The 230,686-nt window shown below is 58.7% G+C and carries 214 protein-coding genes, 1 tRNA gene and 1 pseudogene (1 of these 216 only partly in view); 108 read left to right on the top strand and 108 right to left on the bottom strand.

Translation table 11 applies throughout. From position 1 onward, the window contains the following. Positions 1-76: 76 nt before the first annotated feature. Both BLR72_RS02115 and BLR72_RS02110 read right to left on the bottom strand, forming a co-directional pair. The gene (locus tag BLR72_RS02115; protein WP_027232809.1) at positions 77-868 is read right to left on the bottom strand and encodes an ABC transporter substrate-binding protein; all 792 of its coding nucleotides are present in this window, start codon (positions 866-868) and stop codon (positions 77-79) included. 160 nt (positions 869-1,028) lie between these two features. Further along, a complete protein-coding gene (locus tag BLR72_RS02110) occupies positions 1,029-1,544 on the bottom strand; it encodes an Lrp/AsnC family transcriptional regulator (protein WP_091944618.1) in 516 nt (171 codons plus the stop codon). Positions 1,545-2,013: 469 nt separating this feature from the next. Between BLR72_RS02110 and BLR72_RS02105 the strand changes: the two genes are divergently transcribed. The 4 genes from BLR72_RS02105 to BLR72_RS22780 are packed head-to-tail and all read left to right on the top strand — an operon-like array spanning position 2,014 to position 4,304. Then, positions 2,014-2,409, top strand: a complete 396-nt coding sequence (locus BLR72_RS02105; RefSeq protein ID WP_091944615.1) for a hypothetical protein — start codon at positions 2,014-2,016, stop codon at positions 2,407-2,409. Then, positions 2,406-3,791, top strand: coding sequence for an MFS transporter (locus BLR72_RS02100; protein WP_091944612.1), 1,386 nt, complete (start codon positions 2,406-2,408; stop codon positions 3,789-3,791). Before BLR72_RS02105 ends, BLR72_RS02100 begins: the two co-directional genes overlap by 4 nt. A 14-nt stretch (positions 3,792-3,805) precedes the next feature. Further along, complete coding sequence (locus BLR72_RS22785; protein ID WP_280140106.1) at positions 3,806-4,168, top strand: DUF3833 family protein; 363 nt, start codon at positions 3,806-3,808, stop codon at positions 4,166-4,168. Then, on the top strand, positions 4,131-4,304 hold the full coding sequence (locus BLR72_RS22780; RefSeq protein ID WP_280140105.1) for a DUF3833 family protein: 174 nt from the start codon (positions 4,131-4,133) through the stop codon (positions 4,302-4,304). The genes BLR72_RS22785 and BLR72_RS22780 overlap by 38 nt, the downstream gene beginning before the upstream one ends. Before the next feature lie 124 nt (positions 4,305-4,428). On the opposite strand, the gene BLR72_RS22160 is transcribed toward BLR72_RS22780, so the two are convergent. The 3 genes from BLR72_RS22160 to BLR72_RS02080 form a co-directional block, all read right to left on the bottom strand. Continuing rightward, positions 4,429-4,758 (bottom strand): hypothetical protein, encoded by a 330-nt coding sequence (locus tag BLR72_RS22160; protein WP_139202485.1) that lies wholly within the window; start codon positions 4,756-4,758, stop codon positions 4,429-4,431. Between the two features lie 110 nt (positions 4,759-4,868). Continuing rightward, positions 4,869-5,252 (bottom strand): hypothetical protein, encoded by a 384-nt coding sequence (locus BLR72_RS02085; RefSeq protein ID WP_091944606.1) that lies wholly within the window; start codon positions 5,250-5,252, stop codon positions 4,869-4,871. Between the two features lie 76 nt (positions 5,253-5,328). Next, positions 5,329-5,655 carry a MarR family winged helix-turn-helix transcriptional regulator gene (locus BLR72_RS02080; RefSeq protein WP_175492258.1) on the bottom strand — a complete coding sequence of 109 codons (327 nt, stop codon included), beginning with the start codon at positions 5,653-5,655 and terminating at the stop codon, positions 5,329-5,331. A 391-nt stretch (positions 5,656-6,046) separates the two neighbouring features. Between BLR72_RS02080 and BLR72_RS02075 the strand changes: the two genes are divergently transcribed. Continuing rightward, positions 6,047-6,358, top strand: coding sequence for a hypothetical protein (locus BLR72_RS02075; RefSeq protein ID WP_091944600.1), 312 nt, complete (start codon positions 6,047-6,049; stop codon positions 6,356-6,358). Between the two features lie 220 nt (positions 6,359-6,578). Here the strand turns inward: BLR72_RS02075 and BLR72_RS02070 are convergent, their stop codons facing one another. The 6 genes from BLR72_RS02070 to BLR72_RS02045 form a co-directional block, all read right to left on the bottom strand. Further along, positions 6,579-6,812 carry a hypothetical protein gene (locus BLR72_RS02070; RefSeq protein ID WP_091944596.1) on the bottom strand — a complete coding sequence of 78 codons (234 nt, stop codon included), beginning with the start codon at positions 6,810-6,812 and terminating at the stop codon, positions 6,579-6,581. A 76-nt stretch (positions 6,813-6,888) separates the two neighbouring features. Next, a complete protein-coding gene (locus BLR72_RS02065) occupies positions 6,889-7,506 on the bottom strand; it encodes a flavodoxin family protein (RefSeq protein WP_091944593.1) in 618 nt (205 codons plus the stop codon). A gap of 311 nt (positions 7,507-7,817) precedes the next feature. Continuing rightward, positions 7,818-8,876, bottom strand: a complete 1,059-nt coding sequence (locus tag BLR72_RS02060; RefSeq protein ID WP_091925135.1) for a response regulator — start codon at positions 8,874-8,876, stop codon at positions 7,818-7,820. 7 nt (positions 8,877-8,883) lie between these two features. Further along, positions 8,884-9,447 carry a chemotaxis protein CheB gene (locus BLR72_RS02055; protein ID WP_091944589.1) on the bottom strand — a complete coding sequence of 188 codons (564 nt, stop codon included), beginning with the start codon at positions 9,445-9,447 and terminating at the stop codon, positions 8,884-8,886. Further along, complete coding sequence (locus tag BLR72_RS02050; protein WP_091944586.1) at positions 9,447-10,286, bottom strand: CheR family methyltransferase; 840 nt, start codon at positions 10,284-10,286, stop codon at positions 9,447-9,449. Before BLR72_RS02050 ends, BLR72_RS02055 begins: the two co-directional genes overlap by 1 nt. Beyond that, positions 10,283-13,711 (bottom strand): response regulator, encoded by a 3,429-nt coding sequence (locus BLR72_RS02045; RefSeq protein ID WP_091944582.1) that lies wholly within the window; start codon positions 13,709-13,711, stop codon positions 10,283-10,285. Before BLR72_RS02045 ends, BLR72_RS02050 begins: the two co-directional genes overlap by 4 nt. A 777-nt stretch (positions 13,712-14,488) precedes the next feature. Here BLR72_RS02045 and BLR72_RS02040 point away from each other — a divergent pair. After that, the gene (locus tag BLR72_RS02040; RefSeq protein WP_091944579.1) at positions 14,489-15,793 is read left to right on the top strand and encodes a PQQ-dependent sugar dehydrogenase; all 1,305 of its coding nucleotides are present in this window, start codon (positions 14,489-14,491) and stop codon (positions 15,791-15,793) included. A gap of 86 nt (positions 15,794-15,879) precedes the next feature. On the opposite strand, the gene BLR72_RS02035 is transcribed toward BLR72_RS02040, so the two are convergent. Both BLR72_RS02035 and BLR72_RS02030 read right to left on the bottom strand, forming a co-directional pair. Next, entirely contained in the window at positions 15,880-16,542 is a 663-nt protein-coding gene (locus BLR72_RS02035) for a hypothetical protein (protein ID WP_091944576.1), read from the bottom strand. A 100-nt stretch (positions 16,543-16,642) separates the two neighbouring features. Then, positions 16,643-16,993, bottom strand: coding sequence for a hypothetical protein (locus BLR72_RS02030; protein ID WP_162737289.1), 351 nt, complete (start codon positions 16,991-16,993; stop codon positions 16,643-16,645). 209 nt (positions 16,994-17,202) lie between these two features. Between BLR72_RS02030 and BLR72_RS02025 the strand changes: the two genes are divergently transcribed. Further along, positions 17,203-18,126, top strand: coding sequence for a LysR family transcriptional regulator (locus BLR72_RS02025; protein WP_091944573.1), 924 nt, complete (start codon positions 17,203-17,205; stop codon positions 18,124-18,126). On the opposite strand, the gene BLR72_RS02020 is transcribed toward BLR72_RS02025, so the two are convergent. From BLR72_RS02020 to BLR72_RS02000, 6 genes are all read right to left on the bottom strand, one after another. Continuing rightward, positions 18,089-18,826 (bottom strand): SDR family oxidoreductase, encoded by a 738-nt coding sequence (locus BLR72_RS02020; protein WP_091944571.1) that lies wholly within the window; start codon positions 18,824-18,826, stop codon positions 18,089-18,091. The two genes, BLR72_RS02025 and BLR72_RS02020, sit on opposite strands and share 38 nt — an antisense overlap. Before the next feature lie 255 nt (positions 18,827-19,081). After that, a complete protein-coding gene (locus tag BLR72_RS02015; RefSeq protein ID WP_091944568.1) occupies positions 19,082-21,331 on the bottom strand; it encodes a glycosyltransferase family 4 protein in 2,250 nt (749 codons plus the stop codon). Next, positions 21,324-22,424, bottom strand: coding sequence for a zinc-dependent alcohol dehydrogenase (locus BLR72_RS22860; RefSeq protein WP_348271817.1), 1,101 nt, complete (start codon positions 22,422-22,424; stop codon positions 21,324-21,326). The genes BLR72_RS02015 and BLR72_RS22860 overlap by 8 nt, the downstream gene beginning before the upstream one ends. A gap of 16 nt (positions 22,425-22,440) precedes the next feature. Next, complete coding sequence (locus tag BLR72_RS22855; protein WP_348271816.1) at positions 22,441-24,504, bottom strand: glycosyltransferase; 2,064 nt, start codon at positions 24,502-24,504, stop codon at positions 22,441-22,443. Next, positions 24,497-26,749 (bottom strand): UDP-galactopyranose mutase, encoded by a 2,253-nt coding sequence (glf, locus tag BLR72_RS02005; RefSeq protein WP_091946481.1) that lies wholly within the window; start codon positions 26,747-26,749, stop codon positions 24,497-24,499. The genes BLR72_RS22855 and glf overlap by 8 nt, the downstream gene beginning before the upstream one ends. 101 nt (positions 26,750-26,850) lie before the next feature. Beyond that, positions 26,851-28,065 carry a glycosyltransferase gene (locus BLR72_RS02000; RefSeq protein WP_091944565.1) on the bottom strand — a complete coding sequence of 405 codons (1,215 nt, stop codon included), beginning with the start codon at positions 28,063-28,065 and terminating at the stop codon, positions 26,851-26,853. A gap of 310 nt (positions 28,066-28,375) precedes the next feature. Here BLR72_RS02000 and BLR72_RS01995 point away from each other — a divergent pair, with 310 nt between their 5' ends. The 3 genes from BLR72_RS01995 to BLR72_RS01985 all read left to right on the top strand — a co-directional run bounded on the left by BLR72_RS01995 (position 28,376) and on the right by BLR72_RS01985 (position 31,882). Continuing rightward, the gene (locus BLR72_RS01995; RefSeq protein WP_091944562.1) at positions 28,376-28,993 is read left to right on the top strand and encodes a Type 1 glutamine amidotransferase-like domain-containing protein; all 618 of its coding nucleotides are present in this window, start codon (positions 28,376-28,378) and stop codon (positions 28,991-28,993) included. Positions 28,994-29,209: 216 nt separating this feature from the next. Further along, positions 29,210-29,713, top strand: a complete 504-nt coding sequence (locus tag BLR72_RS01990) for a YciE/YciF ferroxidase family protein (RefSeq protein ID WP_210183714.1) — start codon at positions 29,210-29,212, stop codon at positions 29,711-29,713. A 48-nt stretch (positions 29,714-29,761) separates the two neighbouring features. Further along, the gene (locus BLR72_RS01985) at positions 29,762-31,882 is read left to right on the top strand and encodes a catalase (protein ID WP_091944559.1); all 2,121 of its coding nucleotides are present in this window, start codon (positions 29,762-29,764) and stop codon (positions 31,880-31,882) included. A gap of 85 nt (positions 31,883-31,967) precedes the next feature. Here BLR72_RS01985 and BLR72_RS01980 read toward each other — a convergent pair whose 3' ends face one another. Continuing rightward, positions 31,968-32,792 carry a phytanoyl-CoA dioxygenase family protein gene (locus BLR72_RS01980; protein ID WP_091944556.1) on the bottom strand — a complete coding sequence of 275 codons (825 nt, stop codon included), beginning with the start codon at positions 32,790-32,792 and terminating at the stop codon, positions 31,968-31,970. Between the two features lie 192 nt (positions 32,793-32,984). On the opposite strand from BLR72_RS01980, the gene BLR72_RS01975 reads away from it, so the two are divergent. The 4 genes from BLR72_RS01975 to BLR72_RS01960 all read left to right on the top strand — a co-directional run bounded on the left by BLR72_RS01975 (position 32,985) and on the right by BLR72_RS01960 (position 44,957). After that, a complete protein-coding gene (locus BLR72_RS01975) occupies positions 32,985-33,881 on the top strand; it encodes an adenylate/guanylate cyclase domain-containing protein (RefSeq protein ID WP_244506597.1) in 897 nt (298 codons plus the stop codon). Between the two features lie 160 nt (positions 33,882-34,041). After that, entirely contained in the window at positions 34,042-35,553 is a 1,512-nt protein-coding gene (locus tag BLR72_RS01970; protein WP_027233045.1) for a mechanosensitive ion channel family protein, read from the top strand. 426 nt (positions 35,554-35,979) lie between these two features. Then, on the top strand, positions 35,980-40,284 hold the full coding sequence (locus BLR72_RS01965; RefSeq protein WP_210183713.1) for a hypothetical protein: 4,305 nt from the start codon (positions 35,980-35,982) through the stop codon (positions 40,282-40,284). 11 nt (positions 40,285-40,295) lie between these two features. Then, positions 40,296-44,957 (top strand): hypothetical protein, encoded by a 4,662-nt coding sequence (locus BLR72_RS01960; RefSeq protein ID WP_091944553.1) that lies wholly within the window; start codon positions 40,296-40,298, stop codon positions 44,955-44,957. A gap of 46 nt (positions 44,958-45,003) precedes the next feature. Here BLR72_RS01960 and BLR72_RS01955 read toward each other — a convergent pair whose 3' ends face one another. After that, positions 45,004-45,411, bottom strand: a complete 408-nt coding sequence (locus BLR72_RS01955) for a nuclear transport factor 2 family protein (RefSeq protein ID WP_091944551.1) — start codon at positions 45,409-45,411, stop codon at positions 45,004-45,006. Between the two features lie 140 nt (positions 45,412-45,551). Between BLR72_RS01955 and BLR72_RS01950 the strand changes: the two genes are divergently transcribed. From BLR72_RS01950 to BLR72_RS01920, 7 genes are all read left to right on the top strand, one after another. After that, entirely contained in the window at positions 45,552-45,857 is a 306-nt protein-coding gene (locus tag BLR72_RS01950; RefSeq protein ID WP_091944548.1) for a hypothetical protein, read from the top strand. Positions 45,858-45,955: 98 nt separating this feature from the next. Continuing rightward, positions 45,956-48,046, top strand: coding sequence for a flagellar biosynthesis protein FlhA (flhA, locus tag BLR72_RS01945; RefSeq protein WP_027233040.1), 2,091 nt, complete (start codon positions 45,956-45,958; stop codon positions 48,044-48,046). A 10-nt stretch (positions 48,047-48,056) separates the two neighbouring features. Beyond that, positions 48,057-48,806 carry a flagellar biosynthetic protein FliR gene (gene fliR / locus BLR72_RS01940; protein ID WP_091944545.1) on the top strand — a complete coding sequence of 250 codons (750 nt, stop codon included), beginning with the start codon at positions 48,057-48,059 and terminating at the stop codon, positions 48,804-48,806. A 1-nt stretch (position 48,807) separates the two neighbouring features. Continuing rightward, positions 48,808-49,203 carry a hypothetical protein gene (locus BLR72_RS01935; RefSeq protein ID WP_091944542.1) on the top strand — a complete coding sequence of 132 codons (396 nt, stop codon included), beginning with the start codon at positions 48,808-48,810 and terminating at the stop codon, positions 49,201-49,203. Positions 49,204-49,273: 70 nt separating this feature from the next. Then, positions 49,274-49,846, top strand: coding sequence for a rod-binding protein (locus tag BLR72_RS01930; protein ID WP_091944539.1), 573 nt, complete (start codon positions 49,274-49,276; stop codon positions 49,844-49,846). A 26-nt stretch (positions 49,847-49,872) separates the two neighbouring features. Continuing rightward, positions 49,873-50,301: a flagellar protein FlgN gene (locus BLR72_RS01925; RefSeq protein ID WP_091944535.1), complete on the top strand. Its 429-nt coding sequence runs from the start codon at positions 49,873-49,875 to the stop codon at positions 50,299-50,301. Beyond that, positions 50,298-50,771, top strand: coding sequence for a hypothetical protein (locus tag BLR72_RS01920; protein WP_036815149.1), 474 nt, complete (start codon positions 50,298-50,300; stop codon positions 50,769-50,771). The genes BLR72_RS01925 and BLR72_RS01920 overlap by 4 nt, the downstream gene beginning before the upstream one ends. Before the next feature lie 7 nt (positions 50,772-50,778). Here BLR72_RS01920 and BLR72_RS01915 read toward each other — a convergent pair whose 3' ends face one another. Then, entirely contained in the window at positions 50,779-51,120 is a 342-nt protein-coding gene (locus BLR72_RS01915; RefSeq protein ID WP_027233035.1) for a PilZ domain-containing protein, read from the bottom strand. Between the two features lie 241 nt (positions 51,121-51,361). On the opposite strand from BLR72_RS01915, the gene BLR72_RS01910 reads away from it, so the two are divergent. Both BLR72_RS01910 and BLR72_RS01905 read left to right on the top strand, forming a co-directional pair. After that, the gene (locus BLR72_RS01910) at positions 51,362-53,632 is read left to right on the top strand and encodes an NADP-dependent malic enzyme (RefSeq protein ID WP_091944531.1); all 2,271 of its coding nucleotides are present in this window, start codon (positions 51,362-51,364) and stop codon (positions 53,630-53,632) included. Positions 53,633-53,750: 118 nt separating this feature from the next. Next, on the top strand, positions 53,751-55,205 hold the full coding sequence (locus BLR72_RS01905) for a sensor domain-containing diguanylate cyclase (RefSeq protein ID WP_091925197.1): 1,455 nt from the start codon (positions 53,751-53,753) through the stop codon (positions 55,203-55,205). A 360-nt stretch (positions 55,206-55,565) separates the two neighbouring features. Here the strand turns inward: BLR72_RS01905 and fae are convergent, their stop codons facing one another. After that, positions 55,566-56,105 carry a formaldehyde-activating enzyme gene (fae, locus tag BLR72_RS01900; RefSeq protein ID WP_027233032.1) on the bottom strand — a complete coding sequence of 180 codons (540 nt, stop codon included), beginning with the start codon at positions 56,103-56,105 and terminating at the stop codon, positions 55,566-55,568. Between the two features lie 369 nt (positions 56,106-56,474). On the opposite strand from fae, the gene BLR72_RS01895 reads away from it, so the two are divergent. After that, on the top strand, positions 56,475-59,957 hold the full coding sequence (locus tag BLR72_RS01895; protein ID WP_139202483.1) for an autotransporter outer membrane beta-barrel domain-containing protein: 3,483 nt from the start codon (positions 56,475-56,477) through the stop codon (positions 59,955-59,957). A 10-nt stretch (positions 59,958-59,967) separates the two neighbouring features. Here BLR72_RS01895 and BLR72_RS01890 read toward each other — a convergent pair whose 3' ends face one another. The 8 genes and pseudogenes from BLR72_RS01890 to fdnG form a co-directional block, all read right to left on the bottom strand. Next, positions 59,968-60,429 carry a hypothetical protein gene (locus tag BLR72_RS01890; RefSeq protein ID WP_091944525.1) on the bottom strand — a complete coding sequence of 154 codons (462 nt, stop codon included), beginning with the start codon at positions 60,427-60,429 and terminating at the stop codon, positions 59,968-59,970. 26 nt (positions 60,430-60,455) lie between these two features. Beyond that, a tRNA-Sec gene (locus BLR72_RS01885) sits at positions 60,456-60,551 on the bottom strand. A gap of 123 nt (positions 60,552-60,674) precedes the next feature. Beyond that, positions 60,675-62,504 (bottom strand): annotated as a pseudogene (selB, locus tag BLR72_RS01880) (selenocysteine-specific translation elongation factor); the annotation flags it as partial. Beyond that, entirely contained in the window at positions 62,501-63,925 is a 1,425-nt protein-coding gene (selA, locus tag BLR72_RS01875; protein ID WP_091944522.1) for an L-seryl-tRNA(Sec) selenium transferase, read from the bottom strand. The pseudogene selB and the gene selA, both read right to left, overlap by 4 nt. 9 nt (positions 63,926-63,934) lie before the next feature. Further along, positions 63,935-64,852 (bottom strand): formate dehydrogenase accessory protein FdhE, encoded by a 918-nt coding sequence (fdhE, locus tag BLR72_RS01870; protein WP_091944519.1) that lies wholly within the window; start codon positions 64,850-64,852, stop codon positions 63,935-63,937. A 59-nt stretch (positions 64,853-64,911) separates the two neighbouring features. Continuing rightward, a complete protein-coding gene (locus BLR72_RS01865) occupies positions 64,912-65,613 on the bottom strand; it encodes a formate dehydrogenase subunit gamma (protein ID WP_091925208.1) in 702 nt (233 codons plus the stop codon). Beyond that, a complete protein-coding gene (gene fdxH / locus BLR72_RS01860) occupies positions 65,610-66,554 on the bottom strand; it encodes a formate dehydrogenase subunit beta (protein ID WP_091944517.1) in 945 nt (314 codons plus the stop codon). The genes BLR72_RS01865 and fdxH overlap by 4 nt, the downstream gene beginning before the upstream one ends. A gap of 11 nt (positions 66,555-66,565) precedes the next feature. Beyond that, positions 66,566-69,652, bottom strand: coding sequence for a formate dehydrogenase-N subunit alpha (fdnG, locus tag BLR72_RS01855; RefSeq protein ID WP_139202482.1), 3,087 nt, complete (start codon positions 69,650-69,652; stop codon positions 66,566-66,568). 370 nt (positions 69,653-70,022) lie between these two features. Here fdnG and selD point away from each other — a divergent pair, with 370 nt between their 5' ends. Then, positions 70,023-71,090 (top strand): selenide, water dikinase SelD, encoded by a 1,068-nt coding sequence (gene selD / locus BLR72_RS01845; RefSeq protein ID WP_091946470.1) that lies wholly within the window; start codon positions 70,023-70,025, stop codon positions 71,088-71,090. 25 nt (positions 71,091-71,115) lie between these two features. On the opposite strand, the gene repC is transcribed toward selD, so the two are convergent. The 3 genes from repC to repA form a co-directional block, all read right to left on the bottom strand. Then, positions 71,116-72,336 carry a plasmid replication protein RepC gene (gene repC / locus BLR72_RS01840; RefSeq protein ID WP_091946467.1) on the bottom strand — a complete coding sequence of 407 codons (1,221 nt, stop codon included), beginning with the start codon at positions 72,334-72,336 and terminating at the stop codon, positions 71,116-71,118. A 158-nt stretch (positions 72,337-72,494) separates the two neighbouring features. Further along, positions 72,495-73,499: a plasmid partitioning protein RepB gene (repB, locus tag BLR72_RS01835; RefSeq protein WP_091944509.1), complete on the bottom strand. Its 1,005-nt coding sequence runs from the start codon at positions 73,497-73,499 to the stop codon at positions 72,495-72,497. A 68-nt stretch (positions 73,500-73,567) separates the two neighbouring features. Further along, positions 73,568-74,770 carry a plasmid partitioning protein RepA gene (repA, locus tag BLR72_RS01830; protein WP_091944506.1) on the bottom strand — a complete coding sequence of 401 codons (1,203 nt, stop codon included), beginning with the start codon at positions 74,768-74,770 and terminating at the stop codon, positions 73,568-73,570. Positions 74,771-75,789: 1,019 nt separating this feature from the next. Between repA and BLR72_RS01825 the strand changes: the two genes are divergently transcribed. Together BLR72_RS01825 and BLR72_RS01820 are read left to right on the top strand one after the other, a co-directional pair. Beyond that, positions 75,790-76,506 (top strand): hypothetical protein, encoded by a 717-nt coding sequence (locus tag BLR72_RS01825; protein WP_091944502.1) that lies wholly within the window; start codon positions 75,790-75,792, stop codon positions 76,504-76,506. Between the two features lie 74 nt (positions 76,507-76,580). After that, a complete protein-coding gene (locus tag BLR72_RS01820; RefSeq protein ID WP_036815146.1) occupies positions 76,581-77,009 on the top strand; it encodes a YbaN family protein in 429 nt (142 codons plus the stop codon). Here the strand turns inward: BLR72_RS01820 and ugpC are convergent. From ugpC to BLR72_RS01790, 6 genes are all read right to left on the bottom strand, one after another. After that, complete coding sequence (gene ugpC / locus BLR72_RS01815; protein WP_091944499.1) at positions 76,984-78,090, bottom strand: ABC transporter ATP-binding protein; 1,107 nt, start codon at positions 78,088-78,090, stop codon at positions 76,984-76,986. The genes BLR72_RS01820 and ugpC overlap by 26 nt on opposite strands. Then, positions 78,087-79,022 carry a carbohydrate kinase family protein gene (locus BLR72_RS01810; protein WP_091944497.1) on the bottom strand — a complete coding sequence of 312 codons (936 nt, stop codon included), beginning with the start codon at positions 79,020-79,022 and terminating at the stop codon, positions 78,087-78,089. Before BLR72_RS01810 ends, ugpC begins: the two co-directional genes overlap by 4 nt. Next, positions 79,022-80,032 carry an SIS domain-containing protein gene (locus BLR72_RS01805; protein WP_244506596.1) on the bottom strand — a complete coding sequence of 337 codons (1,011 nt, stop codon included), beginning with the start codon at positions 80,030-80,032 and terminating at the stop codon, positions 79,022-79,024. Before BLR72_RS01805 ends, BLR72_RS01810 begins: the two co-directional genes overlap by 1 nt. Positions 80,033-80,040: 8 nt before the next feature. Then, the gene (locus BLR72_RS01800) at positions 80,041-80,886 is read right to left on the bottom strand and encodes a carbohydrate ABC transporter permease (RefSeq protein WP_027233013.1); all 846 of its coding nucleotides are present in this window, start codon (positions 80,884-80,886) and stop codon (positions 80,041-80,043) included. Continuing rightward, positions 80,886-81,767 (bottom strand): carbohydrate ABC transporter permease, encoded by an 882-nt coding sequence (locus tag BLR72_RS01795; RefSeq protein ID WP_091925234.1) that lies wholly within the window; start codon positions 81,765-81,767, stop codon positions 80,886-80,888. The genes BLR72_RS01800 and BLR72_RS01795 overlap by 1 nt, the downstream gene beginning before the upstream one ends. A gap of 89 nt (positions 81,768-81,856) precedes the next feature. Next, positions 81,857-83,095, bottom strand: a complete 1,239-nt coding sequence (locus tag BLR72_RS01790; protein ID WP_091925237.1) for an extracellular solute-binding protein — start codon at positions 83,093-83,095, stop codon at positions 81,857-81,859. A 218-nt stretch (positions 83,096-83,313) separates the two neighbouring features. Between BLR72_RS01790 and BLR72_RS01785 the strand changes: the two genes are divergently transcribed. After that, the gene (locus BLR72_RS01785) at positions 83,314-84,528 is read left to right on the top strand and encodes an ROK family transcriptional regulator (RefSeq protein ID WP_091944491.1); all 1,215 of its coding nucleotides are present in this window, start codon (positions 83,314-83,316) and stop codon (positions 84,526-84,528) included. Between the two features lies 1 nt (position 84,529). Here BLR72_RS01785 and BLR72_RS01780 read toward each other — a convergent pair whose 3' ends face one another. Continuing rightward, complete coding sequence (locus BLR72_RS01780; RefSeq protein WP_091944488.1) at positions 84,530-85,861, bottom strand: omega-aminotransferase AptA; 1,332 nt, start codon at positions 85,859-85,861, stop codon at positions 84,530-84,532. 136 nt (positions 85,862-85,997) lie between these two features. Between BLR72_RS01780 and BLR72_RS01775 the strand changes: the two genes are divergently transcribed. Then, positions 85,998-86,546, top strand: a complete 549-nt coding sequence (locus tag BLR72_RS01775) for a cupin domain-containing protein (RefSeq protein ID WP_027233008.1) — start codon at positions 85,998-86,000, stop codon at positions 86,544-86,546. Here BLR72_RS01775 and BLR72_RS01770 read toward each other — a convergent pair. Then, the gene (locus tag BLR72_RS01770) at positions 86,543-87,130 is read right to left on the bottom strand and encodes a helix-turn-helix transcriptional regulator (protein WP_113282182.1); all 588 of its coding nucleotides are present in this window, start codon (positions 87,128-87,130) and stop codon (positions 86,543-86,545) included. The two genes, BLR72_RS01775 and BLR72_RS01770, sit on opposite strands and share 4 nt — an antisense overlap. An 80-nt stretch (positions 87,131-87,210) precedes the next feature. Here BLR72_RS01770 and BLR72_RS01765 point away from each other — a divergent pair, with 80 nt between their 5' ends. Both BLR72_RS01765 and BLR72_RS01760 read left to right on the top strand, forming a co-directional pair. Beyond that, complete coding sequence (locus tag BLR72_RS01765) at positions 87,211-87,933, top strand: CoA transferase subunit A (protein ID WP_091944485.1); 723 nt, start codon at positions 87,211-87,213, stop codon at positions 87,931-87,933. 1 nt (position 87,934) lies between these two features. After that, complete coding sequence (locus tag BLR72_RS01760) at positions 87,935-88,576, top strand: 3-oxoacid CoA-transferase subunit B (protein WP_091944482.1); 642 nt, start codon at positions 87,935-87,937, stop codon at positions 88,574-88,576. A 31-nt stretch (positions 88,577-88,607) separates the two neighbouring features. Here BLR72_RS01760 and BLR72_RS01755 read toward each other — a convergent pair whose 3' ends face one another. From BLR72_RS01755 to BLR72_RS01740, 4 genes are all read right to left on the bottom strand, one after another. Continuing rightward, positions 88,608-89,372: an SDR family oxidoreductase gene (locus BLR72_RS01755; RefSeq protein ID WP_091944479.1), complete on the bottom strand. Its 765-nt coding sequence runs from the start codon at positions 89,370-89,372 to the stop codon at positions 88,608-88,610. A gap of 16 nt (positions 89,373-89,388) precedes the next feature. Further along, a complete protein-coding gene (locus BLR72_RS01750) occupies positions 89,389-90,387 on the bottom strand; it encodes an ABC transporter permease (protein WP_027233003.1) in 999 nt (332 codons plus the stop codon). Beyond that, the gene (locus BLR72_RS01745; RefSeq protein WP_175492257.1) at positions 90,384-91,952 is read right to left on the bottom strand and encodes a sugar ABC transporter ATP-binding protein; all 1,569 of its coding nucleotides are present in this window, start codon (positions 91,950-91,952) and stop codon (positions 90,384-90,386) included. The genes BLR72_RS01750 and BLR72_RS01745 overlap by 4 nt, the downstream gene beginning before the upstream one ends. Before the next feature lie 79 nt (positions 91,953-92,031). Then, positions 92,032-92,988: a sugar-binding protein gene (locus tag BLR72_RS01740; RefSeq protein ID WP_027233001.1), complete on the bottom strand. Its 957-nt coding sequence runs from the start codon at positions 92,986-92,988 to the stop codon at positions 92,032-92,034. A 779-nt stretch (positions 92,989-93,767) separates the two neighbouring features. Here BLR72_RS01740 and BLR72_RS01735 point away from each other — a divergent pair. Further along, positions 93,768-94,028, top strand: coding sequence for a helix-turn-helix domain-containing protein (locus BLR72_RS01735; RefSeq protein WP_091944476.1), 261 nt, complete (start codon positions 93,768-93,770; stop codon positions 94,026-94,028). A 73-nt stretch (positions 94,029-94,101) separates the two neighbouring features. Here BLR72_RS01735 and BLR72_RS01730 read toward each other — a convergent pair whose 3' ends face one another. The 4 genes from BLR72_RS01730 to BLR72_RS01715 form a co-directional block, all read right to left on the bottom strand. Next, positions 94,102-94,935 carry an alpha/beta hydrolase gene (locus BLR72_RS01730; protein ID WP_091944473.1) on the bottom strand — a complete coding sequence of 278 codons (834 nt, stop codon included), beginning with the start codon at positions 94,933-94,935 and terminating at the stop codon, positions 94,102-94,104. A gap of 25 nt (positions 94,936-94,960) precedes the next feature. After that, positions 94,961-95,872, bottom strand: coding sequence for an ABC transporter permease (locus BLR72_RS01725; protein ID WP_091944471.1), 912 nt, complete (start codon positions 95,870-95,872; stop codon positions 94,961-94,963). Positions 95,873-95,875: 3 nt separating this feature from the next. After that, positions 95,876-96,670, bottom strand: a complete 795-nt coding sequence (locus BLR72_RS01720) for an ABC transporter ATP-binding protein (protein WP_228020643.1) — start codon at positions 96,668-96,670, stop codon at positions 95,876-95,878. A 97-nt stretch (positions 96,671-96,767) separates the two neighbouring features. Next, the gene (locus BLR72_RS01715) at positions 96,768-97,742 is read right to left on the bottom strand and encodes an ABC transporter substrate-binding protein (RefSeq protein ID WP_091944468.1); all 975 of its coding nucleotides are present in this window, start codon (positions 97,740-97,742) and stop codon (positions 96,768-96,770) included. Positions 97,743-97,848: 106 nt separating this feature from the next. On the opposite strand from BLR72_RS01715, the gene BLR72_RS01710 reads away from it, so the two are divergent. The 3 genes from BLR72_RS01710 to kynA are packed head-to-tail and all read left to right on the top strand — an operon-like array spanning position 97,849 to position 100,690. After that, on the top strand, positions 97,849-98,592 hold the full coding sequence (locus BLR72_RS01710; RefSeq protein WP_175492256.1) for a GntR family transcriptional regulator: 744 nt from the start codon (positions 97,849-97,851) through the stop codon (positions 98,590-98,592). A gap of 14 nt (positions 98,593-98,606) precedes the next feature. Next, positions 98,607-99,854 carry a kynureninase gene (gene kynU / locus BLR72_RS01705; RefSeq protein ID WP_091944462.1) on the top strand — a complete coding sequence of 416 codons (1,248 nt, stop codon included), beginning with the start codon at positions 98,607-98,609 and terminating at the stop codon, positions 99,852-99,854. Continuing rightward, entirely contained in the window at positions 99,851-100,690 is an 840-nt protein-coding gene (gene kynA, locus BLR72_RS01700) for a tryptophan 2,3-dioxygenase (protein ID WP_091944459.1), read from the top strand. Before kynU ends, kynA begins: the two co-directional genes overlap by 4 nt. A gap of 25 nt (positions 100,691-100,715) precedes the next feature. Here the strand turns inward: kynA and BLR72_RS01695 are convergent, their stop codons facing one another. Together BLR72_RS01695 and BLR72_RS01690 are read right to left on the bottom strand one after the other, a co-directional pair. Beyond that, a complete protein-coding gene (locus BLR72_RS01695; RefSeq protein WP_091944456.1) occupies positions 100,716-101,090 on the bottom strand; it encodes a hypothetical protein in 375 nt (124 codons plus the stop codon). A 187-nt stretch (positions 101,091-101,277) separates the two neighbouring features. Further along, positions 101,278-102,597 carry an NAD(P)H-dependent oxidoreductase gene (locus BLR72_RS01690; protein WP_091944453.1) on the bottom strand — a complete coding sequence of 440 codons (1,320 nt, stop codon included), beginning with the start codon at positions 102,595-102,597 and terminating at the stop codon, positions 101,278-101,280. Between the two features lie 159 nt (positions 102,598-102,756). Here BLR72_RS01690 and BLR72_RS01685 point away from each other — a divergent pair, with 159 nt between their 5' ends. Beyond that, the gene (locus tag BLR72_RS01685; protein ID WP_091946462.1) at positions 102,757-103,422 is read left to right on the top strand and encodes an HAD family hydrolase; all 666 of its coding nucleotides are present in this window, start codon (positions 102,757-102,759) and stop codon (positions 103,420-103,422) included. On the opposite strand, the gene BLR72_RS01680 is transcribed toward BLR72_RS01685, so the two are convergent. Then, the gene (locus BLR72_RS01680) at positions 103,412-103,702 is read right to left on the bottom strand and encodes a hypothetical protein (RefSeq protein WP_036815342.1); all 291 of its coding nucleotides are present in this window, start codon (positions 103,700-103,702) and stop codon (positions 103,412-103,414) included. The two genes, BLR72_RS01685 and BLR72_RS01680, sit on opposite strands and share 11 nt — an antisense overlap. A 191-nt stretch (positions 103,703-103,893) precedes the next feature. Here BLR72_RS01680 and BLR72_RS01675 point away from each other — a divergent pair, with 191 nt between their 5' ends. Next, on the top strand, positions 103,894-104,583 hold the full coding sequence (locus tag BLR72_RS01675) for an SIMPL domain-containing protein (protein WP_280140113.1): 690 nt from the start codon (positions 103,894-103,896) through the stop codon (positions 104,581-104,583). A gap of 65 nt (positions 104,584-104,648) precedes the next feature. Here BLR72_RS01675 and BLR72_RS01670 read toward each other — a convergent pair whose 3' ends face one another. Together BLR72_RS01670 and BLR72_RS01665 are read right to left on the bottom strand one after the other, a co-directional pair. Then, positions 104,649-104,993 (bottom strand): hypothetical protein, encoded by a 345-nt coding sequence (locus BLR72_RS01670; protein ID WP_027233337.1) that lies wholly within the window; start codon positions 104,991-104,993, stop codon positions 104,649-104,651. A gap of 128 nt (positions 104,994-105,121) precedes the next feature. Further along, positions 105,122-105,577 carry a YcgN family cysteine cluster protein gene (locus BLR72_RS01665; RefSeq protein ID WP_091946459.1) on the bottom strand — a complete coding sequence of 152 codons (456 nt, stop codon included), beginning with the start codon at positions 105,575-105,577 and terminating at the stop codon, positions 105,122-105,124. A gap of 263 nt (positions 105,578-105,840) precedes the next feature. Here BLR72_RS01665 and BLR72_RS01660 point away from each other — a divergent pair, with 263 nt between their 5' ends. Together BLR72_RS01660 and BLR72_RS01655 are read left to right on the top strand one after the other, a co-directional pair. Further along, positions 105,841-107,991, top strand: coding sequence for an OmpA family protein (locus BLR72_RS01660; RefSeq protein ID WP_175492255.1), 2,151 nt, complete (start codon positions 105,841-105,843; stop codon positions 107,989-107,991). 151 nt (positions 107,992-108,142) lie between these two features. Beyond that, positions 108,143-108,667, top strand: a complete 525-nt coding sequence (locus BLR72_RS01655; RefSeq protein ID WP_091944444.1) for a TIGR00645 family protein — start codon at positions 108,143-108,145, stop codon at positions 108,665-108,667. Between the two features lie 88 nt (positions 108,668-108,755). On the opposite strand, the gene rpoD is transcribed toward BLR72_RS01655, so the two are convergent. Beyond that, entirely contained in the window at positions 108,756-110,783 is a 2,028-nt protein-coding gene (gene rpoD / locus BLR72_RS01650; RefSeq protein ID WP_027233342.1) for an RNA polymerase sigma factor RpoD, read from the bottom strand. 304 nt (positions 110,784-111,087) lie between these two features. Continuing rightward, on the bottom strand, positions 111,088-113,055 hold the full coding sequence (gene dnaG, locus BLR72_RS01645; protein WP_091944441.1) for a DNA primase: 1,968 nt from the start codon (positions 113,053-113,055) through the stop codon (positions 111,088-111,090). A 347-nt stretch (positions 113,056-113,402) separates the two neighbouring features. Here dnaG and BLR72_RS01640 point away from each other — a divergent pair, with 347 nt between their 5' ends. Then, entirely contained in the window at positions 113,403-115,073 is a 1,671-nt protein-coding gene (locus BLR72_RS01640) for a Na/Pi cotransporter family protein (protein WP_091944437.1), read from the top strand. A gap of 23 nt (positions 115,074-115,096) precedes the next feature. Here BLR72_RS01640 and BLR72_RS22360 read toward each other — a convergent pair whose 3' ends face one another. After that, positions 115,097-115,261, bottom strand: a complete 165-nt coding sequence (locus tag BLR72_RS22360) for a hypothetical protein (RefSeq protein WP_153668500.1) — start codon at positions 115,259-115,261, stop codon at positions 115,097-115,099. A gap of 302 nt (positions 115,262-115,563) precedes the next feature. Here BLR72_RS22360 and BLR72_RS01635 point away from each other — a divergent pair, with 302 nt between their 5' ends. Further along, a complete protein-coding gene (locus BLR72_RS01635; protein WP_091944434.1) occupies positions 115,564-117,438 on the top strand; it encodes a calcium-binding protein in 1,875 nt (624 codons plus the stop codon). Between the two features lie 49 nt (positions 117,439-117,487). On the opposite strand, the gene BLR72_RS01630 is transcribed toward BLR72_RS01635, so the two are convergent. Then, positions 117,488-118,162: an HAD-IA family hydrolase gene (locus tag BLR72_RS01630; protein WP_210183712.1), complete on the bottom strand. Its 675-nt coding sequence runs from the start codon at positions 118,160-118,162 to the stop codon at positions 117,488-117,490. A 104-nt stretch (positions 118,163-118,266) separates the two neighbouring features. On the opposite strand from BLR72_RS01630, the gene BLR72_RS01625 reads away from it, so the two are divergent. From BLR72_RS01625 to BLR72_RS01610, 4 genes are all read left to right on the top strand, one after another. Further along, positions 118,267-118,800, top strand: a complete 534-nt coding sequence (locus tag BLR72_RS01625; RefSeq protein WP_027233347.1) for a DUF1003 domain-containing protein — start codon at positions 118,267-118,269, stop codon at positions 118,798-118,800. 341 nt (positions 118,801-119,141) lie between these two features. After that, a complete protein-coding gene (locus BLR72_RS01620) occupies positions 119,142-119,897 on the top strand; it encodes a COG4280 domain-containing protein (RefSeq protein ID WP_091944432.1) in 756 nt (251 codons plus the stop codon). Beyond that, on the top strand, positions 119,894-120,118 hold the full coding sequence (locus tag BLR72_RS01615) for a hypothetical protein (RefSeq protein WP_091944429.1): 225 nt from the start codon (positions 119,894-119,896) through the stop codon (positions 120,116-120,118). The genes BLR72_RS01620 and BLR72_RS01615 overlap by 4 nt, the downstream gene beginning before the upstream one ends. A 39-nt stretch (positions 120,119-120,157) precedes the next feature. After that, positions 120,158-121,354 carry an MFS transporter gene (locus tag BLR72_RS01610; RefSeq protein ID WP_091944426.1) on the top strand — a complete coding sequence of 399 codons (1,197 nt, stop codon included), beginning with the start codon at positions 120,158-120,160 and terminating at the stop codon, positions 121,352-121,354. A gap of 52 nt (positions 121,355-121,406) precedes the next feature. Here BLR72_RS01610 and BLR72_RS01605 read toward each other — a convergent pair whose 3' ends face one another. Genes BLR72_RS01605 through BLR72_RS01590 form a run of 4 tightly spaced genes read right to left on the bottom strand, consistent with a single transcriptional unit; the run spans position 121,407 to position 124,784 of the window. Then, on the bottom strand, positions 121,407-122,186 hold the full coding sequence (locus BLR72_RS01605) for a response regulator transcription factor (protein WP_091944423.1): 780 nt from the start codon (positions 122,184-122,186) through the stop codon (positions 121,407-121,409). Further along, positions 122,183-122,560 (bottom strand): response regulator transcription factor, encoded by a 378-nt coding sequence (locus BLR72_RS01600; RefSeq protein ID WP_091944420.1) that lies wholly within the window; start codon positions 122,558-122,560, stop codon positions 122,183-122,185. Before BLR72_RS01600 ends, BLR72_RS01605 begins: the two co-directional genes overlap by 4 nt. After that, positions 122,539-123,204, bottom strand: coding sequence for a response regulator transcription factor (locus tag BLR72_RS01595; RefSeq protein WP_091944417.1), 666 nt, complete (start codon positions 123,202-123,204; stop codon positions 122,539-122,541). Before BLR72_RS01595 ends, BLR72_RS01600 begins: the two co-directional genes overlap by 22 nt. Next, on the bottom strand, positions 123,201-124,784 hold the full coding sequence (locus tag BLR72_RS01590) for a PAS domain-containing sensor histidine kinase (protein WP_244506595.1): 1,584 nt from the start codon (positions 124,782-124,784) through the stop codon (positions 123,201-123,203). The genes BLR72_RS01595 and BLR72_RS01590 overlap by 4 nt, the downstream gene beginning before the upstream one ends. 482 nt (positions 124,785-125,266) lie before the next feature. Here BLR72_RS01590 and BLR72_RS01585 point away from each other — a divergent pair, with 482 nt between their 5' ends. Next, on the top strand, positions 125,267-125,512 hold the full coding sequence (locus BLR72_RS01585; protein ID WP_091924015.1) for a glycine zipper family protein: 246 nt from the start codon (positions 125,267-125,269) through the stop codon (positions 125,510-125,512). Between the two features lie 118 nt (positions 125,513-125,630). Here the strand turns inward: BLR72_RS01585 and BLR72_RS01580 are convergent, their stop codons facing one another. Further along, complete coding sequence (locus tag BLR72_RS01580) at positions 125,631-126,383, bottom strand: SDR family NAD(P)-dependent oxidoreductase (protein WP_091944414.1); 753 nt, start codon at positions 126,381-126,383, stop codon at positions 125,631-125,633. A gap of 77 nt (positions 126,384-126,460) precedes the next feature. Then, a complete protein-coding gene (locus BLR72_RS01575; protein WP_244506632.1) occupies positions 126,461-127,282 on the bottom strand; it encodes an alpha/beta fold hydrolase in 822 nt (273 codons plus the stop codon). A 581-nt stretch (positions 127,283-127,863) separates the two neighbouring features. Between BLR72_RS01575 and BLR72_RS01570 the strand changes: the two genes are divergently transcribed. The 11 genes from BLR72_RS01570 (at position 127,864) to BLR72_RS01520 (ending at position 138,166) form a co-directional block, all read left to right on the top strand. Continuing rightward, the gene (locus BLR72_RS01570; RefSeq protein WP_027233355.1) at positions 127,864-128,322 is read left to right on the top strand and encodes a carboxymuconolactone decarboxylase family protein; all 459 of its coding nucleotides are present in this window, start codon (positions 127,864-127,866) and stop codon (positions 128,320-128,322) included. A 43-nt stretch (positions 128,323-128,365) separates the two neighbouring features. Then, a complete protein-coding gene (locus BLR72_RS01565) occupies positions 128,366-128,647 on the top strand; it encodes a GNAT family N-acetyltransferase (protein WP_091944411.1) in 282 nt (93 codons plus the stop codon). A gap of 232 nt (positions 128,648-128,879) precedes the next feature. Continuing rightward, positions 128,880-129,641 carry an SDR family oxidoreductase gene (locus BLR72_RS01560; protein ID WP_027233357.1) on the top strand — a complete coding sequence of 254 codons (762 nt, stop codon included), beginning with the start codon at positions 128,880-128,882 and terminating at the stop codon, positions 129,639-129,641. Positions 129,642-129,707: 66 nt separating this feature from the next. Next, positions 129,708-130,124 carry a cupin domain-containing protein gene (locus BLR72_RS01555; protein ID WP_091923748.1) on the top strand — a complete coding sequence of 139 codons (417 nt, stop codon included), beginning with the start codon at positions 129,708-129,710 and terminating at the stop codon, positions 130,122-130,124. Between the two features lie 21 nt (positions 130,125-130,145). Then, positions 130,146-131,666 (top strand): mechanosensitive ion channel family protein, encoded by a 1,521-nt coding sequence (locus tag BLR72_RS01550; RefSeq protein WP_091944408.1) that lies wholly within the window; start codon positions 130,146-130,148, stop codon positions 131,664-131,666. 23 nt (positions 131,667-131,689) lie between these two features. Then, on the top strand, positions 131,690-132,442 hold the full coding sequence (locus BLR72_RS01545) for an SDR family oxidoreductase (RefSeq protein WP_091944405.1): 753 nt from the start codon (positions 131,690-131,692) through the stop codon (positions 132,440-132,442). Positions 132,443-132,619: 177 nt separating this feature from the next. Continuing rightward, the gene (locus tag BLR72_RS01540) at positions 132,620-133,186 is read left to right on the top strand and encodes an RrF2 family transcriptional regulator (protein ID WP_175492254.1); all 567 of its coding nucleotides are present in this window, start codon (positions 132,620-132,622) and stop codon (positions 133,184-133,186) included. Positions 133,187-133,259: 73 nt separating this feature from the next. Further along, entirely contained in the window at positions 133,260-133,913 is a 654-nt protein-coding gene (locus BLR72_RS01535) for a response regulator transcription factor (RefSeq protein WP_244506593.1), read from the top strand. 83 nt (positions 133,914-133,996) lie between these two features. Next, positions 133,997-134,377 (top strand): response regulator transcription factor, encoded by a 381-nt coding sequence (locus tag BLR72_RS01530; protein ID WP_175492252.1) that lies wholly within the window; start codon positions 133,997-133,999, stop codon positions 134,375-134,377. Between the two features lie 76 nt (positions 134,378-134,453). Further along, a complete protein-coding gene (locus tag BLR72_RS01525; protein WP_091944396.1) occupies positions 134,454-136,502 on the top strand; it encodes a PAS domain-containing sensor histidine kinase in 2,049 nt (682 codons plus the stop codon). A gap of 152 nt (positions 136,503-136,654) precedes the next feature. After that, the gene (locus tag BLR72_RS01520) at positions 136,655-138,166 is read left to right on the top strand and encodes a DUF1254 domain-containing protein (protein WP_091944393.1); all 1,512 of its coding nucleotides are present in this window, start codon (positions 136,655-136,657) and stop codon (positions 138,164-138,166) included. Between the two features lie 21 nt (positions 138,167-138,187). Here BLR72_RS01520 and BLR72_RS01515 read toward each other — a convergent pair whose 3' ends face one another. Beyond that, positions 138,188-139,000 (bottom strand): transglutaminase-like domain-containing protein, encoded by an 813-nt coding sequence (locus BLR72_RS01515; protein WP_091923758.1) that lies wholly within the window; start codon positions 138,998-139,000, stop codon positions 138,188-138,190. Positions 139,001-139,312: 312 nt separating this feature from the next. Further along, a complete protein-coding gene (locus tag BLR72_RS01510) occupies positions 139,313-139,762 on the bottom strand; it encodes a GatB/YqeY domain-containing protein (protein ID WP_091944390.1) in 450 nt (149 codons plus the stop codon). A 287-nt stretch (positions 139,763-140,049) separates the two neighbouring features. On the opposite strand from BLR72_RS01510, the gene carA reads away from it, so the two are divergent. Further along, positions 140,050-141,300, top strand: a complete 1,251-nt coding sequence (carA, locus tag BLR72_RS01505) for a glutamine-hydrolyzing carbamoyl-phosphate synthase small subunit (RefSeq protein ID WP_091946444.1) — start codon at positions 140,050-140,052, stop codon at positions 141,298-141,300. On the opposite strand, the gene BLR72_RS01500 is transcribed toward carA, so the two are convergent. Further along, positions 141,301-142,221: an aldo/keto reductase gene (locus tag BLR72_RS01500; protein ID WP_091944387.1), complete on the bottom strand. Its 921-nt coding sequence runs from the start codon at positions 142,219-142,221 to the stop codon at positions 141,301-141,303. Between the two features lie 174 nt (positions 142,222-142,395). Here BLR72_RS01500 and BLR72_RS01495 point away from each other — a divergent pair, with 174 nt between their 5' ends. After that, the gene (locus BLR72_RS01495; RefSeq protein WP_091944385.1) at positions 142,396-142,869 is read left to right on the top strand and encodes a nuclear transport factor 2 family protein; all 474 of its coding nucleotides are present in this window, start codon (positions 142,396-142,398) and stop codon (positions 142,867-142,869) included. A gap of 3 nt (positions 142,870-142,872) precedes the next feature. Further along, positions 142,873-143,430, top strand: a complete 558-nt coding sequence (locus tag BLR72_RS01490) for a TetR/AcrR family transcriptional regulator (protein WP_091944382.1) — start codon at positions 142,873-142,875, stop codon at positions 143,428-143,430. Between the two features lies 1 nt (position 143,431). On the opposite strand, the gene BLR72_RS01485 is transcribed toward BLR72_RS01490, so the two are convergent. Continuing rightward, complete coding sequence (locus BLR72_RS01485; protein WP_091944379.1) at positions 143,432-144,703, bottom strand: TCR/Tet family MFS transporter; 1,272 nt, start codon at positions 144,701-144,703, stop codon at positions 143,432-143,434. 162 nt (positions 144,704-144,865) lie between these two features. Further along, on the bottom strand, positions 144,866-145,330 hold the full coding sequence (locus BLR72_RS01480) for an Lrp/AsnC family transcriptional regulator (protein ID WP_027233372.1): 465 nt from the start codon (positions 145,328-145,330) through the stop codon (positions 144,866-144,868). A 145-nt stretch (positions 145,331-145,475) separates the two neighbouring features. Here BLR72_RS01480 and BLR72_RS01475 point away from each other — a divergent pair, with 145 nt between their 5' ends. After that, on the top strand, positions 145,476-146,198 hold the full coding sequence (locus tag BLR72_RS01475; RefSeq protein WP_091944377.1) for an aspartate/glutamate racemase family protein: 723 nt from the start codon (positions 145,476-145,478) through the stop codon (positions 146,196-146,198). Positions 146,199-146,234: 36 nt separating this feature from the next. Here the strand turns inward: BLR72_RS01475 and BLR72_RS01470 are convergent, their stop codons facing one another. Next, positions 146,235-147,173 (bottom strand): KPN_02809 family neutral zinc metallopeptidase, encoded by a 939-nt coding sequence (locus BLR72_RS01470; RefSeq protein WP_091944374.1) that lies wholly within the window; start codon positions 147,171-147,173, stop codon positions 146,235-146,237. A gap of 338 nt (positions 147,174-147,511) precedes the next feature. Between BLR72_RS01470 and carB the strand changes: the two genes are divergently transcribed. The 3 genes from carB (at position 147,512) to BLR72_RS01455 (ending at position 151,720) form a co-directional block, all read left to right on the top strand. Next, complete coding sequence (gene carB / locus BLR72_RS01465; RefSeq protein WP_091923772.1) at positions 147,512-150,997, top strand: carbamoyl-phosphate synthase large subunit; 3,486 nt, start codon at positions 147,512-147,514, stop codon at positions 150,995-150,997. Between the two features lie 94 nt (positions 150,998-151,091). Next, positions 151,092-151,328 carry a type II toxin-antitoxin system Phd/YefM family antitoxin gene (locus tag BLR72_RS01460; RefSeq protein ID WP_091946441.1) on the top strand — a complete coding sequence of 79 codons (237 nt, stop codon included), beginning with the start codon at positions 151,092-151,094 and terminating at the stop codon, positions 151,326-151,328. After that, positions 151,325-151,720, top strand: a complete 396-nt coding sequence (locus BLR72_RS01455; protein ID WP_091944371.1) for a type II toxin-antitoxin system VapC family toxin — start codon at positions 151,325-151,327, stop codon at positions 151,718-151,720. The genes BLR72_RS01460 and BLR72_RS01455 overlap by 4 nt, the downstream gene beginning before the upstream one ends. Before the next feature lie 2 nt (positions 151,721-151,722). Here the strand turns inward: BLR72_RS01455 and BLR72_RS01450 are convergent, their stop codons facing one another. Further along, the gene (locus BLR72_RS01450; RefSeq protein ID WP_091944368.1) at positions 151,723-153,498 is read right to left on the bottom strand and encodes an ABC transporter ATP-binding protein/permease; all 1,776 of its coding nucleotides are present in this window, start codon (positions 153,496-153,498) and stop codon (positions 151,723-151,725) included. A gap of 324 nt (positions 153,499-153,822) precedes the next feature. Between BLR72_RS01450 and BLR72_RS01445 the strand changes: the two genes are divergently transcribed. Beyond that, positions 153,823-154,035, top strand: coding sequence for a cold-shock protein (locus tag BLR72_RS01445; protein ID WP_027233379.1), 213 nt, complete (start codon positions 153,823-153,825; stop codon positions 154,033-154,035). Positions 154,036-154,147: 112 nt separating this feature from the next. Here the strand turns inward: BLR72_RS01445 and BLR72_RS01440 are convergent, their stop codons facing one another. Then, a complete protein-coding gene (locus BLR72_RS01440; protein WP_091944365.1) occupies positions 154,148-155,179 on the bottom strand; it encodes a zinc-dependent alcohol dehydrogenase family protein in 1,032 nt (343 codons plus the stop codon). 127 nt (positions 155,180-155,306) lie between these two features. On the opposite strand from BLR72_RS01440, the gene BLR72_RS01435 reads away from it, so the two are divergent. Continuing rightward, positions 155,307-156,224 carry a LysR family transcriptional regulator gene (locus tag BLR72_RS01435; RefSeq protein ID WP_091944362.1) on the top strand — a complete coding sequence of 306 codons (918 nt, stop codon included), beginning with the start codon at positions 155,307-155,309 and terminating at the stop codon, positions 156,222-156,224. A gap of 21 nt (positions 156,225-156,245) precedes the next feature. Here the strand turns inward: BLR72_RS01435 and BLR72_RS01430 are convergent, their stop codons facing one another. Further along, a complete protein-coding gene (locus BLR72_RS01430) occupies positions 156,246-156,857 on the bottom strand; it encodes a glutathione S-transferase family protein (RefSeq protein ID WP_027233382.1) in 612 nt (203 codons plus the stop codon). 241 nt (positions 156,858-157,098) lie between these two features. Here BLR72_RS01430 and BLR72_RS01425 point away from each other — a divergent pair, with 241 nt between their 5' ends. Both BLR72_RS01425 and msrP read left to right on the top strand, forming a co-directional pair. Beyond that, positions 157,099-158,301 (top strand): pyridoxal phosphate-dependent aminotransferase, encoded by a 1,203-nt coding sequence (locus BLR72_RS01425; RefSeq protein ID WP_091923786.1) that lies wholly within the window; start codon positions 157,099-157,101, stop codon positions 158,299-158,301. 135 nt (positions 158,302-158,436) lie between these two features. Continuing rightward, on the top strand, positions 158,437-159,411 hold the full coding sequence (gene msrP / locus BLR72_RS01420; RefSeq protein ID WP_091944359.1) for a protein-methionine-sulfoxide reductase catalytic subunit MsrP: 975 nt from the start codon (positions 158,437-158,439) through the stop codon (positions 159,409-159,411). 232 nt (positions 159,412-159,643) lie between these two features. Here msrP and BLR72_RS01415 read toward each other — a convergent pair whose 3' ends face one another. From BLR72_RS01415 to trxB, 3 genes are all read right to left on the bottom strand, one after another. Further along, complete coding sequence (locus BLR72_RS01415) at positions 159,644-160,120, bottom strand: DUF2380 domain-containing protein (protein WP_175492251.1); 477 nt, start codon at positions 160,118-160,120, stop codon at positions 159,644-159,646. A gap of 115 nt (positions 160,121-160,235) precedes the next feature. Next, on the bottom strand, positions 160,236-161,132 hold the full coding sequence (locus BLR72_RS01410) for a LysR family transcriptional regulator (protein ID WP_027233385.1): 897 nt from the start codon (positions 161,130-161,132) through the stop codon (positions 160,236-160,238). 152 nt (positions 161,133-161,284) lie between these two features. Then, the gene (gene trxB / locus BLR72_RS01405; RefSeq protein WP_091944353.1) at positions 161,285-162,259 is read right to left on the bottom strand and encodes a thioredoxin-disulfide reductase; all 975 of its coding nucleotides are present in this window, start codon (positions 162,257-162,259) and stop codon (positions 161,285-161,287) included. Positions 162,260-162,571: 312 nt separating this feature from the next. On the opposite strand from trxB, the gene BLR72_RS01400 reads away from it, so the two are divergent. Both BLR72_RS01400 and BLR72_RS01395 read left to right on the top strand, forming a co-directional pair. Next, a complete protein-coding gene (locus BLR72_RS01400; RefSeq protein WP_091944350.1) occupies positions 162,572-163,972 on the top strand; it encodes a TrkH family potassium uptake protein in 1,401 nt (466 codons plus the stop codon). Between the two features lie 98 nt (positions 163,973-164,070). After that, entirely contained in the window at positions 164,071-164,541 is a 471-nt protein-coding gene (locus BLR72_RS01395; protein ID WP_027233388.1) for an Lrp/AsnC family transcriptional regulator, read from the top strand. On the opposite strand, the gene BLR72_RS01390 is transcribed toward BLR72_RS01395, so the two are convergent. From BLR72_RS01390 to greA, 3 genes are read right to left on the bottom strand one after another with little or no spacing between them, the layout of a single operon-like run. Next, positions 164,538-165,272: a glycosyltransferase family 25 protein gene (locus BLR72_RS01390; protein ID WP_091944347.1), complete on the bottom strand. Its 735-nt coding sequence runs from the start codon at positions 165,270-165,272 to the stop codon at positions 164,538-164,540. The two genes, BLR72_RS01395 and BLR72_RS01390, sit on opposite strands and share 4 nt — an antisense overlap. After that, positions 165,269-166,315 carry a glycosyltransferase family 4 protein gene (locus BLR72_RS01385; RefSeq protein WP_091946437.1) on the bottom strand — a complete coding sequence of 349 codons (1,047 nt, stop codon included), beginning with the start codon at positions 166,313-166,315 and terminating at the stop codon, positions 165,269-165,271. Before BLR72_RS01385 ends, BLR72_RS01390 begins: the two co-directional genes overlap by 4 nt. A gap of 18 nt (positions 166,316-166,333) precedes the next feature. Beyond that, positions 166,334-166,807 carry a transcription elongation factor GreA gene (gene greA, locus BLR72_RS01380; RefSeq protein WP_091923800.1) on the bottom strand — a complete coding sequence of 158 codons (474 nt, stop codon included), beginning with the start codon at positions 166,805-166,807 and terminating at the stop codon, positions 166,334-166,336. Positions 166,808-167,112: 305 nt separating this feature from the next. Here greA and BLR72_RS01375 point away from each other — a divergent pair, with 305 nt between their 5' ends. Further along, on the top strand, positions 167,113-168,249 hold the full coding sequence (locus tag BLR72_RS01375) for a PQQ-dependent sugar dehydrogenase (protein WP_091944344.1): 1,137 nt from the start codon (positions 167,113-167,115) through the stop codon (positions 168,247-168,249). A gap of 83 nt (positions 168,250-168,332) precedes the next feature. Beyond that, positions 168,333-169,277 (top strand): DMT family transporter, encoded by a 945-nt coding sequence (locus tag BLR72_RS01370; RefSeq protein WP_091944341.1) that lies wholly within the window; start codon positions 168,333-168,335, stop codon positions 169,275-169,277. Here the strand turns inward: BLR72_RS01370 and BLR72_RS01365 are convergent. Next, the gene (locus tag BLR72_RS01365) at positions 169,206-169,556 is read right to left on the bottom strand and encodes a DMT family protein (protein WP_027233393.1); all 351 of its coding nucleotides are present in this window, start codon (positions 169,554-169,556) and stop codon (positions 169,206-169,208) included. The genes BLR72_RS01370 and BLR72_RS01365 overlap by 72 nt on opposite strands. A gap of 193 nt (positions 169,557-169,749) precedes the next feature. Here BLR72_RS01365 and BLR72_RS22850 point away from each other — a divergent pair, with 193 nt between their 5' ends. Next, positions 169,750-170,790 (top strand): extensin-like domain-containing protein, encoded by a 1,041-nt coding sequence (locus BLR72_RS22850; protein ID WP_091944338.1) that lies wholly within the window; start codon positions 169,750-169,752, stop codon positions 170,788-170,790. Here the strand turns inward: BLR72_RS22850 and BLR72_RS01355 are convergent, their stop codons facing one another. Then, positions 170,791-171,978, bottom strand: coding sequence for a low temperature requirement protein A (locus tag BLR72_RS01355; protein ID WP_091944336.1), 1,188 nt, complete (start codon positions 171,976-171,978; stop codon positions 170,791-170,793). Positions 171,979-172,154: 176 nt separating this feature from the next. Here BLR72_RS01355 and BLR72_RS01350 point away from each other — a divergent pair, with 176 nt between their 5' ends. After that, positions 172,155-172,577 (top strand): VOC family protein, encoded by a 423-nt coding sequence (locus tag BLR72_RS01350; protein WP_091944335.1) that lies wholly within the window; start codon positions 172,155-172,157, stop codon positions 172,575-172,577. 4 nt (positions 172,578-172,581) lie between these two features. On the opposite strand, the gene BLR72_RS01345 is transcribed toward BLR72_RS01350, so the two are convergent. Further along, positions 172,582-172,920, bottom strand: a complete 339-nt coding sequence (locus BLR72_RS01345; protein ID WP_091946434.1) for an acyl-CoA thioesterase — start codon at positions 172,918-172,920, stop codon at positions 172,582-172,584. A 226-nt stretch (positions 172,921-173,146) separates the two neighbouring features. On the opposite strand from BLR72_RS01345, the gene BLR72_RS01340 reads away from it, so the two are divergent. The 3 genes from BLR72_RS01340 to uvrB all read left to right on the top strand — a co-directional run bounded on the left by BLR72_RS01340 (position 173,147) and on the right by uvrB (position 177,725). Continuing rightward, positions 173,147-174,343, top strand: coding sequence for a mandelate racemase/muconate lactonizing enzyme family protein (locus BLR72_RS01340; protein WP_091944332.1), 1,197 nt, complete (start codon positions 173,147-173,149; stop codon positions 174,341-174,343). A 199-nt stretch (positions 174,344-174,542) separates the two neighbouring features. Next, on the top strand, positions 174,543-174,800 hold the full coding sequence (locus tag BLR72_RS01335) for a SemiSWEET family sugar transporter (protein ID WP_091944329.1): 258 nt from the start codon (positions 174,543-174,545) through the stop codon (positions 174,798-174,800). A 114-nt stretch (positions 174,801-174,914) separates the two neighbouring features. Then, positions 174,915-177,725: an excinuclease ABC subunit UvrB gene (gene uvrB, locus BLR72_RS01330; protein ID WP_091944326.1), complete on the top strand. Its 2,811-nt coding sequence runs from the start codon at positions 174,915-174,917 to the stop codon at positions 177,723-177,725. A 28-nt stretch (positions 177,726-177,753) separates the two neighbouring features. On the opposite strand, the gene BLR72_RS01325 is transcribed toward uvrB, so the two are convergent. After that, entirely contained in the window at positions 177,754-178,326 is a 573-nt protein-coding gene (locus tag BLR72_RS01325) for a TetR/AcrR family transcriptional regulator (RefSeq protein ID WP_091944324.1), read from the bottom strand. Between the two features lie 116 nt (positions 178,327-178,442). On the opposite strand from BLR72_RS01325, the gene BLR72_RS01320 reads away from it, so the two are divergent. From BLR72_RS01320 to BLR72_RS01310, 3 genes are all read left to right on the top strand, one after another. Next, positions 178,443-179,486 carry an aldo/keto reductase gene (locus tag BLR72_RS01320; protein ID WP_091944321.1) on the top strand — a complete coding sequence of 348 codons (1,044 nt, stop codon included), beginning with the start codon at positions 178,443-178,445 and terminating at the stop codon, positions 179,484-179,486. A gap of 32 nt (positions 179,487-179,518) precedes the next feature. Continuing rightward, positions 179,519-180,823 carry an MFS transporter gene (locus tag BLR72_RS01315; protein WP_091944318.1) on the top strand — a complete coding sequence of 435 codons (1,305 nt, stop codon included), beginning with the start codon at positions 179,519-179,521 and terminating at the stop codon, positions 180,821-180,823. Between the two features lie 126 nt (positions 180,824-180,949). Beyond that, positions 180,950-182,470 (top strand): helicase HerA domain-containing protein, encoded by a 1,521-nt coding sequence (locus BLR72_RS01310; protein ID WP_091944315.1) that lies wholly within the window; start codon positions 180,950-180,952, stop codon positions 182,468-182,470. On the opposite strand, the gene BLR72_RS01305 is transcribed toward BLR72_RS01310, so the two are convergent. Next, positions 182,471-183,196, bottom strand: a complete 726-nt coding sequence (locus BLR72_RS01305; protein ID WP_244506592.1) for an HAD family hydrolase — start codon at positions 183,194-183,196, stop codon at positions 182,471-182,473. Positions 183,197-183,346: 150 nt separating this feature from the next. On the opposite strand from BLR72_RS01305, the gene BLR72_RS01300 reads away from it, so the two are divergent. From BLR72_RS01300 to BLR72_RS01290, 3 genes are all read left to right on the top strand, one after another. After that, positions 183,347-184,192, top strand: a complete 846-nt coding sequence (locus tag BLR72_RS01300; RefSeq protein WP_091946428.1) for a lytic transglycosylase domain-containing protein — start codon at positions 183,347-183,349, stop codon at positions 184,190-184,192. A 392-nt stretch (positions 184,193-184,584) separates the two neighbouring features. Further along, complete coding sequence (locus BLR72_RS01295; RefSeq protein ID WP_027233407.1) at positions 184,585-184,800, top strand: cold-shock protein; 216 nt, start codon at positions 184,585-184,587, stop codon at positions 184,798-184,800. Positions 184,801-185,111: 311 nt separating this feature from the next. Next, positions 185,112-185,525, top strand: a complete 414-nt coding sequence (locus tag BLR72_RS01290) for a BA14K family protein (RefSeq protein ID WP_027233408.1) — start codon at positions 185,112-185,114, stop codon at positions 185,523-185,525. Between the two features lie 48 nt (positions 185,526-185,573). On the opposite strand, the gene BLR72_RS01285 is transcribed toward BLR72_RS01290, so the two are convergent. The 3 genes from BLR72_RS01285 to BLR72_RS01275 form a co-directional block, all read right to left on the bottom strand. Beyond that, the gene (locus tag BLR72_RS01285) at positions 185,574-186,221 is read right to left on the bottom strand and encodes an MBL fold metallo-hydrolase (protein ID WP_091944312.1); all 648 of its coding nucleotides are present in this window, start codon (positions 186,219-186,221) and stop codon (positions 185,574-185,576) included. A gap of 191 nt (positions 186,222-186,412) precedes the next feature. After that, the gene (locus tag BLR72_RS01280; RefSeq protein ID WP_027233410.1) at positions 186,413-186,724 is read right to left on the bottom strand and encodes a hypothetical protein; all 312 of its coding nucleotides are present in this window, start codon (positions 186,722-186,724) and stop codon (positions 186,413-186,415) included. Between the two features lie 132 nt (positions 186,725-186,856). After that, positions 186,857-187,747, bottom strand: a complete 891-nt coding sequence (locus BLR72_RS01275) for a branched-chain amino acid aminotransferase (protein ID WP_091944310.1) — start codon at positions 187,745-187,747, stop codon at positions 186,857-186,859. 250 nt (positions 187,748-187,997) lie between these two features. Between BLR72_RS01275 and BLR72_RS01270 the strand changes: the two genes are divergently transcribed. The 3 genes from BLR72_RS01270 (at position 187,998) to BLR72_RS01260 (ending at position 190,742) form a co-directional block, all read left to right on the top strand. After that, the gene (locus BLR72_RS01270; RefSeq protein WP_091923819.1) at positions 187,998-188,501 is read left to right on the top strand and encodes a MarR family winged helix-turn-helix transcriptional regulator; all 504 of its coding nucleotides are present in this window, start codon (positions 187,998-188,000) and stop codon (positions 188,499-188,501) included. A 70-nt stretch (positions 188,502-188,571) separates the two neighbouring features. Then, positions 188,572-189,276: a response regulator gene (locus BLR72_RS01265; RefSeq protein ID WP_027233413.1), complete on the top strand. Its 705-nt coding sequence runs from the start codon at positions 188,572-188,574 to the stop codon at positions 189,274-189,276. Between the two features lie 125 nt (positions 189,277-189,401). Continuing rightward, positions 189,402-190,742, top strand: a complete 1,341-nt coding sequence (locus tag BLR72_RS01260; protein WP_175492289.1) for an ATP-binding protein — start codon at positions 189,402-189,404, stop codon at positions 190,740-190,742. 14 nt (positions 190,743-190,756) lie between these two features. Here BLR72_RS01260 and BLR72_RS01255 read toward each other — a convergent pair whose 3' ends face one another. Next, positions 190,757-191,077: a ribbon-helix-helix domain-containing protein gene (locus tag BLR72_RS01255; RefSeq protein ID WP_027233415.1), complete on the bottom strand. Its 321-nt coding sequence runs from the start codon at positions 191,075-191,077 to the stop codon at positions 190,757-190,759. Positions 191,078-191,295: 218 nt separating this feature from the next. Between BLR72_RS01255 and BLR72_RS01250 the strand changes: the two genes are divergently transcribed. The 3 genes from BLR72_RS01250 to BLR72_RS01240 all read left to right on the top strand — a co-directional run bounded on the left by BLR72_RS01250 (position 191,296) and on the right by BLR72_RS01240 (position 193,972). Next, entirely contained in the window at positions 191,296-191,691 is a 396-nt protein-coding gene (locus tag BLR72_RS01250) for a VOC family protein (protein ID WP_027233416.1), read from the top strand. A gap of 96 nt (positions 191,692-191,787) precedes the next feature. Beyond that, entirely contained in the window at positions 191,788-192,354 is a 567-nt protein-coding gene (locus BLR72_RS01245) for a Twin-arginine translocation pathway signal (RefSeq protein ID WP_091944304.1), read from the top strand. A gap of 46 nt (positions 192,355-192,400) precedes the next feature. Continuing rightward, on the top strand, positions 192,401-193,972 hold the full coding sequence (locus BLR72_RS01240) for a GMC family oxidoreductase (RefSeq protein WP_091944301.1): 1,572 nt from the start codon (positions 192,401-192,403) through the stop codon (positions 193,970-193,972). A gap of 104 nt (positions 193,973-194,076) precedes the next feature. Here the strand turns inward: BLR72_RS01240 and BLR72_RS01235 are convergent, their stop codons facing one another. The 4 genes from BLR72_RS01235 to BLR72_RS01220 form a co-directional block, all read right to left on the bottom strand. Continuing rightward, a complete protein-coding gene (locus BLR72_RS01235) occupies positions 194,077-195,291 on the bottom strand; it encodes an MFS transporter (RefSeq protein ID WP_091944298.1) in 1,215 nt (404 codons plus the stop codon). A gap of 59 nt (positions 195,292-195,350) precedes the next feature. Next, positions 195,351-196,340: an AraC family transcriptional regulator gene (locus BLR72_RS01230; RefSeq protein ID WP_091944295.1), complete on the bottom strand. Its 990-nt coding sequence runs from the start codon at positions 196,338-196,340 to the stop codon at positions 195,351-195,353. A gap of 97 nt (positions 196,341-196,437) precedes the next feature. Further along, positions 196,438-196,773: a tRNA-binding protein gene (locus BLR72_RS01225; RefSeq protein WP_091944293.1), complete on the bottom strand. Its 336-nt coding sequence runs from the start codon at positions 196,771-196,773 to the stop codon at positions 196,438-196,440. 32 nt (positions 196,774-196,805) lie between these two features. Continuing rightward, positions 196,806-197,306, bottom strand: a complete 501-nt coding sequence (locus BLR72_RS01220) for a type III secretion system chaperone family protein (RefSeq protein ID WP_091924029.1) — start codon at positions 197,304-197,306, stop codon at positions 196,806-196,808. A gap of 517 nt (positions 197,307-197,823) precedes the next feature. Between BLR72_RS01220 and BLR72_RS22355 the strand changes: the two genes are divergently transcribed. Beyond that, positions 197,824-197,997: a hypothetical protein gene (locus BLR72_RS22355; protein WP_175492250.1), complete on the top strand. Its 174-nt coding sequence runs from the start codon at positions 197,824-197,826 to the stop codon at positions 197,995-197,997. Between the two features lie 62 nt (positions 197,998-198,059). On the opposite strand, the gene BLR72_RS01215 is transcribed toward BLR72_RS22355, so the two are convergent. Continuing rightward, positions 198,060-198,374 (bottom strand): accessory factor UbiK family protein, encoded by a 315-nt coding sequence (locus tag BLR72_RS01215; protein WP_091946425.1) that lies wholly within the window; start codon positions 198,372-198,374, stop codon positions 198,060-198,062. 179 nt (positions 198,375-198,553) lie between these two features. On the opposite strand from BLR72_RS01215, the gene lgt reads away from it, so the two are divergent. The 4 genes from lgt to BLR72_RS01195 are packed head-to-tail and all read left to right on the top strand — an operon-like array spanning position 198,554 to position 202,502. Continuing rightward, the gene (lgt, locus tag BLR72_RS01210; protein WP_091946422.1) at positions 198,554-199,405 is read left to right on the top strand and encodes a prolipoprotein diacylglyceryl transferase; all 852 of its coding nucleotides are present in this window, start codon (positions 198,554-198,556) and stop codon (positions 199,403-199,405) included. Next, a complete protein-coding gene (locus tag BLR72_RS01205; RefSeq protein ID WP_091944291.1) occupies positions 199,402-200,505 on the top strand; it encodes a class I SAM-dependent methyltransferase in 1,104 nt (367 codons plus the stop codon). The genes lgt and BLR72_RS01205 overlap by 4 nt, the downstream gene beginning before the upstream one ends. A 49-nt stretch (positions 200,506-200,554) precedes the next feature. Further along, complete coding sequence (gene pgeF, locus BLR72_RS01200) at positions 200,555-201,346, top strand: peptidoglycan editing factor PgeF (protein WP_027233426.1); 792 nt, start codon at positions 200,555-200,557, stop codon at positions 201,344-201,346. A gap of 4 nt (positions 201,347-201,350) precedes the next feature. Next, the gene (locus BLR72_RS01195; protein ID WP_091944288.1) at positions 201,351-202,502 is read left to right on the top strand and encodes a M24 family metallopeptidase; all 1,152 of its coding nucleotides are present in this window, start codon (positions 201,351-201,353) and stop codon (positions 202,500-202,502) included. A 341-nt stretch (positions 202,503-202,843) separates the two neighbouring features. Here the strand turns inward: BLR72_RS01195 and BLR72_RS01190 are convergent, their stop codons facing one another. The 3 genes from BLR72_RS01190 to BLR72_RS01185 form a co-directional block, all read right to left on the bottom strand. Beyond that, complete coding sequence (locus BLR72_RS01190) at positions 202,844-203,320, bottom strand: Hsp20 family protein (protein WP_091944284.1); 477 nt, start codon at positions 203,318-203,320, stop codon at positions 202,844-202,846. Between the two features lie 146 nt (positions 203,321-203,466). After that, on the bottom strand, positions 203,467-203,619 hold the full coding sequence (locus BLR72_RS22350; RefSeq protein ID WP_175492249.1) for a hypothetical protein: 153 nt from the start codon (positions 203,617-203,619) through the stop codon (positions 203,467-203,469). A 127-nt stretch (positions 203,620-203,746) separates the two neighbouring features. Then, on the bottom strand, positions 203,747-203,926 hold the full coding sequence (locus BLR72_RS01185; protein ID WP_091944281.1) for a DUF3606 domain-containing protein: 180 nt from the start codon (positions 203,924-203,926) through the stop codon (positions 203,747-203,749). 552 nt (positions 203,927-204,478) lie between these two features. On the opposite strand from BLR72_RS01185, the gene BLR72_RS01175 reads away from it, so the two are divergent. The 7 genes from BLR72_RS01175 (at position 204,479) to BLR72_RS01145 (ending at position 209,762) form a co-directional block, all read left to right on the top strand. Then, positions 204,479-205,018: a hypothetical protein gene (locus BLR72_RS01175; RefSeq protein ID WP_244506591.1), complete on the top strand. Its 540-nt coding sequence runs from the start codon at positions 204,479-204,481 to the stop codon at positions 205,016-205,018. Between the two features lie 144 nt (positions 205,019-205,162). After that, positions 205,163-206,095, top strand: coding sequence for a ribose-phosphate pyrophosphokinase (locus BLR72_RS01170; protein ID WP_027233431.1), 933 nt, complete (start codon positions 205,163-205,165; stop codon positions 206,093-206,095). Between the two features lie 215 nt (positions 206,096-206,310). Further along, on the top strand, positions 206,311-206,940 hold the full coding sequence (locus tag BLR72_RS01165) for a 50S ribosomal protein L25/general stress protein Ctc (RefSeq protein WP_091923833.1): 630 nt from the start codon (positions 206,311-206,313) through the stop codon (positions 206,938-206,940). A gap of 30 nt (positions 206,941-206,970) precedes the next feature. Further along, positions 206,971-207,696: an aminoacyl-tRNA hydrolase gene (gene pth / locus BLR72_RS01160; RefSeq protein ID WP_091944270.1), complete on the top strand. Its 726-nt coding sequence runs from the start codon at positions 206,971-206,973 to the stop codon at positions 207,694-207,696. A gap of 12 nt (positions 207,697-207,708) precedes the next feature. Next, positions 207,709-208,812: a redox-regulated ATPase YchF gene (gene ychF, locus BLR72_RS01155; protein ID WP_091944267.1), complete on the top strand. Its 1,104-nt coding sequence runs from the start codon at positions 207,709-207,711 to the stop codon at positions 208,810-208,812. A 15-nt stretch (positions 208,813-208,827) separates the two neighbouring features. Continuing rightward, positions 208,828-209,298 (top strand): MaoC family dehydratase, encoded by a 471-nt coding sequence (locus BLR72_RS01150; RefSeq protein ID WP_091944264.1) that lies wholly within the window; start codon positions 208,828-208,830, stop codon positions 209,296-209,298. After that, the gene (locus BLR72_RS01145) at positions 209,295-209,762 is read left to right on the top strand and encodes a MaoC family dehydratase (RefSeq protein ID WP_091944261.1); all 468 of its coding nucleotides are present in this window, start codon (positions 209,295-209,297) and stop codon (positions 209,760-209,762) included. Before BLR72_RS01150 ends, BLR72_RS01145 begins: the two co-directional genes overlap by 4 nt. A 40-nt stretch (positions 209,763-209,802) precedes the next feature. Here the strand turns inward: BLR72_RS01145 and BLR72_RS01140 are convergent, their stop codons facing one another. From BLR72_RS01140 to BLR72_RS01115, 6 genes are all read right to left on the bottom strand, one after another. Beyond that, on the bottom strand, positions 209,803-210,348 hold the full coding sequence (locus BLR72_RS01140) for an adenine phosphoribosyltransferase (protein ID WP_027233437.1): 546 nt from the start codon (positions 210,346-210,348) through the stop codon (positions 209,803-209,805). A gap of 107 nt (positions 210,349-210,455) precedes the next feature. Next, on the bottom strand, positions 210,456-211,319 hold the full coding sequence (locus BLR72_RS01135; protein ID WP_027233438.1) for a cytochrome c1: 864 nt from the start codon (positions 211,317-211,319) through the stop codon (positions 210,456-210,458). Positions 211,320-211,348: 29 nt separating this feature from the next. Beyond that, a complete protein-coding gene (locus tag BLR72_RS01130) occupies positions 211,349-212,647 on the bottom strand; it encodes a cytochrome b (protein ID WP_091944258.1) in 1,299 nt (432 codons plus the stop codon). Between the two features lie 21 nt (positions 212,648-212,668). Further along, the gene (gene petA / locus BLR72_RS01125) at positions 212,669-213,232 is read right to left on the bottom strand and encodes a ubiquinol-cytochrome c reductase iron-sulfur subunit (protein ID WP_027233440.1); all 564 of its coding nucleotides are present in this window, start codon (positions 213,230-213,232) and stop codon (positions 212,669-212,671) included. A gap of 188 nt (positions 213,233-213,420) precedes the next feature. Further along, on the bottom strand, positions 213,421-215,271 hold the full coding sequence (locus tag BLR72_RS01120; protein WP_091944256.1) for an ABC transporter ATP-binding protein: 1,851 nt from the start codon (positions 215,269-215,271) through the stop codon (positions 213,421-213,423). Positions 215,272-215,543: 272 nt separating this feature from the next. Next, positions 215,544-217,391: an ABC transporter ATP-binding protein gene (locus BLR72_RS01115; RefSeq protein ID WP_027233442.1), complete on the bottom strand. Its 1,848-nt coding sequence runs from the start codon at positions 217,389-217,391 to the stop codon at positions 215,544-215,546. A 324-nt stretch (positions 217,392-217,715) separates the two neighbouring features. Here BLR72_RS01115 and BLR72_RS01110 point away from each other — a divergent pair, with 324 nt between their 5' ends. Beyond that, the gene (locus BLR72_RS01110; RefSeq protein WP_091924035.1) at positions 217,716-218,171 is read left to right on the top strand and encodes a tRNA (cytidine(34)-2'-O)-methyltransferase; all 456 of its coding nucleotides are present in this window, start codon (positions 217,716-217,718) and stop codon (positions 218,169-218,171) included. Positions 218,172-218,230: 59 nt separating this feature from the next. Here the strand turns inward: BLR72_RS01110 and BLR72_RS01105 are convergent, their stop codons facing one another. Both BLR72_RS01105 and BLR72_RS01100 read right to left on the bottom strand, forming a co-directional pair. After that, positions 218,231-219,334 carry an ABC transporter substrate-binding protein gene (locus BLR72_RS01105; RefSeq protein WP_027233444.1) on the bottom strand — a complete coding sequence of 368 codons (1,104 nt, stop codon included), beginning with the start codon at positions 219,332-219,334 and terminating at the stop codon, positions 218,231-218,233. A gap of 233 nt (positions 219,335-219,567) precedes the next feature. Beyond that, positions 219,568-219,840, bottom strand: a complete 273-nt coding sequence (locus tag BLR72_RS01100; RefSeq protein ID WP_027233445.1) for a hypothetical protein — start codon at positions 219,838-219,840, stop codon at positions 219,568-219,570. A gap of 156 nt (positions 219,841-219,996) precedes the next feature. On the opposite strand from BLR72_RS01100, the gene hemF reads away from it, so the two are divergent. Both hemF and BLR72_RS01090 read left to right on the top strand, forming a co-directional pair. Beyond that, a complete protein-coding gene (gene hemF / locus BLR72_RS01095; RefSeq protein WP_091944253.1) occupies positions 219,997-220,911 on the top strand; it encodes an oxygen-dependent coproporphyrinogen oxidase in 915 nt (304 codons plus the stop codon). A 127-nt stretch (positions 220,912-221,038) separates the two neighbouring features. Next, positions 221,039-221,221, top strand: coding sequence for a DUF1059 domain-containing protein (locus tag BLR72_RS01090; RefSeq protein ID WP_091944250.1), 183 nt, complete (start codon positions 221,039-221,041; stop codon positions 221,219-221,221). On the opposite strand, the gene BLR72_RS01085 is transcribed toward BLR72_RS01090, so the two are convergent. The 3 genes from BLR72_RS01085 to BLR72_RS01075 are packed head-to-tail and all read right to left on the bottom strand — an operon-like array spanning position 221,222 to position 223,736. Further along, on the bottom strand, positions 221,222-222,493 hold the full coding sequence (locus BLR72_RS01085; RefSeq protein WP_091944248.1) for a CCA tRNA nucleotidyltransferase: 1,272 nt from the start codon (positions 222,491-222,493) through the stop codon (positions 221,222-221,224). Further along, positions 222,490-223,131 carry a CoA pyrophosphatase gene (locus BLR72_RS01080; protein WP_091944245.1) on the bottom strand — a complete coding sequence of 214 codons (642 nt, stop codon included), beginning with the start codon at positions 223,129-223,131 and terminating at the stop codon, positions 222,490-222,492. The genes BLR72_RS01085 and BLR72_RS01080 overlap by 4 nt, the downstream gene beginning before the upstream one ends. After that, positions 223,128-223,736: a DUF1285 domain-containing protein gene (locus BLR72_RS01075; protein ID WP_091923851.1), complete on the bottom strand. Its 609-nt coding sequence runs from the start codon at positions 223,734-223,736 to the stop codon at positions 223,128-223,130. The genes BLR72_RS01080 and BLR72_RS01075 overlap by 4 nt, the downstream gene beginning before the upstream one ends. Before the next feature lie 152 nt (positions 223,737-223,888). Here BLR72_RS01075 and BLR72_RS01070 point away from each other — a divergent pair, with 152 nt between their 5' ends. The 4 genes in view from BLR72_RS01070 to BLR72_RS01055 are tightly spaced (at most 8 nt apart) and all read left to right on the top strand, a layout consistent with a single transcriptional unit that may run on beyond the window. Next, complete coding sequence (locus BLR72_RS01070) at positions 223,889-224,896, top strand: AAA family ATPase (RefSeq protein ID WP_091944242.1); 1,008 nt, start codon at positions 223,889-223,891, stop codon at positions 224,894-224,896. Next, positions 224,896-225,813: a DUF58 domain-containing protein gene (locus tag BLR72_RS01065; protein WP_027233452.1), complete on the top strand. Its 918-nt coding sequence runs from the start codon at positions 224,896-224,898 to the stop codon at positions 225,811-225,813. Before BLR72_RS01070 ends, BLR72_RS01065 begins: the two co-directional genes overlap by 1 nt. After that, positions 225,810-228,635: a DUF4159 domain-containing protein gene (locus BLR72_RS01060; protein ID WP_091944239.1), complete on the top strand. Its 2,826-nt coding sequence runs from the start codon at positions 225,810-225,812 to the stop codon at positions 228,633-228,635. The genes BLR72_RS01065 and BLR72_RS01060 overlap by 4 nt, the downstream gene beginning before the upstream one ends. 8 nt (positions 228,636-228,643) lie before the next feature. Beyond that, positions 228,644-230,686, top strand: partial view of a hypothetical protein gene (locus BLR72_RS01055; protein WP_091946418.1) — the 5' portion only. It continues 33 nt past the right edge of the window; the window shows 2,043 of its 2,076 coding nt (coding positions 1-2,043); its start codon is at positions 228,644-228,646; the stop codon falls past the right edge of the window.

Raw genomic sequence — 230,686 nt, 5'->3', positions numbered from 1 at the left:
GCGGGACAGGCGCTAAAAAGCGGCCAGACGGCGCGCGTGAGGCGAACCCGCTCCACGCAACGCCGTCAGCGACCTGCTATTGATGGTCTTTCTTCCAATCTTCCGAATTTACCCAGTAATCCAGGTTCTTCTGCAGACGGCCATCGAGTGCTACTTGGTCGAGGAAGAGGTTCATCCAAACGAGAAGGTCCTGTTCGTCATAGCGTGTGGCGAAAGCCAGCGGCTCTTTCGACAGGACTTCCGGCATGATGGTGATGCTTCCTGCAGGATAGGCGGCCTGTTGACCCTTGACCGCCGAGACATCGTTTACGCCGCAATCAGCCTGGCCATTAACGACAGCATCGAGCAGGAGCGGGCCACCGCCCTTATAACTCTTGATTTCGGCATCAGGGAAAGTCTCCTTTGCCACCTTTTCGCCGGTCGCTCCGAGAAGCACGGCGATTTTCGTGCCCTTGGCTTTACATGCATCCATGGTGCCGAACTTGCTGTCAGTTTTGGCAAAGACAGCGCTTCCAGTGTACATGAAAGGCTTGGTGAAGGCCACCTTCATCGCCCGCGCCAGTGTTGGGGTCATGTCTGCAACAAGCAGATCGGCCTTGCCGGAAAGCAACGCTGGGATCAGACCGTCCCAATCATAATCTTGGAACGTGATTTTTACCCCCATTTCCTTCGCCATCAGTTCGGCAAGCTCGACAGAGCTGCCCGTGCGTTTCCCCGCCTGGTCGACCATGGAAAAAGGAGGGCCCTGGGTCTGAACTGCGACCCGGAGTTCTCCGCGCTTGGTTATGTCGTCGAGAGATCCGGCGTTCGCGAGGCTTGCAGTGGTTAGCAGTGCCAGGCTTGCGACAAATAGTTTGGCGATCTTCATTAATATTCCTCCCTGTGATGTTAAATGTTCCCGCCCTATTGGGCACTTGCTTCCGACGTCCGCAGTCTCCCAGAACGTCGCAGACTTAGTCGAAGTATTCGGATTTCCTTCGCCAAGACTTCGCTCCTCGAGGTACCCCCTTTGAAATAAATGAAAGCGATCAAGTCGCCACGGCGCGCACAGGCACCTCGGGACCACTTGACCAACACCCCTTGGGCAGACTGACCCATTTGTTACAGGCTGCCATGACAACGAATGTTTCCGTACGCGTGATCTCGCCCGGTTCACCAACTCCCGGGATCAGTTCGCTCGTGACGCGATAGAGGTCAGCGACATCCCCAGCCACGACAACATCAACGATTATGTCGAAACGTCCGGTTACAACGCATGCTGAGTTAACGAACGGGAGCTCTGCAATACGAAGCGCAATCTCGCGTGCACGGCCATGTCCTTTGGCATTGATACCGACGATCGCAGAAATTAATTCGGGTCGCTCAGACAGATTCAGCAGTCCAACAATTTTGATAAGGTTTTGGCCCAGAAGGTTGCGAAGGCGCGAGCGCACGGTTGGCACTGAGATCGCCATGCCCTCGGCGAGACGGTTCACGCCGACCTGCGCATCTTGCGACAGCAATTGCACGAGTTTGCGATCCGTATGGTCAAGGTGTTCTCTCAATTTAATTCTTTCATAAAAGGAAAAAAGTTTGACGGTATCTTTCCCATTATTAGCGAACTTATACCAATTTTTTTCTAATGCAATGAATTGACTGGCTCATAATGTAGCAATGCCCCAATCCCGAGCACGCGCAGATCTTTCGCAGTAAAGTCAATTCGTTGACGGCATCGGAAATTCGCCCCTTCCATTTGAGCGAGGCCATCCATTGCAAAATCCTATCGATCTATGGGAGCTGATGGTTACGCAGTCATTTTCGAAACCGAAACCACGTTTGTACACCGAAATATCTCAGGCATGTCTAAAACCACCTGTTGAATAAAAGACTTGGAAAATCCTGCTCACGGGTAATCCAACGCCTGTATCGCGACGTAGTTAAAGCGTTCGAAATCAGCGTGGCCCAAATACTTTTGGACCATGCAGATGACTACCACGCCTGTACCCATTTCGTCGCTGCTAAAGGGTTTTGCAAATGGTTGCACGTCTCAAAAGATCTGTTCTCCCGTCGGCGCTTATCGTCTTGGCGCTAGTCCATCCAACGAAGGCTCAAAGCTTGTCCGGAGCCGACATCCGAGAGCTGATTAGCGGCCAAAGGGTTTATCTCTCAACACCCTTTGGAGTCGAGCTTCCGCTGATTTATCAATCCAACGGAACAGTCATCGGCAACATTTCGGGGATATCGATTGCACGGATGTTCGCGCCGCGGGAAGCGGGAAAATGGTGGATCCAAGGCAATGTGCTGTGCCAGAAATGGCCGACATGGTACGACGGAAAGCAATTCTGTTTTGCAGTGCGCAAAATCGGCATCAATAGGATTGCGTGGCTGCGGGACGACGGGACGGCCGGCACAGCCCGCATTGGCGGATGACAAATTCATTGAGGCCGTTAGCACTGGGTCGGTACATCGCCTATGCCTTGCCGGCCATTCCCATCGCCGCTCTTACGCTGCCGCTCTATATCATTGTGCCCACGTTTTACAGCGAGGTTACGGGCATATCCCTTGCGACGCTCGGTTCGGTGCTGCTTCTAATACGGCTCTTCGATGCCGCAAGCGATCCCGTCATCGGGTGGTTTTCGGATCGCTATACCCCGGCTTTCGGGCGAAGGCGCAGCCTGTTTGTCCTGTCGATACCCGTTACCGCAACCGCAGCGCTCATGGTCTTCTGGCCGCCGACAGACGCCGGCGTGTACTATCTGTTCGGGTGGGGCATCGTTCTGTCGGTTGGACATACCGCCACAATCCTTCCCTATACGGCTTGGGGCGCCGAACTCGCGACCGATTACAAAGGCCGCTCGACAGTTGCCGCGTTTCGTGAAAGCGCGACACTGGCCGGCACCCTGCTCGCTATAGTGTTGCCCTTTGCCGTCGGGCTCGACCCCACCCTCACCTTCCACGGACTTGCGGCCGTCGGGGTCGTCGTCGCGGTGTTGCTACCAGTTGCCGGCTTAATTGCGGTGTGGTGCGTGGCCGAGCCGCGCAATCGATCCACGAGAAGCGTGACCCTGATGCAAGGCGTGCAAGCGCTAATCGGCAACCATGCATTCCTGCGCCTCCTGCTGGCATTCGTCCTCAATGGTCTTGCCAACGCTATTCCTGCCACCCTGTTTCTCTATTTCGTATCGGACCGCCTGGACGCACCGACTATGCGCGGTCCGTTGCTTTTTCTGTATTTTGTCTGCGGGATTGTTGGCGTCCCGCTTGCCGCATGGGCGGCAGGGATCGTCGGCAAACATAGGGCATGGTGTTATGCCATGGGCTTCGCATGTCTGGTATTTGCCTTCAGCGGCTTTCTTGATCGGGGTGACGTCGGCCCATTTGCGATAATTTGCGGCTTGACCGGACTGCTTCTTGGATTTGACCTCGCCCTGCCCGCTTCGATCCAGGCCGACGTCGTTGACATCGACACGGCCACCTCCGGCAGTCAAAGAACGGGGATATATTTCGCAGCCTGGAGTCTGGCCACGAAGTTTTCACTGGCTCTTGCGGTCGGGCTGGTGTTTCCGATCCTGCAGTGGTCCGGTTTTAATGCACAGGCTCAGGGCCAATCCGGCGCATTCGCTCTTGATGTGTTGAGCATGCTCTATGCTTGGCTACCGATCGCCTTCAAACTGGCAGCGATCGGCATCATGTGGAACTTCCCGCTTGACGAGGCAGCCCAACACAAGCTGCGCCAGAACATTGAACGATCCCAGAAATCGCGCTCGTCATCCAAAACCGAGCGCTTTGCGTATCCACACGTATCCGAATAGCGAAGGAGAAAACCTTGCGCCAGTGTTTGACGATTGCCATTGCCTTCATTGCCAGCAGCCTTTTCACCGCAGCTTCGGCAAACGACCTTGTGCTGGAGAAGTACTTCACCGGGCATACTCGCGCGGAGGGACAATTCAGTGCCATCAACGGCGTTAAAAAAAGCTTCAAAGTTCAGCTGACCGGCCGGTGGAACGGCAAGCGCCTGCTTCTCCGAGAGGATTTCACCTCTGCGGACGGTCAGAAGGACCGCAAGACCTGGCAATTCGTCAAGACAAGCCCCACGACATACCTCGGCACCCGGGAAGACGTAGTCGGGCGTGCTTTTGTAAGCGTGAACGGTGACACGGCGCCGCTTCAGCTACGACGTCTTTCTTGACGGCAACACCCGTAAAAATCGCGTCCGGTTTCATGATAAGATGACGTTGCAAAGCAATGGGCTGTTGATCAACGATGCATGGGTTAGCAAATACGGGTTTCCGGTGGCGCGAACCCACGTCGAATTTCGCAAGTGAGGCCCGCGCGTTCTTTGTCTTTCCAATTGCCGGCCACATCGATGAATAGCCTTCGAAAAAATAAAACGCGGTCGTCATAGGCGCATCCGGAGGGATCGGTCAGGCGTTGTTCAAGGCCTTGGTTTCAGACACCTGTGCCAACGTCGTTCAAGGTGTCGACCGGACCACCTTTCCACACTTCGAACTGGGTGACGGAAACTCCATCGTTGAGATTGCGAATGACCTTAGACAACGCGTAGAAACTATCGACCTGTTGATCGTCGCCACGGGCATTCTCCAAATTGGGATGCCATTCCCGAGAAGTCATTGGCAGCTTTAGACGGCCGCTCGTTCTCAAGCATTTTTCGCCGCTCGTTTCCAAGAAATCGAAGGCGATTATGCCCTGTCGGCGCGGGTGGGATCGATCCGCCGACCATCCTGCTAAATTATTCAACGAGCGGAAACCTGCTTTCAACTATTTGTTCAAGCGTCCGCTCGCTTGTTCCTCCGAATGACTTCGTCCACTCTGGCATGGGCCATAGCTAACTCAACACTCTCGCAGCAAAGCCATACGCGATCCACGTCCTAATTTACCAGGTCCGAGTTGGTCTCTACTTCAATACGATCAGCCACGCGGCGAATAAGCAGCGTAGACTGCGGCTTACCTAATTCTGCAGGGACTGAGATGGATTGGGACTGACCGGGCAACAGCACTGCGGAGAACCGGGCGACAGCGCGACTTTCGGTATGAGTGTTGTCTGCACCGTTCGTGCCGACCGTGGTCACCACATGCCAGCCGTCTGGCTGCTTAACCCAATAGGTGACTGCGGACGCATCTGCGCCGAGCACCGTGGAAATGCCCTGCCCTTCAGTTGCGATCTTTGGTTCGGCGGCCTGAGCCTGCGAACTGGCAACTGTAATGCCGTACAGAAGACTGGCGGCAGTGGCGATTCTAAAATACCTAGTCATTTTCGTTTCCTCATAAGTTGTGTTTTGTGTGCATACACACACTTTTCTACATGCAAACTTGTTAGTCTGACTGATCCTAGGTGTTGCGTGTCAACTCTAGAAAATCATGCCGCCATTGCGCGGCTTTTTCGGACCCTACCTGGGCCTCGAATTCCTGCTGGGCTTTTTGCCATAGGGGCAAAGCTGCCTGGACCTTGTTTTGTCCGGCCTCGGTCAGCGACAGCACCAGTTTTCGGGTCTCCTGTGCGGCCCGTTCCGTTTTCAACCATCCGTCCCTTTCCATCGGCTTGATGGCGCGCACCAGCGAGGTTCGTTCCATCACCATCGCAAGTGCAAGTTCGCTCATCGTCATGCCCGGGGTTTCCGAGAGCAGCACCAGTATTCCGAACTGGGTGTTGGTCACGTGGGCAGCCGAAAGGTGACGGTCGTAAAGCCGGGTTATGTACCTGGAAGCCTGCCGGGTTGCGAAGCTGTTGCAGGCAGCCATTGATAATTTTGCACTCATAAACAAAACATATATGTGCATATGCACTTTGTCAATATTTTGTGTATGTCAAAGCATTGCGGAACACTCGTGCCGTTAGCCAGTCAAAAACTTCCGACTTCGCGTTCAAACATAGCCCTGATCACAACCTGCTTTTAACGCTTAAGCGACTGCGTGAGCATACATTGCTGATCATAGTGCACGAATTCAAAGCTTTCTACGCTACCCCAACTGGCAGAACTGTCTTCTTGATCGAACCAATTGGGATCCAGCCGATCACCGAATGAGGCCAAGCAGGCGAAACCCGCCGATGTTTTCAACGACGGGCGTCGTTCGTTGCTTTCTCGCCTATTTCGGGCAATCCTTCGGTGGCTGGCCGGTCGTGGATTGCGTTCCTGACGCAGTCCCGGAGGAGTCCGGGCAGTCGAGAGCTCCACTGCCGGCGGGCTTGTCACTCGACGAGCCGGAGCCTGTGTTCGGGGTTGCAGTGCCAGATGAGTCGGGCGTTCCTGTATTGCCCGAAGCCCCACCCGATTTATTGGAGTTGGAGCCGCCAGAACTGTCCGACGATCCGGTGTTGCCGGATGCTCCACCGGAAGTATTGCCACTGCCCGAATTTTGAGCGACAGCGGCGCTGGCCAAGGCCAGGCTGAAGAATGCAATTAAGATAGATTTTGTCATGTCTTGGTCTCCTTTCGCAGATTGATACTCGGAGCTAACAAATGGTCTGAGCTAAGGTTCCGAGTCTTATTTTCTTCGTCATGCGAAAGTTTGAACCGACAAGTGCCCTTTGTTGTAAGTGCTGTCGCAGCTCGCGGAGAGCCCGCAGCGGCATCGCGCAACTATTCGCTGGCGCGCACATAGACGAATGGAATCTCGTTCTGTTCGGCCCAAGCCAGTGACGCGGTGACGGCTTCATCGAGCGTATCAAATGGTTCCGGCTGGAAGTAGGCGGGCCCGTCGATCGCGGATAACGATCCATCCGCAACGAACTTCCCGTCAACCTTCTCGATCAGGACCCAATCTTCCTTCTCGGGCGGTTTCGACGCGCCATCAATATCCTTGAGCTGGGTCATGGCTTCCTCCGTCGACTGCTCAATTTTCAAACTCAGAATTCCGCTTCGGTATGCATGGATTCGGCGGGGCGATGTGTCACTCTTCCTCGCCGGGATACTGAGACTGTTTCAGCACTCCGGCGAGATGAGCGGTGTTGCGGGCGAGCATGGAGATCATTGTCTCGACTTCTTCCGGGATTTCTTCGAGATCAATGAAGTTCGTTGAGCCCATCGCTTCCCCGACCCAATATGCCACTGCATTGGCAGGAATTGTGAAGCCGACATCGTTGAGGGCCTGAAACACCTCGGCCGAGACATGGTGAGCGCCATCTTCGTTGCCAACAATGGCGACAGCCGCCACTTTGCCATACGACACCATCCTCCCCCGATCGTCGGTCTCCTCTAAAAAAGCATCCATCCGTTCCAGGGCCCGCTTGCAGACGCTCGAGGGCTGTCCCAGCCAGATCGGTGTGCCGATCAGCAGGATATCGGCCTCAATAACCTTCTCCCTGATTTTCGGCCATGCGTCACCCTCGCCTTCATCCGATGTCACGCCCGGTTTGATGTCATGATCCGCCAGCCGGATGATCTCCATTTCAACCCCGTGTTTTTTGAACTCTTCCGCGATGAGTTGCAGCAGTCTGCCCGTCGAGGACGGCTCCGAAGAAGCGGAAGACTTCAGTGTACTGTTAAAAGCCAAGGCCTTCAGGGTCATGAATATTCCTTTCAATTGACCGTTCACAGGACGCTGCATTGGAAAAGTCGGTCCGAGAAGGCCTCGTAGGCAGCCGGGAATTCTCCCGGATAAGGTCTGAAAGGCCCGCGAGTTCCTCGACGACAAAAATTCTTCGGTCTTTATCAGAGCGCGCTGAACCGAGCAGTGATCGCCTAGCAATTTGACTGGACATCGTGGGTATCGTCGGCGCCGCTGCAGAGAGCGGGCTGAGCACGATTGGCGGCTAAAAAAATCGGCGCGAAGTCCCGCCGCTCGTTCTTTAGCCGCTTTGTTCGGCGATCGACTCGGCTTCAGACAACCAGACTTGCCAGCGGCACGCTCAGCGACAAAGTGAGCCCGTCGGCCCGCCAGTCGCGCGTAATTGTGCCGCCGAGACCGCGTAGCGCCGCGGTTTCGAGCGTCGTGCCGAAGCCAGCCCGATCGGGGGCCGGAGAAAGGACGCTGCCACCGCGCTCATCCCACGTCAGATGAAGCTGTTCGTCGGCCGCGGAAACATCGACCGTCAGCTTCCCTGCCGGGGAAGATAGAGCGCCGTATTTCGCGGCATTCGTCGTCAGCTCATGCAGGAGCAGCGCGAAGGAGGTCAGTGCCTGCCCCGTCAAGGGAGCGTCCGAGCCGGTGATGGTAATGCGTGAATCGGCGTCATGATCATGCGGCGCGACAATGGCCTTGAGCAACGCCGTTACGGTGGTGGCGGTCTGTGCACCATCACTGTTGCGCGAGAAGTCAGGCAAGGTCAGTTCATGTGCCCGCGCCAATGCGTGCATGCGCGACCTGAGGTCCGTCTCGAGTTCGGCAACGCTTTTGGCGGGACGGGCGCTCAAGGAGATCAGCCCGGCCGCAAGGGTGAACAGATTTTTGATCCGGTGGTTGATCTCCTGCAGCAGGATGTCCTTGTGGCGCGCTGCCTCCTTTAGCGCGTCAGCTTGCATCGCCAGCTCGTCCCGCTGCGCTGCCAAATGCTGCCGCTGCCGATAGAGCTCAAAGAAGACGTCGACCTTGCTGCGCAGGATGTCCGGCTCGATCGGCTTCTGAATGAAATCGACCGCCCCCGCCTCGTAGCCGCGGAACCGGCGCTGATTATCTCCGGTGCCGGCCGTAACGAAAATAATCGGAATGCGACGTGTTCGTTCGTTGCCACGCATCAGCTCCGCGAGTTCGAAACCGTTGAGTCCAGGCATCTGAACATCGACAAGTGCCAGCGCGACGTCATGCTCCAACAGAAGCTCGAGAGCCTCGTCGCCCGACCGGGCCTTCAACAGGAGAATGTCTTCCCGCCGTAACAACGCCTCCAGCGACAGCAGGTTTTCCTCAAGGTCGTCGACCAGCAGAAAAGGGACAGGTTCCATGCTTGCGTCAAACCTCTTTCAGATATTGGGCGATTGCCTCAAGCGACATAACCCGGGCGCTTGGGCACAATTGAATGGCAGCTTCGGGCATCGCAGCGGCAAAGGCGGTTTCGGGGTCCTGGACGAGACCCCTACCGCCTGCGTCGACGACGGCCCGCAGTCCGGCAGCGCCGTCGTGATTGGCGCCGGTCAGTACGATGGCGATCATTGTGGGGCCATAGGCATCGGCAGCACTCTCGAACAGCACGTCGATCGATGGGCGAGAAAACAGAACCGGCTCATCGCTCGAAAGCGAGAGAGACCTGTCGACTTCGATGAGGAGATGATAGTCCGGCGGCGCAAAATAGATCGTGCCGCCGACGATCGGCTGCTTATCCTCGGCCTCCTGTACCGGCAGCATGCATTTGGCCTGGAACAGTTCGGCCATGACGCTGCGCCTGTCTGGCGGTACGTGGACGACCACGATGACCGGCAAACGAAAGCTGGCGGGGAGCGCCGTCAGCACGACGGAAAGGGCTTCCACCGCCCCCGCCGACGCACCGATGACGATGGCTTCGGGTTGAACGGACATTATTCGGCCCGCCTCTGGTAGATTTTCTCCTCCCGCACGAAGTCGGCGAAAGCGTTGGCGTGGCGAGAAAACCGCAGGTTCTCCTTGGAGCCAAGCCCCAGGAAACCTTTGCGGACAAGTGAATCCTTGAACAGGCCAAGCGCATGGTCCTGCAGGCCGCTATCGAAGTAGATCATTACGTTGCGGCAGGAGATGAGATGCATTTCGGCGAATACGGCGTCCGTGACCAGGCTATGGTCGGAAAACACGACGTTCCGACGCAGCGATTTGTCGAAGGACACGCGGCCATAGGCCGCCTGATAGTAGTCGGACAGCGAGGATTTTCCGCCCGATTTCCGATGGTTCTCGGTAAAGAGCGCGACCCGGTCGAGGGCGAAAATGCCCGCCTCGGCAGCCTGCAGCGCCTCATGATTGATGTCCGTAGCGTAAAAGATCGTGCGGTCTTCGAGCCCTTCTTCGCGGAACAGGATGACGAGCGAGTAGAGTTCCTCGCCGGTGCTGCAGCCGGCGATCCACACCTTGAGTGAAGGATAGGTCCGCAGGTGCGGCACCACCTTCTCACGCATTGCCTTGAAGTAGCCGGGATCGCGAAACATCTCGCTGACCTGCACGGTCAGGTAGCGCAGGAGCCGCGGCAACAGCGCGGGATCGTGCAACAGGCTCTCCTGCAGCGCGGAGAAGGTCGCAAAGCCCAGTTGCTGGCGCGCTTGTTTAAGCCTGCGCTTGATCGACGCCATCGCATAGTTGCGGAAGTCGTAGTGGTACTTGAGGAACAGGGCCTCAAGCAGGAGCCGGATCTCGATGTCTTCGATCTTCTCTGGCACGGTGACTTCTGTCATTTGGGCATCCAGACGCGAACCAGCGACAGCAGCTTCTCTACGTCAAGTGGCTTGGCCATGTAATCGTTGGCGCCGGCCTCGATGCAGCGCTGTTGATCGTCCGGCATGGCCTTGGCGGTGAGAGTGATGATGGGCAGTTTCTTCCAGGCCGGGTTCTTACGGATCTCGCGGGTAGCGGCGAGCCCGTCCATAACCGGCATCATGACGTCCATCAGCACCAGCTCGATCGGTGCACCGGATTCTTTCTGCAGCGCTTCGATGGCCTCACGGCCGTTCCGGGCAATATCGACGATGGCGCCACGTGGTTCGAGGATATTGGTGAGCGCGTAGACATTGCGCACGTCGTCCTCGACCACGAGTATCCGGCGCCCTTCGAGCAGGGCATCTCGGTTACGGGCCCTGCGGATCATTTTCTGCTGTTCCGCCGGTAGCTCGGCGATAACCTGGTGGAGGAACAGGCTTACCTCATCGAGCAGGCGTTCGGGGGACTTGGCGCCCTTGATGATGATCGATTTGGAGTAGCGCCGCAGCTTCTGCTCGTCGTGCGCCGATAGTTCCCGGCCCGTGTAGACGATGACCGGCGGGAAGGCATAGGCGCTCTCCTGGCTCAGCGTCTCGAGCAACGAGTAGCCCGAAGCATCTGGCAGGGACAGGTCCAGCACCATGCAGTCGAAGGTCTGATCCTTCAAAAGGTCGAGGCATTCGGCGGCTGTGCCGGCAGTTTCGGTTTCGACGTCTCCCGCCTTCAGAAGTTTAGCCACAGCCTCGCGCTGGACTGGATCGTCCTCGACGATCAAGACGCGATGCACACGTTGTGACAGCTTGGTTTCGAGCTTTTGCAGAACCTGTGTCAATTGTTCGCGTGTCACGGGCTTGGTTGCGAAGCCGACTGCGCCGAGGGAATAGGCGGTTTCGACCTGATCGGTCGCCGACACCACATGAATGGGGATATGACGGGTCTTGACGTCATGCTTGAGCCGGTCAAGGACTGCGAGGCCGGACTGGTCCGGCAGGCCGACGTCGAGCACGATAGCGCTGGGCAAGTAGTGCTTGGCGAGCCTCAATGCCTCTTCGGCCGTCCCGGCCACGATGGACTGGAAGCCCATGTCACGCGATACGTCGCGCACGATCGCGGCAAAGGTGTCGTCGTCCTCGATGACCAGCAAAATGCGCTTGGCGTCCGTCAGCGCATCGCGATCGTCGTCGACCTTGCGCGACGGACTTGATGGCGCTGTGGGCCGAGGGGCCTCCGGCTGCTGGAGGCTCAAGGCCACCGGCACGCCCGCCAGCGGCTCCCGGGACGCGACATTTGCGGGACTGTAGTTTAGGGGAATTGTAATGGTGAATATGCTGCCCCGCCCCGGCTCGCTCTCCAACCCGATCGTACCGCCGAGGAGACGCACCAGCTGTCGCGAGATCGATAGGCCAAGCCCGGTGCCACCATACCGGCGGCTGATGGTACTGTCGGCCTGGTGGAAGGCTTCGAAGACACTGCGCTGCTGCTCTTTGGCGATGCCGATGCCGGTGTCAGACACGGCAAACGCTACATTGCTGTCGCCGGCGGTATGAATCGAGAGCCGGACTTGTCCAGCTTCGGTGAACTTGATCGCATTGGAGAGCAGGTTCTTGAGCACCTGTTCGAGCCGCTGCGTATCCGTCTCGATCGTCGCAGGGGCATCCGCAGCAATGTCGATGGCAAAGTCGAGCTTTTTGTCCATGGCGAGAGGCTGGAAGACCTGCCGGAGATTATTGGCCAGGCGCTCGACCGAGAGCGTCTCGGGGCGGATCTCCTCGTGGCCAGCCTCGATTTTCGACAGATCGAGAATGTCGTTGATGAGGTTCAAAAGATCGTTGCCCGACGACTGAATTGTCTTGGCGAATTTGACCTGCTCCTCCGTGAGGTTGTCGTCCGGATTGTCAGCAAGCAGCTTGGCGAGAATCAGCGAGGAGTTGAGTGGCGTGCGCAACTCGTGGGACATGTTGGCGAGGAAGTCCGACTTGTACTGGCTCGCCTGTTCCACCTCGCGCGCCTTGGTTTGCACTTCCGCGTTGGCGCGTTCGAGATCGTCGCGCTGTCCCTCCAGCTGCTGGGCCTGTTCCTCGAGCTGGGCATTGGTCTGTTCGAGCTCGACCTGCTGCTGCTCAAGGCGAGCCTGCGATTCTTTCAGGGCGCGGCTCTGCTCCTCGAGCTCCTCGTTCGAGACCCGGAGCTCCTCGGACTGGGTCTGCAACTCCTCCGACTGTCGTTGGGTCTCTTCGAGGAGGTTTTGCAGTTCGCCCCTATAGTTGGCCGACCGCACGGCGATGGCGACCGCTTCGGAAGCGCGGTCAAGAAGCGCGAGGACGCGCTCGTCTACCGGCTGCAGGAAGCCGAGCTCGATAACCGAATTAACGATGCCGTCGACGCTGCCTGGAAAAATGACCAGATGCTTCGGCTTGTCCTTGCCGAGCGCGGAGCCGAAAGCCAGGTATCCATCCGGCACCTCGCCGACCACCATGAATCTGGCTTCCGCTACTGCCTGACCGAGCAGCCCTTCGCGCGACTTGAAGGCGTTCGGCACGCTTGCCTCGTCGGGAACGCCGTAGACAGAGGCGCGCTGAAATTGACCGCCACCGCCGGTGAAGACGGCGCCGGCAACGGCACCTACATAGAGCGCCAGATAGTCGAGAATGCTGTTGCCGAGTTGCTCAACAGGTTGGTCTCCCATCATGGCCGAGGTCAATCCGACCTGGCCGTTTTGCAGCCATTCGTCGCGTCGGCGGGCCAAGGTCGCCCTGCGGATCAGAAAGCCGATCGTGGCGGTCAGGGCAATACCAAGAATCCCTGAAAATAATGTGCTGAGGAAGGCCGTCTTCTGAGCGCTCGCCATCTCGGCTAGCCGTTGGCGGCGGACTTCGCCCTCCCCGGCCGATATGGCCGCGATTTGTGAGCGGATCCCATCCATTTCGATTTTGCCGCGATCCGAATTGACGATAGCAAGGGCCGCATCCAGACCTTGGGTGCGCCGAAGCTCGTTGGTTTCGGCGAGTTCTGCGAGCTTGGCTTCGACATGTTGCCGAAGCGTGACCAGCCTTTGGCCCTGACCCGAATTGCCGGCAGTCCGCTGGCCGATCTCATCGAGTTTCTTCGGTATGGCCTGAAGCGCCGTATTGTACGGCGCCAGATAAGTCTCCTTGTTGGTGAGCAGGAAACCACGCTGGCCAGTCTCGGCGTCTTGAACAAGCGACAACAGCTCATCCAGCGTAACAATGGCGACGTGCGTTTGCACAACGCGTTCATTACCTTCGCGCAAGGCCTGAAGATTGAAATAAGCAACAAGCCCGCTAAGGATGAAAAAGACAATCGCGACTGCGAGGCCAAATGCAACGCCGGGATCGAGGCCCAGGGCGCGCCCGGAAATTTGCGGCATTTGGCTCTGGTTCATAGCAGCTCTCGTCAGCGTTAGAGTCCCCAGAGAGGGGCGAATAATGGAGTCGTCGGACCACTTTCTCCCGGAGGAGCGGGTCAGCCAACGAGCGAAGTTGGATAGCCAAACCGATGTCTTCGCTCACTTCCGTTTGGGAACGGTCGCGCCCGCAAAAACGCCGACAGCTATTTGGTGTCAACAGGCAATATCAGACACAGCTCTGACGTGTATAGTATTTTATAGGTGACGCGAGCAGAAACACCTTTCGACCGTAAGGAGGTAGTAGCGGCATCTTCGAACTGCCCAATGGTCAAATCATTCGGATAGAATAGATCGGTTTTGCGATACTAGTCGCGAGGGGCTTTAGCCGCTCGGGCTGCACGCTCTTCGCTTTCTTCGAGTCGCTCGAGCAGCTCTTTGAACCTGCCACTTGTTGGAAGAGGCGGAGCACTCGCACTGCGCACAACATCCTGGAAACCACGCTGTAAGACCTGGTCTCTTATGTTTTTGCGGCGCTTTTCCTCATCGTCGGTCAATGATCTCGTCCCTCTAAGCGCATAAGAGATACGGCGAATACAGGTTCCATAGCGAGTAGGAATTTGATTGATTCGAGTTCTGACCCGTGCCAGTCCTATTTTCCGGCCATGCATGGAGATCGGTCTGATCTTGGCGCTTTCGATTCCTTCCGTAACCTCTTCCCTCACCTCGATATTTTTTCTGCCCCCTCTAGTGCTGGGCGCGTAAAGGCTTTAGCGTCCGTGCTCCCCTTATCTCCCTCATAACAAGAGACGATCCATGGCCGAGTCTTCCCAGTTCGCCCGGTTTATTGCCTTTGTCAGCAAAGGCGTTGCTGCCATTCGACATTCTGGGGATGGCGAGCGAGCGCCTGTCTATGGCACAGCGCCGGCCATTCCGGAGGCCAAGCCGCAAGGGAGGATACCGACGTTGAAGATGCCGACGGCGAAGGGCTGGGAGGGTGAGCATAAGCCGACGGCCGCCGCGGGGCTAAAGGTCAATGCCTTTGCGCGCGGGCTGGTGCATCCCCGCAATATATATGTGCTGCCCAATGGCGACGTGCTCGTGGCTGAATCGATGGGCGAGACCGGAAATCCGCGCACCTTTTTCGACCATGCCATGTCGGCCACGATGCAGAGGGCGCGCGCTTCGGGCGACAGCCCCAACCGTGTGACCCTGCTGCGCGATGCCGACGGCGACGGGGTGGCCGAGGAAAGTTACGCCTATATCGAGAACGTGCGGCAGCCCTTTGGCATCGCGCTCGTCGGGGAGACGCTTTATGTCGGTGCCAGCGACGCGCTTCTGGCCTATCCTTACGAGGCGGGCGCGACCAGAATCTCCAAACCATCCAGAAAGCTAATGGATCTGGTGCCCGGCGGGCATTGGACGCGCAATCTGATTGCCAGCAAGGATGGCACCAAGCTTTACGTGGCCGTGGGGTCTTTGAGCAATATCGCCGACGCGGGCATGGCCGCCGAAGAAAACCGCGCCTGCATTCACGAATATGACCTCATATCGGGGCGGTCCCGTATTTTTGCGGGTGGACTGCGCAATCCCGTGGGCATGGCCTGGGAGCCTGAGGAAGGCATGCTTTGGACAGTCGTCAATGAGCGCGACGGCCTCGGCGATGAGACACCGCCAGACTATCTGACATCGGTGAGCGACGGCGGGTTTTACGGGTGGCCCTATTGCTATTGGAACCGGGTGGTTGACGATCGGGTGCCGCAGAATCCCGCCAAAGTGGCCTTGGCGCTGCAGCCCGATTATGCGCTGGGCGGGCATACGGCCTCGCTGGGTCTTTGCTGGCTGCCCGAGGGCACACTGCCGGGCTTTCCGTCGGGCATGGCCATCGGCCAGCACGGATCGTGGAACCGCTCGAAGCTCTCGGGCTACAAGCTGGCATTCGTCGCCTTCGAGAAGGGCAAGCCCGTGGGAATGCCACGAGATATTCTCACCGATTTCCTGTCGCCGGATGAGAAATATTCCTATGGCCGCCCGGTCGGAGTGGCGCTGGCGGCCGACGGCGCTGTGTTGATGGCGGACGATGTGGGCGACGTCATCTGGCGCGTTAAAGGCGCGGAGTGACAACGAAACCTTTCCCCGGGTTTGAACGCATTCGCCTGATATCAGATTAGGCATCCTGCCTCAGGTGGCGCGCATCAGAGAATTCCTCAATCTGCCAGCATGTAATCTGCCACGCTGTAACAATGGCTCGCCTGATAGGCGTTCCGCCCCCGGTTCATATGCGTAAGGTTGAACGTGCGAATGGCACTCACCACGCGGCGGCTGGCAAGGAACTGTCGGATCGAGATAGAGCCGTGCACATTGATGCCAAAAATGTCCGCACCACGCGGGAAGAAATAACTGACGTGCTCCGGCATCGCGACACTTTGCTCGAGAAAGGGTTCGTCCACTCGGCTCGGCGTGGCTGAACGATCTGTAGTGAAATCCGAAAGATGCACGATGAATCGGGCGCGAATGTCTTGGCCGTGGGCATAGAGCGTGAAAAGCTCCATCCAGCTTGCATTGACGCGTACGAGCGGCTTGTCCGAGGTCGACGGCAGACAGGAAACCGACCAGTAGTAGCGCTCGGTCCTGCGCGGTATCGGAATGCAGTTTGCACCGTATAGTCCAAGAAGCGCCAGTACTTCCCCTGCTTGCGGGCGACCAAGGAGCTTCTCAAAGCGGGCGACATATTTGAAGCGCTGTTCCAGGGACTCCGAGCGGTCGCTCGTGTCTGGCAAGTCAATCTTGCCCGCTATCCAGTCGCGCTGCTGTTCAAGGTCAAGGAATTGCCGCACGCCAACGGTTCTCGGGCTTGAGGTCGCACCCATATCAGACGTCCTGCGAAATTCGTCTGCGCGTCATCGTGTTCCTGTTAAGGCGTTTGCGAGAGTAAGCATCGCGCCGTCACGTATGCGACCAAGGCGAAGGCTAGGACGCGGGTTCGGTGACGAAGGGCATGATATCCACACCGTCTCCTGGAAAGACGGTGAAATGCGGGTGGTTCTCGAAGAGACGGGCGGCGGCCTCGATAGTCTCGGCCTCAACGACGATGTAGCCGCAGAAGGGATTAACGGCGCCGGCGATGCCGTCCTTTGTCACGCGCGTCGTCTTGCCAACCATCCCGCCACGATCGGGAAACGAGGCTGCGTTTCTCGCCTCCCAATCCGTCCACTGCTTAAACCCGACGGTATCGATCGCGTCCTGCTCCTGTTTGGGCAGGCTGCGAAAGCGGGCGACATCTTCGGGCTTCATGGTGTAGACGGCGAGAAAGCGGGGCATGCGGCGCGCTCTTCGTGATGGCGAACGGTATCCAAACCTAGCCTCTCTGCTGCTCGAAGTCACGCCGCATTCGCAACGTGTAGACGCCCGCTCACTAGATCGCGAAGTCCGCTTGCGCGAAAGTCGAACATCCTTCATCACGTGAGACGGTCGCGAACAACCGCTCGTATAGTCTCATTGACCAATTTTCTCGATAAGCAGAGCTGATAATGAATCCACGCCAACTGAAAACTTTCCTGACGGTCGCACGGCTTGGCAACCTCACCCGCGCCGCCAAGGAATCGAACCTCGCGCAATCAAGCCTCAGCGACCAGATGCAGGCACTCGAGGCAGAATTGGGCGTTCAACTTTTCGAGCGCTCTCGGTTGGGCGTAATCCTGACATCCTCGGGTGAGGTACTAAGGGCCTATGCCGAGGAGATCATGGCGTTGAACGACGAGGCGAAGGCGGCAATTCGCGCCGCCGCGCAACTACAGGAATCTGCGCTTAGGATCGGCACGCTCGAGACGATTGCGGCCGAAAAGCTCGCCGTCTTTCTCTCGCGCTTTCGGCACGTGAACCCCAATATCGACCTGACACTGAAAATCGGGGGCAGCGGTGAACTGCAGCGCCAACTCGAAGAAGGCTCGATCGACATGGCAATCACTTTCGATCGCGGCCTTCGCGACGAACGTTTCGTCAAGCGCCTGCTTTCGCGCGAACCACTGGCGTTGATAGCGGGCGGTAATTCTAAAGCCGCTGCGCCCGAGAAGCTTGAGGATCTCATCCACCTGCCCTTCATCGCTACCGAAACGGGCTGTGTCTACCGCCACCTCTTCGATCGGGCATTTGCCGACGCCGGCATCGCGGCGCCGCGGATCGCCACACAGGCCGACAGTATCGCGACGATCATGAAGCTTGTTGCATCCGGCGCCGGCTATGGCGTCGTGCCCCGCCTCGCGCTCGGCACGGATGCGAAGCAGGGCAACATAAGGATAATGCCTTGGCCAGGTGCTACCCCCACCACCTCGCTTATCATGGCTTGGCGGCGGCGGCGCATCCAGCCGGCGGCACTCTCGCTGCTACTTGCTGCGGCGAGCCAGGATCTGGGTTCGCTCAGATCAGTCGATGTCCGCCCTCGACATGCAGTATAGAACCCGTAGTAAAGCCGTTGCCGATTAGGAAACGGATCGCATCGGCAATATCCTCTGGCTGACCGACACGGCCCGCCGGCAGGCGTTTTGCCATCGCCTCCAATGTTGCCTGCTTGGCCTCACCCGCAACGAAACTCCAGATAGGCGTATCGACCCATCCGGGAGACACGGCATTGATGCGCACCGGCGCAAGCTCCACCGCGAGCGCCCGCACCAAGCCTTCCAGGGCCGCATTGACGGCTGCAACGACCGAACCGCGCGCTGCCGGTCGATATGCCGCCACACCGGATGTGTAGGTGATCGAACCCGAAGGTGGCAGGCTTGGTGCACCGTATTTCGCCAGCAGCAAAGGCCCGTAAAGCTTGCTCTCTACCACCCGTTGCGCCGCCGATATCTGCAAGTCCGGCAGAAGCTGGTAGGCGCCCTCGATATCCGCCGCGGTACTGACGATGTGGTCAACTGGACCGCGATCCAGGAAGAAGGCGGCTATTGCCTCTTCGCGCGATATATCAAGGATCGCGGTCGACAGCCCGGAATGATTACCGAGTTCCCGCTGCGCCGCCGCCAGTTTTTCTCCACTTCGGCCGGCAATCGTCACACGCGCTCCTTCTGCAAGCAACCGCCGCGCCACCGCTAGGCCCATGCCCGAACTGCCACCAACAACGATAATTTCTGCGTCTTCGATTTTGATATGAGTCATCTCTCGTCTCCTTGCTCGCTGCAAGAGATGCACAGCGCGGTGCGCAAAGAAAAACGGAAGAAACCGATGGGATCACCGCTTTTTCCGATGACAGAGACGGGATAAAATTTTGTCCCTGCCCGATCACAAATCCTTCAGAGTTTACCAACACCTCAACGTACTTAACCGCCAAATTGAATCACGGCATGCGCGTGATTTGCGCATCCAGAGTTCCGGTATTTCTGGTCGCGGTGCTGCCGTGCGAGTGATCTAGCATCAATTCCCAAAACGACTGCTCTGCCTGGATAGTTCGTCGGCGAGCGGTAAATGCACCGTTCGCGTGTGATCCCAAGAAAATAGGCCATTCTCGCACGGCCTGTCGTCATCCCAGCCAAGATGATTGATGATCGGATAAAGGCAGATGCCTTCCATGGGTACGCCAGCCCGCATGGCGTCATTTATCTCGTCGCCCATATAGGCAAGCCACGACGCGCGCCGGTCGCCTTCTATTCCAGTCTCCGCAACAAATATGGGGCGTCCATAGCGCGCATAGGTCTCGGTGAGAAAATATCGAAACGGCTTATACCGGGGATGGCCCGTGTCGATCGTTTCGCCCCCATACAACCATTGGTTGTTGGAGTAATAATTCACGCCGATAATATCGAGATATCTGTTATCCCCGCCAAGCTGCGGCCAGGCGCGCCCGCACAACATGTCCCATGCCTGGAACTGCGCTTGACGATGGCCTTCGGCAATAGATCGTTCATGAAGACGCGATGGATCATGAGGGATATTGATCACGGGGTCACAGTGAACGAAACGCGCGCGTGCATCGACCTCCAGAATGGCATCCATCGCAGCAATTGCAGCGCGGGCAAGTTGAACCTTGAGTTCGAAGCCGCGCCGGGTCCCAAATGGATTGAGATAGCCGGCGTCTCCCCCGGCCCATGCAAGGAATGAAATCTCGTTGATTGGAGAATAAAACGGGGTTTCGTCGCTCTCTCCACGAATGAGACCGGCGGCAGCTTTTGCAAATCGCGCAAACTTGCCGACGAACTCCGGGCGCCACGGATCGATGTGATCTGGCCAGCCATAATGGAGCAGATCCCATATTACCTGAGTGCCGGCGTTCGCTGCGGCCCGAACCATCGGAAGTGCGCTTGACCAATCGTATTGTCCCGGCGAATTTTCGACGAGATGCCAGCGGAAGCCGTCCCTGACCGTTCGGATATTGTAACGGGAAACGAGATTATAATCTTGTTCTGCCATCACGTCGTGGCCCGTCGATGCAATCAGGTCAAGACGTTTGCCCGGGGTGCCGGTTTCGGGAGCGCGCAAGCGGTGTGTAGAACACTCGAAGCCCGCCTGCATGAATGAAGCGAATAAACCCGAGCGTATCCCGCACGGTCGCTCGGCGAGGACTTCTCGAAACAGCCGGAGCCACATGGGTACCACTGCTTCGACACTGTATTCGCTTTCTACTCGCCGGCGCAGCGCTGCGCCCGTCTTGATCCGCGCTTCCGGCGAATTTGACAGCATGAGAATTCTTGCCGCAGCCGCCGCCGCGTCATCATGCGGCACAAAAAAGCCCGACGTTCCGTCCGTGATTTGTTGAATGCTGCCATTATCCGCAGTGGCCACCACCGCCAACGACGCCGCCCCCGCTTCAGCGATCACATGCGGCATGCCCTCGCCAGTCGAAAGCCACGCGAAAATATCCATCGCGGCCATCAGGTCGGGAACGTCGTCGCGATCCCCAAGAAATGTCAAAACAGTGTCGAGGCCGCGTTGTCGCGTCAGGTGTTTGAGTTCGACTTCGTAATCCGGCATGAAAGCGTCCGGGCCACCCACAACGATGAAGCGTGTTTTCGGATGACTCGAATGCACAATCGCGGCGGCCTCGATGAAGTTCTCCACCTTCTTTTTCCGGTCCAGACGGCCCACCCACCCTATCAGGACATCGTCTTCGCCAAGCTTTAACATCGCGCGGACAGATGACCTTACGCCCGGCCGAAATGCCGTAAGGTCAACCATTGAAGGTATCTCGAGAGCGTGATGCGGCCGCCCTGGCATCTTTGACGCAGCAGCATCGCGAATGGACCGGCAAACACCTACATACCGCGCCGTGAAGTGTTTGGGTCCGGCCAAAGCCTCCGACACCAACCCGCCGTGCTCGATCAGCGGTGGACGCAGATGCAATCGCTCATATGCTGGATAGATGTCGGCGACGTTTTGGCAGGAAATGACAATGTCATAGTTCGGAATTTTCGACGCGAGATAACCGATGGTGTCTTCGAATGACAGCTCATAAGGTGTTGTGTCAACGTCGATCCCTGCCGCAATGAGCTGGTCGCAAGTCTGCTCCGTCATACCGGGTCGATGAAAGCAGGCGACGACATCTACAACATACCGCTTTGGATCAAGGTGGCGCGCAAGAAGGCGCACTTCAGTTTCCTCACCCCCGACGACGAGCCACGCAAACACGAACAGAAGACGGACCGGGGAAGGTGCGTTCGGGTCAGACATCAGCTTTGAATACCACTTGGATAAAGTCGCGGCGCCGACTCGAAAGATCGTTCAAAAACTTTGCACCGTCATCGAATGGGATGATGTCGGTGATCATATGTTCCAAAATCAGCGATCCCTCACGCTGCAGCATCACGATGGTTTCGCGGGCGAGCCTCCGGCGATCCCACCGGTGCGACAAGCCCCGGGGGACGCGATTGATCTGCGCACATCGTATATTGAGGCCGTTGTGGTGAAATTCTTCTCCGAGGCGCAAGGCTTTCGCGCCATCCTGGTAAAATGCAAGATCTATAACAGTTCCCTGCGGACGGAGGGCTTTCAATGCAGTATCGAGGCTTTTTGAATGGGCGCGCGTTTGAAAGACGAAGTCGGCGCCCCTGTCGTTGCCGCCATGGTGCCACGATCGTTTGGCGTGTTCAGATAACTGTTCTTCGCTCATTGCCTCAAATCCCATCGCCTCAGCCTTTGCCCTGCGAAATGGTGACGGATCGGCAACGATGATATCGGCCGCGTCGCAATGGCGGGCGAAGAGCGCAGTCATCAAACCGACCGTGCCGGCTCCCATTACGATGACAGGACGCCCCTCGATGCCTTGTCCCAGTCGGGCGATATCTTGCCCTCCGGTCTCGGCGCCGGCGTGCAGGATGCCGTTGGCGGCGATTGGCCCCATTTGGGCAACGAAGATTCCAAGTATAGGCTCGAGACTATCCGGAAGCTTCACCAATAATTCCGAATCCGGATTGGCGATATGTCCGGATTTGTGGCCGTACGTTGTGGCGACAATGCCACCTTCCTTAAAATCAGGCACTTGCGAACGGGAAATGCGCGCGACCTCCATATATCCGAGGAAGGGAACTGGATAGCGCAAAGCGGGCTCGCCGCAGATAAAGGCGCCCCGGTCGGCATCAAAGCGGCTATGGAAGAATGGGTTGGTGTTTTTCAGAAACGTGAGTTCGGTTCCAGCTGAAAGGCCGCTGAAAAGCGTATCAAGCTGAAGCTGTTCGCCATTTGGTGGTTCTTCCTCATATTCGAAGTAGTAGGCGCGTTCCGGGGCTTCGATACCCAAAGAGCGAATGGACCGACGGTACGACATTGCGTTCGTTCTCCGGCTAAATCGTTACGGTTTGGCAGGTGCGCATCGAATCGCTTATTGCAAGCGCCACACGATGGGTTTGAAGTGCATCCCGGTATCGGCAGCGAATATTGTTGGGTCTTCCTTTTACTGCGTCGATGAAGTGGCGATCCTGTAGCAGTACCGGGTCTCCCCCAGCGGTTCGGGAGGGGCGTCCGGCGCCAACGTCAACCATGATGTCGCGCTCGGACAATTCGATTGCCAGTCCGTCTGCGAAGAGGTGCAGCCCGATGCGGTGTCCCCAACGCAACAGGCATGTCGAACTTATGGTTCCAACGGCCCCGGTTGCGAACCTGAGACTTGAGACCGAGGCAGTCGCCACATCGAGACCAGGGAAGTCGGCCCTTTCGAGGTGGTTGGATAGCCCCGAAACCTCGGTGATATCACCCACGAGATAGCGGGCAAGGTCGATGATATGGGTGGCTTGTTCGACAATCTGTCCGCCCGCTGCAGCTTGTTTCCACCACCAGCGCGGCGGAGGCGTCTGATCTAGCCAATAGCCTGCTACCAGTTGCGGCGGGTTACCAATCAGCAGGTCGCGTGCTTCTTCCACTGTATCGAGATATCTCCAGTGATAGCCGACCGCAGTGACAAGGTCTTCGACAAGGCAAGCGACTTCTTCAGCGGTCTCAATGTCGAGTGACAGTGGCTTTTCGACAAAGAATGGAATTCTGCGCTCTGCAAGCTCCCGCTCGATATCGCCATGCGCAAAGGGCGGAACACAGACAAATGCGGCATCGATCTCGCATTCCGCCAGCATTGCCAGCGCGTCAGGAAAGCCACGCATACCAAAGACGCTAGCGGCGCTGTTGGCCCGTTCCAGATCGGGGTCCGCGAGTCCTACCAGTTGCACGTCATCGAAACCGGCAATGATATCAAGGTGACGTCGGGCAATTCCGCCCGCGCCTATGAACCCGATGCGAACAGTTTCCATGATTGTCTTTCTCCGGATTGGGGACCCTTGGGTCAGATGCCGCAAGTAGATGCTTGCTGTTTCGGCCGCCATGCGCTCTGCGCTGAACTGCGCGCGGTACCGGCGTCGAGCGGCCTTGGCGGTCGTTTCGCCAAGGTCCGGATGGGACAGGGCAAGACACACCATCTCGCCAAGCCCAACCGCGTCGGTCGGGCAAAAGTAGAAAGGATGATCTTCTCCAAGAGCGTCGTAGTTCCCGCCTACTTTCGAGGCGACGACCGGAACCCCGGCTGCCATCGCCTCAAGCACAACGAGGGGAAGCCCTTCGAAAAGCGAAGGCAAAACAAAAATCTCAGCGATGCTCATCAGATTGCCGATGTCGCTGCGCTGGCCGAGGAAACGCACGTGCTTGCTTACACCCAGATTGTCAGCGAGCGAACGTATCGTGTCGAGCTGCGGCCCCTCGCCCGCCGCGAGAAGGAGTACATCGGGATGGTTGCGAACAATCGCCGGGAGCGCCTCCATCAGAATTGCATGATTTTTCTGCTGCGTGAATCTTGCCGTTGTCAGCAGCACCCGCGCCCCTTCGAGTTCGAGATCTTCCATTATGCTTTTGGGCGGTCTCGTCGTCTCGAGCGGATAAACGCCATTGAACACCGTCGTCAATTTAAGGCCCGCTATTCCGTTTTCGCAGTAGCTTTGCTCCGACGCTTTTGAAACGACGACGATTTGGTCGATATTGGCTATTCCCTCAAAGTAGCGTTCTTTTTGTTCGTCATCCGTCAGGACATACGGCAGGTGTTCCGTACGGATCACCGGCAATCCAAGGGCAAGGGCCGAGCGGGCAAGGTCGTGTCCCTCCCAACCGATGCCGGCGTGAACATGAAGCAGGTCGACGCCAGCCCGCGACAGCCAAGTGGAAAAGTCGTGATCAAGGACTTTTACCGCCATGCCGTATTGCTTTGCACGGGCCATCATCGGCCTGCCGCGGGATAAGCCCGGCAGCGCCAGCGTCATTTTGAAACGGTCCGACAGCGCGCGACCCAATGCCAGCATGTGCTCGCCCATACCGGACGGATCAAGACTATCTGTCGCGAGGACGATGTGGGCTTTCGCGTAATCAAGCATTCGATGCCTGATCGGCGCTTCGCATCTGGTCTACATGTCCGGCCTGCTGCATCAAGCGTTTGAAAGTGGCCAACGCCTGACCAACGACCTGATCCATATTGTAGTATTTGTACGTTCCGAGCCTGCCGACAAAGCTTACATCGGATTGTTGCTTCGCTAACGCTTCATATTGCTTGTAGATCGCCTGGTTTTCAGGACGTGGGATCGGATAGTAGGGATCACCACCTGCGCAAGGCGTTTCGTAACAGATACTGGTCTTCGGATGTGACTGGCCGGTGAGATACTTGTATTCGGTTATCCGCGTATAGGGGATGTCTTCGGACGGAAAGTTGATCACGGCCGCATCTTGAAACCGTTCTTTGTCAATTGTCTCGTGAAGGAAATTCAGGCTGCGGTATGGAAGTTTCCCCAAACGAAAGTTGAAGTATTCGTCGATCGGCCCCGTAAATATAGTATGGCTTGCCAGACGCAGATCCCTCAACTGTTCAAAATCGGTGGCGAGCTCAATCGTAATTCCTGGACGGTCGAGCATATTTTCAAACATTCGTGTGTATCCGTGGAGAGGCATTACCTGAAACGTATCGAGGAAATAACGATCGTCGTCGTTGGTGCGCGTCGGAATGCGGGCTGTGACCGATTTATCAAGTTCCGATGGGTCGAAGCCCCATTGTTTGCGGGTATAGCCCTCAAAAAACAGTTCATAGAGTTCGTCGCCGACTTGAGCCCGCACAACGTCTTTGGCCGTTTGGATCGTCTCTATAGCTTGCGCCTTGCTCAGGAGAAAAGCGGCGGTTTCCGCGTCGGATGAAAGGCGCAAATCATAAAGCCGATTGAGCGTGGTGCGGTTGATAGGTACCGGCAATAATTGGCCGTTCACACTGGAAAGCACACGGTGTTCATAAGGTCGCCATTGTGTGAACCGCGAAAGATAGTTGAATATTTCTTCGCTGTTTGTGTGAAATATATGAGGCCCGTATTTGTGAACGAGAAGACCGTCTTCATTGTAATAGTCGTAGGCGTTGCCGCCGACGTGAGACCGGCGATCCGAAATGAGCACTTGGTGGCCGGCTGACGCCAGCCTTTCGGCCAACACTGAGCCAGCAAACCCCGCACCCACTATCAGATAGTCAAAAGGGGGCTTGCCCGGGTTTGCTATCGCGACGACCCGATTGTCGCGGCGTTTCTCTCCGCCAAGCGGGTGTCCTCTGTGCTCAATCGCCTCCTCTACGATGGCCTGCATACGTTGCTGGATACTGTCCCATGACATCTCGCCCAGACGTGCATCGATCGCGGCAATCCGCCCCGCATCGCCTTTCGGCAACTTGAGAGCTTTGCGGCAGGCGGCCACGAATTCGCTCGGTGTCGCTGCGGTAAGGACGCCGTCGACATCGCCGTAATGACGAACTACGTCGGTGATTTTCGTGCTGACGACCGGCCGGCCGGAGGCAAGATATTCGGGCGTCTTGGTCGGGCTGATGAACCGCGTCGATTCATTGAGAGCAAATGGCATGAGGGCCACATCCCACCCCGCCAGATAAGCGGGCAACTCAGCATAATCCTTCTGCCCGAGATAATGGATGTTCGGCGCAACGGGCAGATCAGCCTTGTCGATCTTGGCGACGGGTCCTACGAAAACAAAGGAGCATTCGGGAAGCTCCCGCGCTGCAAAGGCAATCAGTTCAAGATCAAGCCGCTCGTCGATGACCCCGTAAAATCCAAGTCGGGGGCCCCCGATAACCGCCTGGTCAACGGGAGTGGAGAGAGGATTTCGTGCCGCCTTGAAGTGATCTGTTTCAACCCCCGACGGAAAGGGATGAATGTTTTCGTGGAGAAGTCGTTTTGACTCGTAAAGGCTAAATCCGCCGGTGAAAACGACATCAGCGTGGCCTATGAGCAAACGCTCCATATGCTTGAGTTCAGAAGGGGCAAACTTGAAGCTCGCCAACTCATCCATGCAATCATAAACGATTGCAGCACTGTCAACGTGCCGGGCGAATGCAAACATCATCGGCGTATAGAACCAAAGGATGGGTTTGGCCGAACACAGAAGCAGGATTATCTCGTCGAGTATTTTCGCCAACGCCGCTTCGCGCCGGGCATTGTCCCAATCTCCGGGTATGCGGGGCCGGATCGACTTTATCGGAGAGTCTTCAAAACTATGGATCTCGAAATATGCCAGGTGGTGATCGGTAGGTATGTATTCTTCGAAGAAAAACACCTGCCGCTGGTTGGCGAACCGCTCCATCAAATGCTGGGGGCGCTGACGAACCGAGTCCCATCGCAAGTGTGAAAAGCAGATAATCGGGCCTTCCAGAACCGGCAACATGTCGGCGGAAAATTGACGGTTCACATTGGACCAAAGCATATTCGCTCCTGTTGGTTGTCTAGGCCTAACGACCGCTTGCTTTCAATGTTCCTGTCGGAGTGAAACTTTCTGTGAGAAGCGATTAGCCCTCGCAACCGTTCGACCGTGTGTTGCCAAGTCCAGTTATTCTGCACCTCGCTCCTCGGTGAAAATTGTTCGCTGCGGCCGAGGATTTCCGTTATGGCCAGATGGAAGCGCTCGGCTGACGCCAATTCCCCGGTGCGCGGCGTGATGTATTGCGTTCCGCAGCACAGTTCCTCATTGGCTAAAACTGGAAGACCCGCCAGCATATACTCGGTCAGGATTGCTGGAGCGCCGTCATCGACCCCGCAAACCACGCCGATCCGGGCGCTGTTCATGAGGCCGTTGACTGCTTCGATTGAGACGCCGGGCGGACCTATGAAGTCGACATCGATGCCGAGGGAAGTTGCCTGATCCTGTAATTTTTCTGCATCCTCCCCGTAGCCGAAAACACACAATGTACGGACAGAGCGCGGCAGTCTGGCAAGGGCGTTAAAAAGGATGTCGTGACGCTTGTAAGCCTGTGCGGCAGCTATATAAATGATGTCGTAAAGCTTATCTGCACCAGTTGGAAAAAACGTGGTATCGGAAGCAAACTCCGGTCCGATTGGCATTATTGCCGTTTCCATGTCCGGATGCCGGCGCGCCACATCTTCCGACTGCCATTCCGCTCCCGTCAGGACCAGGTCGAAATGCCGGCTTACGGCCTCGGGTACACGGAGAGCCGGAGCGTCGATCGAGTTGTAGATTTTGAAACTCGGGGCACACGCTTCGAGAACAGCTTCACAAACCCCAAGTCCGAGCACGACGAGAATATCTGGCGGTCCAAAGACCTCGAGAAACGCCAGCATGTCGTCCGACACGTAAGGCGCGCCCTCACCAGTGAGTTGAAACGAGCGGCTGATCAATGCCTGATCAGCTGGCGACTGCTCGTAGTTGCCTTCCGAGCGGGTATGATGCCAAATCTCGGCACGGTCGACGATGCCGGCGTTGATGCAAGCCAGCGGGAGCCGTTGCAGGTACCCGCCCTGCACATCCATAACCCGAGGCTTTACAGATAAGGACAGGGCAGAGCCGTGACGGTCCTGCCATTTTTTCAGATGGTATTCCTTGGAGTGCTGTTGGTTGGGCCGGCTGTCATCCAGAAAGTCACTGATAACGATCATGGATGTCATTCAACCTCTCCCATTGCGCGCTTTCAGCCACGAGGAAAGCAAACTGGGAGACTCTCAAGATGTTCCGGACACTTACGTTTTGTCCGAAACCGTACGGCATCATCGTCTGATATTTGGGTCCGGCGGTCGCCACCCTCCAATTTTAATTTCCGCCGGAACAATTCCAGGACGGAATTCGGTCACAGGAAAGCAAAACGTTCCGCGACAAGAAGGACGGCTGCATCAAAGTTGTGCTCAATCGCTGATCGGAGAAGCTGATGTCGAGCGAAACGGGTTGCTCCTCCAAGAATAATCAGTTTTGTTAGACTTCATGAAAGCACAGGAATTACTGCTGGCCTCTGAACTCACGTCGGGTTTTCCGAAGATCCGGACGATCCTCGCAGACAGATTTGCGGGCACGAAAATCATGATCGTTCCGACGGCGGCATACGGCGAAGGATGGAAGCCGGACTATGAGAGCCACTATCGCCCCTTTGAAGAAATGGGCTTCGAGGTCATTGACTACGACCTCGTCGGCAAGACCCCGGACGAGGTGAAGGCTGCACTGAATACGGTCAGCGCAGTCTACATGAGCGGAGGAAACACATTCTATCTTCTGCATCATATGCGCAAAAGCGGCTTCTTTGACCATGTGCGGGTGCGTATTAGCGAAGGACTGGTCTATATCGGCTCTAGCGCCGGCTCGATCGTTGCGACACCGGAAATCAGTTATGCCGACGCGCTGGATGACCGCTCAAAGGCGGAGGAAACCAACGATATCGGCCTCAATCTGGTCAATTTTTCGATCCTGCCGCATATGGATCATCCCAGCTTCAGCGCCTTGGTTCAGAAGACCTACAAAGCCTTCGAAGGCAACGGCACAATGTGTCTCGGTCTTAACGACGATCAGGTCATTCACGTTGTGGGCGACTCATTCAAGGTTATCTGACCCAAGTTCAGCGCCCGCGCTTAAGCGAGCCTTGGAGGCTGGGGTTGAACTCGGACGGTCGGTTCCACAAGGAGGGCCACCGCCGCTACCGCAGTGCAGGTGGCAACCTGGCGCTGCGCTCGAATGTCCCTCGGAAAATTAAGTCAGATCTAAACTTGTCTGCTGCGGAACAAGAGCCCGACCCACCTGTTAAGTAACTACAACAGGAGAGGTGAAATGATGCAATCCAAGATACTGGAAGACCTTTATTACGACGGATTAAAAGAAATTTACTACGCTGAGCGGAAAATCCTCCAAGCGCTGCCAACAATGTCAACTGCTGCAAAATCCCAGGAACTTAGCGCGGCGTTTCAAAAGCACTTCGATCAAACGCAGGTTCACGTTGATCGTCTTGATCAAGTTTTTGAATTATCCGGCAAACCCGCAAAAGGTAAAACCTGCCCTGCGATTGACGCGCTTATCGAAGAAGGCAATCAGATTATCGCCGAATACAAGGACAGTGCTGCACTGGACCTCGGGCTCGCTGCCGGAGCTCAAGCAGTCGAGCATCATGAAATGGCCCGATACGGCGCTTTGAAAAAGCTCGCGATGCTGCTGGGTCTAACCGATGCGGCCGATTTACTCGACGCCACGTTGCAGGAGGAAATCCAGACGGACGCCGATCTGGATGCTCTCTCCGACACCTTGGGATCGGCAAAAACAAAGAAGTCATCAAAGTAAAATCCTCAAAATACTTTGCCAATCAAGCAGGCAATCCAAGGAACACACATGTCCACGACCAACAAATCCGATCCCAAAAACGAAGCCACGATCCACGATCAAAAGCTGCGGCGGGGCGCTGGCGGCGAACTTCATCAGGAAGCCGCCGGTGATACACCCATACTGACCACAGCCCAGGGGGGACCCATCCTAGACGATCAAAACTCGTTGAAGATCGGGGATCGCGGGCCCACCTTGCTGGAAGACTTCCATTTCCGCGAAAAGATCTTTCACTTCGATCACGAACGCATCCCCGAACGCGTCGTGCACGCTCGCGGATATGGCGCCCACGGGTATTTCGAAACATACGACACTTTGTCTTTGGCGGAATATTCCCGGGCCGACATCTTTCAACGTCCGGGAGAAAAAACACCGGCGTTTGTTCGATTTTCAACAGTCGCGGGGAACAAGGGTTCATTCGACCTTGCACGCGATGTGCGCGGGTTCGCAGTTAAACTCTATACGCAAGAGGGCAACTGGGATTTGGTCGGAAACAATATTCCGGTGTTCTTCATTCAGGATGCAATCCGGTTTCCCGACATGGTTCATGCGGTCAAGCAAGAACCAGACAGGGGTTTTCCGCAGGCCCAGTCAGCCCACGACAACTTTTGGGATTTCATCAGCCTGACGCCGGAAAGCATGCACATGATCATGTGGGTGATGTCGGATCGGGCCATCCCGCGTTCCTTCCGTTTCATGGAAGGCTTTGGTGTTCATACCTTCCGCCTGGTCAACGCCAATGATGAATCGACATTCGTAAAGTTCCACTGGAAGCCAAAGCTTGGCTTGCAGTCCGTGGCATGGAACGAGGCGGTCAAGATCAATGGTGCCGATCCCGATTTCCATCGGCGCGATTTGTGGGACGCCATCCAGTCCGGCGCCTTTCCGGAATGGGAACTTCAAGTCCAGCTTTTTGACCAGGATTTTGCCGATGCTTTCGACTTCGACATTTTGGATGCGACAAAGATAATACCTGAAGAAATTCTGCCGCCGATACCCGTTGGCCGTCTCGTGCTCGATAGAATGCCTGACAACTTCTTTGCCGAGACCGAACAAGTTGCGTTCATGACGCAGAACGTTCCCCCAGGGATCGATTTTTCCAATGATCCGTTGCTGCAGGGTCGGAATTTCTCCTATCTCGATACGCAGATAAAGCGTCTTGGCGGACCAAATTTCACGCATATTCCAATCAATGCGCCCAAATGCCCGTTCAATAATTTCCAGCAGGACGGTCACATGGCCATGCGCAATCCGACGGGCCGCGCCAATTACCAACCGAACTCCTGGGGAGTAGGTCCGCGCGAGTCGCCCGAGCGAGGCTTCCGGTCATTTGCTGATGGAGAATCTGGTCAGAAGATCAGGCTGAGGGCCGAGTCCTTTGCAGATCACTATAGCCAGGCGCGACAGTTTTTCATCAGCCAGACCCTGCCCGAGCAGAAACATATCGCCGCCGCCCTGACCTTCGAACTCAGCAAGGTCAAAACCCCGGTAATACGCGAACGTGTTGTCTCGCATCTTCTCAATATCGACGATTCGTTGGCAAACAAAGTTGCCCAAGGACTTGGACTTGAAACCATGCCACAGGCCGCGGACGCCGCCATGCCCACCAGGCAGGATCTTGACCCCTCGCCAGCGCTAAGCATCGTGGAACGAGGTCCGAGGCGGTTCGAGGGACGAAAGCTCGGCATTCTGTTGACGGACGGATTCGATGCGGCAGTCGTCAAGGAACTGCAAGAGGCCATTGTCGCCGAAAAAGCGGTGTTTGAAATTATCACCCCCGTCGTTGGGGGAGTTCGCGGCAACGATGGTACGCTGATAAAAGGTGACCAGATGATCGATGGCGGGCCATCGGTGTTGTACGACGCAGTGGCCATATTGCCTTCCCCTGAAGGTGCGGCCGCTCTTGTCAAAGAATCCACGGCCAGGGATTTCGTCGCCGACGCTTTCGCACACTGCAAATTCATCGGTCACAACGACGCTGCCCTGCCTTTATTCGAGAAGGCCGGCATTGCCGGCGACCTTGATGAAGGGGTGATCCTCTTATCCGATGGCAAGGATGTTGCGACCTTTATTGCGGCATTGGGCAAGCTACGCCTGTGGTCACGCGAGCCAAATGTCAAAATGAAATAATAGGCCCCTGACCGCGGCGCAGCTGAAGCGCCGCGGTCAGGCCAAGGACGCAAATCCTCCTTAATCGGCATTGCAATCGCGTGGTTCAGACCGGATCGGCTCCCATCACCAATCCTTCGATGTCGTGCTTTTGGGTGACCGGCACCAACTCATCGACCACCCGGCAGACCAAATGCCTTTTCACCGAGTCCGGCAAGCTCTCAAAATAGCCCTTCGTCACCATGAGATCGTGCAGTTCTGCGTGGCCCGCTCCCGGGGCGTCCACGCCAAGGACCATGACCGGCCGCGCTATTGGAGAGGCGTGTTCCGTGCCACGGTGCACCGTCAGCGCCGAACGACAGGAGATATCGCCAAGCTGCGGGAACTTGCGTACTGCTTTTGTCTGAAACTCCGGCCACACGGCCTTTGCAGGAAACATCTCGTGTTTCCACTCGCGACCGTCAATATATTGCGTTCCAGGCGCGATTTCGAACGGGCCCATATCCTCGGTGACATCGACGCCTGTCAAATTAAACGCAAGCGATGTTATCCGCCGCTCGACATAGGTGTCCACAGGCGAGGGAAAGTCCCGGTGCCATGGCTGGAATTTCGCGCCTTGAAATGGAACATCAAACCCGATCTCGACGATCTGATAATCCGGGCCAAGTACATTTTCGCACATCGCAGTGACCCAAGGATGCGTGACCAGATCAACGAACCCGCCGAACTCCTCTGGATGAATTTCGACATACCACCGCCGCGGACCGCGTCCGACAGCTCCACCTGGCCGCTGTATTGCAGACCAAAAGGCGGTCATCATGTCTTCGCGCATCTGTTCGGCCCATGCGCGGGGAAAGGCCGATTTCTTGCCGACGATTCCATCGGTCTTCAAGGTCGAGACATCGTGTTGAATGTTACCGGAACTGTCCATTGCCCCTCCAGGCGCACAAAAACATGCGTATGCTCGTTTTGATTTATAACAATAAGCATCCCATAGGCCTGGTGGAACCACAACCTTTCACAATCGTTTCAGGGAGCACGCCAACCATCCCAAAACCAGCCTGGCCGTGCAGACGGAGCGCGTTGAGACATGGCCATGGAAGCACCTCCGCTCGATCGCAAGTTGATCGCCATCCTTGCTGCCGATGTCGAGGGCTATTCACGGCTCATGCACGAAGACGAGGAAGGCACCCTTGCGACATTGTCATCGCACCGGGCTATTATTGACGAGATTATTGCGACGGGACGCGGCGGGATATCCGGTACGGCTGGCGACAGCGTACTCGCCGAGTTCGGCAGTATCGTCGACGCCGTTAACTGTGCAATTTCCATTCAACGGTCCTTAGCTGTAGCCAATAAGTCCCTTCCCCAACAGGCGCGAATGCTCTGGCGGATCGGGATCAATGTGGGCGACGTCATGGTCAAGGATGGCGGCATCTTTGGTGACGGTGTCAACGTCGCATGTCGCCTCGAGGCACAGGCGGAACCCGGCGGAATTTGCGTCACGCGCGGCGTGCGCGATCATCTGCGCGACAGGGTGGACTACCAATTCGAGGATCTTGGGGAACACGCCGTAAAGAATATCGCGCGCCCTGTTCGGATTTTTCGTGTCTGCTTTGATCCCGAGGCAAGCTCTGATCTTCTCGATGTTCGCGCCATGCCTTCCAGGGGAAGCATTGAACTATCCGACGACAGTAACACAATCAAGGGCACGTCCAATCAAGTGGAACTGACGTTCTGGCAGTCGATACAGGAGACTAAGGATCCGTCGGAATACGAGGCTTACCTTGAACGGTTTCCCGACGGCGAATTTGTGGCGCTCGCCCGCGCCCGCCTGGCAAAAGCTGAGGAACCAGAGGCTGTCCCCGCTGCGGACCGGGCGGTGGAACTCGAGTTTTGGAACTCGATAAAACAGAGCAACTCCCCGGCCGCGTTCGAAGCCTACCTTCAAAAATATCCGGAAGGTGAGTTCAAAAGTCTGGCTGCAATTCGCCTGAGGGAAATTTCGGAGATTGATTGAACTAGGGTCGGGATGGCCGACGCGTCTGGTGGGCAGTTGTGTCCCATCAATCGCATCCGCCAATCAACAGCTTTGAATGCAATTTGGCTTTAGCGAGCGTTCCGTCGATGCAAGTACCGACTTGTGAGAGGATGCGAAGCGTTCTAGCGTCAAAAGCAGAATGACATTTCTTGAGACGGTCACCGATCCGATAATCCAGGCCGGAACCCTCGCCGCCACGGGGGCCATTGTCTCGCGGGTGGCCCTGCGAAACAATCCCCGCTTGCACCTGATTTTTCAGGTAACGTTCTTTATCGTCCTTACCACATTGTTGCTTTATCACGGTATTGTTCCCTACGAGGCAGGGCCACCCACTGCTTCAGCCGTGCAGAAGGTATTCATCGGAATCGCAAAGGTCATCTGGTGGATCAATGCCGCCTGGGCCCTCGTCGGTTTCGCCCGCGTTTTCCTGATATTTGAGCGGCGGCCACGCGAAGGCAGACTGATCCAGGATCTGGTGGTCGGCATCATTTATCTCGGGGCGGTTCTATCCGTCGTCGCCAACGTCTTCAGCCTGCCCGTGGGCACATTGATCGCGACGTCCGGGGTGCTTGCCATTATTCTCGGCCTTGCACTGCAGAGCACCTTGAGCGACGTCTTTTCCGGTATCGCCCTCAACCTCGGCAGGCCCTATGTCATCGGGGACCTGATTGTTCTCAGCGACGGCACTGAGGGAAGAGTCGTCGAGACAAACTGGCGAGCGACGCACTTATTGAACAGCAGGAACGATCTGGTTATCGTTCCCAACAGCGACTTGGCCAAGGCACGGCTGATCAATGTCAGCAGTCCGGACCGGAGCCATGGCATCAGCCTCACTGTCCGCTTTGCCGGTACGACATTGCCGAGTGCCATCGTGGATATGATGCACTCCGTTCTTTTGAGTTCGACAACGATACTGAATCAGCCGGAACCGTTCATTCAGATAAAATCACTGGACGGTTCGGCGGTGGAACTCGAACTCTCCTTTCGCGTCGCAGATATTGCGGTGGCCGGAACGGCCCAAAATGAGATCTTCGATTTGATCTATCGTCACAGCATGGCAGCGGGCATACCCCTGGCAACACCCGTCGTTGTTCAGCCTGCATCCGGCGCAAAGACGGAACCTTCCGCCAGCAACCGCTCGAGCCAGATGCGGCTCCTTGATGCAATACCGCTGTTCAAAACGCTCACCGAGGATGAAAAGGAAATCCTTGCTAAATCCATGTCGCGCCGGACGTACCGCAAGGCGGATGTCGTTGCCGAACAGGGCAGTGAGATGCAATCGCTGCTCATCGTTCGAAGCGGTGTGTTGGTAGTCACACGTGAAGAGGGTCGTCGGAAAGTAGATCTGGGCAAGCTGGCACCTGGCGATTATTTCGGCGAGGCCAGCCTGCTCGCCGGCGCGGGGGAACCAGGAACCGTGCGTGCTCTCGCTTCTACCGTGGTTTATGAAATCGCCAAGTCAACCCTGGCCCCGTTGCTCCACGATCGGCCAAGCCTCGTTGATGAACTGGGCCTCATTTTGTGCAGGCGGGCGCAATCGGAGAAGCATTTGTTCGAAAACAGCACCGAGATTGCTGGCATCCATGCCATGCCTGGTCTCGTCAAAAAAATCAGGCTCCTGTTTGAGCTGTCTCATCTCGAGAGGAATTGACCATCGGCCCAGCTAATCGGACTGCGGTGGCAGCCATCAACGTCACGCATACTCCCTATGGGCTAATGTTCAAACGGCACTTGTGCGGTTAGTGTGACTTCGGCCCAATGCCCTAGATCGAATTGTTGATTTCGCCTGAACCGAAGCGTCGGACCACACCGGTCCAACATCGATGCCGCATTCGCAAACAATCACAAGACAAGCACTGTCCTGTTATCCGGCCATGCCGTGCACGCTGCAAGACTCTTGAGAAGCATGCCATTCGCAGCGGCACATGACATTTGATGAAGACGAGTTGGCTACCCAGATCCGGGGGGTGAGCCATTATCCTGGGAAACGCGGCGTGGTTCGAACGAGCCCGGCGTATCTTTTCAATGGATAGCTTTGTTGAATGGATGGTCGGACTTTCGTGAAGGAAAGTTCGCCATGCCTCCAAAGAAGCCGATTTCAACGACGGTGAGTTCCACTCCATCAAAGTTGGTGCGTGGAACACAAGCAGCGCCGCCCGTGCAAGCCTCCGATCTTGTTACGGGAGCAATCGGGCCCATCGTCGACCGAATTCCTGATCACCCCATCTTCATTCCGGATCCCAACGAAAATTTCTTCGATACCAATCGCCGGGGTGATGCGGTGGTGCGGCCGCGCGATATGCTGGTATTGCGCCTCGAGTTCATCAACCTGACCGTATCAGGCGGGGCAAAGCCGCGGCTGAAGAAGTCAGCCGCCGGCTCTGCGAGCCTGATCGTACATTTCCCGCCGCAGACCATTACCGAGGAGACCTTCTTCGAAACGCCTCCCACTGCCACGCACAACCCGGCCCCTCCCCGTCCCGGCACTCCGCCAAAACCCGAGCCTGGCGGGGCGGAAGCACTCACGGGACCACCGGTCCGTGCACGAATTGCCGGCGAATCGAGGCTCGCGTTCAAAGTTCCGGACGGCTTCGACATTCCCTATACGCTGGAGGATGTCCTTGCCGCCTGCGAAACGCTCGAACTTTCCGTTCCCGCCAATGCACGGCCGCCAGCAGCGCCGCGCCCTCCGATTGTCTTTACCGATATATTCGCTTCCAATCTCGGCAAGCTGAGTGGACGTCAACGAGCATCCCTGACAAGTTTTGCTGCGCGAAGCCTGCGCATCGCCGCTGTACAGGGCAATGCGAGCGCGTTTGAACTGCGCCAGGCTACGGGTGGTCCCGGATTGAAGGCGCTGAAACCCGGCAGGCTCGGCGCATCCGATCTTGTCCAGATCGGACCTGTCATCGACGCCGGCACTTTCCCGACGTTGCGGGGTCCGCGCCCGGCACTGCCAGGCCTGAACCAGACTGCAATCGAAATGCCATGGCGGCTGATCCTCAGTCCGCACGGCGCGGAGCGCTGGCGCCATGCGGCGCTTCCGATTTATTCGGAGCAGACCGGGCGGACCGAACTGTGGCATTCGCGCCTCGTCGCACCATCCCAAACCGGACCGACGATCGAGCCGCCAAATGCTGACTCGCAACGGACCGTGAGAGCCGTGTGGGCGCTCACCGGCGAGGGATCGCCCAAGCCGATGCAATCGGACTATCCCGCGGGCAACTTGCCCAATCCCAACAACAGCCCGTTCCGCATGCCCATGGACGATTTCGATCGCTTTCAGATCGTCCATCTCTCGTCGAATTTCTCGAAATCGAACTACGCACCTTTGCCGGTCAATGCCAACCTCATGATGCTCTCTGCCCTTGGTGGCTGGCTGGATTCAAGGGGCGGCTGGGATCCCGTTGGCCTGTCGGTGGAGGAATGGGCTCATCGCGCCACCATGGGGCGGGATCACTATGTGCGTGTCGTCTACAAGGGTTTCCTATTCCCATTCGGTCATCGCGTCTCCCTCATCAAGGTTAGCGAGCGCAAATTCCACAATGGCAAGGGATCGGACCAGGCGATGCCGGGCAATACGGCATATCTGCGTCAGCGGCTGTTCATCATAGTGCGTGAGCGCGAACGCACATTCGTGGATCCGGACCTTACCAACAAGGACGAGACTATCGCGCTGCACCGGCAAATGCCGTTTTCGAGTGTTCGAATTCTGACCGCCGTCACGCCAAGCCTCGACAGGCCGGATCAGGGGCCGGGCTCCATCGTCGGCAATCAGACCATGTTCTGGCCCTGCGTCGGCGGGCAACCTTTCAAGTTCCAGATGTCGGCCACCGACATCGACGGGCGCACGGTACAATTCGAACTCCCGATGATCTTCATCGATTTTTCTTTGGCAAGCCCGGTGAAGGACGGCTCAGCCCCGGTTCTGAAACCCAATTTCGATCTTGCCGAAACCAATGCCGATAAGGCCCGCGGCGCCTGGAACGATCCTTCTCATTCAGGTTGGAAGACTGCCCCGCTCAAGCGCCAACGCGTAGCGCTGGCACCAAGCGTCAAAGCCGGCGACACTTCGGTCGAGGCGGAATCGATAACGTTTGACGGTTTTGTCGAGAAACAGAACCTTAAGTTACGCGCCTATAGCGAGAACCTTTCCAAACCCATCTTTTACCCCATGGTCCAACAGGCCGGCGTTCGCATTGCCGCCCTTGCGCAGTTAACCGGCAGTTCCGCATCGAACACGGTCAAATGGAACGCACGCTATCTGAGCGCCGGCTTTACCAACAATCAGGGCGAAGTCTTTGTCGACGTCGTCAGCGAGCCCGGCATGGCTCAGCTTAATTTTTCGACCCAGGGAGACAGGTCGGGAGGATTTGTCCAGCCGAACCTCACGCCGAGCGCGCTCTCGCGTCTGACCGGTCCCGTCACCGGCAACGTTTCCGACTTCATGGATGGGAAGATGACCGGCAGCAATGCGTTTCCGGCCACCTTGTCTGATCTTCCCCTGCCGCTGCTGTTTGGCTGCATTCCGCTCGGAGATGTCATCCAGGCAGTCACCAACCTTGGCGACAAGCCCGAACAGGTACCGAAATTTGCCAGCGAGGCCAGCACCAAGGTCGAAAGCTTCATCAACGGGCTCGTGCGTCTCTTCGAATTTGTCACGCACCTGGCCGACAGTCCGGGCAGCATCGCCGATGCGGCCCTCGAGGTTGTCCGCGGAACTTTGGACGACCTTATTGAACAGGCCGAAGCCTATCAAGCCGCGCTCGTTGCCAATGCCAAGGCGGGTGTAAATGATCTGAAGAATGCAGTCCTTGCAGTGAAATCGGAAATCGCCCCGCTGCTGGCGGTAACGAGCGTCGACCTTGCCCTGCCGCTGGGCGGACTTGCCGGCGCTCTCACCAATGTCAACAACGCCGCTGACCAGTTGCTCGCTGCCGCCGATGCGCAGGTCGGGGGTGTATCCCTCCCGGCCGGCTTCCGGCAGTCGTTGAAGCAGATCGCCAACCAGACCAAGACCCTCGCGAGCGACGTGGCGACGATCACCACCCTCATCACGCAAGGGAAAGAGCTTTATCTGGCGCTCGAGACGATTGTCGGCCATCCGGAAAACCTGCCGCAATTGCTGGGCGATCCCGCCACGCTCGGCGGTCTGCTGACGGCGGTGCAGGCTAAGATCACCCCCTTGCACGATACCATCAAAGCATCGCGACTGCTCGACGGCGCGCCAAAACAGGCAATTCTTTCGGCCATCGAACTCGTCGTCGAGATCCTCAACGCTGCAGGCGACCTTTTAAAACTCCTCGAAATGCTGACCGGCGATGAACTGACGATCCGCTTCGACTGGAACCCGCCGATCGACAACTGGGCCCTCCCGGGTGTCGACAAAGCGAAGAACCCGATGTTCCGCGCCAATGACAAACGCGGCTTCCTCGTCGCCGTGGAAGCCAAGGTCAAGAAGAACGGCAGCAGCGCGCCGAAGATCAACGTCGTCTGCAGCTTGAAGCATTTCGACCTGGTCTTGATCGCACCGGCAAGTTTCATCGAACTCAATTTCGAGAAGATCGAGTTCCGCGTCGACAGTGCCGCGAAGATGGACGTCGACGTCCTGCTCAACGACATCAAATTTGTCGGGCCGCTGAGTTTCGTCGAGACCTTGCGCGATCTCATACCGCTTGATGGCTTCTCCGATCCGCCCTATCTCGACATTACACCTCAGGGCATCGATGCCGGCTTTTCGCTTACACTGCCGACAATTGCCATTGGTCTGTTCAACCTCAGCAATCTGAGCCTTGGCGCCGGCTTTACCGTGCCGTTCATCGGACAGCCGCTGTCCGTCCGCTTTAATTTCTGCACCCGCGAACAACCGTTCAACCTGACTGTTTCGCTTTTTGGCGGCGGCGGATTTTTTGGTATTACGCTGGACCCGCACGGCATACAGATCCTTGAGGCGTCTTTTGAATTCGGTGCGAGCATCTCCATCGATCTCGGCGTCGCCTCTGGCGGTGTTCATGTCATGGCGGGCATCTACTTCCGCATGGAGAAAGATGCTTGTTCGTTGACCGGCTATTTCCGCCTCGGCGGTTATGTGAGCGTACTTGGGCTGATTTCCTGTTCGCTCGAACTCTATCTCGAACTTCGCTACGAATTCGAGAGCGGGAAATGCGTCGGCAAGGCGCAGCTGACAATCGAAATTGAAATATTCATGTTCTCGACAAGCGTCACCGTAACCTGCGAACGAAAATTTGCCGGAGCAAACGGCGACCCGACATTCCGCGATCTCATGGGGGTCAACGCGGCGCTGCCGATCGCCGACGAACTCGAACTGATCGACACCGATACCGATTACGCATGGCGTGAATATGTAGAGGCGTTCGCCTGAGGGAGGGGAGCATGGCAAGACAAACCATTCTTTGGACGGTACTGCCCAATGGGCGCGTGGAAGACGGCGAATTTGCCGGTCAACTGCGCGTGTCCCTGGTCGCGTCTCCCCGCCTGACGCCCGAGGCGTCTGACGAGCAGGTGTTGAAGGCGTTTCCGGAATGGCGAAACTGGCCAAAAACGCTCGATAACGTGAAGTTTTCCTTGCAGGTTGGCCCTGACGAGCTTGAGCTTCGACGTATAAGCGACCCCGATGCCGATCTCTGGGCCAAGCTGTTCTCAGCCCAAACCCCTGTCAGCGGATACGTTTTCAAGGACATGAGCAAGGTCAATCTCCGCTCGTTCCCCATGCGCAACGTTCTCGGAACGTTGCGCAAGCACTATAAGAACCTCGCGATCCAATCGACAGGCACGCCCCCAACCCTCCTGCCCTGGTCGCAAGCCCATCCAGGCCTGAAGGACATGCTGGGCGAACTTGGCACCCGCACGGAAAAAATCAACCTCGGCGACCGGCAAATCGAATACCTCGTGCCGGGCTTCAACCGCTTTTTCGACGATGAAGGCCGCGAGGGCACTGAGAACCGTTTGCGCAATACCGTCTTCGGCACAAAGAGTATTTACCGCGGACAGGTCGTTGGTGTGGATGTCGATGAGCAGGGAAACCCCAGGTCCAGCGGGCAGTTTCCGGTCCGCGCCTTGCCTCCGGACTGGCACGATCCTGCCGGGGGTGGCGCCGATTCAAGCATTATGGGGCAATTCTCCTCCGCGGCAGAATATGCTTTCTACCAGGCGGATCGCTTCTACCGCCGCGAACCTCTGACACAAGCAAAGCTCGACAAGCTTGACGCGCAAAAGCAATTGCGCCGCCCCAAGCTTGTCGACGTTCCTGCCCAGCCCAAAGCGCCCGATTTCGATTTCCATCGGATCATCGCCTCCTACAGCGATTATCCGCGACTTCTGCGGCGCCTTGGCCTTGTGATCGATTGCGTGGTCCAGCCGAATTCGCCCATTGATCTCGCGCTCAATGCTGCCCCGCAGGTGCAAGGGCGAATGTCACTCAACCTTTCATGGGGAAGCGCCCACGATCCAGCTGATGATTCCTGTCCGCAGACCGCGTGGATAGCCGACAAGTACCGGTTTGTGACGCGTCCAAGGACGCAGGATCACGAGCGGGGCTTACTGAAACTGCAGTATGCCGACGATAAATGGAACAATGACAAGCGCACCCTGTTCGACGTCTATCAGGTTGACCCGGATGGTGCAGCCCTGAAGACGGTGGATTTTGTCATTACCGCACAGAACCTTGTGGGAAAGAGCCTGGCAATCGGTGCCGACGGTGCAGTCACCTATACGACGGGCGACAAGCAGGCGGTCGCCGCCCTTCGCACGGGCGGACTTGGCATATCCCGCCATGGCAAGGCGCTCTCGATTGCCCAGAGTGCTGCATCTGCGGCGCTGAAGGACGCAGCGGTAAAGTCCGGCGCAGGAAAGAAGGTTGTTCTGTTCACTGAAGATCTGTTGCGGGGGTACAGAGTCGACGTTCAGCCCGTAATTGGCGGCTCGCCTGAGAAGTGGCATACCCTTTGCGGCCGCCATGGCACTTACAAGCTCATTGCCACGAACGAAGACCTCCCCCTCGAAGACGATGAAGGCTATGTGAAGGGGGCGTCGACGACAAGTTCGGCCAGTGAGGATGCCGACCCGGATGATCATTATCTGCACGAATCGATGTTTCGCTGGACGGGATGGAGCCTGGTAACGCAGCGCCCCGGAAAAACGCTGCGCGCGAGCAGCGATCCCACCTCGGGCGTTCAAAGTGAAACCCCAGAGACGGTTGCAGATGAGGCAACAAGCGGTGGCAATGGCGTATCGGCAACGTTCGTCGCGGCCAAAGGCAGCTTGCCGCGCCTGAGGTTCGGCACGCAATACCGCTTCCGGGCACGGTTGGTGGATCTGGCCGGCAACAGCCTCGGCGTGGACGACAGGTCGCTTGAAGACGACGAGCAGGTCAGCGAACCCGTAGGCTATTTACGCTTTGAGCCCGTGGACCCTCCCGTACTTGTTCAACGCGCACGCGTGAGTGAGGGCGAGTCGCTCGAGCGGATGGTGATAAGAAGCAACTTCGACGTCGACCCTGAAGGCTATCTGAAGAAGAAGCCGTTCAAGGATGCGATCAAGCTGCCGGCTTCGCAGGATTTCGATTACACCGCCAGCAACGAGCGGCATGTGGTGCCACCGAAATCCTCGCAACTGCAATGCGAGCAGCACGGACTGTTCGATGTCTACTTTGCCGATCCTGCCTCGATCAAGACAGCCTACGCGATTGCAAGCCGCGAGGCTGGAAGCTTGAACGATCCGACGGCAACATCGACGCCCGAACTCATCACCCCTGCGGCCATAGCAGGAACTGCCACACGGACGGTACTGCCGCTGCGATTGCCATCGCCGGACAACCCCACCGGCGATCGCCTCGCCGCCGGCCAATACGTGATTCATCGCGACGCTCAGGTTTCCACACCCTATCTTCCGGATGGGGCATCCGGAGGCTTCGCATTGCGGGCCATGCAAGGCCATTCGATCCCCGGCGTGACCGCGCCCGTTGTCCTCGGGCCGAGCGCTGCGGTGGTGCGTGCCCCGAACCAGGAACTCGTTCTCGTTGTCGCCCATGGCAAGGAATGGCCGGACTCAACCGGGTTCAGGATCGTCCTTCAGGAGCGTTGTGCATCGCTCCTTGATCCACCTTGTGACGAAACATTCAACGACGATGGGACGCCTGCGTGGGATGAGGACAAACGTGTCCTGACACTATTCATCGCCAAGGGCCGTATCGCACGCCTTCGCTATGCCAGCTTCGCCCATAAAAAATTCATGGACTCCTTTGGTTTGCCGGGATGGATCGACACCGCCGGCGAGCGGGACTTTCTGCGCGGCATGGCCGAACTCGGCTGCGCGTGGATGATGACGCCCTATCGCGAACTCACGCTCGTCCATGGCACCCAGCAACCGGTATGCGCGCCCGAAATGATCAAGCTCGTCGCCGGCCGCAGCATGAACGACCAGTTTGCCATCTTGCGAGCGCAGGTGCGGCTGCATGGGCCCAGCACCGGAAAATTCGAAGTCGAAGCGCATTGGAAGGAGTGGATCGACGATCTGGAAAAGCCGGGACCGGAACTTGTCGATTCCCATGGGGCGCTTGGCGAAATTTTGCTTGCCGAGAACCACGAAAACACATTCGATCTTAACGGCGCGGTGAACGCCCAGCAATATGACGCCGCGCGCCCGCGCGCCCGGGGCGACCGGCACGAATTCGGCGACACAAAATTCCGGCTGGTCGAGTATAAGGTGTGTGCTACGACGCGTTTTCGCGAGTATCTTCCGCCATCAATCTATGAACAGAAAGATCAGGTTACGCGCCTTGGGCCTATTGCCGAGGGCCAGCAATTCCAGCTTGGCGCGGATGATGATCCGGGCGCTCCATTCCTTGTCCAGCCTGGCGCCGCGCCGCTCACCATCGTCAAATCGAGCGCGGCCCCTGACGAGCCGCGCATCGTCTACGTCATGCCCACTTTCCGCTGGGAAGAAACAGCGGACAATTCATCTCTCGATACAGTACGGCTTGGCAACGGCCTGCGCGTATGGCTTGAGCGCCCTTGGTTCTCCTCGGGGAACGGCGAACTGCTCGGCGTCGTGATCCTTCAGGACAATGCCCGCTTTACCGATATTCCGGTGCCTGTCGTGCCGCTGGTAACCCAGTGGGGTCTCGATCCCTTGTGGGATACGTCCCTGCCGAAAAACGCGATCCGGATCACCGATTTCCCCTCGCGGGTTATCAATGAAGCCGTCCCATTGCTTGAGCCGCAAGCGGCAGGGCAGCAGGTGCAGATCATCGGCCACCGGGTCCATTGGGATCAGGCGCGCTCGCTCTGGTATTGCGACATCGAGCTTAATCCCGGCAGCAGCTATATGCCGTTCGTGCGGCTCGCGCTGGTCCGCTATCAGCCCAACGCGCTTTCAGGCGCAAAGATTTCGAAGGTCGTGCTTGCTGATTTCTCGCAAGTCCTGCCGCGCCGCCGCTCATCTTTCCAACGCGACGGCGCCGTGGTCGCGGTCAAGCTTCGCGGCACGGTACCAAGTCATGGTCCAATGAAATTCCCGACCGACTCGGAATACCAGGACATTTCCTTCATCCCCCTCCCCGGCCAAGCGGTCGAAACCGGAAGAAACAAGGTCGAGCTCGTACTGCAGACCCGCGACCCGGCGATCGATTCCGACCTCGCCTGGATCGATCAGAAGGTGCTGACTTCGGCCATATTGGCGCCTGTCGCTGGAATAGGACCGATCGTTACGACGACCTTATTCGATCAGCCGGCCGTAAGGGTAGAAGCACCTCCGGCCGTCGCCGACCGCTTGGGGCAGCGGATCAGCCTCGACCTGACGCACATCGCGAGCCCGATCGACGTCGTCCAGATCCCGCCCGATTTATTCGATCCCGTTATATGGAGCGCCAACGTGACCCTGCCAGATATCGCTGGCAGACCGGCTCGCCTCGCCATACGTGAATACGAACGCTATTACACGGACAGGACCATCGCCGAACAACGTGGCGGTGCGACGAGACGGCGAAAAGTGGTAGAGGAAAGGCTGGTTTATACAGTGTTCTTTGATCTCCAGTAGACGTCGAGCGTCGGGCCCTACGCGGAGGAAGCCGCCGCGGCTCGCTCTATTTTAGGTTACGCGGTACTGTCCCCTTGCTGGCTTGTTCAACCAGATGCGTGCGCGAGGGCGCAGGTTCAAATCGATCGGCGAAATATTGCGTTTCGTTGACCACACGTCCTTCGCTGAATTCCATGATGCTCACCGCATAGGTTGGTATACCGTCATAGGTGAGCACGAATTCAGAGACCCAGAGATCACCGCTGCCGATAATTCGCTGGACCGTAAAGCGCTTCTTGTTCGGTTGAACTGTCCGGCTCTCTTGAATGTTGTGCCGGCCACGAATCCGCTCATTCGATTGCGGATAGTAGAGCACAGCGTCATCACGATAGATCTCATGCTCGACCTCGAAGTCGCTCACGTCCGACGCTTCCCAATGACGTTGAAGCGCCATCCGCACGGTTTGATCGTTCATCCCAACCTCCGAGCTCCGTTTCCGGGCATCAAATCCCAACTACAAAGCAGAATTCGGGCGATGGCTTGTGAAAAGTCTAGTTGACCGCTTTCGATAGCGGGGAGAAACTTGCAACCCACCGAGGCAAGAGGAAAAAAACAATGGACGAGCCAGACCGTTGGCGCCACATGGCAAGCGCACCGAAAGACGGCAGTCGAATCCTTGTAACGATCCGCCCGACTGAACAGGGGCAGGCAGAAGTTGACCTCGCATATTGGTCCAAAGGCGACCAGTTTGGTGCCGAAGGCTGGCGCGCCTCTGATTCCTCACCCGGCCGTGTCGTCGAATATGCCGAGCCGGAATTGAAGTGCTGGATGCCGATGCCCTCGGCCAATCTCAACCGCACCTCCATGCCCGCCCCTTGGGAAGGCGAAGACGCCGAGCAGCTGGACGGTTCAGGGATTTAAAGAACTCGCGTCGTTATACGCTGTGCTTCTCCGCCAGCCCGCTGCCTGCCTCGCGCAAGCTTCGCCCCCTATTGTTGCTGCGACAATAGGAGACGACCGTGCAGCAAGTTGCAGTAAAACGCCTGGGCGACAAAGGCTATCTGACCGGCAGTGATGTCGGCCTTGCCCTCGGCATCGTCGTCATCCTGACCGTGCTTTTCCTGCCGGTCTCGCCAATTGTTCTCGACATCGGCCTTGCCTTCTCCATCGCCTTGTCCGTTCTGATTCTGATGGTCGCCCTGTGGATTCAGCGGCCGCTCGACTTCTCGGCATTTCCCACTGTCCTCCTGATCGCGACAATGATGCGGCTTTCGCTGAACATCGCGACAACCCGTGTCATCCTCACACATGGCGACGAGGGTTACGGGGCTGCGGGACAGGTGATCCACGGTTTCTCGCAATTCGTCATGGGCGGCGACTTTGTCATCGGTCTTGTCGTGTTCGCGATCCTGATCATCGTCAACTTCCTCGTCATTACCAAGGGCGCGACGCGCATCGCGGAAGTCGGCGCGCGCTTCACCCTCGACGCCATTCCCGGCAAGCAGATGGCCATCGATGCCGATCTCTCGTCGGGCCTGATCGATGAAAAGCAGGCGCAGCATCGCCGGCGTGAGCTCGAAGAGGAAAGCGCTTTCTTCGGTTCCATGGACGGTGCGTCCAAGTTTGTGCGAGGCGATGCGATCGCCGGTCTCATCATCACCGCCGTCAACATTTTCGGCGGCATCATCATCGGCGTCACCCGTCACGGCATGGATGTCAGCCACGCCGCTGACGTCTTCACCAAACTCTCGGTCGGCGACGGCCTGGTCACTCAGATTCCGGCCCTGATCGTTTCGCTTGCCGCCGGCCTCCTTGTTTCGAAGGGCGGAACGCGCGGCTCGGCCGACAAGGCGGTGTTCGGGCAGCTCGGCGCCTACCCGAAGGCACTCTTCGTTGCCGCGCTACTGCTCTTCGTCCTCGGCAGCCTGCCGGGTCTGCCGGCCTTTCCCTTCTTTATCCTCGCAATAGGCCTGACGGCGATCGGCATTTCCGTTCCGCGCAAGCTGGCGCGGGTGGCCGCGGCTGCCCAGGCCGAGATTGCCCAGAAACAGCACGCCGCCGCCGAAGAGGATCGCAACTCGGTTCGCGCCTCGCTCGAGACCGCGCAGATCGAGCTTTGCCTCGGCAAACAGCTTTCGGCGAAACTTTTGGCTTCGCAGCTCGAACTTGCCCACCGCGTCAACAAGATGCGCAAGAAGTTTGCCGTCGAATATGGATTTGTCGTGCCCGAGATCAAGGTCACGGACGACTTCCTGCTGCCGCCGAAGACGTACCGCATCAAGATTCACGGAACGGTCGTTGCCTCGCATGAAGTCCGGGTCGGCGAAATCCTGGTTATCCCGGGCGACAGGCCACCCCCGCACGTCCCCGGCGAAGAAGTGCGGGAGCCCGCCTTCGGCATGAAGGCCTATTCCGTGCCGGAAACGTTTGCTGCGGAGCTGAAGCGCGATAATTACATGACCGTCGACAATCTGTCGGTCCTGCTCACTCACCTCAGCGAAATCGTCCGCAACAACCTGGCGCAACTCCTATCCTACAAGGACATGCGCGGTCTGCTCGACCGCCTCGGCCCCGAATACAAAAAACTGCTCGACGACATTTGCCCCGCGCATCTTTCCTATTCGGGACTGCAGGCAGTCCTGAAGCTGCTCCTGACGGAACGGGTATCGATCCGCAATCTCAACCTCATCCTCGAGGCCATTGCCGAAGTCGCGCCGCATGTGCGTCGCTCCGAGATGATCGTCGAGCACGTGCGCATGCGCATGGCCCAGCAAATCTGCGGCGATCTTGCCGATAATGGCGTGCTCTCGGTGCTCAGGCTCGGCAATCGCTGGGATCTCGTCTTCCACCAGAGCCTGAAGCGCGATGCCAAGGGCGAGATCGTCGAGTTCGACATCGACCCACGGCTGCTCGAACAATTTGGCACGGAGGCGAGTGCCGCGATCCGTAAATATCTCGATGCCGGGGAGCGCTTTGTTCTCGTCGCATCGCCCGAGGCGCGTCCTTATATCCGGATGATCATCGAACGGCTCTTCGCGACGCTGTCGGTGCTCTCCCACGTCGAGATCGCTCGCGGGGTCGAAGTGCGTTCGCTCGGCACGATTTCCTGAGTTGCCGCCAATGCCGCAAATGAGCGACACGATTATCGCGGCCTTTCTGGTTTTCGCGCGCGTGGGCGCATGCCTCCTTGTCATGCCGGGCCTCTCCAGCCCGCGAATACCGATGCAAATCCGTCTGTTCGTCGCCCTCGCCTGCTCGCTGATGGTGGTGCCAATGGTCCTCGCTCAAGTCGAGCCAGCCGCGCGGTCGGCGCCCCTTCCGCTGATGCGGATCATCGTCATCGAAATCATTACCGGCGGCATGATTGGTGTTCTTGCGCGCCTCTATTTCTGGGCGCTGCAATTCATGGCGGGAGCGATCGCCATGGCGACCGGATATTCGGGAGCCCCAGGTGGCGCCATCGAATCCGAGGAGCCGGAGGCGGCAATCGCAAGCTTTGTGACCCTGTCAGCGCTCTGCCTGTTCTTCATTTCGGACCTTCATCTCGAGGTTTTCCGGGCGCTCCTGTCATCCTACTCGGCCATACCCGTCGACGGAAATTTCCAGGCGTCCACGGCAATGGTCAATCTGACCGATACATTGTCGAGGGCGTTCCTCAGCACTCTCCGTATTGCCGCGCCCTTCATCGTTTTCGCCGTTGTGGTCAATATTGCCATCGGATTGATCAACAAGCTGACGCCGTCTATCCCGGTCTATTTCATATCGATGCCCTTCGTGCTCGCAGGCGGCCTGATGCTGCTCTATTTCGCCATGCCCGACCTCCTGCGTTTCTTCACAAACGAGGCCGGCGCTTATTTGAGGAGTTTCTGATATGGCAGCGACGCGCGCCACCTATCGCGAATTGATCCGCCTGCAGAAACTCACGAAGTTGCGACACGAGATGGAGCTTGCCCGACTTCAAGCGCAATCAGCGGCGGTCGAAGCGGAAAATCTCGACCTCTTCAGAATGCATGAGAGTCGTTTCGGAGCGGAGGCCAGCATCGTTCCCGTCGGAATTATCATGAGACGGCTCGAAACGAACAAGGCGCGACAGGCATCACTGGCCGATACCGCAATGACAGAACGACAGAACTGGCTGCGGATTTCGCGCACGATCGACACCTTGAGCGACAAGCTGCGTGTCCTTGACGCAAAGCTCACACGTGCGGAGGCCGCCGCCGAGCTCGATGAGAGTATCAGTCATTTACTGGCAGCGCCGAAAATTTAAGGCTCAAGCCTCCCGTAAGTTTGGGCGATTAAAGTGCACCCTATGAGACAACGAAGCGAAGCTGCAACCAATGGCCATTAATCCGCCGTCCGATCTGGTGCTCGATGTTGCCATGGCCGCGGATCCCGATGCGATGCGGGCAGCGGCGGACAAGTTGCGGGCGATGGCATCCGACCGGATTGCAGCGCAGATGCAGCTTTCGCGCGACAGTTTCGCTGCTTTGCAGCAGGCAGCACCAGAAGCTCGGAGCGCCAAGGCTGCCGAAGCGCCGAACAAGGCCTACAAGAAATTCGAGGCCTTCATGCTGCAATCCTTCGTCGAGTCGATGTTCACGGGCGAAAATCAGGCCGTCTTCGGTGAGGGAATTGCCGGCGACTACTGGAAATCGATGATGGCCGAGGCGATCGCCAACAAGATGTCCGACGGTGGCGGGATCGGCATCGCGCGTATGCTCGAAGCGCAGACTGCGCGAAAGGCAAAAAATGCGGCCGCCGAAGCCGCGACTGAAAACAGTATCAAAACTGATGACCAACCCAATTTCAAACAGCAGGATTCAAATGTCATTTTGTACCAGATCGAACGGCAACTCATTCACAGGCAATTGAAATCGACCGATGACGTCGAATCAACCCGACAGGGCTGAGGCCGAAACGTTTGGAGGGAATTCATATGGAAACCGTCAACGATAATCAGAAAAGCACCGCTATGACAGCTTTCGCCCAGAGAAACGAACCAGCACTCGATCCAGTGCTCTTTGCAATCCGCAGGCTGGAGGAAGTCGTCGAGCGCGAGACCCGTCTGCTCCTTGATGGCCAGACGGTCGACCTCGCCGATATCAATGCCAATAAGAGCCGCGGCTTGCGCGACTTCAACAAGGCAATGGGCAAAGCCGCCAAAACCGTCGACACGTCGGCGCTGAGGTCCCTGCAGCCGTTTCTCGACAATCTGCGCCAGAAGCTCGATCGCAATTGCGATGCGCTCAAGTTGCACCTGCGCGCCGTTACGGAATTGACCGGGCTCATCCGTGACGCCCTCGAAACGCAGGAGGCAGACGGCACCTATACGGTCAGGCAATTGCGGGACGGTCAGGGCGCATGATCCGCATCGCCATTATCGGCCTGTGGATTTGCGGCGTTGCGCTTGGCTCGCTCTATTTTGCCGTGTGGCAGAATTCCGCGACCGCATCAGTCGCGCCGAAGGCCGGTGAAGTCGTGCTCGACGATGGCAAGACCGATGTCTTCAGCGTTCCCGTCATCATCGACAATGCGGTGCATGGCTATGTCGTGACGCAATTTGCCTATACGCTCGACAAATCGGTCAAGGCGTCGGTGACCGTGCCCGTCTCTTATTTCATCAATGACGAGATCTTCTCACAGTTCTACGGCCAGTATTCGGACGTAAAGGACGTGCAGCAGGTCAAGTTCGATGATGTGAAGAAATCCATCATCGACCGCGTCAACGCGCATTTCCCGCAGCCGCTCCTCAAGGACCTCCTCGTCGAGCAGTTCAACTACATCAGTTCCAAGGAAATCCGCAACCAGAACACCAAGGGCCTCGAACGGCCCTAATACTGGATCAAAGCGAGTAATATTTGCCCGCGAGCGTCTGGAGCAGCGTGTCGTTCAGGGGTTCGACCGTGGGGTCCTGGACGAAGCGGACGCCGAATTCCGGCTCCTTGTGCCATACGACTTCCGTGATCAGCGCGCCGCAATATTGATCGTCGAACAGCCAGAAGCGGGCTGGAACGGCGCACGAGCCGATCAGCCTTATCCTCGCCCCGCCATGGGCGATGTTCTGGAACTGGCATTCGGTTAGAAAGTGGCCGTCCAACGTGACAAGCTTGCCGGATCGCAGGCGGGTCCGCTTGCGATCCTGGCGCCGTTTTTCTGCTTTATGTTCCGTTGCGGCTGGTGGCATTGCCAAGGGATCCGAATTGCAAGCAACCGTTGATGGTGGTTTGCGATCACGCTATCAGCCAAAAATTGCAAATCCGTTAGGCTGCCGCGAGTTGGGAACGTGCGACACGCCGATTGGCACTGTTCCAGGAAAAATTCTTTTGCCTTATGGCCCGCTACCACTTTTAATTGCTTGGGTCATTCTCGTCGGTGCTGGCACGCGCGCGTGACGGTTCATCCCAAACGAAAGGGGCAAGACGGCCATGTCACAAGACGCAAAAGCAAGCCTTCACGCGGCGGCTCTGGATTTCCACCAATTTCCAAAGCCGGGAAAAATCGAAATTACGCCGAGCAAACGGCTCGCCAATGCGCGCGACCTCGCACTTGCCTATTCGCCCGGGGTTGCTGCCCCATGCGAAGAGATCGCAGCCGACCCCGAGAAGGCCTATCTCTATACATCCAAGGGTAACCTTGTCGCCGTGGTCTCGAACGGGACTGCTGTGCTCGGGCTCGGCAATATCGGTGCGCTCGCCAGCAAGCCTGTGATGGAGGGCAAGGCCGTCCTCTTCAAGAAATTCGCCGGCATCGACAGCATCGACATCGAGGTGAATGAAACCGATCCGAAAAAATTCATCGAGATCGTTGCACCGCTGGAGCCGAGCTTCGGCGGCATCAATCTCGAAGACATCAAGGCGCCCGATTGTTTCGACATCGAGGAAAGCCTGCGCGAGCGTATGAACATACCCGTGTTCCATGATGACCAGCACGGCACGGCAATCATCGTTGCGGCGGCTGTGCTCAACGCCATGAAACTCGTGGGCAAGGATATTGCCGAGGTCAAGATCTGCACCTCCGGTGCTGGCGCAGCTGCGATCGCCTGCATGAACATGCTGGAGACCGTCGGCGCGCGCCGCGAGAACATCTACCTTGCCGACCGGCAGGGACTTGTCACCAAGAAGCGGGCGAACTCGGTGGATCGCTGGCGCGGCGCCTTTGCCCAGGACACGAATGCGACCGAACTTGCCGACGTCATGGCTGGTGCAGATATCTACGTAGGCCTCTCGTCAGCCGGCGCTTTGAAGCCCGAAATGATTCGCGAAATGGCGCGCGACCCGTTGATCCTTGCGCTTTCCAACCCGACACCCGAGATCATGCCGGAGCTTGCCATTGCCGAGCGTCCGGATGCGATGATCTGCACCGGCCGATCCGACTATCCCAATCAGGTCAACAACGTCCTCTGCTTCCCGTTTATCTTCCGGGGTGCGCTCGATTCAGGCGCAACGACGATCAATGATGACATGAAACGGGCAGCAGCCTACGCGATTGCCCAGCTTGCCCATGAGCCGGCCCTGGAATCCATGGGCAGTGATGCCGCCGCGACGTTCGGGCGTGGCTATCTCATCCCTTCCCCGTTCGATCAGCGCCTCATTCTGCGCATTGCGCCAGCCGTGGCCCAAGCCGCCATGGACAGTGGCGTATCGCGTCGCCCAATCGCGGACATGCGCGCCTACCAGGACAGCCTGAAGCGCTTCGTCTTCCGCTCCGGATTGGTGATGAAGCCGATGATCGAGCGCGCCATGGGACAAGGCAAGCGCGTTGCCTTTGCCGATGGCGAGGACGAGCGTGTGTTGCGGGCAACGCAGGTCATCATGGAGGAGTCGATTGGCCGGCCGGTGCTCATAGGCCGCCCTGCGGTCATCGAACACCGTATTGAGCGCTTTGGCCTTACCATTCGCCCGGAACGCGACTTCGACATCATCAATCCCGAGGATGATCCGCGCTACCGCGATTACGTCACCCAGTTCCACGATCTTGTCGGGCGCAAAGGCGTCACGCTCGATACGGCCCGGACCATCGTGCGCACGAATACGACGGTCATCGGTGCATTGGCCGTGCGGCGCGGCGAGGCTGACGCCTTGATCTGCGGCCTGCAAGGCAGCTTCATCAAACATGCACGCGACATCCGCTCGATCATCGGCCTTGCCGATGATTCGGCGCAGCTTTCGGCACTCTCGATGCTGATCATGGGCAAGGGCGTGTTCTTCCTCGCTGACACGCATATGAACATAGACCCGAGTGCCGAGGAGATCGTGCAGATCGCCTTGCAGGCGCGAGACCACCTCAAGCGCTTCAATATCGATGCCAAGGCGGCGCTGCTCAGCTATTCGAGCTTCGGCTCACGTGGCGGCGCCCCGGCTGAAAAAATGCGGGCTGCCTATGCGCTGCTCTCCAAAGCTGCTCCCGATCTTCTGGTCGAGGGGGAAATGCAAGGGGATCTTGCAATCAACCCGGCCTTGCGCGAGCGCTTCCTTACCAAAACTGCCTTTGAGGGCGAGGCAAACCTTTTGATATTCCCGTCGCTGGAAGCAGCAAATGTCTCGATGACCCTGTTGACGGAATTGAACAATGCGCTGGCGGTCGGCCCGATATTGATGGGCACGAAACGTCCAGCCCACATCCTTTCGCCCACGGTGACCAGTCGGGGCATCGTCAACATGTCGGCAATTGCAGCGGCCGAAGCATTGGAATGTTGACCATGCCGCACACGGACGGGTTGTAGGCAACGCGATTTTGAGCCAACTTTGCTTTCACTGATTTGGAGGGCCACAGCTTAAAGGAGCGTGGCCCCGACTTTGAAAGTTCGAAAACGATATGCACGATCAGGCTCATCACGCCGAAACATTTGACCTTGCACCGATCTCACTATGGCTCGAGGACTTCAGCGAGGTTCGGTCTCTCTTTGAAACGTGGCGGGCGTCTGGCGTCACCGATATCAGGGCCTACCTCACGGAAAATGAAAACCGCATCAAGCAGTGCTCGAGCCTGATCAAGGTTATCAAAGTCAACAGGAAGACCCTGACGCTGTTTGAGGCAGAGGACCTGGAGCATCTCACCCAGAATCTCGGCTCCATCTTTCGCGGCGACATGCTGCAATCGCACGTCCAGGAACTTTCGGCGCTTTGGGAAGGCGAGACCGAGTTTTCCAGCGCCACCGTCAACTATACGCTGTCCGGGCGGCGTCTCGACATCCAGTTGCGCGGTACGGTACTGCCCGGTTACGAAGACAGCTGGAGCCAGGTCTTACTTTCGATCGAGGATGTAACCGAACGCGAAGATGCTCGGCGCAAGCAGGTGGAGAGCAAGCGCTACGCCGAGGGGCTCTTCGAACATTCGCCGGTATCCCTATGGGTCGAGGACTTCAGCCGCATCAAGCGCCTCCTCGACGAAGTGCGCGACAAGGGCATTACCGATTTTCGCGTTTTCACCGACGTGCACCCCGAATTCGTCCGCCAGTGCATGAGCGAGATACGGGTCGTCGACATCAATCGCGAGACGTTGAAGCTGTTTCTCGCACCCGACAAGATGACGCTGCTGCGCCGCATCAACGACGTTTTCAAGGACGAGATGAATGCGCATTTCAGGGAGCAACTGATCGATCTTTGGAACGGCAACCTGTTCCACCAGCGGGAGACTGTCAACTACGCGCTGGACGGTACAGAGCGTCACGTATTGCTGCAGTTCTCGGTCTTGCCCGGCCACGAAGACGACTGGGCGCTTGTGCAGATATCGCTTACCGACATCACCGCGCGCAAGAAGGCCGAGGCCTATCTCGAATATCTCGGCAAGCACGACGTCCTGACGAAACTCTACAATCGCGCCTTTTACGTCGATGAACTCAACAGGCTGGAACGGCGCGAATTCCACCCGGTCTCGATCATCATTCTCGATCTTAACGGGCTCAAGGTCATCAACGACCAGTGGGGCCACGCCGCCGGCGACAGCATGCTGCGCCGGGTGGGAGAGGTGCTCAACGAGGCTGTCAGAGCCCCCTGCTATGCGGCCCGCATCGGCGGCGACGAATTTGCCGTGCTGATGCCCGCCATTGACGAATTGGGTGCAGCAAGCCTTGTCGAGGAGATCCGCAGTCTGGTCGAAATCAACAATCAGTATTATTCGAATATTCCACTCGACATGTCCATCGGCTGGGCGACCAGCAATATCGGCGAAAAGATGGAATTGGTCGCCAAGCGCGCTGACCTTCTGATGTACGAGGATAAACGCGCGCACTACTCATCGGGCAAGAAGGCCGGACAAGCCGCGAACTAGTCCGCGTCCGAGGGGCTATGCGGGAGATTAATTACAATTAACTATGCAGATTTCTGGGAAAAACCGCTTTGAACGCATTCGAGTCACGCTCCTGTAACGCTGCGTAACATAGCGTCAACCTGTGATCGTGAATTCGATGCATAGGACAAACAATAAGAAGCATCCACCATGCAAGGAATGAGCGGACAGCAGTGGGGGGCATAGGTCGAAATTCTATATTTATTCGAGTTAGAATATGGGCTTAGCACTGCGGGTAAATGAATACAGGCCGACAACAACTTAGAAAACGACAGGCTAACGCCCATCTACAACGCGCTCTCCGGAGCGCGTTTTGTTTTTTGGAAGTGCCGTCTCAGCGACTCAGTAGTCGATCACGCCGTCAAGAGCGTAGTGCTTGATGGTCTTGCGATTTGCGATGAGCTCGTCCACCGTTGGCCTGCCGGTCATGGCGCGGGAAATTGCGAGTTTCGTCGCCTCATAATTGGTGCGATATAAATCCTTGCGATCGAGGTTCTCGTCATCGACACAACGCGGATCGAGCCAGACCGTGATGATCATGCACAGGTCGTCGGCCTCGTCCCTGGGAAGAATTCCTTCCGACAGGCAATCGACGATTGCATCGCCCATCGCCGCCTGCACGACGCCGCCCAGAAGTTCGGCATAGGCCATATTCTTGATTGTAACCTTGCTCGTCATCATGGTGGCGGGACGTACCGCCTGGTTGAGGTCGCGGACCACGAACATGCGCGTGTGTCCCTTGACCTGACCCATCATCGAGGCGAACGCGTGGCCAACGGGGCCGCGCACCGATCCAATCACGATTTCGGGCATGGCATCCGTTGCCTGGCCCTCCGCAGCAAGAACCGTTGCTTCACCCGTGCGAAACCAAATCTCAGACATGTATCCTCCTTGCCAATTGCGGCACGACCCTATCTGCCACTTCTTGACCGGTAAAGTTGAAAAACCAACCGACGGAATTACATAGTCCGCTCCAAATTCAAATTTTCGCTTGTGCATTAAAAACGGCAGCCAACAAGGGAGCGACATTTCGGGCTTAGGCCCTTCCTGTCGGCTGTCATACCATCCCAGCGACAACTGCAATCAACCTATCCTAGAAAATTTTGACACTGCATTGTGGTTGGAGCATTATCAGCAAACCGGCTGCGTTCTTCAAAGGAGAGAATCATAGCCAACCGTTCGCGTGATGTCAGGCGTACGCGCGAGTACAGTCTATCACGGCACTGCACAGCATTGTGTGGCGCGTGGAGCGTGAAGCTCACTTATCAAGTGGCAATGATTGTCGTGCCCGCTCTTGTCGCGTCTTCCTTACCCGGCGTTGCGCTTGCGGATAATGAATGCGGTCAAGCCAATACGAGCGGAACAGTGCCGACTGTCACCTGCGCACCGGGAACTTATACGACGGGGATCGTGTACTCCACGTCAAACGCCGGGATGATCTTGACTGGCGACGGGCTTCTCGTGCTGACAAATCCTGTCAGGGGCGTCGAGATCAACACCGATGGTGTGAGCGGTCCAGTCAGCGGCCCGATTTCAATGAGGCTGAGCGGCATATTCGAGGCCGAAGGGCAGGAGAATGTCTATGGCGTTTCCCTGCTTCAGAATAATCAGAACGCCACGGCGTTTGGTGATCTTACCATTGACGTCACAGGAGATGTCGATGCTCAGGGCCAGACGGATATCCGCGGGATCTTCCTCAACAATTTAACACCGAGCCCTGCCAACCTCTCGGTAATTTATCGCGGGTCCGGTATTCATGTGGTGGGTGGCGACGCGGCTGGCATAAGTGTCCGTTCGGCGGGTGGCAGCGGCAATGTTTCGATCGACGCCAGCGGCGATATCATTGGCAACGTACCAACGAATTCACAACTTCTCTTTGGAATCATTGCCGAGGCCGACACGACCGGCAGCGGTAGCGGCAGTGCCTCTGTCCGCTACCGTCTCGACAATACCGGCGAGACCAGCGATATCGGCCTCACCGGCTCACGTGCATTCGGTATCAATGCCCTCTCCTATGGCGATGGCTCGGCGACGGTGATCACTGATCCCGGGACGTCGATTTCCCTGAGCGGTGATGAAAACGGCAACCCGCATGCAGCCATTTCGTTGACAGCCCGCGGCGGCAGCGCTGCCGGCGGCCAGGTGGTACGAGGAGAGATCGCCTCGACCATCGACAACACCGGTTCAGTAGCCGGGGACGCCGGCGAACGCTCGCGCAATCCGATCGGCATTCGCGCGACTGCTTATACCGACGTTCCGGTCACGGTGATCTATACCGGCGCAGGCATCACCACGGATGGCGGCCGCGGCATGGGAATTGTCGCGCAGTCAGGGAGCGGCGCTTCCACCGTTCAAAGCAGCGGGCCCATCACCACCAATGGCGACAGATCCTTTGGCATCCTGGCTGACAGCGGCAGCCAGCCGCGCCCTAGCCTCCCACTGCCCTCTCCGGGTGTTTCTTTTCCTGGCGACGGTCCAGACGATCCGGCGTCAGGTATTGGTGGGCCGGTTACTGTCCTCAGCGCCGCACCCATTACGACCCATGGCAGCGAATCCCACGGCATATGGGCCAATTCCGCCACGGGTGCGGTCGATGTCTCTGCCTCGAATGTCGTGACGACCGGCGAATTCGGCGTCGGCATCAGGGCGACCGGGGGCTCAGTCACCGTCAGCGTTCCCGGAGCGGTGGCCGGCGGTTGGCAATCTTCCGCGGATGGCGCGGGACCGATTTATCAGATGCCTGCGAGCGGCGTTATCCTGGGCGCAACCTCCGGGACGGCAGCGCTGAACAATAGCGGCACTATTGGCGCACTTTCCGATCGAGCCGTCGCCGCGGCCGATCTTTATCTTCAGCCAGGCTTTCCGGGCGACGTTAACATCGTCAACAACGGCACGATAACGGGTTATGTGACGCTTGGCTCGGGAAACGACACTTTCCAGAACCTGACGCCCAACTCCTTTGACATCCGCAATTTTGCCGATACGGATGGTGACGGCATCCGCGATACGAAGGCCGTTGCCATCTCCGACTTTGGTGCGGGCAACGACCAGTTCGTCAACGACTCGGCAGGCGTGGTGCGACTCCTGCCCGTCACCGGCGCGGCAATAACCGATGCGACCGGCTACTACGTGCCGACGACAGGCGCGGATAGCCGCCCGCTTGAATCCACCTTTTACGATCTCAACCGCGAAGGGGTCGTTCAGGGCCAGCTTGTCAACCTCGAAACCTTCGCCAATGCCGGTACCATCGACCTGCGCAATCCCGCCGTCGGCAACGCCCTACCCGTTGTCGGCAACAGCCTTGTCATCACCGGCAAGCCAACGGCCGGAGGCGCTCCGGGCAGCGGACTTTATGTTTCCAACGGCGGAAGGTTGCTCGTCAATACGGTGCTGAATGGCGGCATACCTGTTGCCGGTCAGACCAACTCCTACTCCGACATGCTGGTCGTCGATGGCACCCGGCTCGGCACAGGAGCGACGACAATCGGCGTGACCAATGTCGGGGGCAGCGGCGTCCTGACACCGGGCAACGGTATCGGGCTTGTCGAGGTGCGCAACAAGGCGGCATCGGATCCAGGTGCATTCTCGCTTGCAGGCGACTATGTGACTACGCAGGGCGAGCAGGCAGTCGTGGGCGGGGCATATGCCTATACGCTTAAATTTGGCGGCGTCGGCGCAGATTTCACCGATGGCAACTGGTATCTCCGCTCGCAATTGATACTACCCGGTCCAATACCCCCCAATCCACCTGAGCCCCTGTTCCAGGCGGGCGTGCCGATCTACGAAGCATATCCGCAGGCGCTGCTGGCGCTCATGGGCATGCCGACGATGCAGCAGCGGGTCGGCAACCGCTATTGGGACCAGCCGCTCGCTCCGCCAAGCGTGCTCGAAGGCAACGGCGTATGGACCCGCATCGAGGGCTTGCACAGTCATATCGAGCCGGCGATCAGCACCAGCGGCAGCGACTACGACATCGATATGTGGCGGCTTCAAGCCGGGCTCGACGGTCTGCTGTATGAAGCGCAAGACGGCAGCCGGCTCATCGGCGGCATTACAGTCCATTACGGGCAGGCTTCGAGTGACGTAACCTCCATATTCGGCGACGGCGGCATCGATACCGACGGTTACGGTTTTGGCGGCACGCTGACATGGCTCGGGCAAAACGGTGTTTATGTGGATGGGCAAGCATCGCTGACCTGGTTCGATAGCGATCTCACATCCGATGCCGCCAATCGCTCGCTTACAGATGGCAATGACGGTTTCGGCTATGCCCTGTCGGTTGAGGCCGGCAAAAAGATCGACTTGAGCGGGAACTGGACGATTACGCCACAGGCGCAGCTGATTTACGCCAATGTCGATTTCGACGGCTTCACCGATCCTTTCGGCGCTGACGTTTCGCTCGGCACGGGCGACAGCCTGCGCGGCCGGCTGGGCATCTCGGCCGACCGCGAGCAGAGCTGGCAAGACAAGGCGGGCAAGACCAGCCGCAGCCACGTCTACGGCATTGCCAACCTCTATTACGAATTCCTTGACGGATCTTCCGTGAACGTCTCCGGCGTCAAATTCGAGACGCGACCCGAGCGGTTTTGGGGAGGGATCGGGATCGGTGGCAGCTATAACTGGAACGACGACAAGTATTCCGTCTATGGCGAGGTTTCAGCCAATACCAGCCTCGAGAGTTTCGGCGACAGCTACGCCTTTAATGGAACTGCGGGTTTCCGCGTCAAATGGTAGGCCGCGATTTCTAGAAATCGACACGCGGCGTGTCGGGAATAGGATTTTCGAACAGCATCCAGAACGAAACGCTGAAGGTCGCGGCGTACCATGCTTCGAAGCGCGCAAGCGCCTCCCCGACCTCTTCGACCGTGCCGGATCCAATCAATTCTGCCCGGTGGAGTGCGACAATCACAGGTGTGAAATTATCCAGCATCGCATCGCGCGCGTCGCTGTCCGATGACCAGCCGAGTTTGGCCAGCAAGGCAGCAATTGCACGCGCAACTGCGATCTCGTTATCATGCTGCCACTCGCCATCGCCAGCTTGTGGTCGCATTGCAGCCGCGAGCGTTCGCATCAAATTAAGCCGGCGAAATGCAAATGCCCTTTCCTGCTCGAGAGATGCTATGCGAGCCGCAGCCTCGTGCCGGTAAAGGGTTTCGACTGCCTGTGCGGACTCGGCCCTTTCTTGCAGCGCTTCCAGGTATTTCATCGCGGCGGCTCCGACCGCCTGATCGTTGGCGGAAGAGAGTGGGAGTCGAACCCACCAAAGACCGTCTCTCGGCCCCTCCCGGATTTGAAGTCCGGACGCCCCACCGGGGACGCATCTCCTCCTGACGCCAGCTTGTCGCTGGTTACTTTCGCAGAAACACCAAAGAGATCCAGCCGGTCTCGATTGATGCGGCGCAGATCTCCGCGACGCACGGTCACACTGTGACGATCGAAGAAATCCAGGATCTGAATGGCAACCTTGCGGCCATTTTCAACCTGATCGCGGAACTCGGCCGCGGTAAACCATCCCTTTTCCCCTTCCGCGCTAAGTCCGGCAATAATGGCAACCATGTCTGCTACCGACCCACGCAGGAAGAAATGATCGTGCGCGATTTCATGTGTCTTGCCCATCCGGCTCGCGAGTTTCAGGAGGCGGCGCACCTCGGGTTCCGGAACGGCGAGCGCGGTCGCGACATCGCGCACGCGTGGAGGACGAAACCGTTCTGCGCCATCGAGCAATGGCTCGATGTTCCGCCAAAAATGTTCGTCGGCAGGGCCCATCGTCACCGCATGACCGGCGCGCCGTACCCACGCCCCATCGATTACAATCTCCCCTGCCCCGGCAAGCCTGTGTAGAGCCGATCGAAACGCCGCGACCGGCAATCGCGGCTCGAGCTGGGTGCGCAGCCGCTCGACACCAATGCCAAGAAGATCGGGATTGTCGACATGGAAGACGTCAAGCCGGTCCAACAGATCCTGACGAAATAAAGCCCAGCGCGAAGCCGAAATCGCAATCATATCAGGTGCAGCGGGGAGCAAAATCGCGCCTAACGCGTGGGCCAGCTCCTCGGTTTTAGTTGCTGCGAGGGCTCTGTCCCGGGCGAAGGCGGTAAGGTCGAGGTTATAGGGCGCGGTCTCAAGCAAGGCCTCCACGGCTTTGGCCGGATCAGCGAGCAGGTGAGCCTCGAGCTGTGCCATTCGTTCGGGTGTGCGACGCTTGCGGGCGGGTGCCCGCAGATCGAGAAAGCGGCCCCCGCCCACTGTGCGCCGGGCCGACGTGTCCCGGACGATATAGCGGTCACCTGCTGCTGCCGCGATCGGCTGGTCGAGTACGATCTGCACATTTGCTGCGGTACCGGGTGCGATCGGAGCATCGCCAAGCGGCACGACGCGTGCACCAACTTCTGTCGAGGCATGGTGGAGCCGGACTGGAAACCAGTGCCCGATCGGCTTGGGCTCGGAACCAAGGACGCGCAAAGTTCCGTCGATCCTGTTTGTCGATTCGTGCAAGCTCGGGTCCAGTATCATGTCGCCGCGGTTGATCGCGGACTTTGAAACGGCCTCGCCGGCGAGATTAAGGGCGCAACGGTCGCCGGCTTTGCCTTCCCTGCTCGGCCGGCTCTGCGCATGGATGGAGCGTACACGTGCCGCGATCCCTGAGGGGCTGACGATCACATGATCTTCCACCGCGACCCTTCCCGACAAGACCGTGCCCGCCACGACAGTTCCCGTGCCTTGCAGCGTGAATGAACGGTCGACAGCGAGACGAAAGCGGCCATCGGCTTCGCGCCTTGCAAACTGGCGTGCTGCTTCCACAATGTGGTCGCGCAGTTGGTCAATGCCTTTTCCAGTTACTGTGGAAATGCTCAGAATTGGCGCGTCGCGAAGCGCCGTTGCGACAAGCTCGTTGCGTAGTTCGGTCTCGACTTCGACAAGCCTCTCCTCTGGCACAAGGTCGGCCTTCGTCAGCGCGACGACCCCGTGCTCGACACCAAAGAGGTCGATAATGGCAAGGTGCTCCCGCGATTGCGGCATAATCCCATCATCTGCAGCGACGACGAGCAGCACGAAGTCGATGCCGCTCGCACCGGCGAGCATGGTGTGGATGAACTTCTCATGGCCTGGAACGTCGATGAAACCGATGGTTTCGGCCTCCACTGGCAAGTAGGCGAAACCAAGATCGATCGATATGCCGCGTGCTTTTTCTTCCTTCAGCCGGTCGGTATCGACGTGGGTCAGAGCTTTGACAAGCGAAGTCTTGCCGTGATCGATATGCCCCGCAGTACCAACGATCATGATTGGCTGTTTCCTCCGGCCTGCCCCGCTCTCATATCGAGGCCTGCGATATTGGCAGCAAATGCTGCCTCATCTTCGAGGCACCGCAGGTCAAGAACCAGGGACCCGCGCTCGATATGGCCAATGACCGGGACGGGCAGGCGCCGAAGAGCGGCGGACAGTTCCTCAAGCGCCCTGCCGCCGCCATCGATAACCGTCAAGGCGAGACCAGCGCTTGGCACCGTGGCCAGCGGCAAGGCGCCCGATCCGATTTGACTGGCACAGTCGACGACGGCGACATTGAACGCACCTTGCACGGCCTTCGCGACGATTGGAGCCAATCTTTGCGCCTGCGCACCGATCTCTTCGCGGGAGCGGCTGAGGAGCCGCATAGTAGGAAGACGCTGGCTCAGTCGTTCGGGATCGCGATAGAGCTTCAGCGTCGCTTCGAGTGCGGCCATGCGGATCTTGTCGACTCTGAGCGCCCGTTTCATCGGGTTCTTGTTGATCGCCTGGATAAGGTCCTTGCGTCCGACGATGAATCCCGCCTGCGGTCCGCCGAGCAGCTTGTCGCCCGAAAAGGTGACAATGTCCGCACCTTCATCAATCGCCTCTCGCACCGTCGGTTCGTGCGCCAGTCCGAAGCGCGTGAGATCCGTCAATGTGCCGGACCCGAGATCGTGGACCAGCGGGACGGCGCCTTTGTGCGCGATATCCTTCAATTCCTGCGGCTTTACTTCTTTCGTAAAGCCTTCGATGCGGTAGTTTGAGGTGTGGACCTTCAGGATCAGTCCTGCGTCAGGTCCCAAAGCATTTGCATAATCGCTTTTGTGTGTCCGGTTTGTGGTGCCGACCTCCACCAGCCTGGCGCCCGCACGCGCCATGATGTCGGGCATGCGAAAGGCGCCACCTATTTCTATGAGTTCGCCGCGGGAAACGATGGCCTCCTTGCCCGCCGCCAGACTGTTGAGCACGAGCAGGACAGCCGCCGCATTGTTGTTGACGACGGTCGCATTTTCAGCGCCGGTCAGTTCGCAGATCAGGGCACGCAAATGATCGTCGCGTTCGCCGCGCTTGCCGCTGTCAAGATCATACTCAAGGGAAACGGCCGAGCGCATTGCCGCCACCGCAGCGTCAATTGCGGTCTCAGCCAGAAGCGCGCGGCCAAGGTTCGTGTGCAGCACCGTACCGGTCAGATTATAGAGCGGGCGTAGCGTGGTGCGCTGGCGCTCCTCAAGGCTTGCGACAAGATTGTCGAGAATAATTTCCGACGCCTGGATAGGGTGGCCTTGAAGAACTTTCCGGCGCAGGTCGGCGACGGTGTCGCGGAGAACCTCGGTCACTGCCGGCCGTCCGAAGCGCTCTATGGCAGCCACCGCCAATTCAGACCGCAGTAGCTGATCGACAGAGGGTAGAGCGCGGAGACTGGAATTGGTGTCCATCGCACATCCTCACAACCCGGCGAGCAGCGGCGAGAAGCCGCCGCGCCGATAGGGTCCCGCTCGCATCAGGAGGTCAAGGCCGAGACTGGCAACGTCATCTGCGACCGACTCGGTATCCGGTGCCTTGTCCTGATAGAGGATTTTCATCCAGCCCTGGCACTCGTCACAGGTCTCGGCCTTGATCGTGCCGCCATGTCCGTCGATTTCCTGATAGCCAATGCCCTTGGTCGAACCGCACAACACGCATTTGATGCGGACGTAGTTCCACAACGTGCCACACATGGAACAGCAGCAAAAGCGTGCGCCATGGGAGCCGGGCCAGCCGACGACCATCGATGCCACCGGCAAACCTCCGCATGTTGGACAGATGCCGTCGGCTATCGGCGCGAGCATCTTTGCGTCCAGAGCCGAGGCGAGCCGGGCAAAATGCACCTGCAGGGCCGCCCAGATATAGATGTGCTCGGCAATTGCATCTGCCGGCAACGCGCTGGAGAAAACCGTTCTGGCCATGGCCCTGCGATCCTGGACACTGGCGGCGGTCACGCGGGATAGAGCGTCAGCCGCCGCGGCGGGCTTTTCAATCGGCGCAACAGCCGCAAACAGGCGATCGAAGATATCGTCCAGTGTCGGCTCATCCTCGATCCTGCTCCGGTCGATCAGGGGCATTGCGAATTCGCGGGCACGCGCAACGGCCGTCGCGTCTGGTCCACCGGGAGCCGGCAAACCAACTTGGATTTCGTGTTGGGCCCGCGCAAGTCCCTCAACGAACCTGAGGTACGGTGAAACTTGGCTTGTTTCAGCCAATTGCCGCAGCCGTGCTGCCCTTGTGGAAAAGATCGAACCCGGATCGGGCAGTCGGACAAAGGGCGGTGACGAGATATCTCCGATTGCCGTTGGATCCGGCTCAACCGCACTCTTGGTGTTCATGCTGCTCCCTCACGAACCCGCCGGGCCACGTGGACCGATGAAACTTCTACCATACCCGCTTATTCGGCGGGCGTACTTCCCGATTTGTCCTTGGGCGATTTCGCCACCAGCTCTCGTAGCCATTTGCGATGGTGACGCCATGCCCAGCCGCCGGTAACGGAACCGCGGGTCATTGCGCGTATCGTACCACGCACCCAGATCGCTGCGTAGACATGAATAATCCAGACGCTGATCGCCACAATCGCCGCCATGGAATGGATCAGTACAGCCCACCGCTTCTGCTCGATCGTGGTCAAATCGAAGAAATACTGGTCCCATATTATGATCCCGGTCGTGATGAGCACGATGATCAGCAATGACATCGACCAGAAGACGAATTTCTGCCCGGCATTGTACTTGCCGACCTCGGGCAGACGGTCTTCATGAGCCGTAAGCACATCACGAATACGGGCCAGCCAGGTGCCGTCTTCGCGCTTCCACAGATTGGCGCGCCAGAAGCGGAGGAAAAGGCCAAAGAAGCTGAAGAAAAGGACAACGCCGATCCACGGATGGATAATCCGGGTAAGCGGTCCGCCGCCAAAGAGGCCCGTCAGGAAGAACAGGTCAGGATGGAACAGCGCCAAGCCCGAGAGTGCGAGGAGCACGAGACTGACGGCCGTGATCCAGTGGTTGACACGCGCGCCGGCAGTATAGCGATCGACTGTGACGGGCTTGCCGGAATGAACGCTGTCGCCCTTTTCCACGTCGTACTGCGTACTCATCGGCGCCGCTCCTCCCCCACCAGCTTCTCCGCCTGCTCTTCATCTTCGTTCGAGACGCGGTTGGGACCGGAGACGAGGTAGTGCATGAATCCGGCGATGGCTGCGACACCCATGACGGCAAATCCGGCATATCGCGTAACGCCTTTCCAAGCATCCACGAGCGGACTTATTCTTGGATTGTTCGGCAGGCCCGCATAGATTTCGGGCTTGTCCGCATGATGAAGAACATACATCACGTGCGTGCCGCCGACGCCTTGCGGGTCGTAGAGCCCGGCATTATCGAAGCCGCGTGACTTCAGGTCGGTGATGCGGCCCTCGGCATGCTGCTTCATTTCCTCCTTGGTACCGAACACGATCGCTTGCGTCGGGCAGGCCTTGGCGCAGGCAGGTCCCTGCCCCACCGCCACGCGGTCGGAACACAATGTGCATTTATAGGCAACATGGGTGACCGGAGAGATGCGAGGAATATTGAAGGGGCATCCTTTCACGCAATAGCCGCAACCGATGCAGTTCTCGTGGATGAAATCCACAATGCCATTCGAGTATTGGACAATGGCGCCGGGAGCTGGGCAGGCCTTCAGACACCCCGGATCCTCGCAATGCATGCAGCCATCCTTGCGGATAAGCCATTCGAGATTGTTGGTCTCGGGATTCTCCCACTCGGTAAAGCGCATGAGGGTGAACATATCGGGGGTGAGATCATGCGGGTTGTCATAGACACCCACATTTTCGCCAACCGGTGGGTGCGTGTCGTTCCACTCGATACACGCCGACTGGCATGCCTTGCAGCCAATGCACTTCGACACGTCGATAAGCTTTGCCACCTCGGTCTGGCGCTGTGCCGGTGGGGTAACATTGGATGCGGAGCGGCGGATCAGGTCCTGCTCGCCAAATCTTGCAGGCTCGGGCCGGGTCGTAGGGTTTGGTACAGGCGGGAACATGTTGCCGTCTCCTATGCCACCGGCCCGGCGATGGGCTCGATATTGACGAGGAACGCCTTGAACTCCGGCGTCTCTATATTGGCGTCACCGACGAAGGGCGTCAGCGAATTCGGTCCAAAGCCCTTCTTGGCCGCTCCCATGAAACCCCAATGCAGCGGTATCCCGACCACGTGAACCGGCTTACCATCGCATATCAGCGGTTTTATGCGCTTGGTAACGACAGCTTTCGCCCGAACCGATCCGCGCTTCGACCAGACCCGCACCCAGCCGCCCTTGGTGATGCCTTTCTCCTTGGCGAGTTCTTCCGATATCTCGACGAAGAACTCGGGTTGGAGCACCGCGTTCACCCAGACATGCTTGGTCCAGTAGTGGAAATGCTCGGTGAGACGATAAGAGGTCGCCGCATAGGGAAATTCCTCCGAAGCTGGTTCGGCGAACTGCGCGAAATCGCCCTTGAAAACGCGGGCAACGGGATTGCCGCGCACATTCGGTGCGACGATGTTCGCCAGGGGCGACTCGAACGGTTCGTAGTGGGCAGGGAATGGTCCGTCGCGTAACATGCCACGGGCAAAAAGCCGCGATACTCCTTCCGCATTCATGATGAACGGTCCGACCTCCGAAGGCTTGGCCGTCGGCGCAATGTCCGGAACATCGTATCCGGCCCATTTCTGGCCGTCCCATTCAATCAGCTTCCGGCTCGGATCCCAGGCCTTGCCGTTCAGATCGGCCGAAGCCCGGTTGTAAAGGATGCGGCGATTGACCGGCCATGCGAATGCCCATTTGAGATAGGCACCCGTCTCGTCCGGGTCCGACGTATCGCGCCGGGCCATATTATTCCCGTTTTCGTTGAAGCAACCGGAATAGATCCAGCATCCGGAAGATGTCGAACCATCGTCCTTTAGGGCCGCAAAACTCGGCAATAATTTGCCGGCTTCCACGACCACCTTGGATGGATCCGTTGGATCGTAAAGTGTGGCCGAAGTCCTGCCGTTCATCTCCTTGGCGAGTTCTTCCGCAGTCGGATCGCCGGGATCCGCATAGGACCAATCGAGATTGACGATCGGGTCCGGGAACGCCCCGCCTTCCTGGCGATAGAGTTCCTTTAGACGCGAATATATCTGCGCCATGATCCATACGTCGGTCTTGGCCTCTCCGGGCGGCGTTCCCCCCGGCCAGTGCCATTGCAGCCACCTGCCGGAATTGGTCAGTGACCCCTCGTCTTCTGCAAAGCAGGTCGAAGGCAGCTGGATGACCTCGGTCTGGATTTGTGCGGTTTCTACGTCGTTGAAGTCGCCGTGATTTTCCCAGAACCGCGATGTCTCCGTGTCCAATGGATCCATGGTCACGAGGAACTTCAGCTTGGACAGCGAGTCCGTGAGCTTTTTCCTGTTCGGCACTGCCAGCAGCGGGTTGAAACCCTGGCAGATATAGCCGGTCATCTTGCCCTGGTTCATGAGTTCGAATGCCCGCAGGACATCGTAGCCGGGGACGTCGAGCTTTGGCAGCCAGTCATAGGCGAAGTGGTTTTCCGGCGTCGCCGCCGCTCCCCACATCGACTTTAAGAAGCTGACGAAGAACTTCTTGTAGTTCTGCCAGTAGCTCATCTGGTTCGGCCGAAGCGGTTTGAAGCCCCGCGTCGACATATAGGTGGCGAAGTCCACTTCCTTTTCCGTCGGCAGCGTCATGTAACCCGGAAGCAGGTTCGACATCAGCCCGACATCGGTCAGTCCCTGGATGTTGGAGTGCCCGCGTAGCGCATTCATGCCGCCGCCGCGCACGCCAATATTGCCGAGGATGAGTTGCAACATCGCCATGGAGCGGATGTTCTGCGAGCCTTTCGAATGCTGCGTCCAGCCAAGCGCGTACATGGAAGTCATCGTCTTGGTGGGCGACGACATTTCCGAGATCATCTCGGCTACCTTCAGGAACTTGTCCTTCGGGGTGCCGCAGATACGCTCAACCAGTTCAGGTACGTAGACGGAAACGTGCGCCTTCAGGAGGTTCCATACGCAGCGCGGGTTGGTCAGCGTGTCGTCAACCACGGCGTAGCCGTCATCACCGATGACATATTCCCAAGTGGACTTGTCGTAGTCGCGCTTGGCTTCGATATAACCGGTAAAAAGACCGTCCTTATATTCAAAGCCGTCCTTGACGATGTACGTCGCGTTGGTGAACGCCTTGACGTAGTCCCATTGCACCTTGTCGTTCTGGATGCAGTAGTTCATCACCCCAAGGAGAAATGCGATATCTGTCCCCTGGCGGATCGGCGCATAAAAATCAGCGACGGATGCAGAGCGCGTAAATCGCGGATCGACGACGATCAACTTCGCGCCGCGGTTGGCCTTGGCCTCCGTGACCCATTTGAAGCCGCAAGGATGCGCTTCGGCGGCATTGCCTCCCATGATGACAACAAGATCCGTGTTCTTGATGTCGGTCCAGGAGTTGGTCATTGCACCACGGCCAAATGTTGGGCCCAAACTGGACACCGTTGGGCCGTGTCAGACACGTGCCTGGTTATCGAATACCAGCATTCCGGCGCTGCGCACGACCTTGTAGGTCGCCCAAGCCGTTTCATTCGTCGTTGCGGAGGCGGCGAGGAACCCGGTCGTCGTCCAGCGATTGACCGTGACGCCGTCATTGTTCCTTTGAATGAAGTTCTTGTCGCGATCGTCCTTCAGCAGGCGCGCGATCCGATCGAGGGCATCATCCCAGGACACTTTCTCAAATTTATCCGAACCGGGCTTGCGGATCATCGGATACTTCAGCCGCGTCTCGGCCTTAACGAAATTGAGCAGCGCCGCGCCCTTGGGGCAAAGCGTGCCACGGTTCGTCGGATGATCGGTGTCGCCCTCGATGTGAACGATTTCGGCGCTCTCGCCCTTCTTCAGGTCACCCTTGGAATACATGATGATGCCGCATGCAACGGAGCAATACGGGCAGGTGTTCCGGGTCTCGGTCGTGTTCACCAATTTGAAATCGCGGATGGCCTTGGCGTGGGCGACTTCCACCTCGCCGAAGCCGAAGGCTCCCAGCGCTGACCCCGCCACACCCGCGCCGGCCGCCGCAAGAAACTGGCGCCGCGAGAGTTCCATGTTCATGGCATGTCACCTCCCTTAATGGGCCGGCCCTACCAACACGGCATGCCGGAAACTTCAAGTGCTCGGCAACTTGGAACGCGCGAGCGTTCCGAACAAAATGCTACCTGATGAAGTTCAATTGTCAAACCAATAAGATGCCCTATAATATGAGTATAACAATCATGATTAATTGGGTTGTACGAACGTCCTATGTACTTCCGCCAAAATCACTTCGAACACCGCGATTACTTGTCATGCGGAAGCTTTTACTCCCCTGCGACCTGTCATTGCAGTGCAGCAATAAGATAACCGTGGCGCACCTTTGACGTCCTGCGCAAAATGGACAAGAATGTCGCCACCTGCTGTACTTTCAACGTGCAAGAAGGCTGCCATGGATGATCGAACCGCTGTGCCGCTCCGCCTGACGTCGCTTGCACATGGGGGCGGCTGCGGCTGCAAGCTCGCACCGTCGGTGCTGCAGCAACTGCTTGCAGACCAGCCAATTGCGGGACCCTTTGCGCAACTCCTTGTGGGAACGGAAACCGGCGACGATGCTGCGGTTTGGCAGCTGGATGACGAGACTTGCGTAATCGCAACGACGGACTTCTTCATGCCTATGGTCGACGACGCTTTCGATTTCGGCCGGATTGCCGCAACGAATGCCATCTCTGACGTTTATGCCATGGGCGGAAAACCGATCATGGCGCTCGCAATCCTGGGCATGCCGATCGACAAGATGCCGGCCGAGCTGGTGCGTGAAATCCTGCGCGGCGGCAGCACTGTCTGTGCGGATGCAGGTATTCCGGTCGCCGGTGGACACTCTATCGACTCGCCGGAGCCAATCTACGGACTGGCCGTTATCGGCACATGCCCGGTTGCCAATATCCGCCGCAATAGTGGCGCGAAACCCGGCGACGCCTTGATACTGACGAAAGCTCTCGGAGTCGGCATTTATGCGGCAGCGTTCAAGAAGGGCGCGCTGCCCGACGAAGCCTATGGTGAGCTCATCGCGTCGACGACGCTCCTCAATCGCGTGGGCGCCGAACTTTCTCGCGATAGTGACGTGCACGCAATAACGGATGTGACGGGATTTGGGCTCCTCGGTCATGCCCTTGAGATGGCTCGAGGCTCGAATGTGGCGATCCTCCTGCGCGCGGACGACATATCCTACTTTACGCAGGCAGCCGACCTTTCCCAACAGGGCTTTGTGACTGGCGCCTCGCACCGCAACTGGGCAAGTTATGGCGAAGCGGTTGTCCTTCCGCCGGAATTTCCCATTTGGCAAAGGCAGCTGCTGACTGATCCGCAAACGTCGGGCGGATTGCTGATTGCCTGCCGTCCCGAGCGAGCCAAAGATCTCCTCGAGGCGATCATTGATGCCGATTATCCCGCCGCACGGATTATAGGCACCGTATCCGGCGTAGACCCTGGAACATCTGCGGGAGTGCATGTTGTCTAGCCGCTTCGCCCCGCTGGACCCCGGCTCATCCGTCATCACCGACCACCCGTAGATGCGATCCCGTCGAGCGCAGGCACGCCATCAGCATGGGTCCAACCGAGAACGCCCCTGCCCTCGCCTTCTCGGTCAGCGCCCGAAGATAGCCGCCGGCCGAATTGATCTGTTCAGCCCTCTGGAGGATGCAGGCAATGACGATTGCGGCGCGCTCCTGGCCGAGAGCATCGAGCGCATCCGCGTAGGCCGAGGGAGAAATTCCAAGATAACCGCGCACTTGTGCCGCTGTCGCCATCAGATCACGCCAGTTCGCAATGCCGCCAGGCGCATAGTCGTTCATTTCCGGGCAAGCCTTAAGCACGAACCCAACTGGATAGGTCTGGGTGACGTGTTCCGTTGTTTCCTGTTGTGGCGCAGTTTCAGCCCCTTGGCTGTTTCTTGAGCCAGGTTCAAATTCAGTTATGGAGTCGGGTTTTGAATTCTGTTGCTGCGGTTCATCGCGGGACTCATTGCAGCTCATATTTTCTTCATTGAGCTTATTTTCCAAGGCGATAGCCACCTCATCGTGCAAAGCAGCGAGGTCCGCCAAGATCTCCTGAAGTGTTTCCCTTTCCGCTTGGCGCGGGATAGCATCGACAATGCTGCGAAATCGCGTCCACAACTGTTGCCAATCGCCAGAGATGGCTTCGGCAATCGCCATTTCGATGAGCTTTGCGATGTCCCGCCTGTGAAGCGTGATGCGCTCCCTGACGAGCTTCAGGGCATGGCGTTCGGCGCGCACGCGCTCAGCGGCCGCCTGGAGCTCCTCTGCACGCGCCAGGAGCGGCGCAAGCGAGAACCCGAAAGCCTCGGTGATCTCCCCTCCCCTGCCCTTGCGCGAATAGCGTTTGCCGTTGGGGCTGTCTTTGCGGGTGATCAGACCACATTCGATTAGCGCAGCAAGATGCCGGCGGAGCGTGGCGTTGGCCATGCCATGCGCACGCATCGAAAGCTGAACATTCGATGGAAAGACAATGGTGCCGTTTTCTTCGGAAAGTTCATTGTCCGGCAAAAACGACAACAAGGCGTTGAGCACAGCGAGCGATCTGTCGCTGATCCCAACCTCTTCCTTGCCTTCACAGAGCCAGCGGTAGACCTGCCACTTGTCGGCAGACTTTCCCGGCTCAATTTCTTGCGCCCGGGTCTGTGCCCGAAGATGCGCAAGCGACATCGACCGCCGCCCAAAGGGCGTCGTTATCAGATTTCCATTCATCCTCATTGCCCTTTTCGAAAGGCAAAAGAAATCTGCTCGTCAAAACGACGTCGGGGACTCTTGACAGTGATTCGTGGAAATGCGATTCTCAGTCTGCTAGAACTTTGAGAGAGGCTTCCACGACCGGGTCGTTTGGGGGCCTTTTTCTTTTGCGGGGTCTAATCTCCTGTTTCAGTCACTTTTTTCGATTCCTTGAACGCTTCATAGAGCTGATCAAGGTTATTGGTGATGAACACACCAAATTCCCTGGCATTCTTTTCGTTCAAGGCAATCGAGAACGTCTTGCCGGAAAGCTTTGTCGCAACCTTCACCGATTTGTCGTCAGGCGTCCAAACCGATCCGGCGCTTCCTCCGATGGCCTTGCGTACCGGCCTTCTGGATCCGGCGCCCCTGAGGAACTCGAAGAGTTGGTCGAAGCGATCTGCCGATTTCGCCGCAGCAAATTCCGCGCTTTCAACGAATTGCACAGCCTGCGAACCGTGCCTGGGGTTTTCGACCAGCTTGCGCATCTCAAGCCAGCGGTCGCGGCCTATTCCCTTGGCGGGGCCGATTGCTGCAATGATTGCTTCCGGGATGGCCTTTGGAATGGTCAGCATCTTCGAAAGCGTCTGATAGTCGATTGACAGCGCCGACTGTATGGCGTCTCGCGCATAGCCGAGCTTCTCAAGGCGATCAGCAAACTGCACGCGTTCGATAAAGCTCAGATTGGCGCGCGCGGAATTTTCCTGTCCCTGGCTGATCACATGGTCGAGATCGGCGAGGGGCTTAACCACAGCCCGGACCGGACGCCCGAGTTCCTTCGCAACCCTTGCTCGTCGATGCCCGAAGACAATCATATACCGTCCATCGCTTTTCGGGTGGGGCCTGACGAGAATAGGGCTGTTCTGCCCCCTCTCCCTGACCGCGTCCAACAATTCGCGATACTCTTCGTCGTCACTTTCCGGCATCCGGTCGGTAACGAACGAAGCGTCCAGCAAGTTCGGGTCGAGATCGACGACCGTTTCCCCGTCAACCAGCTTCGAGGCCTGGCGCGCCAGTTCATCGATCGATGACGACATCGATTTCGCGGCGCCGAACTTGCGGAAGCCGCCGCTTGGCTCAGCATCGGCCGCCACATCGGGTTCGCCGTGCATGATGCTTTCAAAGATGTTCTTACGCGCCATAATCAATTTCCCCGAAATTGCGTCAATGTGATGAATTCATTGACTGAATTCCGTATTTAGCCTGCCGTCTACCTTCGTCCCCACGCCTCGTGGATGAGTTCGCGGATTTCCGAATTGACCGCTTCCATAGATTCCATCGCCCGATCATAAGTGTGCCGGTTCATTGCCGACTTCTCCACTTCGTAGAGTGTCTGCTTGGTAAGGCCCGCATCCGATATGGCCGTCGATTTGAGCATCTGGTGCTTCAGCATCTGCGGCGCCAGCATGGACTGCATGAAGCCCATCATCTGCGTTTGCGGAATGTCAGTCGGCTCGTAGCGTGTGATCAGATAGCGGAACCAGTCGAGATCGACATCGCCGCCGGCAGCCCCGACGGTCTTGAGGATATCGCCGAGCATCAACAGGAATTGCGACATCGACATCAGGTCCAGCATCTGCGGATGAACCGTAATCAATACCGCCGTCGCGGCGGCGAGCGCCGTGAGCGTCAGATAGCCGAGCTGTGGCGGGCAATCGATGATGACGACGTCGTAGCGTCCATCAACTTCCTTCAGCGCATTTTCGATGCGGTTCCAGAAGGTCTTGCCGGCAATCGAGTTCTTACTCTGCATGGCGAGCGGCGTGTCGTACTCATATTCCTGCAATTCCAGCGACGCGGGAACGACGTCAAGGCCAGGAATATTGGTCGACAGGATCACGTCTGTAATGGGCTTGCGCGCATCGTCGTAGCGGATCGCCTCGTAGATGGAGGGGTTTTGGTCGAGCTCCGGCTGGATGCCGTAGAGCGCGGAAAGTGACGCTTGCGGATCAAGATCGAGGGCAAGGACACGATGTCCGGTCAACGCCATATGTTGGGCGAGGTGGGCGGCAGTCGTCGTCTTGCCGGATCCACCCTTGAAATTAACGACGCCGATAACCTGCAGCTTCTCATCGCCGCGGCGATGCGGCACATATTTCTTGACATCGGCGCGGCCGTTGCGATCGAGCCAATGGCGCAGCTGCATGATCTGTTCGGCTGAGTAGCTCCTGCGGCCGCCGGTATGAATCGTCGGTTCGACACCCTTGCCTTCGAGATGAAGCTTTTTCAAATTGCTTGTCGAAACGCCAAGAAAATATGCGGCCTCGGCGAGAGAAAACTGGCGCAACGTTTTGCGGGCATTCGGGGGAAATGTTTCCATGCGAAGCATATTGAGCTTCCGCGAAATCTCGCGACCTTGCGCGAGAATCGTGTCATCAAAGGAAGCTTTTTTTGCTGTTGTTGCGATGTTCATCGTCGACCCGGGCCTCAAATGACGGCATTTCCATTAAAACCGTCCGAATGCCGTCATTATGTCCGATTCGCTTAAGACAGCAAGAACTTTACTGTTAACAACTGGTTAACGATGCGGCCGACTGATACCGTCTGCCTTGGCGAGGTTTCCAGCGCTTATCCGTTGATAGGTAACAGGTTTCTCACCGTTTAGACGGCGGACTATTTGTTACGATGCTAAAGAAGCCTTCGCGCATACAAACCGCGGCCGGGCAGGTACTATCGCGATCACGTTGACGGCCATTGATGGGAGTGGCATCCTAGGCAAATCGCCAAGAGCCGTAGTAGCCCGGCGATGTGCCGGGCTACTCGGCCTCCCAAGCTCCGTTCCCCTCCAGAGCCTGCCGAACAGAAATTAGCTCCAGTTTAACTTCCGTTCATCGTTATAGTTAACGATTTATCAACGCGTTACGCTTGCACGACTACTCATAACAACCACACTGCACGAGTTGCAGTCAGATTGGGATGACTTCCAAAAATCCAAAGGCGACAGTGACTATCGTCGGCTTTGGGATTCGGTCGCTGGGCAATGCAACAGCCCCAATACGACCATCGGCACGCCCCATCCGCCCTGCAGGATGTTACGCCCGGCAGACGATAGAATGATATTTCGCCATTGGTACAACGCGCCTATGCGGTGATACCCATTTCGGTCAGGTGCGGGTGGATTGGCACGGCGGCGGTCTATGCATTTCTTGCATTCGCGTGTCGAAAGAGCGATGCTGGCATGGGGATGCCATTGATCACGAGTCTGGTTGGGCAGGTCTATTTGAGCATGATGCATATTTCACCTGAGCACTCATTGGACGTCAGACATTTTTGGCCACAATCAAAGTGCAATCATCAAGCGATGACCCGGGATGTCCGCCGTTTTTCGGCGGGCTATTCAATGGTGCGGGGTCATCTTGCAGTGCAGGCCAGCCGAAACGCATGGTGCGTTCTCGGGGGAACCGCGGACACGATCGCAAGGGAACTCACGTTATGATTCAATTTCGTATCACTACAGTCGCCGCGACGGTCATTGCCGGCGCAGGGCTGATCTTTCTCACGCTCCCGGCTTCCGCCGCCACCGCGGCGCAATCCGTCACCAAACAATGCAGCACGCAGTATAATGCCGCCAAGGAGGCCGGCACCCTGAACGGCCAGAAGTGGCCCCAGTTCCTTTCAGATTGCAGCGCGAAGCTGAAAGACGCGGGAGCAACTGATGCTGCGGCGCCCGCCGCCACGACGCCGACGAAGAAGGCGACGAAGGACACGGCCACGACAAAGCAGTCCAAGGATACTGCGGCCGCCAAACCCGCCAAGGCCACCGAGACTGCAGCGGCGGGCGGAATGTCCGCCAAGGCGATCACCAAGGAGTGCAGCACGCAATACCAGTCGGCAAAATCGGCCGGTACGCTGAAGGGCCAGACGTGGAACCAGTTTCTCTCGTCCTGCAGCGAAAGCTTGAAATCCGACAATTCCGATGCATCGACGCCTCCGGAGCCGACACCGGCAGCCACCAAGACCACGACCAAGACAGCCGCCGCTGCAACGACAGCGGATGGAAAGCCGCTGACCCCCGGCCAGGTCGCTTTCCGTCAGCGGATCAGCGCTTGTGGCGAGCAGTGGCAGCAGGCCAAGGCGAGCAACAAGACGGGTGGCAAGACATGGCCGCAATATTGGAGCGCATGCAATACACGGCTGAAGGCCGAGTAGTCTTGCATCACGTGAAGTCTCGATTGCCCGGGTAAGCCCCGGGCAGTCTTACCGCGGCAAATCTATCCGGATCGCTGACATTTAACCCACGACGATGTAAACAGTCTCCACTGGTGTGGAGCGCAGGAATGAACCGAACAAAGCGGACAGTCTATTTCTTACTCGGCTGGCTGATGGTGGCGCTCGGATTCATAGGCGCGCTTCTGCCTGTCATGCCCACCACCATATTCCTCATTCTTGCTGCATGGTGCTTCAGCCGTTCTTCCCCACGCTTTGAAAAATGGCTTTTGGAGCATCCGGTCTTCGGCCCGACCCTGGTGCACTGGCGCGAACATGGCGCGATACCGAAGCGAGTAAAACTTCTCGCCTGCGGCGGCATGGCTTTGGGCTATGCCATGTTCTTCTATTTTGCCCGACCGTCGCCGCTGCTTGGCGGCATCGTTGCGCTGTTCTTCATCGCTTGCGCGGCCTATGTCGTCAGCCGACCGAGTGTTGCAGCGTAGTTTGCTGGGCGTCGATCCGCTTTTCGGTCACCGCATCGAAGACATGAAGTTCATCGGCATCGATGCTGAAGCGCTGTAGCGAGCCGATCGTCACCTGCGAACGTGGCGGCAGGCTCGCGGTGAGACGCTGGTTGCCCACGGATGAGGTGACCACGAGTTCAGGTCCGGTCAATTCCACCACTTCGACTTTGGCTTCGATAGTGAGCTTGCTTGGGTCGCTCAATGCGAGGCTGAGATTCTCCGGGCGGATGCCTACGATCACCTTGCGCGCGGCCTGGCTTCGCAAGGAGGAGGGGAGGGGGATTACCGTTTGTGAACCGGCAATCTGAGCAACGTCGTCCACCAGCGTCGCGTCGAGCATGTTCATGGGCGGCGAACCGACAAAACTTGCGACGTAGCGTGTGGCCGGACGATTGTAGATCTCGTCGGGCGACGCCAGCTGTTCAATGTGGCCGTCGCGCATGACGGCGATGCGCGTGGCGAGCGTCATCGCCTCGATCTGATCATGCGTCACATAGACAATCGTGGTACCGAGCATCTGATGCAGGCGCTTCAGTTCGGTACGCGTCTCCATTCGCAGCTTCGCGTCGAGATTGGACAAGGGCTCATCGAACAGGAAAATCTTCGGATCACGCACAAGCGCCCGGCCAATGGCGACACGCTGTCGCTGGCCGCCGGAAAGCTCCGATGGCCTGCGGCCCAAAAGGTTCTCGATTTGCAGCATCTTCGCGGTCTTTTCGACCGCCTTTGCCCGTTCGGCAGCCGGTACTCTGCGCATTTCAAGGCCGAAGCCGATATTGCGAGCGACAGAAAGATTGGGATAGAGGGCATAGGACTGGAACACCATCGCGATGTCGCGGTCCTTGGGATGAACGCCCGTCACCGAACGATCACCGATGCGTACATCACCTTCCGTCGCCTCCGCAAGGCCGGCAATGATGTTGAGCAACGTGGACTTGCCACAGCCCGACGAGCCGAGCAGCACAAGAAATTCGCCGCTCGCCAATGACAGGTTGATTCCCTTGAGCGTATCGATGCTGCCATAGCGCTTGCGGATATTGACGAGTTCAAGGGCGCTCATGGCGCATTCTCCAGGAATGAATGAAGGATCTCGCCGTCGTAGCGGCGAGGAACAGTGGATATGGCCGTCGAAGCAATGCGCACACCGCATTTGAGGCTGTGCTCTAGCGTCTGGCCATCGGCTTGCGCTGCTATGAAAGCCGCATTGAACACGTCACCCGCGCCGATGGTATCGGCAACGGCAACCAGCGGCGCCGCGACCGAGACGAGCCTGTCGTTAGGATCGATCGCTAGCGCTCCATCGGGACCACGCTTCACGACGACGGTCGCACCGAGTGGCATAAGCGCCTTCAATATCCGGGCCGCTTCAACGGGATCACCGCAATCGGCAAGTTGTGTAGTTTCGACTTCGTTGAACAGCGCAAGCGTGCAGCGCGAGAGCCACCGGCGCGTCTTTTCACGATTTGCCTGCGTCCATCCGTCGATCGGCCAGCCGGTATCGAGCGCAAGCGCAATGTCATTTGCATCGGCCCAGGCGAAAAGCTGGTCATACTCGGCAACGAGGCCATCTGTCAGGAAGGCCCCGCAAAGGATGACGATGCCACCCTTCAGCTTTTCAGTATCGAGCATCGATACCACCTCTTGCCAGGAGAGGGCTCCGATATGACCCCGCGTGGTAAAAAAGGTGCGCTCACCGTTCGGATGCGTGATGCCAACCGAAAGCGTTGTGCCCGTGGGCGCGACGGGCCAATTTACGGCCACAGCACCAAATCCCTGGCGCAGCCATTCGCCGAACTGGTCGTTGCCGATATTGGCAGCGATCTGGAAGTCGACACCGAGGCCCTGCCAGGCAAGGGCCGCATTGCCTGCCGATCCACCGACACGCAACTCGTCATAATCGACCATGATTTCGGTTCCCGGGGTCGGCCAGGGATCAGCGGGCCCGAGGATCAGATCGACATTGACGTTTCCGATGACGGCAAGCGGGCGCATCATTCGCTCCGGGTGATCTTGCTCGAACGGACCGGCGTACCGACATCCTCGACCCGCATGCTAGCAAAGCCGAGCATGAAGTGCTGGCCGGCCGGCAGTAGTGCAAATACGGCGGCCATGTCGCTCGCGGTTCCGACGTCGACCGTCACCGCGCCTTCGACGGGCGCTTGCCCGGAGGCGTCGAACACGACGACAGGTGATCCTGCCTCGAGGGCGGAAATCGCCATCCGTGTTACGAACTCTGCGGTTTCATCGCGCGCACGGAACAATACGACGCCCATCTTCGGTCCAAGCATTTCCATAGGTCCGTGCCGGAGCTGGCCTCCCTCCAGCGGAAAGCAGGGAACTCGCGAAAGCTCGGTTAGCCCAAGCGCGATCGCCTCGGCTACGCCCTGCAGGCGGCGAGCGGAGGTTACCACCGAACCAACATCTGCAAGCGCGTCGACAGCGGCCTTGACGTCGGGCTGGCGCTCGGATCGGAGCAGCGCGAGGGCCGGTTCGGCATCTTCGCCGAGCGCGCTCAGTATGGCGAGATGCAGGGCGAAACTCAGCGTTAGGCTGCGCGTTGCCGCAAAGGCTTTTTCCGTGCCGCCGGCTCCGACGAGGGACGGAACAGTCCGGGCGAGCGTAGAGCCGCCCTCGAGCGTCAAGCCGAACGTATCAGCGGGCACGCCGACCTCGGCGAACCAGCGCAACACTTCGGCGCTTTCGCCCGACTGCGATGTGAGCAGGACCGTCTTTCCAGACAACGGCAGCGGCTGGCCGAGCTGTTCGGAGAGCGGTATAGCAACCGCATCGATCCCCAATGCGCGATAGAATGGTTCGACCGAACGTCCGACGGCGTGTGAGCCTCCCATGCCGAGCAGCAGCAGACGACCATTCTTGCGCAGCGATGCGGCAATCGTCGCCGCAAGCGAAGAGGCGGCGTCAAAAGAGGCGATGGCGTCGGCATTCTGGCGTGACATTTCATATTCGATCGCGACAAGTCCGGTGGGCCGGGTGGTGTTCATGGTCTTGGTCATCCTTTGACGCCGCCACTGGTCAGCCCCGAGATCAGGGCGCGTTGCATGAAAAGGCCAATCAGCAGCGGGGGGAGGGCGGCCAGGACACCCGCTGTGGCGATAAGGCCGTAATCGGAAACGCGTCCGCCGGCGAGGTCGGCGATCGCGACGGTCAGCGTCTTTGCACGCTGATCGGAGGTGAAGAGCAGGGCATAGAAGAATTCGTCCCAGGCGAGCAGGAAAGCGAAGAGCGCTGCGGTCGCCATGACCGGCGCGGCCAGCGGCAGCGTGATAATGCGCAGGATCTGGTCGAGGCGCGCGCCATCCATGGTCGCTGCGCTTTCGATCTCACGGGGTATGGAGTCAAAACCTGACTTGAGGAGCCACGTCGTGAACGGAGCGAGGATCGTGAGGTAAACCAGCGCGAGCCCGAAGACGTTGTTGAGAAGACCCAGCCAGGAAAGGGCCATGTAGAGCGGTACGGCGAGCGCGACGGGCGGCAGCATGTAGGTCGCGATGACCGCGTAGAGCGACCAGCCGACGGATGGCGTTCGCGAAACGGCCCAGGCCGAGGGGATCGCAACGATCAGCGCGGCGATTGTCGCCATTCCAGCGACCTTGATACTGTTGAAGAGGGAGGCGACAAAGGCCTGTCCGGCGCTGTTGGCGACCGAAGACAGCAAGACGCCGTAACGGGACAGGTCCACGGTATCCGGCCACCAATGAAGGGGCTTGGCGATGAGATCGGGCGTTGAAGAAATGCTCATGACGAAGAGCCAGAGCACCGGCGCAAGGATCACCGCCAGCAAAAGCAGGGCCGCGAGATGTACGAAAATGGTTGCCGCAAGGCTTCTACGTTCCATCAGGACACACCTGCGCTTTTGCGAATGAGGGCCGCATAGGCGACGGCAAGGATCGTCACCAGCAACGTGACGATCAAGGCGAGGGAAGCGCCGGATCCCGCCCGCTGGAACGAAAACGCTTCCTGGTAGACGAGGATTGAAAGCGTGCGCGTGCTGTTGGCTGGTCCCCCACGCGTCATGACCCAGATAATATCGAACACCTTGAACGCTTCGATCGTGCGCAGGACGAGCGCGACCATCAACGGACCGGCGAGATAGGGCATGATGACAAAGCGGAAGCGCGACCATGCACCAGCGCCATCCACCATCGCCGCCGCCGTAATATCACGCGGTACGGCCTGGAGGGCGGCGAGGGCAATAAGCGCAACCAGAGGAAAGTTCTTCCAGCAGTCGGCGACGATGAGCGAGGCGAGTGCAGTGCCGGGTTCACCCAGCCATGATTGATAGGCCCCTATGATCCCCATCTGGGTGAGGGCCGCATTGAGTGCGCCATATTCGGGATTGTAGATCAGACGCCAAAGTGTGGCATTGACCACTGTCGGCAAGGCCCAGGGCAATATCATCAGGGCGCGCAGGACAGAGCGCCCGTAGAACTGCTGATTGAGCAGCAACGCCGCAAGCACGCCTATGACCATCTCCGCCGAGACAGAAAGAACAGCGAACCAGAATGTGGTGATCAGCGTTCGCTGAAAATTGGGCCCGGAAAGGATGCGGACGTAGTTTTCGAAACCAACGAAATTGCCTGCGGTGCCGACGAGCTTGGCGTCCGTAAAGGAAAGTCGCACCGTGTCGAACAGCGGCCAGCCGATAATCGCAACCATCACGATCAGGAGCGGCAACATCAGGAACCATGCGCGGGTCGTGATCCAGTTGTTCGTCATGAAAATCCGCCTGTGCATGCGATCCGACAATATTGAATCATTGTGAAGGCGCGGGCGGAGCAATGTCTGCAGCCGCCCGCGCTGAAAAATCAAAGACCGCTGTTCTGGACGGCTGTTTCGAGCGCTGCATCCGGCTTTGCCTGGCCGAGCAGCGATTCCTGGATCGCCTGCTGCAGTGCTGTCGACAGCTCCTGATACTTCGGTGTCGTCGGACGCGGGTACATGGCAGCGAGCCCGACCTTTGCGGCGGCGATCAGTTCTTCCTGACCCTTTGCCACGGCCGGATCGTCATAGGAGGATGCCCAGATCGGCAGGCTGAGCTTTGCATATTGGTTCTGCGTAGCCTGCGAGGTCATGAAGGTGATGTATTTCCAAGCTTCGTCCGCATGCTTGCTGGTCGAGGTGATGCCCAGGCCCATCGAACCGTTGACCGCCGAAACCTTGCTCTTGCCTTCGACACCCGGGGCAGGCACCACGCCGACCTTGCCGGCGACCTTGCTGTCCTTCGGATCGTTGGCCATGTTGTACATGTAGGTCCAGTTAAGGGCGAACGCTACATCACCATTCTGGAACAGGCGGCGCACATCTTCTTCCAGAAATTCCTTTGAGTTCGGGTTGGTGACGCCGGACGTATAGCTATCGACCATATATTTCAGCGCGTCGAGACCGCCGCCGGTCTGGAAGGCGGGTTTGCCGTCCTTGAGGAAGCTGCCGCCATAGGCGCTGACGAGCGTCGTATAATCACAGATGGCAGCTTCCGCCTGCGACCAGCTCCAGGCGATCGGGGTGGCAAGTATGCCCTTGTCCTTGATCGTCTTGGCCTGTTCGGCAAGCTCCGCCCATGTCGTCGGCGGCGCCTTGATGCCTGCCTTTTCCAGAATTTCCTTATTGTAGAAGAGATACTTGGTGTCGAGAATCCATGGCATGCCATAACGTTTGCCGTCATATTCGACGGTGGTCCAAGCGCCCGGCAATACACCCGACTTCATTTCCGGCGTGATCTTGTCCGTTACATCCGTCAGGACTTTATTGGTTGCATATTCGGCCGGCCAGATCACATCGAACAGAACGACGTCGTAGCCGCCGCCCGATCCCTGGGCGAGCACGGTCTTGTCGTGCAATCCCTCATAGGGAACGAATTCGAGATTGACCGAGATATCCGGATTTGCCTTGGTGAAGGCCTCAGTCATGGCACGAACGTCTGCCTCGCTATAGGCAGCCTGCGCCATGAACAGCGCATTGATCTTCGTCTCCGCATGGGCTGGCGAGAAGAGCGCCGCTCCAAGGAGTGTCGCGCCGAGAAGCGCGGTCTGCACGGATTTCAACATTATTACCTCCTATTTGGCCTTGGTCAGTTGCGGAGCCACTCGAGCGAGAGACGCCGGTTGGTCGTTAAGTCCGAGAGCTTTTTAACCAGGACCTGCCCGCGACTTCACTTCGTCCGGCCAGTGCTCATTCCCCGAAGACTCTTGCGGTCTTTTATTAAATCAATTGTCTTGACTTATTAGTTGTTCAATATTCTTCTGGAGTCAAGTGGGGACTGTGGATGAACGACAAGAGACCGATCAGAGCCAAGAGCGGGACGAACCTCGGCGGTGCAAGCGCGCATAATCGCCGCATCATGATCGATGCGCTGCGCGTCAACGGCGCCCTTTCGCGCGCCGATCTCGCGAGAGCTACCGGCCTGACGCCGCAGACGGTCTCCAACATTATCGAGGAACTTGCATCCGACGGTCTGGTGCGCTCGCAGGCGACCGTGCGCCGGGGGAGGGGACAGCCCGCCACTCCCTACCAGCTTGTACCGGAAGGCGCGTTTGCAATCGGCTTGCAGATCGATCGCCACGTCACGCGCACGGTGATCGTTAACTTAGTCGGCGAAGTACTGGTAAAGTTCGAGGCAAAGCTGCCGCCGGGGGGACCGGCGGAAGGCGTGCTGGTGATTCTCGATCTCGTCAGACGGGCGCGCGCGGAACTTGCCGCCCGGACGAGCGACGCGGACAAGCGCCTTGTTGGTCTCGGCGTCGCCATGCCGGGACCGTTCGGGATCAATACGCTCTATGACGACCCATGGATGATGACCGCGTGGCAGAACTTTCCATTGATCGATCGTATCGCCGAGGGTACCGGCCTTGAAGTCGCCTTGCAGAACGATGCGGCGGCGGCGGCAACGGCCGAGCGATTGCTCGGCGCTGCGCACGGTCTCGACCATGCGATCTGCATCTATTTCGGTTACGGGCTTGGCGCTGGCCTTATTCTGAACGGCGAACTTTACGGAGGTGCGCATGCGAATGCCGGTGAGATCGGCATGATCCTCGCATTGATTCCTGGCGATGGGGATGATGTCGAGCCGCTGGAGCATTACGCATCGATGGCGTCTCTATGCAAATTACTGAGCATAGATCCATCGGAGCCGCAGCTTTTTGAAATGGTGAGCGATGCCCTGCAAAAGGGCAGTCCCCAAATCGAAGCATGGATTGCCGACGTGGCGCAGCGCCTTCGACGAGCCATTCAGGCGCTCGAATCCATATTCGATCCGCAGACGATCATCCTTTGCGGGGGCGCCCCGCGTCGCCTCATCGACCGTCTCGTCAAGGAGATTGGGCCTTTGCTGCCCTCTATTGCCGATCGGGCGAGCCGCTTCCCGGAGGCGCGGCTTCAGGCCGGATTGGCCGATCCATGGTCGGTGGCGCTTGGCGCGGCGGCCGAACCGATAGCGCGGACTTTTGATCCGCGCTTCTCGGCTATTTTGAAGAGCACCTAGCTCATGCGGCGCGCTTGATGGCATCACCAAGCATCGAAGCCATCGTGTCGATCTGTTCTTTCTCGACGATCAATGGCGGCGACAGCGCGATCGTGTCGCCGGTCACGCGGACGAGCAGTCCTTTGTTGAAGCAGTCGACGAACACATCATATCCGCGCGCGCCCGCCGCATCGGCGCGAGGTGCGAGTTCGATACCGGCCACGAGGCCGATGGTGCGGATATCGATGACATTCGGCAGGCCGTTCAGACTGTGCATCGCCTCCTGCCAATGGTCGGCAAGTTCGGCGGCGCGGGTGAGAAGGCCTTCCTCGCGGTAGATTTCAAGCGTCGCCAGACCTGCGGCACAGGCGACAGGATGTCCCGAATAGGTGTAGCCGTGGAAAAGTTCGATCTGGCTTTCCGGTCCTACCATCAGCGCATCATGAACCGCTTCGCTGGCAAAGACCGCGCCCATCGGAACGACGCCATTGGTCAGACCCTTAGCCGTCGTGACGAGGTCGGGTACCACACCAAAGTAATCGACCGCGAAAGGCGTTCCGAGGCGACCAAAGCCAGTGATCACTTCATCGAATATGAGCAGGATGCCATGCTTCTTGCTGATGGCCCGAAGCTTTTCGAGATAGCCCTTCGGCGGCAAGAGCACGCCCGTCGAACCGGCAACCGGCTCTACAATGACGGCGGCAATCGTTTCGGCGCCATGGAGGGCCACAAGGCGTTCCAGATCGTCGGCAAGATCAGCGCCATGTTCAGGCAGACCATTCTTGATGAAGGAATTGCGCACCGGATCGTGCGTATGGCGCATGTGATCGACGCCGGGCAGGGTCGGGAAAACGCGGCGATTGTTGACGAGCCCGCCGACGGAAATGCCGCCGAAGCCGACGCCATGATAGCCGCGCTCACGGCCGATGACGCGTGTACGCGTGCCTTGGCCAATTGCACGCTGATAGGCGATGGCAATCTTGAGTGCGGTGTCGACCGATTCAGAACCAGACCCGGTGAAAAACACCTTCGTAAGCCCTGCCGCCTTGCCGCCAGGCGCAATTGCCGCAAGCTTTTCAGCGAAATCGAAGACGTAGGGATGGCCCATCTGGAACGGGGGAGCATAGTCCATTGTCATGAGCTGGCGCGACACCGAGTCGGCAATCTTTTCGCGGCCATGACCTGCATTGACGCACCAGAGACCTGCGGTACCGTCAAGCACCTGCCCGCCATCCACATCGGTGTAATACATGCCCTTGGCGCCCGCGAGCAGCCGCGGTGCCGCCTTGAACTGGCGGTTGGCCGTAAACGGCATCCAAAAATTTTCAAGCGATGGGGTGTTCGACATTAACATCGGGAGGTCTCCTCTTCTTTGCCGAAAAGGCCACGCTTTGAATTGCCCAACAAGTCCTTTTCTGGGTAAAATCAAACCATTGTTTTTGTTGCAACCGCGTGGGATATTTGCGTGATACCAAACAGGTGAAACAGCAATGAGCATCGATCTCGGCGGCCGGCTGCGCTTCCTGCGCGAGAGGCACGGACTCTCGCAGCGGGAACTGGCCAAGCGCGCAGGCGTGACCAATTCCACCATCTCGCTCATCGAATCCAACCAGACCAATCCCTCGGTTGGCGCATTGAAGCGCATACTCGACGGCATTCCGATCGGCCTCGCCGAATTCTTTGCGCTCGAGCCCGACCGCCGGCAGAAAGTCTTCTACGAAGCGGGCGACCTCGTTGAAATCGGCAAGGGCAATATTTCCTACCGGCAAATTGGCGAAAATCTCTTCGGGCGAACGCTGCAGATCCTCAAGGAACGTTATGAGCCTGGAGGGGATACGGGAAAGATACCTCTGGTTCACGAAGGCGAGGAAGGCGGCATCGTCATAAGCGGGCGTCTTGAAGTAACGGTCGACGATGAGCGGCGGATACTTGGACCCGGTGACGCCTACTATTTCGAAAGCCGCAGGCCGCATCGGTTTCGCTGCGTCGGCCCCAACCCCTGCGAGGTTGTCAGCGCCTGCACTCCGCCGACTTTTTAGCGGAGGGCCGCAAACCAGGCGATGAGTTCGGCGCTGTTGCGCAGGCCATGGGCGCGCATCAGCCGGGCTCGGTGTGCTTCGATGGTCCGCTTCGACAAACCGATTTCCTGCGCGATCTGGGAGTTGGTCTTGCCCTGCGAGACGAGGGTAAGCACCTGCTTTTGCCTATCCGATATAAGGCTGGTCGTGGCGGCAACCGTTCGACTCATCGGCTCGAAGCAATATAGCGCCTCGGCGAAAGGGTCTGCGTGGTTGCGGCTGCGCCCCCTTACCTTGCACCAGAAGCTTGTGCCATCACGCCGGCGCATGAGCCGCTCGTCATAATAGACCCTGCCGCCGGCGAAGTTCGTTTGCCACATTTCGCCGGTCCGCACGAAATCCCTGAGCTTCGGATAGAGCTTGGAAAAACTCTGGTCGATCAGTTCATCGCGCTCATAGCCGAACTCCTTGGCGAATTCGACATTGCAATCCCGTATGATACGGTACGTCGCATAGACCATCGGCACCGGCAGGTCGGCCAGCCAGAAGCGCTTGGCGCTTTCAGGATTTGCGATGTCGGAACTTAGAGATGCCGCTGCTGTCATGCAGTATTAATACGACTACCTGTACCGCCTCGACAAGCCATACCGTTGCTGTCAGAGGATGGAGAAATGGGAGATTATCCTTGAAAAAAGTTCATTTAGATGTGAGCGGCGCGCTCGATGGCCTGCTGTTCGACGGCATGACCATCATGGCCGGCGGCTTTGGCCTATGCGGCATCCCCGAAGCATTGATCTATGCGATCCGCGATTCAGGGGTCAAGGATCTGACGGTGATTTCCAACAATGCGGGCGTTGATGGCATAGGCCTCGGCGTCCTCCTGGAAACGCGCCAGATTCGCAAGATGGTCTCGTCCTATGTCGGCGAGAACAAGCTCTTCGCCCAGCAATATCTATCGGGCGAACTCGAACTCGAGTTCAACCCGCAAGGCACGCTTGCCGAACGTATTCGCGCCGGTGGCGCGGGCATTCCGGCCTTCTTCACCAAGACCGGTGTCGGAACGATCATTGCCGAGGGCAAGGACGTGCGCGAGTTCGATGGTGAATCCTACGTCATGGAACGCGGCCTGTTTGCCGATCTTTCCATCGTTCACGCTTTCAAGGGCGATACGGAAGGTAACCTTGTCTATCGGAAGACGGCGCGCAACTTCAACCCGATTATGGCGACGGCTGCAAAGGTCACCGTCGCCGAGGTCGAGCATCTTGTCGATGCGGGCAAGATCGACCCCGATCAGGTGCATACGCCTGGCATCTTCGTGAAGCGCATCGTGCATGTGCCCAATCCGGTCAAGCATATCGAACAACGAACGACCCGCCCGCGTATCATTGCTGCAAGTGAGGTGAACTAAGATGGCCTGGACACGCGATCAAATGGCCGAACGCGCCGCCGAGGAACTGCGGGACGGCTTCTACGTCAATCTCGGCATCGGTATTCCGACCCTCGTTGCAAATTACATCCCCACCGGCATGAGCGTTCAGTTGCAGAGCGAAAACGGCATGCTCGGCATGGGCCCGTTCCCCTATGAGGGAGACGAAGATGCCGACCTGATCAACGCCGGCAAGCAGACCATCACCGAACTGCCGACGACCAGCTATTTCTCCGGTGCGGACAGCTTCGGTATGATACGCGGCGGCCATATCGACCTTTCCATTCTCGGCGCGATGCAGGTTTCCCGCAGCGGCGACCTCGCGAACTGGATGGTCCCTGGAAAGATGGTCAAGGGCATGGGCGGCGCCATGGATCTCGTTGCGGGCGTCAAGCGTGTCGTCGTCGTCATGGAGCATGAGGCCAAGGGAGAAGCCAAGCTTCTCGAAGAGTGCACCCTGCCGCTGACCGGACAGCGCGTCACCGACCTCGTCATCACCGATCTCGGCGTCTTTTCCTTCGAGCGTCACGGCGAGCCGAAGATGACGTTGATCGAAATTGCGCCCGGCGTGACGCTTGACGAAATCAAGGCAAAAACCCAGGCGAAATACGACGTCGCCATCTGAGCCTTGAGCGCCGCCGGCGAGGCGGCGCCACTCACCAGCAGACGAAGCCTCCATCGACGACGAGATCGATTCCCGTCACGAAGGACGAGGCGCGGCTGGCAAGAAACACCGCGGGGCCGATCATTTCCTCGGGTGCGGCAAGCCGGCCCATTGGCGTATCCCGTTCGAAGATCTTGACCTGATCGGCAACTTCCGGGCGCCGGTTCATCGGCGTTAGCGTATATCCAGGGCTGATCGAGTTGACGCGCACGCCCCGATCAACCCACTCCATTGCGAGGCTCTTCGACAGGTGGATGACTGCTGCCTTGGAGGAGTTGTAGTTTGCCTGTTTGAGGTCGCGATTGACGATCGAGCCCGACATCGAGGCAATATTGATGATGGAGCCCTTGCCTCGGGGCAGCATGACGCGGGCCTCCGCCTGGCAGGACAGGAACACACCGGTGACGTTGACATCGTAGACATGCTGCCAGTTTTCGCGTGCCAGCGTTTCGGCGGCGCCGCCCGCCCCGATGCCGGCATTGTTGACGGCAATCGTCAGCGGGCCGAGTTCACTCTCGATTCGCTGCACAGCGGTTGCGATATCGTCGGCTGACGTCACCGAGCCTTCAATCGTGATCACCCTGCGCCCGGTCGCGCGAATACGCTCGGCCGTCTCGTCGAGCCCGCGGCCGGAAGAATGGCCAAAGCAGCCAATATCGGCACCCGCTTCGGCAAATCCGATAGCTATGGCCTGGCCAATGCCGCTGCCGGCGCCAGTCACCATGGCGATCTCGCCTCGAAGATCGAAAAGGTCCATGTCCAGTCCTTTCCGGCTAGCTCCTCTGGCCCTCGGTACTGGGCTCGGCGCGGGCAGCCCTTACCAGACGCCGCCGCGTGCGGAACGCGCCCCATTGCTGGTCGACCAGCACGCCAATGAGAATAACGCCGCCCATCACCGAGAAGTTGAGGGAAGACGGTATGCCGAGGAGGTTCACCAGGTTCTGCAGTTCCTGCAAAAGGATTGTGCCGAGGATGACGCCGACGATGGAGCCTTCGCCGCCGCGCAGCGAGAAGCCACCAAGCACCGCTGCCGCAATGGCGTAGAGCTCGTAGAAATTGCCATGGCTGGCCGGCGAGATCGAGCGGGTATACATGGCGAAGTAGATTGCAGCGAGCGCGGTAAGGACACCGCAGATCACATAGGCCGCCATGATGATCCGACCGGTACGGATACCGGAGAAGCGCGCCGCTTCCTCGTTCTTGCCGATCGCGTAGAGGTAGCGGCCGAAGACCGAGCGGTGCAGGACGACCCACATTATCGCCATGATGACGATGAGCGCTATAAAGCTGTTTGGCACACCGTAGGTGCGGCCGGCAGTAAGGAATTCGAGCGTCGGGAAATTCTGGCCGAAGGCAAAACCGGCGGTGCCGTCAGCCGTATAGAAGCGGGCAACGCCGCGATAGATCAGAAGGCCGCACAAGGTGACGACGAAGGGCTGCAGTTTCAGCCGTGCGATCAGCCAGCCATGCGCCAGACCGATAAGGCCGCCCAGTATGAGGATGAGAATGAACGCGACGGGCCAATCCATGCCCCTCGTCGCAATGAAGTCTATGAACAGCACGCCGAGGAGAGCGATGGACGAACCGACCGAGAGCTCGATACCACCGGTTATGATGACGAAGGCTTGGCCGATCGAAAGAATACCGAAGAGGCCGATCAGGTTGGACGTATTGGCGAGGTTGATGGGGAGCAAAAACCGGGGATTGATCGCAGCAACGACCGCGCCCACGACCAGAATGAGAAGTAACAGCCCGATATCTTTCTTGCTCATCGCCCCTCCGGCTCTTTCTTTGCTAGTCTAGGCTTTTTTCCAACCGCAAGCAGCATGACGTTTTCCTGGCTGAGGTCGTCCTTGTCGAGAATGCCCGAGATCTGGCCCTCGTGCATGACCGCTACGCGGTCGGAAACGCCGATCACTTCTTCCATGTCGCTCGAGATCATCAGCACCGCGACACCTGCCTCGGCAAGAACCCGCATGAGATTGTAGATCTCAGCCTTCGCGCCGATGTCGATGCCGCGGGTCGGCTCATCCATGATGATGATTTTCGGATTCATGGCGAGCCATTTGGCCAGTACGACCTTCTGCTGGTTGCCGCCCGACAAAGAGCCCGTCCGTGTCGCGACGGAAGGCGCTCTGATCCCGAGACTTGATCGTTGCTTCTCCGCCGTCTTGTTTTCGCTGCGGGCCGAGACGAGATATCGCTTCGAATGCGCGGGCATGTCAGGCAGCGAAATGTTTTGCGCAATAGGAAAATCGAGGAGGATACCCTCGAGCTTGCGGTCCTCCGGAACAAGAAAGATGCCGTTAGCGACCGCATCGGCAGCAGAGTGCAGCGCAAGTTTCTTGCCATCGGCATAGACCTCGCCGCCGAGCCTGGCATCTATACCGAAGAGGACGCGGGCAAGCTCGGTGCGGCCCGAACCGACAAGACCAGCAAGTCCGAGGATCTCTCCACGACGAATTTCGAGGTTGACCGGGTGGTGCGGATAGGTCGTCGTGCGAATATCTTGCGCTGAGAGTGCTACCGCTCCCGGTGTCTGCATCGAAACGGCTGTCCGGGCCTTCAGCGCCCGGCCGATCATCAGTCGAACCATCTCGTCATGATCAATCGCACTTTTCGGCAAGACCCCGGCAAGGATCCCGTCTCTAAGGACCAGCACGCGATCGGCGACGCGCTCTATTTCATGCAGGCGATGCGAGATGAAAATGACGCTAATGCCATCCGCCTTGAGGCTCTTGATGACCGCCAGAAGCTTCTCTGTCTCGGGGAGGGGAAGGCTCGATGTCGGTTCATCGAGAATGACGAGCCGCGAATTTATCGAGAGCGCCTTGGCAATTTCCACCATCTGCTGCTGGGCGAGCGAGAGCTTCGAGACCGGCGTATCAGCGCTGAAATTCGCACCGACTCGCTTCAAAAGCGAACCTACCATTTCGCGCAGTTTGGCGCGGTCGACGAGTTTCAGAGGTCCGGCGCGCAGCGGTTCGCGGCCGAGAAAGACATTTGCAGCGACATCGAGATTGTCGAAGAGGTTCAGTTCCTGGTGAACGAAAGCGATACCGGCGTTCATGCTGCCTTCGACGGTCAATTGGTCGTGTTCGATGCCATCGACCGTGATCGTTCCACGATCGGGCTTCACCACGCCGCCGAGTATCTTCATCAATGTGGATTTGCCTGCGCCGTTCTCGCCAACGAGCCCGATCACTTCCCCCGGAGCCACCTCCATGGAAAAATTATCGAGGGCAACGACACCGGGATAGCTCTTGCGCACGCCAGCAAGGCTCAAGAAAGGCGCTTCGACGCCGGCGCACGATGATGTTTCAGGTACATTCAACATAGCTGCGTAAACCAGAACTCGAGATCATCGAAGACGCCGCCACCGGGCGACGTCTTCCTGATTATCCTGATAGTCTGGTTCAATTTCCAGCCATTGCTTTCAGATTTGCCGCATACTTGTCGACATCGTCCTTGCCGATGATCACGGTTGGAATGATGATCAGCTTGTTGTCGGGGATACCCGACTTGTCGCCACCGAGATAAGCCGCCATCAGCTTCATGCCGCGGTAGGCCCATTCGAACGGCTGTTGCACGACGGTGGCGGCAACAGTCCCTTCCTTGACGCCACCCAGCGTGATCGGATCATCGTCGAAACCGACGACCGTGATCTGGCCAAGCTTACCGGCATCGCGCAGCGCTTCGTAGATTCGCGGCGTATTGTACGAATAGAACCCGACCATGCAGGTCACGTCAGGGCTCGCGACAAGCGCATCCTCAACGTTCTTTTTGGCACGCGTTTGGTCGATATCATCACCGCGCACATCGACGAGCTCGATCTTGGTACCGGCAAGACCATCCTTCATGCCCTGAATGCGCTCCTTGGCGTTGTCCGCCCCGAGCAGGCCGACGAATCCAATGCACTTGCCGCCATTTGGCATGGCTTTCTTGGCAATTTCGGCTGCCTGCTTGCCCGCATCCACGTTCGACGACCCGATATAGGCGACGCGGTTGGTCTGCGGCGCATCGCTGTCCGTGGTGAAGAGCGCGGTCTGCGAGGCAATCTTGTTCAGCCCGTCAGTCGACGTTTTGGGATCGACGGCTGAAACCATGATGCCCTTGACGCCGGCGGTAACAAGATCGTCCATCAACCGCTGCTGGATGGCAACGGAGGATTGCTCCGGATATTTAAGCTCGAGCGAGTAGTCCGGCAGTTCGGCCTGCGCCTTCTTGACACCGGCTTCTGCGGCCTTCCAGAAGTCGGAGGCGCCGTTGACGACAAAGGCCAGGGTGGGCTTATCCGCGGCGTTGGCGATGGGCACTCCGGCTGCCCCAAGGACGAGAGCAGCGGTTAAGCCAGCAGCTAATGCAAGTCTCATAACTAACCTCCCATTAAAGTCCGTATTGCGCCCGGACCGTTGGCAATCTGACCATCGCGTCGCTCCTTCCTCCAAGGCCGACGACACAACGGGGAGCCGATAAAATCGGCTTTCCGACCATGACTTTAATTGGGTAATTGTTATTAGTAAACTCTATTATCATATAGTATTATCAATCTTTCACCTGCGTCGTACGAGGCCGCTGCGGGGTGGCCGGCGGCGGAACGGGACCATGAGAGGTTGAACGAAGATTGGGTCCATCTGATTCTAGCGACCAGCCTTCGAAGATCAGGAAAGCCAGAAATCGCGGAGCTGTCGACGAGTGGGGGCTCGCTACCTCGTCCGCTTCACGACGCAGACGGGGCTTGCGCCAGGGTACTGGGGATCCTGCTCGACGCAGGCAGCATCATAACGGAAAGTCCCATAGTAGACGCGCGCGCAGCCCGAAAGCAGCGGAGCGAATGTTACAATCACCAGGAATATGGCCCTGAAATAATTCCTTCCGTGGTGGTTCATTTTCCTGGATCTCGTTCCTATATGAGCGTTTGAAAGTGACACAGTGGCGTAACAATCCACTGATATTCTTCACTAATTGACCGAACCGACAATCGGCAGCCATAGCAGTCTAGCAAAATCTGGTGCCAGAATAAGGCAAGTACCCGTTAAGGTTGTGTTCACGTTTTCCGTGAGCCTGCACAAAAGGCTTGATCGAGCGGGATTGACGTATAAGTTCGGCCTTCCGATTTGTTAACCAAACCTTTCACGTTAGGAGCAAAGCGATGAACAACAGCGACTATACGTTGCCAGAAACAATTTCCACGGCGCTAGCCAAAGGTACGAATATTGTCACGGCATTTCGCGAACAATTCGGATATTCCGTCGAGGATTTGGCCGTAGCATGCGGTCTGACTTCCCTCGAAATTGAAACGATCGAAAGCGGTCAAAACAACGACCCACTGAAACTGGAGCGTATTGCCCACGCATTGGGGCTTCCCAACAATGCAATGATCATTGAAGAATCGAAGCGCCTAAGCGCCTGAAATCTTTAAATTAATAAATCGGACTCAAAAAGCTGCCAGGGTGATATCCCAACTCTGGCAGCTTTTTGTTTGGCTATAATCCAAGCAAATTACGGGTCAGCGGATGGTCGGGGTCCGTCAGCCCCTCAATGATATTCGCGTGATGCTTGCCGGGCTCTTCGACTGCTTCCACTCGGCAGTCAAATCCCGACCACACGTTGGCCAGCAACGCATTCTGCCGCACGAATTCCGGGCGCTCCAGGGCGCCAACCCATGCGGTCACGTCAATCCCTTCCTGTGGTTCGAGGAGGGCAGGACTCTCGAGCCGTGCTTCGACCGCATCAAGATGCAGAGTTTCGTTCATCTCCGTTTTCATCAACGGGCGCAGGTCAACCAAGGGCGATATCGGGACCGTCTTGCGGATGCGTTGGCGCACTGCCTGCGGCAGCGGCGAGGTTGCAGTCATCATCCGGGCGACAAGATGACCGCCAGCCGAATGACCGGTCAGGTGGATCGGCCCTGCGACCTCGTTTGCAGCGTGCGCAATGGCAAGGCCGACTTGAACCGTAATGTCGCTGACGCGCACCTCCGGACAGAGCACATAGGAGGGAATGGCGACGGCAAACCCGTTCGAAACCGCACCCTTTGCCAAATGCGACCACGCGGACTTGTCGAAATCCTCCATCCAGTAGCCGCCGTGAATGAAGACCGCGAGGCCGCGCAAGTCGCCTGATGGCATGAACAGATCGAGCCGATTGCGATCGTGTTCGCCGTAGCTGACGTCGAGTTTCAACAGACCCTTGCGGTCCATTTCCTCGCGAAAGCTCGTGGCCTGCTCCAGCCACTTTGCCGGGTATCCGAAGCCGTCGGGTATATAGGCAAAATTCGAATAGGCGTCGTCCCAGTCGATTGGTTCTTGCGTGACCATCCTGTTTCCTCCCGGCGCTTTAACGCTATTCCCTGACCTTCTCGCGAACGGCAAACCCGCCGCCGGACTTGCGCAAGTTCGGCAGGGCTAGCATCAACAGGACAAAGGCGCCCGTCGCAAATTTCAGATCCGCGGGAGCGAGGCCGAGCGTAAGGCAGAATGAAATGAGCTGATAGTAGACCAGCGAGCCGACGACCGGCGCGAGGACCTGGCGCAGGATAGTCTGCCGTCCGGTAATAGCCTCGCCGATGATCAGGGCAGCAAGGCCATTGATCAGAATGCCGAAGCCCATGTTCACATCGGCAAAACCTTGCGTCTGCACCATGATGCTCCCGCCGGTTGCCGAGAGCGCACTCGCGGCGCCGACGCCGATGATCGTCGCGGTGCCGACATTGATACCCTGCGCTTCGGCCATGTCCGGGCTCGCCCCCACCGCGCGCATCGATGTTCCTTTCTCCGACATGAAGAAATAGAGCATTGCCGCAACGACGAGCAGGATCAGAATGCCAACGATCAGGATCTTGACCCAGGGCAGATTTGCCGAGGCGCCAGCAAGCAGCGTGAACACGGTGTCGTAGGTGAACAGCGGTATATTGGTGCGCCCCATGATGCGCAGGTTGATGCTGTAAAGCATCGTCATCACCAGGATACCGGCGAGCAGCGTATTGATCTTGAAGCGCAGATGAATGAACGCCGTGCTGCATCCGGCGATGAAACCGCAGATCAGGGCAACGAAGCAGGCCAGGAACGGGTTGACGCCCCCTGCGATCAGCGTGCCGCAGACACAGCCACCGAGCGGAAAAGCACCTTCGGAGGTCAAATCCGGAAAGTTCAATATTCGGAAGGGCAGCATGACGCCGAGAACGACGAAGGCAACGATGAGGCTCTGGGCAATCGTGACCGGGATAAGTCCGTAGAAGCTGGTGAAAACGTCCATGGCTCAATTTCCCTGCAGCGCGATAGCGTCGGATTTGGTGTGGAACCGGTCGATGAGGTCAGAGACCGTGATGCCGCGCTTCTCCTCGGGGCCGATTTCTACCAGCACCTTGCCGGCGTCCATCATGACGATCCGGTTGCCGTAGTTGATCGCGTGTTCCATGTTGTGGGTGACCATCAGCGTCGTGAGCTTGAGCTCTTCCACCGCGCGCACGGTCGTGTCCATCACGAGCTTTGCCGTGCGCGGATCGAGCGCTGCCGTATGCTCGTCGAGAAGCAGCAGTTTTGGCTGGGTAGAGACCGCCATGACCAGCGAGAGCGACTGGCGTTGACCTCCGGAAAGGAGCCCAACCGGCATGTCCAGACGCTTTTCGAGCCCAAGGTTGAGTTCGGCGAGTTGCTCGCTGTATCTGGCACGCCGCGCTGACGTTAGTCCGAAGGAAAAGCCCCGCCGTTTGCCGCGCAGTTCGGCCAGGAGCATGTTCTCGCCAATGGTCATCGTTGGCGCGGTACCGATCATCGGATCCTGGAAGACGCGGGCAATAAACTGGGCCCGGCGATGCGCGTTGAGGCGCGTAACGTCCTGCCCGTCAATGGAGATACGTCCGGAGTCGAGCGGCAGCTTGCCGGAGACCGCGTTGAGGAAGCTCGACTTGCCGGCGCCGTTGCTGCCGATGACGATGCAAAAGTCCGCCGGTGCAAGGTTGACATTGAGTCCGTCGAGCGCCCGGCGCTCGTCCTGCGTACCGCGATAGAAAATCTTTGTGCCGCCCGTTACGGAAAGCATGTTCTTTGTCATTGATGAGCCCTCGAACTCCGAGCTGTATGCCCCATGCAATAATTCCTGCGTCATGGTTGGCGCAGGAACTATAGGTTTGCAGGCGAAAGGAGAAGGCTTATTTGACGAAGCACTCGCAATCTTTGAGGCTTTCCGGCACTTTTTGTCCGGTTTTGGCAAGCACGGCCTCATTGATCAAAGCAGTATGGTCTTCATAAGTCGGCTTGATCGGAGCAAGACTTGCTGGCGACTTGCCGGCAATGATCTCCGCTGCAAGCTTTGCCGCATTCTGCCCGACCTTGGTGTACGAGACCTCGAAAGCTGCAGCAACGAGACCGTCACGTACCGCCTGTGCCGATGCGTTGACGATCGGAATGTTGACCGAGAGGGCGGCTGCGGCAACGGCGGGCACAGCTGGCTGAACCAGGTTCGAGCCCGGAACGTAGATGACGTCCGCCTTGCCGGCGAGCGAGCTGACGCGGATCGGAATATCGTTGGTGTTGTCGAGGCCGACTTCGACTAGCTCCATGCCTTCGGCCTTAGCGGCTTCCTTGATCAGCTTGAGCACGGCAACGTCGTTGTCTTCGCCCGGATTGTAGAGATAGGCGAGGCGCTTGGCATCGGGCAGCAGCTTGCGGATGAACTTGACCACTGAGCTGACGTCCTGCAAATCCGACGCGCCAGTCATGCCGGTGTCGCCAGCTTGCCAGGATGGCGTCAGCTTTGCTGCGACCGGATCGGTCACCGCTGCGAAGACGACTGGCGTGCCGGAATTGCCGACGATCTGGCGCGCGCCCTGTGCGACCGGAGTGGTGACGGCGAGGATGAGCTTCGGGCTTCCCGAAACGAGCTTCGTGACCATTTGCGGGATGAGGGTCGCATCGAAATTGACCTGCAACTCATCATAGACAGCATCGGCAACGCCGAGTTTCGCCAATTCCGCCTTGAACGAGGTCACGGTTTCGTCGAGCTGCGGATGCTTGCCGAACTGGGCAATGCCGATTTTCGTTTCGGCTGAGGCCACGCCTATGTGCAGGCTAAGGCCGAGTGCTGCGGCGAGCGCAGTGCGCACCGCATATTTTGCGCCAATCATCGAATGTCTCCCTTTTTTGTGTGTTCCAACCCCTGAGGCTTGAAAATAGTATAACAAGCGTGAAATGATATACAATACAAAATGGGGCAAACCCACAGAGGGAACGATGGCCGAGAGCGTCAAATCGGACAGCCTTTACGCGGCGCTGCGATCGCGCATTCTCAATGGAAGATTGCGTCCGGGCCAGTCGTTGCGGCTACGCGCGCTTGCCGAGGAATTGGGCGGCAGCGCAACACCTGTTCGAGAAGCGCTCAATCGCCTGCACGCCGAAAACTTCGTGACGACCGAAGCCAACAAGGGCTTCCGTGTTGCAACTGTAACGCTCGAGGAACTTGAAGATCTGGAATCGGCCCGCGCTGCGATCGAAACCCAGCTGCTGCTGCGATCGATCGACAAGGGCGATCGCGACTGGGAAGCGCGCCTCGTCAGCGCCCATTACCGTCTGTCGAAATGCGAGGTTCCCAACTCATTTTCCCAATCGGAAGCAATCGATCTTTGGGACGCCGCACATACGGAGTTCCACTTCGCCTTGATCGACGGCGCCGCCTCACTCTGGCTGATGAATTTCGCACGACAGGTCAATGCCCAGCTGCAACGCTACCGCAGACACATCATCTTGCGCATCGACCACCTCAATCGCTCCGCAGCGCAGAATGGCAACGGCGCGCTGGGCGTTCTCTCGCGCGAAGCGCTTGGCATCGATGCGCACACGGCGCTCATGCAAGCGGCGCTCGATCGGGACAGATCGAAGGCCGAGGCCTTGATGCTCGACCATGTGCGTCTCGCCAAGGATGCCTTTTTGAAACTTGCCAAGGCCAGCGGCATTTCCGGCATTGATGCAGCCGCCTGACGAACAGGGACACCATGGATAATACAACTCAAAGAATTGACGCCGCCGCGGCAGATCGTTCCGATCCGCTCCGTGGTTTTCGCGAACACTTCCATTTGCCGGAAGGCGTGATCTACCTTGACGGCAATTCGCTCGGCGCTTTGCCCAAATCCGTCCGCCAGCGTGTGTTGAACACAATCGACAAGGAGTGGGGCGTCGATCTCATCCGCAGCTGGAATACTGCCGACTGGGTGCACCTGCCACAACGTGTTGGCGCCCGCATAGCCCGCATCATCGGTGCGGAGGAGGGGGCCGTCGTCGCCGCTGACAGCACATCGATCAATCTGTTCAAGGTGCTTTCAGCCGCCCTCGACTTGAACCCCGGCCGCAACAAGATCGTCTCCGAGCGCGAAAACTTCCCCACAGACCTCTATATCGCGGAGGGCGTCGCCAAGCAGATCGGCAAGGATCACCGGCTGGTTCTGTCGGATTCGCCCGAGCATATCCCAGGATTGCTCGATGAAGACGTCGCGGTGCTCATGCTGACGCATGTCAATTACCGCACCGGCTATCGCCACGACATGGCGGCACTGACGCGCGCCGCCCATGACAAGGGCATTCTCGTCATCTGGGATCTGGCACATTCGGCAGGCGCAATGCCGGTCGATCTAAGCGGAGCCGAGGCGGATTTCGCCATTGGCTGTGGCTATAAATACCTCAACGGCGGTCCGGGCGCTCCTGCCTTCCTCTACGTCAATCCTCGGCATCACGGCGGCTTCCGCCAGCCGCTTTCCGGTTGGTTCGGTCACCGTGCGCCGTTCGATTTCGACTCCGCCTATACACCTTCCAACAAGATCGAGCAGTATCTATGCGGCACGCCCCCGGTTCTTGCGATGGTCGCCATGGATGAAGCGATGGCCATCTGGGATGACGTCGACATGGCGGCGCTCCGCGCCAAGTCGATAGCGCTTTGCGACCTGTTTATCCAGGAGATCGACAGCTTCGCCGAGCGTCTTGGTTTGCGGCTGGTTACGCCGCGCGAACCGGAATTGCGCGGCAGCCAGGTCTCCTATTCTTGCAAAAACGGTTATGCGATCATGCAGGCACTGATTGCGCGCGGCGTGATCGGCGATTTCCGTGCGCCTGATATTATTCGCTTCGGATTCACGCCGCTTTATCTGAGTTTCGCCGAAGTCGAAAAAGCGGCAGCAATCCTCAAGGAGATTCTCGAAACGCGCGCCTGGGATGCGCCGGAATTCCACGTCCGGGGCGCCGTGACATGACCCGTACGCCTTACGATCCGGAACAGGAAGGCGCGCAGATGATGTTCGATGGGCGTATGTCCTACGGCGATTATCTGCGCCTCGACAGGATTCTTTCGGCGCAAACGCCGCTGTCCGACGCCCATGACGAAATGCTGTTCATCGTGCAGCACCAGGCATCGGAGATCTGGATGCGCCTCGTCATTCACGAACTGACATCGGTTTGCCAGCACATTGCAAGCGATGATCTCGCGCCGTCCTTCAAGATGCTTGCGCGGGTTTCGCGCATTCTCGATCAGCTCAATTCGGCATGGGACGTCCTGCGCACCATGACGCCGAGCGAATATACGACGTTCCGCGAAGCCCTCGGCATGTCGTCTGGATTCCAGTCGTTCCAATACCGTGCGATCGAGTTCCTTGCCGGCAACAAGAACGCGGCGATGGTGCGCCCGCATGAGCACAAGCCGGACATTCACGCCTGGCTCAAGGACATCCTGCACAAGCCCAGCATCTATGACGAATCCCTGCGGCTCCTCGCGCGCAAGGGCTTTGCCATCGATCACGCCGTACTGGAGCGTGACTGGTCGCGGCCTTACCAGCCCAATGAGAGCGTCCGCAATGCCTGGCTCCAGATCTATCGCGATCCCGAAGCTCATTGGTCTCTCTACGAGCTTGCCGAAAAGCTTGTCGATTTCGAGGATTACTTCCGGCGCTGGCGCTTCAACCATGTGACGACGGTCGAGCGCATCATCGGGTTCAAGACCGGCACGGGCGGCACATCCGGCGTCAACTATCTGCGCAAGATGCTCGAAGTAGTGCTGTTCCCCGAACTCTGGAACGTGCGGACCGAGCTCTAGACTATTGTCGAGACAGAATTGCTGTCTAGGCTGCCCGCTTGTCGATCATCACGCAGTCCATCGCCGATTTTGCATGGACCTGGTTGCTGTGCGCAAACCCATGCTTGGCAATTGCTGCAAGATCGTCATCGGGCCGGATTGGCCGCGACCACCAGTTTTCATTGAGTTTCCAGCCTTGGGCAGCGGCGCTTTCAACATCGGCGCTGTCCGGACGCAGAACACAGGATTCGTGCACGATGCGCGCATCTGGTGACCGTCTCATCATCATTTGCCGGCCACGCTTGAGCGCACTCGCTTCATCATCGGCAATAACAAGCTGATGATAAAGATGACGTGTCTGTTTATACTTCGTCAGATAAGCGAACTTGACTTGATATGCTGGCAAAACCTGCTCCTGCATCAAAGACTCAACCGCGTTAACCAATTCTTAATATTGTTTGCGATGCAGTCTTTTTCAAGGATGTCAGGGTTTTGCACAGATTAATTTATTGATGGCGCACTAAAGCAACGTATTGATTAGCCTTGGTCTTCTCCAGTCGTTCCGAAAGCGAAATGAATGAGGATCGACTACATCGATCCTCTCTCGCTCACGCGCCGTAGACGAGCTTGTCCTGGCGGGCGCGCAGTTCGACGATCTTGGAGCCTGGCACCGGCGCGGCATTGGCGCTGGTGATGAGTTCGCCCTTGCGGATCGGTGCCGTGACGCTGCCGCCCTGCAGAAGCCCGCAGGGGATTGCCCCGGCCTCGCGCGCTTCCGCCGCGGTCATGATCCAGGCGCGGTAGCAATATTCGCCGATGGCATCGAGCTTCTCGCCGGGCTGCATGTCCTTCTTGGCGACGGCACAGACTTCGGCCACGGGCTTGGCCAGCGGCACCATGTCGGGCTTGCCGTAAAGGACGACACGGGCGCAGGTCAGCGGCACTTCGAGCGAGGTCAGGTGATAGGGCCGGTGGAAGGTGAAGTACGGGCCCTTCCCCATCTTCAGGTCTTCCATGCGCTCGGAAATGCGCGGATGCGACATGTCGGCGACGACGAAGACGCCGGGGGCAACGCCCTTGCCGATCGAATAGTCGACGACGCCGACCCGTGAGAGCACGCCGCCATCCTTTTCCGGGATCAGCGTCTTCGACAGCTGGTCGAGCGTTGCCGCCGGACCGTGCATGCCGGGCTTGTCGGGCACGAGCCCGGTGGCATTGGCGATCGCCGCCATCTCCACCATGGTCTTCGAGCCGTCGACGAACTCGACCAGCATGCGCACGTTCATGTGCCGGCGTTCGGCTTCCTCGGCATAGTCGTCGGGAATGGCGTCGATGTTGAGGGGGTTGTTCTTGCCCTTGCCGGCGGCGACGATCGGATGGCCCATGGCCGAGACGAATTCGATGAGTTCCATGCACGACGACGGCTCGTCGCCGGCGCCGAGCGAATAGGTGACGCCGAGCCGGTCGGCCTCGCTCTTCAGGTAGGCGCCGATGGTCACGTCCGCCTCGACATTCATCATCACGAGGTGCTTGCCGTGCTCCATTGCCCGCAGGCCGATCTCGGCTCCGACCGCCGGGACCCCGGTCGCATCGATGACGACGTCGATGAGGTCGTTTTCAAGGATGAGATTGGCATCGTCGGTGACGGCGACCTTGCCGGCCTCCATCGCCGCCGTCAGCGCCGCGGCATTGGCCACCTCGCGGCCATGGCCGCTCTCCTGGTAGGCGATGTCGACGGCTTTGAGCGCATTCGGCAGCTTCAGTTCCGAGATCGCGCCGATCTCGATGCCCGGCATATGCGCCACGCGCGTCACGATATCGGTGCCCATCTCGCCCGAACCGATCAGCCCGATGCGGATCGGCCGCCCGGCATCCGCCCGCGCCTGCATGTCTCGCGCCAGTCCCGTCAGTGCAACATTGCTCGCCATAACGCCTCCCTCAGCGGTCCCCGCCGGCTTGTGCGGAGCCTTTCAAATTACAATCATCGAATATTGAACATTTGTATTTTAGTCAAGACCTATGTGCATTATAAGAGCGGTAAAGATCGATCATTAAGATGCCCGGAAGGGCCAACAACGAGGATGGAAATGCCGCAGAACCGATTCGAACTGGTGATCTTTGATTGCGATGGTGTGCTTGTGGACAGCGAGCCGCTTGCGGCGCTCGCCTATCGCAATATCTATGCCCGGCAGGGCCTGTCGCTGCCTGATGGCACGATCGCGCAATGCATCGGCCTGAAGCAGGCCGACATCATCGCCCGCGTCGCTGAACTCACGGGATTGCAGCTTGCGGACGGAGCGGAGACCGGTCTCTGGCCGGAGACGAAGCGCATCTTCGCAGAGTCGCTGCAGCCGACACCGGGAATCGTCTCATTTTTGGAAGGGCTCGAAACGGCACACTGCGTTGCCTCCGGCTCGTCGCTCGAACGCATCCGCTTCAGCCTCGAAATCACCGGGCTGGCGCGCTTTTTCGGCGATGCGGTCTACAGCTCGTTCATGGTCAAGCGCGGCAAGCCGGCGCCCGACCTCTTCTTCCTTGCCGCCGAAAAGATGCAGGCAGACCCAGCCAAATGTGTGGTCGTCGAGGATTCGCCCTTCGGCGTCGAGGGTGCCGTTGCCGCCGGCATGACCGCGATCGGCTACACCGGGGGCACCCACACCCATGAGGATCACGCCCCCGCGCTTATCGCAAAGGGCGCTTCGGCCGTGTTTTCCGACTGGAACGCTATCGGCGCCTGGATGTCTAATCGTTGAAGCGGCGTCCCTCGCGTTCTGGATCGCGCGCGATTTCCAGTTCCTCCTCGTCATCAGGCAGCGCTTCGTCGCTGTTCTGATAGGGATTGTCGTCATCTTCCTCCGATACCTCGCCGGCATCTTCCGGCTCGACCTGACGTTCGCCGAGGATGGAGAGTTCGTCATCCGCGATGACATCGTCGTCAACGATCTCGTCCCGGTCGAACGACTGCGGGCCAGACGTTTCGGTCTCGGGCGATTCGTTCCTGCGGGGCTTTTGCTTGGGCTCGGTCCAGTTCATCGTCAAAACTCCTCTGACATTTGCTTGGTAACGTTCAGGATGCCGTTTGGATGCACAAAACCTATCCTGTTCAAAAGTTTTGTCTTTTGCCCTAATCCACCCATAATCACCTGCGACGCAGCAACGTCACTTCATCTGGGGAGTTATCCATGACATCGAAAATCCTGACGCTGGCCCTTGCAGTAACCACCATGGTCGCGGTGCCTATGGCTGCTTATGCCGAGGACGCGCCGCGCCCGCGTATCACGGTCACAGGTGAAGGCGAAGCCGCTGCTGCGCCCGACACCGCGATCCTGTCGCTGGTCGTCATGCAGGAAAAGCCAACGGCCCGCGAGGCGCTGACCGCCAACAATGAAGCCATGGCCAAGGTACTCGACGCCATGAAAAAGGCCGGGATAGCCGAACGCGATCTGCAGACCTCCGGCTTCAGCATCGACCCGCGCTATGTGTTCCCGGAAAACAACAATAACCAGCCGCCCAAACCGCCGTCGATCGTCGGCTACGCCGTGTCAAATTCCCTGACGGTGCGGGTACGCGACCTCGCAAAGGTCGGCGACATCCTCGACCAGTCGGTCACGCTCGGCGTCAACCAGGGCGGCAACATCATCTTCACCAACGACAAGCCGGACACAATTCTTGAAGAAGCGCGCAAGAACGCCGTTGCAAATGCCGTTGCGCGCGCAAAGACGCTGACTGCCGCGGCCGGCGTCGAACTTGGCCGGGTCATCGAAATCAACGAACAGAGCTTCAGTCCGCGCCCGGTTCCGATGGCGGCGCGCGGCAAGATGATGGCAATGGACGCGGCATCACCCGTTCCCGTTGCTGCCGGCGAGAACACCTACAACGTCAATGTGAACATGACGTTTGAGCTTAAGAACTGAGTTCAAAGCGTAGAGCGCAAATAAAAAGGGTGCCGAGCGGCACCCTTTTCTTTGTTATGTCGCGCTTAGCGAACGACCGGGCAACCCGGTGCGCGGGCAAAGACCACTGCCGTGCGGTAGCCGCGCTTCCAGCCGGCGACGCGAACGACATTGCGGTTGACGACGACACGGGTGTTATACAGGCCCATGCGGCTTGCCTTGCTCGCAGCCTGTCCCGGCGTGCAGGCGGGAGCCGGACGGTAGGGCGGACGGTAATAATCGCGGCGATAATAATCGACCTTCACAAGCGGCGAAGCGCCATCGGTCATTGGTGCGGCCGCGATCGGCGCTGCCGAAGCGGCGTTGACGCCGATAATTGAACCGAGGGCGATGGTCGCGGTAACAGCCAACGTTTTGAATGAAACAGCCATTTGGCGTTCTCCTGTTTTTGTGTCCGGGATGGGGGGAATTTCCAAGCTTACTGGAATCCGGACAGGAGCGCTTTGTTCCACATTCGATCTGAACAATTCCTCAACGGAGCATTCACATTCGGTTTATCTCAGTCGGATTCTTCGAGCGTCATCATGTGATTGAAATAATCCTCGTCGCTCTTCATTTCATGATCATAGGCGGTGACCTTGCCCCGCACGGATATCCCGGCCTCGTGCACGGTTTCCCGGCTTCCGGATACGAGCGGATGCCACCAGTAGAGGTCGCGCCCCTCGTCGATCAAGCGATAGCCGCATGTTTCCGGCAGCCAGTCGACGGTGCGCACGATTTCGGGGGTCAGGAAAACGCAGTCCGGGACTTTGGCCTTGCGGTGTACGTAATCCGAACATTGGCAGGTGCCGGCATCGAGCAAGGTACAGGCGACGGTGGTGAAATAAATCTCTTCGGTGTCTTCGTCTTCGAGCTTGTGCAGGCAACACCGACCGCAACCGTCGCACAGGCTTTCCCATTCGGAGCGGCTGAGCTCATCGAGGATCTTTGTCTTCCAGAAGGGTTCAGAGGGCATGCGCTGAAATACATCGCCAGCCGGGCCGCGTCCATTCTTAAAACATGAATGCCAGATGAACGGCGCCTTCATGGGGGATACAGGCGCAAGCTGCAAACGTGGGTTCGATCAGTTCGGTCAACGTCGGACCGACGCATTGCCACGGGCGATGAAAACTGAAACGAAGATCGCAATGGTCAAGCCGTTGCCACAAACCGGAACAAGGTTGCGATCGCGAACTTTTGACGTGTTTCAACAAGAAGGAACGCGAGACAGGGATGACAATGAAACGTACAGCGCTCTTTTTTGCTTCAACAGCAATTCTCTTTTCCTCGCCTTATGCCATGGCGGAACAGCCGCCGCTCAACCGGCCCTATATTTCCTCCAACTCCAACATGCCGGTGGTGGTGGCGCAGGCCGAACAGCCCGCGCCCGCCCAGGAGGACCCGGCACAGGAGGAATTGAAGCGCAAGGCGGCGCAACAGGCTGAAGAGCAGGCCAAGCAACAGGCAGAAGACCAAGCCAAGCAGCAAGCCGAAGAAGCCAAGCGGGCTGCACAGGCGGAAGCCGAAAAGGCCGCCGAGCAGCAGAAAGCCATAGAAGAAGAGGCAAACCGCAAGGCTGCGGAAGCCGCGAAGGCTGCAGAGGCCGAAGCTGCCAAGCAGGCACAGGAAGCCAAGCGCGCCGCTGAAGCCGAAGCGAACAAGGCCGCCGAACAGCAGAAGGCCATAGAAGAAGAAGCAAAGCGCAAGGCAGCCGAAGAAGCGATGGCCTCGAAGGCCGCAGCGGAACAGGCGGCAGAGGACGCAGCGAAGGCCAAACGCGACGCCGAGGCTGAGGCCAACAAGGCAGCCGAGCAGCAAAAAGCCATAGAAGAAGAAGCACGAAAGAAAGCCGCTGCCGAAGCCGATGCGGCAAAGGCTGCTGAAGGCGAAACCGCAAAGCAGGCCGAACAGGCAAAAAAGGCAGCAGAGGCTGAAGCTGCAAAGGCGGCAGAAGCCCAGAAGGCCGCCGAAGAAGAAGCGCGCAAGAAGGCCGAAAGCACACAGAAGGCTGCCGACAGACAGGCCGAACAAGCAGCGGAAGACGCCAAAAAGGCTGCCGACGAAGCAGCCAAACAGGCCGCGCCGGCAACCGGGGCACCCGCGACTGCCGAGCAGCCCGCAGCGATGCCCAATCAACCCGCGGCTGAAACTGCGCCCGCCAAGCCGGCCGACGCCGCGAGCGGCCAGCCGGCAGCACCAGCGCCTGCCGAAGCCGCGAAGCCCGCACCGCAGGAAGCCTCGCCCCTCCCGGCCAATGCCGCGCCGGTGCTTGACAGCGACAAGCCCGCTCCAGCGGCGGATGCAAAACAGAAGGGCGGCAAGCGCGGCAACAAGGCCGAGCAGGCCGAGCAGGCCGGCCAGCCTCCAGCACCAGCCGAGCAACCGGTCGCCCAGCAACCGGCGGCACCCGCCGGACCCGCGCCGAAGACCGATGCCGACGTGCAGCAGGCAATCGCACCCGTCAAGATCGAGCCCGTGCTTGTCGAAAAGGGCACCCGCACCAAACAGGCGCGGCGCGACGAGCGGCCGGGCGATGTGCAGGTCATCAAGCAATATGACAACCGCGCCATCGTCGAGGTCGACAACAATATCTTCGTCGAAAGCTCCGACCGCCCGCGCATGAGCCGCAACGCCCAGGACGTCTATTATGAAGACCTGCCGCGGCGGCGCACGCGCGAAACCATCGTCCGGGAGAACGGCGTACAGATCGTTACGATCCGCAACCGCTACGGCGATGTCATTCAGCGCTCGCGCATTACCCCGGATGGTCGCGAAGTTCTGCTGACCTACGCGCCGGATTATGACCGGGAGGAGCGTGTTAACTGGCGCGATCCCGGCGACGACCTGCCGCCGCTGCGCCTCGACATTCCGGTGCGCGACTACATCCTCGATGCCGAAGAGGCGCCGGAAGAAGAAGTCTATGACTTCTTTGCCCGCCCGCCGGTCGAGCGTGTGGAGCGAATCTATTCGGTCGATGAAGTCAAGCGCTCGGCGCGTATCCGCGACAAGGTGCGCCGCGTCGATCTCGATACGATCACCTTCGCCTTCGGGTCGGCCGAGATCGGGGAAGACCAGATCACGCGCCTGGATAGCGTCGCCAAGGCAATGGCGCAGACCTTGAAGAAGAACCCGGCCGAGACCTTCCTGATCGAGGGCCATACCGATGCGGTGGGTTCGGACCAGGCAAACCTCGTTCTTTCCGACAAGCGCGCCGAATCGGTGGCGCAGGCGCTCACCAACGTCTTCGACATTCCGCCGGAGAACATGGCAACGCAGGGCTATGGCGAGCGCTATCTGAAGATCAGGACGGAATCGCCCGAGCAGCAGAACCGACGGGTTGCGATCCGCCGCATTACGCCGCTTGTCGCACCGGTCGCCAGCAACAATTGATTGCAAGGAGACCGTTGAAGCAAAAAAACCCGGGCGATTGCCCGGGTTTTTTGTCGCTGCGGGTTGAGTTCGCAACATCGATTGCTATGTGTTGGCTAAACCCCTGGAGCATTTATTGGCTGAGCCCAGTTCGAGAAATTGGACCCACACTATGAAACGCATTGAAATACTTGTCGAAAATATCATTCTCGCCTCGCGTTGGCTGCTGGTGGTTTTTTACCTTGGCCTCGCTCTCGCGCTCGCAATCTATGCATTTTCGTTCGCCGGTAAGCTGATCGATTTCGTAGCCAAGGTCACCGTACTCGACGAGACCGACACAATCCTCAAAATGCTCGGCCTGATCGATGCCGCGCTGGTCGCGAGCCTCGTCGTCATGGTTATCATCTCTGGCTATGAGAACTTCGTGAGCCGCTTCGACCAGGCGGACGAGGTGCACTGGCTCGGCACGATCGACGCCGGATCCCTGAAGATCAAGGTCGCCTCGACCATCGTGGCCATCTCGTCGATCCACCTGCTCCAGGTCTTTCTCAACCTGACGCAGTTCTCAACTTCGCAACTAACCTGGTTTACGCTGATCCACCTGACTTTCGTGTTCTCCGCGCTGTTTCTTGCCTATATCGACAAGCTCATGGTGAAGGACAAGAGCGAGAAGAAGTCCGACGAGCCTTCGCTTTAGGCGCAACAGCTTCTGCTAACACCCCAAAAACAAAACGGGATGGGTTTGCACCCATCCCGTTTGCATTTCTAGTAGCGGTATTAGCGGCTCAGCTGTCCAGGAACGAACGCAGCTTGCGTGAACGGCTCGGATGCTTGAGCTTGCGCAGCGCCTTCGCCTCGATCTGGCGGATACGCTCGCGCGTTACCGAGAACTGCTGGCCGACTTCTTCCAGCGTGTGGTCGGTGTTCATGCCGATGCCGAAGCGCATGCGCAGCACGCGTTCCTCACGCGGCGTCAGCGATGCGAGAACCCGCGTCGTCGTATCGCGAAGGTTGGCCTGAATGGCGGCGTCGATCGGCAGGAGCGCATTCTTGTCCTCGATGAAATCGCCGAGATGCGAATCCTCTTCATCGCCCACAGGCGTTTCGAGCGAGATCGGCTCCTTGGCGATCTTCAGCACCTTGCGCACCTTTTCCAGCGGCATGGCAAGCTTTTCGGCAAGCTCTTCCGGCGTCGGCTCGCGGCCGATCTCATGCAGCATCTGGCGCGACGTGCGAACGATCTTGTTGATCGTCTCGATCATATGCACCGGAATGCGGATCGTGCGGGCCTGATCGGCGATCGAGCGGGTGATCGCCTGACGGATCCACCAGGTCGCATAGGTCGAGAACTTGTAGCCGCGGCGATACTCGAACTTGTCGACCGCCTTCATCAGGCCGATATTGCCTTCCTGGATCAGGTCAAGGAACTGCAGGCCGCGATTGGTGTATTTCTTGGCGATCGAAATGACGAGACGCAGATTGGCCTCGACCATTTCCTTCTTGGCCAGAGCGGCCTCGCGTTCGCCCTTCTGCACCTGATTGACGATACGGCGGAATTCCGAGATCGAAATGGCGGTTTCCTGCGCCATGTTCTGGATTTCCGTACGAAGGTTCTTGATCGTGTCCTTCTCGTTCTTGGTGAACTCTTTCCAGCCACGGGTTGTTAGGTTCGAAACGGCCTTCAGCCAGTTCGGATCGAGCTCGTTGCCCTGATACTCTTTCAGGAAATCCTCACGACGCACGCCGTAGGATTCGGCAAGGCGCAGCAGGCGCCCTTCGTTCTGCACGAGGCGCTTGTTGATGTCGTAAAGCTGGGCAACCAGGGCCTCGATGCGGTTCTGATTGAGCGAAAGCGACTTCACCGCCTTGATCAGCTGGTCCTTGAGCTCCTTGTAGCGGCGCTCCTGGCTCGGCGAAAGCGAACCGGAGGCGGCAAGGCGGTTCTCGACCTGCTGGTCCTGCAGCTTGCGCAGCTTCTTGTATGTATCGGCGATGACATCGAGCGTTTCCATGACCTGCGGGCGCAGTTCGGCTTCCATCGCGGCAAGCGACAGGTTCGCCTCGTCATCCTCGTCGTCTTCTTCCTCGACCGGAGCGTCGCCGCCGACATTGGTGATGTCGTCGTCGTCGCGCGAACGGCGCGACTTGTCGTTACCGCCTGCGGGCCGTTCTTCTTCAACGCGTTCGATGACCGGAGCCTGCTTGGCTTCCGGACCGGCATAGGTCGTTTCAAGATCGATGATTTCGCGCAGCAGAATCTTCGACTCGTTGAGATCCTCACGCCAGATGATGATCGCCTGGAAGGTCAGCGGGCTCTCGCAAAGGCCGGAGATCATCGTCTCGCGGCCCGCTTCGATGCGCTTCGCGATGGCGATTTCGCCTTCACGCGACAGAAGCTCGACCGTGCCCATCTCGCGCAGATACATGCGGACTGGATCGTCGGTGCGGTCGGTCGGTTCCTTCTTGGTCGTCGTCGGAGCAACGGCGGTGCCGGTCGCATCCGCAAGCTCACGGGCATCGCTCTCTTCATCGGCGCTGCTGTCGGCTTCCTCGGCGTCTGCGTCCTGCTCGTCATCCTCCACGACATTGATGCCCATGTCGCTGAGCATCGCCATCGTGTCTTCGATCTGCTCGGAAGTGACCTCTTCGGATGGGAGAACCGCATTGAGTTCGTCCATCGTCACATAGCCGCGCTTCTTGGCGAGCTTGATCATCTTCTTGACAGCGTCATCGGAAAGGTCGAGAAGCGGACCGTCCGGCGCGCCCTCGCGCTCGACTTCTACTTCCTCGTTTTCCTTTGCCTTCGTTGCCATATTCTATATCTCCAAGCGGCCTTCGCCTTGTTCATGCATGGTGGAACGGTGCGGCGGCACCCCGGTTCCCCTGCACCATCAAGCTATTGAATGTTCGAGTAGCCGAAATGCTGTTAATGTCGGATTAACCTTGTTATCCCGGTGATGGCGAGCACATTGGATATTTGCCGCATTTGCAGGATTTTCTGCTGGACCCGCAAACATCAACGCAATATCTACAATTCCGCGCAATCTGATTCCGTCATTATTGACCCACGTCAACCCCGACTCAACTGATTCGCGGTAAAAAAGCGAATCAATTCGGTCAAAACCCCTTGCCCGACCGTCCCGAGGGTATTCCGAACCCTTCGATCAGTGCTTCGGTTGCCTGCGCACTTCGGATGGCATTCTGAATATCGAGCAGCCGGTTGAGATTTTCGTCGGTGGCTTCCGTAGCCAATGCAGTTTCAGCGACTTTCAGCTCCTTATGTAGGGTGCTGGCGCGCTGATGCAAGTGAATGGCCTGTCTTAAAGCTTCAAGCGCGTCTTCTTCCGCCGCCTCCGCCGTCGCCGTCCACATGCGGGCGCGCCTTACCAGCGCTTCCAGCGCCTCGATCAGCGCGCCGTGGCCGGTCTCGGTCATCGCCTTGCGCATTTCACGGCCGTCCGCCACGTGATGTTCGGCCATGGCGTTCAGCATAGCGGTATGGAAGCGCTTCAGATCGGGATGGCTGAATTCAAGCCGCACGATCGTCTCGAAATCATCCTCGATAAGCCGGGGATGGTTGAACAATGTCATAAGGATTGCGGTCTCGCGCAGGGGAAGCGTAGCGGAGCTTGTCTTGACGAGAACCGAGCGCGCTAAACTTTCCGATACGGCGAGCCGCCCATTGGGAGCCCCTCGCCCCCGCTGGCTATAACCGGCCTGCGGGCCAAAGCTGTTGCGGTTGCTTCCCGCTTGTCCGGCCCCACGACGCTCATTGCCTCGCGTATTGGCGCTGAAAAACTGCTGGATGCGGTCGCGAACGTCCTGGGCATAATGGCGGCGCACATTCTCGTCACCGATAAGGCTCGTCATCTGTTTCAGCCGCGCCTCGAGTTCGGCGCGCCGTTCGGGCGTGTCGAATATGCCGCCGCTCGTTTCGCGCGCCCACAGCATGTCCGCGAGCGGACGTGCATCATCAAGCACGGCCTGGAATGCCTGCGGGCCGGACGCCTTGACGAGATCATCCGGGTCCTTGCCCTCCGGCAGCACTGCAAAGCGCAGTGAGCGTCCAGGCTTCAACGCCGGCAAAGCGAGATCGATCGCCCGGTGCGCTGCCTTGATACCGGCATTGTCGCCGTCAAAGCAGAGGACAGGCTCGGGCGACATGCGCCAGAGAAGATCGAGCTGATCCTCGGTCAAGGCCGTGCCGAGCGGCGCGACCGCCTGGGCAAAGCCAGCCTGCGCCAGCGCAATAACATCCATATAGCCTTCGACGGCAATCACGGCTTTTGCCGGTTGCCCGCCTTGCGGCTGCGCCGCCTTGCGAGCGCGCAGCGCATTGAACAGGACCTTGCCCTTGTGGAAAAGCTCGGTTTCGTTGGAGTTCATGTATTTAGCAATGGCGTTCGGCGTCAGCGCCCGCCCACCAAAGGCAATGATCCGGCCACGCAGATCCTCGATCGGGAACATGATGCGGTCGCGAAACCGGTCGAACGAGACCGGTTTGTCATCCCCGTAGACGACAAGGCCGCAGGCCTCGATCTGCTCCTTCGTCGCCCCCTTCAGTGCGAGATGTTCTTTAAGCGCATTGCGGCTTTCCGGCGCGTAACCAAGGCGATAGGCATGCTGCGTTGCCGCGCTCAAGCCCCGATCGCGCAGATAGGCGCGCGCCTTGGCTCCACTTGCTGCCTGCAACCGCTCCTCGAAGAACTGGGTCGCCATTTCCATGACGTCATAGAGCGTCGCGCGTTTTGCCTCGCGAATCTCCGATTCAACGTCGCGCGCGGGCATCGGAATGCCTGCCATGTCGGCGACGCGCTGCACGGCCTCCGGAAAGCTCAACCCCTCAAGTTCCGTAAGAAAACGGAAATGGTCGCCGGTCACCCCGCAGCCAAAGCAATGGTAGCGGCCCTTGCGATCCTCGCAATGAAAACTCGGCGACTTCTCGCCATGGAACGGGCAGCAGGCCCAGAAATCGCCCTTCGGCGCATTGGTCTTCTTGCGATCGAACGAAACCCGCGTGCCGATCACGCTGGAAATCGGTACGCGTTCCCTGATCTCATCGAGAAAGGATGGCGAAAATCGCATGCTGCTCTTCGTTCGTCAGATGTAAGCAAGGTCGGATCGCTGCGAACCCGATGTGCAGACCATACTGCAACAAATAAGGTTTGGGCGGAAGGGCGGCAACCCCGTCATCCCCTGTTCATCGCGTTATGGTGATTCGGCTTGAACTTACGATTTTGCATAGCCGGCAAACTTCTGGCGTGGCGACACAAATCCGTCATCAAACTGATAAATTGTGCCAAATGCGACATGATTTTTCTTAGCCGGAACATATTTTTTTCGCTTTTACCGCGATATGTTATCTTAACAAGCGGCTGCCAGATTCTTCTGGCTGCTATACCGCAATCTCCAACACGAATGGATTGCATCAAGTGAACGGTTCCTCGGTTTTGTTGCACTTGGCCGGCGCGGTGGCGCTGCTCCTGTGGGCAACGCGCATGGTCCGCACCGGTGTCGAGCGCGCCTATGGCGAGCGCATGCGCCGCAGCCTGCGCGGCGTTTTGCACAATCCCGTGCTTGCCGTGCTTTGGGGCTTGATGTTGTCGATCGCGCTGCAATCCTCGACCGCAGTCAGCCTCCTGGTCGGTTCCTTTGTCGGGTCCGGCATTGTCAGCGGGATTGCTGGTCTGATGGCAGTGCGCGGCGCCGAGGTCGGCTCGGCGCTCGTCGTCAAGATCCTGAGCTTCGACCTCACGCTGCTGGTGCCGCTCTGCCTCGTTGCCGGCACGGTAATCTTCATGTCTACCGAGCGCAGGAACTGGCGGCAGTTGGGCCGCATTCTCGTCGGTATCGGACTGCTGGTGCTGTCGCTCGAAATGACCGGGCAAGCCACCGAACCCTTGCGCAACAGCGAACTCCTGCCGGTCATCGTCAGTTACCTTAATACCGACCCGGTGACGGCTTTCCTTCTCGCGGCGCTGATGACCTGGCTTTTCCATTCGAGCATTGCAGCGGTGCTGCTCGTTGTCACCTTCGCCGCGCGCGGCCTGATCCAGCCCGAACTTGGCATCGTCATGATCTGCGGCGTCAATCTCGGCTCGTCGTTCATCGCGCCGGTCCTGACCCGCAACGCCGCGCCGAAAGCCCGCATCGTGCCGATGGGCAATCTCCTGATGCGCGGGCTCGGCTCCATCGTCATCCTGACGCTCTATCTCGCCTTCCGTCCGCCCGTTGCCGTTCTTGGCAGCACGCCGGCCGACCAGGTGATCAACGGCCACATCCTCTTCAATGTCATCATCCTTCTTGCCGGGGTGCCGCTGTCCTCGCTCGTTCTCAAGGCGACGCGGGCGGTGGTGGCCCTTAACGCACCGGCCGAGCCGCAAAAGCCCATCGACCATGTCGAACTCAGTGCGCTCGATGAAAGCGTGCTCGATACCCCAAGCCTTGCTCTTGCCAATGCAACACGCGAGACGGTCAGCGTCTGCGAAACGGTCGAGATCATGCTGCGCGGCATTATCGACCTTTATGAAAATCCCGACCAGGCACGGATCGATGAACTCTCGGCGCTCGATGACAAGGTCGACCGCAAGCACGCCGCCATCAAGCTCTATCTCGCCAAACTGACGACGCGGAAACTGTCGGATTATGAGGTGGGTCGGGCGCGCGAACTACTCGGCGCCTGCGTCAAACTCGAACAGGTCGGCGATATCATCGTGCGCAACATGCTGGCGCTCGTGCAAAAGAAGATGGACCGCAAGCTGCAGTTTACCGATGAGGGCTGGCGCGAACTCAGCGATTTCCATGCAAGGGTACTGACCAATGCGCGGATGGCGTTCAACGTCCTCGTGTCACGAGATCGCGAAACCGCGCATCAGCTGGTACTGGAAAAGGATCATCTGCGCGATGCCGAGAAGCAAACCAGCGACAGACATTTCAACCGATTGCGTGAAGGAACGACCCGCAGCCTCGAGACGAGTTCGATCCACCTCGATACCATCCGCGATCTCAAGCAGATCAACTCGCTACTCGCCGCAATGGCCTATCCCGTGCTCGAGGAACAGGGGCTCCTCAACACCACACGTTTGCGTGCGCTGCACAGCTGAGCAGATTTCTTGAGGCAACAGGATCAATAGTCGCGATGGACGTGCGTGTTAGAACCTATGAAGGCGCCCATGGCCGAACCTATCAATAGGCCGAGCAATATATTTCCCATCATTGCTTCGCCCACACCTGCACCCACCGACAACCCTGCCAGTATTCCGATAATTGTCGACCACCGATGTTCTTTCATTGTCGCCTCCGTTATTTGCTCAACAACGTAGATCTAGGCGGCTGGTTCCATCCGACATTAACTATCACCTTCAGTTGATCGGTGTTGTCCACCTGAGGTTGGACGCGGGGTATCGCTTCGAAAATGTAGGGCGAATGCTTCTTCAATACTCCTGAACCGGGCAACGAATAGCCGACGAAAACATTGTTTCTGACGCGCCAGTTTCAGAAATTTGCTCGGATTATTGAAGTAATTTCAAACATTTGACTGCGTATATTTATTGATTGAGATTGCCGCCAGCATCCAACGTGGGGAGTTCGGAAATGGCAAATGTCACAGGTTCTGAGAATGTCGATGTGCTCAAGGGCACGACCGACGAGGACACCATGTCCGGCCTTGCCGGCAATGACCGGCTGATCGGCAGCGCCGGTGAAGACCGCATTGATGGCGGCGAAGGACGCGACACAGTCGACTATCGGGGCTCGGAGACTGGCATCAATGTCGACCTTGAGATCGAGAGGCAGGCCGTAACGCCGGGGCTCAGCTATTCCAGCGGCGATACGCTGGTCGATATCGAGAATGTCATGGGCTCGGCCCATGATGACTCCATCACCGGCAATGCGAAGGACAACGTTTTCACCGGGGGCGCAGGAGCCGACCGCCTTTTCGACAATTCCACCACCGACCATGATCGGGCTAGCTATACGACATCGTCCGAAGCTGTGGATGTCGACCTGCGCCGCACGGGCCAGCAGTTCGGCGGCGATGCCGAAGGCGACCGGCTGCACGGCATCGAGAATCTCAGCGGCTCGGCCTTCAACGATCGTTTGATCGGCGATGCCGGCAACAATGTCATCAATGGCGGCGACGGTGCCGATTTCATGGATGGCGGCTCCGGCACCGAGGACATCGCCGAATATACCGGCTCCAAGGCCGGCATCGATGTCGACCTAAACCGCATCGTCCAGCACGGCGGAGCAGCCGAGGGCGACCAGCTCATCGGCTTCGAAGGCGTTTATGGTTCGAAGTACGACGACCACATTGTCGGTGATGCGGGCGACAACTTCCTGACCGGCAATGCCGGTAATGACACCATTGTCGGCGGGGGCGGTTTCGACCGCATCAATGCTGGCGAAGGCAACGATACCATCGAAATAAGCAGTTTGTCGAAGGTCTCCGGCGGCGCCGGCTTCGACACCCTCATCGTCAACGTGACCGATTACGATCGCTACGAGAGCCAAAGCGACGGTTTCAAGGCCGTTTACCAGGCGTGGAACCACGGCGATATCCAGCTTTCAACTTCCGAATACCCCTATGCGTATCCTTCACACACGAAGTACGCGACGGGCATAGAGCGTCTCGAATTCTACGGCAGCAAGCACGGCGATCTAGCGGTCGGCACCGACAATGACGACAAGCTCATCGGCAATGACGGCGACGATCTTCTGGTAGGCGGCCGAGGCGCCGATCATCTCGAGGGTGGCGCTGGCAACGATACCCTCTATGCGGGCGTCCAGGGCCTGCAGAACGACATTCCCCACGCCGGAGATTATCTCGATGGCGGGAGCGGCGATGACATTCTCAATGCAGGCAATTCATTTGCGTTCATCGACGGTGGTGAAGGCGACGACCTTCTGCGGCTCACGGTGACCGAGCGGGATGGCGGATACATTGACGTGCGCACTACGGGACTGCAGGGCCAGCACATCTTCAACGTCGAGCATTTCGAGCTCTATGGCGCCCAGGGCGACGACGTTTTGATCGGCGGACGCCATGCGGATCTTCTGGAAGGCGGCGATGGCAACGATCTGCTGCGCGCCGGCTTCAGCAACGATACGCTGCATGGCGGCAATGGCGACGACATGCTCTATGGGGAAGACGGCAATGATGAACTCACCGGCGGGACCGGTGATGATGTATTGTCGGGCGGAGCCGGCGGGGATTATTTCATCTTCAACAGCATCGGCGGACAGGGCCATGATGTCATCACTGACTTCAATGGAGCCGAGGGGGACATTATCATCGTCCAGCGCGACCTCATTTCGACTTTGCATTCCTTCGAGGACTTCATGCACGCCGCCACCCAGACGGAGAACGGCGTGCTCGTTGATCTAGACGGCGACAGCGCGTCGACATCGAGCATCCTCATTGCCAATGCCTCACTTGAAGATTTGACGCCGGACAACGTCCACGTCTGACGAAATCCTTACCTTGAAATCAACGAGGGCGCCCGACGGCGCCCTTGCGTTACGCTACATCAACCCTGCGCAGCGACATTCGCCCGTCGTCTTCGACAACCACGTCCAGATGCCGATAATCGAACACCACGGCATGCGCGGTCTCGAGCGCATGCTTGTGGGTTGCCGTGATGACAAGCACATCCGCACCGGCTGCATCGCCGGCCAGGATGCCGGGCACCGCATCCTCGAAGACGAGACAATCGCCGATATCGACGCCGAGCTTTTTTGCTGCGAGCAGATAGCAATCCGGATTGGGCTTGCCGATTGCGACATCTTCTGCGGCCACCATCGTCTGCGGAAGCGGAACACCCGCCGCCGCAAGACGCCGCCTGGCAAGATCGAGCGGCGCCGACGTGACGATGGCCCATTGGGCCTGCGGCAGCTTGCCAAGAAACTCAACGGCGCCCTTGAGCGCGAAGATGCCGCCAACGTCGTCCATCTCGGCCCGCGTGATCTTCAACGCTTCGGCTGCCGGGTCGACGCCCGGCAGGCCGAGCCGGCGCACCGTATCGACGGCGCGCGCGCCATGCATCGTCGGCAGGAACGTGCGGACGTCAATCCCATGACCTTCGGCCCACTTCGCCCAGACCCGTTCGGCGGCGAGCGTCGAACTGATGAGGGTGCCATCCATGTCGAACAGGAAAGCGGAATAACTCTTTTCGAACACGGCTGTTGCTGGCACTCTGCACGTCCTTTCAACTGCAATCATTTTGCCTGAGTTGTAGTGCATTTCCGTCATTGATTGCCAGTCCACGATCAGGTCTCAGTGAATAGGGGAGCACGTCCATGCCTAACGTCGAGCAAGTGAAGCGGGGTTTGCAGGAAGCCGAACTCAGGCTCCTGCATCATCTGCGTGCAGTTCGCCGTGAACATCGCAAGGAGAAGCCGGCCGATCGCGCGCAACTAACCCCGGGGCAGAAGATCGCCGACACGGTCGCCGCGACCATGGGTTCCTGGACGTTCATCATCATCCAGACGACGATCCTGTTCTTCTGGATCATTCTCAACATCACTGCCTATGTGCGCAATTGGGATCCCTACCCCTTCATCCTGCTCAATCTTGCTCTCTCGTTTCAGGCAGCCTATGCGGCGCCATTCATCATGATGAGCCAGAACCGGCAGCAGGATATCGACCGCAAGGAAGCTGAGAACGACTACAAGATAAACATCAAGGCGGAACTCGAGATCGAGTTGCTGCACGAGAAGATCGAACTCCTGCATCAGAAAATCGACCAGATGCGCGAAAAGGAAGTTGTGACCCTTGCCGAGACCGTGCAGGAACTGGCCAAGTCACAGGATACTGCTGACAAATCGGAATGAGGCAGAAACGAAAAGGACCGCTGCGGGAGGAGGTGCAGCGGTCCTGATTGTAAATGTACCGCGGGAGGAGGTGCAGTACATTCCAGGTTGGGGTTTCTGGGAGGAGAAGAGCCCAACGGTTTGAAGATAGTGTTCACCCTCGGATATTGCAATGCACAAAATTGCATGCGAGCCATGCAATCTGGAGCGTTGACCTTGATCCGCCACCGGGCAGCAAATGTGGATCACCTCGATGGATTCGATTAAATTTTTGACACGGCTTTGCGTCTATCTAGCGGTTGCGCCGGCACCCGTTACAGTGCCACGTTGCCTAAACCTCTGATTACGGAGCGATTTATTCCATGACGAACATCACGACAATCGCTTCCACCATGACGGCGGCTTTCCTCGGCTCCTTCGTCGAGGTCGTCGAAGCCTTCACCATCATTCTCGCCGTAGGCGTATCGCGCAGCTGGCGGCCCGCCATAATCGGCACGGTTCTCGCGCTCGTCGTCCTTGCTTTGATCGTCATAGTCCTCGGGCCGCTCCTTGGCCTGATTCCGGTGGAACTGCTGCAGTTCGTCATCGGCACGCTGCTGATCCTGTTCGGCATGCGCTGGCTGCGCAAGGCGATCCTGCGCGCGTCGGGATTCATTGCCCTGCATGACGAGACGGAAGCCTTTGCCAAGGAAACAGACTTGCTCAAGCGTCAGGCCGCCGAGCGCCGCGCTGACTTCATCGCCGGCACGGCGGCGTTCAAGGCCGTCCTGCTCGAAGGCATCGAAGTGGTCTTCATCGTCATTGCCGTCGGCGCCGGACGCGGGATGATCGGTTATGCGGCGCTTGGCGCGGCCGTTGCGTGCCTGCTGGTGCTCGCCATTGGCGCAGCGGTGCATAAGCCGCTGGCTCGCGTTCCGGAGAACACGCTGAAATTCGTCGTCGGCCTGCTGCTGACCGCCTTCGGCGTTTATTGGACCGGAGAAGGCCTTGGGGCGCACTGGCCGGGCGCCGATCTTTCACTCATCGCCATCTTCGTCGTTCTTGCACTATTCTCGCTGATAGCCGTGCGTCTGCTGCGCAGCTATAACGAAGGTCAGGTAAAGGCAGTATTCCGATGAGCTTTCTCGCCTCCGCGTTGAAGGAATTGATCGGCATGTTCATCGACGACGGCGCACTGGCGCTGCTGTCGATCCTGCTGATCGCTATTATAGCTGCAGCCGTGGAATTTGCGGGGCTGCCGGGTCTGACTGGCGGGTTGTTGCTGCTTGCCGGATGCATTCTCATTCTGGCAGAAAGCACCTGGCGCGCCGCGAGAGGGAAGCGGCCGTCCGACACTTGATGGCATGATTACAACCTGTGGCACTTGTGGGAGGGCACCATGGGAATTGATGCGATGCGGGACGTTTCAGCAGCGGGCGATTCGTGGCCCGTCGTGGTCGGTGCGATCGCCGCGCAGGTAATCGGCGGACTGGTACCGCAAATGGCACCCTTCCTCGTCAGCGGTATGATGGACGGGCTTTCGCTTTCAGAGCGCGACGCAGGCTTTGTCGCCTTCGTGGAGTTCGTAACCCTTGCTGCCACTGCGATCCTGATTGCGCCTGTTCTGCCCCGGTTTTCTTACAGGCGCGTCTGCCTCGCCGCCGTTGCTTTGACGCTGTTGGCGCAAGGAGCGTCGATCTTTAGCACTTCTCTCGGATCGCTCGCATTTCTTCGCGGCTTCGCGGGTGTCGGGGAAGGCGCAATCTACGCTGTGTCGCTTTCCATTGTCGCTTCCCGGTGCAGAAACCCGGATAAGGTTTACGGCTACTTTCAGGTCGTCTGGGCGCTTGGAAGCGTTGGGCTCTTCGCTATTGGCGGCCAACTCACCGCCACATTCGCACATCGGGGCATTTTTGCATTTATCGCGGGGGTCACTCTCGCACTCTCCCCGCTACTGCTCCTCATTCCGAACGACCGCGCCCGAAACGTCCACCGATCTGCGGCTTTGGTGGTGGCGGCCCCGCCTTTGATCGGCGTCATGACGTTCACGGCCATCGTGCTTTATCTGGCTGCTTCCGCTGCGGTCTACACCTTCAGCGCGCCTCTCGGCGAGCGCGCCGGTCTCGACACATCGCAAGTGAGCTATGCGCTGACCATCGCATCGCTGATCGGGCTCCTGGGCGCTGGTGCCGCCACCGTTCTCAACTTGCGCTGGGGCCGGGCAATTCCGATCACAGGGTTTTGTATCGGTTTCGCCATCATCACAATTGCGCTCTGCTTCTCGCAAAGCGCGATTGTCTATCTGGTCGCTCTCATCGCGTCGGTGGTGATCTACTATTTTTCAATCCCGTATCTTTTTGGTCTTTCAGCAGCACTTGACCGCAGCGGCCGTTGGGCGGCAGCGGCGGGTTCGGCCTATCTGCTTGGCTTCGCAGCAGGCCCGCTGATCGCTGGTGCGACGATTACGGCCGCGGGCTACGCCGGACTCGCCGCGGCTTGCGTGGCAATCACCGCCGGGGCATGGGCTCTGGCGATGGCGGTCAATCGCCGCCTTCGCGAAACGACTGGTACTGGAACGACTGAAGCTCCGGCTTGAAACTGCCGTGAAGCGTCGAGCGCGGGCGCTGCCGAACGCGCCGCCGCATTATTCAAAATGCCATGGCCGGTCGATGCGAAATTGCGAGGCGGCCGGCATCCGCAATTTTGGCGGAACAAGGCTGAGCTTCGACCGAATTGCGCACGCCTTCAGGCAGCGCCTCCCAGACGTGAACGAGTTCGCCGACTGATGTGAGCTTCATCTTACGCATGACGTTGCAGCGGTGAAGCTTTACGGTGATTTCGCTGATGCCAAGGCAGAATGCGATCTGTTTGTTCAGACGGCCAATCGCGACCTCCTGCATCACCTGACGCTCGCGTGGTGTGAGCAGCGCAAATTTGCTCAGGTGGTCGGTAACGATCCGCGCCTGGGCGCGCTGCTTGGCATCGCGGTCAATTCCTGCGGCTATGGCATCGAGCAACGTCTGGTCGCGTACCGGTTTGGTGAGGAAGTCTACCGCTCCGGCCTTCATCGCCTGCACGGACATCGGGATGTCGCCATGGGCGGTAAGAAAGATAATCGGCTTTTCATCGCCGCTTTCCAGGAGCCGATGCTGGAGATCGAGACCGCTCACGCCCGGCATGCGCACGTCGGCGACAATGCATCCCGGCCGATCAGAGAGCTCGGCTTCGAGGAACTCTTGCGTCGAGCCGAAGCTGATGGTGTCGAGGCCCACCGACTGCATCAGTTCGTCGAGTGCTTCACGGAGCTTCGCATCGTCATCGACGAAGATAACCAATGGACGCTCCGCCCCGCCCCAATCGCTCACGGTCTGCGATCGATCGGGTACGGTATGCCCCAGGCTTACATTTGCATGATAGCTTATGCTCATTTTGGAGTCCCCTTTCCAGTCAGTGCATCGCCGATCGCTGCAAGCAACGCTTGCCCGTCGAAAGGCTTGCGGAAGAACCAGCCATGTTTGGGCTGCATTTGCTCTGCGAGTTCGTGCCTGCCCGTAATCAGGATCACAGGCAGGTCGGGGTGTTTGTCTTTCATCAAGCGCTGCAGTTCAAAGCCATCCATACCTGGCATGCCGATATCGGTAATCAGGCAATCGATTTCATGCGCAGCGTTGCTCTCCAACAGTTTCCTGGCGGACGAAAACGCCCGCACGACATGTCCCGCGGATTCGAGGAGATCCTCGAGCGAGTCGAGCAGGCGCTGATCATCATCGACGATCGCAACTACAGACTTCTGGTTGTACATTCGCGCGAGCTTCCGGATCGTCTGGAATGAGTGACTGGGATGCGCAGCTTCTCGGCGATCCTCACCAGGTCGGCGAGCGACGCCGCTTCCATCTTGTGCATGATCTTGCTGCGGTGAATTTCGAGGGTAATCTCGCTGATGCCGAGTTCGGCTGCCGCCTGCTTGTTGAGAAGGCCGCTGACAACGAGTGGCAATACTTCTCGCTCGCGCGGCGTAAGCGCCGACAGCCGGCGCATAAGCTCAGCCAGTTCGGCGCGCGTCGTACGTTGTTCACGGTCGCGCCGGATCGCCGCCCGCACTGCCGCGATCAGATCAACCTCCCCGACCGGCTTGGCAAGAAAGTCGACCGCCCCACCCTGAATGGCCCTTACCGATGACGGAATATCGCCATGGCCCGTGATAAACACGATCGGAGGATGCGCGTCACTCGATAGCTGCTTTTGAAATTCCAGGCCGTTGACGTCAGGGAGTTCGACATCGAGGATCAGGCACGCGGGAAGATCCGGCTTCGGACAGGCGAGATAATCGGCGGCGGCAGCAAAGGTCTCGGTTCGCCATCCGAGCGATTCCAGTAGTTCGCCGAGCGCCTCGCGTACGCGTGCGTCGTCATCGACCACGAAGACGATTTCATCGCGCGAGTTCATGGCGTCTCGCTCGCCGCCAACGGCAGCTTGAAGGCGACAGTCGCCCCGCGCATCTCGTTGTTGGCCATCCAGAGGCGGCCCCCGTGCGATTCGATGATAGAACGGCAGATTGCCAGCCCCATACCCATCCCATGCGGCTTGGTCGTAAAGAACGGCTCAAACACCCGCTCGGCGTCCTTGAAGCCCGTTCCGTCATCTCGAACCTCGATCCGAATGGCGTCAGGGCCATCGAAAGAGGAGAGGATCTGCAGAACATGCTGGCTGTCGGCTGCAGCTTCTATTGCTTCGACGCCGTTGCGGATCAAGTTTACGAGTACCTGCTGTATCTGGACGCGATCGAGCGCAACCGACGGCAGGTCGGGGGCAAGTTCCGTCCTGATGCGTACGTTCTTGGCCGCGGCCTCATCGACCATCAGTTGGCAGACTTCACTGGTCAACCGGTTGACATCTTCCGGCGACCTGGCATGCGGCGTTCGGCGGAAGAGCGCGCGCACACGGCTCACGACATCCGCGGCCGAATTCGCATCGCGGGTGATGCGCTCGGCCGTGATCTTGGCACGTTCGACGTTTGGAGGGGTCGCGGAAAGCCAACGATAACATGCATGGGAATTGGCGACGATGGCTGCCAGCGGCTGATTTACCTCGTGCGCGATAGACGCGGACAGTTCGGCCAGGCTCGCTGCCTGCGTCGCCTGGGCGAGTTTGTCGTATGCGCGTCGAAGCGCATCTTCCGCGTGCATTTGATCATCGATATCGTGACAGAGGCCGAACCACTGGACAATATTTCCGTCCTCATCGCGCAAAGGCTCAGCGCGACCGGACATCCAGCGATATACGCCATCCGCCCGGCGCAGACGATACTTCATCGAGAAGCGCTCGCCGGTGCGCAAACAGCTCCCGAGAACGGCCTCCACCTCCCCGGCATCGTCGGGGTGGAAAATAGTATCAAACACCACCGCCAGTTGTTGCGTGTCATCCAAGTCCATCCCGAGGAAGTTCGCCATGCGTTTGTTGACGAGGGTGGTCTCTCCCTGCGGGGTCAGCCGCCAGAGATTGCTCGGGACCATGTCGACGAGCAGCGACAGTTCCCGCTCCCGATCGTGCAGCGCCTCCTGGGCCGTCACCAGGTCGTCGATGTCATGGCAAAGACCGTACCATTGAACGATGCGTCCCGTGTGGTCACGAAGCGGCTCGGCGCGGCTCGACATCCAACGATAGAGCCCGTCGGTTCGGCGCAGGCGATACTTCAAGGAAAAGGGGACGCCGGTTGCGAGACTGTGGCGGAGCGTTTCGCCAAACTCCACTGCGTCTTGTGGATGCAGCACCGTGCTTATGAGCACGTCCAGTCGGCTCATTCCGGGTTTGTCGGTATCTGGAACGTCCAGACCCAGAAAATCGGTCATGCGCCTATTGAAGAATGTCGGTTCACCCTCGGGCGTAAGGCGCCAGAGGTGACTGGGAACCATATCAACGAGCAAGGAAAGCTCGCGCTCCCGATCGCGCAGCGCCTCTTCGGCCTGCATTTGATTGGCAATTTCCATCTGCATAATCGGCTGCTCCTCCCCGACAAAGAAAACCATCGGGCCGCCTACGCTTCCTATACCATTGACTATCGATTTCAGAGCTGCCGACGTCATACGATAGTGTAATCTAGCACTACGCTTATCGCACCTCATGGAAATCCATGATTGCAGAAGGTTGTGGCGAACCAAACGTTTTCGTCCGATCCAAAAGTTTTACAACAAAATGCGGGGGTTCCTCCAGAGCAAGGAGGCGCCCGTCAATGAATATGGCCGAATAAACGGCGACAAGCCGCTAGCGATCTACTGCACGAGGCCGAGATAAGTGACTGATGACGCTGTTAACTTGCCTTGGCAGATCGATGGCTCATCCCACCAGGGCGCCTCGCTAAAATCGCGTGACTTTGTGTTGCGATATGCCAATATCAACTTCGCTGGCAAACTTCGCCGCAGCGTGACACCCGATTATGTTCCCTTTCAAAACGGAAAGCCTCACCATGAATCTGGTCCCAGACAATCGCGTTCAGCAGAACCAATATTCAATGCCAAAGTTCGTACTGACAGTCGCCCTCATCATGGGGTTGGCCGGCTGCACAACGACGGAAAAGGACCTCAGCGTCGGCACTGCGGCGGGCGCGATAATCGGTGGTATTGCTGACGGCGGCAAAGGTGCGCTGATTGGCGCGGGCGTTGGCGCGCTTGGCGGCCTGCTGGTCCGCAACCTCCGCAACGGGTATTGTCAGTACCGAGACCGGAACGGCCGCATTTATACGGCGCGCTGCCGTTAGAGGGCAACCCTTTCTAGAGACACAGGCGATGGCGGCACTGAACCAGGTTCGTGCCGCAGTAGCCGGTGCTTCTTGCTCGTAGGGCCCGGGTTCGGGGCCGGAAAAGCCGCCGTTCCGGCTACGTCGTAACAAGGCCCCCGTCGACGGCAATGACCTGCCCTGTCATCCATGTGGCGCGCGGATCGGCAAGGTGCACGATCCACATGGCCACGTCGTCCGGCACTCCGCGCCGGCCGAGCGGGATTGCCTTGCGTTCCTGCTCGGTGACCGCAACGATTTCTTCAGGCGACAGGTTCATGCGATCACGCAGGAAATCGGATTCCACCGGTCCTGGAGCGATGGCATTGACGCGTATCCCCTGCGGGGCGAGTTCCAGTGCCCAGCAACGGGTGAGGTGCTCGACCGCGGCCTTGCTCGATCCATAGATGGAAAGCACCGCCGCAGCCTTGCTGCCGAATGTGCTCGACATATTGATGATCGTACCTTTGGTCTCCGCCAGGTGCGGGACTGCCGCCGCGGCAAGAAGCAGCGGTCCCGTTACATTGACGGCGAACACGCTGGAAATGGTGTCGGCATCGCTCTCGATCAGCGGCCTGATTGCACCAGCTCCGGCATTGTTGACGAGAACATCGAGGCGTCCCCAACGTCTGATGGCAGCATCGACCGTCTGATGTGCTGCTGCCGGATCGGCTGCATCCGCCACAAGGCCCTCGATGTTGGGATTTGCGGCAGTGATTTCCTGGAGGACGCCAGGGCGGCGTCCGGTAATAAGGACTTTAGCGCCCTGCGCCGCAAATTGCTTGGCTGCCGCCAAACCGATGCCGCTGCTGCCACCAGTTATTATGACAACCTTGTCGTGAAAACTTTCCATCTAACACCTTCGATTATTGGCGACGCATCATCGACTTTGATGTCGGCAGCGACGTCCGGTCGCTGCCGAAGCATCGCTCAGCTTCTTATGAACGCAAGCAGATCGGCGTTGATGACGTCCGCATTGGTCGTGCACATGCCATGGGGAAAGTCCTCGTAGACCTTCAGTGTGCCATGCTTCAAAAGCTTCACGGTCAAGAGCGCCGAATCGGCAACCGGAACGATCTGGTCGTCGTCGCCATGCATCACCAGCGTCGGAACATCGATGGCCTTCAGGTCGCCGGTGAAGTCCGTTTCGGAGAAGGCTTTGATGCAGTCATATTGAGCCTTCGCGCCGCCCATCATTGCCTGCCGCCACCAGTTTGCGCGCACGGGTTCGGATAAAGTCGCCCCCTCGCGGTTGAAGCCATAGAAGGGGATGGGAAAATTCCAGTAGAAATCCGCCCGGTTGGCTGCGAGTTGATGGCGCATTCCGTCGAAGACATCCAACGGGGTGCCGTTTGGGTTAGCTGCCGTTTTCACCAATATTGGTGGAACCGCGCCTATCAGGACGAGCTTTGCAACACGCCCCTTGCCATGGCGGGCAACATAGTGGGCTGCCTCGCCGCCGCCGGTCGAATGCCCGACATGAATGGCATCGCGCAGATCAAGAGCCTTCGCGAGCTGAGCGAAATCATCGGCATAAGTATCCATATCATTGCCGGTCGCCGTTTGGGTTGAACGCCCATGGCCGCGACGATCATGGGCGATGACCCGGTATCCCTTGTCCAGGAAGAAGAGCATCTGCGTATCCCAATCGTCACTGGAGAGCGGCCAACCGTGATGGAAGACGATGGGCTGTCCCGTTCCCCAATCCTTGTAGAAGATTTCTGTCCCGTCCTTGGTTTTCAGCATTCCCATAGTGTAGTTCCTTTCTGTCTGGTTCGCGGTCATAGGTGAAACCCGCTTTGCGCTGAACGCCGTCGACGGCATGGCAGCAAAGACTGTCGCGCTCGCCGCAAGCAGCAGGACGTCGCGGCGGGATGCTTCGATCGCTTCAATCGGAGTGGGTTCTTTCATGGAGTTCTCCTCGATGGATTGGGCCGGACAGGTTGGATGCTCGCCTGCCAATTCGTCGGCTGCAGGAAGAAACCGGAAAAACTCCTGCATTCATCATCCCTGTCGCGTCCGGTTAACACGGCTCGCACTTGAAAAATTAGCGGCTGAGTCGAGCTCCTGCATCCCATCCATAGGTTTGGATGGCTCATACCGAGGGTGACATTGAGCAGTTTGAAATTGAGGGGCGCGGCGGTTCGGTTAGGCGCGATCGGCCTCGATCAGCAATCGTTTGCCGAAACGGGCGACCAGGGCCGCGCGGCTCCTGGCATTGCGGGATGGTTCACCTGAACGAAAGAATAGGATCGCTCCCCATCCGGTACGATAGCGAACGCGCCGGCGAGGGTCATGATGGGCGCGCAGATCATTTTCAAGGAGGACTCGAAATGTCGCCCCGCTTCATGCCATTCAAAACTGCTCCCGAACTCATTGAAGCTCTTACCAAAGTGGAGAAGGTCCTCGCCACCGGCGGGCTCGAGCCCAGCCTGGGGGAACTCGTCAAGCTGCGCGCTTCCCAGATCAACGGCTGCGCCTACTGCATCTACATGCACGTGAGTGACGCCCGCGCGCGCGGCGAAACAGAGATGCGGTTGTTCATGCTCGATGCATGGCGCGAATCTTCGCTCTACACCGATCGCGAGCGCGCGGCCCTGGCGTGGACCGAGTCCCTGACCAGGGTTGCGAAGACCGGTGCCCCAGATGAGGATTATGCCCTTGTGAAAGACCAGTTCAATGAGGGCGAACTCACCTATCTCACGATAGCGATCGGCATGATCAACCTCTGGAATCGGCTGCAAGTTGGTGCCCGCGCGGCGCACCCCGTCCACGCTGCGACGGCGGCCTGACCATGCTTTGCAGATGCCACCCCGGACCACAGAAGGACAATCGATGAGCAATCCCGTCAAGGACAATGTTGCTGACAGTCGCTACGAGATACCGATTGCCGATGGAGCAATCGCCGCCGCCTACTACAGGATTGAGGATAACGCGGTGGTATTGATTCATACCGAAGTGCCATTCGAATATTCGGGCCAAGGCATTGCCTCGAAACTGGCCGCGGGCGTGTTCGAACGCATTCGTGCGAGCGGACGGAAAGTCGTGCTGAAGTGCCCTTTCATGGCAAGGTTTTCGGCCAATCATCCCGAATACCGTGATCTCGTTGCCGGCTGATTCCGACTGCTCCGTCACGACCTATAGTGCTGAAAAAGCCTTCGCTTCATCGCGGAGGCTTTTTCGTTGCGGTATCAGCCCAACACCGAAGCTGCCTAAACTTCCGGATAGGTCGCCTAAACCCGGTGACTAGAGCGCTAGGCCCCGTGCACGATGGAATGATTTTCCCTCTCCAATCATTGTCGAAAGCGGTCAACCAATCCGAACACTCACTTTCGACAGGAGAATTGCCATGAAGATCGTTCTTATCGGCGGAACGGGACTAATCGGCTCCAAGACTGCGGCGCGCCTGCGCAGCAAGGGCCACGATGTCCTGGCCGCCTCGCCCAACACCGGCGTGAACACCATTACCGGCGAAGGGCTGGCGGAGGCCCTGGTCGGCGCTGAAGTGGTGCTCGATCTTGCAAACTCGCCCTCCTTCGAAGACAAGGCGGTCCTTGAATTTTTTCAGACGTCGGGGCGCAATCTGCTCGCAGCCGAAACCAAGGCCGGCGTAAAGCACCATATCGCCCTCTCGATCGTTGGAACGGAGCGATTGCCGGAGAACGGATACTTCAAGGCCAAGCTCGTTCAGGAGAAGCTCATCAAGGAATCTTCGATCCCTTACACGATCGTGCATTCCACGCAGTTCCTCGAGTTCCTCAAGGGTATCGCCGACACAGGAACGGTAGGTAAGGTTGCCCGGATTTCACCGGCCTATTTCCAGCCTATCGCAGCCGATGACGTTGCCGATGTGATGGCGGCCGTTGCGGTCGGAAAACCGATCAACGGCATGATCGAGATTGCGGGACCAGAGCGCGTCCGGATGAACGAACTCGTTGCCCGCTACCTCAAGGAAATCAACGATCCGCGGACAGTCGAGGCCGACACCCATGCGCTCTACTTCGGGTCCGAGCTGAATGACCAGTCGCTCGTACCCGGCGACGGCGCACGGATCGGCAAGATCGGCTTCCGGGATTGGCTGCGCCAATCGCAGCTGGCGCCGGCGAAGTAGCAATTGAGCAACGGGAAGGAATTTCCCGTGATTCCTTCCAATTCCACAAGCTGAAGGGAAACCAAAATGATCAGAACCATCTTGTTATCGGCGATCATCGTCGCCGGAAATGCAGCGGGCGCCTTGGCTCACGATGCCGGCAAGGAATCGAAAGTCACGCTTGTCTACGAACATGAGCTGCCGAATGTGCCGGGCAAGAGCATGAAGGGCGTACTCGTCGAGTATGGTCCGGGCGGATCGTCCGCTGCACATACCCATCCCGATTCCGCCTTCATCTATGCAACGGTCCTTGAGGGAGCCGTCACGAGCAAGGTCAATGACGGCCCGGCAAAAATCTACAAGGCGGGCGAAAGCTTTTCGGAATATCCCGGCGACCGCCATGCTGTCAGCGAGAATGCCAGCACGACTGAACCGGCCAAGCTGCTTGCGGTATTCGTCGTCAATACCGACGAGAAGGATCTGGTGCTGCCCTACCATGAATAAACAGGTTGCCAAGGGTGAGGCATGAACATCGATCCAACCATTGCGGACATGATGTCCTCGCCAATCATCAACGCCGGCTGGGTCGCCCTGGCCGGTGTTGCTGCCACACGCGCGCTCGTGCGCCGTCATTCGATCTTGAAACTGATTGCGCAGATTGCGTTTTTCATAGCGCTGACAGGAATACTGCTCGCCAACGGCATCCTGCCCTATGACATCGATCCTGGCCGCGGCTCGGCGGTCGAAACGGTCGTTCTCGCGCTCGTCAAAATCGTGTGGTGGATGAATGTCGCATGGGCGCTTGTTGCCTTTGTCAGGTTGTTTCTCGTGCTGGAACATACGCCGCGCGAGGCACGCCTCATCCAGGATATCGTTGTCGGGCTGATCTACCTCGGCACCGCTTTGTCGATCGTCGCATTTGTATTCGGTGTGCCCGTCGGCACCTTGCTTGCAACATCCGGTATCTTTGCGATCATTCTTGGCCTTGCCCTTCAGAACACTTTGAGCGATGCCTTTTCAGGAGTGGCGCTCAATCTGGGACGGCCGTTCGTCCTCGGCGACTGGATCAAGCTCAGCGATGGCACGGAGGGCCGCGTCGTCGAGAGCAATTGGCGCGCAACCCACCTCTTGACCTCCGGCAATAATATCGCGGTTCTGCCAAACGGCTTTCTCGCCAAGCTTGGGCTGACGAATGTCAGCCACCCGAACGAGACGCACGGCATTCCATTGTCGTTGAGAATAGCGCCGACCAAACCGCCCGCAGCAGCCATCGAATGCATGGAGATGGTCCTCTTGAGCTGCAATTCGATCGTCAGGGATCCGCCCCCGCTGGTTGCCTTGCGGGGGCTCGATGCCGCAGCAATCGAGGTCGATCTGCTGTTTCGCGTATCGAGCCTGGCTTACAGTATCTCGGCCAAGAATGAATTGATTGACCTCGTCTACCGTCATACGCGCTCGGCAGGATTGATCTTGGCGAGCCCCGCCTCTTCACCGAGTTTGGGAGGAGCAAGCCCCGCTATCCCTGACGCGCCAAACTCCTCTGCCATGGAACTTCTCGAATCGACACCGTTCTTCGCAGCCCTTTCCGGCGAAGAGCGACAGGCCCTGGCCGATGCGGGTTCGAGCAGGATTTACCGAAAAGACGAGATCGTCGCGCGCCAAGGGCAGACACTGGGTTCGTTAATGTTTGTCCAACGCGGAGTGCTTCTCCTCACCCGGCAGGGTCAGCACGGCGAAGACGAGATCATGCGCCTGGCTCCCGGCGACTTCTTTGGCGAGGATGCTCTACTTCCCGGAACCGTAGAACCCGGAACCATGACCGCAATTGCGTCAACAGTAATCTTTGAGTTGGACAAGAAGCATTTGGCCCCCCTCTTCGAAGAGCGGCCTGACATGGCCGGCGATCTTGCGGCGATGCTGGCGGGTCGATTTGAAATGGGCCTTCGCGACGCACATTCGACGCGGAATCGAACGCACCGCCGCTCGGTGACCGAAATGCTGAAATCCATGGAAACTGCATTCCTGGCGCCTAACGGCGGCCCCTAACGCAACTCTGAAAGGAAGCAACGATGAAAATCACGGTCATGGGAGCAAGCGGGCTCATAGGCACGCGTCTCGTCGAAAAACTTCGGCAAGCAGGCATGGAAGTGGTTGGCGCATCCCCTTCTCTCGGCGTTGACAGCGTGACGGAGGAAGGCCTGCGGGGAGCGATTAACGGCGCTGAGGTCGTCATCGATGTCACCAACACCACCTCGTTCGGCGACGATTCGGCATTGGGCTTCTTCAAGGCATCGACCCGGAACCTCCTCGCCGCGGCGGCTGATGCAGGCGTCAGCCACTACCTCGCGCTCTCCGTGGTCGGTACGCCTCGCCTGGTGGAGAGTGACTATTTCCGCGCGAAAATGGTGCAGGAAAATCTTATCAAAGCCGCACGCAGGCCCTATACCATCCTGCATTCCACACAGTTTTTCGAGTTCATCAACGGGGTGATCGAGATGAGCGCCAAGGGCGATGAGTTCCGGCTCCCCTCGGCCCTCATTCAACCGATCGCTGCCGACAATGTCGCCGCAATTCTTGCCGAACTGGCGATGGCAGCGCCGCGCAACGATACCGTGGAGACAGGCGGACCTGAACAGTTCGGACTCGACGAAATCGCGCGTGTCCAGCTCGCCGCCGATGAAGACCGGCGCGAGGTCATCCGCGATGACAGAGCGCGCTACTATGGTGTCGAACTTAACGACGACACGCTTCTTCCGCTGAAGGGATCGCGCCTTGGCTCGCTGCGCTACGGCGACTGGCTATACCGCTCCATGGCGAACTGACGAGGCAATTCCACTTCAGCCGCTCGAAGAAGCGCTTATCGGATCGGGAGGCTCTCCGCCTCGACCTATACAAAATACAACTGGAAATTTATAACACAACCTTGTATGGGTTGTGTTATGAAGAAGCCCAGGATTGAACAACCCTCGAAAACGGCAGACGGCGGTGCTACCGGCCGAGTGAGTCTGTATGGGGCCGCGGTTGAGTATGGCATTCACTGCATGCTCTGGCTTATCGAGCCGCGTGCGAAGCCGGTCAGCAGCCGCGATCTTGCCGAGCTGCAGGGCGTGCCGTCCGCATTGATGTCGAGAATCATGCCCAAGCTTGAAAAGGCGGGGCTGGTCACATCGACCAGCGGCATCAGCGGGGGCTACCGGCTCGCCAAGGCGCCGCAGGACATCACGGTCCTCGAGGTTGTCGATGCAATCGATGGCGGCAAGGGCGTCTTTGACTGCAGGAATATCCGCAAGAACTGCGTCTTGTTCCGCGGCAATGCCCCCGCCTGGATCACGAGTGGCGTTTGCGGCGTTCACGCCGTCATGCTGCGGGCCGAGAAAAGCATGCGCAATGAAATGAGCCGGACAAGCTTGCTCGACCTGGCAATGGGTTTCGGCGAGTTGGCCCCAGCTGATTTCGGACCAAATGTCGGTCAGTGGCTGGATGACCGCGCAACCAATCGCGAAATTGCCCGCATTTCGGCGGTCAAGGATAGTTCACGAAAGCGACGGCGCAGTACCAACGAGTGATCGTTGACGAACAATAGTTTGACTCCTTGCAACGCACTGGATGGACAAGATGAATCTTTCGACGGGGACTTTAGTGACTGCCAAACCAACTTATCCCGATCAAAATCCGATCGTCCTTGTTGTCGACGATGATGAATCGCTCCGGCTTTCGATTTGCGATCTTCTGGAATCTGTCGGTATCGAAGCCGCCGGGTTCGCCTCGACGCAGGCGCTGATGGATGCCGACCTACTCGACCGGCCGGGCTGCATGATACTTGATGTCCGCATGCCTGGCGTCAGCGGGCTGGATTTTCAATCACGCCTTGCCGCAAGCGGCATTTCAGCATCCATTATTTTCCTCACCGGCTACGGCGACATACCGATGACGGTGCAGGCGATGAAGGCGGGGGCAATCGAGTTCCTCACCAAGCCCGTGCGCGAACAGACGTTGCTCGACGCGGTGAACAAAGCCATCGAAATCGACAAGGAAAGACGCGCCGCGCAACTCACCAAAGACACCAATATCGCGCTCTACGCGACGCTCACGCCGCGCGAACGGCAAGTCATGGAAGCTGTGGTGCGGGGAGCATTGAGCAAGCAGATCGCCTTTGAGCTGAACATATCGGAAATCACCGTCAAGCTCCACCGAAGCAGCGTGATGCGCAAGATGAAAACCTCGTTCGTCACCCAACTGGTGCACGCCTGGCAGTCCATACCATCGGACATACGCAATGACTATGCGGCCTAGTCTTTGGTATGGCTGTGATGAAACCCGGACTCAGCAGATACTAAAACCGAGTTGTCACAGTAGGTTGCGCGAAAGTATTCATTTTGGCCCCAGTACCAGTTATTGCAGTCGTCGACGACGACGCAAGCGTCCGCGAGGCCCTGGCGGAATTACTCGAGGTGTTCGACTTCAGGTGCCGGGCGTTCGAAAGCCCCGAAACATTCCTGGCAGCGCATGCCCCAGGGCGGTTCGACTGCCTGATCACAGACCTTCACATGAAAGCTATAAGCGGGCTTCAATTGCAGCAGAAGCTTGCCGAGGTCGATCCCGGCTTACCCATCGTCTTCATTTCGGCACACTCGGACGCCGCAGCAAGGTCGAGGGCGCTTCACTGTGGGGCAATCGCCTTTCTGAACAAGCCGATCGACGACAATGTGCTGTATCGGCACATCATATCCGCCCTCAATCGTGGTTCGAAGGAGTAAAATCGATCACGAATGACACCGCCAGCCGGTGAATTGAAACGCAATCGACCATCGCGTCAGGAAACGGAGGTCGCAGATGGAACTCGCAGATTACGCGACCGACAGTGTCATTCGCTACGATCTCGAAGGCACAATTCATTACTGCAACCCCGCGACGACAACCCATTATGGATGGGTTGTCGCGACCATGATCGGCCGGCATTTCCAGGATCTCATGCCGGAGCCTGACCAGGGCACCGAGCTTTGGAATCATCTGTTGAAGAACGGGCATTGGGACGGCGCGTTGCAGCGGCTCTCGCATTCGGGCGCGGTAGTCGAGGCCAATATCCGGTTGGCACTTCGCAAGGACGGTTTGGGCAATCCACTGGATGTTGTCGAATTTTCCACGGTTCAAGCTAATGCCGGCGTCTCGCTGCCTCATAGCACGGCGTTGGGATCAGCAGCCTGCTGGCAATTCAACATGCGACGTGCCCTGCCCCTGTTTGCCCCCGTCGATGCACCGGCGAACCGGGATCCGAGCGCCGATGAATGGTGTCCAGATCGATTGGATACGCTCCTCACCGCCATCCAGATAACGGATGTCAATGACGAAGCCATACGCCTGTTCGGGTTGCCGGAAGATCGTGACCGGGTGATCGACCGACCTGTTGCCAGCCTATGGCCCGAGCAAAGCCGCGCAGCACTTGGAGATTTGCTCACCGCCCTGGTTGCAAAGACCGACGCGGAGCCGGAGATACGGGAAATTCCCGTCGTTGGCCGATTGCAGCAAGTCGTTCTGACGGGTTGGCGAGCGACCGACCCGCGGTGCCCCGATACAGTCTTCGTCCGCGTCAAAGCCGTATTGAACGCGCCAAACGCACTGATCGAACTGGAAGCGAGCCAGAGTCGATATCGCAACCTGATCTCCTATCTGCCCATCCCGGTCTGGCAGATCGACGCCCGCGCCGCAGGGCGTATTTTCGACCGCCTGAGGGAGGGCGGCCTCGACGACATGGCTGCCTATTCAGAGGAACACCCCGATCTCGTCGATCTTACCTGCGAACTTGTGCAGGTATTCGACGTCAACGACGATGCCATGTCTCTCTTCGGGAGCAAGGAACGTTCGGACTTTACCGGTCCGGTCGGCTATCTGTTTGCGGGCACGCCGGGTGCGGCGCGGCGCGTTATGCTGGCGCATTTTTCAGGGGCGCGGAACCACGTCGAAGAACTCAAGGTGAAGACGTTCGATGGCCGCGTGATTGACGTGCTGCTGTTGGTGACCTTCCCGGTTCCCGGCGAACGGCTCGATACAACGATCATCATCATGATAGACAACACGGCGCGCCTTGAGGCGGAAGCAAAGCTGCGCAGGATCGAGGCGGATTTCTCGCACGCATCGCGGCTTTCGACCTTGGGCGAAATGACCACGTCGATCGCGCACGAGATAAAGCAGCCGCTCGCGGCAATCCTGATGAATGCCCAGACGAGCCTGCGATATCTGAGGAAAGCTGAGCCCAATCTCGAGAAGGCAGATCAACTGACCTCTCGCGTTGTCGATAGCGCCCAGCGCGCCAGCGATATCATCGGTCGGATCCAGGACATGGCGCGCAAGCGCGCCCCGTCCTACGCCTTGCTTGGTTTGAACGACGTCGTGCGCCAATGCCTGATCTTTCTTCGCCACGAAAGCGAAGACAAGGATGTGGTGATCAAATCCAGTCTTGAGCCGAACCTCCCGTTGATTGAGGGCGATCGAATTCCACTGCAGCAGATCATCGTCAATCTGATCGTCAACAGCATCCAGGCCATGAAGTCGGCACCGAAAACCCGACGCGAGATTTACCTCGAGACCAGCCTGGACGACAACGATCAGGTTGTTTTCTCGATCCGGGATACGGGCACGGGCATCGCCGTCAATCACATGGAACGGATATTCGACAGTTTCTTCACGACGAAGGAGGGCGGCCTCGGCATAGGACTTGCCATATGCCAGTCGATCGTCAAGGCCCACGGCGGAACGATCGAGGCTTTCAATCATCCGGACGGCGGAGCTGTATTTCGCTTCGCGATCCCGTCCAAAAGCGCTTTCAAAGCATCCGGCAATCCGGCTTCTTCCGAGCAAGCGGCATCAGAAAATCGCTCCTATTGATTGGGCAGTGCGGCCCCCTCTCAGGAGAGCCCGATGAAGGAGCACGGTCTCGGTCACTGTTACCGTAACGTACTTCAACTGGCACGGATAACTTGGCAATCACCTTCCGAAGCTAATGCCGCCCCACGCGGCATCGTTGGAAAGGCCGATCCATGTTCAGATTTTGCCACGCACCGCTAGCCGCGCTGCTAATCGCCGCCGCCTCGCCTGCCTTGGCGCAGCAACAGCCGCCAAAGTTTGCCGCCAAGGTTCCGGCGGATATCCAAACCCCAAACGCGGTGCAGACGCGCATTGGCGAACTGAAGTTCTCCGACGGGCTTCCCAGCGACGAAACCGTACAGAAGGTCTATGACAACGTCGATTTCTCGCGCGGTGTCGAGGCTTTCCTCTCAGGGGTGCCGGCCGCGTCGGTGCACGCGGCGTGCACCGGGCTGAAGAGCATCGGCGTTAACCCAAACGAGGCGGTATCGATCAGCGAAGATCTTCTTGATGCGCGCTCCCTGTTCCTGACAGCCAATTCGACCACGGTATATGTGTTCTTCTGCATCGACCTGAAGGACGGTCCCGTCGTCGTCCAAGTACCGCCGGGTGTTCTTGGACCTGTGGACGACGCCTATTTTCGCTATGTCACGGATGTCGGCCTGATCGGCCCGGATAAGGGCAAGGGCGGCAAGTATCTGTTCGTCGGTCCGAACCAGGAAGGACAATTGCCGGATCAAGGCTATTTCGTCACTAGGACGCCGACCTTTACCAATCTCATCTTCTACCGGGCATTCGTAAAGGACGGCGACATCGCCGGAGCGGTAAAAAGCGTCAAGGCACATGCCCGGGTCTACCCGCTGGCAGCTGCCAAAAATCCGCCGGAAACCACATTCGTCAACAGTTCCGGCAAGCAGTTCAACACGATCCACTCCAACGATTTCAAGTTCTATGAAGAAATCAATGAGGTTATCCAGGCCGAGCCGGGCGATGCGTTCGATCCGGAGATTGTCGGTCTGTTCGCTTCCATTGGCATAAAGAAGGGCAAGCCATTCGCGCCTGATGCACGGATGAAAGCCATTCTCACCGACGCTATTACGGTGGGCAACGCGACGGCGCGGGCGATGGTGTTTGCTCCACGCGACGAGCGCGCCAAATTCTATCCCGACCGTCAGTGGAACAATGGGTTCATCGGTAATAGTTACCAGTTCCTGAACGATGGAGAACGTATGCTCGATCCGCGTACCATGTTCCACTACATGGCAACCGGAATAACGCCGGCCATGGCCGCCGCGAAGCCCGGCACCGGATCGGCTTACGCCTTTGCCGTTCGCGACGCGGCGGGGACATTTCTTGATGGCGGAAAGACCTACAAGATCACGCTCCCCGCGCCGATACCCGCCGGCCAGTTCTGGTCTTTCACAGCCTACGACAATCAGACCCGCTCCATGCTCGAAACAGACCAGAAACTGGCAGGTATCGACAGCAATAATCCCGACATCAAGAAGAACGAAGATGGATCGGTGACAGTATGGTTTGCGCCGAACGCGCCCGCAGGGCACGAAAGCAACTGGGTGCAGACCGTGCCCGGTAAGGGCTGGAGTTCCATCTTGCGCCTGTACGCACCGCTGGAACCGTGGTTCGACAAGAGCTGGAAGCCCGGCGATTTCGAATTGGTGAACTGATCTGCCAAGGATGCAGGCCCGTCAGGCCGGGACTGCCTCGTCGGCCCACACCTTGAATTGCGTCAGGACATTGGGACCGAAGACGTTCGTGAGCGGGACGTCCGCAGCATCGCGCCCATGTGCAACCTTGATCCGACCAATGCGCGGCGCGTTGTTTCGTGGATCGAATGCATGCCACTCTCCGCCGAGGAACACCTCCATCCACGCACAGAAATCCATCTCCGAATGCGGCGGTGGAACGCCGATATCGGTTATATATCCGGTGCAATAGCGTGTCGGTATGTTGAGACAGCGGCAAAATGCGACCGCTAGGTGCGTAAAGTCCCGGCAGACGCCAATGCCCTCGCCAAAAGCACCGCTCGCCGTTCGGGTCGGATTGGAATATGCGTAACCGAATTTGATATGCTGGTGCACGTAGTCGCAGACGGCCTGAACGCGCTGCCAGCCGAGCGGGAATTGTTCGAACAGGCGCCAGGCCTGATCGCTCAACAAGTCCGTCTCGCAATAGCGGCTACCCATCAGGTAGACCAGCACCTCATCGGGAAGATCCTGAACCAGATGCTGCACGGCACCGAGGTGGACCGGATCGGGGGAGCCGCTGTCGTTGACAACAGCATTCGTGCTTAAACTGAATTGGCCCGCTGGCGCCAGGATACGATTGCACCAGTTTCCAAATTGATCGTGGTAGCCATGGGCATGGATCATTGGTGCTGTCTTGAACGTCTCTATGCCGATGAGATCGTCAACGCGCGAGTGATGAACATTCAGTATGGCGATAATCGGTGTTTCCTGCGGAAACTCGAAGGTCAGCTTGCATCCGACTTCAATCTTCATTCGTGGCGCTCCGGGGCTAAAATCGAAAACAATAAAAGCAGACGACCGATGTATCGCAGTGGCCTGCGCCTGATCATTAATTACGTTGGAAGAACGTCCACTCCGGCAAGCAACAGACGGAGTGGCTCAGTGCATCCTACATGGTTTTTCGCCAGTGACGCCTAAAAATTGCGCACGCTGACAATTTGCCCATCTTGAAGCTTTGACCTTTCAAATCCCGATGGCGCGCGAGCCCACCTCCTCCTCATAAGACCCTGAACTGCGATGAGTTCCCGGCCACAAAGCAAGTCGCACACGGGTGCTCGAGCACAGCTACTGCAGCAATTCCTTGACCAGGGCGCTTGCCTTGCTGAAGTCCATCTGGCCGGCATATTTCTCCTTGAGCGCGTTCATCACCTTGCCCATATCGCGCAGGCCGCTTGCTTCGGTTTGCGTGATGACCTGCGATGTAGCGGCGCGTATTTCAGCCTCGCTCATCTGCTTTGGCATGAAGTCTCGGATAATCTCGATCTCGCCGCGCTCCTGCTCGGCAAGCTCCTGCCGGCCGCCATCTTCGTAGAGCTTCGCCGATTCCTCGCGCTGCTTGATCATCTTGGCGAGGATTGTGCTGATCTCCTCGTTCGTCACTGGCTCCTTGCCCGTTCCCCGGTTGAGAATGTCGCGATCCTTGATAGCAGCCATGATCAGGCGCAACGTCGGGACCCGGCGCTTGTCCTGTGCCTTGACGGCGGCGGTGAGTGCTTGTGCGATCGTATCGCGCATATTCGTCGTCTCCTGTTTGCGAGCAACCTAGACGTGGAGCCAGCCGTATACAATTGGTGTCAATCCCGACGCCTGGAGAATTCACCAGGAGTCTTCGCGTTCCAATTGACCGCGGGCGCGGCTTTGTCTATGGAGTGGGCCTTAGCCAGACTATTATTGTTGTTGCTGCGGTGGAGAGCTTTCCGGCCACCGCGTTCAGTCACGTCATATGGACGCATGGACGGCATTCTTCAATGCCCCGCAACGACAAGGACAACAACGACGCAAGCCCACGCCAGGAGTGCCGCATGAACCCCTCGACAACGACAGACGCTGCAGCCCAGACGAGCCCCAAGACCGCCGGCTGGACGCAAGCAAAGCCGACGGCAGTTCTCGTCCTCGCCGATGGCACGGTCATCGAAGGCAAGGGCCTCGGCGCCACCGGCAGCTGCGAGGCGGAGGTCTGCTTCAATACCGCACTTACCGGTTATGAAGAGATACTGACCGACCCTTCCTATGCGGGACAGATCGTAACCTTCACCTTTCCGCATATCGGCAATGTCGGCACCAACAAGGAAGACATCGAGGATTTGACGCCCGCCAACCGGGCTGGCGCTGTCGGCGCGATCTTCAAGGCGGATATCACGGCCCCGTCGAGCTATCGTGCCGCCGACAACCTTGATCATTGGCTGCAAGCGCGCGGCATCATCGCGCTTGCCGGCGTCGATACCCGCGCGCTTACCGTTCTCATCCGCGAAAAAGGGATGCCGAACGCCGTGATCGCCCACGATCCGGACGGCAAGTTCGACATCCCGGCGCTGAAAGCACGCGCCGCTGCATGGCATGGCCTTCTCGACCTCGATCTCGCCAAGGACGTCACGTCCGGCCAGAGTTCGGTCTGGACCGAGAAGCCATGGGTCTGGAATGAAGGCTTTGCCGAACAGTCGGCGCCGGAATTCCACGTCGTTGCCATCGACTATGGCATCAAGCGCAATATCCTTCGGCTCATTGCCGGGCTTGGCGCGAAGGTCACCATTCTTCCGGCAACGGCCACGGCGGACGACGTTCTCGCCCACCAGCCTGACGGCATTTTCCTTTCGAACGGCCCGGGCGATCCGGCCGCAACCGGAAAATATGCGGTCCCCGCGATCAAGCAACTGATCGAGACCGAAATTCCGATGTTCGGCATTTGCCTCGGCCACCAGATGCTGGCGCTCGCGCTGGGTGGCGACACGCAAAAGATGCACCAGGGCCACCACGGCGCCAACCATCCGGTACGCGACGATACCACCGGCAAGGTCGAGATCGTCTCGATGAACCATGGCTTTGCGGTCGACACCAAATCGCTGCCCGCTGGCGTCGAAGAGACCCATGTCTCACTGTTCGACGGCAGCAATTGCGGCTTGCGCGTCACCGGCCGCCCGATCTTCTCGGTCCAGCATCACCCGGAGGCCTCGCCCGGCCCGCAGGACTCGCACTATCTCTTCCGCCGCTTTTTCAATCTCATTCGCGCGCGCAAGGGTCTGGAACCGCTGCCGGAGCGGGACCAGGCGGCGTGATCAGGGCACGTCCCGTCCCGTAGCAGCTTTCAGGATTTCGAACCATTGCTGGCGGTCGAGTTCGATGTCGAGCGCACGAGTCATTGCTGCGAGACGATCGAGGTTTAGACTGCCAAGCACTGGGATAGGCCTCGCCGGGTGGCATAGCAGCCAGGCGATCGCGATGGCGGAGATGTCCTCCACGCCAATTTTCGCTCCCACTTCGCCCAGGACATCACGAACGTGGATTTCACGCTGCCCATCGCTGCTGAAGAGCTTGCCGCCGCCAAGTGGGGACCAGATCATCGGCGCGTAGCGCAAGCGTTGCGCATGGTCGAGGCTGCCGTCAAATAACGGCGATGTTTGAAGCACCGACAGTTCGATCTGGTTCGTCACCAGTGGAAACGACAAACGCGATGCCAACAGGTCGAATTGCGATGGCGAGAAATTCGAGACGCCGACAGCGCGAACCTTCCCTGCTTTTACGACGCTTTCCAGACCCGAGGCCGTCTCGTCCGCATTCATGAGAGGGTCGGGACGATGGATCAGCAAAATATCGAGATAGTCGGTGTGGAGATTGGTGAGCGAGCGTTCGACAGAGGCCCTGATATGCGCGGCGCTCGTATCGTAGTGTTTGAGACGATTGTCCGGGCGGGCATTTGATTTCAGCATGATATCGCATTTGCTGATCAACTCTACCGTGTCCCGGGGACCACCCCAATCTTTAAGCCCTTCTCCGAAAGCTTGCTCGACTCCGTAGTTGCCGTAGATGTCCGCATGGTCAAAGCTCGTTATTCCGAGATCGATTGAACCCTGAATGAGCCGCGCAACGTCGGAGGTACTTGGTTTCGAAGTCCCGTCCAAGAGCCGCCATCCACCGAGGACAATCCTCGACAGGCTGAGCCCTGCTCCATTCAGCGTAACGCGCGATCCTTGGGACATTCTCTCACCTCACTTTCCAACGGCGCCCATTTTCTAGAGCAAATGTGAAATGGTGAAAATGGTTGAAGGTAAGTTTGCTTGCGCATGAAACTACCGAGTTCTCTCTTGACATGAGAGGGGATTACTGTACCAATCACTCAAGATTTTACCTTTCGGTACACAAAGGAACCGAACATGTCAGAGCAACGTCCGCCGCTGCCGCCATTCACGCGCGAAACAGCGATCTTAAAAGTTCGTACGGCTGAAGACGGCTGGAATAGCCGCGATCCGCAGCGGGTCTCCCTCGCATATACGCCCGACAGCTCGTGGCGCAATCGCTCCACCTTCATCAGCGGACGCGAAGAGATCGTTGCCTTTCTCACCGCAAAGTGGGTGCGCGAGCTCGATTATCGACTGATCAAGGAGCTTTGGGCGTTTACAGACAACCGGATTGCCGTTCGCTTCGCCTATGAATATCACGACGATTCGGGCAACTGGTTCCGTGCCTATGGCAACGAGAATTGGGAGTTCGACCAGAACGGGCTGATGCGCGAACGCTACGCATCAATCAATGACTTGCCGATTAAGGAATCGGAACGGAAGTTTTTCTGGGAGCGCTCGAAGCCTCGTCCGGCGGACCATCCCGGGCTAACGGATCTCGGTCTGTAGGCTATGGCCAAAACCGTTGCCGAACGCGCCGACATCGTTCCAGTCCTTGCCGAAATCTTCCGTGAATATGGCTTCGAGGGTGCAAGCCTTGCCATCATCGGTGAACGCACAGGCCTCGGCAAGGGCAGCCTCTACCACTTCTTTCCTGGTGGCAAAGAGGAAATGGCAACGGCGGTCCTTGCCGAAATTGATGCCTGGTTCGAAGCGAATATCTATCGGGTCTTGCGGGAAGGCGCTGATCCCCGCGCAGCCATTGAAGCAATGTGCCGCGGCGTGAACGGATATTTTCACTCGGGACGGCGCGTGTGCCTTGTCGGCGCATTTGCTCTCGACAACGTCCGCGATCGGTTCGGCAATCGGATCAGCGCTTACTTTTCCGATTGGCAGGCGTCACTGGCCGCGGCCCTCGTCAAAAGTGGGTGCAGTGCGGTCGACGCGGAAGATCTTGCCGAAGAGTCCCTAGCCGGCATCCAGGGCGCGCTGGTATTGGCCCGGGCCCGTGGGGATGCTTCGGTCTTCGAGCGCGCCATGATACGGATCGAACGAAGGCTCCTCGCCTGAGCTACTGCGCTTCGTTGGGCGCAAGCGCGCCCGGTGCAAGCGCGCCATCTTTTGCGGGCGAAGGCTTTTCGACGCGCAGGATAAAGACGATGACGGCAACAAGCACGAACAGACCGCCAAGCACGTAGGCGGCGCCGGCAAATTTCACCGGCGCGTCCGCCGCGGTGAAAACCGCGAAAATCTGCGTGAAGATCAGCGGCCCGATAATGTTGGTTATGCTGAAAAGGCTCGTCATCGCGCCCTGGAGTTCGCCCTGTTCGGAGGCCGGCACCTTGGCCGATGCGATGCTGCGCATGGCCGGGTCGGCCAGACCTTCTAGGCAGGTTGCGATGATCACCGCATAGACCATCCAGCCCTGCCAGGCGCTCGCATAGCCGAAGAAGCCGAGCATGGCGAAGGTCAGGCCAATGACCGCGGTTCGCCATTCGCCGAACTTCGTGACGACGCGCGGCAACACCAGCCCCATAACGAGGGCGCTGCAAAGGCCATAGACGCCGAGCGAAAGGCCGATATCGCTTTCGCTCCAGCCATAGCGAAAACTTCCGACATAGGCCCATACCGACGGGTATGCCATATGCCCGAGCGTAAGCATGAAAAAGGCAAGTCCAATAGCGAGGATGCCCTTGTGCTGGCGCATCTGTCTCAGCGCGCCAATCGGATTGGCGCGCTTCCACTCGAATGCCCGGCGGTTCTTGATCGCGAGTGTTTCGGGCAGCATGAACCAGGCGACGACGAAATTGACGAATGAGATTGCGGCGGCGCCAAAGAAAGGAACCCGCGGGCCGAATTCACCGAGGAAGCCGCCTATGATCGGGCCGAGGATGAAACCAATGCCGAAGGCGATGCCGAGCAGGCCGAAATTTCGGGCGCGGTTCTCGTCGGTGCTGACATCGGCGATGTAGGCTGAGGCCGTCGCGTAACTGCCGCCGCTTATCCCCGCGAGAATCCGTCCGAGCAACAAAATCGCGAAGTTCGGTGCCAGCGCGCAGATCAGATTGTCGAGTGAGAAGGTGATAATGGATATCAACAGGATTGGCCTGCGGCCGAACCGGTCGCTCAGATTTCCGATAAGCGGCGCAAATGCAAACTGCATCCCCGCATAAACGAAGAGCAGCCAGCCGCCGTAGATCGCCGCCTGTCCGACATCCGTGCCTGTGAGTTCTTCCAGATATTCGGGGAGAACGGGAATAATGATCCCAATGCCGATAATGTCGAGCAGGAGGATCGTAAAAACGAGAATAAGGCCGCGTTTGGCAAGGACCGGATCGATCATCGGAAAACTCACAACCAGCCCTCATATGCGCAGCGGAGGCGCAAAGGGCACATTTTCAGTCGTCAGGCGCGAAACAATTCGTGAACATGAACAGGAAACGGCGCAAAATGCCATCGATTTCTGGCTGAAAGCGGGTTTGCTCCTGACAACTGCTGCCAAATGCTAGCGCACGTAGCGCGTCGGCACAGCAGTTGTAGTCTTCAGGATCTCCATCGAAACCGACGCTGAGATATCGAAGAACTCGACCCTTTCGACCAGCGTCCGATAAATGCCGTCATACGCCTCGACCCGGGGCAGAACGAGTTTCAGGATATAGTCGATCGTACCGGTCATGCGATGCACCTCGACGATCTCCGGAATGTCGTTGATCGCCTTGCGGAATTGTTCGAGCCATTCGGCCGAATGGCGTGCAGTGCGGACGATGACGAACATCGTCGTCGGCAATCCCATCAGCGGACGATCAAGGAGGACCACGCGTCGCGCGATAAATCCCTCCTCTTCGAGGCGCTGGATGCGGCGCGAGCATGCCGATACCGAAAGGTTCACCCGTTCGGCGAGTTCAGATACGCCTAGGGACGCGTCATTCTGCAGCAAATCAAGGATTTTCCGATCACGATCGTCGAACATTGATTAAACGGAGCCTATTTCTTGCACGCTGGACATATAATACGCTGATTTTTTGCAAAGCCGCAACCAAAAGGCGCCGAGTTTGCGAAGATTTTGCGTGTGCTCCCGACTATTCTTTGCTCAAGTCACAAAGCAAGGGGTTGGTATGCGCACTATTGGATTGATTGGCGGCATGAGCTGGGAAAGCACCGCTGTTTATTATCGCCAGATCAATGAGATGATCCGCGAGCGACTTTGCGGGCTCGTCTCGGCAAAGATTGCCATGCAGTCGCTCGACTTCTCCGAAGTCGTTGCCTTGCAGAAAGGCAACCGCTGGGACGATGCCGCTGTGCTCCTCTCCGGTGCCGCCCAGAACCTCGAAGCTGCCGGCGCTGATTGTGTGCTCATCTGCACCAATACCATGCACCTCGTCGCCGAACCCGTCGCAGCCTCTGTTCGCGTGCCGCTTATCGATATCCGCACCGAAACCGCGAAAGCGCTGCCTGCCGCAGGCAAAAGCCGGCCGCTGCTGCTCGCTACCCGCTATACGATGGAACACGGCTTCTATGCCGAATTCATGCGCGATCACTTTGCTATCGAGGTCATGGTGCCGAACGAGATCGATCGCGCGAAGGTTCATTCTGTGATCTTCGATGAACTGTGCTGCGGCATCGTCAAGGATGATTCCCGTCATGCGCTCGAAAAGATCGTGCAGCGCGGCAAGGAAGCCGGCGCCGATTGCGTCATCCTTGGCTGCACCGAAATCTGCCTGTCACTGACCGACGACAATCTGGCCCTGCCGGTATTCGACTCGACAACGATCCACTCTAGAGCGGCCGTCGCCCATGCGCTCGGCCTTGACCGGATCAGCGATCAAGAAGCCATCTAGCGGAGTGCCTCCCGCTACGGGAGGCAACCGGCCGAATCAGATCTTGCTGTTGAACGTATCGCAGCTATCGAGCTTGCCGCTGTCGAATCCGCGCTTGAACCAGGTCGCGCGTTGCTGCGAGGTGCCATGGTTGAAGCTCTCCGGTACGACATAACCCTGCATTTTGCGTTGCAGCGTATCGTCGCCGATCTTCTGGGCGGCATTCAATGCCTCTTCCAGATCGCCCGTTTCGAGAATGCCCTTCTGCTCGGTGAAGTGGCCCCAGATGCCGGCAAAACAGTCGGCCTGGAGCTCGACGCGAACAGACATGGCATTGGCATCCGCCTCGCTCATGTTCTGCCGCATCTGGTTGAACTTGGGCAGCACGCCGATCAGGTTCTGCACATGGTGGCCGACTTCGTGGGCAAGCACGTAGGCCTGGGCGAAGTCGCCCGATGCGCCGAACTTCTTGTCCAGTTCGTCATAGAAACTCAGATCGATGTAGAGCTTGCGATCACCGGGGCAATAGAACGGCCCGGACGCCGCACTGGCAAAACCGCAGGCGGACCGCACCTGCCCGTTGAAGAGCACCATGGTGGGCGCCGGATAAGTCTGGCCCTCTGCCTGGAAGATGCCGCTCCAGACGTCCTCGGTCTCGGCAAGGATCGTCCGGACGAACTGGGTCATCTCGTCATTGCTCTTGACGGACGTGTCGCCGCCCGAGGGCGACTGGGTCTGGCTCGGCGAAAGCGTACCGCCATCTTCGCCAGAACCGACGAGGATCTGCATGGGATCGATATTGGTGCAGAACTTAAGGAACAGGAAAATCGCCGCGAGAATGACGATGCCTGAAAAGCCGCCGCCGCGCGCCGTGCTGAAACCGCCGCCTGTCGGCAACCGAAACCCGCCGCGCCCGATGCCTCCGGGAAAGCCGCCGTCGCCCTCGCCGCGTTGATCCTCAACATTGTCACTTTGCCTGCGGCCTTGCCAACGCATGTCCATCTCCCCAAAGCCAGCCGACGAACCGGCCGATATGCTGCACTATCAACAGTATAGTGCGATATTTGTTTCACGCATGCGGCTATTTTTCAACGCACGGGCGCCGACGACACATAATCAACTTTCATGACCGAATGATGCAGCGGGAGGGCCGAGCCACAAACGAGCCCCAAACTGCGGCGAAAAAGCATGAAATGCCGCGTTTTTGGGGTTACGTAATGCGATTCCTTTGCCTATAAGGCAGCCTTAGCCTCGCATCTGGAACTTAAGTGTCTGTCCGTACGGTCGAAACCCGTGCGGTTTTTTGTGCAGCACGCTATGGATAGGAACCGACCATGCCAAAACGCACCGACATCAAATCTATTCTGATCATCGGCGCTGGCCCGATCATCATCGGTCAGGCATGCGAGTTTGACTATTCCGGCACGCAAGCCTGCAAGGCGCTGAAGGAAGAAGGCTACCGGGTCATCCTCGTCAATTCCAATCCGGCGACGATCATGACCGATCCGGAGCTTGCCGACGCCACCTATATCGAGCCGATCACCCCGGAAGTCGTCGCGAAGATCATCGCCAAAGAGCGTCCGGACGCGCTGCTGCCGACCATGGGCGGCCAGACCGCGCTCAATACCGCGCTTTCGCTGCGCCGCATGGGCGTTCTCGATCGCTACAATGTCGAGATGATAGGCGCCGATGCCGCCGCTATCGACAAGGCCGAGGACCGGGCGCTTTTCCGCGAGGCGATGGCCAAGATCGGCCTCGAAACACCGCGCTCGATGCTCGCCAATGCCACGGATGTCAAGGATCACGACCGCCGCTTGCATCAGGAGCAGCGCGAGGCGGTGAAAGCGAAATATTCCGGCGCGGAACTCGACGCCGCGCTCGACAAGCTCGAGACCGAATGGCAGCTCGGGGAAGGCGACCGCAAGCAGCGTTATGTCTCGCATGCACTCGGCATGGCCGGGGCCGCGCTTGACCATGTCGGTCTCCCGGCAATCATCCGTCCTTCCTTTACCATGGGCGGCACCGGCGGCGGCATCGCCTACAACCGTACCGAGTTCTATGAAATCATCGGCAGCGGCCTCGATGCCTCGCCGACGACCGAGGTGCTGATTGAGGAGTCGGTGCTCGGCTGGAAGGAGTACGAGATGGAGGTTGTTCGCGACAAGGCGGACAATTGCATCATCATCTGCTCGATCGAGAACGTCGATCCCATGGGCGTCCATACCGGCGACTCGATCACCGTTGCCCCTGCTCTGACCTTGACCGACAAGGAATACCAGATCATGCGCAATGCCTCGATCGCGGTGCTGCGCGAGATCGGCGTCGAGACCGGCGGCTCGAACGTCCAGTTCGCCGTCAACCCGGAAAACGGGCGGCTGATCGTCATCGAGATGAATCCGCGCGTGTCGCGCTCCTCGGCGCTGGCATCGAAGGCGACGGGCTTCCCCATTGCCAAGGTCGCGGCCAAGCTCGCCGTCGGCTACACGCTCGACGAACTCGAAAACGACATTACCGGCGGCGCGACGCCGGCATCGTTCGAACCGTCGATCGATTATGTCGTCACCAAGATTCCACGCTTTGCCTTCGAGAAATTCCCTGGCGCCGAACCGATCCTGACAACGGCAATGAAGTCGGTCGGCGAGGTCATGGCGATCGGACGCACCTTCAAGGAATCGCTGCAGAAGGCGCTGCGCGGCCTTGAAACCGGTCTGACCGGCCTCGACGAAATTACGATTCCCGGCACTGGCGAGGGCAACGACAACAATGCGATCCGCGCCGCCATCGGCACGCCCACGCCGGACCGGCTGCGCATGGTGGCGCAGGCGCTGCGGCTTGGTCTTTCCGTCGAGGAGGTGCACGAGGGCTGCAAGATCGACCCGTGGTTCCTCGAACAGATGGCGGAAATCATTGCCACCGAAGAACGGGTGCGCGAGCATGGCCTGCCGCAGGACGCGCAGAACCTGCGCATGCTGAAGGGCATGGGCTTTTCCGATGCCCGTCTTGCCAGCCTCGCCAAGGTCGAGGCCTCCGATGTCACCAAGCTTCGCAACAAGCTGGACGTTCATCCGGTCTACAAGCGCATCGACACCTGCGCTGCCGAGTTCGCCTCGCCGACCGCCTACATGTATTCGACCTATGAAGTACCCTTCGCCGGCGCACTCGCCTCGGAGGCCGAGGTATCCGATCGCAAGAAAGTCGTCATCCTCGGCGGTGGCCCGAACCGTATCGGCCAGGGTATCGAATTCGATTATTGCTGCTGCCATGCCGCTTTCGCACTGCGCGACGCCGGCTACGAAGCCATTATGATCAATTGCAACCCAGAGACCGTGTCGACCGACTACGACACGTCGGACCGGCTCTACTTTGAACCTTTGACGGCTGAAGACGTCCTTGAAATCCTGCGCACGGAACAGAGCGCCGGCACGCTCCATGGCGTCATCGTCCAGTTCGGTGGCCAGACGCCGCTCAAGCTCGCCGATGCGCTGGAAAAGGCCGGTATCCCGATCCTCGGCACGTCGCCGGACGCGATCGACCTTGCAGAGGACCGCGACCGCTTCCAGAAGCTTCTGGTCAAGCTTGATCTGACCCAGCCGAAAAACGGTATCGCCTATTCGGTTGAGCAGGCCCGCACCATTGCCGGCGAACTCGGCTTCCCGCTTGTGGTACGCCCCTCCTACGTGCTCGGCGGACGCGCCATGCAGATCATCCATGACGAGCGGTCGCTGCAGAGTTACCTTCTCGACACGGTTCCCGAACTCGTGCCTGAGGAAATCAAGCAGAAGTATCCCAATGATAAAACCGGGCAGATCAATACGCTCCTCGGCAAAAACCCGCTGCTTTTCGACCGCTATCTGACAGAGGCCATCGAGGTCGATGTCGACTGCCTGTGCGACGGCAAGGACACCTGGGTTTCCGGCATCATGGAGCACATCGAGGAGGCCGGCATCCATTCCGGCGACAGCGCCTGCTCCCTGCCCGTCCACTCCCTCTCCGCTGAAACCGTCGCGGAACTCGAAAAGCAGACGGCGGCGCTTGCCAAATCGCTCAATGTCGTCGGCCTGATGAACGTGCAATATGCCATCAAGGACGACACGATCTATGTGCTAGAAGTGAACCCCCGCGCGTCTCGTACAGTGCCCTTCGTCGCCAAGACCATCGGAACGCCGATTGCCAAGGTCGCAGCACGGATCATGTCGGGCGAAACGCTGGATCAGGCGCTTGCTAATTATGGTGGCAAGCCGGCAACGACAGGCCGCAAGCACATCGCCGTCAAGGAAGCGGTGTTCCCATTCGCACGCTTCCCCGGCGTCGATACGCTGCTTGGGCCAGAGATGCGCTCGACCGGTGAGGTCATGGGCCTCGACTATGACTATGCGCTGGCCTTTGCCAAGTCGCAGCTCGGCGCCGGTGTCGATCTTCCGCGCGATGGAACGCTGTTCGTCTCTGTCCGCGACGACGACAAGCCGGGTATTCTTTCGGCCGTCAAGCGTCTCTCCGGGCTCGGCTTCAAAATCATGGCGACCGGCGGCACGGCCCGTTTCCTCTCGGAAAACGGCGTTGCGGCCCAGAAGATCAACAAGGTTCAGGAAGGTCGCCCGCATGTCGAGGACGCCATCCGCAACCGGCAGGTCCAGTTGGTCTTCAACACCACGGACAGCGCCAAGGCGATCTCGGACTCCAAGTCTCTCCGCCGCGCAACGCTGATGCAGAAGGTGCCATATTACACCACCCTCTCGGGTGCTGATGCGGTCGCCGAAGCTATCGCGGCGCTGAAGGCGGGGTCGCTTGAGGTCAGGCCGCTGCAGGATTATTTCGTTTGACAGTCTAGGCCGGTCTGGCGGCACCGCTAAAAGCCTTGCCTAGTAGCACAATGCACTGTAAAATGACCATAGGCATCTGACTATGGTCACGAGTATGAGCAGACAGGTATCCAAATCCGAGTTCAAGGCAAAGGCGCTTGAATATTTTCGGCAGGTCGAAGCGTCTGGCGTTAGCCTTGTCGTGACCGACCATGGCAAGCCGGTGCTTGAGGTGCGCCCTTATCGCGGCGGAACCGAACGCAGCGCAATGGACGTGTTACGTGGCTCGGTCATTCAGTACGACAAGCCAACCGACCCTGTCGGCGACGATGACTGGGCCGAGGCGCAGTGATCGTACTGGACACACATGTCCTGGTTTGGTGGGTGAGCGGCGATCCCGCCTTGAGCAGGACGGCACGTAACGTGATCCAAGAGCAGCAAGTGAGTGGCGAGATCATTATCTCGGCCATCTCAGCTTGGGAAATCGCCATGCTGGTCGATCGAGGACGGCTGGTGCTTTCGATGGATGTCGATTCCTGGCTAAGCGCAGTCGCGCGAATCGAGCGAATGCGCTTTGTCGCCGTAGATCGCGAGATCGGGGTAAAATCGGTGACATTGCCCGGCGACTTTCACAAGGATCCGGCTGACCGCATGATCGTCGCCACGTGTCATGTCTTGAGCGCGCCGCTGGTCACAGCCGACAGCAAAATTCAGGAATACGCGCACATCACCACAATCTGGTAGCGCTACACCCCTTCGTTCTCGAGGCCGTGGCCCGACGGGTCGCTGACGAAGTGCAGCACCTTGGCGAAGAGCTTTTCGTCCTTGTCCTCCCGTCCGATATGCACCACGGTCGACTTGGCGAGATGATTGCGCAAGACCTTCATGACCCGCTCGTGCGCAGCAGGTTCCATGGCGTCGAGGGCCTCATCGATCACCACCCAGCTTGGTTCGTGCAATTTGAGGCGGGCAAAGGCCAGCGATTGCTGTTCGTCGTCGCTGAGTTCCCTGTCCCAGCGCGCGCGGAAATCGAGCATTGATTCAAGCCGGGTCAGGCCGAGTTCATGAAGGGCCGATACCAGTTGCTCGTCGGAAAAGGCTTGCTCGCCTTGCGGATACGACATCGCTCCCCGCAGGCTGCCCGGCGGAAAATAAGGCGAACGCGGCATATAGAGGATCGAGGTGTTCGCCGGCAGGCTGACCGTTCCGGCACCCCACGGCCAGAGGCCGGCAATGGCGCGGAACAGCAATGTCCGGTCGATCCCCGCTTCGCTGGTTATCAGGACGCGCTCGCCTTCCTTGACGATCGCCTTCTTTTCCTTCAGCCGAACCGTTGCCCGGGGCGCGGTGATTTTAAGCGATTCCAGGACGATCTGGTTGGATTCCGTCTCGGTGAATTTGATTCGCTGGTCAACACTGTTCATGAGGTCGGTCGCCTGAACAGCCTGGCGGAATGACGTCACGCGCAAAAGCGTAGCGCGCCAATCGGCAATGGCGCCGAAATTGTTGACGAACCATTTCAACGCGTCGTGCACCTGGTTAAACGCCCCGATCGCAGCCATCAAGCCGCCAAAGGACAGGTTACCGGCAAAGTAGACTGGCGCTGCAACGAGGATCGGGGCAACGATGGTGATCCAGCCGTAACCCGACGTTACCCAGGTCAACTGGGTCAAGGCGGTAACCAGCAGGCGGATCGCACCAAGCAGTCGGTCGATATCGAAACCGAGCCGGCGATTCTCGTCGGCCTCGCCACGGTAGAGCGAAATCGCATCGATATGTTCGTTGACCCGCATCAACGAGAAACGCAGTTCCGATTCCTTCTGGTATCGGTCTGCATTGAGATGAATGAGCCGGCGTCCGACGAGCCAGCTGATCCACGACGCGATGCCAGCATAGAGAAATGCTGCCCAGACCATGTAGCCAGGTATGGAAAAACTGTAGCCCGCCACGTTGAAGACGAAGCCGCTGGAAAACGTCCACAACACGCCGACGAAGCTGATCAGCAATATCGACGCCTGCAACAGCCCGAAGCCGAGATCGGTCGACATTTCGGCGAGGTGGCGGGCATCCTCATGCAGGCGCTGGTCGGGATTGACGCCGATCGGACCGGAATTGGAGAGCTTGAATGCCCGTCGTGGTTGCAGCCATTCGCCGACGAGATCGCGCGTCAGCCCCTCGCGCAGCTTGAGGCGCGCCATCTGATTGAGCCAGGTCTGCGCCACGTTGAGCACGAGCAGCACCGAGGCAATGGCGAAGAACACCATGAGCTGATCGACGAACGCCGAAAAATCGCGACGCGACAGGGCGTCATAGAACGGCACGTTCCAACGGTTGAGAAGGACCTGCCCCGCCGAGGTGACGATGATGATGGCGAAGACGCCGAGAATGAGGAGAATAAGGCGGTTACGAACCGGCGAAATCCAGTAGATATTGCCGATGACGCGAAGCTGCGCCCAGAGACCCGCTTCCACTTCGCCCGCGACGGAGGTGGGCGTGGATCGGTTCGGTTTCTGCTCCGCCATGAGTTTCCCCTGTGGGCGACCGCGAGTCGGCCTTGTTCTACCTTCTAACACACGTCGGATAATGCGCTGAAATGCAAGACGGAATGTAGGGGCAAAATTTACGCGCGCAAGCGCTGCGCGGTAACCTCGATGGCAAGCCATTTTGAATCCGGCTTGTTTTGGGCCGGAATCTGTCATATGTATCCGTCATCGATTTTATCGGTCGAGTGACTTTGCGACCTGCGTAACCCGTTGCGCTTCCTGATGAACTCCATTGCATAGGTTCGATTCCCTGGGCTGCATATGTGCATGCTGCCTGTCTTATACATCTGAAAGGAATTTCCCATGGCTACGGGAACAGTGAAATGGTTCAACAGCACTAAGGGCTACGGTTTCATCCAGCCTGATACCGGTGGTGCCGACGTATTCGTCCATATTTCCGCTGTTGAACGCGCAGGTCTGCGCGGCCTCAATGACGGTCAGAAGGTCAACTACGAAATCGTTCAGGACCGTCGTTCGGGCAAGTCGTCCGCTGACAACCTCAGCGTCGCGGGTTGATGCCGCAAACCGGGAATCGTTCGATTTCTGAAGCACAGAATTGAGAAAGGCGGGTTCACCCCGCCTTTTTCGTTTTATATCAAGAGATTCGTCGGTCCGCCGGACTCAACTTCTAAGCGAGTTCAACAACAACTTTACCGAACGGTCCCCGATCAAGATGATCAAGCGCAGCGTTGAGCTCAGCCAACGTGTAGCTGGCCTCGATGATCGGCTTTACGCCTGAAACGTCGTAGGCCCTAACCAGATCTTCAAGTCCCCGCCGATGGCCGACCTGAAGACCTTCGACGATCAGTCGCTTGCGGGCGAATGCGCCAAAGCTCCCGGACACATCCAGCCCTTCGAGAATGCCAATAAGGGAGATGCGCCCCGCGACGGCAGCCGCCTCAAGCGATTTGCCAAGATGGGCGCCGCCCACGGTTTCGAGAATATGATCGGCGCCGTGATCGCGCGTCAGGCGATGAACGGCTGCCACCCAATTCTCTTTCTTGCGATTGATGCCGTGGTGGGCGCCGCGTTCGCTCGCGCGAGCCAGCTTCTTGTCGTCCCCTGAAACGACGATGATTTCGGCCCCGTGCATCAGGCCGATTTGAAGCCCGAACAGCGAAACGCCGCCGGTGCCAAGAATGAGGACAGTCTGTCCCGCCCGCAATTGTCCACGCTCGACAAGCGCCGTCCACGCGGTCAGTCCAGCGCAGGGCAGCGTGCTGGCCTCGCTGTGCGTAAGAGTGGCAGGGCCTCGCACCGCCCAGTCTTCGTGGAGAACAACATACTCGGCAAGAACCCCCTGCACCGTGCCCCCGAGCGTGCGCCCGTTGGGCTCTCTCGCGGTCCCCGGGCCGTCGCCATCTATCCAATCGGGAATAAACGTGGAGATGACGCTGTCGCCCACGGCAAAGCGCGTCACGCCGTCGCCGACCCCGGCGACGATGCCGGAAAGGTCGGAAGCAGGCACCACCGGATCCGTCAGCGGATCGGGCAAGCCGAAACCGTCATCGATGAGGAGCTTGTCACGATAGTTCAACGACGCGGCGAAGACCTTGATCAATATTTCGCCGTGCCCTGGTTGCGGAACCGGTACGTCCGCCAGCTTTAGATTTTCCCTGCCGGCCGCGGTCAATTGCCAGCGTCGCATCGTGGTTGTCATGGATACACCTTTCTATCGCACCCGCCTCCGGGTTGAGGTGTCGACCATATATGCGCCGCGAGCACAACAGTTGCGCCAATCAGCATCAATATTGTATCCCTACTGTCTACAATGAGGATTGAGCACGTTGAACAAACTCGCCGGCATTCAGGAATTTGTTGCAGTTGTCGACGCGGGCGGATTCTCGGCAGCGGCCGAACGCCTGCACATGTCGAGGTCGGCGGTGGGCAAGACCGTGGCACGCCTTGAGCAGCGGCTTGGCGTGAGGCTCTGCCATCGCACAACCCGGGCATTTGCGCTGACTACAGAGGGGCACGCCTTCTACGAGCGCTCGCTGCGCGTCCTCGCTGAAGTCGAGGCGGCCGAATTTGCTCTGACCTCGGAAATGGCCGAGCCAGCCGGCCGCATGCGGATCAGCGTACCGGCAATCTTCGGCCGGCGCTGCGTGGCGCCGGTCGTCTTCGATCTCGCCCGGCAATATCCGCGACTGCGATTCGACGTCTCCTTCACCGACCGGACCGTGGACCTTATCGAAGAGGGTTACGACTTGATCGTGCGCAACACCGTGCTTCCGGACAGGGCTGGATTGAGCGCACGCCGTATCGCCCGCCAGCGCATGGCCATCTGCGCGTCACCGGACTATCTCGCCGCGCGCGGAACACCCGGTGCACTCGATGACATCGCTGCACACGACGCCATCACCTATGGCCGCGACGGCAATGCCCGCCCTTGGCTGTTCCCTGACGGGCGCGGCGGCACCTTCGCTGCCCCGACGCGAAGTTTGCTCATCGTTGACGATCTTGAGGCTGCGGCGGATGCTGCCGCGAGCGGTCTTGGCCTCGTATGGTCGCCGTGCTGGCTGATCCGCGATCACGTTCGCGCAGGCCGTCTGGTTCAGGTGATGACCGGGCTTGAGCCTCTGATCTTCGACACATTCGCGGTATGGCCGACCGCCCCCTTCATGCCCGCCCGCCTGCGCGTCCTCGTCGACGCTTTGGCGAGCCGCCTTCCGGGCATGACCGGCGCAGACCGCGAGATCAAGTGACTAGGGCGAGTGGGATGGTTCTTACGGAATCCACGTGATTGGCACGTGTCCTTCGTCTGCAGCAACCCGGCTCAGCCATTTTGCAATCGACGGGTAGGCTGAAAGATCGTAGCCGCCGCGATTGGCTTCGTGTGTATAGGCGTAGAGGGCGATGTCGGCTAGACTCATGCTGCTGCCCACCAGGTATGGCGTTTTCTGCAGCTGCGTTTCCATGACGAGGAGCGCCTTGTTCCCCCCCTCTAGCGTTGCCGCGAGCCGCTCTGGCGTCGCCTCCTTGGCCCGTTCCGGATAGACGAACAAGGCCTTTCTCACGGCGATGTTCGGTTCATGCGTATACTGCTCGAAGAACAGCCACTGATACATCAGCGCCCGCTCGTAGGGGTCCTCGGGAATGAAGCGGCTGCCTTCGCCAAGGTGCAGCAGGATTGCGTTTGATTCTGCGATGAACCGCCCGTCGTCGAGTTCGAGCAGGGGCACCTTGCCGTTCGGATTTTTTGCTAGATATTCAGGCTTGCGCGTTGAACCGTCCACGGAAGACACATGGATATGCTCGAACGGCATCGCCAATTTCGCCATCAAAAGCCGTGGCTTGTAGCAGTTTCCGGATTCGGGCTGTGAGTAGAGTTTCGGCATATTGCTGGTCTCCTGTGGCAGGCGAATATTTTCGCTCCTTCGCGCAATGTCCAATCATTTTGCTTGAAGGATGGAACAAGCGAAGCTGATGCTTCGCCAGTTCGATGTCACACCCTGCATAGAAAGTGAGCGATGAAAAGCCTTCAGGGCATGCTTTTGCTTGCGATTCGCCCTCCATTGCGACATACGAACCCCGCAACCGCCCGGCGGTTATCAACCCTCGTTTCTGGAGAACGACAAAATGGCATTCCTCGCAGACGCCCTTTCCCGTGTGAAGACTTCCGCAACCATTGCGATCACCCAGAAAGCGCGCGATCTGAAAGCCGAGGGCCGTGATGTCATTTCCCTATCGGTCGGCGAGCCGGACTTCGATACGCCCGATAATGTCAAGGAAGCCGCAATTGCCGCCATTCGCCGCGGCGAAACCAAATATACGCCCGTCGCGGGCATACCGCAGCTTCGTGAAGCGATCGTGCGCAAATTCAAGCGCGAGAACGAACTCGAATACAAGGCCAACCAGGTTATCGTCAGCACCGGCGGCAAGCACGTCATCTATAACGCGCTGCTTGCGACGCTCAATCCAGGCGATGAAGTGATCTGCGTTGCGCCCTATTGGGTAAGCTACCCGGAAATGGTGGCGTTGTGCGGTGGCACCCCGGTGATCGTCTCCGCGCTGCAGAAGAACGAATTCAAGTTGCAGCCCGAGGATCTCGAGCGTGCGATCACGCCGAAGACCAAGTGGATCATCATGAATTCGCCTTCGAACCCCTCGGGCGCGGCCTATACGTGGGACGAAATGAAGAAGCTGACGGATGTGCTGATGCGCCATCCGCATGTATGGGTGCTGACCGACGACATGTACGAGCACCTGACCTATGGCGACTTCAAGTTTGTCACGCCGGCGCAGGTCGAGCCGAACCTCTACAACCGCACCCTGACGATGAACGGCGTTTCGAAGGCCTATGCCATGACCGGCTGGCGCATCGGCTACGCCGCCGGCCCGCTCGAACTGATCAAGGCAATGGACATGGTCCAGGGCCAGCAGACCTCCGGGACGAGCTCCATTTCACAGTGGGCGGCCGTGGAAGCGCTCGATGGAACGCAAGAACATTTGCCGGTGTTCAAGAAGGCCTTCGAAGGACGTCGCGACCTGATCGTCTCGATGCTGAACCAGACCAAGCTCCTCGAATGCCCCAAACCCGAAGGCGCATTCTACGTCTATCCGTCCTGCGCGGCCGCAATCGGCAAGACCGCGCCGTCGGGCAAGGTCATCGAAACTGACGAGGATTTCGTCAGCGAATTGCTGGCGACCGAAGCTGTCGCGGCCGTACATGGCTCGGCATTCGGGCTCGGCCCGAACTTCCGCATTTCCTATGCAACCTCCGACGCCAACCTCGAAGAGGCCGGCAAGCGCATTCAGCGCTTCTGCGCCAGCCTTCGCTGATTGACTGCAGAAGACCAGCGAGGGGGGGCAGTAAAGCGGCCCCTTTTCGTTCCGCCGACTAATCACGCCATTGTGTGAGAACGACCCACGATTACTGGCTATTTTGCACCCCGAAACCGACATAACGGAGTGGTCATGGCCGTAGTAATTCGCAAGCCCGCCTGGGCGATTTCCTACGCCTTGGCGACCCCTGAAACGGCATTTCTCGATCGCAGGGAAATTTTGAAGGCCTGGGGCCTCGGTGCGCTGGCGCTTGCGGCAAGCGCGAGCCTGCCGAGGGGCGTGCGGGCTGCAACCCTTCCCGCCGGCAACCCCGCGCTCTACCCCGCGAAACAGAATACGGCCTATAAACTCGACCGCAGCCTGACGCCGGAAGAGATCAATTCGAAGTACAATAATTTCTATGAGTTCGGTGGCGACAAGGACATCTGGACCGAGGCGCAGACACTCGTCACCAATCCCTGGGACATTGAAATCGGCGGCATGGTGGAAAAACCCTTCACCATCGCCTTTGCCGAACTTGAGGCAAAAATGCCGCTGGAGGAGCGCCTCTACCGGCACCGCTGCGTCGAGGCATGGTCGATGACCATACCCTGGACCGGCTTCTCGCTGGCGAAGCTTGTGGAACTGGCAAAGCCGACCGCCTCGGCGAAATATATTCGCTTCGAGACATTTTACGATCCGGCGATGGCGAGCGGCCAGAATGGCTTCCTGTATACCTGGCCCTATGTGGAGGGGATAACCATGGCGGAGGCGGCCAACGAACTCGCCTTCATGGTCACGGGCGCCTATGGCAAGCCGCTGCTCAACCAGTTTGGCGCGCCGCTTCGCCTCGCCCTGCCATGGAAATACGGATTCAAATCGATCAAATCGATCCGCAAGATAAGCTTCACCGACGAGCGGCCGGTAAGTTTCTGGGAAGGGCTCGCCTCGAACGAATATGGTTTCTGGGCCAACGTCAATCCGGATGTCGCGCACCCGCGCTGGAGCCAGGCGCAGGAGCGTGTCTTGCACACGGGCGAGACCGTGCCGACGTTGCTATTCAACGGGTATGGCGAACAGGTGGCTGGATTATATGCGGGGATCGAGGGTGAAGAACTCTATCGCTAAGAAGCGTACCCCTGAAAAGAAAAGAGGCCGGACAAATGCCCGGCCTTAAGTTTTGAAGGTGCCGTTTCCGGCTAAAACCTCCAGAGGGGAACACTTGCGGGCGCGCAATGGGAGGAGGAGACGCACCGGCAAGTGATGTGGATATGAAGGTTTTGACCTTTTCTCGCAACACCCAATTGTGCATTGCACCCATGCATCTGATGCATAGCGCGCCAGTTCGCTTAAGAATTCATCATTTTTGCATATTGAAATCGCAATGCCGAACGATTTGTCTGGCCGAAAACTTCGCAGCCCGCCGCCATGCTTCGTCGGTATCGCCGCGATAGGTGATGAAGTCGCCGCAGACGGCGCGGCTGTCCCGCACGTCCAGCACCGAGTATCGCAGCCAGCCGATGAGCGTGCTGGTTTTCTGCACGGCGCCAATGACGACATAGGTCGCGCCGTTCTGCCTCGCCATTGCGGAGAGCGCTGCAAATCCCGGGTCGGTCGCCGTGCATTGGCCGTCCTGGCATGGCAACGGCACCAATTTGAACTTTCCTTGCTCCGCCAGTTGCCGGCGCAGATAGTCGGCAAGCTCCCTCAGCCGCCTCTGATGGTCGGCGGACTGGTCCCGGGGCTCACCGGACGTATCGACGAAATCGAAATTGGCGGAGGCGATCAGCGTTTGTGTTTCTGCATCGCTGTGACCAGAGGCCAGGAGCAGACTCAAAAACGCAATCGATATGCGAGCAACTGCAGGCATGACACACCGTGCCGGCGAAATGGCCGGTCCGTTCGAAGGTGCCTCACGATGGACTATAATTCGCCTGCGAAGAAAGGATAGTCTAATACGCCCAGGTGCGCGCCTTGGAAAACAGGAAATCGCGGAAAACATGCAGCTTTGCGGCGTTCTTGATGCCCTCCGGATAGCAGAAGAACGTATCAAAGGACGGCAATTCCATCTCGGGCAGAAGCCGAACAAGGGTCGAGTCCTTCTCCACCATATAGTCCGGCAATACACCGATGCCGACGCCTTTCTGGATGGCACGCTTGATCGACAAAAGGTTGTTGATCTGCAGTACCGCCGGCCTGAGGTTCCCGTCCGATCGGCCGATGACCTCCAGCCAGTTCAGATTGGTGAGATAGGAGGGCGCAGGCTCGCCGAAGCTGATGATGCGATGCGAATCGATTTCGTCGATGCTTTCGATCTTGCCATACTTGGCAATATAACCCGGCGCGGCGTAGACGTGCATGTGTACGGTAAAGAGTCGACGCTGAATAAGATCCGGCTGTTGCGGCTGGCGCAGGCGAATGGCGCAATCAGCATGGCGCATCGTCAGATCGAGTTCCTCATTGTCGAGGAGGAGTTGCAACTGGACTTCAGGATAGAGTTCGATGAACTCCTGAACGCGCTCGATAAGCCAGCCTGAACCGAGGCCGACCGTCGTCGTCACGCGCAGCTTTCCGGACGGCCTGTCCTTGCTTTCCGTAAGTCGCGACCTGACGTTTTCAAGCTTCATGAGAACTTCGTGGGCGGTGCGATAAAGTACCTCGCCCTGTTCGGTCAGGATGAGACCGCGCGCATGCCTATGAAACAGCGGCACGCCGACATCCTGCTCCAGGGCGCTGACTTGACGGGAAATAGCCGATTGCGACAGGTGCAATGTCTCGGCAGCATGGGTGAACGAACCAGCTTCTGCCGCAGCATGAAATATTCGCAACTTGTCCCAATCAAGCGACATCGCGCAGTTTTCTCCCCACTCCGGCCGCGCCATCGCGGCCAGCTCCATTTGACCCATTGCCCCCAAAATCATGTTTGATTGTCTGGGGTTGGGCCACTCAACATTCCACCGCAGCCCCGCGTGCCATCAGGCGCGGTGCGCGGCGGTTATTCTTATTCAGCAGCTTCGCGTACTGGTTCCTGGGCGGCCAGCCAGCGTTCGGCTTCAAGTGCTGCCATGCAACCCATGCCTGCTGCAGTTACCGCCTGACGGTAGATGTCGTCCGTGACATCGCCGGCAGCAAAGACGCCCGCAACATCGGTTGCCGTGGAATCCGCCGCCGTCCAAAGATAGCCGTTCGGCTTGTGCTTGAGCTTGCCCTTGAAGAGCTCCACGGCCGGCGCGTGACCGATGGCAACAAAGACGCCATCTGTCTCAAGATCAGTGGTTTCGCCAGTCTTGATGTTCTTCAGGCGCACGCCCGAGACCGATGCCGGCAGCGGCGCCCTCGCTTCGGTCCCCGTGATCTCGTCGATGACATTGTCCCAGATGACCGTGACGTTTTCTTTGCTGAACAGGCGATCCTGGAGGATTTTCTCGGCACGGAACTGGTCGCGGCGGTGAACGATGGTCACCGACTTGGCAAGATTGGCAAGGTAGAGCGCTTCCTCGACGGCAGTATTGCCGCCGCCGACGACGACCACGTCCTTGTTGCGATAGAAAAATCCGTCGCAGGTGGCGCAAGCCGAAACGCCAAAGCCCATGAAAGACTGTTCGGTCGGAATTCCGAGCCACTTCGCCTGTGCGCCGGTGGCAATGATCAGCGCATCGCAGGTGTATTGCGTTCCACCGTCCCCAACCAGCCGGAAGGGGCGCACCGACAAGTCGACCTCGGTGATAATGTCATGCGCAATTTCGGCCCCGACATGTTCGGCCTGAATGCGCATCTGCTCCATCATCCAGGGTCCCTGAACGGGATCGGCGTAGCCCGGATAGTTCTCGACATCGGTCGTGATCATCAACTGGCCGCCCTGCTGCAGGCCCGCCACGATAAGCGGTTTCAAATTAGCGCGGGCAGCGTAGATCGCAGCGGTATAACCCGCGGGACCGGAGCCGATAATGAGAACGGGCACATGGCGCTTCGACATAACAAGACCTTAAATTCATTTCTCACAAAAGTTGGCGCGGGCCACAGCTCGCGTTCGACCGCCATAAGGTAGTGGCTCAGCCCCCGGTGTTGCAAGGTCTGTGCAAAACATAGGCGGGTTAGCCACAGCTTGCTGCTGCCTTTCCCGCCTCTTCGTTCCATTGTGCGCTCTGCACGAACCAGTTATGAAACTGAAGATGTCAAAAATGCGGACCACCGCCCTTTCCAGAACGTAGCGACCGATTTCTGACGGACGGAGGTCAACGCCATTTTTCGCACCATCATCAATCTATGCGCGCGGTTCGGCCTCATCATGGCAGCGACAATGCTCATACCGGCACTCATCGACCTCAAGGCCGGCAGTCGCGATTGGCTCGTCTTCGTCCAGGCAGCAGGTCTTACCGCCGTCCTGTGCTGGCTGACCAGCCTTGCCACGCACCAGCCCGAGATCCGCTTCACCCCCCGGCTTGGATTCCTGCTGATAGTCGCCCTCTGGCTCAGTGCGGCCGTGTTCGGCGCCCTGCCCTTCATCTTCTCGCCCTTGCCTATCAGCATCATCAAGGCCTTCTTCGAGTCGATGTCCGGCATTACTGCCACCGGCGCCACGGTTCTGACCGGTCTCGACAGGATGCCGCGCGGTATCCTGCTCTGGCGCTCGATGCTGTGCTGGTTCGGCGGCCTCGGCTTCATTGGCCTCGGCCTTTTGCTGCTGCCGTCCTTGCGCGTCGGCGGCATCCAGCTGCTGCACATGGAATCCTCGGACAAGTCGGAGAAGATACTGCCGCGTATCCACCAGATCGCGACCGGCATCGTCCTCGCCTATGTCAGCCTGACGTTGATTTGCACCATTCTCTATTTTGTTGCCGGAATGGGCATGTTCGACGCCATTAATCATGGCATGACCACCGTTGCGACGGCGGGCTTTTCGACGCACGATTCATCACTCGGCTTTTACGCGCACAACCGCGCCATCCTCATCATCGCCACCGTGTTCATGATCCTCGGTGCCTTGCCTTTCGTGCTCTATATAAAGGCGGCGATGCCGCAACGCCGGGTATCGATGAGCGATCCGCAGGTTACGCTGTTCTTCATCATCATTGTCAGCTTCAGTGCGATCCTTGCCGCCGGGCTCATGCTGGAAACCGGCATAGGGCTTGTTGACGCGATCATCGCGGCAACGTTCAACCTTGTCTCGGTGATCACCACGACGGGCTTTGCGACAGAAGACTATACGCTTTGGGGTGCCGAGGCGCTCGGCATATTCTTCCTCGTGACGTTCATCGGCAGTTGTTCCGGTTCAACTTCCGGCGGCATCAAGATCAATCGCCTCATCATTCTCTGGCAGATGGCATCTGCAAGCCTGACGCGCCTGATCCTGCCGAACGCCATCGTCAAGATGCGTTATGGGAAATCGGAAATCACCGACGAAGTCGCACAATCGGCCCTCCTGTTCATCTTTCTCTACATGGCCTCGCTCGTCGCAGGCGCTACGGTGCTTGCCATGCTCGGCAACGATCTCGGCACCGCTTTCACCGGCGCCCTGACTGCGCTTTCGAATGTCGGCCCGGGATTTGGCGAAACGATCGGCCCGGCGGGGAACTTCTCCACAATTGGCGATCCCTCGCTGCTTGTTCTGAGCTATCTGATGCTTGCTGGACGACTTGAAATCGTCACCGTCGTTATTCTCTTTACCCGTCGCTTCTGGACGAGATAAATCGCAACCTGTTTGCAACCGGCGGGCAATGCATTACACAGCGGCAGGAATCGCTTATGTATAACGCACTTACCGTGTGAAACAGGATAAAGGCACCCATGCCTCTGAAGGCGGAACTCGACGCGATCGACTGGAAAATCCTGAAACAATTGCAGGACAATGGCCGCATCACCAATGTGGAGCTCGCCGAACGCGTCGGTATCTCGGCGCCGCCCTGCCTGCGCCGCGTGCGCAAACTTGAGGAAAGCGGCGTCATTCAGGGCTATCGCGCGATCCTGAACGGCGCGGTTCTTGGCCAGGACATCGTGGCGTTCTGCATGATCCGCCTGCACCGCCAGTCCGATGCCGATTTGAAGAGCTTTGCCGAGAAGACCCAGAACTGGACGCTCGTGCGCCGCGCCTGGATGGTTTCGGGTGAATCGGACTTCCTGCTTCACTGCGTTGCGAGCGACCTTTCCACCTTCCAGAACTTCGTCATCGAGGAACTCACCTCGACGCCGAACGTCGATTCGGTGCGTACATCGCTGACCATCCGCTCGGTAAAGAACGAACCTTTGATGGTGCTCTAGGTTCGTCGCGTGCGGCTGTAGAGGTTCAACGCGACCCGGTAATACGGCCTTAGAATTTCCCGTTTCAAGCGGGCGCCGAAACTCTTGTTCTTGCCCTGAACGACCGTACCGCCAAGATCGAAATCGATCTCGCGAATGGTGGTCGGTCGCGCGGAAAGAACGCGCGCGGTATGCAGCCAGCGCATCTGTATCGTCGTGTCGACCGGACGATCGAACCGCTCCGTCGCCTTCAGGAGTTCTGCGGCCGCCTCGCGGCCGACAAGTTGCATCTGCATGCCAAGGCCGGGCAAGCGCGGCTGCATGATCGAACAGGTGCCCTTGCGTGCAATGTCGGTTCCATGTTCGCCCCGCGCCCAGCGCGGAAAGCGGATATAATCGCCGGGCTGAATGGCCTCCAGCGCCAGTGCAAGTTGCTCGGCGAATGGACCGTCGTAAATATCGACATCGTCCTCGATGACAAGCCCCGCATCGAGACCGCGCTCGACGATCGTCGCCCACGCCTTGCGGTGCGACTGGAAGCAGGCGATTTCCGAAGGACGCAGCTCGAACGGGTAGTACGGCTTGTGCAATGACTGGGCATAGACCGCATCGATTTCGGCCGGCGTCATGTTCATGGCGTCAATGGCATCGAGGATTTCAGCCTCGATCGGCAGGCGTTTGATCAGCTTCTCGACGTGTTCGCCTCGCTTTCTGGCGCGCTTTAGATGGATGATCAGCGCGGCAGTCTTCACCGCAGCCCGCCCGCGAACATGGCTTCGTAGACGTCGAGAATCTTTCCGGCTTCCTTTTCCAGCGGAAAATTCTCCCGGACATGTGCAAGGCCGGCCTTGCCCATATCGGCGCACTGGGCCGGATCGGCGAGATAAGGTGCGATCGCGGATTCCAGCGCCTTGCCGTCACCCGCAGGAACGACTGATCCTGTTCCGGGTGTAATCATCTCGGCATAGGCGCCCGCATCGCTCGCGACAACCGCCGTCTGCGACGCCATGGCTTCGAGCGGTGTCAGGCCGAAGCCTTCCTTGCGGGACGGAGCAACGTAAAGCGTCATGCGGCGATACCAGATGCGCACGTCCGGCACTTCACCGAGGAAAAGAATGCGGTCCTCAAGTCCGGCGGCGGCGATCTTCTGCCGCAGTTCCTGCTCAAAACCCTTGTTTTCAACGGTCGTGCGACCGGTCATGATTGCCGTCCATTCCGGATGCTGCGGCAAAAGGCTGATCATTGCATCGACGAAGAGGTCGGTCCCCTTCGAATGCCGAATCCGGCCCGAACAGCCGACGAGATATTTCCCCGGCAGGCCAGAGGCCGCAAAGCTGTCCTCTTCGCCCGATGGCGGGTGAAACCGCTCTGTGTCGACACCGTGCATGATAACCGTGTGCGGCACCTCAAGGAAGCTGCCGGATTTCCCGCTCGTCGCGATGACGGCATTCATTTGCCGGATAAGCCACTTGGTGAAGGACCTGTGGTCACGCTGCGCCGCCGAGGTAAAAAGCAACTTCAGCCGCATGCGCAAGACCGAACGCATCAAAATGCCTGCGACCATCTCCGTATTGCGGCGGGCGTGCCAGATGCGGAAAGGACGGGTTCGCGGCCTTAGCCATAGGCCAGGTAGCCCCAACCAGCGGATCTTCGGCAGATCGTCCGGCAGGCCCGGCCCCAAGGTTGCTATCTTGAGGCCGTTTGCGCGTTGCAATGGAATAAGCTGGATGATGGTCGAGGTGACGCCGGAAAGCGTGCGCTTGAAGTTTGGCGCGATCACCTCGACGTTTGACACGGTATCGAACGACACCGCTTAAACGAATCTGAAGCCGAGGATTTCGTAGGACCGTGCGCCGCCTGGCGCATTGACTTCGATCGTGTCGCCTTCGCTCTTGCCGATCAGGGCGCGGGCGATTGGCGAGGAAACGGAAATCCGGCCCGCCTTGGGATCGGCTTCCTGGTCGCCGACGATCTGGTACGTCCGCTCTTCCTCGGTATCCTCGTCGACAAGACGGATCGTCGCGCCGAACTTGATCTTGTCGCCGGAAAGCTTGGTAATGTCGATGATCTCGGCGCGCGCCGTATAGTCCTCGAGTTCGCCGACGCGACCCTCGTTGTGGCTCTGCGCTTCCTTGGCAGCATGATACTCGGCGTTTTCCGAAAGGTCGCCATGAGCGCGCGCCTCCGCAATCGCCTGGATGATGCGCGGCCGTTCTTCTTGCTGGCGCCAGCGCAGCTCTTCCTTGAGCTTGTCAAATCCTGCCTGAGTCATCGGGACCTTTTCCATGTCCTCTCCTTTCGTTGTAGTGCCAAAACGGGCCAAAACAGAGCCGCGCGGCACAAAAAGAAAACGGTCGCCGGAGCTCAAAGCTTCGGAACCGTTCAATCATTCCTGACTTAATATAGCATCGTTTCAGGCAATTTCACGAAGAAAGTGGAAATAGTGCCGGCAAACGGATTTGCGGGCGATGCGGTATCGAATCACAAGGGACTCACATCACTGTGAGGCGACCGAACCGTCGAAATGTGTTCTCAATTTCCCAAACTGACTCGCCACGCCCGACAACGCCCGCGATGAAAGGACCCTCATCGATGCGACGGAGAACAGCTATTTTGCTGGCAAGCGCCCTTTGCTTTGGCGCCCAGATAGCCCAGGCCGAGACCTTCGACACCGAGAAAGCGCCAGTCGCCTCCGAGACGGTCGCGAGCAACCTGGACCACCCCTGGAGCCTCGCCTTCCTTCCGGATGGCGCCCTTCTCGTAACGGAGCGCGCCGGGAATATGCGGATCGTCAAGGATGGCAATGTATCGGAACCGCTGAAAGGTGTACCGAAGGTCGCCGCGATGGGCCAGGGCGGCCTGCTCGATGTCGTGGCGGCGCCGGATTTTGCGCAAAGCGGGAGCATCCTTTTCACCTTCTCAGAACCTGGCAAGGACGGTGCGGGCACTGCGATTGCAAGCGCCAGACTCGTGCGCAGTGGACAGGGCGGAACCCTCGAGGACGTCACCGTCCTCACCTCGATGCGCAAGAAGACCAGCAAGGGCCAGCACTTCGGCTCGCGCATAGTCATTACGCCCGATGGCAAGCTGTTCGTGACGATGGGCGAGCGCGGCGACCGCAACCGCGCCCAGGATTTCAAGGATGAAGCAGGTTCCGTGCTTCGCATCAATGCCGACGGTACCACGCCGGCGGACAATCCGTTCGCCGATGGCAATAAGGGGCTGCCGCAAATATGGTCGAAGGGCCATCGCAATCCGCAAGGGGCGACCTGGGATCCAGTCACGCAGACGCTCCTGACAGTGGAGCATGGCGCAAAGGGTGGTGATGAGATCAACCAACCCCAGGCAGGCAAGAATTATGGCTGGCCGGTCATCTCCTACGGCAAGGATTATTCCGGCGCCAAGATCGGCAAGGGCACGAAGGCCAAGGGTTACGAGCAGCCACTCTACTATTGGGATCCGTCGATTGCGCCGTCGGGGCTGGCCGTCTACGAAGGCGAGATGTTTCCGGAATGGCAGGGCGATCTCCTTGTCGGATCGCTGAAGTTTGCAACGCTGGTGCGGCTTGAACGCGATGGAAAAGGCACGATCGCAACCGAGGAGCGCATGCTCAAGGACGCGTTCGGCCGTATCCGCGACGTTCGCGTCGCGCCGGATGGCTCGGTCTATCTTCTGACCGACGATGCTGATGGCAGGATCATTCGATTGACACGCGCACGAGCAAGCTAAGCGTCTTGCAGTCGTCGGTTGCAGCAGTTAGAGCAATTGCGACTGCGGAACCTGATGTAACCGCACCAACTTGTGGGATCGTCATGACGCATGGCCGGGCCAATATTCTGCTGCTTCTTGCCGGAGCGATCTGGGGTTTCGGCTTCGTTGCCCAGTCGACGGCCATGGCCAGTGTCAAGCCGTTCATGTTTGTCGCCATCCGCTTCTTTCTTGCGGCGCTGACTGTCCTGCCTCTCGCGATTCGCGAGGCAAAAAACGCGCGCCAAGTACTGACGCAGCGCGATTATCTCGGCTTTGTCTTCATCGGCCTCCTGCTCTTTTCCGGCGCAGCCCTGCAGCAGGTTGGCATGCTCACATCGTCGGTCACCAATGCCGGGTTCCTGACTGGGCTTTACGTCGTCATGGTGCCGATCCTCGGCGTATTCCTGTTTTGGCAATGGCCGCATCCGGTCGTCTGGCCCTGCGCCCTGACTGCGCTTGCCGGGATCTACCTTCTTTCCGGGGGCCGGCTCGATGGTCTGACCGTTGGAGACTGGCTTATCGTGGGATGTGCGGTTTTCTGGGCCCTGCAGATCATCTTCATCAATCGCATCGGCGTTCAGAGCGGGCGCCCGATCATGCTGTGCCTGGTGCAGTATCTGGTTTGCGGCATCCTCGGCCTGCTGGTCTCGATGACAAGCGAGCGGACCGAACTGTTTTCGATCCTCGCGGCCGGTCCGGAACTCATTTTTGCGGGTGTCCTGTCGTCGGGCGTAGGCTTCACCCTGCAGGCCGTCGGCCAGCGTTTCACAACGGCGCCGCAGGCTGCCATCATGCTTTCGTCCGAAGCCCTTTTTGCCGCGATCTTCGGCATCATTCTGCTCGGCGAGCGCCTGACGCTTCAGGGCCTTGTCGGGTGCGCCCTCATTTTTTCGGCAATGATCGCCGTCGAACTCATCCCGATGCTGCGCAACAAGTCACGCCTTGAAGATCAAGGTCGCCCCGCCGGCAATCAGGGCAAATCCGGCCACGTGCTGCCAGGTGAATGATTCCTTGAGATAAAACACCGAGAACAGGCTGAAGACGACGAGCGTGATGACTTCCTGCATCGTCTTCAGTTCAGCGGTCGAATAGACCGTGTGGCCGATGCGATTGGCCGGAATGGCCAGCCAATATTCCATCAGCGCGATGCCCCAACTGATGAAAACCACCTTCGCCAGTGGCGCTGACGGAAACTTCAGGTGACCGTACCAGGCGAAGGTCATGAAAACATTGGAAGCAATAAGCAGGAAAATGGGCGCAATGGATGGCGATAGGAAATTCGGCATGATCGCTCTTTCAAGAACATAGGTCGTTGGCTACGGCAGGCTAAATGCACCGGCAATTGCAGCAAAATCAAGCCATTTGCGGGCCCGTCATGTTTCGATCCCAAATGTTAAGAAGCCGCTGACCTTTCCTTTACGATTTGCCTCTACTTTCACCCGTTGCTGCGCCTCGATTCAGGCAATGGGATGTGGTGACATGAGTTGTGCGTTGTCGTCCGCTGTGCGCTTGAAGCGCTTATCCACGATACTGCTCCTGTCTGTGTCGACGACCCTCAGTGGCTGTGGCATGGACGAGGTGCGCCGTCCCATGGCCGACGTCGGCAGCGGTTCGGATACCGCTATTGCCAGCAGATCGCTCGCCAGCGAGGAAAATCAGGTCGCTGTCGAAACGCAAACGCTGCCGAGCTCCGGGATGGACCAAATGTCTGGGCCACCCCCCGACGTCATTTCTGTGCCGGACACCAGCCAGGCGGCGAGCGAACCGATTGAGCCGGCGACGCCGACCTTGCAGCCGTCCGAAGCAGCGCCGGAAATTCCGCGGCTTGGGGAAACCAAGCCCTATTCCCTGCCGGAAATGGAACCCCCGTCGGATGATGACAAGAGCTATGGGTATCTGAAAAATTATAGCTATCCCAATGCGATACGCGATCCTATCGCACGCGGCGAAAGCGTCCTCGGCATGTCCGGCGGCGAGATGGCCTGCCGCACCGAACTGAAGAGGCTTGGCGTGGTGTTTCAGGAAAAGCCGCCAATTAACGATGGCGGCGCCTGCCGCATCGACCATCCGCTCGCGGTCAGCGGCTTTGCCAGCGGCAATATAAAACTAAAACCGACGGCGACCCTGAATTGCCAGATGACGCTTGCATTCGCTCGCTGGGTCAAGGGCGACCTCTCGCCCTCGACGCGGCTGCGCTACCTTTCGGGCATCAACACCATACATCAGGCGTCGAGCTATTCTTGCCGCACCATGAGCAGCCAGCGCGGCCGGCCCATGTCCGAGCACGCCAGGGGCAATGCGCTCGACATTGCGAAAATCACGCTCAACAACGGCCGCGAAATCGAGGTCGAAAGGCCGGGGCTCTTCTCGTTTCGCCAGCGTGGTCTTCTCAACACCGTTCGTTCGGATGCTTGCGACTATTTCACCACGGTGCTCGGACCCGGTTACGACCGTTTTCACAGCACGCATTTCCATTTCGACCTGATGCAGCGGCGCAGCGGCCACCGCGCCTGCCGCTGATCAGTGCGGGTTTAATTGCCGCTGCTTGTAGCTCCGATATTCCCAGACGGTGACGATGATCAGGATAGCGCTGGTCGCGGCGCCGATCGCCAGCGGTGAAAGAGCCGGGCAAATGACCGCCAATCCGGCACACAGCACGAGCCCCACAAGATGGGATAGCGGCACCCGGCCATTGACGTAGCGCTTGAAGAGAAGATTGCCGACAAGATAAAGCGCCGTGCCGCCGACCGACGTCCAGATCATGGCAGCTTCCGCATGGCCGAGCGGATGGTCCAGCACCAACTCGTCCGAGACGGCGATGACAATGATGCCAGCGACCAGCAACACGTGGACATAGGTATAGGCGATGCGGGCTATTCGCCCCGGGTCGTCGGTCTCTGCAATCTTGTGATGTGCCGCCGACTGGCCGAGATTGAAATAGATGAGATACATGGCGACGGACGCGACGAAAGTGGTCAAGAACGCCGCCAGCGAAACCAGGCTCCATTCTTGCTCCGAAAAGGTGGCGCCGGATACGAGGATGGATTCGCCGAGTGCAATGATGATGAAAAGGGCCGCCCTTTCGGCCATATGGTCGCCGCTGACATTCCAATCCGTGGTGATTGAGGCGCCAAGCCTGGGCGCCCAAAATCCCACGGCCGGCCCAAGGATCTCAATTGCCAGCGCCGCTGCCCACAGCGGTAGACGATATTCCGGCATGGCCAGGCCACCGGCCAGCCAGAAGATCGCCGAACTACTGAGCCACACGGCAATGCGCTGGAAGTTGCGGAAGTTGGCGTCGTCGTGATGCCGCACCGCCCACAGCATGAACAGCGTGCGTCCAAGTTGCATTGAGACATAGGCGAGCGCAAAGACGATGCCGCGCCCGGCAAAGGCGGCGGGTATCGAGGTGGAGAGCACAAGCCCGGCGAGCATCAGCGCGAACAGCATCGTGCGGACTGGCGCGGTCGCGGGGTCAAGCCAGTTGGTCACCCACATTGTATAGACCCATACCCACCATACGGCGGTGAGCAGCAGCGCGCTTTCGGCAAGGCCCTTTAGGCTCAGATCATGCAGGAGGAAATGCGATATCTGCGTAATGGCGAATACGAAGACGAGGTCGAAGAAGAGTTCGACAAAATCGACCTTCGCACTATCAGCAGCATCCCGCTGACGGGAATAGTCCCGAATTGCCCCGAAGAATGCCACGCCCCATCTCCCAAATCATTAGCCTGCCCGTAAGATGAAGCGGTTCCAGCCAAAAATGAAATGGTTTTTGGCGCAGGCAGAACCTGAACGCGCGCCCGACACTCCTGACAATTTGGGGTTGCGCTTACGCGCCGCTTTCCCACTTTTAGATGATCAAACAACTCCGGGAGGAACCCATGCGCTTCGTTGACCGCTATCCAATCATCGTCACAGACCGCAAGGAGGCCTGCCGCGACTTCTGGATCGAGCATCTTGGCTTTGTCAGCGCATTCGACAGCACCTGGTTCTCTTACCTCATCGCCGAAGATCAATCGGCCAGCATCGCTTTCATGACGCCTGACCACCCGTCCGCCCCGCCCGGCCCGGAAAAGTTCAGCGGAACCGGTATGTGTTTCGAATTACAGGTGGAGGATGCCCGGGAAGCCTTCGACAAGATCGCATCCACCGGCCTCAAGATCAAATACCCGCTGACCGACGAGCCCTTTGGGCAGCGCCGTTTCGGCTTTCATGATCCTTCGGGCCTCTGGATCGACGTTGTCGAGCAAATCGAATCGGCAGCTGGATTTTGGGATCGCTACATGATCGGCAGCCAGAGCTGATCGGTCAGATTTCCTTCGGAACCGGGGTGGGTTTGCCGTCCTTGTCCAGCGCAACCATGATGAAGTCGGCGTGGGTGACAAGTTCCATCAGATCGGACAGGTAACGTTGCGCCCAGGCCTCGACCTTCAGCGTGATCGAAGTGCGTCCGACATGGGCGATATGGGTGTAGATGCACAGCGTATCGCCGATCTTGACCGGTTTTGCGAAGGCCATTTCCTTGACGGCAGCCGTCACCACGCGTCCGCGCGCCCGTTCCGCAGCCCGAATGCCGCAGGACAAATCCATCTGCGCCATGACCCAGCCACCGAAAATGTCCCCGGCCGCATTGGCATCCGCCGGCATCGCCAGCGTGCGCAGGGTGAGTTCGCCGATAGGCTTCGTCTCTTCGGTCAATTGCCGTCTCCGTCAATGAATTGCGTTGCCGCCATGATGGGGTGCGGCCGCAGGATTGAAAAGGGGCCTTCGCCCGCAACTGTCAGAAACCCGACATTGCGGGTCGTTGACCGGTTTCGGTTTCGTATCGCCGCTGGCTTAGTCTGGCAATACAGCGAACGTACCGGAGGGGATCATGAAAATAACCGACGTCAGAACCTTCGTGGTCGGCAATCCGCCGCCATCGTTCGGCGGCACATGGTTCCTCTTCGTCAAGTTGACGACCGATTCCGGCGTTGTCGGCTATGGCGAGGCCTATAATTCCACCGTCAGTCCGCAGGTTATGCGCAAGGTCGTCGAGGACGTCGCCGAGCGCTGGCTCATAGGAGAAGACCCGCACCACATCGAACGATTTTTCCGCCGCGCCTATTCGAGCGGCTTCACCCAGCGTCCTGACGTGACGGTCATGGGCGCCATTTCGGCGCTGGAAATGGCCTGCTGGGACATCATCGGCAAGGAAGCCGACAAACCGGTCTATGAACTTCTTGGCGGCAAGGTGCACGAGCGGCTGCGCAGCTACACCTACATCTATCCCAAGCCCGAACTCGGCGAGACCTCCGCCATCTACTGGAACGCGGAAGCGTCAGCGGAGCGTGCTGCCGAATATGTGGCGGAAGGCTATACCGCGGTGAAGTTCGACCCCGTTGCCCCCTATACCTCGTTCGATCCGCGCCAGCTTTCGCTCGAACAACTCGATCTCGGCGAGAAATTCGTTCGCCTCGTGCGGGAAGCCGTCGGCAGCAAGGCCGACCTTCTGTTCGGCACCCATGGCCAGATGACGCCGACCAGCGCGGTGCGGCTGGCCAAGCGGCTCGAACCCTATGATCCGCTGTGGCTGGAGGAACCGGTGCCGCCTGATATGCCGGAGAACATGGGGTATGTGCAGCAGCACACCTCGATCCCGGTCGCGGCCGGCGAGCGCCTGACGACGAAGTACGAATTCCAGCGCCTTCTCGTCAATCGCGCTGCCAATATACTGCAGATGAATCTCGGCCGCGTCGGGGGCATTCTCGAAGCCAAGAAGATCGCAGGCATGGCGGAGACATTCCATGCGCAGATCGCACCACACCTTTATTGCGGGCCGATCGTCGGAGCCGCCAACATCCAGATCGCCACCTGCAGCCCGAACTTCCTGATCCTTGAATGTATCCAGGGCTTCGGAGGGTTCCACGCCGATATCCTGAAAAAACCGATCAGGTGGGAGGATGGCTACGTCATCCCGTCGTCGGAACCCGGCCTCGGCGTCGAACTTAACGAGGATGTCGCTGCCGCGCACGCCTATGACGGCCATGACCTGCATCTCGGCATGGGACGCGATCCGCTGATCGTATGACCCTGATGGACCTATCGATCTGGGCTCTGAGGCCGGTCGCGTTCCCGCCTCGGCGCGCTCAGCCATAGCCGTCAAAGCTGCCTTCCCGCGTTCCACGAAAATAATTGTCGCATGTAAAGCTTGATGCCATTATTCCGCTGTATTTCAAGGAAAAATCAGCTCATATATTAATCGCATTTTTCTTCGAAAGACCCGATCCGTGCCGCTCCATATTGAACTTGTCGGTAGCCTTGCTGCCGTGATCACCACGCTGTGCTGGATCCCGCAGATCATCAAGATCATGCGGTACCGCGAAACGGCCAGCATTTCCCTTGTCTCCAATGCTTCGCTGATGCTCGGCGTTTTCCTGTGGCTGATCTACGGCATGATGATCGGCTCATGGCCGGTGATCATGGCAAACGGCGTCACTTTTATGCTCATCCTCGCCATTCTCGGCCTGAAAATCCGCTACGGCTGATTGCCAACAAACCGGCCTGACTTGGCCGCGCTCCTGACAACCTGTTGTCAGGAGCCTGTCAGTTTTTGGCGGGCCGCCCTTTCCATTTCGCCGGACTCTTACCATATTCGACGAATGGCTAAATCTCCTGACAAGTACAATGTAAGCGGTTTCGGCGAAGCGCCCCAACCAGAGCTGGAAGGCACGCCGCTTTCCGGCTCTATCAGCGATTGGGCGAACCAGATCACCGAAGCTTCGGCCAAAGCCAAGCCAGCGAAGGCCAAGGCAAAGCAGAATGCGAAGACGCAATCCAGCGCGTCGCGGACATCGCGCGGAACGTCGATTGGCGGATCGACCGACCCGAAGACACGTGCGGCCGCAGGCCTTAATCCCGTTGCAGGCCTCGATATCGGGCTCGAGGATGCAGGAAGTATCGCACCGGGCGGAGCCACGGCAACGGTCGCAGCGCTGGCGGCGCTCATCGAGAGTGGCAATCCGCTCTTCAAGAACGGAGCCGCATGGCAGCCGCACCGACCGGCCCGCCCGGAGAAATCCGAGGGCGGCATCCAGATCAGCATGGAGACCGATTTCCAGCCATCCGGCGACCAGCCGACGGCGATCCAGGATCTCGTCTCCGGCATCAAGGATAATGACCGCACCCAGGTCCTGCTCGGCGTTACGGGTTCGGGTAAAACCTTCACCATGGCTAAAGTGATTGAGCAGACCCAGCGTCCGGCGCTCATTCTCGCGCCAAACAAGACTTTGGCCGCGCAGCTTTACGGCGAGTTCAAATCCTTCTTTCCGAACAATGCGGTAGAGTATTTCGTTTCTTATTACGATTACTACCAGCCGGAAGCCTACGTTCCCCGCTCGGACACCTATATCGAGAAGGAATCCTCGATCAACGAGCAGATCGACCGGATGCGCCACTCGGCAACCCGTTCGCTGCTCGAGCGTGACGACGTCATCATCGTCGCTTCCGTCTCTTGCATCTACGGTATCGGATCGGTCGAAACCTATACGGCGATGACCTTCGAGATGAAGATCGGCGACCGCCTCGATCAGCGCGCCCTGCTCGCCGATCTCGTGGCGCAGCAATACAAGCGACGCGACATGGACTTCACGCGTGGCTCGTTCCGCGTGCGTGGCGACACGATCGAACTCTTCCCGGCCCACCTTGAGGACCGCGCCTGGCGCATTTCCATGTTCGGCGACGAGATCGAGGCAATTACCGAATTCGATCCGCTGACCGGGCAAAAGACGGGCGATTTGCGTTCGGTAAAGATCTACGCCAATTCGCACTATGTAACGCCGCGCCCCACGCTGAACCAGGCGATCCGATCGATCAAGGAGGAGCTTAAGCATCGGCTTGTGGAGCTCAATGCCGCTGGACGCCTGCTCGAAGCGCAGCGCCTCGAACAGCGCTGCACCTTCGATCTGGAAATGCTGGAGGCCACTGGCTCCTGCGCCGGCATCGAGAATTATTCGCGATATCTGACCGGCCGCAAGCCCGGCGAACCGCCGCCGACGCTGTTCGAGTATATTCCGGACAATGCGCTGGTCTTTATCGACGAGAGCCACGTTACGGTTCCGCAGATCGGCGCCATGTACAAGGGCGACTTCCGCCGCAAGGCGACCCTCGCCGAATATGGCTTCCGCCTCCCCTCGTGCATGGACAACCGTCCCCTGCGCTTCGAGGAGTGGGACGCCATGCGCCCGCAGACCGTTGCGGTCTCGGCAACACCGAGCAACTGGGAGATGGAAGAGTCCGGCGGCGTCTTTGCCGAACAGGTCATCCGGCCAACTGGCCTGATCGATCCGCCTGTCGAGGTGCGCCCGGCGAAGAGCCAGGTCGATGATGTGCTCGGCGAAATTCGCGAGACGACCGCCAAGGGTTACCGCACCCTCGTTACGGTTCTCACCAAGCGCATGGCCGAGGATTTGACCGAATATCTGCATGAGCAGGGTGTGCGGGTGCGCTACATGCACTCGGATATCGACACGCTCGAACGCATTGAAATCCTGCGTGACCTCCGGCTCGGCGCCTTTGACGTTCTCGTCGGCATCAATCTTCTGCGCGAGGGTCTCGATATCCCCGAGTGCGGATTTGTCGCCATTCTCGATGCCGATAAGGAAGGGTTCCTGCGCTCCGAAACCTCGCTGATCCAGACGATCGGCCGTGCCGCCCGCAATGTCGACGGCAAGGTCATCCTCTATGCGGACCACGTGACAGGCTCCATGGAGCGGGCGATGGCGGAAACCAACCGCCGCCGCGAGAAGCAGGAGGCCTATAACGCCGAGCACGGCATCACGCCCGCCAGCGTCAAGAAAAACATCGCCGATATTCTCAACAGTGTTTACGAACGTGACCACGTACGGGCTGACATTTCCGGCTTTGCCGAGTCCGGCGCCATGATCGGCAACAATCTCAAGTCGCATCTCGAGCATCTCGAACGGCAGATGCGCGAAGCGGCCGACGACCTCGACTTCGAAGTGGCGGCACGGCTGCGCGACGAGATCAAGCGCCTGCGCGAGACGGAACTTGCGATCGCGGACGACCCGATGGCGCGCGAGGTGGAACTGGAAAGTCCGGCCACGGGACGCACCAAGGGACGTCACAATGCGGGACGGGCGATGCACCGCGTCGTCACCGACGATCAGGATCAGGACTCACAGCTGTTCCGCAAGCCGCATCTCGACGAGATGGGCGGCGATACCACGCGCCCGCTCGGCGTCTTCCGCAAGAACACGCTCGACGAGATGACTGTCGGTCGGACGGAAAAGCCAGTCGTCGGTTCAGTGCCGCAAAAGCCCGCCTTTACCGGCACGAACAGGAATGACCACGAGATCGTGCGGCGTGAGCGTTCGGGCGTTGGGTCTTACGAAGATGCCGGCGATGCGCGCAAGAAGCGTCGACCCGGCAAGACCGGTCGGCCGGGGCGGTAATCAGGGCAGCGCAGTTCGGGCTCGTTGATCAGTTCTGCTTGCCGAAGGCCGCCTGCCCTGCCGCAAGGATTTCATCGGCAAATGCCGGATCATCGACGGCGCGCGAAAGAACCAGCGTGCCCACGAGACCCGCCATGGTGGCAAGCGCCTTCTCGCGTTTCGCCTCTGCGGATACGCCCGGGATGATCTTCGCCAGAATATCAAGTAGGGCACGCGTTCCGTGCGTAAAGCGCTCGCGGACGCGTCCACTCTGCCGCGCGATGTCGGGAGCAAGCGCCGCCATGATGCAACCCGTTGCCCGGTGGTCGCGATGCTCCTTTAGGAGATAGGCATTAATGAGGGCTGCGAACGCCTCTTCGGGCGACCGATCCGCCAGTTTGCCCCACTTTTCCGCCGATTGGTCCATGGAAGCCGCACAGGCTTCGGCGATCAAATCGTCCTTTGAGGCGAAGTGGCCATAGAAGCCGCCATGGGTGAGGCCAGCACTTTTCATAAGATCCGCGACGCCTATGCCATCGAAGCCCTTGTCGCGAAATTCGCGGCTCGCAACTTCGATGATGCGGTCCCGGTTCTTGGCAGCCTGTTCCTTGCTCACACGCATGACACCATCCTCACGAAAATTCCTTGTTGACATTTTATATGATGAACGTCATTTATAGTCAATCATTATGATCATCATTTAAATGCGGCTGCGATACGGCCGCACAGGAGCAGTTCATGCGCTACAAGCTTTTCGGCAATCATACGGGCCTGCGTGTTTCGGAGTTTGCGCTTGGTACCGGCAATTTCGGTACCGGCTGGGGTTATGGCTCCACTCCCGACGTCGCCAAGCAGATATTCGACGCCTATGCTGAAGCGGGTGGCAATTTCATCGACACCGCAGACAGCTATCAGTTCGGGCAGTCTGAGACTATCCTCTCCGATCTCATCGCCGCAGAGCGCGACAACTTCGTTCTCGCCACCAAATATTCCCACGGCGCGTCTGCCAATGTCGGGCCCTCGGTTGTCGGCAATAGCCGCAAATCCATGATCCAGGCGGTGGAGGCAAGCCTGAAGCGGCTGAAGACGGAGCGCATCGACCTGCTTTGGGCTCACATGTCCGATGAGATGACGCCCATTGACGAGATCGTGCGCGGCTTCGAAGACCTCGTTTGTGCCGGAAAGATTGTCTATGCAGGCTTCTCCAATTTCCCCGCCTGGCGGATCGCCAGCGGCGCGACAATCGCCGCGCTGCGCGGCTGGACGCCGATTGTCGGCCTCCAGACCGAATACAGTCTTGTCGAACGGACTGCCGATCGTGAACTGCTGCCTATGGCGCGCGGTTTCGGGCTTGGCGTCGTCGGCTGGTCGCCGCTCGGCGGCGGACTTCTGACCGGCAAATACCGTAAGGGCGAAGAAGGCCGCGCAACCGGTCTTGGTGTCGTCATTCAGCACGAAGACAGCACACAGCGCACGCTGATCATCGATGAAGTTATTGCAATCGCTGCAGAAATCGGCGTAACGCCGAGCCAGGTCGGTATTGCATGGGTCGCCGCCAAGGGCGTCCTGCCGATCATCGGCCCGAAGACGCTCGATCAGTTCCGCGACAATATCGGCGCCACAGCACTGGTTCTCACCAATGAACAGGTAGAAAGACTTGACCGCGTCAGCGCAATTGCACTGGGCGCGCCGCATGAACTGATCGGCAGCGTGCGCACGCGCCAGCGGCTGACGGGCGGCAAGCTCGAAGTTCTCGACCTGCCTTCGGCTCCCCTCATCTGATAGACGTCACACCACATTTGCGAAAGCCGACCATGCTCTCCACACCTCTCGCCGCCCTGCTGGCCCGCCGCAATGTTCATTATGGCTGGGTCGTTGTTGCCATCACCTTCATCACAATGCTGGTCACCGCCGCTGCGGTGGGCGCGCCTGGCGTGCTCATCGTTCCACTTGAAAAGGAGTTCGGCTGGGAAACCGAACAGATCGCGACCGCGTTTTCCATCCGGCTCCTGCTGTTCGGCCTCATGGGGCCTTTCGCCGCCGCTTTCATGAACTATTTCGGCGTCAGGCGTGTCGTCTGCGTTGCGTTGATCCTCATCACGGCCGGACTTTTTGCTTCGCTGGCGATGACGCGGATCTGGGAGCTCGTGCTTCTGTGGGGCGTCGTCGTCGGCTTCGGCACCGGCTTGACCGCCATGGTGCTCGGCGCAACCGTGGCGACGCGCTGGTTTACGGAGCGGCGCGGCCTCGTACTGGGCATGCTGACCGCAAGTTCCGCGACCGGTCAGTTGATCTTCATGCCGCTGATGGCTTCGTTAAGCGAAAACTACGGCTGGCGCACGGCTATCGTGCTGATCTGCACTATGCTGCTCGTCGCCGTTGTGGGTGTCTTTTTCCTAATACGCGATCGCCCGTCGGATGTCGGCTTGCCTGCCTATGGCGACAAGCTCGTCGCGACCGCCTTGCCGGTGACCGGCGGCCTGCTCTCGCTCATTACCATGCCGCTGCTGGCGCTGAAGGAGGCATCGCGCAGTTCGACCTTCTGGGTGCTGTTCGCCACCTTCTTCGTTTGCGGCGCAAGTACCAATGGCCTGATCGGCACGCATTTCGTAGCGTTGTGCGGCGATTACGGTCTTGCCGCCGTTGGGGCCGCAAGCGTGCTCGCCATGATGGGCTTTTTCGATTTCTTCGGCACGATTGGATCGGGCTGGCTTTCCGATCGGGTCGACAATCGCTGGCTGCTGTTCTGGTACTATGGCCTGCGCGGCCTCTCGCTGCTCTATTTGCCCTATTCGGACTTCTCCTTTTATGGCCTCTCCCTCTTTGCCATGTTCTACGGGCTCGACTGGATCGCCACCGTGCCGCCGACGGTGAAGCTTGCGACCGAGCGCTTCGGCCGGGAAAAGGCAGGCCTGATGTTCGGCTGGATCTTTGCCGGACACCAGCTCGGCGCGGCATCAGCGGCCTATGGCGGCGGCTTTGCCCGCACTGAGTATGCGACCTATGTCCCCGCATTCCTTGTCGCGGGCATCCTGTGCCTCATTGCAGCGCTGCTGGTGCTGACATTGAGCAAGCAGAGCAAGGACGATGCCGTCCCGGAACCCGCACCGGCAGGTTGAGGCCGGGCGACATGAAACGAGCTGTGGGTTTCCGTCGAAAACCCTGCATTGAGGACATCGACCGATGCTAAGAGAGTCCGCGCGCCGGTTCGTCGCGCGGAATCACTTGAAGCAACTGGAGCATGGATGAAGGTCGACATCGACATGGGAGCGGCGCCCGCCGGCGCAAGAGCCATGCTCGATCTCGAAGAGCTTCTGGCCACGCGTCTTCTCGTGCAGGGCAATTCCGGTTCCGGCAAATCCCACCTCCTGCGCCGCCTGCTCGAACAGAGCGCGCAATGGGTCCAGCAATGCGTGATCGATCCGGAAGGCGATTTCGTCACCCTTGCCGAGAAATACGGCCATGTCATTGTTGATGGCGCACGCACGGAAAACGAGCTGACGCGCATTGCAGCACGTATTCGCCAGCACCGCGTTTCAGTGGTCCTCGATCTCGAAGGCCTTGATGTCGAGCAGCAGATGCGCTGCGCGGCGGCCTTTCTCGGCGGCCTCTTCGATGCGGAGCGCGACTACTGGTATCCGATGCTCGTCGTCGTCGACGAAGCCCAGCTTTTCGCTCCGGCTGTCGCCGGCGAAGTGTCGGACGAGGCCCGCAAGCTGTCGCTCGGCGCGATGACCAACCTCATGTGCCGGGGGCGCAAACGCGGCCTTGCCGGCGTTATCGCCACCCAGCGTCTCGCCAAGCTCGCCAAGAATGTTGCTGCCGAAGCCTCCAATTTCCTCATGGGACGGACGTTCCTCGATATCGACATGGCCCGCGCTTCGGATTTGCTCGGCATGGAGCGACGCCAGGCCGAACAGTTCCGCGACCTCGCCCGCGGTCATTTCGTGGCACTTGGACCAGCACTTTCACGAAGGCCATTGGCGGTGACAATCGGCGCGGTCGAGACCTCGGCGCGGTCATCGAGCCCCAAGCTCACGCCGCTGCCGCAGCCCGGTGAGGATGCCCGAGACCTGATCTTTACGCCGGCCCCGGAAGAGCGCAGGACGCCAATCCGGCGTTCGCCCACTCCGCCGCCGACAACGCCGACTGCGGACATTCTGAGCCAGCTCAACCAGGCGGCAAAGGCGGCTGGCCACCCGGACAACCCTGCCCCGATGCTCTTCCCCGAGATCGACGACGCGGAGCGCAACGCGTCGATCAACGCCGTCATGCAGGAAATGCTTGCAGATCCGGACGCGTCATTCCGCACCGATGCCGTCCTTTACCAGGATTTTCTCGTCCGCTGTCGCATTCGCCGCGTGCCTGGCGATGCATTGACCCTGCCAGAGTTTCGGCGCCGCCTTGCGGTCGCCCGCGCCGGCATCGATGGTGAAACGGCGCAAAGCGAGCCATGGCAGCAAGCGCTCGAACTTTCCAAGACATTGCCCGACGACGTTCAAGGCGTATTCTTCATTGTTGCGCAAGCCGCGGTTAAAGGCAGCAGTTGCCCGTCCGACGCTACGCTTGCCCGGGCCTACGGTACGCACTCGACCCGACGTGCCCGCAGGCTGCTCACCTATTTCGAGGAACAGGGCCTGATCGTTGTCCGCACCGATTTTACCGGCAATCGCATCGTTGCCTTTCCCGATCTTGGCTGCGAGACCGGCCCCGGCGATCCCAACGGCCCCGAGGAAGCCGCGCCCGAACAGGAAGCAGCGGAATAGTCAGGCTAAATCGCCCAACAGCGGCAAGAGTTCGCCGAGATGGTTGATCTGCCGGAAGCGTGGCTCCTCAACAGGCGCATCGACGTGCTCGAGCACCCAGGTGAGTTCGTGCGGCACGAAGACGCCCCAGCTCCCCGCCTCAAGCGCCGGAACCACATCGGATTTCAGCGAATTGCCGATCATCATCGCCCGCTCCGCGCCATCGCCATGACGACGGAAGATGGTCTCGTAGGTCGCCTTGTCCTTGTTGCTTACGATCTCGACCGCATCGAAAAAGTCGCCAAGCCCCGATTGCGCCAGCTTGCGCTCCTGATCGAACAGGTCGCCCTTGGTGATCAGCACCAGCCGGTAGGCATCCGACAACGCCTCCAGCGTTTGGGTAACGTGCGGCAGCGTCTCGACGGGGTGGCGCAGCATTTCGCGACCTGCCGCAAGAATATCGGCAATGATCGACGCGGGCACCCGCCCCTCGGTAACCTCCACGGCGGTCTCGACGAGCGACAGGATGAACCCCTTTATCCCGAAGCCGTACAGGTCGAGATTGCGCTTTTCGACGGCAAGAAGCCGCCCGGAAAGGTCAGGAACGTCGGCATAGGGCGCGAGAAGATCGGCAAAATGCCGTTCTGAACTGCGGAAAAACTGCTCGTTCTGCCACAGCGTGTCATCGGCATCGAAACCGATCGTGGTAAGAGCGCCAGGCGCAAGCATATCGCGTTCCACTTGCATGATTATTTTCCTTCATTCAAACATTGTCTGCAGCTCCCGCGCATGGAATCGGGCGTTCGACCTTTTAGCAGATTGGGGCCATGCTTGGCATCTTCCGCCGAAGCATAAACGGGGAATGGCATCAGAGTGAATTGGCTCGCAAAGCCCGGCATGCTCCTGGCATTGATGCTCCTGCCTTCGCTGGGTGCGTCGGCGGCCGAGTCCCCGGCTGCCGCGCCGCAGGTGCTACCGCCGCCTCCGACCATCGGACAGATATGTGCATCCATTGCGACCAATGCCGACGGTTTCGGCGTGCCTCGCGATTTCTTCGCCCGGCTGATCTGGAAGGAAAGCCGGTTTGACGTGCAGGCGGAGAGCCCGGTCGGCGCGCAGGGCATTGCCCAGTTCATGCCGCGTACGGCCAAAGAAAGGCGGCTCGACGACCCCTTCGACTTTCACAAGGCGTTGCCGGCTTCCGCGAGCTTTCTCAAGGACTTGCGCAAGGCATTCGGCAATTGGGGATTGGCCGCTGCCGCCTATAATGCCGGCCCGACGCGCGTTGCCAACTGGCTGGCCAGCGGCGGATTCCTTCCCCTCGAAACCGAGGAATACGTCCTCGACATAACCGGGCAATCGCCCGATGATTTTGCTGCGGGCGCCGACATAAACAAGCGTCCGCTCAACGCCAAACTCAGCTTCGATGCCGCGTGCCGCCAGTTGCCGATCGTCCGGTTCGAAACCGTTGCCATGTCGCAGATCAAGCCCAAGCCCTGGGGAATTCAGATCGCCGGCAATTTCCGCCGCGCTGCCGCGGCCCGCCAGCTCGACCGCCTGCGCCAGAGCTTCCCCGCCATCCTCGATACGCATGAGCCGGTCATCAGCCGCAACCGCACTCCGATGGGAAGGCGCGGCATCTATGCGGTGCGAATAGGCGCCGACAGCCGTCCGGAAGCCGACAAGATCTGCGCCCAGTTGCACAGCGCGGGCGGAGCTTGCATCGTGCTGCGCAACCGCTGAGCGGGCGCGATACACCCCTCGGAACGTCTCGTTTCTTTCGCGTCAAAGGTGTCATCGGGCGAACTTCACGCGATTTTTTACTTCGCCAAGTATGCAGCCCGCAATGTCCTTCGATATAGTCGACTAAAAGGTAGTAAAACTTTTGCTTGCCAAAAAACACTTATTCTAGCAGTCTCAAAGCGTTCGGGCATCTGCGAACACTGGAAGACTGGAAGAACGGCGCGCCGGAACCGCAAGAATACCGGGTCGGGAGCAATCCCGGCAATGATCGGCTCCTTTCCTGAATTCGAGAACTGCCTGCATGACACCGTTGGACGTAACGCACCGAAAACGGCTCTACCAATCCCGCTAACCCGAGGGGGGACGCGGTAAGTAAGGAAAAGGAACGAAGCATGGCACAGACCGGTACGGTCAAATTCTTCAACAGTGAAAAAGGCTTTGGCTTTATCAAGCCCGACGACGGCGCAGCGGACATTTTCGTCCACATTTCCGCCGTACAGGCTTCTGGGCTCACAGGTCTCGCGGACAATCAGAAGGTTTCCTTCGATACCGAACCGGATCGTCGTGGCAAGGGCCCCAAGGCCGTCAACATCACGATCACCGAATAATACCGGCAGCTTGCGCTGCCAAAGATCCCCGATCGGCTGTCGGGGATTTCAGACGGCATCATTTTGGCGCGCCACTCGGCCAGTCGCCACGTTAAGCGTTTTGTGCTTCGATGCCTTGGATTTGCTAAAATTCTATGTGCTTTCTCGGGCTGCCGTCAGAAATGACCGGCAGGCGAGCGCACTGGCATTTGTTCAGCCTGTATTCATTCTGAACGGCTTAAAACGGAACTACAACTGAGGCTCCAGCATTGTCTCAGTCAGGACTACGCCAGAGCGCATGGCGCTCTGCAGCATGCTTCAAGGAGGCACACATGAATATCGGCACCAAGATTGCCATTCTCACCACCGCCGCGCTTGCAACCGTCGTTGCACCGCTGACCTCTGCCTCCGCCGACAACTGGCGCTGGCGCCATGGCGGTTACTATCATCACGACAACAGCGACGCCTGGGTCGCAGGTGCCGCAGGTCTTGCTGCTGGCGCCCTGATCGGTGGCGCTCTTGCCGCGCCGCGCCAGCCCGACGTGATCTATCGCGACTACGATGACGGCTATTATCGCCGCCCTGTAACGGTCTACCGCGAAGCTCCGCGTTATTACGGCGCCGGCGCACGGCCATGGTCGCGTGAATGGTACCGTTATTGCTCGAACCGGTACCGGTCATTCAACCCGGAAACAGGTACCTTCCGCGGATATGATGGCCGCGACTATTTCTGCAACGCCAACTGACTTGCAGCCATAAACATTCCAAAACCGCCGGCCAGTCCGGCGGTTTTGCTATTCGCCGGTCAGGAAAGGGTTGGTCCGGCGCTCCTCGCCAAAGCGCCCGCCCGGGCCATGGCCGCAGATGAAGCCAATATCGTCGCCAAGTGGCAGCAACTTCGTCTTGATCGAGTTGACCAGCGTTGCGTGGTCCCCGCCCGGCAGATCGGTCCGCCCAACCGAACCATTGAAAAGCACGTCACCGACATGCGCGAACTTGGCGGCGCGGTTGTAATAGACGACATGTCCCGGCGCATGGCCTGGGCAATGCAGCACCTCGAAAACATGCGTGCCGAACGACACGGTGTCGCCGTCCTTTAGCCACCGATCCGGCGTGCAGTTGCGCACATTATCGGTGATGCCGTATTGCACCGCCTTCGCCTCGATACTGTCGAGTAGGAAGCGGTCCGCCTCGTGCGGTCCTATGATTTCGACGCCGAGCGCTTCCTTCATATCCATTGCGCCGGCCGCATGATCGATATGGCCGTGCGTAATCCAGATCGCTTCGATGGTAATGCCGTTCGCCTGGATTGCGCCCAGCACCTGTTCATTGTCGCCGCCTGGATCAATAAGCACGCCATGCTTGTCATCACTGTCGAAAAGGATCGTGCAATTCTGCTGGAAGGCCGTAACGGGGATGATTCCTGCCTGCAACTGTCCCATTAATATGCCTTCCTGTTCCTGTCTAACATATCGCCAGCGGGCCTATCATCGCGGAAAAGCCCTCTCATTTCAGATGGCGGGCCGCTTACGGAGCGCAACCATCCTCTATTCGCTCAACCTTATAAGCCTCAATCCGCAAATGAAAAGGGCGGCCAGTGGCCGCCCAAAACCCGTTATGTCGCGAAAGCAGATCAGGTCTTCGCCATCGAATTCTTGATCGCGCCGATGATCGCCGTCAGGATAATGCCGCCGATACCGCCGCCGGCGACCTGGCCGATGATCGCGCCAAGATCGAGCCCCGACGATGCTGCTGCGTTCGCGACCGCCTCGGCACCGCCGGCGCCGAGAAATTGCGTCAGATATCCGCCGATGAGACCCCCGATACCGCCAGCAACCGTGTTGCCGGTTGTGCCGAGGCTCAGGTTCTTGAGAAGTCCGCCGACAATATTGCCGCCGACGCCACCTGAGATAAGCTGGATAATGATAGGAAGAAGCGCTTCCATGATTGACACCCCGTCAACGTTTCATGCCAGACTCATGCCTGACATGGTCATGATGACTATGTTTTAAGCAAAGTCAAACAACTTGGCGTCGTTTTAACAGGGTATCAAACACTAATTTCATTAGACTTTCGTCTACTCTGCAGCCGCTTTCTTTGGCATTACTTCCGCAGCGTAATCATTCATCAGGTTGATTGCGATTTCACCAACACTGAAACGATACGGTCCGATCTCGGAGACTGGCGTCACTTCGGCGGCGGTTCCAGTCAGGAAGCACTGTTCGAAACCTTCCAGTTCCTCAGGCATGATCGCCCTTTCGACAACCTCGTAGCCGCGCCGTTTGGCCAGATCGATGACGGTGCGCCGCGTGATGCCGTCGAGGAAGCAATCGGGCGTCGGTGTATGGATGACGCCGTCCTTGACGAAGAAGACATTCGCGCCCGTGGCTTCGGCGACTTGTCCGCGCCAGTCGAGCATCAGGGCATCGGCGTAGCCTTTGGCTTCAGCGGCATGCTTTGAGATGGTGCAGATCATGTAGAGGCCGGCGGCTTTCGACTTCGATGGAGCCGTTTTCGGATCCGGCCGGCGATACTCGGCAAGATCAAGACGAATGCCCTTCAGCTTTTGCGCAGGATCGAAATAGCTCGGCCATTGCCATATGGCGATGGCGACATTGATCTTGTTGGCCTGGGCGGAAACACCCATGGTCTCACTGCCGCGCCAGGCGACGGGACGTATATAGGCATCCTTGAACCCCTGCTTTGCCAGAAGCTTGCGGCAGGCATCGTTCAATTCTTCCACAGTGAAGGGTATCTTGAAGCCGAGGATGCGCGCTGATTCGTGCAGACGTTCGGTATGTTCATTGAGCTTGAAGATCTCGCCGCCATAGGCGCGTTCGCCTTCAAAAACCGAGCTTGCATAGTGCAGCCCGTGGGTCAGCACGTGAATTTTTGCATCCGACCAGCGAACGAATTCGCCGTTCATCCAGATGTAACCTTCAAGCTGATCAAATGGGACGGATGCCATGTTTTTCCTCCAGGCGTTGCATTCCTGTTATTTTTTCAGGTTCGAGTTGCTACCAACTGGTCCAGAATACCGATTGGTGTACCATTGCCGGCAGGCACAAACAGGCGTTTCGAAGAGGAAAATGTCTCGGAAACACTCATCGGCTTTTCGTTTTGTTCAAAACGCGGCCAACAGCTTGCCAAAAATTATCAACAGTCTAAAATTATGTCAACAACGCTGACATAATTTTCCAACTGAGCGGGGAACCTGCATGAAATCTTATACACCCGATCGGCATATCGAGACAGCCCTGACGAAAAGCGACGCGCGCGAACTTGACATCATCGAGCTGTTCTTCTTTGCCTATCGCGACTTCACAGCCGATCCCGACATGATCCTCGAGAAACTTTCCTTCGGGCGCGCACACCACCGCGTTCTCTATTTCATCAATCGCAAGCCGGGAATGACGGTGGCCGAACTTCTGGACGTTCTGCAGATCACCAAGCAGAGCCTCGCCCGCGTCTTGAAGCAATTGATCGATACCGACCATGTGGTCCAGATACCGGGCCCGCACGACCGGCGCCAGCGCGAATTATACCCCACGCCCAAAGGGCGCGATCTCGCGCTCGAACTTGCGGCACCGCAATCACGCCGCATTGCCGGTGCATTGGACCAAATCGGTCACTCCGACCGCGCCGTGATCGAACATTTCCTCAAGGCAATGGTCAATCCTTCACAATGGCAACAGATCGACAGTCTACCCAAGGCAGGATAGAAATTTAGTGCACGAAGAATTGGAATTGAAAGAACAAGGGACGCAAGACCCGGCAATCAGAGGGACACACCTGGTGAGTGAAGAACATCCGCTATCGGACGATGCGCCGCATCTGCTCATCGTCGACGACGACACCCGAATTCGCAATCTACTGTCGCAATATCTCACCGGCAGCGGCTTTCGTGTTACGGTGGCCGCCAATGCCGACGACGCTCGCCGCAAACTTGCCGGCATTGATTTCGACCTCCTGATTCTGGATGTGATGATGCCGGGCGAAACGGGCGTTGCCCTGACGCAGTCGCTGCGCAAGGAAAAGACCGTGCCGATCCTGATGCTGACGGCGCTGTCGGAAACCGACAGCCGCATCGCCGGGCTCGAAGCCGGCGCCGACGACTATCTGCCGAAGCCGTTCGATCCGCGCGAACTGATACTCAGGATAAACAACATATTGCGCCGCGGCGCCCCGGCAGCCCAGGCCAAGATCGAACAGATCGTATTCGGCCCCTATACGTTCATCATCGCCAAGCGCGAACTGAAACGGTCCGGCGAAATCATTCGCCTCACCGATCGCGAACAGGATATCATGGCGATCTTCGCCGCGCGCGCCGGCGAGACCGTGCCCCGGCACGAACTGACGGGCCAGGAGGGCGATGTCGGCGAGCGTACGATCGACGTCCAGATCAACCGGCTGCGCCGCAAGATCGAAAACGATCCAGCCAATCCGGTTTGGTTGCAGACCGTGCGCGGCGTCGGCTATAAACTCAGCGTGGAGTAGGATCCCGACCCTCGTGATCCGCGCCATTCCAATGCGTGAGCGGACAACGAGTAATGGCACAGACTGATACCGCAAAGCGCGCATTGGCCGTCAGAAAGCGTCACTGGCGGCGCAGACGAAGCACGCTGCTCGGTCCCTGGCGAAAGTTCACACGCTGGCTCGCGCACTGGATGCCGAAACGGCTCTATGCGCGATCCCTGATCATCATCATCGCTCCGATGGTGCTGTTGCAGTCGGTAATCGCCTTCGTGTTCATGGAAAGGCACTGGCAAACCGTTACGCAGCGCCTTTCAACGGCCGTGGTGCGCGACATTGCCGGCATCATCGACCTGATGGACACCTATCCACAGGATCCCGGCTACGAGAATCTCATCCGAATCGCCCGCGAACGCCTCGCGCTCAACATTTCCATATTGCCGGGCGATCCGCTGCCCGCACCAGGCCCGAAGCCGTTCTTCTCAATTCTCGACGGCATCCTCAGCGAGGAGATCACGCGCCAGATCAACCGCCCGTTCTGGATTGATACGATCGGGGACTCCGACCTTGTGGAAATTCGTATCCAGCTCGACAACAAGGTGCTGCGCGTCTTCGCGCGCCGCAGCCAGGCCTATGCGTCGAACACATTGATTTTTCTGGTCTGGATGGCAGGCTCCGCGCTGGTTCTCCTGGCGATTGCGATCCTCTTCCTGCGCAACCAGATCAAGCCGATCCAGCAGCTTGCATCGGCGGCAGACAGTTTCGGCAAGGGACGCTCGCCGCCTCCCGACTTCAAGCCGCGCGGCGCCGAGGAAGTGCGGCGCGCTGGCGCCGCCTTCATCGTCATGCGCGAGCGCATCGAACGACAGATCGAACAGCGCACGACCATGCTGAGCGGGGTAAGCCACGATCTGCGCACGATCCTTACGCGCTTCAAGCTGCAACTTGCCCTCGTCGGCAACAGGGTCGATACCGAAGCCATGGAGCAGGATATCGACGACATGCAGTCGATGCTCGAAGGCTATCTTGCTTTTGCGCGCAGCGAGGCCGAGGAGGAAACCGGCGCATTCAGCCTCGAGCGCTTCTTCGCCAAGCTCAAGGAGGAAGGAACGCTGCTCGACCGCGGCTTCAGTTCGAACATCAAGGGCGAGCCGGTCATTCAGGTCCGCCCCAATGCTTTTTCGCGCCTGATCTCGAACCTCGTGTCGAATTCGTTCCGCTACGCTAGGAATGTCTTGGTTCTGGCCGACCATCGTGAAGGCTGGCTGACGATCACGATCGACGATGATGGTCCCGGCATTCCGAAGGAGATGCGCGACGAGGTCTTCAAGCCATTCTTCCGACTCGACGAGGCACGCAATCAAGACTCGAGCGGGACCGGGCTCGGCCTCGCCATTGCGCTTGATATAGCCCGCAGCCATGGCGGCGACATTACGCTGGATGAAAGCCCGGTCGGAGGGCTCAGGGCCGTCGTGCGAATTCCGGCCTAGGCCTGTTGCGGCAGTCAGGCCGCATGTTCATTGATCAGCGCCGACCCGCATTCTCCGGGTTTTTCGGCTGCAATCTGGACGCCGCGCAGATAAAGCGCACATGTCGTGCGCAGCATGGAAGCAAAATTGGGTATCTCTCCCTGTGCTTGCAAAGCCTCGTCATAGAGCGTCGAAATGAAGCGCGGCGTCGTCATTTTCTGGCTTTCGGCAATCTCGTCGAGCAGTTGCCAGAACGTCGCTTCAAGTTGAATGCTGGTAGAATGTCCGCCGATGCGCACAGAACGATTGATCTGCCGATAACCCTGCGGATCCTGTTCTGCAAATACCTTGCACATTATCAAGACCTCCCTTTCTGCCTGATGACCGCGTCCGTAATCGGTGCCCGAACGGACGGAATGGTCATTGGTGCGTTTTGAGAAAATTTATTCCGCTTGCAAGGCGGTGTGGTAGCCGATTGCCACCACTTTTCTTCTCCCAAGCGCATAATCACCGACAAGTCTCGACACTGCAACCTCGTTTTGAGACGAACCCGTCAACCTCCATGGAGGCGACCTTGGCAAAAGCCATTCATTCGATGATCCGTGTTCTCGATGAGGAAAAATCGAGGTCATTCTATAAGTCGGCTTTCGGTCTCGACGTCGCCGACCGGCTGGACTTCGATACGTTCACGCTCATCTATCTGCGCAATGAAGAAACGCCGTTCGAACTCGAACTGACGATCAACAAAGGCCGGACCGAGCCCTATAATCTTGGGGACGGATACGGTCATCTCGCCGTCAGCGTCGACGACCTCGACGCCATCCACGCGCGGCTGAAAGGCCTCGACTACAAGGTCCGCGACATTGTCGAATTCAAGCGGGAGGAAACGATGATCGCGCGCTTCTTCTTCGTCGAAGATCCGGACGGATACAAGATCGAAGTCCTGGAAAGACAAGGCCGGTTCGTCTGAACCGGCCGAGCGGCGTTGGAGGAACGCCGTCATAGCCAGCAAGGGCATTTCGCCGGTTCTCCGGCGGGTGCCGATAGCAAGCAAGGGAGGAATTCAATGGTTACAATCTTCAACCGCAAGCGGGATCTGGACGAGTCCGGCCCTAGCGGCAAGGGCATATCCCGCCGCGATCTTCTGAAAAGTGGCAGCGCCAGCCTTGGCGCCATTCTCATCATCAGCGGCAGTTCGATCATCCATCCAAAATTCGCCTGGGGATTGGAGACGACAAATCTCGATCCGCAGACCATGGCGACCCTGATCCAGATGGCGCGCGACGTCTATCCGCACGATCAGGTCCCCGATCGCTTCTATGCGATCGCCGTCAAGTCTTACGACGCCAAGGCCGGTGAGGACCCGAAAACCAAGAAGCTTGTCGTCGACGGCGTTGCCGATCTCGACAAGCGTGCCGGCAAGGGCGGTTACCTTGGTCTCGGCTGGGAAGAAGACCGCCTGGCCATTCTTCGCAAGATCGAGGACACGCCGTTCTTCCAAACCATTCGCGGCGGACTCGTAACGGGCCTCTACAACCAAAAGGACCTTTGGCCGATCTTTGGCTACGAAGGCGAATCCTTCTCGAAGGGTGGCTACATCGCCCGTGGCTTCAGCGACATTGAGTGGCTCTGACGGCAAGACCGATAGAACCGAAGATTTTGGCTAATGGGAGGAAACCATGGCTGCACCTTATGATCTCAAAGACGACAGCGTCGTCGTCATCATCGGCTCCGGCGCCGGCGGCGGCACGCTGGGCAACGAACTTGCACAAAAAGGCATAGACGTCGTCATACTCGAAGCGGGCGCGCGTCACGAATATGATGATTTCATCAATGACGAGTGGGATAGCTTCGGCCAGCTTGCATGGGTCGACAAGCGCACCACCTCGGGCGATTGGCGCGTCGCCAAGGACTTTCCAAACCTTCCGGCCTGGATCGTCAAATCCGTCGGCGGATCGACCACGCACTGGGCGGGCGCATCGCTGCGCTTCCAGGACCACGAGTTCGAGGCGCTGACGCACTACGGCAAGGTCAAGGGCGCGAACCTTCTCGACTGGCCGATCACTCTTGCCGAACTCGAGCCCTATTATGCCAAGGCCGAGGACAAGATGGGTGTCACGCGCACCAATAATATCGAGGGTCTGCCCGGCAACAACAATTTCAAGGTGTTGAAAGCCGGCGCCGACAAGCTAGGCTACAAGGAATGCAATACCGGACATATGGCCATCAATTCGGCCGAGCGCGACGACCGCATGTCCTGCCAACAGACGGGCTTCTGCTTCCAGGGCTGCAAATGGGGCGCGAAATGGTCGACGCTCTATACGGAAATTCCGAAAGGGGAGACGACCGGCAAACTCGAGGTCCGTCCCAATTCAATGGTGCAGAAGATCGAGCACGACAAGAGCGGCAAGGTTACCGGCGTCCTCTACGTCGACAAGGATGGCAAGCAGCAATTGCAGAAGGCTCGCATCGTCGCCGTTGCCGGCAATTCGATCGAGAGCCCGCGCCTGCTGCTGAACTCCGCGTCGAGCATGTTCCCGGACGGGCTCGGCAATTCCTCCGGGCAGGTCGGACGTAACTACATGCGCCACACCACCGGCTCCGTCTATGCCGTGTTCGAAAAGCCGGTGCACATGTATCGCGGCACCACAATGGCCGGTATAATTCGCGATGAGGCAAAACACGATCCGTCGCGCGGCTTTGTCGGCGGCTATGAGATGGAGACGCTGTCCCTTGGCATCCCCTTCCTGGCGGCGTTCCTCGATCCGGGCGCGTGGGGCCGGTCTTTCACCTCGGCGCTCGACCAATACGTAAACATGGCTGGCATGTGGATCGTCGGCGAAGACATGCCGCAAGAGGATAATCGCATCACTCTGCACAAGGATGAGAAGGACAAATATGGCCTACCTATCGCCAATGTGAACTTCAGCGACCATCCGAACGACAAAGCGATGCGGGATCATGCCTATCAACAGGGTCAGGAACTCTATAAGTCCGTCGGTGCAGTGCGCACCTTCCCGACACCGCCCTATCCTTCGACCCACAATCTCGGCACCAACCGGATGAGCGAGAAGGCAAAGGACGGCGTCGTCAACAAGAACGGGCAGAGCCACGACATCAAGAACTTGTTTATCGCGGATGGGAGCCAGTTCACGACGGGCGGCGCGGAGAACCCGACGCTCACCATTGTCAGCCTGGCAATCCGCCAGGCCGACTATATCGCACAGGAGATGGCGGCCAAGACAATCTGAAAACGCCCGGTTGATTTCTCCCAAGCAGACCGGGCTACGCCATTGGCGCAATTTCCCGTCGAGATTGCGTCAATGGTGTAGCTAGGCCCTTGAACCAGCCGATCCTATTCTTCAGCGCGGGGCTGTAGCAGCGCCAGCACGGCTGTCGCTGCGGCAAGTATGCCGGTAAGGGTCAAGGGAGCCGTGGCGCCATAGGTATCGACGACATAACCGCCGACAACCGCGCCAATCGTGATGGCGACCTGGAAAGAGGTGACCATCAGGCTGCCCGCTGCTTCCAGCGCGTCAGGGGCGGCGCGGGACAAGTTTGTCGGCAGCACCACCGGAGCCATGCCGAAGGCAAAGCCCCACAGCGTAGCGAAGCCGAAGGCAACGCCAATGTGCACGCCCCAAAGTACCAAAGCGAGCGCCGCAAATGCCATCAGGGCGGCGGTGACAGCCAGCGCCATGCGGATATTGGCGTCGGCCAGGCGGCCGCCGGCGATATTACCGACCACGGCGGCGACACCGAAGCCGAGCAGCGCCAGGGCAATAGGCCCGGTTGCAAGGAGCGTTACGTGTTCGAGGAAGGGGCGCACATAGACCGAGCCGGCAAAATGCCCCGTCATCAGCAAAAGAATGGCGAGCATGCCGAGTTGAATGCCGCGCCGCCTTGTCAGCCGAAGGACATCGGCAAGGCTGTTGCTTGTGGTTGCAGGCAAGGTCGGCAGGCTGAGCAACTGCAGCAGCATGGCAAACGCCGCCAGCCCCGCGGTCATGGCCATGGCGCTGCGCCAGCCCAGCCAGTCGCTGATCAATGCACCCATCGATGGTGCGGCAATGGTAGCGAGCGATACGCCGAGGGTGACGATAGCCATGCCCCGGCCTGTCGCATTGGCGCCGACCAGCCTTGCCACGACGGCGACTGAAAGCGCCCAGAACGCGCTGAGGGCGATACCCAGCCCGGCCCGGCCCAGCAACAATAGCCAGAAATCGGTGGCTAACGCCGCAAGAATGTTGGAACCGATCGCAAGGGCGCTGAGCCCGACCAGCACGGTCTTACGGTTCAAGCGGCCGATCAGAACATTGCTCAACATGGCCGTGACGGCGCCGACGGAAGCAGTGGCAGTGACGACCTGTCCGGCCGTTCCCTCGCTGATGCCGAGATCGCGCGCCATCGGCGTCAACAGGCCGGCCGGCAGAAACTCGGCGGAGACGAGAGCAAAGCTCGCCGCCGCCATCGAAAGCACTGCGAACCAGGTACCCCGGCTCCATGCAACTGGCGCGCCGCCATCAAGCTCTATTGCCGCGCCTTCAAGCTGTAGTGTTGTGTCTGTCATCGAAGCATCTCCAGGTTTGGAGATACTTCATAAATCAGTTACCTCGGATGATCTGTATCCTAAAATCCGAAATTCATGTCTGTTCGTCCGGAAATTGTGCGGCGCACAACGCCCGGCGAGACATTGGTGATGCGCTTGAATGCGCGGGCGAAGGATGCCTCGGATTCATAGCCCAACCGGGTAGCAACCTCGGCAACCGACATGCCGCTTTGCCCAAGCAACTCCCGGGCAAGCTGCATACGCAGACGGGCGAGATAGCGTGCCGCACCCTCACCTAAAACAGCGCTGAAGCGTTCGGCAAAAATCGACCGCGACTGGCCGGCGAGGCCGGCGAGACTTTCGAGAGTCCAGTTACGGCCGGGGTCCCGATGCATTGCTGCCAGGGCGCGCCCTATATGCGGGTCTCGGATAGCTGCGAGCCAACCAGTTGTCGAGGCTCCGTTGCAATTGACCCAGCAACGGATGAGCCGCGCCGTGAGGAGATCCGCCATGCGCGACAGGATGGTGGCGCTCCCCATCTGCGGTTGCGCGGCCTCGGTCGTCATGGCTGCGAGTAATGGACCGACGATCGGGTCATTTCCTGCTACGTCGCAGCCCTTGATGATCGGTGGCATCAAAGTGATCAATGGGTTAAGCGCACAGGCGTTCAGCGCCATGGAACCGCAGAAAAGGGTGCTGGTCGCCCCGGTACCTTCGCGCACAACTTCGCAGACGTTGCTCCCTAACTTGGTCACCTGGCAACTCTCGAGCGAGTCGCCCGACACGTCCGGCGCGCTGGCGAGCCGATGGGCGATGCCCTGCGGCAGCAGCACCAGGTCGCCATCGTGCAATTCCTGCCAGCCGTGCACTTCCGTATGCATCCAGCAGGGACCCTGCCCGACAAAGTGAAAACGAAGCAGCGGTTGTTGCGGAAAGGCGATGCTCCATGGATGTCGGAGCTCGCAACGACCATAATTGACGCCATTCAAGCGAAAGTCCTGCAGGACCTCGCTCAGCGCATCCATGGGAATATGTGACGGCGAATTGGGTCGGGACGAATGATCAAGCATTTCGCTAATCTATATGCTGAACGTCCGACAGGCAAGTGGGGCCGATATTCTGCAATAGCCTTTCCAGCCTTCGGCGCGAAGGCTGGACGACCGCCAACTAGAAGAGCTTGCCGCCATTCGGCACTGGCTTGCTGACCGCCGCAAGCACGACGGCGCCTTCCTCATCCGGAAATCCGAGCGTCAGGACTTCCGACATGAAGGGCCCAATCTGGCGGGGTGGGAAATTCACGACAGCCATGATCTGGCGGCCTTGCAATTCCTCGATCGTATAATGTTTGGTGATCTGCGCCGAAGAGCGCTTGATCCCGATCTCGGAGCCGAAATCGATCTTCAGCTTAAAGGCGGGCTTGCGTGCCTCCGGGAATGCTTGGGCCTCGATGATGGTGCCGACGCGGATATCGACCTTTTCGAAATCGTCAAAACTTATCGTCATGATCTTTGGATGCTGCCTGAACGTTGAACCGATCAGGCCGAACCTACCGTCTCGAACAGGATGCTGTCGAGTGATTCCCGTGCGGTCGAGCCCGACCAGACCACGAACTGGAAGGCCTGGAAATAGGTCTCGCAGGCATCGAGCGCGCTTGAAAGCAGAACTTCGACCTGTTTGCTCGTCGGCTCGGCACCGCCCGAAAGCAGCAGCGATTGACGGTACATGATGGCGCCTTCCTGACGCCAAAGGTCGAAGTGGCCCATCAGCAATTGTTCGTTTATCAGGGAAAGCAGACGCATGACCTCGTTGACCCGCGGCTCGCTGATCGCGATGTCGAAGGCGCAGGCAAGATGCAGAGCCTCGAAATCCTCCATCCACGAAAAGGAAATCTGGTAGTCGGTCCAGCTCCCTTCGACGGTTATGGCAATTTCATCTTCCCCGGTGCGCTCGAATGCCCACTCATTGGTGTGGGCAACATGTTCAATCACATCCACTGGATGGAGATCCCGCGCAATTTCTATTTCCAGAAGGCTCATCGCCATTACCTGCTATTTCGAATCCCATCGACGCTGCGGGAATGCAGCACCCACCCAAAGCACACATACGCTTGAAACCGCACCGACAGGCAGAACGCACCAGCCGGATGACGGCTGGACGCCAGCCCAACCGCTGCATGATCCCTTTTACGAATCATGCTGTAATTTCAGTGTATTGATGCTGAGTCCGAGCGCCAGCCCCCTTTTGGTCGAATGGCGCGAATGGGTGTGGAAAGACGCTGCCAAAAAGATTCACGAGCCCCCTTTAACCGACTCTAAGAAAACGATTTTCGGCGATTTCGACCTGTTGATAAATTCTTAAGATTTATTTTGGGGATTGCGTATTGGCGGCGGAAATACACAACGCCGTCGATGAAAAGCCAGCTTCATTTCGTAAACTTAAACGACGCGATCTATTCTCGCGATAAGGCCAATGCATGGTTTCGTCATATCTCCGATATCGTGGGCATTTAACCTGTCGTTCGACAAGACGACCAACAAAGAATGGAGACGTGCAATGTCTAATGAACCAGGTGAAAAAGTGACTGTGAACCAGAAAAATGACGACGGGCTTTGGTACTATGCGATAACCGCCGAGGGCAAACAGGGACCAAAGGTTGGCCCGTTCGATACGGAGGAAGCGGCGCTCGCAGCCGGCGAGGACAGTTTGGCAAAAGGCGAATCGGCTTAGATCGAGCCCGCACGCGAAAAGGTCTGATGAGACGCTTCTGATCGAGATCGCGGTGCTGGAGGCTATGCTTTCTTTGGCCTTGCCCTCGATATGCCGGGTTTCTCGGCGCCGTCCGCGGTTTTGCCATCGGCGCCAACGAGAGCCTCCAGGGCCTCGATCCGCGCCAGCAGCGCGGTGTTTTCGGCCCGGGCTCTGATCGCCATCTCGCGTACGGCCTCGAAGTCCTCGCGCTGGACGACGTCCATGGTGTTGAGCAGCCGTTCGGCCTGACCGCGAAAGGCGGTTTCGACTTCGCGCCGGACGCCCTGCGCCGCGCCCGCAGCATCGGTCACAAGCTTTGCCAGTTCATCGAGAACGCGGTTTGGTCCATTGCTCATGGCGGATACCTCTCTGGTTTCGTGAAACAAATAATCGTCGCCGACAGCGATTGCAAGCAAGTCCGACAATCGCCCTGATTGGCGCAAGCCCGCACAAATGTTACCCAACACGCCGCTTGACGCTGTTCATGCCCTCGCGCATGGTCCCGCCAACATTTGTCCTGCCACGGAGCGCCTTTGTGAGCGAAATCCTCCTTCCTGCATTAGCAGCGATTGCTTTTCCTGATATTGATCCTGTCATATTTTCCATCGGCCCGCTTTCCGTGCACTGGTATGGACTTGGATACGTCGTCGGCATTCTCTTTGCCTGGTGGTATGCGAAGAAACTCATCTCCAAGCCACGTCTGTGGGCGAACAATACACCGCCGATGAAGCCGACCGCTCTCGACGATTTCGTCCTTTGGGCGGCCCTCGGTGTCGTCCTTGGCGGGCGCACCGGCTACATTCTTTTCTACGATCTGCCGAAATATCTGTCCCATCCGCTCGATATCTTCAAAGTTTGGGAAGGCGGCATGTCGTTTCACGGCGGCCTGCTGGGTGTTATCCTTGCGATGATCCTGTTTGCCCGTTCGCGCAGGATCAACGTGTACAGTATGTTCGATACGATCGCGGCTGGCGTGCCTGTCGGGCTTGGACTTGTGCGCGTTGCCAATTTCATCAACAGCGAACTCTGGGGACGTCCGACCGACGTGCCGTGGGGCATGGTCTTTCCGACGGGCGGACCCTTCGTCCGCCACCCGAGCCAGCTCTATGAGGCAGGGCTTGAAGGCATCGTCCTCTTCACGGTACTCGCCGTGCTCATCTTTTACGGGCGCAAGCTGAAACGTCCGCGTTTCATCAGTGGAACTTTTATTGGCCTCTATGGCCTGTCGCGCATCTTCGTCGAGTTTTTCCGCGAGCCTGACGCGCAGCTCGGCTATCTTTACGGCGGCTGGCTCACAATGGGCATGGTGCTGTCGATACCGATGATTCTGGTTGGACTTGCCTTTATAGTGTCGGCACGAAATCCCGAGGTCGCAACAGGGCGATGAACCTGAAAGAGCGGATCATCAGGCAGATCGAAGCGAGCGGCCCGATCAGCGTCGCCGACTATATGGCGATGTGCCTCTTTGATCGCGATGTGGGCTACTACACGACGCGCGAACCCTTCGGCAAGGATGGCGATTTCATCACCGCGCCGGAAATCAGCCAGATGTTCGGCGAGCTCATCGGCGTCTGGTGCGTCAATGCCTGGCGCGCGCTCGGCGCTCCTGCCTCCTTTGTTCTTTGCGAAATGGGTCCGGGGCGCGGCACTCTGATGCAGGACCTCCTGCGTGCCGCGGGCAAGCTCTCGCCGCAGTTCGCCGCCGCCGCCAAAATCCACATGGTCGAGATCAGCGATCGCCTGCGGTCGGTGCAACAGGAAAAGCTGGCGGCGCATGCCGAACGCATCACCTGGACGGAGACCCTCGGCGAAGTCGCCGATGGCCCCCTCCTCCTCATTGCCAATGAGCTTTTCGATGCCATTCCGTCGCGACAATACGTCAAGACCAACGGTCGTTTCGTTGAGCGCATGATAGTGGCCGACCCTGCAGGCCGGCTGTTCTTTGCTGCGGGTTCCGGTTCGATCGAAGCTGCCCTGTTGCCGGCCGGAAGCGATGTTGCACCCGAAGGCAGCATATTCGAGATCGCTCCGGCGCGAAGCGCGTTGATGCAGGAAATCGCCATGCGTCTGCGCAAGCAGCGCGGCGCCGCGCTGCTGTTCGACTACGGCCACCTGCAACCCGGGTTTGGCGATACGCTGCAGGCGCTCAGCCGCCATGAATCGGTTGACGTGCTGCATATACCCGGCGCAGCCGATCTTACCACCCACGTCGATTTCCACAGTCTGGCGCAGGCCGCCCGTCATGAGGGCTGCAAGACGAATGCCATGACCCAGGGCGATTTTCTCATCGCCATGGGCATCCTCGACCGGGCCGGCGCGCTTGGCCGTGACAAATCGCCGGAATTTCAGGAACGGATTCGCGCCGATGTCGAGCGCCTCGCGGGACCGGACCAGATGGGCACACTGTTCAAAGTGCTGTGCGTCGCGGACGTGGCAACGCACACCTTTCCATTCGAACGCAGCGAAGCCGGAACCCAGGGCAATTGACTTCGCGCGCTCGCTCAACCACCATCCCGGGCCTTGAAAGGCATACAGCATGATCAACTCCGAAAAACCGGCACCGTTGCGCTCAGCCCTGCTCGGATCCCCCGAAGAAGACCGAATCGCCCATGGATTTTTCACCCGCAAGGGCGGGGTGTCGGACGGCATCTATCGCGGCCTCAATGTCGGGAGCGGCTCCAAGGACAATCAGGAGCGCGTCCGCGAAAACCGAAGGCGCGTAGCCGAAACGCTCGGTGCCCCGCTGACACACCTCGTCACGGTGCATCAGGTGCACTCGCCGGACGTCATCACGGTGAACCGTCCCTTTGTCGGAACGCGGCCGAACGCCGATGCCATGGTGACGGCAACGCCGGGCATCGTCATCGGCTCGCTCTCGGCCGATTGCGGTCCGATACTTTTTGCCGACAAGGACAAGAAGGTGGTCGGCGCCGCCCACGCCGGCTGGCGCGGGGCGCTTGGCGGCGTCCTCGAAAACACCATCGAAGCGATGATCGCGCTCGGTGCAAAACGCGATCGCATTCAGGCTGTCCTCGGCCCAACGATCGGCCCCGACAATTATGAGGTCGGCAGCGAATTTTATGACCAGTTCGTCGAGCGGGACGCTTCCTACAAGGATTTTTTCCGTCCGTCGCACAACAATGGCCACAAGATGTTCGACCTTTGGGGTTTCATCGTCGGCCGGCTCGAAAAGGCCGGCGTGAATGCGTCGGCGCTTCGCCAATGCACCTATGCCGACGAGGATCAGTTCTTCTCCTATCGCCGAACGACGCATCGCAAGGAACCAGACTACGGTCGGCAGATCTCGGCGATCACCATTACGGAGTAACAGTATGGCCCTTCATTTCGAACCGGAAGAATTTGCTGCGCGCCGCGATCGCCTGATGATCGTGATGGCCGAGCAGAAGCTCGATGCGGTCCTGCTGTTTGCGCAGGAGAGCATGTACTGGCTGACCGGCTACGATACATTCGGCTTCTGCTTTTTTCAGTGCCTTGTGATGAAGGCCGACGGCAGTCACGTGCTTATGACCCGGTCCGCTGATCTGCGGCAAGCGCGCCAGACCTCGAACATCGAAAACGTCGTGGTCTGGGCGGATCGCGAGAATGCCAATCCCGCGGCAGACTTGCGCGAAATATTGAATGATCTCGATCTTCTTGGCCGCCGCATCGGCATCGAATACCAGACCCACGGGCTGACGGCCGCTGACGGCCGACGACTCGACGAGCAGTTGACGGCTTTCGGGCAACTGGTCGACATTTCCGGCATCGTCGACAAACTCCGCGCACTGAAAAGCCCAGCGGAAATCGTCTATGCCCGCAAGGCGGCCGAACTCAGCGACGACGCCCTCGATGCGGCGTTGAAACTGATCAAGGCAGGCGCGGATGAAGGCGCCATTCTTGCGGCCATGCAATCGACGATCTTTGCGGGCGGCGGCGACTATCCGGCCAATGAATTCATCATCGGCTCGGGCGACGATGCTCTTCTGTGCCGCTACAAGTCCGGCCGCCGCAAGCTGACCAAGAACGACCAGCTGACCCTTGAATGGTCTGGCGTCTACCGCCACTACCACGCACCGATGATGCGGACGGTCCTTACCGGCAAGGCATCGAAGCGTCATCAGGAACTCTTCGATGCGGCGCAGGAAGCCCTGCTTGCAGTCGAGGCCGCCATGACCCCCGCCGCGACCTTCGGCGACGTCTTCGAGGCCCATGCCAAGGTCATGGAAGCCCATGAACTGACCCGCCACCGCTTGAATGCTTGCGGATATTCTGTTGGCGCGCGCTTTACCCCGTCCTGGATGGACATGCCGATGTTCTATCCGGGGAACTCCGAGCGTATCCAGCCGGACATGACGCTGTTCGGGCACATGATCATATTCGACTCCGACACCAATACGGCGATGACGCTGGGCCGGACCTATCTTACGACCAACGGCGCGGCTGAAACCCTGTCGCGCCAACCTCTTGAATTGATCGTAAAGTAGCCATGGTTGCTATTGCAAACTAGATCTTCGGTGCAAATCCGGCCTGCCGCAACCAAGCGGCGAGTCCCAACTCAGGGACTCGCCAATTAACGCCGGTCAAGGTTTATCGGTTTTGAACCGATGCTTCATATAACCACCCCTGGCCTTTCGTAAGATGTCGGCAAATGTATGGGTGGCTTGGACTTTATCCGACGTTTGGGATTTTACCTTTCGCAACAGGTCCGGAGGCGCCGTCCGCTGTTTTGGTCCTGATGTAATAGCTTGCATGGCTGTCACACTTCACAAAGATAAGGCAAACTGGGCCTCCACCCACCCGGTTGATGAGGTGGAGGCAGCCACTCCTAGGCAGCTCGATTATCGCTGACCCGGTTGGAACTATCGCCGGCTATCGTGTTGGCGGATCCGCTGATCGCGATCCGACGCGGCTTCATTTCCTCGGGGATCTCCTTTTTGAGATCGATGATCAACAGACCATTGTCGACACGCGCATCGGTAACGCTCACATGGTCCGCAAGCTCGAAGCGGTGGGCGAATGGCCTTAGCGCCAAACCGTGGTGAAGATAATGCAGCTCTTCATCAACGGACTTGTCACCCTTGACCACTAGCAAATTTGGCTCATGGGTGATGGCGAGGTCATCTTGTCCGAAGCCGGCCACGGCAATCACGATGCGATATTTGTCCTCCCCAAGCTTGACGATGTCATAGGGGGGCCATCTGTCCGAGCCTTGCGGTTGCGTGGAGTTTTCGAGCAGATTGAAAATGCGGTCAAAGCCGACGCTCGACCGGTAGAACGGGGAAAAATCGACGTTGCTTCTCATAGCTAGGTCCTCCTTTGAGCAACATAGAAATGAGGCGCGCCAAGAAGCTTGGCGCTCCCTGACGTCGGTCCACTGACGTGCAACCGACCGCGAAAAATTTGGTAATGGCAGGAAACGCTGTCAAGATTTTCGGTGCAAAAAAATTGCTAATCGTCCGAGCGATAAAGCTTCCTGGTTGCTTCTTTTGAGGCCTGTTTTTCTCGTTCCGTCAGGCGCCGGCGCTTCATCATGCCAAAGGCAAGGATTGCGCCGAGGACGATCGGGCCGCCAAACACCACCGCAAACCACAAATACTCCATTCTACCGTCCTTCAGTAGCAAGATGACGATGACCACTTCTGGGTGGGCCGATCTCGGGAATGGAGAAGAGAAGGGCGGCGATCAAAACTGGAAGTGTCGTCCACAACAGATCATAGGCGGCCATGGGTCAGCGGCCTCCAAGTTCGCTCTCGATCTTCTTGCGACTGCCGCCGTGCTTCTTGATCAGCTCAAGGGCCCGGTCCCTGCTGATGTCATGCTTCGTCATGAGGTAGTTCACCTCGTAGTCCTCGCTTGCCGACACTGTGGCGCGGTCTCGATTGTCCTGCTTGGATTTGTCATCTGACATTTGGGTTTCTCCCCGGCTGTTGCTGTTGTTTCTCAACAGCCGCAAAGGATTTAGGTTCCGCTCCCAGCCCGAACTGATAGAATCTTCGTCGGGGTTGGAGCAGTCCGGCAGCTCGCAAGCGCGTGAAGCGCAAGGGTGACGACGTCTCCACGGAATTGCCTAAAAGCAATGGCCATCATACGTGCACGTGGTCGAGAGATTTCAGGCCAAGCACGCCGTCGGAACACAGGCCCATCTCGCGATGAACATAATGCTTATACGGGGTTTCGCAGAACTGATGCGACAAGCGCTGATCGGAAGAGGCTTGCAGAACGTGCAGCGAACAAATTATACCCGCATCGCGATAAAGGTGCGGGCGACGCGACAAAAAACGAAGCATAGTCAATAGCCGGGTTGACTTGATCGTAAAATAAAACTCTCTTCTGCTTCTATTTTGATAAGGTGGCTCATGACGGGGTTTGACTGAAGATGTGGTCTCGTAACTCACTGACATGCGCGGTCGCATTGCTTGCAACACTCGCGCTCGCCGCCTGCAACAGTTCGGAATCGCCGATGGGCGTCAGCAAGGCCGACCTGCCAGCGGCAAAGGGCAGCGCGACCACACCGGCAACCCCTGGCACTGCCCAAACGACCGCCACAGCGGCGCAGACGACTGCCGGTGCCCCCGTCCCCGCAACTGCCGGGGCCGCACCGACCACCACCGCCAATGCGCCAGGCGCCGCGCGCACCGCCAAGCTTCGCTTTGCCCCTATCGTCGGCGCGCCAATCGCTGCCGCAACGCCGCTGTCGCAGCGCCTTTCGGCTCTTGCCAAGGAAAAGGGTATTGTCCTTGGCACCGCTGCCGATACCGACAACACGCACATCATGAAGGGCTATTTCTCGGCGCTGCCCGACGGCAACCAGACGACGATCATATATGTATGGGACGTACTCGATCCGGCTGGCACCCGGCTGCACCGTATCCAGGGCCAGGAAAAAGTGCCGGGTGGCGGCGCCGACCCCTGGAGCACGGTACCGGCCAAGACCATGGAAGGCATCGCCGACAAGGCGATACAGGGTTATCTGGCCTGGGTTTCCGGCGCCAAGACGTGACATATTTACGCGTTTTGCCGGATAATGCCGCGGAATAGAGTTGGATTTCTTGCTGCATGCTTGCATTGTGCGGGAAGCACAGTAAAAGGCCCGCCATATCCTTTAATTGGCTGACGCTCTGAAAAGACGTGGGGAAAAATCGGCATGAAACTGTTCGCGGGCAATTCCAATCGTGTTCTCGCTGAATCTGTCGCCAAATATCTGAATATTCCGCTTGGAAAAGCCAGCGTTCGCCGCTTTGCCGACCAGGAGATATTTGTCGAGATCCAGGAGAATGTCCGCGGCGAAGATGTCTTCGTCATGCAGTCCACCTCGTTTCCCGCCAACGACCACCTGATGGAACTGCTCATCATGATCGATGCGTTCCGCCGTTCCTCGGCCAAGCGCATCACCGCGGTGCTTCCCTATTTCGGTTACGCCCGCCAGGACCGCAAGCCCGGTCCGCGCACGCCGATCTCGGCAAAGCTCGTTGCCAATCTGATCACCGAGGCCGGTGCCAATCGCGTCCTTACGCTCGATCTTCATGCCGGCCAGATCCAGGGGTTCTTCGATATTCCGACCGACAACCTCTATGCCGTGCCGGTCATTGCCCGCGATGTGCGCGCCCATTACGGCACGTCGAATGTCATGGTCGTCTCCCCCGATGTCGGCGGCGTTGTGCGCGCCCGCTCGCTGGCAAAGCGCATCGATGCGCAGCTTGCAATCGTCGACAAGCGGCGTGACCGCCCGGGCGAATCCGAAGTGATGAACGTCATCGGCGATGTACGCGGCAAGGATTGCCTCCTTTTCGACGATATCGTCGACTCCGGCGGCACGCTGTGCAATGCAGCCGAGGCCCTCCTCGCCAAGGGCGCAACGAGCGTCACCGCCTATATCACCCACGGTGTTCTTTCAGGCGGCGCAGTCGCTCGCATAGCGAGTTCGAAGCTGAAGGAACTCGTCATCACCGATTCCATTCAGCCGACGCCAGCTATCGAATCTGCGCACAACATCCGCGTCCTGTCGATTTCCGACCTGATCGGCGAGGCGGTATCGCGCACGGCCTCGGAAGAATCAGTTTCCAGCCTGTTCGACTAAGCCGAACGAGTTGATTGGACGCAGGCCAACAAACTTGCACTGGCGCCGGGTTTCCGTTATAGAGCCGCCATCCGCGTAGACACCCTTGGAGGCAACGCGGAATGGGGCGGTCATTCATCCGGTCTCGGATGAGCATTGGACCGCTTCATGTTTTTTGTGCATCCACCTTGTGGTCTCGAAAAACACTCCAGATTTGAACCTCGAAAGGAAATGCCATGAGCGAAGCATACGAGCTCAAGGCCGAGGCGCGCGAACGGGTCGGTAAGGGGTCCGCCCGGGACATTCGCCGCAACGGTAAAGTGCCAGCAGTCATCTATGGTGACAAGCAGGCGCCAATCTCGATCACCCTCGACTACAAGACGCTGTATTACAAGATTCACGGCGGCGGCTTCAAGACGACGATTGCCAACATCCTTCTGGATGGCAAGTCGATCCAGGTCCTGCCCAAAGATTACCAGCTCGATCCGGTCAGCGACAAGCCGGTCCATGTCGACTTCCTGCGCGTATCGGCCAAGTCGGTCGTCAACGTCCATGTACCGATCCACTTCCTGAACGAAGAAGCTTCGCCCGGCATCAAGCGCGGCGGCGTTCTCAACATCGTTCGCCACGATATCGAGCTGCATGTTCCGGCAAATGCAATTCCGGAAGCGATCGAAATCGATCTCACCGGCACGCAGATCGGCGACTCGATCCACATTTCCGCCGTTACGCTCCCGAAGGGTGCGACACCGGTCATTCAGGATCGCGATTTCACGATCGCTACGATCGCTGGCCATGCAACCGCTGACGAAGAGACCACCGAAGCAGCGGAACCAACTGAAACTGCAGAAAAAGAAGGCGAGTAATCGTCCTTTCGACTATTGGGAGCTAGGCGCGTGCTGCTTATCGCAGGTCTTGGCAATCCGGGCTCCCAATATGCTGCAAACCGGCACAATATCGGTTTCATGGCGGCGGATGAAATACATCGCCGCCATGATTTTTCTCCCTGGACGCGCAAGTTCCAGGCACTGATCGCCGACGGGATGATCGACGGCGAAAAGACCATCCTGATCAAGCCCCAGACATTCATGAACCTTTCAGGCCAGGCCGTCGGCGAAGCCATGCGCTTTTATAAGCTCGGCGTCGGCGATCTCATCGTGATCTATGACGAACTCGATCTGGCCGCAGGCAAGGTGCGCATCAAGATCGGCGGCGGTTCGGGCGGCCATAACGGCATCAAATCGATCGACGCCCATTGCGGCAAGGATTACAAGCGCGTCCGCCTCGGTATCAACCATCCGGGCGTCAAGGAAATGGTCTCCAACCATGTTCTCGGTAATTTCGCCAAGGCGGATCGCGAATGGCTCGATCCCCTGCTCGAGGCGATTGCCGCCAATGCGGGACTGCTGGTTCGCAAGGATGATTCCGGCTTCATGAACCGCGTCGCGCTTGCCGTCGGCGGCAACGCCAGGAGCGAGCCCGCGACGACCGAAAAGCCGGTTGCAAAAAGTACCGGACAAAGCCATATCCGGCAGGCGCGCCAGCAAAAGCCTGCCGTCACCATTCCAAAATCCGGCCCCATGGCCGACATGCTGAACAAGCTCTTCGGCAAGAAAGAATAAGGATCGCACATTATGGGTTTCAAATGCGGCATCGTTGGCTTGCCTAACGTCGGCAAATCCACGCTTTTCAATGCCCTGACCAAGACCGCGGCGGCGCAGGCCGCCAACTACCCGTTCTGTACGATCGAACCCAATACGGGCGAAGTAGCGGTTCCCGACCCGCGCCTGCAGACCATCGCCAAGATCGGCAAGTCCGCCAATATTGTCCCGACACGTATCAGCTTCGTCGATATCGCCGGCCTCGTGCGCGGCGCATCGAAGGGCGAAGGCCTCGGCAATCAGTTCCTTGCGAATATTCGCGAAGTGGATGCAGTGGTGCACGTACTGCGCTGCTTCGAGGACGACGACATCACCCATGTCGAAGGCCGCATCGATCCCGTGGCCGACGCGGAGACCGTCGAGACCGAACTGATGCTCGCAGACCTCGAAAGCCTCGAACGGCGCATCGTCCAGTTCCGCAAGCGTGCGAGCAGCAAGGACAAGGAAGCGCTCGCCGTGCTTCCGATCATGGAACAGGCCCTCTCGCTGCTCCAGGACGGCCAGCCGGTCCGCTTCATGCTGAACGGCATTGCGCCCGACGATCTCGCGATCCTTCAGGACCTCAACCTCTTGACCTCCAAGCCAGTCCTTTACGTCTGCAACGTCGCCGAAAGCGATGCGGCAACCGGCAATGAATATACCGAGGCTGTCGAGGAAATGGCGACCGGACAGGGTGCGGAGACAGTCACGATCTCAGCCGCCATCGAAGCCGAAGTCGCGCAGCTTCCCGATGAAGAAGCGCGCGAATATCTTGAAGCCATGAGCCTCGACGAGCCCGGCCTCGATCGGTTGATCCGCGCCGGCTACCGACTGCTGCACCTCATCACCTACTTTACCGTAGGCCCGAAGGAGGCACGCGCCTGGACCGTCGAGCGCGGTTCGAAAGCGCCAAGGGCGGCGGGCGTCATTCATACGGATTTCGAGCGTGGCTTCATTCGCGCCCAGACCATCGCTTATCAAGACTATGTGGGCCTCGGCGGCGAAGCGGCCGCCAAGGAAGCTGGCAAGGCCCGCGACGAGGGCAAGGAATACATCGTCCAGGACGGCGATATCATGCTGTTCAAGTTCAACACCTGATACGGTTGTATTGAAATGGCTGAACGCACGCCCACCTACGCCTATGAGGATTTCATCGTCAGCAGTGAATGGTCGCTCGGCTCCAAGCAGGTGACGACGGAAGAAATCATCGATTTTGCCAGTCAGTTCGATCCCCAGCCCTTTCATCTGAATGAGGCCGCGGGCAGGGCCAGTATCCTCGGCGGGTTGGCGGCCTCGGGCTGGCACACGGTCTCGATGTTCATGCGCATGCTATGCGACGCCTATCTTCTCGATTCGACCTCGCAAGGCGCGCCAGGGATCGACTTCGTCAAATGGAAGCATCCGGTTCTCGCCGGCGACACGCTCACAGGACGAACGACGATCCTCGAACAACGCCTGTCGAAGTCGAAACCTTCCCTCGGGTTCGTCAAGATGCATCACGACGTCTTCAATCAGGATGGCATATTGGTATGCGAGCTCGAACATACCGCGATGTTCTCGACACGGGAGCCCGTGCAAGCATGAGCATCGAACAATACATTGGCGTGGAGCGCGACCTCGGCACCCATCGCTTCAACGCCAGCGACATCATTGATTTTGCGTCGAAGTACGATCCGCAACGTTTTCATGTCGATCCTGAAGCGGCTAGGAAAAGCAATTTCGGCGGACTTTGTGCCTCGGGCTGGCATACGACGGCAATATGGATGCGCCTCAATGTCGAGGACATGAAGCGGATTATCGCAGAAGCCTTGCAACGAGGCGAACAGCCGCCGCAATTCGGCCCCTCACCGGGTTTTGAGAACCTGAAATGGCTGAAGCCGGTCTATGCCGACGATACGATCCGCTTTACCCGGACCTTGCACGACGTGCGCCCGCTCAAGTCTCGGCCGGGCTGGTCGATGATGCAGATGTCCTCCGCCGCCTATAACCAGAATGGCGACAAGGTTCTTTCATTCGACAGCACCGCCCTTGTTGCGCTGCCCGCTTGACGGTCGGCAGGCCAACAAAAGTGTAAAACAATGAATCCGCTCAGTGCCCGTCGAAGGCGACCAGCGTCCGTACATTGACGCCGAGTGCCTCGAGCTTCTTGCGGCCGCCGAGTTCCGGAAGGTCGATGATGAAGCAGGCGGCGACGATATCGGCGCCCATCTGCTGCAGAAGCTTGACCGCGGCCTCGGCGGTCCCGCCCGTCGCGATCAGATCGTCAACGAGGATGACCTTGTCGCCGGGCGCGATAGCGTCGCGGTGCATCTCCATCTCATCGAGACCATATTCGAGACTGTAGGCGATCCGCACGGTATCGCGCGGCAGCTTGCCCTTCTTGCGGATCGGCACGAAGCCCGATGACAGTTGATGCGCCATGGCGCCACCAATTATGAAGCCGCGCGCCTCGATGCCTGCAACCTGATCTACCTTGCCACCGGCATAGGGGTGCACCAGTTCATCCACGGCGCGGCGAAAGGCGCGGGCATTGCCAAGGAGTGTGGTTATATCGCGAAACATGACGCCGGGCTTCGGATAGTCCGGAATGTTGCGGATGGCATCAACCAGCGTCTGCTTGAGGCTTGAATCCATCTGATCGTTCCCTTCGCGCTGTCAGCGGGCAGACAATCTATGCAGCCCCGCCCTCAAAAGAAAAGGGCGCAAAGCGCCCTTCCCTCAAATTGATTCTACCGATCCGGTCAATGCTCGACGTCGGACCAGATCCGGCGCTTCGCCACATAGATGAGGCCTGCGAAGAGAACCAGGAACAGCATGACGCGGAAGCCGGTCTTCTTGCGGGCCTCGAGGTGCGGCTCGGCCGCCCACATCAGGAACGCGGCAACGTCCTGCGAATACTGCGTAAGTGTCTGCGGCGATCCATCGTCATAGGTGACCTGGCCGTCCTGCAAAGGCTGCGCCATCTTCAACGACTTGGCGGCGATGAAGAACGGGTTGTAGTGCGTGCCTTCAGGGATCTGCATGCCTTCCGGCGGCGTTTCGTTAAAGCCGGTCAGAAGCGCGTGGATGTAGTCCGGACCGCCTTCCTGGTACTGCGTGAAGATATCGATCAGAAACCGCGGGAAGCCGCGCTCTACCGCACGCGCCTTGGCGATCAGCGAAAAGTCCGGCGGCACCGCGCCGCCATTGGCTGCTGCCGCCGCTTCCGGATTGGCGTAAGGCGACGGGAAATGATCGGCAGGAATAGCCTTGCGGGTTGTAGGCTCGCCATCGGCGTTGGGTTCGCCCGGCACTTCGTATTCGGCCGCAAATGCCTTGATCTGAGCATCGCTATAGCCGAGTTCCGCCAGCGAACGGAATGCCACGAGGTTCATCGAATGGCAGGCCGAGCAGACCTCTTTGTAGATCTTGAGGCCGCGCTGCAACTGCTGCTTGTCATAGCGTCCGAACGGCCCCGCAAAGGTCCAGTTCATCTCTTCCGGCTTCTTGATCGGGAAGTGCGTCGGTTCGGCGGCGTTATGCGCTTCTTCGGCGGTCGCAACCGTTCCGAATGCCAGCATGGTTCCGAGACCGGCAGCTGCAAGACCGAGGAGGATTTTTTTCATGGGAAAGTTCCTTGAGCCCTTCACGATTCTCAGCCTTTGGTTTCCGGAGCCGCGGTGACGCCTACCGGCAGGCCACCACCTTTGGTTTTCGCGAGCACCGCCTCGGTGATCGAATTCGGGAGTCGGCGCGGGGTTTCAACCAGTCCAAGCAATGGCATGAGGACGATGAAGAAGCCGAAATAATAGGCCGTTCCGAGCTGCGAGAAGACCACGTAGAGACCTTCGGCAGGACGCGATCCGAGCCAGCCGAGCATGATGGCGTTGGCAACGAAGATCCAGAAGAACAGCTTGTACCAGGGCCGGTAGACGGCCGAGCGAACCTTCGACGTATCGAGCCAGGGCACGAGGAAGAGGATCGCGATCGAGCCGAACATCGTCAGGACGCCGCCGAGCTTCGAGTTGATCGGGCCGATGTTGAAGGTGATGGCACGAAGCATCGCGTAGAAGGGCAGGAAGTACCATTCGGGAACGATATGGGCCGGTGTCTTCAGCGAGTCTGCCTGAATATAGTTATCCGGATGGCCCATGAAGTTCGGCAGGTAGAAGACGAAATAGGCGAAGAGGATCAGGAACAGCACCAGGCCGAACGCGTCCTTGACGGTGGCGTAAGGCGTGAAGGCAACCGTATCCGTCTTCGACTTCACTTCGATGCCGGTCGGGTTGGTCTGGCCGGTCACATGCAGCGCCCAGACGTGCAGGACGACGACGCCGGCAATCATGAACGGGAGCAGGTAGTGCAGCGAGAAGAAGCGATTGAGCGTCGGGTTGTCGACGGCAAATCCACCGAGCAGCAATTGCTGGATCGGATCGCCGATGATCGGGAACGCGGTGAAGAAGCCGGTGATGACCGTCGCACCCCAGAAGGACATCTGGCCCCACGGAAGCACGTAACCCATGAAGGCCGTCGCCATCATCAGGAGGAGGATGATTACACCGAGAATCCAAAGGAGTTCGCGCGGCGCCTTGTACGAGCCGTAATAAAGGCCGCGGAAAATGTGAATGTAGACGGCGAGGAAGAACATCGAGGCGCCGTTGGAATGCAGGTAGCGCAGGAGCCAGCCCGAATTCACGTCACGCATGATCTTTTCGACGGAATTGAAGGCAATGCCGGTGCTGGCGGCATAGTGCATGGCAAGCACTACGCCGGTCAGGATCTGCGACACCAGCATGATCGCCAGGATGCCGCCGAAGGCGTAGGCATAATTCAGATTGCGCGGAACCGGATAGGCTACGAATGAATCGTATAGCAGACGCGGCAACGGCAGTCGCGCATCAAACCATTTTTCGATTCCGCTGTTCGGCGTGTAGGATGAATGTCCACCGCTCATGTCGTGTCTCCCCGTGGAACCTTAGCCGATCTTGACGACGGTGTCGGAAATGAAAGAAAGTGGCGGGATCGCCAGGTTTTCCGGCGCCGGTCCCTTGCGGATGCGTCCGGCCGTATCGTAGTGCGAGCCGTGGCAGGGGCAGAACCAGCCGCCGAAATCACCCTGTTGGCCGAGCGGAATGCAGCCGAGGTGGGTGCACACGCCAACCATCACCAGCCAGTTTTCCTTTTCCTTCGAAGCTGTACGATCGGCATCGGTGGCCTGAGCATCGCTCGGAAGGTTGGCATTGCGCGCAATCGGGTCCTTGAGATCGCCGAGCGCGACAGCCTTGGCTTCCTCAACTTCCTTGGGCGTACGGTTGCGGATGAAGATCGGCTTGCCGCGCCACTTGACCGTGAGGGACATACCCGGCTGAACAGCCGAAACATCAACTTCAATGGACGAGACTGCCAGCGTGGATGCGTCCGGTCTCATCTGGTCGATGAAGGGCCAGGCAAAAGCCCCTGCGCCGACCACACCGGCCATACCTGTCGCAATATAGAGGAAGTCACGCCGTGTCGGCTCGGTCGTATCGTGTGCGCTCACGGGGCCTGTTCCTTTCCGAATAACAACGCAGCGGGAGAGTCCACGAAGTCAGCATAATAGAAGACAGGCCCAAGAAGATGAGCCCCGCGGAATCCCCAACATATCGCGTGGTTTCTAAGCATGTCGCATGAGCTTGTCCAGCCTGACAGCGGCATAAGGGCAGGATGTCGCAGGGATAAACCGGCGACTTATTCCTGCCCGATAAATCCGCCCGACTGGCGCGCCCAGAGCCCGGCATAAAGCCCGTTGGCAGCAACAAGCTCGGCATGCGTTCCGCTCTCGACGATGCGGCCCTCATCCATGACGATCAGGCGGTCGAGAGCCGCGATGGTCGACAGGCGATGCGCGATCGCAATGACGGTCTTTCCTTCCATCAGCCGGTAGAGGCTTTCCTGTATCGCCGCCTCGACTTCCGAATCGAGCGCCGAGGTCGCTTCGTCGAGGATCAGGATCGGCGCATCCTTGAGCATGACGCGTGCGATGGCGATGCGCTGGCGCTGCCCGCCCGATAGTTTGACGCCGCGCTCGCCGACATGGGCATCAAGACCGCGACGGCCCTTGGGATCGGTCAAGGTATCTATGAATGCCTCCGCCTGGGCGTTGATCACCGCATCGCGCATCATGTCGTCGGAAGCGTCGGGCCGGCCATAAAGGATGTTGTCGCGGACCGAACGATGCAGCAGCGACGTATCCTGCGTGACCATGCCGATATGGGCACGCAGCGAATCCTGCGTGACATTGGCGATGTCCTGGCCGTCGATAAGAATGCGGCCACTTTCGACGTCAAAGAAACGCAGCAGCATGTTGGCGAGCGTCGATTTGCCGGCGCCTGAGCGGCCGACAAGGCCGATCTTTTCGCCCGGCCGCACATGCAGGGAAAAATCCTCGATGACGATCCGTGCCGACTCGTAGTGAAATCGGACGTTCTCGAACGTGATTGCCCCATCCGTCACGGTGAGTTGCTGGGCTCCGGGCTTGTCGACGACGCTGACGGGGCGCGCGAGGAGTTCCATGGAATTCTGGATCGTGCCGTAGTTGCGAAGCAAGCCATTGAGGTTGGCCATCATGCGCGTCAGGAGCATGCTGAGCCGCAGCACAAGACCCAGCGTGAAGGCGACCTCGCCGGACGAAATCTCGCCCTTCAGCCAAAGATCGATCGAAAGCGCCGCCACGACGCAGATCATCGCCCCGCTTGTGCTGGCGAGCGAAATGCGAATGCCGCTCAGACCCCGCGTCAGCGACATGATCGCGACGAGCCAGCGATCCATGCCGCGGCGCATATAGGCATCGTCGCGTTGTGTGGTGCCGAACAGCTTCAGCGTCTGGATATTGCTGTAGCCATCGACGAGCCGGCCCATGACCAGCGAGCTCGTTTCGGCCGTATCGCGCGCCGCCTTGCGCACGCGCGGCAGGAAATAGCGGGCGGTGAAGCCGAAAACGACGAGCCACACGCCGACGACTGAAGCCAGCCGCCAATCGAGGCGGCCGATGAGAAAGAGTGTCGTCGCGCAATATACAAGGCTGAACCACACTGCCTGCAGCAGCGTCACCATGAAATCGCCAAGCGCCTGTCCCGCGGCCCAGACCTTGGTGACGATGCGGCCGGAAAAATCGTTCTGGAAAAAGGCAAGGCTCTGCCGGTAGACGACGCTGTGAGCCTGCCAGCGGACGAGATTGTTGAAACCCGGCACGATCGCCTGCTCCTCGACGAGGGCAGCAAGGGAAAGCACGAGCGTTCGCCCAAGAAACACAGCAAGCAGCATCAAAAGCAGCGCGACACCGTGGCGGTCGATAATACCCTGCCAGCCTTCGACGCGATCGGTGGAGGCGAGGATGTCGATGATCTTGCCGACGAACCAGAAGAGCCCGGCCTCGAACAGGGCAATCAGCCCGCCGCAAACGAGCATCGCCAGAAAAACATATTTCTCCTGCCGGACATAGAACCACATGAAGGCGAGCGACTGGTTCGGAACCCGTTCCGCCGGCGCACTGGCATAGGGATCGACCCAGCTCTCGAACAGGCGGTAAAGGCGTGTCATTCAACCTGCATTGCGTTGAAAAATCATCACGATGATGAAACCAATGGGCGAAGGGCCACCATCGGTTGAGTCCCGCGATGCGTCAAATTAAACTTCGGTTACCGGACACTCTTCATAGATTGGCCCCCCACCTCCCCCTTGTGGGGAGGGTCAGACCGAAGGTCTGGGGTGGGGGGCTTGATCAGAAGTCGAGCTTAAACGAAGTCACGCACGTCCCCTCCCGGCTGCTGCGCAGCCACCCTCCCCACAGGCGGGAGGGCAGGAACTCCGCTTTACTCCGCCGCTTCCTGATCGTCGAGCCCGAGGAACCCGCCGGACTGGCGCGCCCAAAGCCCCGCATAGATCCCGTTTGCGGCGATGAGCTCGTCGTGGCTGCCGCTCTCGACGATCTTGCCCTTGTCCATCACGACAAGGCGGTCAAGCGCCGCAATGGTCGAAAGGCGATGGGCGATGGCAATGACGGTCTTTCCCTGCATGAGCCGATAAAGATTGTCCTGTATCGCTGCCTCGACTTCGGAATCGAGCGCCGAGGTCGCCTCGTCCATGATCAGGATCGGTGCGTCCTTCAACATGACTCGAGCGATGGCGACACGCTGGCGCTGACCACCGGAAAGCTTGACGCCGCGCTCGCCGACATGAGCTTCGAAACCCCGGCGGCCCTTGGGATCGGTCAGTTCCTCGATAAAGCCATCGGCCTGTGCATTGCGCACGGCCTGCCGCATCAACTCATCCGATGCATCGGGTCGGCCATAGAGCACATTGTCGCGCACCGACCGGTGCAGCAGCGATGTATCCTGTGTGACCATGCCGATATTCGCCCGCAACGAATCCTGGGAGACTTTCGAAATGTCCTGACCATCGATCAAAATGCGCCCGCTCTCGAGGTCGTAAAAGCGCAGCAGCAGGTTGACGAGCGTTGACTTGCCGGCGCCCGAGCGGCCAACGACGCCGATCTTTTCGCCGGGCCGGATATCCAGCGAGAGCTTGTCGATGATCCCCGCACCTTTGCCGTAGTGAAAGCCAATGGCGTCGAAAGTGATCGCGCCCGATTTCACGACGAGCTCGGGCGCATTCGCAACGTCCGGCACCAGGCGCGGCAGCGAAATCGAGGTGATACCGTCTTCCACCGTTCCGATATTTTCGAACAGGGCGGACATTTCCCACATGATCCACTGCGACATGCCGTTGAGGCGCAGGACCAATCCGATCCCGACGGCAACGGCGCCGACGGAAATGGCCGAGTCCAGCCACAGCCAGATGGCGATGCCGCCCACCGAAAACAGCAGGAGACAGTTCATGGCATAGAGGCAGAAGTGGAAGCTCGTCACCATGCGCATCTGGCGATGCACGGTGCCGAGAAAATCCTCCATTCCTTCGCGCGCGTAGCTTTCTTCGCGCTTCGAGTGCGAGAAGAGCTTGACCGTGGCGATATTCGTATAGCTGTCGACGATCCGGCCGGTCATGGTCGAACGGGCGTCAGCCTGCCGTTCCGAAATGATGCGGATTTTCGGAATGAAGTAGCGCAACAGTCCGATATAGGCGACGAGCCAGACGACGAATGGCAGCATCAGCCGAAGGTCGGCCGCTGCCGCGATGATCAGGGTGCCGCTGAAATAGACGATGACATAGTTGAGAACGTCGAGCAGCTTCATCACCGCTTCGCGCACCGCGAGCGAGGTCTGCATCAGCTTCGTCGAGACGCGCCCGGCAAACTCGTCCTGGAAAAACGTCATCGACTGGCGGATCAGGTAGCGATGCACCATCCAGCGGATACGCATCGGATAGTTGCCAAGCAGCGTTTGATGGATGACGAGCGAATCGATCAAGACGATGCCGGGCATGACGATGAGGATCACGCCAGCAATCAGCGCCAGCTTCCAGCCCTCTTCGGAAAGGAAGGTCTCGCGCGAGTGGTTCGACAGCCAGTCGACAATATTGCCCATGAAGGCGAACATCGACACTTCGAGCACGGCGATCAGGGCTGTGCAAACGGCCATGACGGCGATGAATGGCCACACGCCGCGCGTATAATGCAGGCAGAACGCCACGAGCGATCTTGGCGGCTCACTGGGCTCGGCTGGCGGAAATGGTTCGAGCCTCTCTTCAAACCAGCGAAACATTTTCAACCTCGTAAACACCTGTCCTAATCACGGTAGCGGACCGCCAGCCGGTCGTTGGGATACTGCTTGGGACAAACATGGAAAACACCTGCAAACGCGAAGATCGGCGGTTTGCGGCTCTTGTCGGAAAGACGGAATTTCTAACTAGGGAGAACCGACACGCAACCGCAAAGGCAACCGGACATCGTCCAGTTTGGAAGAAGTCGCATCAATTTTGGCATCGACACCTCCAAGTTAGCGTTGCGGTTTGCTTCCTATAGCGATTATGAACGCAAAAGGCGAGAGGCCATCGCAATGGAGCCGTAAGTATTGACCAACGCATCAGTGGACCTTCGCATCGCCCTTTATCAGCCGGACATTCCAGGCAATACCGGAACGATACTGCGTATGGCAGCCTGTTTCGGGATCGCGGTCGATGTGATCGAGCCTGCAGGTTTTGACCTTTCCGACCGGGCGTTGAAGCGTGCGGGCATGGACTATCTCGAACAGGCGGCGTTGACGCGTCATGCCAGCTGGGCGGATTTTCAGGCGTGGCGGCTTGCCGCAAAACGGCGGCTGCTGCTCTTCTCGACGAAAGCTGCGGTGCCCTATACGAAGTTCGCCTTTGAACCCGGCGACATCCTGCTGCTTGGACGCGAATCCGCCGGCGTTCCCGATGAAGTCCATCAAGCCGCCGATGCGCGGTTGATCATTCCGATGGTCGAGGGCGCGCGCTCGCTCAACCTTGCGCTGTCCGCGGCCATCGCCGCAGCTGAGGCACTGCGGCAATTTCAAGCTTAAAAAAACGAATCCGCCGGCCATTTCTGCCCGGCGGACCTTGGGTTTTCAGTCGGACAGAATTAGTTGATCTGTTCGGCCTTGCCGCCTTCCCACTTGTAGAAGACGAATGCCGGCGTGGTGAGATCGCCGGTGCTCGAGTAGGTCAGGTCGCCGACGACGGTCGAAAGCGGCTCGCCCGACTTGATCTTTGCTGCGACTTCCGTCGGCTCGACCGAACCTGCCTTCTCGATGCCGCCCGCGATGATCTGCATGGCCGCATAGGCATTAAGCGTGAAGGCTTCCGCGGGGATGTTTTTCGCCTGGAGAGCCTCGACGACCTTGGCGGCGGCTGGGTTCTTCGTCGGGTCGGCGCTGTTGGTGAACAGCGTGCCGGCTGCAGCGTCACCGCCGATTGCCCAGTATTCAGTGTTCGAAAGACCGTCCGGCCCGATGATCTGGGCCTTTACGCCCTGATCATGCAACTGGCGAGCAATCAGACCACCTTCCGCATGATAGCCGCCGAAGTAGATCACATCGGCCTTTTCCGACTTGATGCGGGTGATGAGAGCGCTGTAGTCCTTTTCGCCGGCATTGATGCCTTCGAAGACGACTTCTGTGACGCCGCCCTTGTTGAGAACCGACTTCAGACCATTGGCGATGCCGGTACCGTAGGGCGTCTTGTCGTAGACGATGGCGATGCGCTTGTCCTTGAAGTTGTCGAGCATGTACTTGCCGGCAACATCGGCCTGCTGGTCGTCGCGGCCGCAGGTGCGGAACACGGTTTCGAGGCCGCGTGTGGTCAGATCCGGTGTTGTCGCGGTCGGCGTGACCATGATGATGCCGTTTTCAGCAAGAACGTCCGATACCGGCATGGCAACGCCCGACGTTACCGGTCCGACGATGAACTTGATGCCTTCGCCGACGACCTGGTTGGCGACCGACACGCCCTGCTTGGGTTCGCCCGCATCGTCAAAGATCTTGGTGACGATCTTTTCGCCCTTGATGCCGCCCGCCGCATTGATGGCCTCGGCAGCGCTTTCGGCGCCATTCTTCACCTGCAGGCCGTAGGCGGCGACAGGACCGGTGACCGGCGCGATAATGCCGACGACGATATCGGCCTTGGCGAACGACGTCATCGCCATGACGGCAGCCAAAGCCACGCCAGAGATCAACGATAAGCGCATAGTTTCCTCCTTGGATTTTTTGTGCATCCGAACGACTGTCCGGGGCTGGGCAGAGTTCTAGTAACTTTGGAAATGGCTGTCAGCAACGATTGCTTGGATTTTGGCGCCTACTGACGAAAAATTGAAAAATCTTGCAAACTTGCGGCGATTTTCGACCATATCGATCAATTTCTTGAAAAATATCATCAATTTTATTGCTGAATCGACAGTTTTGGCGCTTCTCTTACCAAAAGCTAATCCGCGTTGGGTAATCTGCGCATTGTAAATTCGATGATATCACCCGGCCGCTCTTGCCAGCTTTCGATCTCGGTCCAATAGGCGGCCTTTGGGAATTGCTCGAACCATTCGCGGGCTTTTTCACGGGCTGCCAATCGCGGCAGGCGGAAGCTTTCGCGAACGAACGCGCCGCGTTGCTGGCCGGCGTCACGGCGGCTTTCCTTGAGCTGCTTGCGCAAGCCCTCGAGCGGTGGCTTGGGGAATTGCGACCTGGGCGCTTTGGAGACCATTCTTTGAGCCCTCACTCAACGCTTTACACTGTAAACTTATGCAGTGTTGTTGCGGAAAACGAGTCATTTTTTGGAGATCGGCGGATTGAGTAAACGCCCCTTCCCTTTGTCTTTTCGATGTTGTGATATGTCCGCATAAACAAAGGATTCTTTGCCATGGACCGCCCTGACATTCCCCCCGCTCTTCCCGATGCACTCGACGACAAGAAAGCCGCAGCCACAGCCTGGTTTACGGAGATCCGTGACAAGATCTGCGCCTTGTTCGAACAGTTGGAGGACGAACTGGAAGGCCCTCTGTCGGATCGCGCCGCGGGCCGCTTCGAGCAGACGCCCTGGCAACGTGACGATGGCAAGGGCGGCGGCGGCATCATGTCGCTCATGCATGGCCGGGTCTTCGAGAAGGTCGGCGTCCACATTTCGACGGTTCACGGCGAGTTCTCGCCGGAATTCCGCAAGCAGATACCCGGCGCCGATGAAGACCCGCGCTTCTGGGCGTCCGGCATTTCGCTGATCGCACATCCGCAAAGCCCCTACGTGCCGGCGGTTCACATGAATACGCGTATGGTGGTGACGACCCGCCAGTGGTTCGGCGGCGGCGCCGATCTGACGCCGGTGCTCGATCGCAAGCGGAGCCAGGAGGACGCGGACACGGTCGCCTTCCAGAAGGCGATGAAGTTCGTGTGTGACAAGCATTCCGCCGTTGCCGACTATGACAAGTTCAAGGCCTGGTGCGACGAATATTTCTACCTGCCGCATCGCAAGGAACCCCGTGGTACCGGCGGAATATTCTACGACTGGCTGCATTCGTCGGACGAGAGCGGCGGATGGGATGCCGACTTCAACTTCACCCGCGATGTCGGCCGGGCTTTTTCGGTGGTCTATCCCTATTTGGTGCGCCAGAACTTCAACAAGGACTGGACCGACGCCGATCGCCAGGAACAACTGGTGCGCCGCGGCCGCTACGTCGAGTTCAACCTTCTCTACGATCGCGGCACGATCTTCGGCCTCAGGACAGGCGGGAACGTGGATTCGATCCTTTCTTCGATGCCGCCTGCGGTCAAATGGCCATGAACGGGAAATTTGAGGGATCAAATACAGGAATGATGCGTTATCATGCTTCCTTGGCGCGGTTGATTGTCCGCGCCTGATCGAGCGCGTCAGGCATATGTTTGCGGGCTCACAACAGGGAGAGAAAGCCATGAAAGAACTTCATTGCATTGTTCCCGGTTGCCAGTGGCATACACGTCACGAAACCGAAGCTGAAATCATCCGCCGCGCCAGCGAGCACTTGCGCGAAACCCATGGTGAAACGGTCATTCGCGAATCCATGCTCGAAACGATCAAGGCAAACATCCAGCCCGAAAAGGGTGAAGCCGCCTGATCAGGCCTTTCCCGCATGGTGGGGAATTCTCGCCAGCAGTTCATCGCGCTCAAGGCTGAACCCGGACTCGATCCACTCATCCTCGAGCGCGCGCTGCACCTTGCCGACATCAGGACCCTTCGAAAGGCCCGCCGTCACGAGGTCGCCGCCTGATAAGGGAAATTTCGGCCGCGCATAATCCTTGAGGTAATCCAGAAGGCGCGACAGGTTGCCGGCGCGGAACATGGCCGCATCGTCACTCGCCGCATCGTTACGGGCGGAGGCAAGGGCAAGCCTCAGGCGATCCTGCATACCTTGCACGTCGCTGCGATAGAGCCGCTTTGCAAAGCCGGTCTCGGATATCTCGGGATGTGGCGGCACCGTCCCGGCAAAAGCCGTAAGGCGGTCGCGCTCCTGATTGGAGAGCTTGAGCCGAACGGCAAGCTCCGCCAGCCGCTCCGTGTTCGGCGGCACCATGCTCGCAAGACGCAACATCGGGTCGGCCTCCCAACCGAGTGCCTGTTCGGTCTGGACGAGGCCATGGATTGCATCGATGCCCCACTTTTCCGTCTCCGGCAGCACAGTCGTCAGAACACCCGCCTGCCGCATCCACAAAAGGGCGCGTGACGGGTCCGGCGCTGATAGAAGCTTCTTCAGTTCGGACCAGACACGCTCGGCCGAAAGGCGCGAAAGTCCGCTTTTGAGGCGCGCGCAGGCCTTCAGCCCCTCCGTTTCGGGCCGGCCCTTCCCGTACCACGCAAAGAAGCGGAAGAAGCGCAATATGCGCAAATAGTCCTCACGGATACGCTGTTCCGGATCGCCTATGAAGCGTAAGGTCTGGCTCTCGATGTCGGCAAGACCGCCGACAAGATCAACGATTGTGCCATCGGCCTCGACATAAAGCGCGTTGATCGTGAAGTCGCGGCGTTCGGCATCGACCTGCCAGTCCTTGCCGAACGCAACTTCCGCGTGACGCCCGTCGGTTTCGACGTCGGCGCGCAAGGTCGTCACCTCATAGGGACGTCCCTTGGCGACGACTGTGATCGTCCCATGAGCTATACCCGTAGGGACTGCCCTGAACCCCGCACCCTCCGCGCGCCGCAACGTTTCCTCGGGCAGGCAAGTCGTCGCGATGTCGATATCGCTTACTGGTTGCCCGAGCAGCGTATTGCGCACGGCGCCGCCAACGACGCGGGCGCCCTCGCCCCCGACCGAAAGCGCTGCCAACAGAACTTGCAATTGCTCGTTGGCAAGCCACGGCGCCTTGCCTGAAATGGACTTTATATCGCTCAAGAATAGAGCCTTTCATAAAGAGTACGAATGATGCCGGCCGTCACGCCCCAGATAAAGCGATCGCCGAACGGCATCGTATAGTAGAACCGCTCCTGATCCTGCCACATGCGGCTTTCGCGGCGATGGTTTGCCGGGTTCATTAGGAACGATAGCGGCACCTCGAATACATCGGCAACCTCGTCCGGATTGGCCGCGATTTCGAAAGGCGGGTGGACAAGGCCAAGAACCGGAATGATCGAGTATCCGGTGGTCGTCAAATAGCGCGGCAGGCGGCCGAGCAGTTCGACATGCCGCCCTTCGAGCCCGATTTCTTCATGCGCCTCGCGCAGCGCCGCCTTTTCCGGCTCGTAATCATCTTCGGGATCGATAGCGCCTCCCGGAAACGCCACCTGGCCCGAGTGGTTGCGCAGGCTGGTCGTGCGCAATGTAAGAATGACGCTTGCCTCGTCACCGCGGTCAACGATAGGGACGAGCACCGCCGCATCGCGCAGCGGTTTTGCGGCAATCAGCGCATCGAGGCCCGGATTGAGCCGGTGATCGCCATGGTCGTCGTCGAGCCGCTCATTGCCCTTGAGCGCGACGCGACGTGCGAACGCGCGGGCCGAAAACCCCTCATCGAGCGGGTCGGCTGAGGTCATCGACTTTGCATCTCAAGTTTGCCCGACGGCATGATCGGAAACACAACGCCCCTGGAGCGAACCGCGAACATCGATTTGCCGTCGACAACGATATCTTCGCCATGGTTGACGAGATCGTACATCACGGCACGGGCTAGCAAGGCTTCGAGCCGCCCGCGGACCAGCAAGTATGGCTTCAGCCCGCCATTCTCGGCATCGACCACAAAGCGAAGCGGGTTTTCGGCGCCCGCCTCGGCAATATCGCCGACATTGGTGCGGAAGGTCATGACCTGATCATCGCCCGAGCCGGAAACATTGAGCTCGACCGCAAGGAAGGGCGCATCCTCGACGCGGATTCCGACCTTTTCCACCGGGGTAACGAGATAGGTCTTTCCGTCGGCATCCTTGCGCAGGACTGTCGAAAACAGGCGCACGAGAGGCTGTCTGCCGATCGGCGTTCCCATATAGAACCAAGTGCCGTCGGCCTTGATCTCCATGTCGAGATCGCCGCAGAACTCAGGATTCCAGCGGTCGACCGGTGGCAGACCCTTGCCCTGCGCAGCGGCCCGCGAGATCAGCGCCTCAAGTCCCGCCGTATCGCGCACACTGGTTTCACGCACTGCCATAGCCCTTACCTTTTTTCTCCACCCGTCACGAAATAGTCACCGTTGGGCCGCTTGTCAGCTTGTCATAGTGATTTAGAGTCTTTTCACATGTCATAGTGACTTGGAGTGATTTAAGAAAGACTCTGCACATATACCAGCGGCGAGGTAAATCGATGACGATGATTAAACCAGAGGTGGCGTCCGATCCAAAGGCGATGGTCGCCGAGGCCGAGAAAGCGCTGGCCGATATCGCCAAGATCAGGAACGGCATCGGGACTGTGATCTTCGGCCAGGAGAGCGTCGTCGAGCGCACCCTCGTCGCCCTTCTTGCCGGTGGACACGCCTTGCTCGTCGGTGTTCCCGGCCTCGCCAAGACCAAGCTGGTCGAGACACTCGGAACCGTGCTTGGACTGGACGACCGCCGCATCCAGTTCACGCCGGACCTGATGCCGTCCGACATTCTCGGCTCCGAGATCATGGAGCAGGACGACAATGGCAAGCGCTACTTCCGTTATGTCAAAGGTCCGATCTTCGCCCAGCTTCTCATGGCCGACGAAATCAACCGCGCCTCACCGCGCACCCAGTCGGCGCTGCTCCAGGCCATGCAGGAATATCACGTGACCGTCGCCGGCGAACGGCACGACCTGCCGCGCCCCTTCCACGTGCTCGCGACCCAGAACCCGCTGGAGCAGGAAGGCACCTATCCGCTTCCCGAGGCTCAGCTCGACCGCTTCCTGATGCAGATCGACATTCTTTACCCCGAGCTCGACGCGGAGCGCCGCGTGCTGCTTGAGACCACGGGGACCTCCGAAGCTTCCGCGGCTCGGGTGATCGACGCCGAACGTCTTCTCGAGATGCAGCAACTGATCCGCCGCATGCCGGTTCCCGAAGGCGTGGTCGACGCCATTTTGACCCTCGTCCGCTCGGCGCGGCCCGGCGCCGACAACGACATTGCCAGGAAGTTCATCTCCTGGGGACCGGGTCCCCGCGCCAGCCAGGCGCTGATGCTCTGCGCCCGCGCCCGCGCCCTTTATGACGGTCGTCTCGCTCCATCGGTCGATGACATCAAGGCGCTCGCCGAACCTGTCCTCCAGCACCGCATGGCCTTGACGTTTGCGGCCCGCGCCGACGGCATGAACGTGCGTGATGTGATCGCAAATGTGACCAAGGTTGCCCTCTGATGGCAGCAATCGGCACGCAAGTCCGGCGAACCGAGACAGGCGACGCGCTTGCGCGCGCCCGTCAACGTGCCGCCTTGCTGCCGGACCTCCTCGTCGAGGTCCATCGCATTTTAAATACGGTGAATACCGGCTGGCACGGTCGCCGCAAGAGCGGCGTTGGTGAGAGCTTCTGGCAATTTCGTCCCTATACTGATGGTGAGGCCGTCTCGCGCATCGATTGGCGCAGGTCCGCCCGCGATGATCGCACCTACATCCGCGATCAGGAGTGGGAGGCGGCCCACACCGTCTGGCTTTGGGCCGATCCTTCACCATCGATGCTGTTCAAATCCGAACAGGCGCAAGTCTCGAAGGAGTCGCGGGCGCTCGTGATGGTGCTCGCATTGGCGGAATTGCTCTCGCGCAGCGGCGAACGCATTGCCTATCCCGATATTTCCGACCCATCCTCGGCACGCAATGGCGCCGAGCGCCTGGCAACCCTCCTCTCCCACGCCGCCAACTTGCCGGCCAAGCCTGATCTCGACAGGGTGCGCCGATTTTCGGATGTGGTGCTGGTCAGCGATTTCCTGGAGCCCGTCGAAGAAACGCTCGAAACCCTGCAGAAGCTCGCCCATGTCGGCGCGCGTGCGCATCTCATTGAAATCTACGATCCGGCCGAGGAAGACTTTCCCTACAGGCGCCGCACCGAATTTGTCGACCCCGAGACCGGCGCTTCACTCACTTTCGGACGGGCCGAGGACTACGCCAGCGATTATCGCAATCTGTTTTATGCCCGCCGCGAGACCTTGAGCGCCTATTGCAAGCGCATCGGCTGGAGCTACACGGTCAATCGCACTGATCGCCTTGCTTCAGAAGCGCTTGTGACGGTGCATATGAACATGACCGCCAAGATCGGCTATCAGGGTGGAGGCGTCGCATGAATGCGCTTCCCCTCGCCTTTGGCGCTCCCGCGATTCTTGCAGGATTGATCGCCCTTCCGGTCATCTGGTGGCTGCTTCGGGTGACGCCGCCCCGTCCGGTACGCGAAATCTTTCCGCCCTTGCGGATCCTGGCACAGCTTCTCAAAAAGGAAGAGACGCCGAACAAGAGCCCGTGGTGGCTGACGCTGCTGCGGCTCCTGCTTGCAACCCTTGTCATCCTTGCCCTGTCGGAGCCGGTGTGGAACCCACGCCCGGAAACGCTGATCGGCAAGGAACCGGTCGCGATCGTCCTCGACAATGGCTGGTCCTCGAATGAGGAATGGCCGGCGCGCAAGGAGACCGCGGAGCGCCTTATCGGCGATGCGGCGAATTCGGGCGCGCTGATCTACATTCTCGGAACGGCCGAACGAGCGAACACGGATATCGGGCCATTCGACGCGACCACCGCGCTCGAGCGCGTACGCGCCTTGAATGTACGGCCGATCCCGGTCGATCGTGCGGCCGCGTTCGCCCGGTTGAAAACCGCGCTTGCCGACATTTCGGGAACCCGCATCGCCTATCTCAATGACGGTATCGATACGCCCGCGGCGGATGCTGCGTTGAAATCGCTGCAGGATGCAAAAATCGCATCGATGATCTGGTATCAGCCATCGATCAGCGCCCTCTCCGCTATCCGCCAAGCCGAAAACAGTGCAAATGGGCTGACGGTTCATGCTGTGCGACCGAGCAATGACCGTGGACAGGGCGCAGTCACCATCGGCGCCTTCGATGAAAAGGGCCGCCGCATCGCCGAAACCGGTCTGGTTTTCTCCGCAGGAGAAGCTACAGGGCAAGCGGTCATCAATGCGCCGTACGAGCTGCGAAACGACTTTCACACGCTGCGCATCGACGGGACGGCGCAAGCCGGCGCAACTTTCCTCATAGACGACAATAACAAGCGCCGCCGCGTTGCGTTGCTTTCAGGATCGGATGCGGACCTGTCGCAGCCCCTGCTTTCTCCGCTCTACTACATTTCAAGGGCGCTTGAGCCCTTTGCCGATCTCCTGCGGCCACGCAATGCCGAACTCGTGCGCGCCGTTCCGGAATTGCTCGAACAAAAGCCATCGGTCGTGATCATGGCGGATATCGGCAAATTGCCGCCCGAGACCGAGCGCCTGCTTTCCGACTGGGTCAATAATGGCGGCACCCTGATCCGCTTCGCCGGACCCCGCCTTGCCGGCAGCGACGACGATCCGCTGCTTCCGGTTACGCTGCGCAAGGGCGAGCGCTCGCTTGGCGGCGCCCTTTCCTGGAAAGAATCGCAGCCGGTCGCGGCGTTCCCGGACAACGGTCCCTTTGCGGGTCTTCCGACCCCGCAGGACGTGACGGTAACGCGGCAGGTCCTCGCCGAGCCGTCCTCGGACCTTTATGACAAGAGCTGGGCCAACCTCGCCGACGGAACGCCGCTCGTTACCGGTGAAACACGCCAGCGTGGCCAACTGGTGCTGTTTCATGTAACGCCCGAGGCGACCTGGTCGAATTTGCCCATCAGCGGCAGCTTCGTCGATATGCTGCACCGCCTCGTTGCCCTTTCGCGCAATGCGGGTCCGGCATCGAATGGCAACGGCGCCAGCGCGTCCCGGGCCTTGCCGCCCTACCTCATCCTCAATGCCGAGGGCGGGCTCATGCCGCCCACGGGTGACGCAAAGCCATTGATCACCAAGCCAGGTGAAACACCGCAGGTGAGTTTCGACAATCCTCCCGGCTTCTACGGAGTGGAAGACGCGATGTCGGCACTCAACCTTTTCCGGCCCGATGGGGAGATCAAGCCGCTGGCCCGACCCGATATGTCATTCCCGGTCACCACGGCGCGCTACGCGGTCGACGAATCGCTGCCGCTGCGCGGCCCGCTCTTTGCGCTGGCTGCATTGCTGCTGATCGCCGATGCCCTGGCCATCCTCTGGCTCGGAGGCCATCTGCGCCGCCGCTATCGCACGGTGGCTGCCTCGCTCGCGATTCTGCTCTTGCCGGTTCTCTTTGCTATCGCTCCTTCGCCTGCCCATGCGCAGCAAAACGACAGCAAGCCCGGCGACGAGGCCATCATCGAGGCGGTAAACGCCACCCATCTTGCCTATGTGATCACCGGTGACAGTGCGGTCGACGATATCAGCAGGGCCGGCCTTGCCGGGCTCTCGCGGGCACTCGCCGACAGCACGGCGCTGGAGCCGGGCGAGCCGGTCGGCGTCAATCCGGCAACGGACGAGCTTGCCTTCTATCCGCTCATCTACTGGCCGGTTGATGCGGCTGCGCGCATGCCATCGCCTGAAGCCATCGCCAAGATCGACGCCTATATGCAGCAGGGTGGAACGGTGCTCTTCGACACGCGCGACCAGGATGCGGCGGCTGTGAGTTTCGAGAACGCCACCACGCCCTCGAACCAGCGATTGCGCGATATCCTTGCCGGCCTCAACATTCCGCCACTCGAGCCGGTGCCGAGCGACCACGTGCTGACCAAGTCCTTCTATATCCTGCAGGATTTCCCCGGCCGCTACCGCGGCAGCCCGCTTTGGGTGCAGGCGTCGCTTTCCACCGAGGCAAGGTCGGACCGGCCCGTGCGCGCAGGGGACGGCGTGACCCCAATCATGATTACCGGTAATGATCTTGCCGGCGCATGGGCCATCGATGCCAGCGGCTCGCCCATGTTTCCAACCATTCCCAACGATCCGATGCAGCGCACCTATGCCTTTCGCACCGGGATCAACATCGTCATGTACATGCTTACCGGCAACTACAAGTCCGACCAGGTGCATGTGCCGGACCTGCTTGAGCGTCTGGGGAATTAGCCATGTACCTGTCGCTCGATTTCCAGCCGCTGCTTTCGACCACCCTGCTTGCCATTCTGCTTGTGCCATTGCTCGCCTTGACGCTGGCGGGCATCTATTTTCGCCAACGCGGGAGCCTCCTTCGCCTTGTCGCACTGGCCGCCTTCGCCATGGCGCTGCTCAATCCGATCGTCGTCAATGAGCAGCGCGATCCCTTGAAAAGCGTCGTTGCGGTGATCGCCGACCGCAGCCAGAGCCAGGATCTCGGCAACCGCAGCGCGGATACGGACGCCGCGCTCAAGGAGGTGCAGACCGAGCTTGCACGCCTGCCGCAATTCGAGGTTCGCACGGTCGAGACCGGCCGTGCCAGCGAGAATGATGATGCCACCTCCACCCGTTTGTTCGGGGCCTTGAATGGAGCGCTGCGCGATGTGCCGCCTTCGCGCGTCGGCGGAGCGATCATGATCACCGACGGGCAGATCCACGATATTCCGGCCAACCAGGCAGGACTTGGCTTCAATGCTCCCATTCATGGGCTGATCACCGGCGTCCCCAATGAAATCGATCGGCGCATCCAGTTCGTGCGCGCGCCGCGCTTCGGCCTGACTGGAAATCCGCAGCAGATGACCTACAAGGTCACCGCTTCGGGCGAAGCGCCGGGCGGCAGCGCGCGCGTTCATGTGCGCGTCAATGGCAACGAGACCGGCAGCGAAGATGCCATCATCGGCGAGGAAATGCCGCTTGAGGTGACGTTGTCGCGCGCCGGCGTCAATATAGTCGAGATTACCGTGGATCCCATCCCCGGCGAGCTTACGGGCGTCAATAACCGTGCCGTCGCCATGGTTGACGGCATTCGCGAAAATCTGCGGGTGCTGTTGATTTCAGGCGAGCCGCACAATGGCGAGCGGACCTGGCGCAACCTCCTGAAGTCGGACGCGTCGGTCGACCTTGTCCACTTCACCATTCTGCGCCCACCCGAAAAGCAGGATTCGACCCCGCTTCCGGAACTCGCGCTGATTGCCTTCCCGACGCGCGAACTCTTCGTCGACAAGATCGATCAGTTCGACCTGATTATCTTCGATCGCTACCAGCATCGCGATGTGATGTCGCTGCTCTATTACGACTACATCAACGACTATGTGCAAAAGGGCGGAGCCCTGCTTATTGCAGCCGGTCCGGAATTTGCCGGCCAGATGTCGATTGCGAACACGCCGCTTCTTTCGGTGCTTCCGGCCACGCCAACCGGCAATATTGAGGAAAAAGCCTTTTATCCGCGCCTCAGCGACCAGGGTAAACGTCATCCCGTCACGCGCGGGCTTGAAGGCAGTACGCAGGAACCGCCGGCATGGAGCCGATGGTTCCGTGTAATCGATGTTAATCCACCGGAAGGCTCGGTCATCATGAACGCGGGAGACCGGCCGCTGCTGGTTCTCAACCGCATTGGCGATGGCCGGGTCGGCATGTTCCTTTCCGACCAGGGTTGGCTCTGGGCGCGCGGTTTCGAGGGCGGCGGTCCGCATGCCGCGCTCTATCGCCGGATCGCGCATTGGCTAATGAAGGAGCCGGACCTCGAGGAAGAGGCGCTGACGGCAACGGGTAATGGCCGCAATCTCGAAATTCATCGCCAGACGATGCAAAAAACGGCTGAGCCCGCCAATATCATCACGCCGTCGGGCAAGACGCGGTCGGTTCCGCTGACGGAAACCGAGCCCGGCGTCTTTACCGCCTCCGTACCGACCGATGAGATCGGGCTCTACCAGGTTGCCAATGGCGATCTGACGACGCTCGCCCATGTTGGACCCGTCGATGCGCCGGAGTTCACCGACAATGTTTCGACACAGGCAAAACTCGATCCGCTTGCCCGCGAAACCGGCGGAGGGACGCGCCGCCTGCGCGCGGCCGCGAATCAGACCGACATCGAGGTACCGAACATCGTTGCCTCGCGCGGCACGGCAAGCGCCAGCGGCGACAATTGGATCGGCCTGCGCCAGACCAATGAGACGGTGCTGAAGAGCGTCACCCGCCTGCCGCTTTTCTCGGGCTTCCTTGGCCTTGCCGCCATGATGCTTGTG

Source organism: Phyllobacterium sp. YR620, assembly GCF_900104165.1.
Lineage (GTDB): Bacteria > Pseudomonadota > Alphaproteobacteria > Rhizobiales > Rhizobiaceae > Phyllobacterium > Phyllobacterium pellucidum.
This window is presented reverse-complemented; position numbering and strand designations above follow the sequence as displayed.

Bases quoted from the DNA above. Each gene is read 5' to 3' on its own strand.
- selD (WP_091946470.1), top strand. From the start codon at position 70,023: ATGGATGATCGAACCGCTGTGCCGCTCCGCCTGACGTCGCTTGCACAT.
- BLR72_RS01560 (WP_027233357.1), top strand. From the start codon at position 128,880: ATGAAGATCGTTCTTATCGGCGGAACGGGACTAATCGGCTCCAAGACT.
- BLR72_RS01175 (WP_244506591.1), top strand. From the start codon at position 204,479: ATGGGCGTCAGCAAGGCCGACCTGCCAGCGGCAAAGGGCAGCGCGACC.
- BLR72_RS01300 (WP_091946428.1), top strand. From the start codon at position 183,347: ATGCTCCTGGCATTGATGCTCCTGCCTTCGCTGGGTGCGTCGGCGGCC.
- BLR72_RS01635 (WP_091944434.1), top strand. From the start codon at position 115,564: ATGGCAAATGTCACAGGTTCTGAGAATGTCGATGTGCTCAAGGGCACG.
- BLR72_RS22350 (WP_175492249.1), bottom strand. From the start codon at position 203,619: ATGGAGTATTTGTGGTTTGCGGTGGTGTTTGGCGGCCCGATCGTCCTC.
- BLR72_RS01990 (WP_210183714.1), top strand. From the start codon at position 29,210: ATGATGCAATCCAAGATACTGGAAGACCTTTATTACGACGGATTAAAA.
- BLR72_RS01595 (WP_091944417.1), bottom strand. From the start codon at position 123,204: ATGAACTCGCGCGATGAAATCGTCTTCGTGGTCGATGACGACGCACGC.
- BLR72_RS01080 (WP_091944245.1), bottom strand. From the start codon at position 223,131: ATGACCTCAGCCGACCCGCTCGATGAGGGGTTTTCGGCCCGCGCGTTC.
- kynU (WP_091944462.1), top strand. From the start codon at position 98,607: ATGGATAATACAACTCAAAGAATTGACGCCGCCGCGGCAGATCGTTCC.
- greA (WP_091923800.1), bottom strand. From the start codon at position 166,807: ATGGAAAAGGTCCCGATGACTCAGGCAGGATTTGACAAGCTCAAGGAA.
- BLR72_RS01775 (WP_027233008.1), top strand. From the start codon at position 85,998: ATGAGCATCGATCTCGGCGGCCGGCTGCGCTTCCTGCGCGAGAGGCAC.
- BLR72_RS01565 (WP_091944411.1), top strand. From the start codon at position 128,366: ATGAGCAATCCCGTCAAGGACAATGTTGCTGACAGTCGCTACGAGATA.
- BLR72_RS01495 (WP_091944385.1), top strand. From the start codon at position 142,396: ATGTCAGAGCAACGTCCGCCGCTGCCGCCATTCACGCGCGAAACAGCG.
- carA (WP_091946444.1), top strand. From the start codon at position 140,050: ATGAACCCCTCGACAACGACAGACGCTGCAGCCCAGACGAGCCCCAAG.
- fae (WP_027233032.1), bottom strand. From the start codon at position 56,105: ATGTCTGAGATTTGGTTTCGCACGGGTGAAGCAACGGTTCTTGCTGCG.
- BLR72_RS01105 (WP_027233444.1), bottom strand. From the start codon at position 219,334: ATGCGCTTATCGTTGATCTCTGGCGTGGCTTTGGCTGCCGTCATGGCG.
- BLR72_RS01510 (WP_091944390.1), bottom strand. From the start codon at position 139,762: ATGCGCGATACGATCGCACAAGCACTCACCGCCGCCGTCAAGGCACAG.
- BLR72_RS01725 (WP_091944471.1), bottom strand. From the start codon at position 95,872: ATGGACGTTTTCACCAGCTTCTACGGACTTATCCCGGTCACGATTGCC.
- BLR72_RS02040 (WP_091944579.1), top strand. From the start codon at position 14,489: ATGGCCGAGTCTTCCCAGTTCGCCCGGTTTATTGCCTTTGTCAGCAAA.
- BLR72_RS01220 (WP_091924029.1), bottom strand. From the start codon at position 197,306: ATGAGCCTTCTGGAAATAGAAATTGCGCGGGATCTCCATCCAGTGGAT.
- BLR72_RS01370 (WP_091944341.1), top strand. From the start codon at position 168,333: ATGACGCATGGCCGGGCCAATATTCTGCTGCTTCTTGCCGGAGCGATC.
- fdxH (WP_091944517.1), bottom strand. From the start codon at position 66,554: ATGTTCCCGCCTGTACCAAACCCTACGACCCGGCCCGAGCCTGCAAGA.
- BLR72_RS01340 (WP_091944332.1), top strand. From the start codon at position 173,147: ATGAAAATAACCGACGTCAGAACCTTCGTGGTCGGCAATCCGCCGCCA.
- BLR72_RS01290 (WP_027233408.1), top strand. From the start codon at position 185,112: ATGAATATCGGCACCAAGATTGCCATTCTCACCACCGCCGCGCTTGCA.
- uvrB (WP_091944326.1), top strand. From the start codon at position 174,915: ATGGCTAAATCTCCTGACAAGTACAATGTAAGCGGTTTCGGCGAAGCG.
- BLR72_RS01365 (WP_027233393.1), bottom strand. From the start codon at position 169,556: ATGCCGAATTTCCTATCGCCATCCATTGCGCCCATTTTCCTGCTTATT.
- BLR72_RS01780 (WP_091944488.1), bottom strand. From the start codon at position 85,861: ATGTTAATGTCGAACACCCCATCGCTTGAAAATTTTTGGATGCCGTTT.
- BLR72_RS01245 (WP_091944304.1), top strand. From the start codon at position 191,788: ATGGTTACAATCTTCAACCGCAAGCGGGATCTGGACGAGTCCGGCCCT.
- BLR72_RS01425 (WP_091923786.1), top strand. From the start codon at position 157,099: ATGGCATTCCTCGCAGACGCCCTTTCCCGTGTGAAGACTTCCGCAACC.
- BLR72_RS01440 (WP_091944365.1), bottom strand. From the start codon at position 155,179: ATGACAACCACGATGCGACGCTGGCAATTGACCGCGGCCGGCAGGGAA.
- BLR72_RS01620 (WP_091944432.1), top strand. From the start codon at position 119,142: ATGACGAACATCACGACAATCGCTTCCACCATGACGGCGGCTTTCCTC.
- BLR72_RS22850 (WP_091944338.1), top strand. From the start codon at position 169,750: ATGAGTTGTGCGTTGTCGTCCGCTGTGCGCTTGAAGCGCTTATCCACG.
- BLR72_RS02015 (WP_091944568.1), bottom strand. From the start codon at position 21,331: ATGTCTGACCCGAACGCACCTTCCCCGGTCCGTCTTCTGTTCGTGTTT.
- BLR72_RS01625 (WP_027233347.1), top strand. From the start codon at position 118,267: ATGCCTAACGTCGAGCAAGTGAAGCGGGGTTTGCAGGAAGCCGAACTC.
- BLR72_RS01470 (WP_091944374.1), bottom strand. From the start codon at position 147,173: ATGCGTTGGCAAGGCCGCAGGCAAAGTGACAATGTTGAGGATCAACGC.
- BLR72_RS01075 (WP_091923851.1), bottom strand. From the start codon at position 223,736: ATGGCAGTGCGTGAAACCAGTGTGCGCGATACGGCGGGACTTGAGGCG.
- BLR72_RS01745 (WP_175492257.1), bottom strand. From the start codon at position 91,952: ATGTTGAATGTACCTGAAACATCATCGTGCGCCGGCGTCGAAGCGCCT.
- BLR72_RS01520 (WP_091944393.1), top strand. From the start codon at position 136,655: ATGTTCAGATTTTGCCACGCACCGCTAGCCGCGCTGCTAATCGCCGCC.
- BLR72_RS01570 (WP_027233355.1), top strand. From the start codon at position 127,864: ATGTCGCCCCGCTTCATGCCATTCAAAACTGCTCCCGAACTCATTGAA.
- BLR72_RS02035 (WP_091944576.1), bottom strand. From the start codon at position 16,542: ATGGGTGCGACCTCAAGCCCGAGAACCGTTGGCGTGCGGCAATTCCTT.
- BLR72_RS02045 (WP_091944582.1), bottom strand. From the start codon at position 13,711: ATGAACCAGAGCCAAATGCCGCAAATTTCCGGGCGCGCCCTGGGCCTC.
- BLR72_RS01545 (WP_091944405.1), top strand. From the start codon at position 131,690: ATGAAAATCACGGTCATGGGAGCAAGCGGGCTCATAGGCACGCGTCTC.
- BLR72_RS01115 (WP_027233442.1), bottom strand. From the start codon at position 217,391: ATGTTTCGCTGGTTTGAAGAGAGGCTCGAACCATTTCCGCCAGCCGAG.
- BLR72_RS01760 (WP_091944482.1), top strand. From the start codon at position 87,935: ATGGCCTGGACACGCGATCAAATGGCCGAACGCGCCGCCGAGGAACTG.
- BLR72_RS01480 (WP_027233372.1), bottom strand. From the start codon at position 145,330: ATGTTCGACGATCGTGATCGGAAAATCCTTGATTTGCTGCAGAATGAC.
- BLR72_RS02065 (WP_091944593.1), bottom strand. From the start codon at position 7,506: ATGACCCTGAAGGCCTTGGCTTTTAACAGTACACTGAAGTCTTCCGCT.
- BLR72_RS01350 (WP_091944335.1), top strand. From the start codon at position 172,155: ATGCGCTTCGTTGACCGCTATCCAATCATCGTCACAGACCGCAAGGAG.
- BLR72_RS01090 (WP_091944250.1), top strand. From the start codon at position 221,039: ATGAAAGAACTTCATTGCATTGTTCCCGGTTGCCAGTGGCATACACGT.
- BLR72_RS01795 (WP_091925234.1), bottom strand. From the start codon at position 81,767: ATGACGAACAACTGGATCACGACCCGCGCATGGTTCCTGATGTTGCCG.
- dnaG (WP_091944441.1), bottom strand. From the start codon at position 113,055: ATGCGATTTTCGCCATCCTTTCTCGATGAGATCAGGGAACGCGTACCG.
- BLR72_RS01790 (WP_091925237.1), bottom strand. From the start codon at position 83,095: ATGTTGAAATCCGTGCAGACCGCGCTTCTCGGCGCGACACTCCTTGGA.
- BLR72_RS01325 (WP_091944324.1), bottom strand. From the start codon at position 178,326: ATGCGTGTGAGCAAGGAACAGGCTGCCAAGAACCGGGACCGCATCATC.
- BLR72_RS01785 (WP_091944491.1), top strand. From the start codon at position 83,314: ATGAACGACAAGAGACCGATCAGAGCCAAGAGCGGGACGAACCTCGGC.
- BLR72_RS01805 (WP_244506596.1), bottom strand. From the start codon at position 80,032: ATGAACACCACCCGGCCCACCGGACTTGTCGCGATCGAATATGAAATG.
- pgeF (WP_027233426.1), top strand. From the start codon at position 200,555: ATGATCAACTCCGAAAAACCGGCACCGTTGCGCTCAGCCCTGCTCGGA.
- BLR72_RS01910 (WP_091944531.1), top strand. From the start codon at position 51,362: ATGTCACAAGACGCAAAAGCAAGCCTTCACGCGGCGGCTCTGGATTTC.
- ugpC (WP_091944499.1), bottom strand. From the start codon at position 78,090: ATGAGCGCCCTTGAACTCGTCAATATCCGCAAGCGCTATGGCAGCATC.
- BLR72_RS01065 (WP_027233452.1), top strand. From the start codon at position 224,896: ATGGCAGCAATCGGCACGCAAGTCCGGCGAACCGAGACAGGCGACGCG.
- BLR72_RS01515 (WP_091923758.1), bottom strand. From the start codon at position 139,000: ATGAAGATTGAAGTCGGATGCAAGCTGACCTTCGAGTTTCCGCAGGAA.
- BLR72_RS01295 (WP_027233407.1), top strand. From the start codon at position 184,585: ATGGCACAGACCGGTACGGTCAAATTCTTCAACAGTGAAAAAGGCTTT.
- BLR72_RS01915 (WP_027233035.1), bottom strand. From the start codon at position 51,120: ATGCCACCAGCCGCAACGGAACATAAAGCAGAAAAACGGCGCCAGGAT.
- BLR72_RS01685 (WP_091946462.1), top strand. From the start codon at position 102,757: ATGCCGCAGAACCGATTCGAACTGGTGATCTTTGATTGCGATGGTGTG.
- BLR72_RS01970 (WP_027233045.1), top strand. From the start codon at position 34,042: ATGACATTTCTTGAGACGGTCACCGATCCGATAATCCAGGCCGGAACC.
- BLR72_RS01890 (WP_091944525.1), bottom strand. From the start codon at position 60,429: ATGAAATACCTGGAAGCGCTGCAAGAAAGGGCCGAGTCCGCACAGGCA.
- BLR72_RS01270 (WP_091923819.1), top strand. From the start codon at position 187,998: ATGAAATCTTATACACCCGATCGGCATATCGAGACAGCCCTGACGAAA.
- BLR72_RS01100 (WP_027233445.1), bottom strand. From the start codon at position 219,840: ATGGTCTCCAAAGCGCCCAGGTCGCAATTCCCCAAGCCACCGCTCGAG.
- BLR72_RS01550 (WP_091944408.1), top strand. From the start codon at position 130,146: ATGAACATCGATCCAACCATTGCGGACATGATGTCCTCGCCAATCATC.
- BLR72_RS22860 (WP_348271817.1), bottom strand. From the start codon at position 22,424: ATGTCGTACCGTCGGTCCATTCGCTCTTTGGGTATCGAAGCCCCGGAA.
- BLR72_RS02070 (WP_091944596.1), bottom strand. From the start codon at position 6,812: ATGACCCAGCTCAAGGATATTGATGGCGCGTCGAAACCGCCCGAGAAG.
- BLR72_RS01240 (WP_091944301.1), top strand. From the start codon at position 192,401: ATGGCTGCACCTTATGATCTCAAAGACGACAGCGTCGTCGTCATCATC.
- BLR72_RS01770 (WP_113282182.1), bottom strand. From the start codon at position 87,130: ATGACAGCAGCGGCATCTCTAAGTTCCGACATCGCAAATCCTGAAAGC.
- BLR72_RS22855 (WP_348271816.1), bottom strand. From the start codon at position 24,504: ATGCTTGATTACGCGAAAGCCCACATCGTCCTCGCGACAGATAGTCTT.
- BLR72_RS01345 (WP_091946434.1), bottom strand. From the start codon at position 172,920: ATGCCGGCGGATGCCAATGCGGCCGGGGACATTTTCGGTGGCTGGGTC.
- BLR72_RS01590 (WP_244506595.1), bottom strand. From the start codon at position 124,784: ATGGTTTTCTTTGTCGGGGAGGAGCAGCCGATTATGCAGATGGAAATT.
- BLR72_RS01615 (WP_091944429.1), top strand. From the start codon at position 119,894: ATGAGCTTTCTCGCCTCCGCGTTGAAGGAATTGATCGGCATGTTCATC.
- BLR72_RS01135 (WP_027233438.1), bottom strand. From the start codon at position 211,319: ATGAAAAAAATCCTCCTCGGTCTTGCAGCTGCCGGTCTCGGAACCATG.
- BLR72_RS01750 (WP_027233003.1), bottom strand. From the start codon at position 90,387: ATGAGCAAGAAAGATATCGGGCTGTTACTTCTCATTCTGGTCGTGGGC.
- BLR72_RS01580 (WP_091944414.1), bottom strand. From the start codon at position 126,383: ATGGAAAGTTTTCACGACAAGGTTGTCATAATAACTGGTGGCAGCAGC.
- BLR72_RS01275 (WP_091944310.1), bottom strand. From the start codon at position 187,747: ATGGCATCCGTCCCATTTGATCAGCTTGAAGGTTACATCTGGATGAAC.
- BLR72_RS01585 (WP_091924015.1), top strand. From the start codon at position 125,267: ATGCCAAAGTTCGTACTGACAGTCGCCCTCATCATGGGGTTGGCCGGC.
- BLR72_RS01205 (WP_091944291.1), top strand. From the start codon at position 199,402: ATGAACCTGAAAGAGCGGATCATCAGGCAGATCGAAGCGAGCGGCCCG.
- BLR72_RS01690 (WP_091944453.1), bottom strand. From the start codon at position 102,597: ATGGCGAGCAATGTTGCACTGACGGGACTGGCGCGAGACATGCAGGCG.
- repB (WP_091944509.1), bottom strand. From the start codon at position 73,499: ATGGCGCGTAAGAACATCTTTGAAAGCATCATGCACGGCGAACCCGAT.
- BLR72_RS01145 (WP_091944261.1), top strand. From the start codon at position 209,295: ATGAGCATCGAACAATACATTGGCGTGGAGCGCGACCTCGGCACCCAT.
- BLR72_RS01695 (WP_091944456.1), bottom strand. From the start codon at position 101,090: ATGCAGGAGCAGGTTTTGCCAGCATATCAAGTCAAGTTCGCTTATCTG.
- BLR72_RS01320 (WP_091944321.1), top strand. From the start codon at position 178,443: ATGCGCTACAAGCTTTTCGGCAATCATACGGGCCTGCGTGTTTCGGAG.
- BLR72_RS01235 (WP_091944298.1), bottom strand. From the start codon at position 195,291: ATGACAGACACAACACTACAGCTTGAAGGCGCGGCAATAGAGCTTGAT.
- BLR72_RS01285 (WP_091944312.1), bottom strand. From the start codon at position 186,221: ATGGGACAGTTGCAGGCAGGAATCATCCCCGTTACGGCCTTCCAGCAG.
- BLR72_RS01980 (WP_091944556.1), bottom strand. From the start codon at position 32,792: ATGGACAGTTCCGGTAACATTCAACACGATGTCTCGACCTTGAAGACC.
- BLR72_RS01450 (WP_091944368.1), bottom strand. From the start codon at position 153,498: ATGGCGGAGCAGAAACCGAACCGATCCACGCCCACCTCCGTCGCGGGC.
- BLR72_RS02100 (WP_091944612.1), top strand. From the start codon at position 2,406: ATGACAAATTCATTGAGGCCGTTAGCACTGGGTCGGTACATCGCCTAT.
- BLR72_RS01600 (WP_091944420.1), bottom strand. From the start codon at position 122,560: ATGTACAACCAGAAGTCTGTAGTTGCGATCGTCGATGATGATCAGCGC.
- BLR72_RS01120 (WP_091944256.1), bottom strand. From the start codon at position 215,271: ATGACACGCCTTTACCGCCTGTTCGAGAGCTGGGTCGATCCCTATGCC.
- BLR72_RS01410 (WP_027233385.1), bottom strand. From the start codon at position 161,132: ATGTCGCTTGATTGGGACAAGTTGCGAATATTTCATGCTGCGGCAGAA.
- kynA (WP_091944459.1), top strand. From the start codon at position 99,851: ATGACCCGTACGCCTTACGATCCGGAACAGGAAGGCGCGCAGATGATG.
- BLR72_RS01060 (WP_091944239.1), top strand. From the start codon at position 225,810: ATGAATGCGCTTCCCCTCGCCTTTGGCGCTCCCGCGATTCTTGCAGGA.
- BLR72_RS01185 (WP_091944281.1), bottom strand. From the start codon at position 203,926: ATGTCAGATGACAAATCCAAGCAGGACAATCGAGACCGCGCCACAGTG.
- BLR72_RS02030 (WP_162737289.1), bottom strand. From the start codon at position 16,993: ATGCCCCGCTTTCTCGCCGTCTACACCATGAAGCCCGAAGATGTCGCC.
- BLR72_RS02085 (WP_091944606.1), bottom strand. From the start codon at position 5,252: ATGACTAGGTATTTTAGAATCGCCACTGCCGCCAGTCTTCTGTACGGC.
- msrP (WP_091944359.1), top strand. From the start codon at position 158,437: ATGGCCGTAGTAATTCGCAAGCCCGCCTGGGCGATTTCCTACGCCTTG.
- BLR72_RS01670 (WP_027233337.1), bottom strand. From the start codon at position 104,993: ATGGCTGTTTCATTCAAAACGTTGGCTGTTACCGCGACCATCGCCCTC.
- carB (WP_091923772.1), top strand. From the start codon at position 147,512: ATGCCAAAACGCACCGACATCAAATCTATTCTGATCATCGGCGCTGGC.
- BLR72_RS01675 (WP_280140113.1), top strand. From the start codon at position 103,894: ATGGTCGCGGTGCCTATGGCTGCTTATGCCGAGGACGCGCCGCGCCCG.
- BLR72_RS01920 (WP_036815149.1), top strand. From the start codon at position 50,298: ATGATCCGCATCGCCATTATCGGCCTGTGGATTTGCGGCGTTGCGCTT.
- BLR72_RS01525 (WP_091944396.1), top strand. From the start codon at position 134,454: ATGGAACTCGCAGATTACGCGACCGACAGTGTCATTCGCTACGATCTC.
- BLR72_RS01960 (WP_091944553.1), top strand. From the start codon at position 40,296: ATGGCAAGACAAACCATTCTTTGGACGGTACTGCCCAATGGGCGCGTG.
- BLR72_RS01955 (WP_091944551.1), bottom strand. From the start codon at position 45,411: ATGAACGATCAAACCGTGCGGATGGCGCTTCAACGTCATTGGGAAGCG.
- BLR72_RS01735 (WP_091944476.1), top strand. From the start codon at position 93,768: ATGAACAACAGCGACTATACGTTGCCAGAAACAATTTCCACGGCGCTA.
- BLR72_RS01930 (WP_091944539.1), top strand. From the start codon at position 49,274: ATGGCCATTAATCCGCCGTCCGATCTGGTGCTCGATGTTGCCATGGCC.
- BLR72_RS01825 (WP_091944502.1), top strand. From the start codon at position 75,790: ATGATTCAATTTCGTATCACTACAGTCGCCGCGACGGTCATTGCCGGC.
- BLR72_RS01950 (WP_091944548.1), top strand. From the start codon at position 45,552: ATGGACGAGCCAGACCGTTGGCGCCACATGGCAAGCGCACCGAAAGAC.
- BLR72_RS01305 (WP_244506592.1), bottom strand. From the start codon at position 183,196: ATGCAAGTGGAACGCGATATGCTTGCGCCTGGCGCTCTTACCACGATC.
- BLR72_RS01460 (WP_091946441.1), top strand. From the start codon at position 151,092: ATGAGCAGACAGGTATCCAAATCCGAGTTCAAGGCAAAGGCGCTTGAA.
- BLR72_RS01800 (WP_027233013.1), bottom strand. From the start codon at position 80,886: ATGGAACGTAGAAGCCTTGCGGCAACCATTTTCGTACATCTCGCGGCC.
- selA (WP_091944522.1), bottom strand. From the start codon at position 63,925: ATGGACACCAATTCCAGTCTCCGCGCTCTACCCTCTGTCGATCAGCTA.
- BLR72_RS01985 (WP_091944559.1), top strand. From the start codon at position 29,762: ATGTCCACGACCAACAAATCCGATCCCAAAAACGAAGCCACGATCCAC.
- BLR72_RS01225 (WP_091944293.1), bottom strand. From the start codon at position 196,773: ATGACGATAAGTTTTGACGATTTCGAAAAGGTCGATATCCGCGTCGGC.
- BLR72_RS01720 (WP_228020643.1), bottom strand. From the start codon at position 96,670: ATGACAAAGAACATGCTTTCCGTAACGGGCGGCACAAAGATTTTCTAT.
- rpoD (WP_027233342.1), bottom strand. From the start codon at position 110,783: ATGGCAACGAAGGCAAAGGAAAACGAGGAAGTAGAAGTCGAGCGCGAG.
- BLR72_RS01710 (WP_175492256.1), top strand. From the start codon at position 97,849: ATGGCCGAGAGCGTCAAATCGGACAGCCTTTACGCGGCGCTGCGATCG.
- BLR72_RS01255 (WP_027233415.1), bottom strand. From the start codon at position 191,077: ATGTGCAAGGTATTTGCAGAACAGGATCCGCAGGGTTATCGGCAGATC.
- BLR72_RS22355 (WP_175492250.1), top strand. From the start codon at position 197,824: ATGTCTAATGAACCAGGTGAAAAAGTGACTGTGAACCAGAAAAATGAC.
- BLR72_RS01150 (WP_091944264.1), top strand. From the start codon at position 208,828: ATGGCTGAACGCACGCCCACCTACGCCTATGAGGATTTCATCGTCAGC.
- BLR72_RS01730 (WP_091944473.1), bottom strand. From the start codon at position 94,935: ATGGTCACGCAAGAACCAATCGACTGGGACGACGCCTATTCGAATTTT.
- BLR72_RS02020 (WP_091944571.1), bottom strand. From the start codon at position 18,826: ATGACTCATATCAAAATCGAAGACGCAGAAATTATCGTTGTTGGTGGC.
- glf (WP_091946481.1), bottom strand. From the start codon at position 26,749: ATGGAGCGGTTCGCCAACCAGCGGCAGGTGTTTTTCTTCGAAGAATAC.
- BLR72_RS02055 (WP_091944589.1), bottom strand. From the start codon at position 9,447: ATGTCCGTTCAACCCGAAGCCATCGTCATCGGTGCGTCGGCGGGGGCG.
- BLR72_RS01170 (WP_027233431.1), top strand. From the start codon at position 205,163: ATGAAACTGTTCGCGGGCAATTCCAATCGTGTTCTCGCTGAATCTGTC.
- repA (WP_091944506.1), bottom strand. From the start codon at position 74,770: ATGAACATCGCAACAACAGCAAAAAAAGCTTCCTTTGATGACACGATT.
- BLR72_RS01905 (WP_091925197.1), top strand. From the start codon at position 53,751: ATGCACGATCAGGCTCATCACGCCGAAACATTTGACCTTGCACCGATC.
- BLR72_RS01740 (WP_027233001.1), bottom strand. From the start codon at position 92,988: ATGAGACTTGCATTAGCTGCTGGCTTAACCGCTGCTCTCGTCCTTGGG.
- BLR72_RS01715 (WP_091944468.1), bottom strand. From the start codon at position 97,742: ATGATTGGCGCAAAATATGCGGTGCGCACTGCGCTCGCCGCAGCACTC.
- BLR72_RS01230 (WP_091944295.1), bottom strand. From the start codon at position 196,340: ATGCTTGATCATTCGTCCCGACCCAATTCGCCGTCACATATTCCCATG.
- fliR (WP_091944545.1), top strand. From the start codon at position 48,057: ATGCCGCAAATGAGCGACACGATTATCGCGGCCTTTCTGGTTTTCGCG.
- BLR72_RS01610 (WP_091944426.1), top strand. From the start codon at position 120,158: ATGGGAATTGATGCGATGCGGGACGTTTCAGCAGCGGGCGATTCGTGG.
- BLR72_RS01190 (WP_091944284.1), bottom strand. From the start codon at position 203,320: ATGAGAAGCAACGTCGATTTTTCCCCGTTCTACCGGTCGAGCGTCGGC.
- BLR72_RS22360 (WP_153668500.1), bottom strand. From the start codon at position 115,261: ATGAAAGAACATCGGTGGTCGACAATTATCGGAATACTGGCAGGGTTG.
- BLR72_RS01500 (WP_091944387.1), bottom strand. From the start codon at position 142,221: ATGTCCCAAGGATCGCGCGTTACGCTGAATGGAGCAGGGCTCAGCCTG.
- BLR72_RS01865 (WP_091925208.1), bottom strand. From the start codon at position 65,613: ATGAGTACGCAGTACGACGTGGAAAAGGGCGACAGCGTTCATTCCGGC.
- BLR72_RS01280 (WP_027233410.1), bottom strand. From the start codon at position 186,724: ATGGAAGCGCTTCTTCCTATCATTATCCAGCTTATCTCAGGTGGCGTC.
- BLR72_RS01165 (WP_091923833.1), top strand. From the start codon at position 206,311: ATGAGCGAAGCATACGAGCTCAAGGCCGAGGCGCGCGAACGGGTCGGT.
- BLR72_RS01070 (WP_091944242.1), top strand. From the start codon at position 223,889: ATGACGATGATTAAACCAGAGGTGGCGTCCGATCCAAAGGCGATGGTC.
- BLR72_RS02000 (WP_091944565.1), bottom strand. From the start codon at position 28,065: ATGACATCCATGATCGTTATCAGTGACTTTCTGGATGACAGCCGGCCC.
- BLR72_RS01755 (WP_091944479.1), bottom strand. From the start codon at position 89,372: ATGGACCTTTTCGATCTTCGAGGCGAGATCGCCATGGTGACTGGCGCC.
- BLR72_RS01575 (WP_244506632.1), bottom strand. From the start codon at position 127,282: ATGGGAATGCTGAAAACCAAGGACGGGACAGAAATCTTCTACAAGGAT.
- hemF (WP_091944253.1), top strand. From the start codon at position 219,997: ATGGACCGCCCTGACATTCCCCCCGCTCTTCCCGATGCACTCGACGAC.
- BLR72_RS01315 (WP_091944318.1), top strand. From the start codon at position 179,519: ATGCTCTCCACACCTCTCGCCGCCCTGCTGGCCCGCCGCAATGTTCAT.
- BLR72_RS01430 (WP_027233382.1), bottom strand. From the start codon at position 156,857: ATGCCGAAACTCTACTCACAGCCCGAATCCGGAAACTGCTACAAGCCA.
- fdhE (WP_091944519.1), bottom strand. From the start codon at position 64,852: ATGAACACCAAGAGTGCGGTTGAGCCGGATCCAACGGCAATCGGAGAT.
- BLR72_RS01215 (WP_091946425.1), bottom strand. From the start codon at position 198,374: ATGAGCAATGGACCAAACCGCGTTCTCGATGAACTGGCAAAGCTTGTG.
- BLR72_RS02075 (WP_091944600.1), top strand. From the start codon at position 6,047: ATGTTTTCAACGACGGGCGTCGTTCGTTGCTTTCTCGCCTATTTCGGG.
- BLR72_RS01130 (WP_091944258.1), bottom strand. From the start codon at position 212,647: ATGAGCGGTGGACATTCATCCTACACGCCGAACAGCGGAATCGAAAAA.
- trxB (WP_091944353.1), bottom strand. From the start codon at position 162,259: ATGTCGAAGCGCCATGTGCCCGTTCTCATTATCGGCTCCGGTCCCGCG.
- BLR72_RS01925 (WP_091944535.1), top strand. From the start codon at position 49,873: ATGGAAACCGTCAACGATAATCAGAAAAGCACCGCTATGACAGCTTTC.
- BLR72_RS01680 (WP_036815342.1), bottom strand. From the start codon at position 103,702: ATGAACTGGACCGAGCCCAAGCAAAAGCCCCGCAGGAACGAATCGCCC.
- BLR72_RS01555 (WP_091923748.1), top strand. From the start codon at position 129,708: ATGATCAGAACCATCTTGTTATCGGCGATCATCGTCGCCGGAAATGCA.
- BLR72_RS01660 (WP_175492255.1), top strand. From the start codon at position 105,841: ATGAAACGTACAGCGCTCTTTTTTGCTTCAACAGCAATTCTCTTTTCC.
- BLR72_RS01665 (WP_091946459.1), bottom strand. From the start codon at position 105,577: ATGCCCTCTGAACCCTTCTGGAAGACAAAGATCCTCGATGAGCTCAGC.
- BLR72_RS01400 (WP_091944350.1), top strand. From the start codon at position 162,572: ATGGCAGCGACAATGCTCATACCGGCACTCATCGACCTCAAGGCCGGC.
- BLR72_RS01965 (WP_210183713.1), top strand. From the start codon at position 35,980: ATGCCTCCAAAGAAGCCGATTTCAACGACGGTGAGTTCCACTCCATCA.
- BLR72_RS01605 (WP_091944423.1), bottom strand. From the start codon at position 122,186: ATGAGCATAAGCTATCATGCAAATGTAAGCCTGGGGCATACCGTACCC.
- BLR72_RS01195 (WP_091944288.1), top strand. From the start codon at position 201,351: ATGGCCCTTCATTTCGAACCGGAAGAATTTGCTGCGCGCCGCGATCGC.
- BLR72_RS01310 (WP_091944315.1), top strand. From the start codon at position 180,950: ATGAAGGTCGACATCGACATGGGAGCGGCGCCCGCCGGCGCAAGAGCC.
- BLR72_RS01375 (WP_091944344.1), top strand. From the start codon at position 167,113: ATGCGACGGAGAACAGCTATTTTGCTGGCAAGCGCCCTTTGCTTTGGC.
- BLR72_RS01485 (WP_091944379.1), bottom strand. From the start codon at position 144,703: ATGATCGATCCGGTCCTTGCCAAACGCGGCCTTATTCTCGTTTTTACG.
- BLR72_RS01995 (WP_091944562.1), top strand. From the start codon at position 28,376: ATGAAAGCACAGGAATTACTGCTGGCCTCTGAACTCACGTCGGGTTTT.
- BLR72_RS01140 (WP_027233437.1), bottom strand. From the start codon at position 210,348: ATGGATTCAAGCCTCAAGCAGACGCTGGTTGATGCCATCCGCAACATT.
- BLR72_RS01490 (WP_091944382.1), top strand. From the start codon at position 142,873: ATGGCCAAAACCGTTGCCGAACGCGCCGACATCGTTCCAGTCCTTGCC.
- ychF (WP_091944267.1), top strand. From the start codon at position 207,709: ATGGGTTTCAAATGCGGCATCGTTGGCTTGCCTAACGTCGGCAAATCC.
- BLR72_RS01475 (WP_091944377.1), top strand. From the start codon at position 145,476: ATGCGCACTATTGGATTGATTGGCGGCATGAGCTGGGAAAGCACCGCT.
- BLR72_RS01655 (WP_091944444.1), top strand. From the start codon at position 108,143: ATGAAACGCATTGAAATACTTGTCGAAAATATCATTCTCGCCTCGCGT.
- BLR72_RS01395 (WP_027233388.1), top strand. From the start codon at position 164,071: ATGCCTCTGAAGGCGGAACTCGACGCGATCGACTGGAAAATCCTGAAA.
- BLR72_RS01935 (WP_091944542.1), top strand. From the start codon at position 48,808: ATGGCAGCGACGCGCGCCACCTATCGCGAATTGATCCGCCTGCAGAAA.
- BLR72_RS02115 (WP_027232809.1), bottom strand. From the start codon at position 868: ATGAAGATCGCCAAACTATTTGTCGCAAGCCTGGCACTGCTAACCACT.
- BLR72_RS02050 (WP_091944586.1), bottom strand. From the start codon at position 10,286: ATGACAGAAGTCACCGTGCCAGAGAAGATCGAAGACATCGAGATCCGG.
- BLR72_RS02060 (WP_091925135.1), bottom strand. From the start codon at position 8,876: ATGGAACCTGTCCCTTTTCTGCTGGTCGACGACCTTGAGGAAAACCTG.
- BLR72_RS01445 (WP_027233379.1), top strand. From the start codon at position 153,823: ATGGCTACGGGAACAGTGAAATGGTTCAACAGCACTAAGGGCTACGGT.
- BLR72_RS01810 (WP_091944497.1), bottom strand. From the start codon at position 79,022: ATGCGCCCGCTTGCCGTCATCGGAAACGTCAATGTCGATCTGATCCTC.
- BLR72_RS02025 (WP_091944573.1), top strand. From the start codon at position 17,203: ATGAATCCACGCCAACTGAAAACTTTCCTGACGGTCGCACGGCTTGGC.
- BLR72_RS02105 (WP_091944615.1), top strand. From the start codon at position 2,014: ATGGTTGCACGTCTCAAAAGATCTGTTCTCCCGTCGGCGCTTATCGTC.
- repC (WP_091946467.1), bottom strand. From the start codon at position 72,336: ATGAATGGAAATCTGATAACGACGCCCTTTGGGCGGCGGTCGATGTCG.